The sequence below is a fragment of the Bradyrhizobium sp. SZCCHNR1098 genome, assembly GCF_032489375.1.
In the GTDB taxonomy this organism is placed as follows: Bacteria; Pseudomonadota; Alphaproteobacteria; order Rhizobiales; family Xanthobacteraceae; genus Bradyrhizobium.
Genome location: NZ_JAUEXY010000004.1, coordinates 57,501 through 288,186, shown reverse-complemented (window position 1 = coordinate 288,186; position 230,686 = coordinate 57,501). Strand labels below are relative to the sequence as shown.

Here is a 230,686-nt window from a genome sequence, read left to right as displayed (position 1 = left end):
TGCATATCGGTCAGAAGGGCGCGAGTGACGAGGAAGCCGGAATTGCTGTCGGGATCGGAGAACGCGTGCGTGTCGCCTTTCAGATCGGGAAAGGACTCGGCCTTACGGCGGGCATCGACGATCACGTAGGACTGGTACAGCGGCCGGCCATTCCACACCGGGACCGCGACAAGTTCGAGCTGCTCGCGGAACTGAACGTAGGGATAGCCGCAGATCCAGGCCGCATCGATTTGTCCGTTCACCAGAAGAAGCGTGATTTCCTGGTAAGTTCGGCGCGTGAGGATCTGGACTTCCCTGCTCCAAATGCGCTCAAGATAAGAGCGAAGTGTCGCCAACAGCTCCAGGTCGGAAGTCAGAAGCACGGGCGTGAGCCCAATCTGCACCGGCCGCGGATCAGCCGCTACGGCGCGTCTGCCCTTAAGAGCAATCGTACTCGCCGCTAGTCCGGATAGGACTGCGCGCCTCGTGACTCGCGTTCTATTCGCATGTGATGCAGGGGCCTGCCTTTGACGCAAACCCATGGCGATCCCTCCTAGAGCATCGTCGCCCCTTTTTTCTTAGAGAGTATCGAATGGCGTCTGGCACGGCAACGAATATGACAGGCATGTGACGATGAGGTATTGAGATAGCTCAAGCAACAGCTCACCGGCGCGCGTCTCAAGGACCTGCGGGAGCTCAGCGCCACTCTGTGGTTGACAGAGTACTATAATATCCATAAGTCTAGAAATATGGATAATGAAGAAGCGGTCTTGGCGCTCGCCGCGCTCGCTCAGCCCACTCGGCTGAACGCATTTCGTATTCTGGCAAGTCATGAGCCGGAGGGTCTGTCGGCCGGAGAGCTTGCTCGCGCCCTGGAAGTCCCCCAGAACACGCTCTCGGCGCACCTTTCGATCCTTTCCCGGGCGGACCTGGTCACCTCGGAGCGCCACAGCCGGTCGATCATCTATCGCGCGAATCTTGCCGAATTCCAGAAGGTGGCGCTGTTTCTGCTGCAGGACTGCTGCGGCGGCCGGCCGGAAGTCTGCGCACCATTGATTGAAAGCCTTGCGCCTTGCTGTCCTCCGAAAAAGAAAAGGGAGCGAAGCCGTGTCTGATCACCTCTACAACGTTCTCTTCCTCTGCACCGGCAACTCTGCCCGTTCAATCATGGCGGAATCGATCTTGCGAAAGGATGCCGGCGGCCGCTTCCGGGCGTTCTCGGCAGGCAGCACGCCGAAGGGCGCGGTCAACCCGCTGGCGCTACGCACTCTCCAAAGCCTGGACTATCCGACCGACGGCTTGCGCTCGAAGAGCTGGCTCGAGTTCGCCGCCCCCGATGCACCCGTCATGGATTTCGTCTTCACGGTCTGCGACAACGCCGCCGGTGAGACCTGTCCGGTGTGGCCTGGACAGCCGATGACCGCTCACTGGGGCATCGAGGATCCCGCCGCAGTCGAAGGTACTGATCTCCAGAAAGAGGCGGCATTCGTGACCGCCTTCCGGTACCTGAAGAATCGCATCGGTACCTTCACCAATCTTCCTCTGCGCAGCATCGACAAACTGTCGCTCGGCACCAAGTTGCGCGAGATCGGCCGGTCGGAAGGCGCGAGTTCATCCCGCAACGACGTGGCCTGACACATGAGCATCTTCGAACGTTACCTCACACTTTGGGTTGCCCTCTGCATCGTCGCCGGCGTCGTGCTCGGCCACTTCATGCCTAGCTTCTTCGGAGTGATTGCAGCCGCGGAAGTGGCCAAGGTCAATTTGCCAGTGGCAGTCCTGATCTGGCTGATGATCGTGCCGATGCTGCTGAAGATCGACTTCGGTGCTTTGAGCCAGGTCCGAGAGCACTGGCGCGGCGTGGGGGTTACCCTGTTCATCAATTGGGCCGTCAAACCGTTCTCGATGGCGCTTCTCGGCTCCTTCTTCATCGGCAACGTGTTCGCGCCGATGCTGCCGTCCGCGCAGATCCCATCCTACATCGCGGGTCTGATCCTGCTCGCAGCCGCTCCTTGCACCGCGATGGTGTTCGTCTGGTCGAACCTGTGCGAAGGAGAGCCGCACTACACGCTCAGCCAGGTCGCATTGAATGACGTGATCATGGTCTTCCTGTTCGCGCCGCTGGTGGGGCTTCTGCTCGGTGTAGCCTCCATCAGCGTTCCCTGGGCGACGCTTCTGCTCTCGGTCGTCCTGTACATCGTTGTGCCGGTCGTCGTAGCGCAGGCCTGGAGGACGTCCCTTCTCGCCGCTGGCGGTGGTGCCTTCGAGCGGACCATGCGGAGGCTGCAGCCATTGTCGCTTGTTGCTCTGCTGGCGACGCTAGTTCTGCTGTTCGGTTTCCAAGGTGAGCAGATCGTCAAGCAGCCGGTCGTGATTGCGATCCTCGCCGTGCCGATTCTGATCCAGGTCTATCTCAACGCCGGTCTCGCCTACTGGCTGAGCCGGCGCTTCGGCGTCGCCTGGTGCGTCGCTGCACCTGCGGCGCTGATCGGCGCCAGCAACTTTTTCGAGCTCGCGGTTGCTGCTGCCATCAGCCTGTTCGGACTAGACTCCGGAGCTGCGCTTGCGACCGTGGTGGGCGTGCTGGTCGAAGTGCCCGTGATGCTGTCGGTGGTCCGCATCGTGAAGGCGACTCGCGGCTGGTATGAATCCGGAGCGAATGCGGCCAAGCCCGCGATGGAGGCTCACAGATGACCATTACGATCTACCACAATTCAGATTGCGGTACGTCCCGCAACACGCTCGCGATGATCCGGCAGAGCGGCATCGAGCCTGAGATCATCGAGTACCTCAAGACGCCGCCGTCGCGCGATAAGCTCCAGGAGCTCATCACCACCATGGGAATTCCGGTTCGCGACCTGTTGCGCGAGAAGGGAACGCCCTACAAAGAACTCGGCCTCGGTGATCCGAAGTGGACCGACGACGAACTGCTGGATTTCATGATCGCACACCCGATCCTGATCAATCGCCCGATCGTCGTCACGCCGAAGGGCGTCCGGTTGTGCAGACCGTCGGAAGCGGTCATCGACCTCCTTAACGGCCCGTTCGGGCGGTTCGTCAAGGAGGATGGCGAGGTCATCGAGCCCAGATGAGCCGGTACAACGACCGCATTAGATCGCTCGGTCGAAGGCGATGCCGGGCGCAGTGTCCGACGGCTTAATCGCTAGAGGGCGGGCCTCAGGCGTGCCCAGAACACACCATCGATACCTATTTTGTTGTTGCCTCGTAGCCCGTTGGTCACTCCCATCCGTTGATCCATCGCAACAGAGGAGCTCGCGGCGTTGCTATTGAATCTCCGCAGGTATCCCATCGCAAAGCGATGCAACGATGCGGTCATTTTGAACGCAATGCTCGTCGCACCCATCGGACTGACGGCAATTGCATGACTGCAGCGTCTGCAGGACAGCTTATTATGTCTCACTTTCGCGCGCTGAACGCCCCGACGCCGTATCTGTTTTTCACCGGGAAGGGTGGTGTCGGTAAGACGTCGCTTGCATGTGCCACCGCTGTTGGCCTCGCCGACCGTGGACTACGCGTTCTTCTCGTCAGTACCGACCCGGCGTCGAACCTGGACGAGATGCTCGAAGTCACTTTGACTGATCGCCCAGCGCCGGTGGCAAACGTGGCCGGACTTTCGGCGATGAATATCGATCCCGAAGCTGCTGCCGAGAGCTATCGCACCCGGGTCCTCGAACAGCTCGGACCGGAAGTCACCGCCGGTGAGCGGTCGACTGTGCGCGAGCAGCTCTCCGGAGCTTGCACCACCGAAATAGCCGCCTTCGACGAGTTCGTGGGACTGCTGGACGGCGATATGGCAGGATTCGATCACATCATATTCGATACGGCCCCGACCGGCCACACTCTACGGCTGCTCAGCCTGCCAAAGGCATGGACCGGCTTTCTCAAGGACAATGACCGAGGAGCGTCCTGCCTCGGGCCGCATTCAGGCTTGAAGATGCAGGAGGACCGCTTTCGCAAGGCGCTCGCGGCATTAGGCGATTCCGAGCGAACCACTATCGTTCTCGTCACCCGCGCCGACAAGGGGGCCATCCGTGAGGCGGCCAGAACATCGGGCGAACTCGATGCGCTCAATCTCTCGAACCAGCTCCTCGTGGTGAACGGGCGCTTCCACGCGGCGGATCGAACTGACGTCGTCGCGACTGCCCTTGAGCGGGATCAGGACGAGGCACTAGCGGCAATGCCTGCGTCGCTCACGAAACTTCCGCGAGACGAAATCCCGTTGCTTGGTTTCGACATCGTGGGTCTGACGGCTCTGAGGGCGCTTCTGTCGTCCTCCAGCCAGCCTTCAGTTGCTGCGAGCATGCCGAACCTGGAACCGGTTGACCTGCCGGGCCTGGACCGGTTGGTCGATGACATCGCGCGGGATAAGCACGGCCTCATCATGGTCATGGGCAAGGGCGGCGTCGGAAAGACGACGATTGCTGCCGCCATTGCCGTGGGATTGGCCAAGCGGGGTCATGCCGTCCACCTCAGCACCACCGATCCCGCAGCTCATGTCGCTTTCGTGGTCGATGGTGCCGTGCCTGGCCTCACCGTTGACCGGATCGACCCTCGGGTCGAGACGGAGCGGTATGTCGCGAAAATCCTGGCAAGTCGGGGTCGTGATCTGGACGAGCAAGGCAAAGCTCTGCTGCTCGAAGACCTCGCTTCGCCATGTACTGAGGAAGTCGCCGTCTTCCATGCCTTCTCGCACATTGTTGCGGAGGCCCGTAGCGACTTCGTCGTGCTCGATACGGCGCCCACGGGCCACACGCTACTCCTGCTGGATGCGACCGGGGCCTATCATCGCCAGATGACAAGCCAACTTGCGCCAAGCGGAGCCGGGCGTATCGTCACCCCGCTAATGAGGCTGCAAGACCCCACCTACACAAGGGTGATCCTGGTGACGCTGCCGGAGACGACTCCGGTTTCAGAGGCCGCTGCTCTTCAGGAGGACTTGCGGCGCGCCTGTATTGAGCCATTCGGCTGGGTAATCAACAAATGCCTGATTGCATCGGGAACTCACGATCCCCTGCTGCGATCGCGGCTCGTCAGAGAGCGGACTCAGATCGCTCGCGTTCGGAACGGCCTCGCAGAGCGGGCATTCATGATCGGTTGGCGAACCAAGTCTCCTGTTGGCGTGAGGGAGCTTGCGGCGCTGTCGTGATGACGGCGTCTCCCCGACCTACGCCACCGGCGGCGAGATCGAACGGGTGCACGTCGCCGCCGGATTGGCCAGCACCGGTCCCGGTTGTCCTCCGATAACAGACCATGCGACGGCAAGCTGCATGCGTCTGACCGAATCGTAGCCTGCAGACGCCGTTCGTGCGCCCAACGCGATAGGACACTTGCTCTTGGGGCAGCGGACGCTTGACGCTCGGTCCGTCATGTCCGGGACCAAGATTCTCTGGGGGCAAATCGCCATCGTCTTTGCGATCGCGCTGGCCACGATGTGGGCGGCCACGCAGTGGGTGGCTTGGAGGCTCGGTTACCAACCTCAGCTTGGACAACCATGGTTCGAGCTGATCTCGGGAGTACCCATCTACTTCCCGCCAGCATTCTTCGGGTGGTCGTACGCCTATGACGCGTATGCGCCGCAGGTCTTCGTAGAGGGGGCTTACATCGCGTCGTCCATCGCGTCGTCTGGCGGATTCATCTCGATCACGGTTGCCGTTGGCATGTCGGTATGGCGGGCGCGCGAAGCCAAGACTGCCGCGACCTACGGTTCAGCTCGCTGGGCGACGCATCAGGAGATTCGGGCTGCCGACCTTACCGGCCCTGATGGTGTCGTGCTCGGGCGTTTCGAGCAAAATTACCTGCGTCATGATGGACCGGAACATGTGCTGTGCTTCGCGCCGACCAGGTCCGGTAAAGGCGTCGGTCTGGTGGTGCCAACGTTGCTGACCTGGCCGGCAGCTGCATCGTTCACGACATCAAGGGCGAGAACTGGACCCTGACCTCGGGCTTCCGAGCCCAACACGGCCGGGTCTTGCTGTTCGATCCGACCAACGCGAAGTCAGCCGCCTATAATCCATTGCTGGAGGTGAGGCGCGGCGAGTGGGAGGTGCGTGACGTGCCGCTGCACTTTGATGAGTTCGACCTGTAGGTCGTGCAGCACGGCGCGATAGGTCTTGCCGCTTTCGTGTTGTGCGGGTCGTCTTTTGGATGATTTCGACATTTGCTGACATCTGATGGCGTAGGCTCAAAAATAGCTCGCGCCTGGTGTCAGTCGGAATCAATATCGCTGATTGGGTGCGGCGACCCGCAGGGGCGTCGCACCTACTCAACCTCGAAGCTCACCGCTCCTTGTCGCCCATGTGGTGCGGCGTCGACGTCGCGGGTCCGCCGCGGTAGTGGTGACCGCCAGTGCCCTGGGTCTTGGTGGAGACGCCGACCGTCTCCTTCTTGCCCATATGGTGGGGGACTTCGGTCTTCGGCCCTCCCTGATAGTGATGGCCGTTCTTTTCGGTGTCGGATGATCCGGTCTGCGCCATCGCTGGCAACGCAATGAGCGACAGGGCCGCGGCAGCGGCAAGAATTTTGGGAAGGGTCATATTGGCTTCTCCATTGTGAAACTTGGACGACAGATGTCGGGTCGCGGTCTTGCGTGAAGATCCCAGACGAAGCTCGTTTGCGCTGTGAAAAAATCCACATCAGCGAACGGATCGCTGACGATAAGAAACCGCGCAGGAAGCAATTTAGAGTTGGGATCGCTTCTAAGATTGACTTGCATCAATCGGTAGCCGGTAAAAATCGGCACTCATTGCGACCAATCAACTGATCAGCGGGAGGGTTCCATGAAACGTCTGGCACTGCCTGTCGCATTGCTGCTTGCAACGGCGAGCACAACGTCCTGGGCGCAATCGGCCGCCGATCACGAAGCGCACCATCCTGACCAGAAGGGGGCGCCCGCCGCCGCACAACCTCAGTCGCCTGCCGGCCAGCCCGGAATGATGGGACAAGGCATGATGGGTGGCAGGGGCATGATGGGCGGCAACATGCCCATGGCGAACATGATGCAGATGATGGGGCAGTCAGGTGCTGAAGGGGGCTGCGCTGGCATGAGCGGGTTGGCCACCATCGACCGGGTCGAGGGGCGGATTGCCTTCCTGAAGACCGAGCTCAAGATCACCGATGCGCAGGACGCCGCCTGGAATGCCTTCGCCGACGCACTCCGCACCAACGCAAAGAGCCTTGGCGAGGTGCGCGCCTCGATGATGCCGCAGACGGGGGCTGGGCAGCAAGGCTTGGTCGATCGTCTTGCGCTGCAGGAGAAGTGGCTGGCTGCGCGCCTGGAAGGCACCCGCGCGATGAAGTCGGCGCTGACAAACCTCGTCGGCACCCTTTCCGACGAACAGAAGAAAGCCGCCGACGAACTCCTGGCGCCACATATGGGCATGAACGCGATGGCGCGCATGATGCCGTCCGGCCAGATGCAACCGGGAATGATGACGCAGGGTCAGGGACGGTAAGGCTCCGACTCGCCCATTGGAGGGCTGCCATGGCCCACGCTTCCCTCCCTGAGGCCCACCGCGAACGCAGATCGCAGGCTGGTCCAGTGGTCAGGCCATTGGCGGATTCTGCCGAACCGGCCGCCGGTGCCGCTCCGACGGCCGCCATCGGCGTGTGGCCTGGCGACAACATCACGCCGCCCCATCAGGCGCTCGGCTGGATTCCGAGTGTTTACTCCGACACGGACGACCTGAAGCGGGCGGGCCAGCGCATCGTCTATCTCGTCAACCCGCATGTCGGGCATCTCGGCATCTTCGTATCCGCGAGCGTCGCGCGTCTCGACTGAGCCGCGCTCTCTAATCCCAATCAACTCTGTCAAACAGCCTGCCGCTCGCCGCAGCCTTGCTCACGGTCATGCCGCCGCGATCCCGCGGCCGTGTCGGCCCGAGCTCTGCTGCAGTTGGCGTCCTCGTCAGACGAGAGGGCGCGGGGAAGGCCGGGTGCTGGTCGCACCCGCGGTCCGCGTGCAGCAAAAAAGCACGCGGCAGAACCACAGGTACGGCCGAACATCCGGCCTTCCCCGCGCGATGGCTTTACGGCTTATACGCGATCTCCCCGGGGACCGGCTGTCTTGCCCCCGTCGCCCGCTGCGCTCGTCATGAGCGCCGCGACCTTGACGCCAGCATCGGGGCGCCAGGACCACGCGACTTCGCCGTCCGCAGCTCATCAGTCGTCGCGCAAAAGCGCCTGACGAAGCCGCGGCCACCGCATCCCCGCCTCACGTGCCGTGACGATCGCGATACGCCCCTCTCGGCGAAGCAGGATGGCGGGAATAAAATCACTGATTTGGGGGTGGTGTCAATAAATATTCTGGTATTCAGAATTTATGGCTTGCGCCGCTGTCGTGCCGCATCAGTTGATCACATGAGTTGGCCGCCATCAAACTCACCATTGATGACGACCTGCTTCCCGAGCACGACGAAACATCGCCGCTTGGCGCTCGCAAGAAACGCGCGGAAAAAAGTGCAGCGTCAACGTAGTCCCAATCTAAACTCTGACTGAGAGCCCGCTCCGATGGCACAGCCGGTCTATCACCAGCTCCGGAAATCCTAGAGCGTTCGGGCAATCGCGTCGTGCCAATTGCATCTGAATGCAAGAAGGCGATATGCACTTCCGCTCGTCCGCTATCGGACTTTCAATAACACTGCCAGTCGAATGCCCATTTCCGTGGGTCGCGTTGGCTGCGGGCGAAATACGCAGTGCCGCTGTCTCCCCACATCCAGCCAGCCTCGCTTTCGCTATCGATTTGGATGGCAAACGAGAAGTCGTCATCGCTGTCCTGATGGTACCACCACGGCTCCGACTGAACGCAGCTGGGCCAACCTCCCAATTTGGTCGCATGTATGCGTGGGAAATTCATTTCATAATAAGTGTCGCGGAGATTGTCTGGAAGGTCGAGCGGCAGGAGATCGTGCGTCGGCGAGTCGGGTGTGACATTGCTCCAGAGAACTTGGGTGTCACGGATCGTGGAGCCGTGTGACGGCGCAACGAGCGGGACAAGCGCGTCAACAGAAGGATACGTCCTTAAGCACCAACTCGCTCCCCTTCCTTCACCCGGATCTCGCAGCCACGGAAACTCGGCCTCCATGAAGTGGAACGAAATGAACAAGGCAATGAGTTCAATATCGGCGAGGCTGTTCGGACGCCAGGGAGCCTCCGTCAGGTTCAGTTGGCACAGGGGCCAGAGCGGCTTTTCGCGCCACGTCGGCCAATGCTCCCCGGGTAAGCAAACATCGACCCGGCCAAAGACCGAGGCGAGCTGGTTCCTATCTGGTGAAAGGGAGCCACCAACCTTGATCGGCACACACGGTCGTTCAAGCTGCCGCTGCCATTCGATCCACTCTGAGGCACTCGATGTTGGCATTGAACCGGTCCTTCGCTACGGCGGTCCCGGATATGTGACACAGCTCCTTGGCCCAGTCATGGTCGTTTGGTCATCCATGGGCATGTCTGGCATGGGGTAAGGGCGGCAGGAGCCCGTCGGAGAAAAAATGCAGCGTCACCGTAACCCGGTTTCCACAAAGCCGCAGCGGCTTTCCGATCGACTTTGGGGATGATGGTGACATTGTACTCGGAACCTGGTGGGGAATACGGTGCAGTGCACGAAACTCTGATTGATCGTTTGCTTTCGCCTGCTCTCGAGTGACGCCCTGTCGCTTCCGCCCGGCTGAATGCGCCAGGGGTTACGGTGGGTTACGGTGACGCTGCACTAAACTTTGCCAACGACGCCGAGGCATCTGGCACGCCGAGGCCCACACCCGCGAACAAGCCGGCCGATCAGGAGCCGAAATAGCGGCTAGATGTCGATGTGACCTCTCTCACAGCCCGCCGCGCGATTGCGCGTCAATGTAGTCCCATGTGGTCCTGGCACGCCGAACACGCGAGGTGATGACATGCGCTGGAGTGACTCAGCCAAGGGATTTGCGGTGGTCGTGGTGGTGACTGTCGCCGGATATCTGTCCACGACCTATGTCGACCACCGATTTGCCGCGCTTGATGCATCCTCGGATGCGACAACGAGCCCGGCCCCGACAGCCTCCGCTTGCGTCGGCGAAGATGGGCGCTGGCACAATTGGCCATGGGCGAATGTGCCGATGCTCTCGCCGGCGTGTCGGCAAAATCGATAGCACGTAGGGCGGATGAGCGGAGCGTGATCCGCCATGCGGGATCATCGATGTCGGCTTTGGACCGTCGGCCGCAAGCTCGATGAGCAACCCCTCGCCGATCAAGCTGGTTCACGGCAGGAACGAGCTTCCTCCAGGAATGAGCGCCGACGGCTGTTGGCAAGCAGCGTAAGCTGGCGGATGACGCTTCGCTCATCCGCCCTACGAACTACGAACGGTCGGACTCTTTCTGACTCAAAGTCACAGGCATCCCACGACAGCCACGAATCGCCTTTGACTCCAGGTTGCCAAAGTGATCATCTTCTCCATTGACGGGAGAGGCGGGCTCCAGCCAATCACACGCACCCAGGGAGGCGATGATGAACGGCAACAACAACAAGCTCGTGGCGGAGGCGATCGGGACGTTCTGGCTGACATTCGGCGGTTGCGGCAGTGCGGTGATCGCGGCGGGCGTGCCGGATGTCGGGATCGGCATGCTCGGCGTGTCGCTGGCGTTCGGGCTCACCGTGGTGACCATGGCCTATGCGATCGGGCACATCTCGGGCTGTCATCTCAATCCGGCTGTCACGGTGGGGCTGGCCTGCGGCGGGCGGTTCCCGACCGGGCTGATTGTGCCCTACATCGTCGCGCAGGTGGTCGGCGCCATCGTTGCTGCTGCCGTGCTGTATGCGATCGCCAGCGGGGCGCCGGACTTCAGCACGGCGAGCGGCTTTGCCGCCAATGGCTATGCGGAGCATTCGCCCGGCAAATATGGGTTAGGGGCCTGCCTGCTCAGCGAGTTCGTGCTGACGATGATGTTCCTGTTCGTGATCATGGGCGCGACCCATGGCAAGGCGCCGGTGGGATTTGCGCCGCTGGCGATCGGGCTTGCGCTGACGCTCATTCACCTGATCAGCATCCACGTCACCAACACTTCGGTGAACCCGGCGCGCAGCACCGGGCCGGCGCTGTTCGTCGGCGGCTGGGCGCTGGCGCAGCTCTGGCTGTTCTGGGTGGCGCCGCTGCTCGGCGGCGCGGCCGGCGGCTTCATCTATCGCTGGCTGAGCCCGGAGCCGGCCGGCGAGGTGACCGGCGAGCGGACGGGGCAGGGCGCGGTCGCGAAAAGCGCCTAGGAAGATCTCCTCACGCGGTTGGATCGGGCCGCGTCACGGCCGATGCTGCGGTCGCGCCGCTCTTGATCGCCGCCGGCTCTGTTGGATAATGCGCGCCTTGTCAGCGTTCACGATCTTGCAGGTGCGGTGATGAGCCGGGGGAACAAGGAGCCGGTGTCCGATCGCGTCGCTAGGGCGGCCGAGGCGCTGCTGGCCGAGCAGCACTACGTCAGCATCGCCGACCTGTTCTGTGGCCTCGGCTGGCTCGATGCGAGCTTGCTGGAGCAGTGGCGGCGCGGGCAGGTCGGCTCGCTGGAGGAGGTCACGCGCTCCGGTCTCCCGCGCATCAAGGAGGCGATGACGCATGTTCGTGCCTGGGCGCTCGCCAAGGGGCTGAGCCCGAGCGAGACCGCCTATGTCGCACAGACGCCACGCCGGCAGCCGCTGCGGTTCAGCCGCAGCAATGATCCGCAACTTGAAGAGCTGTTCCGGACGCACTGGGTCTCGCCGGCGCTCTCCGAGAAGAAGCGCGAGCGTGTGGCGGCGAAGGCGAGCCGGGTGCCGGAGCTGGTGGCGATCGTGCCGACGCGCGACGGTTGGAGCTGTCATCGCTGCGGCGGCACCGGCGATTTCCTGATGATGGAGGACGGTGGTCCGGCATGCCTCTCATGCGTTGGCCTCGGCGATCTCGTCTTTCTGCCCGCGGGCAACGCGCTGCTGTCGCGGCGGGCCAAGGCGAAGAGCAAGCGCCATGCGGTGGTGGTGCGCTTCAGCCGGACGCGTGGGCGTTACGAGCGGCAGGGGCTGCTGGTCGAGCCGCAGGTGCTGGCCGAGCTGGGCAAGGACACCGGGTAGTCACGGTGCAGGACACGCCGCCGATCGTCTCCATGATCCCGCCGTGCTACGATGCTCGTCCGGAGCGGGGCATCCGATGCGCCTGCTCCGGCATTCTGCTGCGACAGGTGAGGCCGCAATGTTCGTCGACTTGCCCGGTGGCTGGCCGCATGATCCGAAACCGGAGCCGCCGAAGCGGCGGCTGTCGCCGCGGCGTGAAAGGCTGCTGCTGGTGCTGATCGGCTTCAACATGATGCTGCTTATGGTCGCGCCTATCGGCGGTGCCACGCTGATCCACTGGCTGGTCGCCGCACTCTCGCGCTGACGCGGCGCGAGCCGCCGAGCTGTCAAGGCCGGCCTACACCTTCATGTCGATCACGGTCCGGCTCATCTCGTCGCTCGCCTTCAGCACTTTTGCATTCGCGGCAAAGCTGTATTTGGCGACGAGCTGGCTGATCATCTCCTGCGCGAGATCGACATTGGGCGCCGCGACCAGGCCGTCCTTGTTGGCGAACGGCGCCGAGGGATCGTAGCTCGCTGTGGTCCCGGAGCCTGCACGGGTGATGCTCGTCTGCGTGCCGCCGCCGGCGACGTCGCTCTGCACCAGATCGAGCGGCACATAGGCTTTCGGGGCGCCCGCCGGCAGCGTGCCGTCGGCATTGGGCAGCGCGCCGGTGCTCCGTGCATTGGCGACGTTCGAGGCGGACACCTCGAGGCGGCGCGAAGCCGCGTTCATGCCGGAAACTGCGATGGTTGCGGTGGGGCTCATGGGACGCTTGCCGACGACGATGATCCCCGCAACTAAGCCCTGCGCGTGCCAAGCAAGCGTCAACATCGGCCGCGACATTCGATCGTCCGCGGCAAGGTTTCGTTGACCATCGGCCGGTCGCCAGCGGCGGCCGACGGCGCTCAGGACGAGCTGTTCTGATCGTCACGCAGCAGCGCCAGGGCGCCCGCCGCGTCGTCCGCGGCGGAGACGAGCACATATTCGCCGCGCGCCGCGCGGACGCCGCCGGTGACGACGACCGCCCGCTTCGGGCACAGGCCGAAGCAGCTCGTCATGACGACGCGCGCAGGCTTCTCGCGGGCGCCACTGCCGCGCTCCCGCTCTGATGTCAGCGCATGCTTGATGGCCTTGTTGATGGCCTTGGGGTCATCGCTGCGCTTCAGGCATTTGCGGCAGACGAGCACCGGGGCGGCGCGGTTGGGGCGGACGAGGGGAGGGACAGCCATGCCTCCCAGCTAAGCGGCCTCCCGAGACGCCGCATCCCTCATGGATGGGGAGCCGTCGTGCGGCCGGCGAGGTTCCGGGGCCAGCGCGCCGGTCGTTGCGCCGCAACCTGCCGAGGTTGGGCTATTGCCCATGGTCCGAGCATATGATCTGGTCTGGGCGAGGCCGCTGCGCCCGCCTGGGGATGGCGGCGGGCTTCGGTTCCCGGCGCCGCGGCCGCCATGCCATAGTGCTGGCCGATCCGCGTCGAGCCTCTGCTTGGCCGGGGTAGCAGCGACTGGAAGGAGACCGCGCGGCGTCATGGCGGGCAGCGACAGCGACAAATCACGGCTGGACGACGCCGCCCGCGCCGGCTGGCTGTATTTCATCGCCGGCCACACCCAGGACGAGATCGCCCGGATGCTGCAGGTGTCGCGCGCCTCGGCGCAGCGGCTGGTGTCGCTGTGCCTCGCCGAGCGACTGATCACCTTCCGGCTCGAGCACCCCATCGCGTCCTGCATGGCGCTCGCCGCCCAGCTCAAGGAGCGGTTTGCGCTGGTGCATTGCGAGGTGGTGCCGACCGACCCGGCTGCGCCCACCGGGTCTGCAGGAATCGCCGAACGCTGCGCCAACCTGCTGGAGACGACGTTGCGGGCCGAGACGCCGGTCATCATCGCGCTCGGAACGGGGCGGGCGGTGCGGGCCGCGGTCGAGCGCGTCACGCCGATCGACCGCCCCGAGCACCAGATCGTCTCGCTGGTCGGCAACATCCTGGCCGACGGCTCGGCGAGCTTCTTCGACACCGTCGGCCGGCTCGCCGACCGCACCGGTGCGCGGCATTATCCGATGCCGCTTCCGTTCCTGATGGGCACCGAGGACGAGCGCGACCGCATGGTCCGGCTCGATGCCATTGCCAAGGTCAAGGCGGTGGCCGACAAGGCCGATCTCAAGCTGGTCGGCATCGGCCAGATGGACCAGAAGGCGCAGATGCATGTCGACGGCTTCGTCACCCGCGACGAACTCACCGAGATGATGCGGCTCGGCGCCATCGGCGAGATCACCGGCTGGGCCTATGACGCCAAGGGCAAGCTGATCGCCGGCGGCACCAACCGCAGGCTCACCAGCATTCCACCCGAGGTGCCGGCGCGCGCCATGACCATCGCGGCGGCGCTCGGTCCGGCGAAGGTCCCGGCGATCCGCGCTGCGCTCAAGGGGCGGCTGATCAACGGCCTGATCACCGACGAGGCCACGGCGCGCGCCGTCCTGGCGTGACAGCCTTAGGCCTGCGCCGCTGCTGGCCTCTGCGGCAACGGCGCGGCTCTTTCAATCCAAGGTCATTTTCTTGCCGCGCCGCACAACCTGTGGGCGCCGACGCATGCTTGACAAAGTCTGACCGGTGTTGTGAACATCAGCTCAGCCCGTGAGCATATGTTCACGCATCGCGGGATTGAGGGAGGACACCGTGAAGACCATCTTCACTCGGACGAGCATGCTTTGCGCGCTGGCAGGCGCTGCGCTCCTGACCGCGCCCGTCATGGCCGAGACCAGCCTGACCATCGCCACCGTCAACAATGGCGACATGATCCGGATGCAGGGCCTGACCAGCGAATTCACCAAGGCCAATCCCGACATCTCCGTGAAATGGGTGACCCTGGAAGAGAACGTGCTGCGCCAGCGCGTCACCACCGACATCGCCACCAAGGGCGGCCAGTTCGACATCCTCACCATCGGCACCTACGAGGTGCCGATCTGGGCCAAGAAGAACTGGCTGGTGCCGCTCGACAAGCTCGGCGCCGACTACGACGCGAACGACATCCTGCCCAAGATCAAGGATGCGGTCTCCGTCGACGGCAAGCTCTACGCCGCGCCGTTCTACGGCGAGAGCTCGATGGTGATGTACCGCACCGACCTGTTCGACAAGGCCGGGCTGAAGATGCCGGAGAGCCCGACCTGGGACTTCGTCATCGATGCCGCCAAGAAGCTCACCGACAAGCAGGGCGGCGTGTTCGGCATCTGCCTGCGCGGCAAGGCCGGCTGGGGCGAGAACATGGCGTTCCTGACCGCGATGTCGAACTCGTTCGGCGCGCGCTGGTTCGACGAGAAATGGCAGCCGCAGTTCAACACGCCGGAATGGAAGAAGACGCTGTCGACCTATGTCGACCTGATGAAGGAGGCCGGCCCTCCCGGCGCCAGCTCGAATGGCTTCAACGAGAACCTGGCGCTGTTCAACTCCGGCAAATGCGCGATGTGGATCGATGCCACCGTGGCGGCCTCGTTCGTGACCAACCCGAAGGAGTCGAAGGTCGCCGACAAGGTCGGCTTCGCGCTGGCGCCGAACACCGGCCTCGGCAAGAACGCCAATTGGCTATGGGCGTGGAGCCTCGCGGTGCCCGCCGGCTCGCAGAAGGTCGAGGCGGCGGAGAAGTTCATCGCCTGGGCGACCAGCAAGGACTATCTCAAGCTCGTCGCCTCCAAGGACGGCTGGGCCAACGTGCCGCCGGGCACGCGCACCTCGCTCTACAAGAACGAGGAGTATCTGAAGGTCGCGCCGTTCGCCAAGCTGACCCTCGCCTCGATCGATGCCGCCGATCCGAACAAGCCGACCGTGAAGCCGGTGCCGTATGTCGGCGTGCAATACGCCGCCATCCCTGAATTCCAGGGCATCGGCACCGCAGTCGGACAGCAGTTCTCGGCTGCGCTGGCCGGCTCGATGACGGTCGACGCGGCGCTCGCGGCGGCGCAATCATCCACCGAACGCGAGATGAAGCGCGCCGGCTACATCAAATAGGCGCGCCACGTCCATCAGCTCGAAGCCAAAACTCCTCCCGAGCTGATCACTGGCGGCCATCCCTCCCCACAGGGATGGCCGCATTTTTTCTCTGCTCGAACGCAACATGCGAGGCCCGTAGGGTAGGCAAAGCGAGCGTGCCCACCGCCGGGCCGCGAACCGTGAAGACGGTGGGCACGGCGCTCCGCGCCTTTGCCCACCCTACGACTAGCCATCAGCTCGTCATTGCGAGGAGCCGAAGGCGACGAAGCAATCCAGAGTCCCGCCCGTGTTATGGATTGCTTCGCTTCGCTCGCAATGACGGCAATATCTGTCGAGCGAACAAGGAACGGCGGTCATGGCCACCAGACAGACGCAAATCCTGGCCCGCGCGCTGATGTCGCCCGCGGTCATCCTGCTGTTCATCTGGATGATCGTGCCGCTGGCGCTGACAGTCTATTTCTCCACGCTGCATTACAGCCTGCTCGATCCCGGCTCCGAGCGCTTCGTCGGCCTCGAAAACTTCGAATATTTCCTCACCGACCCCGCCTTCCTCGCCTCGCTGCAGAACACGCTGGTCCTGGTCGGCTCGGTGCTGCTGCTGACCATCGGTCTCGGCATTCCCCTGGCGCTGCTGCTCGACCAGCCGGTGATTGGCCGCAACATCATCCGCCTGATGGTGATCGCGCCGTTCTTCGTGATGCCGACGGTGAGCGCGCTGGTGTGGAAGAACCTCTTGATGCATCCGGTGTCCGGCCTGTTCGCCTGGATCGCGACCTCGCTCGGGATGACGCCGATCGACTGGTTCACCGATGCGCCGCTGCTCGCGGTCATCTTCATCGTCGCCTGGCAGTGGCTGCCATTCGCGACCCTGATCCTGCTGACCGCGCTACAGTCGCTCGACGAGGAGCAGAAGGAGGCCGCCGAGATGGACGGCGCCGGCGCGGTGTCGCGCTTCATTTATCTCACGGTGCCGCACCTGGCGCGCCCGATCACGGTGGTGATCCTGATCGAGACCATCTTCCTGCTCACGGTGTTCGCGGAGATCTTCGTCACCACCGGCGGCGGACCGGGCCTGCAGACCACCAACATCGCCTTCCTGGTCTATTCGCAGGCGCTGATCCAGTTCGACGTCGGCACCGCCTCGGCCGGCGGCCTCGTCGCGGTGGTCATCGCCAACATCGTCGCCTTCTTCCTGGTCCGCATCGTCGGCCGCAATCTGGAGGCGTAACACCATGGCGCGCAAGGTCACCGGACGTCATGTCGCAATCTCCACCGTGGCCGCATGGCTCGCCGGGTTCGTGATCTTCTTCCCCATCCTGTGGATGGTGCTGGCGAGTTTCAAGACCGAGTTGGAGGCGTTCGCGACGCCGCCGTCGTTCCTGTTCTTCCACTGGACAACCGAAAACTACGCCACGGTGCAGGAGCGCAGCGACTATCTGCACCACGCGCTGAACTCGCTGATCATCGCCGGCGGCTCGACCTTGATCGCGATGCTGATCGCCATTCCCGCGGCGTGGTCGATGGCGTTTGCGCCGACCAAGCGCACCAAGGACATCCTGCTCTGGATGCTCTCGACCAAGATGATGCCGCCGGTCGGCGTGCTCGTGCCGATCTACCTGATCTACAAGAACTTCGGTCTGCTCGACACCCGCACCGGGCTGGTCTTCATCCTCTGCCTCGGCAACCTGCCGATCGTGATCTGGATGCTGTTCACCTACTTCAAGGAGATCCCGAAGGACATCCTGGAAGCGGCGCGGATGGACGGCGCCACGATCGGGCGCGAGCTGATCTACGTGCTGACGCCGATGGCGATCCCAGGCCTCGCCTCGACGCTGCTGCTCAATCTCATCCTCGCCTGGAACGAGGCGTTCTGGACCTTGAACCTGTCGACCCTGAATGCGGCGCCGCTGACGACCTTCATCGCCTCCTATTCGAGCCCGGAAGGCCTGTTCTGGGCGCGGTTGTCGGCGGCCTCCACGCTCGCGATCGCGCCGATCCTGATCATCGGCTGGTTCAGCCAGAAGCAGCTCGTGCGCGGGCTGACCTTCGGCGCAGTGAAGTAACGAAAGGCTGGGACCATGGGACGGATCACGCTGGAAGGTGTGCAGAAATCGTTCGGGCCGGTCCACATCATCAAGGGCGCCGATCTCGACATCCCCGACGGCGCCTTCGTGGTGTTCGTCGGCCCCTCCGGCTGCGGCAAGACCACGCTGCTGCGGCTGATCGCAGGACTGGAGGACGTCTCGGGCGGCCGCATCCTGATCGACGGCAACAACGTCGTCGACGTGCCGCCGGCCAAGCGCGGCCTGTCGATGGTGTTCCAATCCTACGCGCTCTACCCGCATATGAGCGTGCGCGGCAACATCGCTTTCGGCTTGAAGATGGCCGGGCTGCCCAAGGCCGAGATCAACCAGAAGGTCGAGGCGGCCGCCGCGACCTTGAACCTCACGCCCTATCTCGACCGCAAGCCGCGCGAGCTCTCGGGCGGCCAGCGCCAGCGCGTCGCGATCGGCCGCGCCATCGTGCGCGAGCCCAAGGCGTTCCTGTTCGACGAGCCGCTGTCCAATCTCGATGCCGCGCTGCGGGTGCAGATGCGGCTCGAGGTGACGCGGCTGCAGAAGCAGCTCGGCACCACGGCGATCTACGTTACGCATGACCAGGTCGAGGCCATGACGATGGCCGACAAGATCGTGGTGCTCAATGCCGGCCGCATCGAGCAATACGGCTCGCCGATCGAGCTGTACCAGCGACCGGCCAACCTGTTCGTCGCCGGCTTCATTGGCTCGCCGAAGATGAACCTCATCACCGGCCCGGAAGCGGACAAGCACAAGGCGACCACGATCGGCGTGCGGCCGGAGCATGTCACGGTCGTCGACGAGGGCGGCGAGGGCTGGCCCGGCAAGGTCGTGATCGCCGAGCATCTCGGCAGCGACACGTTTCTCTATGTCGATGCCGGCGCGCTCGGCACGCTCACGGTGCGCGTCGTCGGCGAAAAGCGCCTCAGTGCCGGCGACGCCGTGACGCTGCGGCCGGAGCCGAACCGCATCTACCGCTTCGATGCCAATGGCAATTCGATCTTCGCATGAGAGGTGACGTCCCCTCCGGGCGTCAACGACAACAACGGACCACGACGATGTATCTCGAAAAATTCAAACTGAACGGCAAGACCGCGTTGGTCACCGGCGGCGGGCAGGGCATCGGCCTCGCCTGCGTCGAGGCGCTGGCGGAGGCGGGCGCGCATGTCGTGATCGCCGATCGCGACGCCAAGGCGGCAGCGGACGGGCAGGCGGCGATGAAGGCCAAGGGCTATGACACCGAGACCGCGCTGATGGACGTCACCGACTCGGCTCAAGTCAACGAGGTGGCCGACGATCTGGTCGCGCGCTACGGCGGCCTCGACATCCTCGTCAACAATGCCGGCATCGCGCGCAGCGAGACGCCGGCCGAGACCGTCACCGACGAGCACTGGCTCAACGTGCTCGACGTCAACCTCAACGGCACCTTCTGGTGCTGCCGCGCCTTCGGCAAGCACATGCTGGCGGCCAACAGCGGCACGATCGTCAACATCGGCTCGATGTCCGGCTTCATTGTCAACAAGCCGCAGGAGCAGTGCTTCTACAACGCGTCCAAGGCTGCGGTGCACCATCTGACCAAGTCGCTGGCGGCCGAATGGGGCGCGCGGGGCATCCGGGTCAACGCGGTCGCGCCGACCTATATCGAGACGCCGCTCAACGCCTTCGTGAAGAGCAATCCGCGCATGTACGACGCCTGGATCGGCGGAACCCCGATGGGCCGCATGGGACAGGTCGAGGAGATCGCCTCGGTGGTGTTGTTCCTCGCTTCCGAGGCGGCAAGTTTGATGACCGGCAGCGTCGTCGTTGTCGATGGCGGCTACACTTGCTGGTAAGCTCGCGTCAAAATTGACGGGAGCGAAACATGCGGCAGGCTTTTGTCGGTGTCGATGTCGGCACAACCAGCACGCGCGCCGGGATTTTCGACTGTAGCGGCCGCCTGCTTGCCGCGGCGCGGCATCCGATCCAGACTTGGCACGAGGCCGGCGACGTCGTCGAGCAGTCGTCCGATGACATCTGGCGTGCCTGCTGCGCCTCGGTCAAAGCCGCGCTGGCGGAAGCGGCTGTCGCGCCGGAGCTGATCAAGGGCATCGGCTTCGACGCGACCTGCTCGCTGGTGGCGCTGGACCCATCGGGTGCTCCCGTCACCGTCAGCAGCTCCGGCGAGTCCGCCCGCAACGTCATCGTCTGGATGGATCATCGCGCGCTGATGGAGGCGCGCGACATCAATGCGACCAGAGACGAGGTGCTGCGCTATGTCGGCGGCTCGATCTCCCCGGAAATGGAGATGCCGAAGCTGCTGTGGCTGAAGCGGCATCTGCGCAAGAGTTTCGATGCGGCCGGCCATTTCTTCGATCTCGCCGACTTCCTGACCTGGCGTGCGTCAGGCTCTTTGGCGCGCTCGATGTGCACCGTCACCTGCAAATGGAATTATCTCGCGCATGAGACGCGCTGGAGCGCGGCCTACTTTCGCCGCATCGGGCTGGAGGATTTCGTCGCAGAGGATTACGCGCGGATCGGCACCGAGATCGTTGCGCCTGGCACGCCGCTCGGCCGTGGGCTGTCGCAGGACGCGGCCGAAGAACTCGGACTGGTTGCAGGCACACCGGTCGGTGCGGCGCTGATCGATGCCCATGCCGGCGGCATCGGCGCGATCGGCGGCCGCGCGGCTGAGCGCGGCGAGGTCGATGTTTGCGAGCGCCTCGCCTATATCATGGGGACCTCGGCCTGCATCATGGCGACGACGCGCGCTCCGTCCTTCGTGCCCGGCGTATGGGGACCGTACTATCAGGGCATGGTGCCGGAGTTCTGGCTCAACGAGGGTGGCCAGTCCGCTGCGGGGGCTGCGATCGATCACCTGCTGCGCTCGCACCCGGCGTTTGCCGAGGCCACGGCCGCCGCGCGTGCCGAAGGGCTCGACGTCATCAGCTTTCTGGAGAAGCGGATCATGGCGCGAGTGCCGAATGCCGGCGCCGCTGCGCTGCTGGCGCGGGATCTCCACATCCTCCCTGAGTTTCTCGGCAACCGTTCGCCCTATGCCGATCCCGACTCGCGCGCCGTCATCGCCGGCCTCGATCTCGATACCGAAATCTCAGCGATGGAGCGGCTGTTCGTCGCGGGATTGTGCGGGCTCGCCTATGGCTTGGCCGACGTGATCGACGCCTTCGCCGCCAACGGCGTCAGCAGCCGGACGCTGGTCATGGCCGGCGGCGCCTCGCGCAGTCCGCTGGTGCGCCAGATCATGGCGGACACGACGGGGTTGACGGTGGCCTTGCCCGGCACCCAGGAGCCCGTGTTGCTCGGCGCGGCCATGCTCGGCGCGGTGGCGAGCGGCGGCTTTCGCTCGATCGGCGAAACGATGGCGTCGATGTCCTCGCTCGGCCGCCTCAGCGATCCGACCGATCCGGACGTCGCGGCCTTCCATCGCCGCAAGCGCCGCATCCACGGCCTGCTGCGGACGCTTGATCGCGAGAGCCGTTCCGTGATGCATGGGGTCGACGGGGAGGCATGACCATGATCCTGAGCTGCGGCGATGCGCTGATTGATTTCGTCCCGGCCAGATCGGCCGATGGCCGCGATGCCTTGCGGCCGGTGGTCGGCGGCTCGTGCCTGAACGTCGCCGTCGGCGTGGCGCGGCTCGGTGCGCCCACGGGCTTTGTCGGCGGCATCTCGACCGACCTGTTCGGCACCATGATCGCGGCGCATGCGCAAGGCTCGAACGTCGATCTCGGCTACGCGACCCGCAGCCCTGACCAGACCACGCTCGCTTTCGTGCGCCATGTCGGCAGCGAGGCGCAGTATGCCTTCTACGACGCCGAGACCGCCGTGCGGAAATGGACGTTCCGGCCGGGCAGCATCCCCTTTGCCGACATTGATGCCATCCATGTCGGCTCGACCACGCTGATCCACGATCTCGGCGCCGCGCAGACCCGTGCGCTGATCGCCGCCACGCAGGGCGCGGTGACGATCTCCTTCGACCCGAACTGCCGTCCGAATCTGGTGACTGATAAGGCCGGCTATCGCGCTGACATGGATGGGTTTGCCGCAAGCGCCGACCTGATCAAGATGTCGGATGTCGATTTCGACTATCTGCATGGCCACGACGATTACGCTGCGCGGGCCGATGCGCTGCTGGCGCGCGGCACCGGCCTGGTCGTCGTCACGCGGGGTCCCAAGGGGGCGCTCGGCTGGCATGCGCAAGCCGGCGCGGTCGAAGTCGCGGTCCCCCAGGTCGAGGTGGTCGATACGATCGGGGCCGGCGACACATTCCAGGCGGGGCTCTTGTTCGCGCTGCGCAAGCTCGGCCGCATCGGCCGGGAGGCCCTGAGGGGATTGAGCCAGACCGAATTGCGCAAGGTGCTCGCCTTTGCCGGGGCGTGTGCGGCCGTCACCTGCACCCGCGAGGGCGCCGACCCGCCGCGCTGGGACGACATGGCTGCAACCTGGGAGCGCCTGAGCTGAAGCACCCCATTGCACTCGTCATTGGGAACTGGTTGGCTGTTCCCTCGTCATATGTGAGTACCGGGAGACGGAGCGCGATCGCGAGACGCCCCTGTCCGGGCCGCGGAAATCTTGACGCGACAACGAGTTGCAGGGAGGAGAACCATGGCACCCGCCGCACGGACCGAGCCGCTGTCTCGTCACGCGCTGGCCTTCGTGTTGGCCGGCGGACGCGGCAGCCGGCTGCTGGAGCTGACCGACCGGCGCGCCAAGCCCGCCGTCTATTTCGGCGGCAAGTCGCGCATCATCGATTTCGCGCTGTCGAACGCCGTGAACTCCGGCATCCGTCGCATCGCGGTGGCGACGCAGTACAAGGCGCACAGCCTGATCCGGCATCTGCAGATGGGCTGGAACTTCTTCCGTCCCGAGCGCAACGAGAGCTTCGACATCCTGCCCGCCAGCCAGCGCGTTTCGGAGACGATGTGGTACGTCGGAACGGCCGACGCCGTGTACCAGAACATCGACATCCTCGAGACCTACAATACCAAATACATCGTCGTGCTGGCCGGCGACCACATCTACAAGATGGACTACGAGCTGATGCTGCAGCAGCATGTCGACCAGCGCGCCGACGTCACCGTCGGCTGCCTGGAGATGCCGCGCGAGGAATCCTCAGGCTTCGGCGTCATGCACATCAATGAGGACGACACGATCCGCGACTTCATCGAGAAGCCGGCCGATCCGCCGCCGATGCCGGGCAAGCCCGACAGGTCGCTCGCGAGCATGGGCATCTACGTGTTCGACGCCAAATTCCTGTTCGAGGAGCTGAAGCGCGACGCCGCGGACCCGAATTCCAACCATGATTTCGGCCGCGACATCATTCCCTACATCGTCAGGAACGGCCGCGCCGTGGCGCACCAGTTCTCGCGCTCCTGTGTCCGCGCCGCCCACGATCAGGGCAGCTACTGGCGCGACGTTGGAACGGTGGACGCCTATTGGGCGGCCAATCTGGATCTGACGGACGTCGTGCCCGAGCTCGATCTCTACGATCGCTCCTGGCCGCTCTGGACCTATTCGGAGATCACGCCGCCGGCCAAGTTCGTCCATGACACGGATGGCCGTCGCGGCGAGGCGACGTGCTCGTTGGTGTCCGGGGGCTGCATCGTCTCCGGTGCCCAGGTGCAGCGCTCGCTGCTGTTCACCGGCGCTCATCTGCATTCCTATGCCAAGCTGCAGAACGCGGTGCTGCTGCCCTACGTCAACGTCGCGCGCCATGCGCGCCTCACCAACGTGGTGGTCGATCGCGGCGTGCAGATTCCGGAGGGGCTCGTGGTCGGCGAGGATCCGGAGTTCGACGCCAAGCGGTTCAGGACAACGGAGAACGGCGTGACCTTGATTACCCAGCCGATGATCGATGGGCTCAATTCATGACGCCACTGCGCGTTCTGTCGGTTGCCTCCGAGGTCTATCCCATCGTCAAGACGGGCGGCCTCGCCGATGTCGTCGGCGCCTTGCCGTGGGCGCTGATGGCGGAGGACGTCGAGGTCCGCACGCTGATCCCGGGTTACCCCGCAGTCATGACCGCGCTGGAGCAGGCCAGCGAGATCAGCTCGCTGCCGAACTTCTTCGGCGGCAATGCCCGGCTGCTCGGCGGCAGCCATGGTGCACTCGATCTGTTCGTGCTCGATGCGCCGCATCTCTATGACCGCGAGGGCAATCCGTATCTGGGACCCGACGGCAAGGACTGGCCGGACAATGCGTTCCGCTTCGCGGCGCTGGCGCGAGCGGCGTCCTATATCGGCCTCGGCGCGGTGCCGGCCTTCGTGCCCGACATCGTCCACGGCCACGACTGGCAGGCCGGGCTCGTGCCGGCCTATCTGCTCTACAGCCACCGGCCGCATCCGGGCACGGTCATGACCGTGCATAATCTCGCCTTCCAGGGCCGCTTTCCGCGTCACTTCCTGCCGCCGCTCGGCCTGCCGCCGGAATCCTTCTCGATCTACGGCCTCGAATATTACGGCGACATCAGCTTCCTCAAGGCGGGACTGCAATTCGCCGACAAGATCACGACGGTGTCGCCGACCTACGCCCGGGAGATCCAGAGCGACGAGCAGGGCATGGGCCTCGGCGGCCTGCTGCGCCAGCGCGCGTCCGACCTCGTCGGCATCCTCAACGGCATCGATACGGCGGTGTGGGATCCCGGCAGCGATTCGGCCATCCCATCGCATTTCGGCATCGAGCGGATCGAGGCGCGGGCACCGAACAAGGCGGCGCTGCAGACGCGCATGGGCCTGCAGGTCGCGCCGGAGACGTTCCTGCTCGGTGTCGTCAGCCGGCTGACGTCGCAGAAGGGATTGGACCTGCTGCTATCCTGCCTGCCGACCTTGACCGGTAGCGGGATTCAGCTGGCCCTGCTTGGCGACGGCGAGGCCGAACTGCGCGACGCATTCCGCGCAGCCGCCGCGCACCATCCAGGACAGATCGGCGTCGTCATCGGCTATGACGAGAGCCTGGCGCATCTCATTCAGGCCGGCTGCGACGCGCTGGTCGTGCCGTCGCGGTTCGAGCCGTGCGGCCTGACGCAGCTCTGCGCCCTGCGCTATGGCGCGCTGCCGATCGTCACCGCCGTGGGCGGCCTCGCCGACACCGTCATCGACGAGACCGAGGCCGGCGTCGCCGCAACGGGGTTCAAGTGCGCCTCCGTGACGGCGGAGGCGCTCGATCAGACCCTGCGCCGCGCCGCTGCGGCCTTCTACGCCTCGCGCAGCAACGCCGCGAACTGGACCCGCATGCAGCTCAATGCGATGCTGACCGACGTGTCGTGGCGGCATCGCGCCGGCCGTTATGCCGAACTCTACCGGCAGATCGTCGCGCAGCGGCGGCCGGCGGCTTGAAGGACTGACGACGTTACGACCACCGTCATTCCGGGGCAAGGCCGCAGGCCTTGAACCCGGAATCTCGATGTTGTCTTGCGTCCGTTCCTGAAATCTCGGGATTCCGGTTTTAATCGTCAACGTGTTGCCGCTTCGCGGCTGCGCATTGACGATTGCCCCGGAATGACGGTGACATCGCGCTCCTTGTTGACGCAGTGCCAGCGGTCGCGAGGCTTGCAGCCCAGCCCAGCGCGCACCTCATGCCGATCCCGCTGGACGCCCAGAGGCGTGCAGCGGATAGTCCCGCCAGCTCCGATCAATATCCCTGCGCGAGACCTCATGACCGATACCCAGCCTTCCTCCGACTCCTTCGACCTGATCATCCGCGGCGGCACCGTCATCGACGGCACGCGCGCGCCACGTTTCGAGGCCGATGTCGGCATCAAGGACGGTCGCATCGTCGCCATCGGCGAGCTTGGTGGCCGCAAGGCTGCACGCGTCATCGACGCCACCGGCCGCATCGTTGCGCCGGGCTTCATCGACTCCCACACCCATGACGACAGCGCGGTGCTGGTCGATCCCGACATGATCTGCAAAGTCTCGCAGGGCGTGACCTCCGTCGTGACCGGCAATTGCGGCGTCAGCATCGCGCCGCTGAAGCCGGGCTCGCCGCGGCCGATGCCGCTCGGCCTGCTGTCGCCCGGCGACGGCCGGGTCGCAGAGTACGCCTCGTTTGCGGACTACGTGGCTGCACTGCGCGCGGCACCGGCCGCCGTCAACGTTGCGCCGATGGTCGGCCACACCGCGCTGCGCGCCTCGGTCGTGAGCGACCTCGGCCGGGCCGCGACCGACGCGGAGATCGCCGAGATGCGGGCTCATGTGCAGGAGGCGCTCGACGCCGGCGCCATCGGCGTCTCGACCGGGACGTTCTATCCGCCGGCGGAGGCGGCGCCGACCGAGGAGATCATCGAGGTCTGCCGGCCGCTCACCGGCAGCGGCGGCGTCTACGCGACGCACATGCGCAACGAGGCGAACGACGTGATCAAGTCGCTGGAGGAGAGCTTTGCCATCGGCAAGACGCTCGACGTCCAGGTGGTGATCTCGCATCACAAGGTGGTGGGCCCCGCCAATTTCGGCCGCACCAAGGAGACGCTGCCGCTGATCACGAAGGCGATGAGCTGCCAATGCGTCGCGCTGGACTGCTACCCCTACAACGCCTCGTCGACCATGCTGCACACCGATCCGGCCAAGCTGCAGGTCAGGGTCGTCGTCGCGGCCTCCGGGCCGCATCCCGAAGTGGCGGGTCGCGATCTCGCCGACATCGCCGCGGGCTGGGGCGTCGACCGGCTCGAAGCGGCAAAGCGGCTGCAGCCGGCGTCGGCGATCTACTTCGCGATGGATGAGGCCGACGTGCAGACCATCCTCGCCTTCGAGCCGACCATGATCGGCTCCGACGGCCTGCCGTTCGGCGAGCGTCCGCATCCGCGGCTCTGGGGCACGTTCCCGCGCGTGCTCGGCTATTACTGCCGCGAGCTCGAGCTGTTCTCGCTGGAAACCGCGGTCTGGAAGATGAGCGGGCTGACCGCGCAGAATTTCGGCATCAAGGGACGCGGCACGATCGCGATCGGCAACCACGCCGACATCACGATCTTCGATGCGGCCAGCGTGCGTGACAGCGCGACCTATGATGACCCCTGCGTGCCGGCCGCCGGCATCGAGGCCGTCATCGTCAACGGCGCGCTGACCTGGTGGCAGGGGGCGCACCAGAAGGCGCATGCGGGGCAGGTGATCACGCGCGTATTATTGCAGTGATCTAGCTAGATCGTGAACGGGCGCTGGCTGTCGTACTCACGATCTTCCTTGCCGATCCTGTAATGGTTCGGCGATTGCGTCGGCAGCATCTTGCGCTGAATCTGAAGGTGGAAATCGTTGTAATTGCCCTTGAATTGACCGTTCGCCCAGACCAGCAGCAGCGCCGCGGTGAAGACGCTGTTGATGGCGCCATCGAATGACACCTGATTGTCCTGGCAGCCCGAGATCAGACGGATGCTGGCCTTGGCGACATCGCTCGACTCCGCACCCGGCCCGCCCTTCGCGGCCCGGCCGATGGCTTCATAAAATGCGCGGTTCTGCTCATAAGTACGGAGGGCGATATCCTGCGGCAAGAACTTGGGCGCATAGCTGATCCCTTTCGTCGCGGCCCTGCCGGCCACGGCGATATCCAAATTCCCGGCGAAGCCGGCGGCCTGCGCCATCTCGTAGTAGCTCACCTTGGCCACAGTGCCGCTATGGCAGGAATCGGAGAGAATCAGAACGCGAACGCCATCGGCGATCGCGCCGTACACGCGATAGAGTTCATCATCGATCATCTGTCCGTCATAGAGGCACCAGGTCTCATCGAGTGCGTCGATCTCGTCACCGTCGAGGTCCTGAACCTGACTGCCGTGGCCCGAATAGGTGAGCAGCAGAATGTCTCCGCTGTTCAAGTCGCGGGCGGCCATCGTCAGCATGTCAGTCACGGCGCCGCGCGTGGCCTGCTCGCTGAGCAGAATGCTGGTCCGATAGCCCGCCGTCTTCGCAATCGCCTCCATCGCGCGCGCATCATTCTCACAGGCGTTCAGCTTGCCGTCCCACCCAGCATAGTGCTTCGGGTCCAGCCGATTGAGACCGATATGCAGCGAAATGCCCTTGGCCATTTCTGTCCCCCTGATGTCTCGGCTCGCAAACATCAAGCCGGCGGTTCGAGCCGATTGCCGCTTTCCGTGACCACCCAGGCGCAGACCGCGCAGATCGCATCGCCGTAGTCGCCGTGCCAACGGCAGTTCGCGCGGATCGAACACCGCGGCAGCGCCACGGTCCGCTCATTCGGCAGGAGCTCCAGCCCGTGCTCGTTCAGGATCTTGGCGACGCCACAGCGCTTGCCGTCCCACTTCCCGCAGCCGCGCGCGAGGCACGGCGACGAGAAGCGGAAGCGCTGTTCCGGCGGACGTCCCTGCCGGGCGATTGCGACGAAGGCGGCGTCGACCTCGAAGCGCTCGGGAATGAAATCGATCCGGCCCTCGGCATTGACGATGCCGAGCAGCGTGTTGCCGTCGGCGCAGCGCGAACTCGGGCACATCGGCACCGACTTCGGCTTCACGGATGCTGCATCGGACATCGCCTGAACGCCTCTCGATTCGCTCTCGCCTCGCCCGGCTTGCTTGGTCTGGACATCGCCGTGATCCGAACGTGTGCCGGGCATTCGACCGCACTCAGGGATTATCCAGCTTCGGTCGATAGACAGCTCCGTAAATTTGGGAGCCAGGTCCCGCTCCGAACGCCTTGATCTGCGACAGCGGCGTCGCAACCATGTCGCCGCGCGTATCGAGCTTTGCGATTTCGGCCGTCACCGCCTTCTGAATGGCTTGCTCGATCTCAGACTTCAACTGGTCGGAGAGCGGAGCGCCATCGATCTGAGCGACGAAGCGCTCCATCTCCGGCGCCGGCGCCGCCTTGGCGCCTCCACGCTTCGCAATCTCAGCGTCCAAAGCGGCCAGCGCAGCGACAAGATCACCCTGGACGCCGACGATCTGGCGCGCATGGTCGCGCAACGACACCAGATCGTCGATGGATGCGGGCCCTTTGACGGCCGCCGCCAACGCGTTGCCAATGGCAACGCCATAGACCATGATTGCTCCACCGGCGAAGGATGCGATTCCGCCAGCTGTACTCTTCTCGGTCATGATGTCCCCCTCCAAACCTTCAAGGCGCTGACTGAAGATCGATCGTGGCGATCAGACCCGCAGTGGCGCCGCCGTGCGTTCCCCCGAACGATTGGATTTGAGACAACGCCGTGATCTTCAGGTCGCCGCCGCTATCGTGAGCGGCAATGGCAGCCTTCACCGCATTATTGACGGCCTGCTCGATGCTCTGTCTCGCCTGTGGCTCGATCGGAAGGCCGGTGATCTGCACGGTGAAGCGTTCGGATGGCACGACCTCGGCAGGCGCCGCGCCCTTGGCGGCCGCCTGTCCGCCGCGCTTGACGATTTCCTCGTCGAGCGCGTTCACCGCAGAAACCAGATCGCCTTGAGCGTCGACGATTGCCTTCGCGTGCGAGCGCAATGTGACCAACTCATCCAGAGTGATACCGCCACTTGCGAGCGCATTGCCGATCGCAAGGCCGTACAGAGGCACCACTCCGCCTGGAACGCCTTCCTTCGCCAAATTCGCCTCCCTCGTCCTCTATACAATCTAAGGTTAGTATTTTACGATACCAATCGTCAACGATGTCGCGGCAAATTTCATGTTCTCTCGTGTACCCCACGCCGATACCGAGATGCCGGTCCGATCAATCCCTTCCGGTGGCTTGCCTACCGCTCAACCGCGCTATGTGGTCTGGGAGATCACGCTCCTCTGCAACCTGAAGTGCAGCCATTGCGGGTCCCGGGCCGGCGCACCTCGCAATGACGAGCTGACCACCGCGGAATGCATCGCTCTGATTGGCGAACTTGCGCGCGCTGGCACCAAGGAGATCGTTCTGATCGGCGGCGAAGCTTACCTCCGCCCCGATTGGCTAGTCCTCGTCGAGGAGATCACTCGTAACGGCATTGTCTGCGGCCTGCAGACCGGCGCCCGGGCACTCACGGAAACGAAGATCGAAGCAGCCGCGCGTGCCGGACTCAAGACCGTCGGCGTTTCCATCGACGGCCCGGCCGCTACACATGATCGACTCCGCGGTATCAAGGGCAGCCACGGCCAGGCGGTGGCCGCGCTCCGGAACGCGCGAAAGCATGGGCTGATGGCGACCGCCAACTCGCAGGTCAATCGTCTTACCCTGGGCGGCCTGCGCGACATTTTCGATACGATCATCGACGCCGGGGCCTCCGCCTGGCAGATTCAGCTCACCGTGCCCATGGGCAATGCGGCCGATGCTCCATCCTTGCTGCTGCAGCCCTTCGATCTCGCTGCGCTGATGCCGGAGCTGTTTGCACTGTTCGAAGAGGGCCTCGATCGCGGCCTGCAGCTTATGCCCGGTAACAACATCGGGTATTTTGGTCCATACGAAGCGGCTTGGCGCAGTACCTCCGGACGATTCGAATACTACGGCGGCTGCCAGGCCGGACGGGCTGGCCTGGGAATCGAGGCTGACGGCGCTATCAAGGGCTGCCCGTCGCTCCCCACGGCCGCCTATGTCGGCGGCAATATCCGCGATCGATCATTTACCGACATCTGGAACGACAGCGCCGAACTGCGTTTCATGCGCGATCTCGACGAGAGCCGCGGGCGCCGCTGGGGGTTCTGCGCCAAGTGCTACTATGGTCCGATTTGCCGCGCCGGGTGCAGTTGGACCGCGCACGTGCTGTCGGGACGGCCTGGCAACAATCCGTTCTGCCACTACCGGGTATTGCGGCTGGCCGAACGCGGCTGGCGCGAGGTGATCGTGCAGCGGACGAGGCCATCGGGACGACAGCCGTTCGACCATGGCTGCTTCGACATCGTGATCGAGGACGCCCACGGCGGCCGATACGGCCAGGAAGTGTACGCGAGCGACGAGTTCCAGGATCTCGCGCCTGACGCAGCGGCGAGGCTGGACCAGCTGCTGCTCTGCGAGTCCTGCAAGCACTTCTTCTATCAGGGAGAGCCGGAATGCCCGCATTGCCGCGCAGGCGCGGACGCAACGAACAGTGCCGATGATCACGTGCGGGTCGTGCAACGCGTCATGCAGCACCACAACGAGATCGAACAAATACTGCGCCGTATCGCGGCGCCCGCCGGACCGAAGGGCGCCTCCGCAGGTTGAGCGGAGTCGTTCTTCGGTGCCTACGGCCGCGGGAAGGCGCTGGCGAAAGTCGTCTGGTCCAATCAAACCCAACCGAGGAGAGTATCCCATGAATGCAAATGAAGACGTCAGAGCCGCGTTGGCGAACATTCCCGTGTCCTGGCTGCACATGCCGGCTTTGGCGTTCGCGGAAGCAGGAGCAGCGGGCGCGAAGGAATTCGGGCCGAAGATCGCGCCCGCCGTGCTGGCGCTCGGCGCTGCAGCCGCAGGAGCGATCGTCGGCGGTGGCCTGCAACTCACGCATCAATACCTTCACGACCGCAAAGCCGGACCTGTATCGTATCAGGGCATCGACAAGGTGATCTGCACGGCGACCTTCGCCGAGATCGAAGCAGCCGCAACGCGCATCTACCAGGAGTGCGCCCAGGCCAAGGACGGCAATACGCTGCAGCAGATCATCGATACTGCGGCAGGGGCGAAGTTCGTTCCGGCGCTGGTGCCCGTTGCCGGAGCGGCGGCGGCCTTCATTGCCGGTGTCTATGCCGGTGCTGCGGCGGCACGTCACTGATCAACAGTGAAACCGATCAACGCTGAAGGCGGGCGCGCGGCTTGCCCGTGCGCCGGTTTCACAGGTGCGGCATCGCATGATGCCGACCGAGTCGACTGGCGGCTTTGGCCCCCCCGGGCATCGTGGACGGTGTGTGCGCCAGACCCGCCGCGACCAGCGGCGGCAAACCGTTCCGGTCGCAGCATAGCTCAGCGGAATGGCGATGGGCCCTTCTGAGTTTTCTTACTTCGTTCGTCCATTTAAGCCTTTGGCGGATTTTCCGAGTTCAAAATGCCCGCCCCGCGGCGTGCGGTGGCCTATCCATCCAATTGGCGATCCAATTTGGCGTCGGCACCAGCATGGACAGGCGTAGCCTGGATCGCTAGCTAAGCCGCTGCAGCCATCGCGCGCGCGAATTCCGGATAGCATTCGGCGAGCTCGTCGAGGATCCGGCCGCGGATCAGCTCGACCGTCGCCCGGTCCGGCGCGGGCGTCGGCGGCACGATCTCCGGCACCGCATAATCGAATCCGGTACGATCGCGCACGTCGTCGGCGGAGTAGCCCGGATGCACCGAGCGCAGCCGGAAGCCGCCGCGCTCGCGGTCGAAATCGAACAGCGCCAGATTGGTCAGCAGCGCATGCGGTCCGCCGCGCCGCTTCACCTCCGGCGTGGTCGCGGCGGCGCTGACGAAATCCACCTTCGGCACCAGCACGCGCGGCGAATGCTCCTCGCGAAACAGGATCACCCGCGGAATGAGATGGTAGAGATAGGCCGAGCCGAACGAACCCGGCCAGCGCACATCCATCCGCGGATAGTCGCCGGTGCCGACCAGGTTGATGTTCCCGGCGCCGTCGATCTGGCCGCCGCCGAGAAAGAACGCGTCGACGCGGCCCTGCGCGGCGCAGTCGAACAGCTCGACGCCGCCATTGGTGAAGAAATTGTGCCGGCTCGAGCCGAGGATCGAGATGCGGACAGGCGGCTTGCCCTGTTGCGCGTTGCGTGCGCGCAGCAGCATCGCGCCGGCCGCCGGGATCGGCGATGAGGCGCCGACGGCGACATGGCGGATGCCATCGAGCAGGTCGGCGATGACGGTGATCAGCAGTTCTTTGCGTGCGCGCTCGTCGTGCATGGTCATGCCACCTCCTTGCTGCGGGTCAGGAAGGCGGCGAGATAGGTGCGAAAGCCCTCGTCGGTGCGCGCCATCGCGGCGTAGCGCGAAAGCTCGGCGCCATCGGTCTCGTACTCGTCCCACAGCGGCAGCGGCCAGGCCCCGTTCTCGGCGACTGCGATGGCATCGACATAGAGCGCCGGCAGCACGCCGGCGGCGGAGTCCTCGGTCGCCATCAAATCGCGATCGACGATACGCTCGACGGTGACCAGCGTGCGCTTCGCCGCATAGGCCATCGTCGCCAGCTCACGGTAGCGGCCGATGCGGACATTGCCGAAGCGGTCGACCTCGGGGGCATGAAACAGCGCCACGTCGGGCGTGATCGCCGGCACCACGACCACCTTGCCAGGCTCGCCGACGGGACTGTCGATCACCTTCCAATCGGGGCGGACCCGCAGCAGATCGCTGCCGATGATGCCGGCGATCGGCATGAACGGCACGCCCTTCTGCCCGGCCAGCAGGCCGGCATGGATCGCAGGGCAGGTGGCATCGCGCAGGCGGATGCTGCCGTCGCGCACGGCCGCGACGAAGCGCGGTGCGCCGCCGGCCTCGCCGAGCGAGACGGCGCTGGTTTCCACCACCGCGGCCACGCCGGCGCCGATCAGCAGATCGGCCTGGAGGCCCGATATCGGCACGCAGACGAGATGCAGCCCGGTGAGGCCGGCCTCGATCATCGCTGCCGTCGCCGCCATCGAGACGCCGGCACGGTCGACCGGGATCGCGATCGATTGCCCCGGTGCGATGGATGCGACGAGCGCCTCCAGGCCGACCATCTCCGTCATCGGCGTATCCTCCCGTTGTTGCTTTGCCGCGCAGTGTAGCGATGCCCCGCGGACGTGTCAGTGCTCGTATGCGATCGTCGAGCCGCGGATGATGAGCTCCGGCGCCAATACGATGTGGTCGGTCGCTGCCTCGCGCCCGGCAAGGCGGTCGAGCAGCAGCCGCGCCGCGGCTTCCCCCATGTCGCGCTGGGCGATCCGCACCGTGGTCAGCGGCGGCGCGACCATGTCGACGAACGGCATGTCGTTGTGGCCGACCACGGAGATATCACCGGGGCAGGTCAGGCCGCGCGCGGCGAGCGCGTCATAGACGCCGAGCGCCAGCAGATCATTGGCGGCGACGATTGCGGTTGGGCGCGTCCGCCGCGCGAGCAGGCGCAGCGCAGCCTCGCGACCCGCCGCACGCGTATAGGTTTCGACGGCTTCGACCGGCGCATGGCGGGCCGACAGTCCCGCAGCCCTGATGCTGGCCTCGAAGCCGGCGCGGCGGCGTGCGCCGGTCGAGATGTGCTGCGGGCCCGCGACGTGACCGATGCGCCGGTGGCCGAGCGCGACGAGATGCTGGACGGCGAGACGCATGCCGGCGGCGTCGTCGCTTGCTGCCGAGGGCAGGAGTCCGGCTGCGTCGACGCGATTGACAAGCACCACCGGCAGCGCTGCATCCAGGCAGTGCTTCACGACGTCGTCACGCAAGCTCACCGTCGCCAGTACCAGACCGTCGACGCCGCGCGCGATCAGCCGGTCGACGAGATCCCGCTCCGACCCCTCTGTGCCGGCGTCGGCCACGATCGTTGCATAACCCTGCGCGTGGAGATGATCGGCGATGCCGGACAGCATCGGCGGAAAGCCGGGGTCGGCGATATCCGGCGCGAGCACGCCGATCAGGCCGCTGCGTCCGGTGCGCAGGCCCTTGGCGGCCATGTTCAGCCGGTAGCCGAGCGCGTTGGCTGCGGCCTGGATCTTGTCCGCGACATCGGCAGCGACGAGGTGCTTCATCGCCGGGCTGAGCGCACGCGAGACCGTCGAGGGATGCACACCGCAACGGGCGGCGACGTCCTTGATCGTCGGGCGCGAGGACGACGCATGCAGGCCTGCTGCCGGTCGCAATGTCCGTTTCATTCCCAGCCTCTGATGTCGCCGCGCAACGACGTTTTGATCATGCTATACCTTGACACGCTTTGCGTGTATGCAATAAATTCGGCTTTGCAATCGATTGCAATAGAACAATGGGAAACGTCCACATGACAGCGAGCGCGCTGAAGCCGCATCTGGTCAGCCCGGAGCATCTCGATCCGCATTGGCGCTGGGGGCGGGCGATTCCGTCGCATGGCCATGTCTCGGTGGATTTCGAGCGCCGCGTCGATTTCGACAGGTTACGGCGCTACCGGCTGGCGCGGGCGCGCGCGGCGCTGAAGGCGTCGGGCTATGGTGCGCTGCTGCTGTTCGACGTCAACAACATTCGCTACGTGTCCGGCACCAAGATCGGCGAATGGGAGCGCGACAAGCTGTGCCGTTTCGCGCTGCTGGCCGGCGACGGCGAGCCGATCGTGTGGGATTTCGGCTCGGCGGCCGTCCATCATCGTCTGTTCTGTGACTGGCTGGCGCCGGAGAATTGCCGCGCCGGCATGCTCGGAATGCGCGGCACCGTGCCGCCGGCGGTCGGACTGATGAAGGCGCATGCCGAGGAGGTCATGAGCCTTTTGCGCGCCGCAGGCGTTGCCGACATGCCTGTCGGCGTCGACCTTGCGGAAACGGCGATGTTCTTCGAGCTGCAGAAGGCCGGCATGAAGGTGGTCGATGGCCAGCAGGTCATGCTGGACGCGCGCGAGATCAAGAACATCGACGAGATCATGCTGCTCAACCAGGCCGCGGCCATGGTCGACGGCGTCTATCATTCGATCTACGAGCACCTGAAGCCGGGCGTGCGCGAGAACGACATCGTCGCGCTTGCCAACAAGATGCTCTACGAGATGGGCTCCGACGACGTCGAGGCGATCAATGCCATCTCCGGTGAGCGCTGCAATCCGCATCCGCACAATTTCACCGACCGCATCCTGCGTCCGGGCGACCAGGCGTTCTTCGACATCCTGCAGTCCTATCAGGGCTACCGGACCTGCTACTACCGCACTTTCAACGTCGGCCGCGCCACGCCGGCGCAGCACGACGCCTACAAGCAGTGCCGCGAATGGCTCGACAATGCGATCGCGCTGATCAAGCCGGGCGTCTCGACCGACACCGTGGCCAAGGTCTGGCCTAAGGCCGAGGAGTTCGGCTTTCCCTCGGAGATGGCGGCCTTCGGCTTGCAGTTCGGCCACGGCCTCGGGCTCGCGCTGCATGAGCGCCCGATCATCTCGCGGCTGGTCTCGCTGGACAATCCGATGGAGATCAAGACCGGCATGGTGTTCGCGCTCGAGACCTACTGTCCGGCGACCGACGGCTTCTCGGCTGCGCGTATCGAGGAGGAGGTGGTGGTCACCGACAAGGGCTGTCAGGTGATCACGCTGTTCCCGGCCGAGGAATTGCCGATCGCCAACCGCTACTGAGCGAACGGACGGTGCGACCAGGAGAGTGGTCTTCGTGTTTTCGTCATTGCGAGCGAAGCGAAGCAATCCAGGGCGGCAGCCGTGACTCTGGATTGCTTCGTCGCTTCGCTCCTCGCAATGACGGCATCCGTGATAAGTAGGACGAGGAGACGACAATGACCACGACGCATTCGCTCGGCTGGATCGGCATGGGGCGCATGGGCTATCCAATGGCTGAGCGCCTGCTCAAGGCCGGCCACAAGGTGTCGATCTACAATCGCACCCGCGCCAAGGCCGAGCCGCTGGCGGCGAAAGGCGGCGTGATCGTCGATCATCCCCGTGATCTCACCGCGTGCGACATCGTGTTCACGATGGTGTCGACGGGCAAGGATCTCGAGCAGGTCTATTTCGGCGACAACGGCCTGGTGGCTGCCAGTTCTGGATCGCGTCCCCGGATCCTGGTGGACTGCTCCTCGATCGGCATCGAGCAGTCGGAGGCGATCGCCGCCAAGCTCATTCGACTGGGCTGTGAGTTCGTGCGGGCGCCGGTGTCCGGCAACGGCAAATGCGTCAAGGCCGGCAAGCTGTCGTCGGTGGTCTCGGGCCCCAAGGCAGCGTTCGAGGTCATCGAACCGTATCTGGCGAAGATCGCCGTCTCCGGCGTGTCCTATGTCGGCGAGGGCGAGCTCGCGCGCATCTGCAAGATCGCGCACAACGTCTTCCTCGGCGTCGTGATCCAGAACCTCGCCGAGATCACCATCCTGGCGCAGAAGGCCGGCGTGCCGCGCCATGCCTTCCTCAATTTCATGAATGCCAGCGTGATGGGCTCGACCTTCACCAGGTACAAGAGCAACGCGCTGGTCAATCTCGACTGGACCACGACCTTCACGCCACCGCTGCTGCGCAAGGATCTCGATCTCGGCCTGTCGGCAGCGCGCCAGCTCGACGTCGCGATGCCGGTGACGGCCGCGACGCGCGAGGCATTGCAGGCCCATGTCGGCGCCGCCTCGCTGCAACCAGATCCCGCCGGCTATCTGGAGAAGGACTTTGCGGCGCTGCTGGAGACCGTCGCGCTCGCGGCGGGTCTCAAGCTGCAGCCCGAGAACGTGCCGATGCCGACGGGATTGGAGACGGAGGGATAACGTCCGTCAAACCGTCAGCGCCCGCCAGCGCGTGTCGCGCGCGGAGGGGCGGCGGTGCAGGCGGGCATCGAGCAGGTCGCGTGCCTGGGCCAGCGCGCCGCTGCGGATCAGCGCCAGGATGTAGGTGTCCTCGATCACCTCCCGCTGCGCGTGGCTGCCGCCGATGCGGGGGAGATCGCCGATGACGGGCGCAAGCTCGCGCGCGCATCCGCGCCAATTGTCATCGGCGAACGCACGCAGCGCCCGCAACATGTGCGGCACGATGCGCCCGGCCGGCAGTCTGCCCTCGGCCTGCCGCCGCTCGATCGCGGCAAGGCGTCCCTTGAGCGCGGCGCTGTCATGCGTCGCTGCCGCGATCATCACCAGATGCATCTCGGCGAAGGCGAGGGTCGAACCCGTGAAGCGCGTGCTCGCATAGGCCGCCGTGTCGGCCCATGCGTTGGGCGGCACCGGTTGCTCGTCAGCCATCAGCCGCCACAGCAGCGAGGCGCAGTCGGACAGGGTGTTGAGCGGCGGCGCCGAGTCCATCGTCGGCACCAGCACGTCGGTATAGACCGCCAGCGCCTTGTCGGCGTCGCCCCGGTCCAGCGCGCCGAGCGCCTGGTGCCAGCAGATATGGCCATGCAGCATCCCGGTGCGGTCATAGTCGCCGATCCACCCCTCGACGAGCGCATCGGCCTCGTCCACCGCGCCGTCCTCGAACATCGCATGCAGCAGCGCATGCACGGCATAGGCGTTGTGCCGGCGCAGCGCGAAGCTGCGCTCGGTGACGGCGCGGCCCTTCGCCAACTCGCCGGCCTCGGTCAGGGCCCAGCCATGGTTGGACATGAACCACCAGTCCTCGCCATAGTCAGCGGCGAAGCGGTCGCAGAGGTCGCGGCGGGCGGCATCGTGATCGGCGCGGCCGGAGAAGGCGAGCAGGCCGAAAGCGCCGAGCGGGAGCGCCATGATCATGGCGTCTCGCGGCCAGTTCGCCAGATGCGCCAGGGTCGATGTCAGCGCGTCAGTGCCGCGTCCCTCGATGGCGAGCACCAGGGTCGCGACATGGCTCTGCTCGCGCGGGGTGCCGCGCTTGGCAGCGAGGTCGCGGGCCCGTGCGATGGTCTGCAGCGCCGCCTCGCGCTGCATGTAGATCGCGTGGATGCGAGCACGCGCCGCGTGCGCCAGCGCGAACTCCGGATCGAGCATGATCGCCCGCTCGAACGCGTCAGTGGCCCCGGGCCAGAATGCGAGCAGCAGATCCATGCCCTCGCGATAGGCTGCGGCCGCGTCAGTGGAGGCGGTCGACAGTGGCAGGCCGTAGCGATCCTCCTCCATCTTAGCCCACCCGCGGCCTGCGGCCCTCGATCGGATAGGCCGGATCGTTGTAGCCGGGCGTCGAGGCGTGGCCGGTCACGACCAGCCGGTCGATCAGCGCCTCGTCGTCTGCGGCGAAGGGATAGTCGAGCGCGCGGATGTAGTCGTCCCATTGCGCTTCGGTGCGCGGACCCGCGATCACGGAGCTGATGAAGGCGGAGTTGAGCACCCAGGACACGGCGAACTGTCCCGGCGTGAAGCCCTTCGTCTCGGCGTGACGCTTGATCTCCTGCGCCAGCTTCAACGATTCGGGCCGCCACTCGGTCTGCATCATTCGCGTATCGTTGCGGCCGGCGCGGGTGTCCGTGTCCGGCGGTGCATCGGGGCTGTACTTTCCGGTGAGCACGCCGCGCGCCAGCGGGCTGTAGGGCACGACGCCGAGGCCGTAATAGTCGCAGGCCGGCAGGTGCTCGACCTCGGGCATCCGGTTCATCGCATTGTAGTAGGGCTGGCTGACGATGGGGCGGTCGATGCCGCCTGCGTCGCAGAGATTGCAGATCTCGGCGAGCCGCCAGGCGCGGTAGTTGGAGACGCCGAAATAGCGGATCTTGCCGGCACGCATGAGGTCGCCGATCGCGCGCACGGTTTCCTCGAGCGGCGTCGCGTGATCCTCCTTGTGCAGGTAGTAGATGTCGATGTGACCGGTGCCGAGCCGCTTCAGGCTTTCGTCCGCCGCCTGCAGCACCCAGCGCCGCGACAGGCCGGCGCGGTTGGGATCGTCGCCCATCGGATTGGCGAGCTTGGTCGCGACGATCCAGCGGTCGCGCTCGCGCGCGATGGCGCGGCCGACCACCTCCTCGGAAGCGCCTTTGTTGTAGGCATCCGCGGTATCGATGAAGTTGATGCCGGCGTCGCGCGCCTTGGCGATGATGCGGGCGGATGTCGGCTCGTCGGTGGGACCGCCGAACATCATCGTCCCCAGGCAGATCGGCGACACCTTCAGGCCGGAACGGCCGAGCTGGCGATATTGCATTCTTGCCTCATTTCAAACCGTCGCCACCGCGGGCGAAGGGGATACGATAACTCTCTCAGCGCGTCATTGCGAGCGCAGCGACGCAATCCAGGGCCGGGTCGGGACTCTGGATTGCTTCGTCGCTGCGCTCCTCGCAATGACGGAGAGGCGAGATCACGGCTCACTCGCTCTTCAGAATCTTGAACACGCCCGAGGCCATCGCGATCACGCGATGTCCGGCCATGACCTCCGTGGTGATGAACACCAGGCTGCGGGTGATCCGCACCACATGCGGCCGCGACACCAGGGTCTCGCCGATCTTGCCGGACTCGACGAAATGCGTGTCGAACTGGATCGTCGCCATGTGCTCCTTGCCCGCGGCGTAGCGGGCCGTCATGCCGCAACTGCGGTCGGCGAGCGTCATGATCACGCCGCCCTGAACCAGGCCGCGGCGGTTGTGGTGCTTGTCCTCGGTGACGATGGCGTACTCGTGGACACCGCCGACGACCCGCTGCCACAGCGGGCCGATCAGATGCAGGAAACCGGAGGTGTCGACGATCTCCCAGCCGTCGGACGTCATCCTGGCCGCGGCCGATTTCGTCATCGCTGAAGACCCTTCCCGTTGTGGCCCGAGCCGGCCTGGAGGTCGTTTCATCTGTCGCCGGCCTGGTGTAGTCAAGCTGCATGCCGATGCCGTTCGACGATGCCACGAGGCGGAAAATCGCAAGCTGCTGCGCGGGCTTCGTGCGGCTGGAGGCGACTGTGGCGGCGGCCTCGCTGAAGCGCGCGGCGGTGGTGATCGCGCTGGCCCCGCACCACGAGACCGGCGACACGGCGCTGCTGCTCACTCTGCGTGCTGCAGGGCTGCGCAGCCATGGCGGGCAATGGGCGCTGCCGGGCGGACGCTGCGACGCCGGCGAAACGACGGTCGAGGCCGCGCTGCGCGAGCTCGCAGAGGAGCTCGGGCTGATCCTGGCGCCGGATGCGGTGCTGGGCCTGCTCGACGACTACCCGACACGGTCGGGCTATCTGATTACCCCCGTCGTCGTATGGGCGGCCAATGGCCGCACGCTGCGGCCGAATCCGGACGAGGTCTCCTCGGTGCACCGGATCGGCCTCGACGCGATCACGGCGGATGACGCGTTCGATTTCACCGCGATCCCCGAGAGCACGCGGCGCGCCATCCGTTTTCACGCCCGCGAGGGTCTCATTCACGCGCCCACCGCAGCGCTGATCTATCAGTTCCGCGAGGTCCTGTCCGGCCGCGACACCCGGGTGCACGAGCTGGAGCAGCCGGTGTTTGCCTGGAAGTAGCCGCCGTTTCGGCTACAAGGGCGGCATGCTGCATCAGCCGATTCGCACCCTTGCCCTGATTCTCGCCTGCGCCGTTTCCGGCGCGCTGCCTTTGCTGGCCGCGGAACCCGGCTCACCGGTCGCGCCGCGCGAAGCTTTGGCGCAGATGGCATCGCCGGCTGCGATTGCGGAGTATCGGCGCAAACTCGCCGAATATCAGCAGGCGCGGGCGGAGTTCGACCAGGAGGCGGGCGCCTATTGGAAGGCGATCGCCGACAAGCGCCGTGCGCGCAATGCCAAGCGCCGCGACCGCCAGCCGATCGGGCTCGACGACTATGTGCTGGAGCAGCCGCCGGTCTACACCGGGCCGAAGCGGCCGGTGAACCCCGAGCCGGAACCTGAGGGCGAGCCGCGCGAGCGCAAATACATCCCGGTGGTCGCCGACCTCGTGAAGGCGGCACAGGAGCATTTCCAATGGTCGCCGCAGCGCCCCGCCAACGACATCGATTTCAAGCGCGCCTATGCGCGCTTCGCCGCGGCGTCGGGACTGACGCGCGAGCAGGCGGTGCGCGTCTATGCCTTCGAGACCGGCGGTAACGGCAAGCATGACTCGCAATCGGGCTTCAAAGGCAACCGCGCGATCTCGACGGCGATCGGCTACAATCAGCTCTTGACCACCAACAGTGTCGAGCTGCTGGCCGAGCAGGGCCCGCTGTTCATCCGCCTGCTCGGCGAACGCGTGGCGCAGACGACCGGCCCGGCGCGTGGCGCGATGGAGCACAAGCTCGCGGTCCTGAAGAAGATGGTCGCGATTGCGCGCTCCGTGCCGGACGACTGGTCGGCGCATGAGAAGATCGGCAATACGCCGCAGGGGTGGGCCATGCATGCGATGGTGCTCGACATCGACGTCGGGCCGATGCTGCAGACCCACAAGCTCTTGACCTCGGTGCTGTTCGCGCGCGCCAAGGGCTACACCCGGCCGCTTTCGGCCGCAGAGCTCGAGATGATGAATCTCACCGGGGACGGCACCGGCTTCGACATGGTGACGATGCCGCTCGAGATGCGCGATCAGGTTCCGACCGCCAACTTCTTCCAGCGCGGCGGCTATGAGCGCAATCCGGTCGCCGTTCGCCACAACACCGTGGCAAAGCTGCTGGCGGTGACGGATGCCAGGATGGACTCGCTCAGCGGCCTGCCCGGCGCCAAGGAGCTGGCGGCGGCGTTCTGAGGCTGCGCTCGCTCGCCTTCACTCATCCGCGCCGAACGAGAAGCTGCCGTCGCCGTCGAGATAGGGGGCCGTCCGCATGTAGAGCTGACCGTTCTGGCCGACGAAGAACAGCGTGCCCTTCGGCACCTTCTTGGCGCCCTTGAGCAGCATGTCGGCGTTCTTGGTGCCCATCTTGTAGGCGAGCGTCTTGCCATCCTTGCCATAGGCGTAGCCCATGTCGGGCTTCAGCTCCCACGGCTCCGGCGGTGCCGCGCGCGCCGCGCTAGTCAGTGCGCCCAGCGCACCGAGGGCGATAAGGGCTTTCAGAACCGGGCTCTTCATGTCCTCCTCCAATCGATGTCGTCTCGAACAAATCACGAACACCGAGGCAGCGTCAACGTCGCCCCGTCGCAGCGCAGTGATCGTTGGCGGATTTTTAAATTCGCCGATCTCGCGATTATCCTGCAGCGTGGTTTAGAAACATAGGCCAAGAAAACACTTTGGGGATGATTCGGATGAGCCTCGTCACGAAGATCGGTTGGGTTGCGGCGTTGTCGCTGGTGACGTTGGCGTCCGCCCGGGCCGACGACTTCAAGCTGTCCAACAACCAACGCATCGCCTGCAGCCGCGGTCTCTCCGCCGGCAAGCTCAATACGGCCGTCTGCAAGTCCTACGCCTACCTCTTCAACGTGAAGACCTCGGAATATTTCCGCTGCCAGGTCTCCCTGTCGCTGACCCGGGACAACAAGGAGGTCATCAACGTCCAGACCGACGGCGGCTGCACCAGGAAGCCGCGCGTGTTCGACACCGATTCGAAATACGAGTTCGACGCCACCGAGACCGAGCCGGCGAACACCAACTCCTTCTTCGGCAATGGCGGCTACTCGATCTGGGTGGCGGATGCGACCCAGCAGAAGGTGCGCGGCTGCATCACGATCTCGTCCGGGCTCGGCTCGGACATCTCCAAATGCCTCGACATGACGTTCCAATGATCGGCGGCCTCGCGAGGGAGGCGGCCCGCCGCTCTGGGCTGCACCTGTGGTTCAAGCCGATGATACCGTCAATGTAAGATTGAACGCGGGCCGCATCGATCCCGGCCTCGCGCCGTGGGAGCGGGAGAGGCTGGTGCGCCAGTCCTTCGGATGGGTTGACCCCGCGCCCGCAGCCGTCCAATTTGCGGCAAAATCAATGGGAGGATCCATGCGTTTCTCGACATTCTCTGGCACTGCAACCGGTTTCATTCTGGCAGCCGCCTGCCTGCTCGCGGCGCCAGCGGCGCAGGCGCAGAGTTTCATCAACGTGCTCACCGGCGGCACGTCGGGCGTCTACTATCCGCTCGGTGTCGCGATCGGGAAGATCTACGGCGACAAGATCCCCAATGTGAAGACCCAGGTGCAGGCGACCAAGGCCTCGGTCGAGAACCTGATCCTGCTGCAGCAGGGACGCGGCGAGCTCGCCTTCGCGCTCGGCGACTCCCTGAAAGCCGCCTGGAACGGCGAGGAGGAGGCCGGCTTCAAGTCCAAGCTGGACAAGCTGCGCACGATCGGCGCGATCTATCCGAACTACATCCAGATCGTCGCGACGGCCGAGTCCGGCATCAAGACGCTGGCGGATCTCAAGGGCAAGAGTCTGTCGGTCGGCGCGCCGAAGTCTGGCACCGAGCTCAACTCGCGCGCGATCCTCGCCGCCGCCGGCATGAGCTACAAGGATCTCGGCAAGGTGGAGTATCTGCCCTTCGCCGAATCCGTCGACCTGATGAAGAACCGGCAGCTCGGTGCCACCTTGCAGTCGGCTGGCCTCGGCGTCGCCTCGCTGAAGGATCTGTCGACCTCATCGCCGATCACGGTGGTGTCGGTGCCGAAGGAGGTCGTCGACAAGATCGGTGCGCCGTTCGTGGCGGCGATCATCCCGGCCAACACCTATACCGGTCAGGACAAGGACGTGCCGACCGCGGCTGTGATCAATTATCTCGTTACCAGCTCGGCGGTATCCGACGATCTCGCCTATCAGATGACCAAGCTGATCTTCGATTCGCTGCCGGAGCTCGCCAATGCGCATGCCGCCGGCAAGGAGATCAAGCTGGAGACAGCGGCGCAGGACAGCCCGGTGCCGCTGCATCCGGGCGCGATCCGCTACTACAAGGAGAAGGGCATCCTGAAATAAGGAGCTGCTCGCCCGGCCTTCCTTGCAGGCCGGATCATTCGCAACCGGCTGCGCGGGAAGCCCTCCGCGCAGTCTTGTCGTTCAGGTGATTGCGGCCATGGTCAGCAGCGCCTGATGGGCGCGTTGGGGGGATCATGACGATCGAAGCCGTTAACATGGAAACGCCGGTCAAGGTCGAGTTCGACAATTTCGAGCACGGCTTTCCGGAAGGCTTCGGCCCCGGCCGCTGGGGCTATCTCGCCTACGGCATCGGGCTCGCCTTTGCGATATTCCAGCTCTACGTCGCCGCCTTCAACTATCTGCCGAGCCAGGTCGTCCGCGGCGTCCATGTCGGCTTCCTGCTGCTGCTGACCTTCGGCCTGATCGGCAACTTCACCGCCAAGACCGATGCGGGGCGTACCGCCGGCTGGACCATCGGCGCCATCGGCTTCCTGTGCGGCCTCTATCAGTGGATCTTCTATGCGGATCTGATCGCGCGCGACGGCGATCCGACGCGCACCGATCTCGTGGTCGGAACCCTGCTGGCGGTACTGATCTTCGAGGGCACGCGCCGGCTGATGGGGCTCGCGCTGCCGCTGATGTGCGGCGCCTGCCTGCTGTACTGGTTCTTCGGCCAGTATCTGCCGGCGCCGCTCAATCATCGCGGCTATGATTTCGATCAGGTGATTACACACCTCTCCTTCGGCACGGAGGGCTTCTACGGCGTGCCGATCTACGTCTCGGCGACCTACATCTTCCTGTTCATCCTGTTCGGCTCGTTCCTCGAACATGCCGGCATGATCCAGCTGTTCACCGACGTCTCGCTCGGCCTGTTCGGTCGCACCCGCGGCGGTCCGGCCAAGGTCGCCGTGTTCGCCTCCGGCATGATGGGTACGATCTCGGGCTCGGGCGTTGCCAATGTGGTGACCGTCGGCCAGTTCACGATTCCGCTGATGATCCGGTTCGGCTACCGCCGCGCCTTCGCCGCCGGCGTCGAAGCCACCGCGTCGATGGGCGGCCAGATCATGCCGCCTGTCATGGGCGCGGTCGCCTTCATCATGGCCGAGACGCTGGGAGTCGACTACTCGGTCATCGTCAAGGCGGCCGTGATCCCGGCCATCCTCTATTTCGCCTCGGCGTTCTGGATGGTGCATCTGGAGGCCGGCAAGCACGGCCTGACCGGGATGAAGCCGTCGGAGATTCCGAGCGCCTGGAAGGCGCTGGTGGCGCGCTGGTACCTCGTGCTGCCGCTCGCCGCGCTGGTCTACATGCTGTTCGAGGGCTTCACGCCGCTGTATGCGGGCTCGATGGGACTCGCGCTGACGGTGGCGCTGATCCTCGGCACCTCGATCACCATGGGCTTCTCCAACCAGGTGCTGCGTTACGTGTTCTGGATCGGGCTGGCGCTCGTCGTCGGCGCGCTGTCGCGCAACGGCCTGCAGATCGTGCCCGTCGCTTCCGTCGTCGTCGCGCTCATCGTCATCACCGGCTTCGTGCGCGGCGGCATGGGCACCTTGCACGCCTGCCGCGATTCTCTGGCTGAAAGTGCGAAGTCGGCGTTGACCGTCGGCATGGCCTGCGCGATCGTCGGCGTCATCATCGGCATGATGACGCAGACCGGCGTCGGCTCGATCTTCGGCAGCTGGGTGATCGGCCTCGGCAAGACCAGCCTGTTCGCGGCGCTGATCATGACCATGCTGCTGTCGATCCTGCTCGGCACCGGCATTCCGACCATCCCGACCTACATCATCACCGCGGCACTGGCGGCACCTGCGCTCGCCAAGCTCGGCGTACCGCTGATCGCGAGCCACATGTTCGCGTTCTACTACGGCATCATGGCGGACCTCTCGCCACCGGTCGCGCTGGCCGCGCTGGCGGCGGCGCCGATCGCCAAGGAGAATCCGGACAAGATCGGCTGGGAGGCGATGCGGATCGCGCTCGCCGGCTACGTCATTCCCTTCATCTTCGTCTACTCGCCGGCATTGATGCTGCAGGCCGGCGACCCGATGGAGGCGCAGCTCGGCTTCCTGGGCGCGGTCGTCTATGCGAGCGTCAAGGCGCTGATCTCGATCGGCCTGTTCGGCATGGTGGCGATCGGCTTCCTGTTCACGCGTATGACCGTGATCGAGCGCCTGCTGGCGTTCGTCGCGTCGGTCTGCCTGCTCGGCGAATTTCCCTACAGTGACGTGCTGGGCTTCGCGCTGGCGGTGGTGATCGTGGCGTGGCAGTGGCGGCAGCGGCCGCCGGCTGCCGTGGCGGCCTCCGCTTGAGCCTCTGCCTCGCCTCATCAGGTGTGGTGAAGGCGCTGACCCTCGCCGGCTTCACTTTGGCCTGGACCCACTCGGTCGAGAAGACCGCGTGGCAGGAGGACTGGCGCGTCACGGCCGACGGTCTCGAACTGGTGCAGGCGCGCGTCAGGGGCTCGGGCGCGGGCATGGAGCCGCCGCCGGAGGCGCGGCTGGTCGACGGCTGGTTCCAGTGGCAGACCCAGCGGGGGCCGCTGTCGCGGATCGTGCTCGCCAATTCCGGCGCGGCCGGCGAGTGGCGCATCTGTGCGGACGGGCAATGCCGGACGCTGTCGGACATTTTCGGCCATGACATCGGCGCCGCGACCATCACGATGAGCGCCTGTAGCGAATAACGAATAAACGACGGGAGAACGCGATGGATCGTCTCAGGGGCAAGGTGGCGCTGGTGGTCGGTGCGGGCTCGATCGGGCCTGGGTGGGGCAACGGCAAGGCCACGGCCGTGACCTTTGCGCGAAAGGGCGCCAAGGTGTTCTGCGTCGACCGCAACAAGGACGCCGCCGCGGAGACCGCCTCGATCATTTCAGGCGAAGGCGGGCAGGCCGAGGCGTTCACCGCCGATGTCTCGAAGGCCGTCGAGGTCGAGGCGATGGTGAAGGCTTGCGTTGCCGCCTATGGCCGTATCGACGTGCTCGACAACAATGTCGGCATTGCGGAGATGGGCAGCGTGGTCGATGTCGATGAAGCGGAATGGGACCGCGTGTTCGCGGTCAACCTGAAGAGCGCCTATCTCGCCATGAAGCACGTCATTCCAGTGATGATCGGGCAGGGCGGTGGCTCCATCATCAACATCTCCTCGGTGGCCTCGATCCGCCAGGTCGGCATCTCCTATGTCAGCTACGGCGCCAGCAAGGCGGCGATGAACCAGATGACGCGCACGACCGCGGTCGAGTTCGCGCCGAAGCACGTCCGCGTCAATGCGATCCTGCCCGGGCTGATGAAGACGCCGATGGTCGAGCACTCCGCTGGGCTGGCTGCGAGCTACGCCAAGGGCGATGTCGAGGAGATGTGGAAGAAGCGCGATGCGCAGGTGCCGATGGGGCATATGGGCGACGCCTTCGACGTCGCCAATGCTGCGGTGTTCCTCGCCTCCGACGAGTCGCGCTATGTCACCGGCACCATGCTGGTGGTGGATGGCGGGTTGACCTGCAGGAGTTAGATCAGACAAGCGCCGGCTTCGTCACGCCGTCATTGCCTCGGAGCGATCGCTCCTCGCAATGACGGCGATGATGCGGGGGAGGGCGCTACTGCGCCATGGCCAGCATGCCGCCCGCGAACGCATGCCATGCCGAGGTCATGCTGATCGGCCAGTTCAGGAGCTTCACGGCGATCAGCGCCAGCCCGCCATAGACGTAGACCGGGTGGACACGTCCGAACGTGCGGCGGTCGTGGATGATGGCGACGACGAGCAGCAGGTAGGCGACGAAAGCCGGCGGGATCGTTACGAACACCGGCGGCGGGCCGAGCGGGCCGGGCGGCGCCAGGAATGTCAGGAACCAGCGCGCCACGGCGGCGTCGAGCAGCGAGATGCCGGCGAGCAGCATCAGCCGCTTGTGCGTTTCCGGCCGGCGCAGATGGACAACCGCGAGCGTAAAGACCACGGCAAAGAAGGCGATGCCGCTGAGCGGCACGATGGCAAAGGCGATGCCCTCATTGACCTGCCCCATTGCCGCGGAGCGCTTCATCGCCTCGATGGCAACGAGGAAGCCAAAGATCGTCATCGCCGTGGCGAGCGATACGCCGAAGATGCCGAGCGAGCGGTGCCGCGCCGTGCGTCCGGATGCGGCAAGCCAGCTCTGCAGCGCGAAATACAGAGTCCAGGTGAAGAACAGGAAGCCGTGGAAATGAATCACGGGCGCGCCGGAGAATGAGCCGCGGGCCAGTGGCAGCCAGTAGGTCGGTGCGAAGCCGATGATCGCAATGGCCATGCAGGCCAGAGCCATGTTGAAATAGAAATAGCGCGCAGGGGACGCAACGACGCCGCGTGCGCGCGAATTGTCGGTCAGAATAGTCATGCGGTTGTGTCTGCGGGGATCGCAACAGGTTCAAATGGCGACGAAGGCTTCGCCGGTGCGCATCCACAACATCGCGAGGGGAATGCGCGGCACGACCACACGCATTTTTGTCGGGCCGCAATCAGCTCGCGAGCGCCCGTTCGCAAGGGGCGCCTTCTGCAGGAAAGGACTGTCGCACCGCGGCTGCCGCTGTATAGTTGAAGTCGCCGCGGCGGCGGCTACGCCCGCGCCGTGCCGGATCGCCCACGACCTGAGAGAGCCATCTGCCTTGACCGCATCCGTCTCCTCATGGGCTGCAGCCGATCGCCGGGATGGGATGCTGCGCCTCGCTGCGCTTGTCACGCTCGGATGGCTGGTCTCGACCCAGGCCCATGCGGTTGGCGCGGCCGAGCCCGGCAAGGAGCCGGCGGTGGATGCCGGTGCCTGCATGGCGGCCTCGGAGGCGCACGATGGCGACAAGGTGCTCACCGAATGCGGCGCCGTGATCGACAATCCCAAGGCCGCGAGGGCCGATCGCATCAATGCGCTGATCGCGCGCGCCTCGATCTTCATCACCAGGGGTGAGATCGATCGCGCCATCGCCGATTACGGCGTGACCTTGCAGCTCAACCCGACGCTCGCCAGCATCTTCAATGCGCGCGGCGAACTGCATCGCAAGAAGGGCGACCGTCCGAAGGCGCTGGCCGATTTCGCCGCGGCGCTGCGGCTCAATCCGGATCACGCCAGCGCCCGCAGCAACTACCACGCGCTCGCAGTGGAGCTCGAGCGCCTGGGCGCGCAGATGGCCGTCGCGGGCAGGCCGAGCTTCAATTGCGCCATGGCGCGGCGCGCCGTGGAGAAGGCGATCTGCGCCGATCCGGAGCTCGCCAATCTCGATCGCGAGATCGACGGCGCGCAGGCCCGCGTCGTTCGCGAGGCGCTCGGCCCCGCCGCGGCACGTGCCCTGCAGCGCGAGCAGGACGCGTTCATCGCGCGGCGCAACGCCGGCTTTGGCAAGCCCGGCTACGATCTCAAGAAGGCAATGCAGGACCGCCTGCGGCGGCTGAACGGCGTCGACGGCTATTAGCCATCGGCGTGGCCGCTTGAACCGGGTTCCGTCCGGAGACGACAACGGGGGAGATCAGCATCTCAACCCGCAACAGTCGGAATTCGAGCCGAGTCCATGCCGATGCACGCTTTCATTCGTTCGATTTCATCCCGCTCGTCCTACCTCGCGCTGGGTCTTGCAGCCGGGCTTGTCCTTGGCCTCGGGGCCCAGCCAGCATCCGCCTCGGACCCCGAATGCGCTTTGGGCAGCAAGGCGCCACCGTCCGAACTCATCGCCGCCTGCTCGACCGCAATCGAGCAGGCATCGGGTTCGCCGAAGGATCAATCCATCGCCCTGGTTGCCCGCGCCGACGCCCGCGCGCGTACCTCGGGCGGCCTGACCCAGGCCCTGAAGGACCTCGACCGTGCCATCGCGCTCGACGGCAAGAATGCGCGTGCCTATCGGCTGCGTGGCGACCTGATGCGCGAAGCCGGTGGCGATGCCGGCAAGGCGGCGGCCGATCTGAGCATGGCGATCTCGCTCGATCCGAATGACGCCGAAGCCTTTGAGCTGCGTGGCGTTGTCCATACCGAGCAGCGCCGTCTTGATCGCGCTCTGGCCGACTACGATCAGGCGATCCGGCTGAAGCCCGACTACGCGCAGGCCTATGCCGACCGGGGCGTCGCCTTCTACCTGCGCGGCGACAATGAGAAGGCCGTGCGCGACTATGACGAGGCGATCCGGCTCGACCCGGAACGGCCGCGCACATTCACCAATCGTGCCGCGGCCTACAAGAAGCTCGGCCAGATGGACAAGGCGCTGGCCGATGACGACGAGGCGATCCGGCGCGATCCGAAGGTGTCGGAATATTACGACAATCGCGGCCTCACCTACGCCGCCATGAAGGAGTACGACAAGGCGATCGCCGATTATGACCAGGCGATCAGGATGGAGCAACGGGCAAATTTCTTCACCAACCGCGGCGATTCCCATCAGTTCAAGGGCGAGCTCGGCGCGGCGCTCAGCGACTACGACGCCGCGCTGCGGCTCGATCCGAATTTCGCGCTCGCCTACAACAACCGCGCGGTGTTGTTCAAGAAGATGGGTGAGCGCGCCAAGGCGCTGGCCGACTACGAGGCGGCGCTGCGGCTGGATCCCGGCAACGACAATGCCAATGCCGGTCGGCGCGTCATGCGGGCCGAAATCAAGAAGTTCGGCGCCGAGCCGCCGCGTCCGTTGAACGCCCCGTCGGAGCGCAGCGGGCCGTCCTTCGACTGCGCCACCGCCGTACGCGAGGTCGAGAAGGTCATCTGTGCCGACCCGCAGCTCTCAGTGCTCGATCTCGGCATTTCCGAAAGCTACGCCCGGCTGCTGAAGTCCTCGCGTGGCCGCGCCGCTGCCGAGCTGCGCAGCAGGCAGCGTGACTTCATCGCCGAGCGCAACGCCCGGTTCGGCAAGCCCGGCTACGACCTTCGTCTAGCCCTGCAGCGTCGCCTGGATACCCTGCGCGATGGAGCGCATTGATCCGGCCCGGAAAATGGCGCGGACGTCCGGGCCTGCCTGATCTGGATCAATTCATGACGGCTTGAACTGTCGCTTTGTCCCGTGACAATACTCGGGAATAAACACAGATCTTGGGGAAACGTCATGAGCGCTGCGAGCCGCTATCACGAGGTCCATGCACGGTCACTGCAGGACCCGGAAGGGTTCTGGGCCGAGGCCGCCCGCGCGATCGACTGGATCGAGCCGGCCAAGACCATCTTCGACCCGTCGATGGGCGCCTATGGCCGCTGGTTTTCCGGCGCCGTCGTCAACACCTGCTACAACGCGCTCGACCGCCACGTCGCCGCCGGCCGCGGCGATCAGCTGGCGCTGATCCATGATTCGCCGCTCACCAGCTCGGTCACGAAGCTCACCTATGCCGAGATGCTGAAGGAGGTGCAGACGCTCGCCGCGATCATGCAGGATTTCGGCGTCGGCAAGGGCGACCGCGTCATCCTGTACATGCCGATGGTGCCCGAGGCGATGGTCGCGATGCTCGCCTGCGCGCGCATCGGCGCGGTGCATTCGGTGGTGTTCGGCGGCTTCGCGGCCAAGGAACTCGCGACCCGCATCGACGACGCCACGCCGAAGCTCGTGCTGTCGGCGAGCTGCGGCATCGAGCCCGGCCGCATCGTGCAATACAAGCCGCTGCTCGATCAGGCGATCGAGCTCGCCGACAACAGGCCCAAGGCCTGCATCATCCTGCAGCGTCCCGAGCATGTCTGCGAGCTCAAGCCCGGCCGCGATTACGACTGGGCCGCGCTGCGGAAGTCCGCGCTCGCCAATGGCAAGGCGGCGCCGTGCGTGCCCGTGCTGGCGACCGATCCGCTCTACATCCTCTACACGTCGGGCACGACCGGCAAGCCGAAGGGCGTGGTGCGCGACAATGGCGGGCACCTCGTCGCGCTCAAATGGTCAATGGAGAATCTCTATGGCATCAAGCCGGGCGAGGTGTGGTGGTGCGCCTCCGACATCGGCTGGGTGGTCGGCCACAGCTACATCATCTACGGCCCGCTGATCCATGGCGCGACGTCGGTGATGTATGAGGGCAAGCCGGTCGGCACGCCCGATGCCGGCGCGTTCTGGCGCGTCATCAGCGACCACAAGGCGGTGGCGCTGTTCACGGCGCCGACCGCGTTCCGCGCCATCCGCAAGGAAGATCCCGAAGGCACGTTGCTGCGCAAATACGATTTGTCACAGTTCCGCACGCTGTTCCTCGCCGGCGAGCGCGCCGACCCGCCGACCGTGGAATGGGCCGAGCAGCAATTGAAGGTGCCGGTCATCGACCACTGGTGGCAGACCGAGACCGGCTGGTGCATCGCCGGAAATCCGGCCGGCCTCGGCCTCTTGCCGGTCAAGCACGGCTCGCCGACGGTCCCGATGCCGGGCTACCAGGTCGACATCGTCGACGAGGCGGCGAGGCCAGTGCCCGCCAACACCATGGGCTCGATCGTGATCAAGCTGCCGATGCCGCCGGGCTGCCTGCCGACGCTGTGGCAGCAGGAGGATCGCTTCAAGGAGTCCTATCTCAGCGAGTTCCCCGGCTACTACAAGACCTCGGACGCCGGCTACAAGGACGAGGACGGCTACGTCTTCGTGATGGGCCGCACCGACGACATCATCAATGTCGCCGGCCACCGGCTCTCGACCGGCGGCATGGAGGAGATCCTGGCCTCGCATCCGGACGTCGCCGAATGCGCCGTGCTCGGCATCAAGGATGCGATCAAGGGCGAGGTGCCCTGCGGCTTCCTCGTGCTCAAGGCCGGCGTCTCGCGCAGCCCTTCTGTGATCGAGAAGGAAATCGTGGCGCTGGTGCGCGACAAGCTCGGCCCCGTCGCTGCGTTCAAGCTCGCCATCACCGTCGGCCGGCTGCCGAAGACGCGTTCGGGCAAGATCCTGCGCGGCACGATCAAGAAGATCGCCGACGGCGAACAATGGAGCATGCCGGCCACGATCGAGGATCCCAAGGTGCTCGAGGAAATCGGCGAGGCGCTGAAGAGCCGCGTCTGACGCGGCGCCGCTGAACGTGCCCCGGGCTTGACCCGGGCGCCCATTGTCGTCAAGCAACGGCCGAGACCAGCCCGATTGACGAGAATGGAACGTTCGATGCGACAGACCTCCGCCCGCTTGGCCTTGGTGCTGATGGCCGTATTTTCGCTCACGGCCTGCGCCTCCCGCAACCAGGGCCCTGCAGTGGCGCTCGGCAATGACGATGACGATGCGGTCTGTCAGGCCGGCGGCAAGGTCGCGCCGGGCTCCGCCGAATATGTCGCCTGCCGCAAGGACCGCGACGTGCAGCGGCAACGCGCCGAGGCACGCGCCGATCGCCGGCAGCGCGATCTCGGCGAATACATGATGAACCATCCCGATCGGCCCTGAGCGCACGTGCAAGCGCCTCTCATGGCGCGTGACTTCGATGCAACAGTTGCGTGACATCGGCACTGCAACAATGCCGATTGATTGAGATCAAATCCAAGTCCATGGCGTCCCTGCCACATCTGCGACCGCAAGGCGCGGCTGTGCCCGCGCAAATGTTGCTCAAGGGTGGCTATGGGGACTTCGATGAACAGAATCTTGAAACTTTCGTCGTCGCTGCTGGTGCTGGCGGCGATCTGCGGAGCCATGGGCTCGGCGCAAGCAGCCGACCTGCAGGCGGCGCCGGTCTACACCAAGGCGCCGGTGGTCGAAGCGTGGAATCCGTGGATGCTTCGTGTGCGAGCGCTCGGCGTGCTGCCGGATGCCGGCGGCTCCAGCGTGAACGTGACGGGCGTGCCGGCGCTGTCGTCGCCGAACTCCGGCCTGTCGATCTCCAACTCGGTCGTGCCCGAGCTCGACATCAGCTACTTCTTCACCAGGAACATCGCGGCCGAGTTGATCCTCGGCGTCACCCGGCATTCCATCGGCGGCACCGGCTCGCTCGACGGTCTCAACATCGGCAAGGCGTGGCTGCTGCCGCCGACGCTCACCCTGCAGTATCACTTCACCGATTTCGGCGCCTTCAAGCCCTATGTCGGTGCCGGCGTGAACTACACGGTCTTCTTTAACCAGAGCGCCGCGAACCAGGTGTGGAACGGTCTTGCCGTCACCAACCTGCACATCTCCAACCAGTGGGGCGCCGCGGTCCAGTTCGGCTTCGACTACATGCTCGACAGGCATTGGGGCCTGAACGTCGACGTCAAGAAGCTGTGGCTGCAGCCGAACTACTCGGCGACCGTCAACGGTGCAATTCCGGTCACCGGCCGCGCCAACATCGATCCGTGGCTGGTCGGCGTCGGCGTCACCTACAAGTTCTGATTTTTTCAGTTCCTCCCAGACTGCCATGGCGCCGGCATCCCCGGCGCCATTTTTTTGGGAGGTTCGTTGGTCGCGGGTCTCGGGCCTGACCACGGCTGTCGTCCCGGCCTTGAGCCGGGACCCATACGCCGCAGCGCGAGCCAGGAACGGAAGGCTTAGTCACAACCGGCTCGGGCAGTTGCGCGATCCTGTGGCTGTGCGTCCCAGCGTTCGCCGGGACGGCAGCGAAGGGCGTGTCACGCGCCTTTGGCGATCCAGAGACGGACGCCCGCGTCCTACTCCTCGTCGTCCTGCTTCTTGCCGCCGATGGTCTTGAGCTTGGCGAACACGGCATCGACGTTGAGATCGTCCTCGTCGCGGCCCGCCGGCTCGTACTCGTCCTTGCGCGTGGTCTCGGAGGCCGGGAGCAGGGTGGCGCCGCTGTAATTGGCGTCGAGCGGCTTTTCCTTGGCGGCACGCTGGACCTCGAAGTCGAGCTCGATCTGCGAGCACAGGCCGAGCGTCACCGGGTCCATCGGCGTCAGCGTCTGCGCATTCCAATGGGTGCGGTCGCGCACGCTGGCGATGGTGGTCTTGGTGGTGCCGACCAGGCGCATGATCTGGGCGTCCTTGAGCTCGGGATGGTTCCGCACCAGCCAGAGAATGGCGCTCGGGCGCTCGTGGCGGCGCGACACCGGGGTGTAGCGGGGGCCCTTGCGCTTGGGCTGCGGCGGCAGCACGACCTTGCTCTCCTGCAGCCGCAGGCGGTAATTCGGGTCGCGCTCGGCCTTCTCGATCTCCTCACGGGTGAGCTGCCCGGTCGAGATCGGATCCATGCCCTTGATGCCTTGGGCGGCGTCCCCGTCGGCAATGGCGCGCACCTCGAGCGGGTGCATCTTGGTAAAATCGGCGACCTGGTCGAAGGTCAAGGCAGTATTGTCGACCAGCCACACGGCAGTTGCCTTCGGCATCAGCGGGGCGTTGCTCATGGCAAATCTCCTTTGTGCTCCGCCCCGGCCCTGGAGGCGAAACCTGCGGTCATCGGCGATGACGGGAATTGGCCCTATATAAGCCGTCCCGGGGGCATGGCGCAATGGCCTGGAGAAAACGGCCTTGACAGCGCTCGAAAGCAGTCCCAAGTCCTACCAAACCAGTGTCAGACCCAAGCTCCTCGCGTATCGACCGCCCCCGCTTGCCGGCCCGGGGGTCCGTGGTCGCCGAAACCAGCCCGCAAAGATCAGCTTAGACCAGCCCCATGGCAGCCAAACCAGACCTCAAAATCGTGCTTTGCTCGCCGCGCGGCTTCTGCGCCGGCGTGGTGCGCGCCATCGACACCGTGGAGCGGGCGCTCGCCATCTATGGCGCCCCGGTCTATGTCCGCCACGAGATCGTGCACAACAAATACGTCGTCGACAGCCTGAAGACCAAGGGCGCCATCTTCGTCGAGGAACTGGCGGAGATTCCCGACAGTACCAACGCACCGGTGGTCTTTTCGGCGCATGGCGTGCCGAAATCGGTTCCGGCCGAGGCCCAGGCGCGCAATTTCTTCTCCCTGGATGCGACCTGCCCGCTGGTCACCAAGGTCCACCGCGAGGCGGCGATCCACTTCAAGCGCGGCCGCGAGATCCTGCTGATCGGCCATTCTCACCATCCGGAGGTGGTCGGCACCGTCGGCCAGCTTCCGGCGGGCGCCGTGACGCTGATCGAGACCGCCGAGGACGCGGCGACCTTCACCCCGAAGGATCCCAACAACCTCGCTTTCGTCACCCAGACCACGCTGTCGATCGACGACACCAAGGATATCGTCGCGATCCTCAAGGGCCGTTTCCCGAACATCTCGGGCCCGCACAAGGAAGACATCTGCTACGCCACCACCAACCGCCAGCTGGCGGTCAAGAAGGTGGCGCCGGTGGTCGACGCGCTGATCGTAGTCGGCGCACCGAACTCGTCGAACTCGCAGCGCCTGCGCGAGGTCGCCGAGCGCGAGGGCTGCCCGATTGCCGTGCTGGCGCAGCGTGCCTCGGACATCGACTGGGCGCGCTTCGAGGGCATCAAGAGCCTCGGCATCACCGCCGGCGCCTCGGCGCCGGAGGTGATCGTCGAGGAGATCATGGGCGCCTTCGCCGAGCGCTACGTGCTCCATGTCGAGACGGTCTCGGCGGCGGAAGAGAACGAGTTCTTCCCGCTGCCGCGCTCGCTGCGGCCGGAAGCCGCGGCCGAGTAAAGGCGGCCCTGGCGGCCGCTCTTTTTGGTCCACCGCCGGCGCATCCGTCTTGAACGCGGCGCTCGCATGCGCGATGAAGGGCGCAAACGAGCCTCCCCGGTGATGAAGTTCGCGTCGGGGGAGGCGGGGCCCGCGAACTTCGAGAACCAGGACAGGGTATGGCGGTCTATACCGACGTCGCCGCCGACGAGCTTGCGGACTTCCTCAAGACCTACGACATCGGCGAGTTGCTCTCCTACAAGGGCATCGCCGAGGGGGTCGAGAACTCCAACTTCCTGCTGCACACCACCAAGGGCTCCTTCATCCTCACGCTGTACGAGAAGCGCGTGGCGGTGGACGATCTGCCGTATTTTCTCGGGCTGATGGCCCACCTCGCCGAGCGCGGCGTGAGCTGTCCGCAGCCCGCCCGCAACCGCGACGGGGCGGTGTATTCGAGCCTGTCCGGCCGGCCCGCGGCGATCATCAACTTCCTGGAAGGCATGTGGCCGCGCAAGCCGAACGTCACCCACTGCGCCGGCGTCGGCGCGGCGCTGGCGCAGATGCATCTGGCCGGACGCGACTTCCCGCTGGTGCGCAAGAATCCGCTCTCGGTCGCCGGCTGGCGGTCATTGTTCGCCCAGGCCGCCGACCGCGCCGACACGGTGCAGGGCGGCCTCTCCGCGCTGCTCTCCGCCGAGCTCGATCATCTCGGGCGCTCCTGGCCGACGCATCTGCCGGAAGGCGTCATCCACGCCGACCTGTTTCCGGACAACGTGTTCTTCCTCGGCGACAAGCTCTCGGGGCTGATCGACTTCCCGTTCTCCTGCAACGACATTCTGGCGTATGACGTCGCGATCTGCCTCAACGCCTGGTGCTTCGAGGCCGATCATTCGCTGAACGTCACCAAGGCGCGCGCCTTCTTCAACGCCTATGGCCGCGTCCGGCCGCTGTCGGAGGCCGAGTTGGAGGCGCTGCCGCTGCTGGCGCGCGGCGCGGCGATCCGCTTCCTGCTGACGCGGCTGGTGGACTGGCTCAACGTGCCTCCCGGCGCGCTGGTGAAGCCCAAGGACCCGCTCGAATATGTCCGCAAGCTGCGCTTCCACCAGGCGGTGACCAGCGTGCGCGACTACGGCATCGGTGGAGCCGTGGCGTGAGCGAGCATCCGGTCGTCAGCATCTACACCGATGGCGCCTGCTCGGGGAATCCGGGGCCGGGCGGCTGGGGCGCGATCCTGCGCTTCGGCGACAAGGAAAAAGAGCTCAAAGGCGGCGAGCCGCACACCACCAACAATCGCATGGAGCTGATGGCCGCGATCTCCGCGCTGGAAGCGCTGAAGAAGTCGTGCCAGGTCGAGCTCTACACCGACAGCCAATATGTCCGGCAGGGCATCACCGGCTGGATCCACGGCTGGAAGCGCAACGGCTGGAAAACCGCGGACAAGAAGCCGGTCAAGAACGCCGAGCTCTGGCAGCGGCTCGATGCCGCGCTGAAGCCGCACAAGGTCAATTGGCACTGGGTCAAGGGCCATGCCGGCCACGCCGAGAACGAGCGCGCCGATCAACTGGCGCGCGATGGCGTGGCGATGGCCAGGATGCAGAAGAACGTGCGGGGCTGAGGTCTTCTACGGTTGTGAGTTTGATCGTCATTCCGGGGCGACGCGAGAGCGTCGAACCCGGAATCTCGAGGTTCCGGGTTCGCTTCGCGCCCCGGAACGACTGATCATCTGCAGCAGTGCGTTGTTTACTTACAGCTGCCCGAGCAGGGTGTCTCCGCCGGAGACTTCGACCTTGCCCGGCGCGGCTTCGAGGTTCAGCTTCTTGACCACGCCGTCCTCGACCAGCATCGAATAGCGCTTGGAGCGGATGCCGAGGCCGGCGCCGGACGCGTCGAGCTCCATGCCAATCGCCTTGGTGAATTCGGCATTGCCGTCGGCCAGGAACACGGCCTCGTCGCGCTGGTCGGTGTCGCGCTTCCAGGCGTTCATCACGAAGGCATCGTTGACCGAGACGATCGCGATGGTGTCGACGCCCTTGTCCTTCAGCGCATAGGCGTTGAGGAAGATGCTCGGCAGATGCATCTTGTGGCAGGTGCCGGTGTAGGCGCCGGGCACCGCGAACAGCGCGACCTTCTTGCCCTTGAAGATGTCGTCGGTGGTTTTGACCTGCGGGCCTTCGCCGGTCATGACGCGGAATTGGGCCTGCGGCAGCTTATCGCCAACCTGGATGGTCATTCGAGTTACTCCTTCCCCTGGATGTGTCTTTTGAATGTGTCTTGCGCGGTGCGCGCTACACTATTCGGCGCGCCGGAAACGGCAACGGCCCGCCGTGATCACGTATCCGTCATCGCACGTCCCTCATCGCATGCCGGCGCTTGCGGCGCCAATGGACTCAGGCGGCCGCGGCCGGCTTCTTCTTCTCGTCGCGCAGCTCCCGGCGCAGAATCTTGCCGACATTGGTCTTCGGCAGCTCGGTCCTGAACTCGATCTGCTTCGGCACCTTGTAGTTCGTGAGCTGCTCGTGGCAGTGCTTGATGATGTCCTCGGACGTGAGGTCGGGATCCTTCCTCACCACGAACGCCTTGACGACCTCGCCGGTCTTCTCGTCCGGCAGCCCGATCACGGCGGTCTCCAGCACGCCCGGATGGGTCGCGATCACTTCCTCGACCTCGTTCGGATAGACGTTGAAGCCGGAGACCAGGATCATGTCCTTCTTGCGGTCCACGATCTTGATCGCGCCGTCCGCGGCCATCACGCCGATGTCGCCGGTGCGGAAGAAGCCGTCCGCGGTCATCACCTTGGCGGTCTCGTCGGGCCTGTTCCAATAGCCCGCCATCACCTGCGGGCCCTTGGCGCAGATCTCGCCGGGCTGGCCGAGCGGCACCTCGTTGCCGTCGTCGTCGCGGATCGACAGCCAGGTCGACGGCAGCGGCAGGCCGATCGTGCCGGTGAACTCGGTCGAGGTCGGCAGGTTGCAGGTCAAGACCGGCGCGGTCTCCGACAGGCCGTAGCCTTCGGCGATGCTGCAGCCCGTCACCTGCTTCCACTGCTCGGCCACCGGGCGCTGCACGGCCATGCCGCCGCCGTTGGAGACCTTCAGCTTGGAGAAGTCGATCTTGCGGAAGTCGGGATGATGCAGCAGGCCGTTGTAGAGCGTGTTGACGGCCGGGAAGGTGGTGACCTGATACTTCATCAGCTCCTTGATGAAGCCGGGGATGTCGCGCGGATTGGGGATCAGCAGATTGGCGCCGCCGGCGCGCACCGCGAGCAGGAAGCAGCAGGTCAGCGCGAAGATGTGGTAGAGCGGCAGCGCGCAGACGATCAGCAGCTGATCGACATGCGGCGGCTTGTCCATCACTGGCTGCAGCCAGGCGTCGTTCTGCAGCACGTTGGCGACGACGTTGCGATGGAGCAGCGTGGCGCCCTTGGAGACGCCGGTGGTGCCGCCGGTATATTGCAGGAAGGCGACGTCGTCCGGACCGATGGTGGGCTTCTGGAAGCGCTTGCCGCGGCCGGCGGCGAGCGCATCGTTGAAGGGCACGGCGCCCGGCAGCGAGAACGCCGGCACCATCTTCTTCAGGCGGCGGACGACGAGGTTGACGATCACGCCCTTGAAGCCGAGCAGGTCGCCCATGCTGGCGACGACGATGTGCTTGACCTGGGTGTGGCCGACCACCTGCTGCACCGTGTGAGCAAAGTTCTCCAGCACGATGATCGCTTCGGCGCCGGAATCCTTGAGCTGGTGCTCGAGCTCGCGCGGCGTGTAGAGCGGGTTGACGTTGACGACGGCGTAGCCCGCGCGCAGCACCGCGGAGATCGCGATCGGATATTGCAGCACGTTCGGCATCATCAGCGCGACGCGCGCGCCCTTGGCCAGCCCAAGGCCCTGCAGATAGGCGCCCAGCGCGACCGACATGTCGTCGAGCTCGCGATAGCTGATCGCCTTGTCCATGCAGATGAAGGCGCGGCGATCGGCGAATTTCCTGAAGCTCTCTTCCAGCAGGTCGACGAGCGACGGGTATTTGCCCGGATCGATATCGGCGGGAACGCCGGCCGGATAGTGCTTGAGCCAGATGCGCTCCATGACCCTTCCTCTCTGATCGTCTCTTGTTCGTGTATTGGCGTCCGCCAGCCTCGCTCGGGAAGCTGGCGGCGGCCAATATCGAATTTCCGGCCCTTCAAGGCAAGCGGCCGGCGTGTCGACGAAAGCGGCAGGGTAAGGAGGCCGGGCGGAGGCTGGGCCCAGTCGGCTGCGGCCCTATGGGCCGCGCCGGATCAGCCGTCCTTCGGCGCGGGCTTGCCGGCCGTCTTCGGCTTTGCGGCGGCCTTGGGCTTGGCGGGCTTGGGCGCGTCGGAGCCGGTCTTTTCCGCCGGTTTTGCGCCGGCATCGTGCTTGGCGGCGACGTGGCGTGCCGCGCCCGGCTTGGCCTCCGCCGGTTTGGCCTCCGGCTTCGCCGCGGCCTTCGCATCCGCATCGGTCTTGGCGGCGGTCCGGGTCGTCGGCTTGGCATCCTTCCGCGCGGCGGCATGCGCCTTCTTGCCGCGGTGTCTGGCCGGGGTCTGAGCGTCGGCATCGGCGGCTACGGCGGCGATCAGCGCCGCGCCGGTGCGCGTCGGGCCGGTGTAGACCAGCACCGGCTCGGACGGGACGGGCGCCGCCGCCAGCAGCTCGGACGGCTTCATGGTCGGCGCCTGCAGGCCGGCGAGCAGGGTGCCGCCGGTCGCTTCGCCGTCCGCGCCGGCAACGGTGTCCTCGTCGTCGTCGCTGGCTGGTCGGTGGCGGCGGCCGTTGCACATGTCGTCGCGCAGGTTGGGCGGTGTCGCGTCGACGGGGGCCAGCTGATCGACTGTGCCGAGCGGCGATTTCAGCCAGCTCAACTGGTTGCCGTTGAAGCCGCGGTCCAGCATCTGGATCGCGCGCACGGCGCGCATCTGTCCTGAGGAGGCGCCGAGCACCACCGCGATCAGGCGCTTGCCGTTGCGGGTCGCCGACGCCACCAGATTGTAGCCCGAAGCGCAGATGAAGCCGGTCTTGAAGCCGTCGGCGCCGGGATAGCGCCCGATCAGCTTGTTGAAGTTCTGCACGACGCGGCGGCCGTAGCGGATCGACGGGATGTGCACGAAGTATTCGTACTCGGGAAGATCGCGGATGATGGCGCGCGCCAGGATCGCGAGATCACGCGCAGAGGTGATCTGGCCGTCGGCCGGCAGTCCGTTCGGATTGACGTAGCTGGTCTGCGTCATGCCGAGCTTGCGAGCGGTGTCGTTCATCATCGCCGAGAAGCCGTCGATGGAGCCGCCGACGCCCTCGGCCAGCACCACCGCCATGTCGTTGGCGGACTTCACCAGCATCATCTTCAGCGCGTTGTCGACGGTGACCTGCGTGCCGGGCCGATAGCCCATCTTCGACGGCGACTGTGATGCCGCGGCCGGTGAGACCGTGAACAGCGTGTCAAGCGTGATCCTGCCGTCCTTGACCGCCTTCAAGGCGACATAGGCCGTCATCAGCTTGGTGACCGACGCGGGATACCATGGATAGGTCGCGTTCTGCGCTTCCAGCACCTTGCCGGTATCGGCTTCGACGAGCAGCAGCGCCTCGGCGCTGGCCCAGCGGGGCGTGAGCACGAGAGCGGCAGCGAGAGCGATGATCTTGATCGGGGCGTAGCGGAACAACAGGCGAAGCGTCTGCACTGGTCTGGTCCGGTCCTTTGAGACCCGCCTCGCGCGGCGAGGTGGGCAAGCGGGCTTTCGGGTTTCAAGCGTGTCCGGCGCCGCTTCGGTTGCGGCAGGCCGCGAACCTATACCGGCTCGACGCTGGCGAACAGAGGCCAGCCATTCAATTCCACGATGAAAGCGTCCCGCGATCAGGTCTTGACGATGGTACCCTCGCGCTCGGACGCTGCGAGAGTCGCGCGCGCGCTCTCCTGCACCATGAACTGGGCCTTCGCCAGTTCCGCGAAGTGGCCGCCCTTGGCGACGAGTTCATCGAACGTTCCGCTTTCGATCACGCGTCCGTTCTCGAACACGAGGATTCGCGTCGCGTTGCGGATGGTCGAGAGCCGGTGCGCGATCACGAAGGTCGTGCGTCCCTTCATCACCTCGTCGAGCGCCGCGTTGAGCTTGGCCTCGGTGACGGCATCGAGCGCTGATGTCGCCTCGTCGAGAATCAGGATCGGCGGATCCTTCAAGAGCGCACGCGCGATCGAGAGCCGCTGGCGCTCGCCGCCGGACAGCATGCGGCCGCGCTCGCCGGCATTGGTATCGAAGCCCTGCTCGGCGCGGTCGATGAAGTCGAGCGCCTGGGCGCGCGCGGCGGCGGTGCGAATCTCCTCCTCGGTCGCATCGGGCTTGCCGACCAAGAGGTTCTCGCGGATCGAGCGATTGAACAGCAGCGCCTCCTGGAACACGACGCCGATGTTCCGGCGCAGGGCCGCAAGCTTCAATCCGCGGACATCCATGCCGTCGATCTTGATGAAGCCGGATTGCGGATCGAAGGCGCGATGCAGGAGCGCAATCGCGGTCGACTTTCCGGCGCCGGTCGGCCCGACCAGCGCGATGGTCTGGCCGGGCAGCGCGGTGAAGGTGAGATCCTCCACCGCCGGCCGCTTGCCGTCATAGGAGAACGACACATCGTTGAATTCGACCAGGCCCGAGAGCCGGCCGACGTCGATCGCATCGGGGCGGTCGCGCACCGCCGGCACGGCGTCGAGCACGGTGAAGAACTCGGCCAGCCGCGGCGCTTCCATGAACACGTTGTTGATGAAGGACACGACCTGCTCGAGCTTCTGGATCAGCATGGTCGCGAACGACACGAACATCACGATCTCGCCGACCGAGCTCAGTCCCTGCTGATGCAGCGCGATGCCGAGGGTGAAGATCGCCAGCACCGTGATGGTGGTGGAGGCGCGCGTGATCACCGTCACCAGCGCCCACCAGCCGAGCACCGGCATCTGCACCGAGAGCAACTGGCCGGCGACGTTGCGCAGGCCCTGCACCTCGGCTTCGATGCGCACGAAGCTCTGCACCAGCGCGACGTTGCCGAGCGCATCGGAGGCGCGCGCCGACAGGTCGCTGTAGTGCTCTTCGACCTCGCTCTGCATGCCGTAGGTCTTGCGCACCACCAGCGTCGTCAGCACCGTGAACACCACGCACAGCACGAACAAGAGGATCGCGAGCCGCCAGTTCAGATAGAGCGACAGCGGCAGCAGCACCAGCACCGACATGATGGCGGCGAAGTGCTCGCGGAAGAACGACAGCCACAGCTTCCACAGCGCGTCGGTGCCGTTGATCATCACCTTCATCAGTCGGCCGGAATGGGTGCCGGAATGGAACGTCAGCGGCAGCTGCAAAATGTGCTCGAAATAGCTCGTCAGCACCGCATGGCGCTGCCGGTGCGCCAGCCGGTCGGCCTGCAGCGCGACCCAGGCGCTGGCCAAAATCGTGAACAGGCCGAATCCGGCCCAGGCCGCGAGCAGCGGCCAGGCGGTGCTGGTCGAGGCGTTGCCGGAGAGCGAGTCGACAATGCGTCCGAACAGCACCGGCTCGGCGAACTGTGCCACCGCGAGGGCCAGGTTGGCGATCGCCAGAAACCAGCCCAGCCGCGCCTCCTTTCCGAGCAGATGGAGCACGCGGGCATAGATACGGAGCAGGGACATGGGCGGGGCGCTTCGTGTCGACAGTTGGAACCAGCGCTGGGTGCGCGCGGCGCCATGTTAGCAAGGGAACGGCCGCCGCGGCGAGCGCTCAGTTGACGAGCCGGCTGTCGGCGGGCGGCAGGAAGCTGTCGTCGAAGATGTCGGCGGGTAGCGGACGCTTGTGGTGGAATTTGCTGTCCTCGGCGAGCTGGTCGAGGGCCCGCTCGAACCGGGCGGGATCGATGCCGCCGATGCCGTCGCGGCGGACGTCCGGCGTCAGCACGTTGTCGACGAGCACGCTCTGCAGCCGCTGCAGCTCGAGCTCGCGCGAGCCGTCATCCATCCGGCTCACCACGTCGGCGATCGCGCCGGCAGGGTCCTTGATGGCAAGCTGCAGGCCAGACGTCAGCGCGCGCAGGAATCCCTTCACCGCAGCCGGCTGCTTGGCTGCAAAGCCGGGATTGACGATGACGGCGTGGCCGTAGGCCTCGCAGCCGTAATCGGCGAAGCGCAGCACCGCGAGATCGGCGGCAGGCACGCCGCGGTCGCGCAGATTGAGGGCCGACAAATAGGAAAAGCCGCTGACGGCATCGACCTGGCCGGCCGACAGGATCGGCTCGCGCACGGCCGCGCCGACGCGCGAGAGCTTGATGGTCTCGGGCCTGAGATGGTTGTGCCGCGCGACCGCCGGCCACAGCCGGATCGAGAGATCGCCCTCGGCGACGCCGAGCGTCTTGCCTTCGATGTCGCCGAGCCCGTTGATGCCGCGGCTCCTGCGCGCGATGATCGCATAAGGCGCCCTGTTGAACAGCACGAACACGGCCTTGACCGGCTGACTGTTGGACGCGTCGCGATAGCGGATCAGCTCGTTGATGTCGGCGAGCGCCATGTCGGTCTCGCCGGAGGCCACCCGCGCGATCGCATCGGGAGAGCCCTTGGCCGTGGTGATGGTGACGGTCACGCCCTCGGTGGCGAACAGCCCGCGGCTGGCGGCGAGGACCAGCGGCGCCATGCTGCCATCGAGCGGCCGATCCAGCGCGAACATGACGGCGACCGGACGTTTCGGCTCCTCTGCGAGGGCCTCGTGATCTGACAGCCACGCGGGCACCACGAAGGCCGCCAGGAGCGCCAAGCGCGCCAAAGCAAGCAGGGTGACGGGTCGTCGCATGCACATCATGTCACGCCGGTATTCGCAGGCCGTACCGGTCTTGTCACGCCGGTATTCTAATCAGTTCGCCGGCCGTCGCGGGATCGATATGTCAATTTCGTGACAATGTCGCTGTGTCGCTGCCGCTCGGGGCCGGCGGTGCCTGATCATGTCGGATCGAATGTGAACGGTCCATGAGCAAGGCCTGCGGCGATTTGCGGCTTCGACTTCGGGTTTCGCGAGGGGAACTGTGGACGCAGTTCGCGAGTTGGTACGCGAGATTAGATTGTACGGAGGATCCACATGATCGCACAGTGCGGAAGTTTTTCACGCTTTGGCCGTGCTACCGTCCTGGCGACGGTGGCCGCGGTGACTTTGACGGCCGTGCAGCCGACACTCGCCTTTGCCGGCTCCGCGCCGGCCAAGGGCGTCGTCGCCAAGGTGGCCAATGATGGCGGCGTGACCGATGTCAGCGCGCGCCGGCGCCACTATCGCGGCAACGGCGGCGCGGCGGCTGCGGCGGCGTTCGCCGGCATCGTCGGCACCGGACTTGCCATCGCGGCGACACAGAACCGCCGTTCCTACTACGAGGACAACTATTACTATGGCCGGCCGGCCTATTACGGCTACGGACCGCGCTATCAGTATTACGGCGGCGGCCCCTATTACGGTGGCGGCTATTATCATCACCCGCATTGGTGATGTGAGATCGAATAGACGATCCGCCGGCCCCGCGCCGGCGGATTTTTTCTTGCCCGCCGCGAACGTTAATATGCGGACCATCGAATTTAACTATTGTGGCGGGATGACTGATTCGATCGAGCGGCTCTATCGCGCTGTCCTGGCGGCCAGGGATCTCGATCCCGCGCGATCGCGCACGGCCAAGCTGATGCAGCAGGGCACGGCCAAGATGGCCAAAAAGCTCGCCGAAGAGGCCATCGAGGTTGCGATCGATGCCGTCGGCGGCGACGCCCAGGCCGTGGTGCGCGAAAGCGCCGACCTGATCTACAATCTGGCCGTGCTATGGGCCGAGCTCGATGTTCAGCCCGAGGACGTCTGGCGCGAGATGGAACGGCGCGAGCTGCTGCTCGGCATCGCCGAGAAGCTGCCGAAATCGCCGGTGAAGGTCGCCAAGGCCGCGCCCGGACGGGTGGCGGGGCGACCGATCGTCGCGGCCGAAAGCCGGACCATCCGCAAGCGGCACTAGTGTGGCGCTCCGATTCGGACCGGCATATGGGCCATGGACAAATCCTGCCCGGTTTGCTTCATCGCCAGCATGCTCAGACGGATCTACGACTGGTGTATCGACGCCGCCCACAAGCCGCATGCCATGTGGATCATGGCCGCGGTTGCCTTCGCTGAAAGCTCGTTCTTTCCGGTGCCGCCGGATGTGATGCTGATCCCGATGTCGCTGGCGAAGCCGCAGCGGGCCTGGCTGTTCGCTGGCGTCTGCACCGCGGCGTCGGTGGCGGGCGGCTTGGTCGGCTACGCCATCGGCGCGCTGCTCTACGACTCGCTCGGCCATTGGCTGATCCAGCTCTACGGCCTCGGCGACAAGGTCGAGGCGTTCCGTGCCTCCTATGCCGAGTGGGGCGCCGTCATCATCCTGGTGAAGGGATTGACGCCGATCCCCTACAAGCTGGTCACGATCACGTCGGGCTTCGCCGGCTATAATCTGTTTCTGTTCATCGTCTGCTCGATCATCGCGCGCGGCGGCCGCTTCTTCATCGCCGCGATATTGCTCAACCGCTATGGCGAATGGATCAGGGTGCGCATCGAGAAGCATCTCGGCCTGTGGGTGGCAATTGGCGCGGCCGTGCTGGTGGCCGGCTTCGTCGTCGCCGTGAAGCTGATCTGATGCGGCCGCTGCGCCCGGGGCCGGGGGCAGGGGCGGCGCTGCTCGTCGTCGTCTCGGTTCTCTCCGCCGCCGCGGCATGGGCGCAAACGACGCCTTCCTTGGGGCTGCGAGAAGCGCCGCAACAGCCGCCGCAGCAGGCGCCTGCCGTCCAGCCTGCGCCGCCGTCCTCCAATCCGGGTCTGGTGGAGGAGCTCGGCAAGCTGTTCGAGAAGATGGCGGTCATTCCGCTGAAGCGTCCGGAGGCCACGCCGGAGCCGCCCGCGAACGAAGGCGAGATGGCCGGCGCCCCCGCAGGCCCGCCGCGGCAAGCCGACCGGCCGGCTGCCCCGAACGGCGGCGACGCCGCACCGAGTGTGCTGAAGGAGACCAGTGACACGCTCTCGCGGCTCACCAAGCCCTCGACCATGATCTCCGGCCGCTCGGTCTGCCCGATCGCCGCCAACGCCACGCCGGATTGCAAGCTCGGCGCCGACCGGCTGTGCCAGGGCAAGGGTTACAAGGAAGGCAAGAGCCTCAACACCGATTCCGCGGAGACCTGCTCGGCGAGGGTGCTGATCCCCGGTCGCCAGCGCAAGCCGGGCGATTGCCGCACCGACACCTACGTGACCTCGGCGCTCTGCCAATGACGCCGGCACGCCAGCGCCTCAACGCAAGACCCTGATCGGGCTTTTCCGGTCCCTCTGCGAGCGAATTGCCATCACGGCATGATGTCGGGCATGCTCGCGATCACGAGCGTTTCCGCATTTCAACGCAAGAGGAATTCCCATCCATGTCCATGCCCGCCTTGTTCAAGGGCCGCCTGTCGATCCCGGTGATCGGCTCGCCGCTGTTCATCATCTCCGTGCCCGACCTGGTGATCGCGCAGTGCAAGGCCGGCGTGGTCGGTTCGTTTCCGGCGCTCAACGCGCGGCCGGCCGCGCTGCTCGACGAATGGCTGGCGCGCATCACCGAGGAGCTCGCCGCCTATGATCGCGCGCATCCGGAACGCCCGTCGGCGCCGTTCGCCGTCAACCAGATCGTGCATCGCTCCAACAACCGGCTCGAGCAGGATCTCGCGCTGTGCGAGAAGTACAAGGTGCCGATGATGATCACCTCGCTCGGCGCGCGCGAGGAGCTGAACCGGGCGGCGCATGGCTGGGGCGGCATCGTCTTCCACGACGTCATCAACCAGACCTTCGCGCACAAGGCGATCGAGAAGGGCGCCGACGGCTTGATCCTGGTCGCGGCGGGCGCCGGTGGACATGCCGGCACGATCTCGCCGTTTGCCTTCGTGGCGGAGACGCGGAGCTGGTTCGATGGCCCGATCGCTCTGTCGGGCGCGATCGGGAACGGCCGCGCCATCCGTGCCGCGCGCGTGCTCGGCGCCGACTTCGCCTATATCGGCTCGGCCTTCATCGCCACCAAGGAGGCGAATGCGGTCGAAGGCTACAAGCAGATGATCACCAGCTCGGGCGCCGACGACATCGTCTATTCGAACCTGTTCACCGGCGTGCACGGCAACTACCTGAAGCCGTCGATCGTCGCAGCCGGCCTCGATCCGGACAATCTCCCGACCTCTGATCCGTCGAAGATGAGCTTCGGCACCGATGCTTCGGGCGAGCGCGCCAAGCCGAAGGCGTGGAAGGAGATCTGGGGCTCGGGGCAGGGCATCGGCGCCATCAAGGACGTGCTGCCCGCCGCCGAGCTGATCGCGCGCTTCAAGAAGGAATATGACGAGGCGATCGATCCGCCGCTCTAAGCGGCTCCGCGACGGACAAAAGAAAAGCGCGGCAGCCAGGGCTGTCGCGCTTTTTTTGTTGAGGCCGCAACAAGCGGGCGGGCTATTCCAGCTCGATCGCCTGGAACTTGCCGCGCTCGTCGAGCGCCGTGCCCCAGATCTTGTGCGAGGCCTGGTGTTCGGCGCGGCCGAAGCCGAGCTTGGCGCCAAGACCGAGATCGATGTCACGCATGTTCTCCAGCGTGTCGATCAGCGCCTCGGTGTCGAGCTGCGGGCCGACCCGGCGCAGCGCCTGGACCAGCACGTTGGCCGAGACGTAGCCTTCGAACGACACGTAGGACGGTGCCTCGCCCGGGAAGTACTTCTCGAGCGCGCTCTTGTACTCGAGCACGGCGCTCGAATAGCCGCCGACAGCCGGCACCACCTGGGTGACGATGACGCCGCTGGCATAGCGCGGACCGAGCAGCATCAGCTCGTCCGAGAGCTCGGTCGAGCCGACGAAGGAGACGTTGGTGTAGATCATGTGCGGGAACAGATCGCGCGTCTTCTCGATGAACTTCGCGGCTGCGCGATAGGTTGCGACCATGACGATCGCCTTGGGCGGGTTCTTCAATGCCCGCAGCTGGTTGACCGCGTCGTCGACGTCGACCGTGTTGCGCTTGTAGTTGAGGCGCAAGATGGCCGTGTCGGCAAGGCCGAGCGAGCGGAAGGCCTTGGCCACACCGGAGAAGCCGGCATCACCATAGGCGTCCTGCTGCGCGAACACGGCGATGTCCTTGGCCGGCAGGCGGCGCAGCTTGACCAGATAGCGAACGACGGTGTCGGTCTCTTCGGCGTAGCTGGCGCGATAGTTGAACACGTAGCGATCCGGCGGATCGTTGCGCAGGAGGTTGGCGCCGGTGAACGCGCCGTAGAACAGCACACGGCGCTGCAGGGCGTAGGGCATCGCCACGGCAGAGGTCGGGGTGCCGACATTGCCGACGAAGCCGAACACCTTGTCCTTCTCGTAGAGCTGCTTCATCGCGTCCAGCGTCCGCGACGGCTCGTAGCCGTCGTCGGCCGAATAGAGCCGCAGCGAGCGCCCGGCGATGCCGCCGGCGTCGTTGGCGCGGTTGAAGGCGGCCTCGATGCCCATCTTCATCTGCCGGCCGAGCTCCTTGGCAGCGCCCGAGAACGGAGCGGCGATGCCGAAGCGGATCTCGTTGGCGTTGACGCCCTGCACGTTGGTGGTGGACGCTGGCGGCAGCGTCGCGGTCGGTGCCGTCGCAGCCACGGCCGCGGACGGGGCGATCACCCCGGCGAGGCTGGTGGCGGTCTGGCTCGGCGCGCTCTGCCCGAGCGAACGCTCGAGCTCGGCGAGCTGGCGGCCCGCGGCGTTACAGTCGGTCTGCGCCGCCCCCACGCGGTTGCGTCCATCGGCGACGTAGCCGTTGAAGACGCGGGTGAGCTCGTCACGATCCGAGCCGCCGGTGGAGGCCTCCCGGATCACCTCGCGAAACTTGTCGACAATGGCCTGAACGCGGCCCTGGTCGATCGCCTGACAGGCGGATGCTGCTCCCACGATCGGCCCGACCCGGCTCGCAAGATTACGCACCACATCCGCATTGGTGCCCGCCGCGCTGGCGGGCGTTGCGAGCAATGCCGCAACCAAGAACACGCTACAACGAAAGTTCATTGCCACTATCCCACTTTGGACCCCATCCAGGTCTTCCGCCTGGTGAATTGACGCCGTGTCTGCGACGGAGAAGACATAATACCGTCACCATGCACAGACCAGCCTTTCCTAAGAGCATGACCATTTCGGTAACCCGACACGCCTTTTTCCGATCATACTTTAGGACCTGCTAACGAAACGTCTTCACCAGTTCTTCCCCTTCGAAGCTAATTCTACTCAAGTTCGATTGCCTGATACGTGCCGGTTTCGTCGAGGGCAGTGCCCCAGATCTTGTGCGAGGCCTGGTGCTCTGCGCGTCCAAATGCGAGCGTCGTGCCGAGGCCGAGATCGAGGCTGCGCATCGATTCGAGCGTGTCGACCAGGCGCTCGGTGTCGAGCGGGCTGGTCTGCTTCAGCGCCTGGATCAAGATCGTCGCCGCGATATAGCCTTCGAGAGACGTGTAGTCCGGCGCCTCGCCGGGCGCGTATTTGGCCAGGGCGTTCTTGTAGTCGAGCACGAGGCTCGAATAGCCCGAAACCGCCGGCACGCCCTGCGTGACGATGACGCCGTTGGTGAAGCGCGGACCGAGCAGCTTCAGCTCGGTCGCGAGCGAGGTCGAGCCGACGGCGGACACGTTGGCGTAGATCAGGCCCGGCACCGCGTCGCGCGTCTTCTCGATGAATTTCGCGGCGGCGCGATCGGTCGCCACCATGATGACGGCCTTGAGTCCCGGCTTGTGCGCCTTGACCTGATTGACCGCCTCTTCCACGTCCATCGTCGCGCGCGGATAGTTGATGCGCGTCACGGCCTCGCCGAGGTTCAACTGTCGGTAGGCCTTCGCGACACCGGCAAAGCCGTCGTCGCCGAATGGGTCCTGCTGGGTGAACACGGCGATCTGCTTGGGCGAGACGCGCTTCATCTTGATCAGGTAGCGCACCAGCGCGGCCGTCTCCTCGGCGTAGCTCGCCCGATAGTTGAAGACGTAGCGATCCGGCGGATCGCGTCGCACCACTGCTGCGCCGGTGTTCGGCGCAAAGAACAGCGTGCGCCGCTCCAGCGCATAGGGGATCGCCGCCTGCGAGTTGGCGGTGCCGACGTTGCCGATGAAGCCGAACACCTGCTCCTTGTCGTAGAGTTGCGTCATCGCCGCCAGCGTGCGGTTCGGATCGTAGCCGTCGTCGGCCGCCACGAGACGGAGCATGCGCCCGTTGACGCCGCCGGCATCGTTGGTGCGTGCGAACGCGGCCTCGATGCCCTGGCGCATCTGACGCCCGGTCTCCTTGCGGATGCCGGAGAACGGCAGGACCATGCCGAAGCGGATCTCACGATCGGTGATGCCGCGCACGGGGCCCGCGGTGACGGCGCCAGTCGTCGCTTCGGCCTTGACGGGTGTGATCGGGGCCGTCGCCGCAGCCGGCTGGCCGAGCGAGCGTTCGAGCTCCGTCAGTTGCCGCTCCGCGGCGGCGCAGGTCGCCTGCGAGGCGCCCGTACGACTACGGCCCTCGGCGATGTAGCCATTGAAGCTGCGGGTCAACTGATCGCGCTCGCCGTCATTGCTCGTCGCCTGGCGGATGGCTTCGCGGAATTTGTCGACGATGCTCTGGACCCGGCCCTGCGCGATGTCCGGGCAGGCGGACGCCTGTCCCACGATCGGCCCAACCCGGCCGCCAAGCTCCCGGACGACGTCGGGAGCCGCCGCCAAAGCGGGGCTCAAGGGAGCTGCGAAAACACTCCCGATGATCAACGCGGACCAACGCACGGCCATCGAACCTTCCACCTGCTCAGCTTGTTTCCAACCCTCTTCGTTCTACTATTCGTGGCATTTCGAATTAATGTCGGGTTTCACTGTCGCTCTTTTGTCGTGGTAGTTGAGGCTGTCTTGCCTCTAGCGGTATCCTATTCAAGTTCGACGGGTTGATAGATGCCGCTGTCGTCCAGCGCTGTGCCCCAGATCTTGTGCGAAGCCTGGTGTTCGGCGCGGCCGAAGCCGAGCTGCGTGCCGAGGCCGAGATCGATGTTGCGCATGTTCTCGAGCGTTTCGACCAGTTGCTCGGTATCAAAGTTCGGACCGGCGCGCTTCAGTCCCTCGATCAGGATGCTCGCGGCGATGTAGCCCTCGAGCGAGGTGTAGTCGGCCGGCTCGCCCGGGGCGTATTTCGCAAGTGCGTTCTTGTATTCGAGGACCAGGCTCGAATAGCCGGAGACGCCGGGCACGGTCTGGCTGACGATCACGCCCTCGGCGTAGCGCGGTCCGAGCAGCATCAGCTCGCTGGCGAGCGCCGAGCCCGCGACCGCGGAGATGTTGGCGAAGATGACGCCCGGAAATACGCCTTGGGCCTTTTCGATGAATTTGGCCGCGGCGCGCGTCGTCGCCAGCATCACCACCGCCTTGACCGGGGTCTTCAGCAGCTTCAGCTGATTGATGGCGTCGTCGACCTCGACCGTGTTGCGCGGGTAGTTGACCCGCACGAGCGAATTGTCGCTGGCGCCGAGCGTGCGGAACGCCTTGGCCACGCCGGCGAAGCCCGCGTCGCCGAACGCGTCGTTCTGCGCGAACACGACGATCTGGCGCGGATGCAGCCTTCGCATCTTCACGAGATAATGGACCAGCGCGTCGGTCTCCTCGGCATAGCTCGGCCGGTAGTTGAAGACGTAGCGGTCGGGCGGATCGTGGCGCACGACGTTGGCGCCGGTATAGGGCGCGAAGAACAGCGTGCGGCGCTCGAGCGCGTAGGGGATGGCGACCGCGGCGGTGGCCGAGCCGAAATTGCTGATATAGCCGAACACCTGCTCCTTCTCGTAGAGCAGCTTCATCGCATCCAGCGTGCGCGCGGGATCGTAGCCGTCATCGGCGGTGACGAGCTTCAGCATGCGGCCGTTGACGCCACCGGCCTCGTTGGCGCGATTGAACGCCGCCTCGACGCCGATCTTGAGCAGCCGGCCGCTCTCCTTCACCGGTCCGCTGTAGGGAATGACCATGCCGAGCTTGATCTCGCTCTGCGTCACTCCGCGCACGTTGCCGGCCGGCGGCAGCAGTTGCGCCGGTACGGTCGCGGCCTGCGCGGTCGCAGGTCCGATGCTCACGGCGGGCAGGTTCGCGCGCGCCGGAGGCGGCGCGGCGATGGATCGTTCGAGATCGGCAAGCTGCCGATCGGCGCCGCCGCAATCCATCCGGCCTGACGTGACGAGACTGCGACCTTCGGCCACGTAGCGGTCGAGCAGGCGCGTCAGCTCGTCACGGTCGGCCTCGCTGGAGGCGGCCTCGCGGATGACGAGCTGGAATTTCTCGATGATGGCTTGGATGCGCGGCCGGGCGATGTCGCGGCACGCGAGCGCGGCGCCAATGATCGGGCCGACGCGGCCGCCGAGCTGGCGCGCCACGCTCACATTCTCGCCGGGCGCAGCAACGGCCTCGCTGGCCACGAGGGACGCGAGCAGGATGGCTGCCACACGGGCATGAGCCAGCGGACGGCGTGCTGCCGCTTTCTGCGGTAGGACGTCGATCATCGTCGCCTGTGATGTGTTGGAAGTCGGATCAGTCGTGTAGAGGGTTTAGCGAACCCGCTCCATCTGACCCGTCTTCTGGTTCCACTGCATGAACTGCTGCAGCATGGGCTTTTCGGGAGTGTCGGCCTCTGCCGTCGGCGCCGGAGCGTCCGCGAGCAGCGACTTGAACTGCGACAGCGCCGGAGCCTGCGGCTCGACCCGCTCCGGCAGCGCGCTGGTCTGGTCCGCCTTGGCGTCCTGCACGTCGGCGGCGACCGGCGGCAGCGTCTTCATCGACTGCACGGCGGCGACGAAGGACGAGCTCGCGTCGGGCTGGCGCCACACCGGCACGATGTTGACGAAGAACAGCGCGACGACGGCGGCGACGCCGGTTGCAGCGGCGAAGCGGCCAGCCACCTTGAACACGACCGAGCGGCGGTCGCGCTCGCGCTCCAGATCCGGCGGCTCGCGCATGACCTGCGGATTCAGCGACTGACGAAGGGATTCGAACACGGCGGTCTCCAGGCGAGCATCGAGCGGTCCTTGCTGTCCCGAAGCGGGACGCTCGGCCGCCTCCGCTGCCTTGGCATTGTCACCGACGAGAGATAGACGCGCGGCTTCCGGACGTTCGCGCAGCCACCGCGGTGCGTAGTGCAGCGGGTCCTGCGGGTTCATCGGATTCTGTTCACTCAACGAACTCATACGCTACTCCTCTGACGCTCGATTCCGGAAACTGATACGCTTCTGCCACGGTTCGTATGAGAGCTAGTTTCAAACGAAGAGCGGGAGCAGGTCTGCCACTTCAGTCCACACGGAATCACTCGCAGAATCAGACGTTTCGCGTCGATCAACGATCGCACGCCAGCGGTCCCTTCCTGCAAGGCGCCGTGGCACGTTTGCCGTGCCTTGGGCGCCTCTATCGATCCCATGCCCCGCCCCCTGACGAGTGTCAATCGATCGGAACCTCCTAAAGTCGTCGGTTCCGAATTATATGTACGTTAAAGTTATCATCATGATGTGATTAAAATGAGGCATGATAGGTCTTGACGCAGATGCTCATGAATTGCGTCTCATTGATGCCAAGATTGCGCCTTGATTCGATCATCATCGAACTATGTCGGGCGGGCCGCTGTCGATTTTTGAGCGGCTTAGCGTCGATTTAACCATCCGTTAACCATCTGGCGCCGACAGTTAACCAATCACTAAGAAGGTTGGGTCGGATGGTTATGAGTGCCAGCGCTGAAACGGTGCGTCCTGTTATTCGTCTGCGCGGGCGCTCCTACGTAGCCTTCGTGTTTTCGCCGGTGGTGCCGATTGCCGACTGGCTCAGCGAGCTCGATGCAACGCTCGCGGGCTCGCCCGGCTTCTTCGTCGGCAAGCCGATCGTGCTCGATCTCTCCGCGGTGGATCTGAGCCCGCTCGCCATCACGCACCTCATCAAGAGCATCGAGTCGCGCAACATCCGCGTGCTCGGGCTCGAAGGCGTCGAGCAGGGCCGGCTGTCGCTCGGCATGCCCCCCTTGTTGTCCGGCGGCCGTCATTGCGCCGTGCAGGAGATCGAGCCGGAGAAGCCACAGCTGCAGCAGCCGACGTCGCTCTTGCTCGACCAGCCCGTGCGCTCCGGCCAGTCGATCGTGTTTCCCGACGGCGACGTCACCGTGCTCGGCGCGGTGTCGTCGGGCGCCGAGATCGTCGCCGGCGGCTCGATCCACGTCTATGGCGCGCTGCGCGGTCGCGCGATGGCCGGCATCAACGGCAACGCGGCGGCGCGCATCTACTGCCAGAAGATCGAGGCCGAGCTGGTCGCGATCGACGGCTACTACCAGACGGCCGAGCAGATCGACGCCGCGTTGCGCGGCCGGGCCGCGCAGGCGCGGCTCGAAGGTCATTCCATGAAGATCGTTGCATTGAACTGAGTAGCAGGAGGATTCGTGACATGTCGAAAGTACTCGTAGTGACGTCGGGCAAGGGTGGCGTCGGCAAGACCACCACGACGGCGGCGATGGGCGCGGCGCTGGCGCAGGCCGGCGAGAAGGTCGTCGTCGTCGATTTCGACGTCGGCCTGCGCAATCTCGATCTGGTCATGGGCGCCGAGCGCCGCGTCGTGTTCGATCTCATCAACGTCGTGCACGGCGTCGCCAAGCTGCCGCAAGCCTTGATCCGCGACAAGCGGCTGGAAAATCTGTGGCTGCTGCCGGCCTCGCAGACCAAGGACAAGGACGCGCTCACCGAGGACGGCGTCGGCCGCGTCATCGCCGAATTGCGCAAGACGTTCGACTGGGTGATCTGCGACAGCCCGGCCGGCATCGAGCGCGGCGCCATGCTGGCGATGCGCTATGCCGACGAGGCGGTCATCGTCACCAATCCGGAGGTGTCGTCGGTGCGCGATTCCGACCGCATCATCGGCATGCTCGATTCCAAGACGGTGCGCGCCGAGAACGGCGAGCGCGTCGAGAAGCACATTCTCATCACGCGCTATGATGCCGGCCGCGCCGCGCGTGGCGAGATGCTGTCGATCGAGGACGTGCTGGAGATTCTCGCGACGCCGCTGCTCGGCATCGTGCCGGAGAGCCAGGACGTGCTGCGCGCTTCCAACGTCGGCTGTCCCGTGACGCTCAACAGCCCCGCGAGCGCCCCCGCGCGCGCCTATCACGATGCGATGCGCCGCCTCCTCGGCGAGGAAGTCGAGATGCAGATCCCGACCGAGCGCAAGGGCCTGATGAACCTGCTCTTGGGACGGAGGGCTGCATGAGCGTGCTGCGGCTCTTTACGGGGCGTGCGGCCTCCGCGCCTGTCGCGCGGGAGCGGCTGCAGATCCTGCTCGCGCATGAGCGCAGCCTGCGCGGACAGCCCGATCTCCTGATGCAGCTGCGCGAGGAAATCCTCGCCGTGGTTTCGCGCCATGTGGTACTCGATCCGGACAAGGTCATCGTTCGCATGGATCGGGGAAAGCATGTCTCGACGCTCGAGGTCGACATCGAACTGCCCAATGGCGCCGACCGCGCCTTTGCCAGCGCCGGCTGAGACGTGGCGAGGCGCGCGCTGATGCGGCCGATCTTCCGCATCGCGGACAATCGGGTCGCCGTCAGCTCCGATGCTGCGGGACCGTGGGATCCGACCATGCAACATGGGTCCGCGCCGTCGGCGCTGGCCGTGTGGGCTGCCGAGCGCATTCCGACGACGTCGCCGATGCGCATCGCTCGCGTCACCATCGACCTGATGCGCCCTGTGCCGCTCGCAGAGCTCCTCATCGAGACCGAGGTGCTGCGCGAGGGCCGCAAAATCCAGCTCTGCGCGGTGCGGCTGCGCGCCGGCGATACGGTGGTGGTCACGGCGACGGTGCTCAAGATCAGGCAGGATGCCGTGCCGCTTCCAGACGATGTCCGCGAGCTGCCGGTCGATCTGGTCGGTCCTGACGATGCGTTGCCGGAGCCTGCGGATTTCTCGACCAGCCCGTTCGTGCGCGGCATGACCCTGCGCGCCGCGCGCGGCCGGTTCGGCGTCAAGGGACCCGGCGCGATCTGGTACCGCGTCGACTGGCCGCTGGTCGAAGGCCACGCCGTGTCGCAGGCGATGCGCGCCGTGGTCGCGAGCGACTTCTGCAACGGCACCTCCGCTGCTCTCGACTTCCACAGCTACACCTTCCTCAACGCCGACCTCACCGTGAACATGGCCCGCGAGCCGGTCGGCGACTGGATCCTGCTCGATGCCGAAAGCTGGATCGGCCCGGACGGCGCCGGTCTGGCGATGGCGCGGCTGGGTGATGTCAGGGGCTATTTCGGCCGCGTGGTGCAGAGCCTCGTGATCGAGAAGCGGTGAGGGGGCGGTCAGCCGTCCGGATTGCGTTCACAGCGAGTTGGCGAACTGATCACCGCACCGGCGCTGCTTCGTTTCCAACGGCGCGCCGCGGCGAGGTGTTATTAAGTTGGGTCGGTGATCGGCAGTTGCCTGCTTCGTTTCCGGGTGAACCGATCAACCCCGCGCCAAGCTCCGCTGCGCCCTCTCCCCCGCTTGCGGGGGAGAGTTGGAGAGGGGGCGCCACGCACACCGCCGCTGGAGCGGCCCCCTCCCTAGCCCTCCCCCGCAAGCGGGAGAGGGAACACACTGCCGTTGTCGCGAGTGAACGAGTTCAACGACGAATGATTTCGCTCTTGCGCCGCCCGCACCGTGTTCAAGAATCGTCCCACCTCCAGCTTCAGCCGGTTGCTGTCCTGTGACAGCGACTGCGCCGCCGACAGCACCTGGGACGAGGCCGAGCCGGTTTCGCTGGCGTCGTGCTGCACCTCGGTGATGTTGGACGACACCTCGTTGGTGCACTGTGCCGCTTGGCCGTGGAGTTATCAATATTGCTCTAAACTTGAGCAGGCCAAGATGGTCGTATAACTACGACGCGGACTACACGCAGGTGGAACGACAAGCAGGTGGATGGGAACAAGCGTCATGGCGAAACCAACGAAGGCTACGAGCGTCGGCGAGGGGAACCAGTCTCCGTCGGAGCTGATCGACGCCCGGATCAAGGAGCTCGGGGATTGGCGCGGCGTCACGCTCAGCTACGTCCGCGATCTCATCAAACAGGCCGATCCCGATATCGTCGAGGAGTGGAAGTGGCGCGGCGTTCCCGTATGGTCGCATGCCGGCATCGTCTGCACCGGCGAGACCTACAAGGCCGCGGTGAAGCTGACCTTCGCCAAGGGAGCCTCGCTGCCGGACCCTTCCGACCTCTTTAACGCCAGCCTCGACGGCAACACCCGCCGCGCCATCGACCTTCATGAAGGCGACGTGATCGATGAGACGGCGTTCATGGCGCTGATCCGCGCCGCGGTGGCGCTGAACATGACGAAGGGGAAGCGCTAGGGCTGGTGCATCGCTCCGCGCAGTCAGTATCAACGATCCAGGTCGCTGCTCACTCACCACGTCGTCGCGAGCGCAGCGAAGCAATCCAGGGCCAAGTCGAATCATCTGTCTGGAAGGCCTGGATCGCTTCGTCGTTTCGGGAGGGCTCGCGACGGCGGTGCCGGTCGCCGACAACCTTTCGCAACGATGACCCGTGTGCATCGGGCTGGGAGGAGGCGGCAGCCATGGTTGCGCTCTGCCGAGAAACACGCTAGTTCAGCGCATCCCAACTTCAACGCAGGAGGCGACGATGTCCAGACTCACGCGCTTCCCGGGCTCGCTGCGCGATCATTGACGCGGCCGACCGGGATGATTGTCCCGGCCATGATTTGACCCTTTCGCATCTCATCGAAAAGCCCGCGGCCCTCGTGGCCTGCGCTTGAACCGTCGTGTCATGACATCAAATCTCTTGCTGACTCCCCGCCGGGAGCCGGAGCGTTCCGACCTGCGCGAACGCCGGCTGCGGCGCTATTCGTCTCGTCTGCAATCCCGCGTGCGCGCATGCGCGATGCGACATCCTCATCTCGCCGACCTCGCGCTCAGCTTTCCGGCGCTGCTGTTCGCGCTGGCGGTGCCGCGCCCGGATGTCGATCCGGAGCGGGCGATCGCGTGCGTGATCGCGGGGCGTCCGCTGGCCGAGGCGGCGGCCGCGGCCGGTCTGCCGCTCTGGCTGCGCAAGCTGCCACCGGAGGCGTTCGTCCGTCCGATCCCACCATTGCCAAACGGCGAGCTGTTCCGGCGGCAGATCGGCAACCATTTGCCGCGCTCGCCGAAGCTGATGCCGACCTGGCTGCAGCTCGTGGCGGAGATGGCGGCGCTGGCGCATGAGGCCGCAGCCGTCTGGATCGCTCGCGAGTACCTGCGGGCGCCGAAGCGCGATCACATGCATCTGCTCGGTCTGTGGATCTGGTTCTCGGGACAGCCCAGCTGCTTCGGCCGCGAGCTCATCGAACGGCCGTGGACTCCGGCCATGAAGCTCGACGCCGCACGGACAGCCGCCTTCGCCTGGCGAGCGAACACGACGCTGCACCTCAACATCGGTCAGCGGCCGATCCGCAACATGTGGCTCAACCCGGGCCGCGTGGGTGATTATGAATTCAGGCCGCTCGATGACATCCCGGCCATCGTCGAGGAAGCGGTCGCCATGCGCAACTGCGTCCGCACCTATGACGACGACATCGCCCATAACCGCTCGCGGCTGTGGAGCGTACGGCGCAATGGCGAGCGGGTCGCGACGTTGGAGACCGGGCTCCATTGTCATGATCCGTTGCTCAACATCATCCAGCTCGAAGGCCCCGGGAATGCCGCCGCGCCGCGCGAGCTGTGGTGGATCGCACGGCGGTGGCTGCACCTGCACGACCTGCCGCAGATCGAGACGGGCAGGATCAAATGGCGCCAGGCCCCGCTCGATCTCGCCACCTGGCGCAGGCTGTGGCGACCGTATTGGCTTGCCAAGCGCCGCATCCCGGACTGGTTGCCGCTCGCACCGTCGCGCGCTGCGTTCGCGGCGTTGTGAGATGGTTGTCGTGTTCGGACGCTCGTTCGACAAAATCAGTGTCGTCCCGGCGAACGCCGGAACCCATAACCCCAGGGCCATATTCGAGGCACGCGCGTTGATGCATCTGGGCTCGCCACGTCCTGTGGTATCGGTCCTGGGTCGCGCGAACGCGCCGATGCCTGCACATCGTCCGGCTTCGCTTGTTCGGCACGACAGCGGGTCGGAGTGCAGACCGGCTTTACGTTGGGCCCTCTGTTGCGCGTCGCGTGGGATTCGTTGTGCCGCAGCGAGGTTGATTTGGCCGACGAGCAGGCTTGCTTCCCCATCGATACCTTCCGGCGCAGGTCGGGCGTCCGCAGCGGCGCGCGCAAAGACGAAATTCGCTCGCGCGATCAAGCTGATTTGGGCTGTCCAGATGCGGAGCGAAAAATATTCGACTTTTCATTTTCCGAAATCAATGGTCTCTTCTCCGCATCCCGCTTCATTGACGAGGGGCGCTTCGCGAACGTCACGATGCGTTGGGGTGGGATGCGGTGGCCGCGATTGGGCGCAGCATGCTTTGGGCATGCCGACGTACGCCACGTCGCGGACGGTGAAGTCGCAGGGTCCTGGCCTCCCGACGCTGAGGTCCGCGCAACGCGTGAAACGCGTTGTCGCCACGGTGGCAAACAAGCCGGTCACCGAGGAGACTGCGTATAAATCGTAAAGCCATCGCGCAGGGAAGGCCGGGTCTATCCGGCCGAACCTGTGGTTCTGCCGCGTGCTTTTTTGCTGCACGCGGACCGCAGGCCTCGGTCGAGGCCTGGCCTTCCCTGCACCCTCCGTGAGTTGGAGGGGAACGACACCAGCAAGACTCGGACGCAGATGCGCCGCGAGGTAGCAATGTCATGTCTGCAATGGGGGCAACGCATTCAGTGGTGTTTGGAGACAGCGGATCGCGTGGCGAGTATCGCGCCACACAAAGGCTGTCGTCCCGGCGAACGCCGGGACCCATAATCACAGGACGATGGTCGAGGCACGCGGGTCGCGACGTCAGCGCTTACGACGCTGCCCTGTGGTTATGGATCCCGGGTCGCGCTTCGCTTGCCCGGGACGACAGCGGAGCGCGGCGGCTACGGGCGAGAGCTTCCATCGGCATTGCAAAGCCGCGAGTCTGGATTGCCGTCGTTGCGAGCGGAGCGAAGCAATCCAGGGCCTCATCCGCGGCCCTGGATTGCTTCGGCGCAAGAGCGCCTCGCAATGACGGTGGCGATCGAGGGAGCTGATGATGCCGCTACCCCACCATCCGCCCGCGGCCCTCCCAGAACCGTGCGCGCAGCACCTTCTTGTCGACCTTGCCGACGCCGGTCATCGGCAGCTCCTTGACGAACGAGATGCTCTTGGGCGCATGGGCCGAGCCCTTGCGCGCCTTCACGAGCTCGATCAGCTCGGCAGCGTCGATCTGCGCGCCGGCGCGGGGCACCACGATCGCGGTGACGGCCTCGCCCCATTTGTCGTCGGGCACGCCCACCACCGCACACATCGCGACGTCGGCGTGCTGCGTCAGCACGTCCTCGATCTCGCGCGGGAAGATGTTGAAGCCGCCGGAGACGATCATGTCCTTCTTGCGGTCGAGAATGTACATGTAGCCGCGCTCGTCGCGGCGAGCGATGTCGCCGGTGTGCAGCCAGCCGTTCTTCAACGTGTCCGCCGTGGTGTCCGGCCGCTTCCAATACTCCGCCATCACATGCGGCGCGCGCACGCAGATCTCGCCCGCTTCGCCCAGCGCGACCTCCCGATCGTCGTCGTCGAGGATCTTGACCTCGCAGGCCGCGATCGGGAAGCCGCAGGACAGGAACAGCTCCGGCTGCTTCGGATCATGATCGGCCTTGCGCAGCACCGAGACGGGATAGCATTCGGTCTGGCCGTAGAGCTGCGAGAACACCGGGCCGATGCGCTCGATGCCCTCGACGAGCCGCGTCGGCGACATCGCCGAGGCGCCGTACAGCACGAGCTCGAGCGAGGAGAGATCGGTCCTAGCCAACGCGGGATGATCGAGCAGCACGTAGATCATCGTCGGCACGAACAGCGTGAAGTCGATGCGCTCGCGGGCGATGGTCGCCAGTACGGCCTCGGGATCGAATCCCTTCAGCATGTGCACGGTGCCGCCGCGCATCAGGGTCGGCAGCACCTTGGTGCCGGCGACATGGCTGATCGGCGCCACCGTGAGGTAGCGCGCACGCTCCGGAATCTCGAAATCGGCGAGGATCGCGGTGGCGAAGCCGCCGTACTCGCGGTGATGGCGCAGCGCGCCCTTCGACTTTCCGGTGGTGCCGCCGGTGTAGTTCAGGGTCGCGATGTCGTCGGGCGTGGCGAAATTGCGTGCGGTGGCGTGGCCGGCCTGCTCGATTGCGGCGAGCAGGTCAGCGCCATAGCCGGCCTGCCCCAGCGTGAACACGTGACGGAGGCCGTCGGCGCGCGCGGCGAGCTCGCCGCCGCGGTCGCGGAACGCTGCCGCATCGATCACCAGCACCTGCGATTCCGAATCCGACAGCTGGAACAGCTGGTCCTCCAGCGATCCGAGCGGATGCAGCCAGGTGATGGCGAGCCGCGACAGCTGTGCCGCCGTGCCGGCGCACCAGGTATCGGCGCGGTTCGCGGTGAGCAATGCGACACGTGTTCCCGGCGAAAGGCCGAGGCGCATGAACACGCTCTGCATGCGCCCGATCAGGTCGATCGCGCCCTGATACGACAGCGATCCGCCGGGCCAGCTGAAAGCGATGCGCGAGGGGTGACGCGACAGGGTGAGCAGGGTCTGCTCGCAGACGACTGGAAACGTGTGAAGCTGATGGCTCATGGAACGTCCTCCCGGGAGGCCGCGATCGTTGTGGCGTCGCATGGCTTGTTGCCGACGCTATCAGAAAGTGCCTCGCGCTCAAGGCGCGCTTTGCCGTTCCCGGAACATCGCAGCGCGCCCCGCGTTGCCCGGCCGAAGAATTAAGGAGCAAGGCCATGCGCACCTCGACAGCCTTTTTTGCAGGAGCCGGAACGGTCGCCATCGCCGTCGCGGCCGGTCTCGGCGGTGGGCTCATTCTGGCCGAGGGCATGCATCCGCGATCGCCGGTGATGGAATCGACCAAGCTCGAGCGCTCCGGACCGGACGCGCCGTCGCCAAGTCCGACCGCCACCTCGTATCTTGCGGCGACGCAGGCGGCTGCGACGACGCCGATCAAGGTGTCGCCTGCAGCAGCCGAGACGGCGCCTGCGACGTCGGCCTCGGCCAGTCCCGCGCCGTCGCAGCAGGCGGCTGCGCCGGACGCGAACGCTGCGCCCGCGGCTTCTGCGGTGGCGGCCACCACCCCGGCCACCACGTCCGACGAAGCCCAGGCCAAGCTCCAGGAGAAGGCCGCAGAAAAAGTTCAGGACGCGGACCTGAAGGCGCGCGGGGCCGAGCGCAAGCGCGTCGCCGAGCAGCGCCGCGCCGACCGGCACCGGCAATATGTCGAGCGCCGGCGCCAGCGCCGGGAGCAGGATCTGCGCGCCGTCGAGCAGGCGGTGCGCGAGGATACGACGCCCCGCGCCTATGCGGCGCAGCCGGTCGGCATGGAAGGGCCGCGCTTCAGCTTCTTCGGCAACGATTGATCGCATGCGGCTGCGTCGTTATCCCTGAGCCGAACAGAGATCAGGGAGGACGCGCCGTGCAGGAGACTCGATGGGCCGGGCTGCGGACGCGGCTGCGCCTGCCGCTGATCGCAGCGCCGATGTTTCTGGTGTCGGGAATCGAGCTCGTGAGCGCGGCCTGCGCCAACGGCGTGATCGGCGCGTTCCCGACGGTCAATTGTCGCACCCCCGACGAGCTCGACGCCTGGCTGTTCCGGATTGCGGATCGGCTTGCGCGCAGCAGCGATACCAGCGGGGCGGCGACTGCGCCGGTCTGCCCGAATCTGATCGTGCATCACTCCAACGCGCGGCTGAAGGACGATCTCGCGGTGCTATTGCGGCACCGGCCGGAGATCGTGATCACATCGGTCGGCTCGCCGGCGAAGGTCGTTGCGCCCTTGCATGATGCGGGCGCGCTGGTGTTGGCCGACGTCGCCTCGATCCGTCATGCCGAGCGCGCGGTGGAAGCCGGCGCCGATGGGCTGGTGCTGCTCACGGCCGGCGCGGGTGGCCAGACCGGCTGGCTCAACCCGTTCGCCTTCGTGCGCGCGGTCAGGGCGTTCTTCGCCGGGCCGATCGTGCTCGCGGGCGGCATCAGCGACGGCGTGGCCTTGCGGGCGGCCGAAGTGCTCGGCTGCGATCTCGCTTATATGGGCACGAAGTTCATCGCCACGCGCGAAAGCATGGCCGATGATCGCTACAAGGCGATGCTGGTGGCAAGCTCGGCCGACGACGTGCTGCTCACCTCGGCGTTCACGGGCCTGCCGACCAGCATGCTGCGGCCGTCGATCGTCGCGGCCGGGCTCGATCCCGAAGCGTTGCCGGCGCGCGGCGCGATCGAGATCGGCAGCGACATCGACATCGCCGCGCGCGAGGCGCGGCCGAAACGCTGGCGCGACATCTGGAGCGCGGGGCACGCGACCTCGGGGGTCACCGACATTCCGTCGGTCGCCGTGCTGGTCGCGCGCACGGCTGATGAGTACGGCGGCGCGGGTGGCCTCCGATCATGAGAGAAAACGTGATGTGTGTCCTTAAGGCACCATTAACCATCGGGTCCCACAATCCGCGGAGCTTGAACTTGGCGGAATCGTGCGATGGGCATCGGGCTACGGCAGGACAAGGAGCGGGCGACTCTCGAGGAGATCCGGATCCGCGTCGGGCATGCTTTGCAGCGGCATCCGCTGTGCCGCAACGTCCAGTTCGACATCATGAGCGTTCCCCGCACCGCTCGCGGCGGGAACTGGACCATCAGCCTGCATTCGGTGGAACCGGCGGCGCTTTGGGAGGCCTCCGACATCGTCGCCGACATCCAGGCCGCGTACGACCTGCTGATGCCGGCCGAGCTGTCTTCGGCGGCGTAAAAAAATATCCGTCATGTTCACAGGGCAGAATGGTGGCCTCTGTGTTTCTGTGGCATCGTAAAGCCTTAATTAACTCCCACTTTTCGGCAAGCTGCGGCTTTCCGCCGGGATACGGAGAATTGCGTGACGAAGTCGATCGCTTTTGTCGCTGTGCTGGGCGTGCTGATCGCAGGCGCGGCCGTGACAAGCGTCCTGATGCGGGACAGCGTGCCTTCGGCCGGTGCGATGATGCCGCCTGTGGTGGCGAAGAGCCCAATCTCCAACCGTGAAGCCAAGGGCGACCGTCTGGCGATGGTCACACTTGCGGCTCCCGAGGTGCAGCAGCCGAGTGCCCCGTCGAAGGCGACGCTGCGTCAGGCCTTTGCCTATGCGCCGTCCGAGCCGGAAATGGCGAAGGCGTCGGCCGTCGTCGCTGCCGAGCCGGTGGTGCCGAAGTCCAAGATTCTCGCCAGGAGCGAGCCGGCCCCGGCGCCGCTGAAGCCGGAGGTGCAGAAGGCCTATTCGTTGCTGTCGGACGGCCAGATCGCGGGCATCAAGGAGCGGCTGCGGCTGTCGTCGAGCCAGGAATATTATTGGCCGGCGGTCGAGACGGCGCTGCGCGCCGTCGCCCGCAAGATCCACGCCGGCCGCCAGGGCGCGGCGAAGCCGGGCGCGGTGGCGATCGATCCGGATTCGGATGAGGTGCAACAGCTGAAGTCGGCCGCGATGCCGCTGCTGTGGCAGCTGCGCGAGGACCAGAAGGACGAAGTGCGGCGGCTTGCGCGCACCATCGGCCTCGACAAGGTCGCAGCCGCGATCTGATTGGTCCGGCCGCGTGAACATCAGAGAAGGCCGCGCATTGCGCGGCCTTCTTGCTTCCAGGGGGTATTTTTTACCTCGCCGGCGGATTGGCCTCCGGATGCCCGCCGCTCTCGGCACCGGCTCCGGTCAGCGACGACGCGGCCCGGCCGTCACCCTCGATCGCCACCGACGCGATCTCGCGGTTGTGTCGCGAGCGCAGGAAGGCCAGGAACGCGCCGGCGGCAATGATGATCGCGGCCGCGAGCGTGAAGAACATCAGCCAGCTGATGGGTTGATCGCCTTGCACGTCGAACATCCGTCGTGTGAGGGGCGCACGACGTGCAGTCGCGTCAAACCCGCATGACAATCTTTGTTCGTTGCAATCGCGAGCGCGGCGGAAGGTTTCGCCGGTGTCCCAGAAAATCTCGCGTCAGCGCCCTTCGCCCGCGGCCCACAGCGCGTCGAGCCCGGCACGATATGTCGGGTAGGCAAAGACGACGCCGAGCTCCTGCTTGGCGCGGACGTTCCGGATGCGGCGGTTGCTGGCATAGAAGCTGCGCGCCATCGGCGACAGCTCGGCGCGGTCGAACGGCAGCTCGGGCGGCGGCGCGATGCCCATCAGCGCGGCGGCGTAGGCGATGACATCCTGCGGCGGCGCCGGCTCGTCGTCGACAATGTTCCAGGCGCCGCCTTGCCGGCGCTCGATCGCGCCCATGATCGCGCGGCCCGCATCATCGACATGGATGCGGTTGAACACCTGTCCCGGCTTGACGATGCGCCGCGCCCGCCCGGCCCGCAGCTCGACCAGCGCATTGCGGCCCGGCCCGTAGATGCCGCCGAGCCGGAGCACCGCGAGCCGGTCGCCGATCCGCGCGCGCCAGTCCTGCTCGACGCGGACCCGGGCCTGCACCCGGTCGTGCTCAGGCGCCAGCGGCGTGTCCTCGTCGATCCAGCCGCCCTGATGGTCGCCATAGACGCCGACAGTCGAGAGATAGACTACGCGGCGCGCGCGCCCTGCCGTGATGGCGTCGCCGAACGTGGCCAGCACCGGGTCGTCGCCGGCTCCCGGAGGCACCGAGATCAGCACGACGTCGGCGCCCGCGGCTTTCGCCAGCGTCGCGGCCGGCGCCGTGCCGTCGAACAGGTCGATGTCATCAGGCGCCAGCTGCGCGCGCTTGTCGGCGCCGCGCACCGTGCCGCCGACGCGCGCGAACGCGCCGCGGTGCAGTTCGACGAAGCGCTGCGCGGTGTAGCCGAAGCCGATGACGAAGAGGTTCATGGATGCCGTTCACCCGGATGGCGCGAAGAAGCGAGCCTCGAGTTACCCGGCACCGGGTGGCCCGCGCAATTCAAATGACGCGTGCGGAGGTCACAGCCTGCGCCCCTGGCGGTGCTGGCCTGCCGCCCTTGTTATGGCTCCCGTCATGGTCCATGTCGTATGATCAGGTGACAGGAGATGGACTGCCACGATGAATTTCCATTCGATCTACCGGCACGGTTTTGCCCGCGTCGCCGCCTGCGTCACGGCCTCCAGCGTCGCCAACCCCACCGCCAACGCGGCGGCGATCCTGGCGGCGGCGCGCGCCTGCCATGACCAGGGGGCGGCGGTCGCGGTGTTTCCGGAGCTCTGCCTGTCCGGCTACGCGATCGAGGACCTGGTCAAGCAGGATCCGCTGCTCGACGCCGTCCAGCGCGGCCTGCTCACCTTGGTCGAAGCCTCGCACGACCTGATGCCGGTCATGATCGTCGGCGCGCCGCTGCGCTTTGCGCATCGCGTCTACAATTGCGCCGTCGTGATCCATCGCGGCGAGGTACTCGGCGTCATCCCGAAGAGCTACCTGCCAACCTATCGCGAGTTCTACGAGGGCCGTCACTTCGCCTCCGGCGCCGGCATCCGCGGCGAGATGATCGAGGTGGCCGAGACCATGGCGCCATTCGGCACGGATCTGCTGTTCGCCGCCGCTGACGTCGCCGGGCTCGTCATCGGCGTCGAGATCTGCGAGGACATGTGGATCCCGGTGACGCCGGCGTCCGAGTTGGCGCTCGCCGGCGCCACCGTGCTCGCCAATCTCTCGGGCAGCCCGATCACGGTCGGCCGCGCCGAGTCACGCTCGCTGCTCTGTCGTTCCACCTCGGCGCGCTGCCTCGCCGCCTACATCTACGCGGCGGCCGGTGTGGGCGAATCCACCACGGATCTCGCCTGGGACGGCCAGACCTCGATCTTCGAGAACGGCGTGCTGCTGGCCGAGAGCGAGCGCTTCCGCCAGATCGGCCAGACCATCTTCGCCGATATCGATCTCGATCTGCTGCGTCAGGAGCGGGCGCTGATGGGCACGTTCGACGACAATGCGCGCGCGCAACGCGCCGGCGTGCACTACCGCCGCATCGGCTTCGAGCTGCAGCCGACCCTCGATGACATCGGCTTCATGCGCAGCATCGAGCGCTTTCCGTTCGTGCCGAGTGATCCCGCGAGGCTCGATCAGGACTGCTACGAGGCCTACAACATCCAAGTCGCGGGTCTCGTCCAGCGGCTGCGCGCCACCGGCACCAAGCGCATCGTGATCGGCGTCTCCGGCGGGCTCGATTCCACGCATGCGCTGATCGTCGCCGCCAAGGCGATGGACCTGCTCGGCCTGCCGCGCACCAACATCCTCGCCTATACGATGCCGGGCTTTGCGACCGGCGCGCAAAGCAAGTCCTACGCGCATGCGCTGATGACGTCGCTTCAAGTCAGTGCCGCCGAGCTCGACATCCGCCCCGCCGCGACGCAGATGCTGAAGGACATCGGCCATCCCTTCGGCCGCGGCGAACAGGTCTACGACGTCACCTTCGAGAACGTGCAGGCGGGCCTGCGCACCGACTACCTGTTCCGCCTCGCCAATGATCGCGGCGGCCTCGTGCTCGGCACCGGCGATCTCTCCGAGCTCGCGCTGGGCTGGTGCACCTATGGCGTCGGCGATCAGATGGCGCACTACAACGTCAATGCCGGCGTGCCGAAGACCTTGATCCAGCATCTCATCCGCTGGGTGATCGCCTCGCGTCAGTTCTCCGCCGAAGTGGACCGCACGCTCGAGGCGGTGCTTTCAGCGGAGATCTCGCCGGAGCTGGTGCCGGTGAAGGAGGGCGAGACGCCGCAGAGCACGCAGGCCGCGATTGGCCCCTATGAGCTGCAGGACTTCAACCTGTTCTACACGCTGCGCTACGGCATGCGCCCCTCGAAGATCGCCTTCATGGCCCATCACGCCTGGAAAGATGCGGGCGACGGCGCCTGGCCGCCGGGCTTTCCCGCCGACAAGCGTCACGCCTACACGCTCGGCGAGATCAGGAAGTGGCTGGAGGTGTTCCTCAAGCGCTTCTTCGCCTTCAGCCAGTTCAAGCGCTCGGCAATGCCGAACGGCCCGAAAGTGGTCGCCGGCGGCGCCCTGTCGCCGCGCGGCGACTGGCGCGCGCCGTCGGACGGCAACGCCACCGCGTGGCTGGAGGATCTGGAGCGCAACGTGCCCAAGTGACGACCATCTTGCTCGGCCGCCGCGCTTGCCATATCCGAGACGTGCGCGTCCGCCTTTGCGGCGTCGTCATCGACATCGTTGAACGGAGCTGATCATGAGCGTGACCGCCGCCGGCATTTCCTCGATGGCGACGAGGCAGATCCTCGCTGAGCTCGCCGCCGCCTATGAGGAGGCGACCGGCGAGGTGATCACGATCGAATCCGTCGGCGGCGTCGATGCCGCCAAGCGCATCCGCGCCGGCGAAGCGTTCGACTTCGCCGTGCTCGCCTCCGATGCGCTGCAGAAGCTTGAAAGCGACGGCCATCTCGTTCCCGGCAGCATCATCGAAATCGCGGAATCGCCGATGGCGATGGCGGTGCGCGCCGGCAGCCCCAAGCCAGATCCGCTCGACGAGGCCGCCGTGCGCAGGGCGATGGAGAACGCCAGGGCGATCGGCATCTCCACCGGCCCGAGCGGCACGTATGTGCAGAAGCTCGCCCGCGACTGGGGCTTGGAGAGCGAGGGCACTTCGCGCCTGGTCCAGGCCAAGCCCGGCATTCCCGTCGCCAGGCTGCTCGCCGACGGCGAGGTCGAGGTCGGCTTCCAGCAGCTCAGCGAGATGCTCGGCGCGCCCGGCATCGACATCGTCGGCCTGCTGCCCGCGTCGCTGCAGCCCGGCACCGTGTTCGCGGCGGCGTTGTGCAAGGCCGGCGCGCATACCGAGGCGGCGCGGGCCTTCATCGAATATCTCGTCTCGGAGGAGACCGCCGAAACCAAGCGCCAGCACGGCATGACGCCGGTGTGAGGCGCCGGCTCCACAGCCCGCGAAAAAATCCGATCGCCGCGTGTCGTCTCGGCCTTGTCCCGATCGTCTTCCAGCCGAACAATCGGGAAGGAGACGGCGGATGAGCACATCGTACTATCGCTGGGTGATCGTGGCGGCCGGGGGCGTGCTCGGCTGCGTCGCCGTCGGCGGCCTGTTCTCGCTGCCGGTGTTCCTCAAGCCGATGGCCGCCGAGACCGGGTGGTCGGTCGCGGGGATCTCCACCGCGATGACGATCGGCTTCCTGGCGATGGCCGTCACCAGCATGGGCTGGGGCACGCTGTCCGACCGCATCGGCCCGCGTCCCGTGCTGCTGATCGGATCGATCCTGCTCGCCGTCAGCCTGCTGCTGGCAAGCCTGACATCCTCGCTGCTGGCGTTCCAAATGCTGTTCGGTCTGATCGCAGGCATCGCGACGGCGGCGATCTTCCCGCCGGTCATGGCGACCGTCACCGGCTGGTTCGACACCCATCGCAGCCTCGCGGTGTCGCTGGTCTCGGCCGGCATGGGCGTGGCGCCGATGACGATGTCGCCGCTCGCGGCCTGGCTCGTCTCCAGCTACGACTGGCGCACCGCGATGCAGTGCATCGCCGCGATCGTGGCCGCCATCATGATTCCCACGTCGCTGCTCGTGGGCCGCCCGCCATCGTCAGCGCCCGGCGACGCCGTCGTGTCGGGGCCCGCCGCCGGGCCGGCCGAGATGACGCGATCGGCGGCGCTGCGCTCGCCGCAGTTCCTGATCCTGCTCGCCACCAACTTCTTCTGCTGCGCCACGCATTCCGGCCCCATCATCCACACCGTGAGCTACGCCGTCACCTGCGGCATCCCGCTGATGGCGGCGGTGACGATCTACAGCATCGAGGGGCTCGCCGGGCTCGGCGGCCGCATCGCCTTCGGCCTGCTCGGCGACCGCTTCGGCGCCAAGCGCGTGCTCGTTCTCGGCCTGCTCGCGCAGGCGTTCGGCGCGCTGGCCTATGTGGTCGTGCGCGACCTCGCCGCGTTCTATGCGGTCGCGGCCACCTTCGGCTTCCTCTATGCCGGCACCATGCCGCTCTACGCCGCGATCGCGCGTGACAATTTTCCGCAAGGCATCATGGGCACGGTGATCGGCGGCACGGCGATGGCCGGCAGCCTCGGCATGGCGACCGGCCCGCTGGCCGGCGGCCTGATCTACGACAGCTTTGCGAGCTACACTTGGCTCTATGTCGGCTCGTGGGTGATGGGCCTCGGCGCTGTCATGATGATGATGACCTTCCGGCCGTTTCCCAAGCCGACGTCGCAGCCTGGCGCCGTGCCCATGCAAGCGCCGGCCTGACGCTGCTGCATCGCACCTTCACGCGCGCCGTCGGAATCGAACAACAACGCTTGATCCCCCGGCAGGAACTGTGATGTCGCAGCCGGGTTGGGCGGCGTGGAGTTCAACCGGATGGAGATCGGATCCATGAAGAAGACTCAGCTCGCCATTGCCACCCTCGTCGCCGCCACCCTCGTCGCCGCCACCCTCGCCGCCGTCCCGCTCGCCGCGCAAGCGAAGCACCACAAGAAGCACAACGCCGCGACGTCGACCACCTCGTCGCAGACCACCGGCAGCAACATGAAGTCCGGCCGCGATTCCACGTCGTCGAGCCAGGGCAATGTCGGCCCGGGCACGAACCAGGCGGGAAGCATGGGGAAGTAGGACCGATTCGTCCGTCGGATTCAGCGTCGGAGTGCCCGGTGCCCGGGCTTTCCGACGCGCGATGGCGCTCCGCGCAGCGATGCAAGACGACGCGCTCCACGTGGCGGGACGCACGAAACCACGGGAGCGAACAAACGTTGCGACCACCAATCGGCCTCGCCAATCGGGCGATGGATCCCGATCAGCAAAACCCGATCACTTCGAGGCTTCCTTGATCTTGTGATCCAAATGCCCGGTGCCGTGGTCCCGGCGCAACTGGCTCAGCGACGTCTCGTTGAGCTGCAGCAGCACATCGCCGAGCTTCGTCGAATCCGGATAGCCGGCCGCAAAGGACTTGCCGTAGATGTTGCGCAACGTGGCGACCAATGTATTGCCGTGCTTCCTGCTGATCTCGCCATCCTTGTCCCGATGGCGGCCGTCGAGTCCTGGTTCCTTCATGCGTCTCTCCCCTGATGCGACTTGCGCGCTTGGGGAGGAGCCTGCGCTCAATTCGCCTGATTGGCAACGCTGCGGCGCGAAGCGACGTGATTTTCTGATACATCTGCCCTGTCCCAACTGGCTACTCCGGCCGCCCTTCGCCCAACTGCCCCGCAGCCGGACCGGGTGCGGCCGTCGTGGTCATAGGAGCGGATGCTGGCCTTCGGGGCGGCACGCTCGGAGCTGGAGGGTAATAAGGATAAAAATTCTGCTCAATCGCCCGCCTCAGTTGCTTGTAGCGCACCTTGTTCGATGGACCGGTTTCGTCCCAGTTGCGCGTGTAGAATTTACAGTTTTGCGACGTCGCTCTGTCGGCGAGCTTCCGAGTAGCCGCGACGAAATCCCGTTCGTTGATTTCGACATCACGTTTGAATGAGCCGACCATCTCCCACGCCGGATCTGTCGCTCGGGTTGGCGTAGCGTCGCTGACCCTAATCCCGCGATCGCCGAATGTGATATCGAAGATATATTCCGTTTGTCCCGTCTGCGTCGTCCAGCATGATGGATAGGTAAGGCCGTTTCCATTTCTGTGCATCAGATTGAGCACTTCGAGGTGGCACTTGTCGCGATCGGCTTCCGTCGCTGCAAGTTTCTGGGTAACCTCATTGGAATCGAGCATCTGGGAAAGCGGCTTGATCTGGCTCGGCTGCGTATCCTTGCCCAGGGTATTGAGAATCTCGACCGCACGCTTGAGGACGGCTGGCGGATCGTTCGGATCGATCTCGGCGGCTTGCTCGACTGCCGAGGCAAACGACCGGAACGTCTGCGAGCTGTCGAGGCCAAGTGACTTGACTAGATCTGATTGCTCAGCGTGCCTGGTGGTCTGCTGCTTTAGTGCTGTATTTTCCGCCTCCAGCTCTTGTAGGCGTTTGAAGCGCTCGACGAGCTGCTGCACTGCAGTGATATCGACCGCGCCACCCTCATGTAGCGCTTGCTGAAGCGGCTTGAGCTGCTCTTCGGCCGTATTGGCTCTGTCCTGCCAATCCTTGAGTTCGGCTGAGAGCGTCAGCAGGAGCAGGAACAGGAGCAGCAGCAGGATCTCCGCCAAAGTTAGTCCGAGAATGAGGCCCCGGCGCTGTTCGCGTTCATCGGCGAGTCGCGAAGCCATTGCAGCCTCCTAACTTCGGTGAAACGGCCAAAAGTGAAACCAGCGGCGGCGCTTTTCAATCAATCCGATGGCGACCGACAAACGGTCGACGACGCGGTCCAGACGCGCCCCAAACTCGTCGAAGCGGTCATTCAGGTCATTCGCCAGCCGGACGAGCTTGACCTCGATTTTGGACGTGCCCTCACGCAGAACCTCGACGCGGTCTCCCTCAGTGCGAAAGGCACGATCAATGTTTTCCGCGGCGGTGTTGGCGACGCGGCTGATGTTCGACACTGAGTCTTGCGCCGCGCCGACCGATTCTTCGGCGGCTTTGCGCGCCGCCTGCTGCACCCCGGTATGGAAGGTTTCGAACTCCGCGAGGGTCAAGCTCAGTTGGGCACGGAGGTCGGCGGAAGCACCCAGCAAATCTCGGCGGACTTCATCCTCGACTTCGTCGATATCGGCCCGCAACTGCACGAACAAAACGCGGCCTGCGACACCAACGATGGTTGTGAACAGCGCAATTCCGAAACTGCCCAACAGATCCTTGATGTCGTTGCCGTTGCGCAGCAACAACAGCGCAGCCGATAAGCTCGCCAAAGTGAAAATGAAGCCCAGATAGTAGAAGTTGTCTCCGAGGCGGTCTGGTCGAAGCTGTACGCGGCGAAACTGGAACGCGATCAACCCGTAAGCAAGCATTAGAGCGACGGCGCCGCCTGCAATATAGTCCGCATTGAACTGGTGCATCTTGAGGAATAGTATCCCAATGAAACCGAATACGGCGACCAATGCAAACAGCCCCTTGTCGGGCATATCGCTGAAGAAGCGTCGGCGTGGTACCAGGCGCGCGGCTCGATCCAGCCTCATCTCGATATCGGCCTCTTTGAGTCCATCCGCATTCTGCGCAAGTTCGGTCATGGCGTGCCCTGCTAAAGAGGTTCAACTGCAATTAAGCGGCCGCCAGATCCCGAGACCAACTGTTCCCAAAACACCTGATGGCCGCGGCTCTGGATAGAGACTTTGCCGCGAAGTGCCGTCGGCCTCAGGAGATAGAGGATGTTGACCTCGGCGCCCTTCAACTCCGGTTGCAGGGTGGGCCAAGCGCTATTATGCGACAAAGCTGCAAAATTCGGCTCGGCCTGAAAATGCGAACTCAATGCGGTGTGCTGAACCATGTCTGAAACCATCGTCAGCCGCAACGGCAGACGACCGGCATCGACCCTGCCGAAAGAGGTAATGCTGGCAGCGCGCAAGCTCTCGATGATTGGCGAGGAATTCTGACGTGAGGCATGTAGGAGATCCTCGACTACTTGATCCAATACTGCAGCGAATTTTGTCTCGTAGCTCTTCCGGACCTCTTCAGGATTCTCGATCCACGGATTGGCGGCGTCAGGCTTGCCCAGCGCGCAGATGACGAGCTTGGGTCTCAGCACATGCGTGGTGTCGCCTTCGAACGTATAAATGTCAAACCGAGTACCAAAGGACGCATCATGCTTATAGCGATCGATGGCCTGCCGAATTCGCTGGGCCTGCTGGTCCGTGATCGGATCGCTGCGGTCGAACAGAATGGCATGAACGGCGCTCGGTCCCGACAGCGGGCAGTTTGTTTCTGCGTCCAGAACCGGCCGTGTGTGCTGCACCCACCAATAGCCGCCGACAAATGCCCCGATCAGCATTAGCCCGAGAATGGCCAGCAGCAGTCCGCGCAGGCCGTCGGCGCTTCCCTTTTTCCGTCGTGATCGCCGCGACATTAGCGAGGCATCTGCGTCGGATGGGGATATTTCACAATCAGCGCCTCATATTCGTCGATGACGCTTATTGAAAGTTTGCGCAGTTCCTCAAGAGCCGCATTTGCGTCCGCAGGCGTCGATGCTGGCTCGGCGATCTCGGTCAGCACGGCAGTGTCCTTGAGGAAGCTACGCGGTAGCTGCCATGGCGCGCTGAAATAAGCTGGAGCCGGACTCTGGCGGGCAGCGCGGTTCGCGTCCCGGTATGTCGCCAGCAGCCGGTTGGTGGCGGCCTCGATACTGCTCTCATAGGCTTGAAAACTGCGCAGCTCGGCTTCGCGCTGAGCCCGAACCTTCGCCGCCTGCTGCGGGAACAGCGGAATGCGGCGGATGCCCTCATCGAGCTCGGCGACTGTCTTTTCCTTGATTTGCTCGAGGTCCTCGAAGAGCAGCGCGTGCTCGTCGCTGTAGTTTTCGCGCGCTTCTTCTGCCCTGCGGGAATGCGCTCCGTAGCCGGGATACGGATCGTCGAACGTATAGCCCTTCGAGATCGCCATCGTCGACAGCACCAAGCCGAGGCCGAACAAATAGAACGAATTCAGATCGGCGAGTGTCAGCGGACTTGAGACCAGCGTCTCGCGCGCGACTGCAAAGGCGCGTTCCTCGCCGGCCGAAGCAGTCGCATCCCGATAGTGCGCGGCGAAACCATGAAGGCACGCAAGTGCTGCAACGGCGGCCGCTGTAATCAGCAGCCCGAGAATCTTGATGAGCAGGTTCCGGTGATTGATCCATCGCATCGGAAGCAGTCCGACCGAGAATGACGTCAAGACGTTCACGAACGAAATCCCGAGCGCCATGACGATGCCACCAAGTAGGCCCAGGGTCGCTCCCTTCGCAAAAAAGAAGCCGTTCAGCCCAGCCTCCGCGCCGACAAGGAAGACCAGCAGTCCGAGCGTTGTGTGCCTGTTTGAGGGCGGGCGGGCCGCGCGCCTCAGCAGATTGGCGTCCCGAAACTCCTTCAGTTCGTCTCGAAGCGCGATAAATCGTTCGCGCAGCGGACCGAGTTCTGCCTCGGCGCGATGATGGGCATTGTGCAGCTTCGCGAGCGTATTGTGAGCAGCGAGACGAAGATTCTCGAGTTCGGTCGAGACCGAAACGGCGATCAGGCGTGCCGCGTAGGCCCGTAGACTATTGATGAGCTCGGCCCCGTGCCAGGCCCATTCGCTCTCCAACGTTTGTGTTATCTGCTGTTCGACGGCATCGAGTGTTACGGAATCGGAAGGAGGCAGCTGCTGCCGACCACGCTCGGCGGCCAGCCGCGGCAGATCAATCTCGCGCGCGATCTCGTCCACATCGATCGGCTTCAGATAGCCTTGTGCCTTTGCTCGCCCGTCGTCGCCACGGACGGCATCACGCAGCTTGCGAAAGGTCCCAACCAACATTACGCCGACCCAAAATGGATTATGCCGCTGGACGTGGATTGCCGAGCACCATAGCACAAAACGAAAGGTTGTAAGTGGTAGCGACGGATTATACCCGGAGAATATAGAGAGCTGTAGAGGATTGGAGCGGGTTCCTGGAACTAAGCGAGACAGTCGAGCAAGGTGCGCTTAAGGGGCCCGATGTGTCACCGCTGCAATCCCATGTTGTTCACGGAGGAGCCGGTCAAAAATCCCGCGTTCTTTTTATCGGAAATCATGCTTTACTCCATTCATCCCACCTCATGCAGAGGGCGTACGCGTCGTCACGATACGTGGAGGTGGGCTGCGATGGACGTGGATGCTGCGCCAGACGAGCGTTTGCATCGCGGACGGCGAAGTCGTGTGGTCCCGGCCTCCCGATGCTGAGGTCAAGCCTGTTGTTGATGCGCAAGCGTCACGCGGGCGATGGGGGCAAGAAAGCCCGGTCCCCAAGGAGAGCACGAAGGACACCGTTAAAACCGATCGCGCAGGGAGGGCCGGGTCGTCCGGCTGGACCTGTGGTACCTGCCGCCTGCATTTTTTTCGCAGGCGGGCCACGGGCCTCAGTCGAGGTCCGGCTCTCCCTGCGCCTCTCGTGTTTTGGGGCGCGCGCGACCAACGCATTCCTCGGACTCATCGAGCCGCGAGACCGCGCGCGCACGCCTGAACCGACCGCAAGTGGCTGTTTGACATCTGAATGACGTGATGGTGCTTGTCTGCGCCCGTGACAACGCCGAGCAGCGTCGGGCCGAACCCACGGATAGGAGACGCGGTCAGTCGCAGTGCGTCTCAAGAAGCGTGACGCGGTCAGAAACCGGGTCACGCATCGGTCTCGTGCCCCGCGGGGACAGCGACAAACCCAGCGCCTTCCAATCGCTTCTTCATCGGAAACCACTGAGCGTTCGTGTCTATCCGATGAACGGGGACAACGAGATGCTCCACGCCGCCGGCTTTTGCATCACGATTGGCCTCAGCGATAGAGAGCTCCACTCGGCAAACGACAATTGAAGAAGGATGTCGAAACAGTATCACGTTGAGGTTGTATTGAGAAGGCTTGGGTGTAAAATCTTTACGATGCCAGATTTCCGATGGGAGCGACGGGCTTCCCAATAGTTCTACTGGCTGAGAGAGGGTTGTGCCGGCATGCCTCTCATTGTCTATCCGCATTGCGACATGCACGTCGCGCTGAAGAAGCCCGCGACCAAAGTGCTGCCGTTCCGCGTGTTCGACCAGGATTTGCCGAACGGGTCGACGACCTACACGCTGACCGACGTCACCGCGGACTGCAATTTTCGGATCCTGGCGCCGTACAACCCGGTCGGCTCCCGGCTGACCAGCTTCGTGACGATCGATCCTGCGGCGCGCACCATCACCGGCGACGACGTCGGCATCAATCTCGTGGTGATCGAATATGGCCCCGGCTACGTCGTCGCGCGTATCCAGGTGCACGACGATGTGCTCGGCTGGTGGTTCGGCAACTCCTCGATCACCACGGCGCTGCATCCGACGGTCGGCCACAGCCAGCCGACGCTGTGCGCGCTGTTCAGCGACGATCCGACCGGGACCGATCTCGTCGGCGACATCACCGGGCACGGCTTCGTCACGCTCAGCTCGGCCAGCCCCGGCACCTTCGTGGTAGCAAATACGAACAATGAGGGACGGTTGAGGGGCGTGAGCGAGGGGGCGGCCCAGCTCAACGGCAGCTTCCTCGGCGTCAACCAGAGCCTGCCGGTGAAGGTGGTCGACTACGCCAAGACTCGCGACAACATCTCGACGGTGCGCGCCGGCGACCTCGGGAATGCCGCCGAGATGCACAACATCCTGTTCCTCGCCGAAGGCTTTCGCGCGTCCGAGAAGGACAAGTTCGACAAGATCGTGCAGGAAGCGGCGGACGGTCTGTTCTCGCAGAAGCGCCACGAGCCCTACGGCACGCTCGCGGGCAGCTTCAACGTATTCAAGGCCTTCCAGGCGTCGGAAGAGCAGGCGGTGACCTGCGGCTGGCGCGTCAACGACGAGGAGACCTCGGAGCTCGGCAGGGGCGGACCGATTCCGTGGAACTACAGCGTTTCGGACGACAAGAGCATCTACGAGGTCGACGAGCTCGTGGCCCGCGTCGGCCTGCCGCTCCGCAACGAGACTGCGACGCCGGCGCAATTGAAGGCGCGCTGGGCGGGCCAGTCGCTGTCCAACTACGACGCGGCGAAGGTCAACGACACCCTGATCGAAGCGTGGAGGAAGCAGAAATCGCTCGGCATCCTGGAGGCACGTGACACCTTCTACGGGCTGATGCTCGGCTCCCGCTGGGGCGATCAGTCGGCGAAGTCCGGGGCCGCTTTGACGATGCCGGCGGCGGATGCGGCGGGCGATGCCAACCTCGCGCCGCTGATCGCCCGCGCCTATCAGTTCTTCAAGCCGGCCAGCGCCACCCGGCACCTTGCCCCGGATCCGCGCCGGCACCCGCCGGAACTCGCTAGGAACGGCCGCGCGAACGTTGCGGCGCCGATCATGGCCTACCTGTCCGGACTGCGGCTCGGGTCGTCGCCGCACACCGCGCTGGGCGCCGAGTGGATACCGGACGGCACCTTCAAGCGCAGCCGCGGCCTGATCGCCATGATCACCAACGAGGACATGATCGGCGGCACCAATTTCAACCAGTCGACCGTGACCGCCAATTCGCTGCAGAGCCTGAAGACGCTCGACTTCGAATATCCGGCGACTAACACGGCGACGAAGAAAGTGATGCGGCGCAAGCCCGCCAGCGACATCGACGCCGACCTCACCGATATCATCGACACGGTTGCGCACGAATTCGGCCATTCCTTCAATCTCGGCGACGAATACGAAACGAGCGCCGAAGACAATGCGACCGCTTCGAGCGAGCACGACAACATCGTCGCGCTCGCCGGCATCTTTCAGGATCCGAACTACGCCGCCAATCACTCCCGTCTGGTCGATCCGTCCAAGGTGAAATGGTTCGAACTTCTCAGGGTCCAGCTTTCGGCCAAGCTGACCCAGGCTTCGACCCAGCAGGGTGGCTCGATCGAGGTCAGGATCGACCCGCGCCAGATCCCGCGCTGGGTGCAGGCGAAGGCGGCCGGCCGCCAGGCGTTTCTCCGCCGCATCCAGATCACGGCGATCGGCCGGCAACTGCCGCTCACGTTCACCGATTCCGATTACCTCGTCAGACTCGACATCGGCGACATCGACCAGAACCTCGGCTCGATCCGGCTCGGCGGGCTGGAATTGCCGCCGGCGCCGTTTCCCGTGTTTCCGAAAGGCTCGCTGCTGTTCGTGCCGCGCCGCGACGATGCGGACGCGCTGGTCTATGTGGTGGAAAAGAAGGTGCGCGACTTCATCGCAGGCAACCATCTGCCGCTCAACAAGGATCCCGACTTCGCTCATGTGAACGACGAGGGCGACGACCCGAAGGACATCCCGAACTTCAAGCCGCCATGCAAGGCGCAGCGGCTGGTCGGCCTGTACGAAGGCGCATACAACTTCACCGGGCTGGTCTATCGTCCGGCCGGCGACTGCAAGATGCGGAACAACAGCGGCACTTTTTGCCATGTCTGCAAATGGCTGATCACCAACCGCGTCGATCCCGCGCTGCACGACGTCGTCGACCGCGAATTCTATCCGGAGGCCAAGAAAAATGGCTGAACCGGGCGCCCTCGAAACGATCGTCGCCGAGATCGGCAAGCTGCTGCTGCCGCTGCGGGCGGCGGTGGAGTCGCCGGCCGCGTTCCAGGGCCTGCTGCTCAAGCTGGGCTGGGATTCCGACGTGATTCCGAAGCCGATCGCCGATCTCGCGGTCGACTTGCAGCTGCTGTTCGATCGGCTGCAGGCGCTGGTCGGCAGCGGGCTGTCGCTCGACGGCGAAGTGGCGTCCGACGGCGAGACAACGGTCGTGTCCGGGTCGCTCGAAGACGCCTTCAAGACCATCGAGGCGATCGCCGGCGTCGTGCAGGCGATCGACGACCTCGTCTCGGCGCCCGGCGGCGCATTTCCGGCGACGCTGAACGCCGATAATTTCAAGGGCGAGTTTCCGGGACAGCTCGTCGGCTATCTCTTCATCACCTATCTGCGCAACCATCATCCGGGCATCGGTTTCGCGCTGCAGGCGCTCGGTGTCATCCGCACCCGCTATACCGCGCCCGCCGGCAACCGCCCGGACTACATCGACTACAGGTTCAGCTTCCCGGACCTGCCGAAGATCGTCTCCGACCCGGTGACGCTGTTCGAGAACGCCTTCGGCTGGGGCACCGACAGCTTCGACTTCTCCAGCTTCGCGCGGCAGATCGACAGCCTCGCGGCCGGGCTCGGGCTCGACGTCCGGATGGTGGAGGTGCCGGATCGGGTCGCGCTCGCGCTCGAAGGCGGCCCTCCGATCGGCCGTGCCGCCGTGCGCAAGCGGCTGCGCTTGGTGTTCTTCGAGCGGGCACGCGACGCAGGGCGGCTATCGGCCGAGCTCGGACTGTTCCCGCTGCCGAAGTCCGGGAGCAAGAAGCCGGGCTTCGCGCTGCTGCCGTCGTTCAGCGGGCTGCTGTCGGTGCGGATGCAGCTCGGTCCGACGATCGCGGTGACGATCTCGAGCGACCTCGATCTCACCGGCGGTGTCGGCCTGATGGTGCGGCCGGGCAGCGGCATCGACATGGTGGTCGGCTTCGCAGGCAGCGGCGCGCCGACGTCGGCCAAGGGCACCGCGCGCGTCGAAGTGGAATACTCCGCCGTCTCCGGCAGCCCGACCATCGTTCTTGGCACCGGCGAGGGCACGCGGCTCGAATACCAATCGGTGAGCGGTGCCGGCGGTTTCACGCTGGTGGCGGGCAAGGACGTCGAGGTGTTCGCCGAGGCGGACCTCAAGGGCCTCGCTTTCGTCCTCGACGCGTCCGGCTCGGACGGCTTCATCTCGACCATCCTGTCGGGTATCTCGACGCGGTTCGAGTTCGATCTCGGCCTCGGCGTCGCCTATCCGCGCGGCGTGTATTTCCGCGGCACCTCGCATCTCGAGATCCAGATCCCAGCGCATATCGACCTCGGTCCGATCCAGGTGCAGGGACTGACGCTCGCGGTGACACCGTCGGGTGACGGCCTCCCGATCGATATCGGCGCGACGCTGAAGGCGGCGCTCGGTCCGCTGGTCGCGGTGGTGGAAAACATCGGGCTGCGGACCGATCTCGCTTTTCCGGGGAGCGGCGGCAATCTCGGCCCGATCGATCTATCCTTCGGGTTCAAGCCACCGAACGGCGTCGGGCTGTCGATCGATGCCGGGGCGGTGAAGGGCGGCGGCTATCTCTTCATCGATCCGGACCGCGGCGAATATGCCGGCGCGCTGGAACTGAAGATCCTCGACTTCCTCTCGGTGACGGCAATCGGCGTCATCACCACCAAGATGCCGGACGGGTCAAAGGGCTTTTCCTTCATCGCCATCATCACGGTCGAGTTCAATCCCGGATTGCAGCTCGGCTTCGGCTTCACCCTGCTGGGAGTCGGCGGACTGGTCGGGCTCAACCGCTCGATGGACCTCGACGCGCTAGTCAACGGCGTGCGCGCCGGCTCGCTGGACTCGGTGCTATTCCCGCACGACGTCGTCGCCAACGCGCACCGGATCATCTCCGACCTCCGCACCTTCTTCCCGCCAGAGCAGGGGACCTTCCTCATCGGCCCGATGGCGAAGTTCGGCTGGGGCACGCCGACGCTGATCAGCCTGTCGCTCGGGATCATCATCGAGATTCCCGGCAACATCGCCATCATCGGCAAGCTGACGGTGGCGATCCCGGACGAGCGGCTGCCGCTCATCATCATCCAGGTCGCCTTCATGGGCGCGATCGAATTCGACAAGAAGCGCGGCTGGTTCTTCGCCATCCTGTACGAATCCCGCGTAATCTTCATGCCGCTCGACGGCGGCATGGGTGTGCTCGCGTCGTTCGGCGGCGACGCCACTTTCATCGTCTCCGTCGGCGGCTTCCACCCGGCCTACAATCCACCGGCGCTGCCGTTCCCGCCGATCCCCCGGATCGCGATCAACATCCTCAACACGCCGGTGGCCCGCATCCGGGTCGACGCCTATTTCGCGGTGACGTCGAACACCGTGCAGTTCGGCGCACATGCGGAGCTGTATTTCGGCGTCTCGATCGCCAACATCGAGGGCCATCTCGCCTTCGACGCGCTGTTCCAGTTCTCGCCGTTCTATTTCATCATCACGATCTCTGCCTCGCTGTCGGTGAAGCTGTTCGGCGCGGGGCTGTTCAGTATCCGCTTCCGCGGCTCGCTCGAAGGCACATCGCCCTGGCACGTCGAGGGCACCGGGAGCATCTCGCTGCTGTTCTGGGACGTCGACGTCGACTTCTCCCACACCTGGGGCGACAAGGAGGACACCAGCCTTCCGCCGGTCTCCGTGCTGCCCCTGCTGGTGGCGGAATACTCGAAGGCGGAGAACTGGACTGCCGCGCTGCAGAACAGCAGCAGGCTGTTGGTGACGCTCAAGACCGTGGACGCGGGCTCCGACCTTGTCCTGCATCCGGTCGGTTCGCTCAAGATCACCCAGCGTGCGATCCCGCTCGGCATCACCCTCGACAAGATCGGCGCGCAGCGCCCGGACGACGCCAATTACTTCTCCGTCGCGACCGCGACGTCGGGAATCGAGAAGCGCGCCACCATCCGGGAGTCGTTCGCGATCGCCCAATTCAAGGACCTCAAGGACGGCGAGAAGCTCAGCGCGTCCGACTACGAGGCCGAGGAGGCGGGGCTGGAGCTGTCGGTCACTGGCAACCAGGCAAAGACCAGCTATGTCACCAAGCGCATCGCCCGCTACGAAGAGATCATCGTCGACAACAATTTCAAGCGGGCACGCCGGCGCTTCGTCACGCTCATCTCCGGGCTGTTCACGCACTTCCTGGCCAACAACGCCGTGGCGCGGTCCGAGATCTCGGCGAAGTCGCGCGATCTGAAGCACGCATTCGACGACAAGATCGCGGTCGATCAGGCGTCCTATGTGGTGGTGAGCCTGGCCGACAATTCGCCGATCGCCGGCGCGCCTGCGTCGTTCCAATCGCGCGCCAGCGCCGGTGAATTCATGGCGGCGGAGACGCGGAGCAATCCGAACTTCGCCAGCGAGGCCCATATCGTGCGCCCGCACGAGATGAAGCGCGCGGCGTAGCGAGGCACGATGATGGCGGGCGGTCCGGCGAGGCGGCGGGGAGGGACGGGATGAGTGATACGATCGGCACCTATTCCTTCCTGCCCTGGCTGCGGCTCGGCGTGGCGAACAACATCACGGCGGCCGACAACGACAACTCGGTGTCGCTGCGCGCGACGATCAAGGTCGACTTGTCGCTGGCCGGGCGGCCGGTCCAGGGCGACACGGATCTGACGGCGACGATTTCGCGCGACGTCGCGCTCTATGGTCCCGGCGACATCGTCGGCATCGATCCGAAGGCGGTGGTGAAGGTGGAGCCGCGCGACTGGATCACCAATTTCGAGCCGAACTACCTGCCCTTCGTTGAGTTCTACGACGAGGATTTTCCGTGGCGCTACACGCCAGCGGCGCCGGACGAGTCGCGCCACCGGCTGCGCCCGTGGCTCGCACTCCTAGTGCTCGAGGTGGAGGAGTTCAAGGAAGTCGCGGTGTCGTCGGCGCGGCCGCTGCCGGCGATCGAGGTGACGGGAGATCCGGCCTCGGTATTCCCGCCCGCCGACCAGCTTTGGGCCTGGGCGCACGTCCACGTCAACCGCGACCTGATCCAGCAGGACGGCGTGGTGGAATCGACCAATGCGGACCAGGCGAGGGCGCGACTGGAGAGCCTGCTGGCCAGCAATCCGGACTACGCCTATTCGCGCGTCCTGTCGCCGCGTCAGTTGAAGCCGAATACGTCCTACCATGCGTTCGTGGTGCCGACCTTCGAGAGCGGCCGTCTCGCCGGCCTCGGAATTGCGCCGGCGGCGAATCCCGCACTCTTCGCCACCCTGTCGGCCTGGGCGGACTATACCGACCGGCCGTTCCCGACGCTGCATCCGGTGTACAAGCGGTGGTACTTCAAGACTGGGACGGTGGGCGATTTCGAGTACCTCGTCCGCCTGTTGAAGCCGCGTCCGCCGGACTCGCGGCTCGGCCGCCGCGACATGGACACGCAGACGCCGGGCTCCGGGATGCCGCCCATCGCGGTCGCCGGGCTCCACGGGGTGCTGCGGCTCGGCGGCGCGCTCAAGGTGCCGGACGAGGCGCTGACCGGCGCGCAGGAGGCGGAAGCTGCGGCCTACGAGGGCTGGGACGAACCCTACGCGCACGAATTCGAGAAGGCGCTGGCGGGCTTCGTCAACCTGACCGATGACTATGCCCGCGAAGGCGCGCCCGACCCGGTGATCACGCCGCCGCTGTACGGCCGCTGGCACGCGCTCACCGAGCGGCTGCTTGAGGAGGCGGACGGCAGCGACGCGCCGCAGCCGCGCAACTGGGTGCACGAGCTCAATCTGGACCCGCGGTTTCGCGTTCCCGCCGCGTTCGGCACCGCAGTCGTGCAGAAGAACCAGGAGGCCTATATGGACGCCGCCTGGGACCAGGTCGGCGACATCCTTGCGGCGAACCGGCGGATCAGGCTGGCGCAATTCGCCAAGGCCGCGGCCGCGATCTGGCATGCGCGCCATCTCGGGCCGCTGAAGGATCTCAGTGCGGAACGCGGGCTGACGATGATGGCGCCGGTGCAGCGCCGGGTGATCGCCGACGGCTTCACGCTGCGCCATCGGCTCAAGGAAAGCACGGTGCCCCGCGCGGCGCTGTCTGCGCCGTTCCGGCGCGCGGTCCGGCCGCGCGACCACATCGCGGCGACGCTCGGCTTCGACTCGCCGAAAGGCGCCGAAGAGCTGCTGGAGAAGATCAATCGCGGCGAGGTCAGCGCGGCGCCGCCGCGGGTCACCCCGGAAGCCTTGCCGGCGGTGGAGGATGTCGCCGCGCAGCTTCAGCCGAAGTCGCTGCCCGCGGAGCTGACCGACTGGCTCGCCAAGCACCGCTGGGCGAAGTGGGTATTACTGGTCGTTCTGCTGCTGGTCGCCGTGCTGCTGCTGGCCGTCGCCATTCCGCTCGCGATCATGGTCGCGGTAGCGGCGCTGGCGCTGTTCCGATGGCTGGTGCGGCTGGAGAAGCAGGCCGGCATCGCGACCGGCGTGTTGCCGCAAGGGGCTTCGCCCGACATCATCGACGCGCTGCCGGGCTTTCCGTCGTTCACTATCCGCGATCCCGATCCCGCCGCGCCTGAGCCCGTCGGCGGCGCTTCGTCCGCCGACAGCCCGGAGGCGGCGCGCTTCAAACTAGCCCTCAAGGACCTCAACCGGCTGCTCACAGTCAGCGCCGATCTCGGCAAGCCGCCGTTGCGCAAGCCGATCGACATCGCCGCGCTCGGAGCGTCGACCTTCGCTGCGATTGATCCCGACAAGACGGTGCCCGCCTTCACCTTCTCCTCGATTGCCATTCCGCCGCGAGTGCTGGCCATCAACGGGATCGCGACGCTGCTGCAGCCGGAAGTGTTCAAGCCGGTGATGGCATATCCGGAAATCGACCTGCCGATGTACAAGCCGCTTCTCGGCCTGTCCGACGAGCACTTCCTGCCGAACATCGACAAGATTCCGCAGAACACGATCACGCTGCTCGAGACCAATCAGCGTTTCATCGAGGCCTACATGGTCGGCCTCAACCATGAATTCGCCCGCGAGCTGCTGTGGCGTGAATATCCCACCGACCAGCGCGGCAGCTGCTTCCGCCAGTTCTGGGACCCGAGCGGCGTGATCGACCGGGAGGGCCTGTCGAAGGACGAACTGCGCGAAAAGCTCCGCGATATTCCGCCGCTCCACACCTGGTCGCTGTTCTCCAAGCTCGGCGATCACGACCATCGCGAGAAGCCGGGCGAGAACGAGGAGGAAGTCGTCCTCGTCATCCGCGGCGAGCTGCTGAAGAAATATCCCACCGCGGTGATCTACGCCCAGAAGGCGCGCTGGCAGCGCGACGACGGCGGCGCGATCAATCCCCGCGTCGAGCGGGTGCTGGAGACCGACGGTCCGGTGGAAGACCGCCTGCGTACACCGCTCTACGAAGCCAAGGTCGATCCCGACATCACCTTCATTGGCTTCGACCTGACCTCGAAGGAGGCAAAGGGAGGCACCGGCCGCGGCAATTCGACGGCGCCGGGCTGGTTCTTCGTCATCAAGGAGCGGCCCGGCGAGCCGCGCTTCGGCCTTGATATTTCTCGCGACGGGCCGCTCAACGTCTGGAACGACCTCGCCTGGCCTGACGTGCTGTCCGACGCCGACAAGGGCTTTCTGCAGATCAGGCCGGGCGGGCCGACGCTCACCCTGGACGATCCGGTGGCGCCGGAGCTGCAGGAGAAGAAACAACAGTACGACGAGGACAAGGCGCTACGCTGGCATCCGGACAGCAACTCCGCGGAGCTCGCCTACATCCTCTACCAGGTTCCCGTGCTGGTCGCGGTGCACGGCAGCGAGATGCTGCCGAACTGATCGCGCAGCGGACACGACAGGGGGCGGCTGAAGCGAAATGTCCGAGTTCGATGATATCCGCAAGGAGCTAGAAGCGTCGCGCGCCGCGGTCGATGCGACGTCGCGCGAGATCGGCCGGCTTCGCCACACCCGCGCGCGGCTGATCCGCGACCGCGCACGGGCCGAGCGCGTCAGCAAGGGCGCCGACGATCCGGCGCTGGCGGCGATCGACAAGGAGATCAAGGCGGCGGCCTCCGAGATCGAGCGGCTGGGCGGTGCGCTGAAGGCGGCGAAGGACGAAGTGGTCCGCAATATCGGGCTGTTCGCGAACTTCACCGACCCGCGCCGCAACATCGGCCTGCTGTCCGATCAGACGCCGATCCTGCTGATGCCGCTGCGGATCGAAACGCGCTTCAAGCAAGCGACGGAATTCGGCGGCGACCGCGACGAGCTGTGGGTCCGGGCTTATCCGGACGACATCGCGGTCGACAGCTTCGAGGAGGCGTTGTCGGAAGACGAGGTGAAGCGCGCCCAGGCCTATTGGGCCGACGTCTGGCGGGCGAACCGCGACACCGCCGGGGAGCGGGCCGCCTGGCGAACGCTGCTGAGCGGACAGGGCTCGGGGCGGTCCTACTACGTGACCCAGACTCATCGCCCGCTCAACGAGGCGGCGCGACCGGCCAGGGTGGAAGGCGTGCCGACCGTGATCCTGACGGTGGTGACCAGCGCGCCGCTGGTCGATCCCGAGCGAGGTGCGGTCAGCACGTTCTGGACGGCGCTGTGGCGCGCGGGGACGGATGCGGCCGCGCAGATGAACGCGATCGCCGCGCTGGACAACGCGCTCGGCGCCGAGCGCGCCGCGGCGGTCCGTGAGGCGTACCGGCCGCGGAATCTCGCCGACGCGCCGCCCGAGGGCGCGGACCGCACGACCACCACGGTCATCGCCGCGTATCTGGAGTTTCCCGCCGCGGACGCCACGCCGATGCGCGAGACCGGCTGGTCGCAGCCGGCGACCGCCCGGACCTTGCCTGATCGCCTCGTCCTGCTCGGCTACAACGGCGGAACGCTCGAACTCGAGCAGCTCGGAAAACCGATTCCGTCGCCGCTGCCGGTCACGCCGTCGCCGACCGGAACGGACGACGCATCGGTCGCGCACGACGGCGACGACATCAAGTTCGGTCCGGAGCTCGAATGGGTGCGCAACTTCGACCGCGCCGTCGAGATCGGCATGGGATTCCGGGTGCCGCTAACGCCGCCCGCCTTCCGTCGTGGCTTCGATCAGTTGATGGTGCTCGGTGTGCGGCTCGGGGCCGATGCAGACGCCGGCCGGGTCGCGCTGGAGCAGTTGTTCACCCATCATCATCAGTCGAAGGCGGGGTTCTCGATCCTGCCGCAGGGCCAGCCGACCAACAACGTCGAGGGCGAGGGCGCCGCCTACAGCTGGCGCGAGGAGTCCGACGTCAGCTTCGATCACTACTTCGGCACTCCGCCCCTGGACCCCGACGGATGGTTCGAGCGGACAGACGGACGCTGCCTCGCCGCCACGCTCGGTCTCGATCCGGCCGCGCTGGCGGCGATCCCCTTCTACCATCGCCACGACGTCAACGACGCCCGCGCCATGAACACGGCGCTGTGGCCGGCCACGCTCGGTTACTTCATGGAGAGCATGCTTCATCCGGTCTTCGACGATTCGACGGTGGAGCGGACCCGCGACTTCTTCGTCCGGCACGTGTCGGCACGCGGGCCGATGCCCACGATCCGCGTCGGTCGTCAGCCCTACGGCATCCTGCCGGCGACGCCGCGCTCGCGCATCCAGTGGATCTTCGCGGGGGCGAACGTCGCAGTCGGGGCCGCGCACGCGCCGGATGATCCGGAACTTCGGTTCCTGACGCGGTTGTATCAGTTGTTGCGCAAGGTCGAGGCCGATCTCGAGCCGCTGATGTCGCGGGTGTCGTACATCGGCAAGCCGGACGGCGACCGTCATCAGATACTGCTCGATGTCCTCGGCCTGCACGCCGGATCGGTGGAATTCCAGCAGCGCTTCGCCGAAAGCTTCAAGGAACTGTACAACCGCCTCGCGATGCAGGGGGCGGGCGGCGCCTTGGTCGCGCTCCTGCTCGCCGCGGGCTATGTTGGAAGCGGGCTCGATCTGCTGAAGCAGCTCGGCTACACGCCGCCCGAGGGGATCGAGGTGCCGGACATCCTTGAGAAACTCTTTCTCAAGGCGCCCAACCAGCTCAAGGGCCCGCTGATCGACGACCGTCCGTTGTCGGAGACCGAGCAGATCCGCGCCTACACCGCCGGCGGCGACAACTACATCGGCTGGCTGATCAAGGCTGCGGCGACCTCCCACGACGCGCTGCGGCTGCAGCAGGGCTTCACCCAGCGCCCGAACGCGCTGCTGTATCTCATGCTGCATCACGCGCTCGACCTGAGCTTCGTCGAGACCAGCATCCGCCTGTTCTTCAATGCCGGGCTGATCGGCGAGACCGAGCTGAAGGCGGCGCGGCGCGAGCCGAAGTTCTTCCAGGTCGAGGAGGCGAGCCTCGCCGTGCCGGCTGCGGCCGGCGGCAGCCGCTGGCGCTACCTCCACCGCAGCGACGCCGCGGTCACCGGAACGGGACTGAGGACGGTCGGCGAGTTCATCCCGACGGTGCTGACCTCGATGGTCGCCACCGCGTATCTCAAGCGCCAGCTCGATGCGCTCGAACGGCTGAAGAGGTCCCCGACGGCGGTTCTGGAACGGGTGTTCGCCGAGCATCTCGACCTCTGCACCTACCGGTTCGACGCCTGGTACGGCGGCATCATGAGCCGCCAACTGGAGCGGATGCGCTATCCGAACGGTGCCGGCCAGGGGACCGCCCAGCCGGGCGCACCGACCGGCGAGGCGAAGACCGGAATCTATCTCGGCGCCTATGGCTGGCTCGAGAACGTCAAGCCGGAGTTCAAGAAGCTGACGGCGGTCGAGCTGCCGGCAAACCTCGCGGCGATCTTCGCCGATCCGGATGCGCCGCAGCTGATGCGCGACCGCAGCAACCAGGGCTACATCCACGCGCCGTCGCTGAACCAAGCGGTGACCGCCGCGGTGCTGCGCAACGGCTATCTGTCCAACGCCACGCCCGACAATCCCGGCAGCCTCGCCGTCAATCTCAGCTCGGAACGAGTCCGCATCGCGCTGTCGATCATCGAGGGAATGAAGGGCGAGCAGAGCCTCGGCGCGCTGCTCGGCTATCAGTTCGAGCGCGGCCTGCACGATCGCCACGACGTCGAAGTGGACGGGTTCATCTACGACCTCCGCAAGGTGTTCCCGCTGGTCGGCGACCGGCTGGCTCCGACGCGTACCGGCCGGCTCGACGCGTTCGGTCGGCGACTGCGGATCAACCGGGTGGAGGCGCGCAACGTCATCGACGGCCTTGCTTTGGTCGAGCACATCAAGACCAGCGGCGTGAGCAGCTACCCGTTCGGCCACGATGCCGACCTGCCGGCGGCGAGCCCGCAGCAGGCCGCGGCGATCACCGCCGAGGCCGCGCGGATTGCCGACATCGCCGACGCAGTCGCCGACCTCGCGATGGCAGAGAGCGTGCATCAGGTGGTGCAGGGCAATTACGACCGCGCCGGCGCCGTGCTCGACACCTACTCCAAGGGAAAATTCCCGGCGACCCCCGACGTGGTCCGCACGCCGCGGTCGGGGGTGACGCTGACTCATCGGGTGGCGCTGCATCTCAAGGCCGGGCTCGACCCGAACGACGGCGCGCTGACATCGCCGCGGGCGAAGGCGGAGCCCGCGCTCAACGCCTGGCTCGCGGGCATTCTGCCGCCGCCGACAGCGGTCGCCTGCTCGGTGACGGTCACCGACCCGCTCGATCTCTCCTCCGTCACCTACAACGTGACGCAGGCCGATCTCGGCCTGCTGCCGATCGACCTGCTGTATCTGCTCGATCCGGACAACGATCCGGCCGCCAAGGCGCTCGACGATCTGATCGAAGCGCATGTGATCGCCGTCCATCCGTCGCGCCCGGACGCAATGCTGACGATCGCCTACCGCGAGAGGATCGCGGCGATCGCCGGGCATGTGCCGCTGTTCGAGCTGTCGGCGTTGATGCGGCATCTCAGAAGCCTGCTGCTGCGTTCGCGTCCGCTCAAGGCGAGCGACATGGCGATGGCCGGCGAGGCGAACGAGGCCGTCGATCTTGACGCGGCGCTCGCGCGCGAGCGGGCGACGCTGCCGCGCGATCTGCTCGCCGCGCGGCTTGCGGATCTCGACGCCTTCCGTACGGCGCTGCAGGCCCGCCTCGACGCCAAGCAGGAGGCCCAAATCGCCACGGAGATCGAGCAGACGATCACCGGCTTCGTGTCGGTGATGCAGGGTCTCGGTCCGTTCGCGGCGCTGCAGACCGGTACCGGTGCCGTCTACGCCGACCGGCGGCGGATCTTCGCCCAGTTGCGCGCCGCACTCGCCGGCTACATCGCTCGATGGACCAGGCAGCTCGCCGAGTTCGACGCACGCATAGTCGCCTACGACGCTGATTCCGGCGCGCCGGACGCGGCGAAGTTCCTGGCGCTGCGGGTGGCCGAAACGTTGATCGCGACCACGGCGACCGACCCTCTACCGGCGCAGCCGGACGATTTCCGCGACGATCTCATGAGCGGCAAGCGCGCCGCCTTCGTTGGACAGCGCGCCGTTCTGATCATGCTCTACGACAATGCGTCCAATCTCGCCGCCCTGCACGACGGCATCGAGGCGTCGAAGGCTGCGAACGCCGCGTTCGACGCGGCGGCGATCGACATCGTGGCACAGCGCACGGCGATCGTCGCCCTCGCAGAGGACATGGCGAAGCGCGCCGCGGCGCTCGCGCTCGAGCTGACGACGCGGCTGCCGGCGATCCAGGCCCGGCTCGATCAATACGATGCCGCGGCGGAGGCGAAGAACAAGATCGAGGCGCTGACCGCGGCGGCGAAGCTGTTGTTCGGCGAAGATTTCAAGATCGTTCCGGATTTCGGCCTGCCGGCGGCGCAGGCCGGTGAATGGAGCAACGCCTGGGGCGCGGGCGCGCAGGCGGACGAGACCATTCTCGGGTTCGTCAAGACGACGATCGGACGCCGCTTTCCGCTCGACGACTGGTTCACGGGTGTCGCGCGGGTGCGGTCGAAGCTGCACGATCTGGAAGCCTCGCAGCATCTTGCCGACGCGTTCACGGGGGCGGGCGTCGCGCTGCAGGCGCTGCAATTTCCGCATCGCCCCGAGTTGCCGTGGCTCGGACTCGAATTCCCGGAGACCGATTCCGACGGAAAGCCGTTCGTGATCGACGAGGACAAGCTGCTCTATACCGCGCATTTCGCCGAAAGCTTCGATCCGGCGCGGCGGCAACTCGGGCTGTTGCTCGACGAGTGGACCGAAGTGATCCCGCGCCCGACCGAGGATACCGGTCTGGCGTTCCACTTCGACCGGCCAAACGCCGAGCCGCCGCAGACTCTGCTGCTGGCGCTGCCGCCGAAATTTGTCGGCTCGTGGCAGTGGCAGGATCTCGTCGACACGGTGCGCGAGACGATGGACCTCGCCAAGAAGCGCGCGATCGAGCCCGACCACGTCGACACGACCGCCTATGCCCGCTTCCTGCCGGCGCTGGTGTCCGCCGTGGCCTTCCATCCGATCACGGCCTCGCTCAACTTCGCCTATAACAACAACCTCGCCGCGGTGCTGGCCGAGACGGAGACCGGCAATGGCTGACTATGTCGCGGTTCAGAACCTCTCCGCCGTGTTCTCCGGCAAGGTGAAGCTGCCCACCATCACGTTGTGGAACAGGCTCGAGGGCCGCCCACGCACGCACGATTTCGACCGCGCGCTCAAGGCCGAGGTCCGTGATCCGCTGTGGCTGCTGACGAAGCAGTGGCAGATGGGCGAGTTTCAGGGCGACGACGCCGGCTCGCCCGTCGTCGCCAAGGTGCACATCGAGACCACCGAACTGACGAAATACCGCACGGCCGGCAATCCGCCGGAAGCGTTCGCCGACGACGTGCCGCTCGAAGCCAAGGTCGAGCGGCGGCCGATCCCGTTCCGTCTCGCCGGCCAGAAGATCGCGTTCGATCTCCGCATCGCCCTGGGCCGGCGCTGGCTGAAGCTCGTCGCCGGCATCGAGCCGGGGCTTGCCCAGCAATTCATCGCGGCGCTGCCGGTCGCCATGCCAGATCCCGCGCTCAAGGCCGATGCGCCGGTCGCCGCCCATCGCGAAGCCTGGCAGACGATGGCGGCGCTGGCCGGCCGGTCGATGGACGGCTACGACCTCGTCGAGCATCTGACGGCCGCGCCCGGCAATCACGCGCACGACCTCGTCGTGCTCGGCAATCCGGCCAGCGCCGCTGCGATCGAGACGGCCGAGGCGGAATTCCTTGGCTGGTACCGGGAGGCGTTCTACCAGTCCGCCGCGGGGGCCGCCGATGCCTGGCTGCCCGATCGTCTCGAATACGCCTTCGCAGCGTCGGCGCCCAAGGCGGGCGGCGAGAAGCTCGTGGTCGCCGACGAATACTTCCAGGGGCATCTCGACTGGTACAATTTCGACGTCGACGCCTCCGGCGCAGGGCTCGGTGACCTGGCGGACGCGCCGCCACCGGCCGCCGTCGAGACGACCTTCACGGCGTCGTTCATCCCGGCGCCGATCCAGTTCGACGGCATGCCGAACACACGCTGGTGGACCTTTGAGGAGGGACGAACGAATTTCGGCGACATCGATCCGGAGACGACGGACGTCAACAAGCTGCTGCTGATCGAATTCGGCCTCGTCTACGCCAACGATTGGTTCCTGATGCCGTTCACGGTGCCGGCTGGGACGATCACCAGGGTCGCCGGCATGAGCGTGACCAACGTCTTCGGCGAGCGGATCTGGGTCGAAGCCGCGGGCAAGGGCGGGGACGCGGATTGGCAACGCTGGTCGATGTTTACGCTGGCGACGAAGGGGAGCGACGACATTCCCGCCGATCTCAGCCTTTTCATCGTGCCCAGCGTGCCGAAGATCCAGGAGAGCGAGCCGCTGGAGTCGGTGGAACTGTTCCGCGACGAGATGGCCAACATGGTGTGGGGCGTCGAGTCGCGGGTGATGTTGGCTTCGGGCGACAGCAAGAGCGGGCGCAGCGCCGCGCTCGACACCCGCCGCTATTTCCGTCGCCTGGTGGAGGAGAGCCTGCCGCCGGGCCCACCACCTGCGCCGCCGATCGAGAACGACGCCGCGATCCGCTATCGGCTGATGAGCGAGATGCCGGAGAACTGGATTCCATTCATCCCGGTGCACATCGACAACGACAGCCGCGAGATCCAGCTGCGTCGCGCCGCAATGCTGCGGGTCATCGACCGCGACCCGGATCCGCCGGTGCGCGTCGAACCTCGCACCGATCTGCTGCGCCACGGTCTCGACCTCCCGCAGCAGCAGGGCTACAATCTCCATGAGGAGGAGGTGCCGCGCGCGGGCATTCGTGTCACCCAGAGCTTCCAGCGCACGCGCTGGTACAACGGCCGCACTTTTGTCTGGCTCGGCATCCGCAAGGAGACCGATCGCGGCGAGCGGTCGAGCAGGCTCGCTTTCGACGCGATCCTTCCGAAGCGGAAGGCATGAACGCATGAAACGTCACCGTCGAAATATAGCGGTGGCGCGGCCGCCGGAGATGGAGGGTTGAACGGGCGCGCCATTCCCAAGTCGGCAATTTCTCGCGCGACGGCAGACGCTCGGCGCCCCAAGATTACGTAGCGGCCGGCAAGTGTGAATATCCGAAGACCCATTCCCGACCTCAGCGCTTCCTTCATGACATAGGAGAAGCAACGGAGAGCCAGCACGAGGAACACCGTTCAAGGTTGAGCGCGGAGAAGTTCGCCTTGATTGTTCCGAATCGAGAGTCACTGCGTTATTGTACGTTGCGGCCTGAGCCTCTTCGGCAGAGGCCCATAGCCATAAGGGCAGAGATCACGCGGCATCGCTTCTAGCATGGGCAACCGCCGGCTCTGCTCAAACCTGGTGACGGGTAGTCCCACCGCAGGCCGTCTCAGCCGGGCTCGTGAATTCTGTGCAGCCCCGTCATCAAGGCTGCAATCACGCTTATCAACGCGTTCGTACCATGGTCATTCAAGAACGAATCTCTGCGTCATAGTTGTCATGGCACCCCAGTCTGCCACGTGGAGCGCGACGATGGTGCTGGTTGGTGACACCGTCGCACTTAAGGGGAGAACGGTGATCGACACTCCGAAGTTTGGATCCCTTGGAGCCGTCGAATCCGCTAAAGCTCGACAAAGATTCGCAGGCTTTCCTGGCATTCGTCAATTCAGCACGAGAATTCAGTGACCACTGCTCTTCGTACGCTCCGTGGCTCAACGCCGCGCAAGAACACATCAGCAAAGCGCTCCGCGTCACCAAAGGCCGCCCCGCGGAAGAAGACATCGGTTGCGACAACAACGAAGGCTCCGATTCGGACCGGCATTTCCTCCTCGTCTCCACTGGGCATGTTGGCGCTGCATCTTACGGCGCGATGGCGTGCTTCGGGCCGAGGCGGACTTGTGTTCCTCGCCGAAAATGAGAGCCGAGCCGAGCTGTTGGGTTCGATCATCCCAGTTATCGAGCCGAGCTGTGATGTGCTCGTCTATCCCCGTTTGAACACGCTTCCGTTCGATCAGCTTGAGCCTTCACGTGATATCGCGGGCCGGCGGAGCTCCGTCTTGAGACGCCTTGCCAGGGCAAAGAAGCCGATCCTGCTGATCACGACGGCGGAGGCCATAATGGAGCTCCTGCCGTTGCCTGCGAACTGGTCTCGTATCGGATTTCCACTTCGGACCGGGGCCGTCTATTCCGAGGAAGACCTTGAGGCCCGTCTGCAAGCTCTCGGGTACGACCTGGACGATAGTCCGGATTATCCCGGTGGAGTTTTGTTTCACGGCAACACCTTCGAGATATTCCCAGCCGGCGCGTTCGGACCTTTTAGGATAGAGCATTCCGGAGGGAGAATCCGGCGTATTGCAGCGATCAATCCGATAGACCAGGAGGTGATTTCTGAAACGAAGGAGCTCCTGATTGACCCGATGTCCGAGCGGCTGGCGTTCACGGGCCGGGCTCGAAGAAGGTCCAGCCTATTGGACTATTGTGCGCGCGCCAAATGGATCGCCGACAGCACCGTGCCCAGGCACGCCGACACCTGGTTGAGCACGATCGAGGATGCGGCCGCCCGCAGTGAGCGCGACCGTGCCTATCTCAGCCGACGCGAATGGGAGCTGTCGGCGAAGAAGATCACTGTGTTGCCGCCAACCACTCCGTATCGTGCGACGCCAGAGTTCTACAAGGCTTCCTCTCCAAGGAAGGCCCTCCGTGCATTTATCGAGGAAGCCCAGCGCGGTAGGGCACGTGTGCTTTTCGTCGCTGCGGTCGAAGCGGATTTGCGTGTGATGGCCCGGATGAGCGCTATCAAGGCTGAATGCGTGCCGGATTGGACGCACGCGACCGCAACGGGCAGGCAGCAGGCCGCATTGCTGGCAGGCTTCGATGCGGGCTTTGTCGTTCCTGGAAAGAAGCCGCTCGTGGTCATCACTGCTGCCGACGTGCTCGGCAGCAGGGCACACCAACCGCAACCGACGAACTGGGCATGGACGCCCGGCTTCGATTCGGGAGACCTCCCTGAACTCGGATCCGTGGTCGTTCATCTGCAACGTGGACTGGCACGCCTTGGCGGCTTGAGATCCATGGGCACGGGAGATCTTTCGGCGCGCGAGATGGTCAGGTTGGTATTCGCCGGAAACGATGCCGTTCTCGTCCCTCTCGCAGAATTGGCCCTGATCTGGCCCTACGCCGCTGAGCTCGGAGACACCTCGCTGGACAAGGCCGACGGCAGCTCATGGCGGCCGCGGCGAGCTGCTGCCGAGACGGAGATTCATGTGGTCGCAAAGGAGCTGGCCAAGCAGATGAGTCAGCGCCGTCGGCGTCCGGCTCCGAAGCTCGTGCCGCGCCCTGCTGTCTATGAGAAGTTCGTCGCGCGTTTTCCCTATTTCACTACCCCCGATCAGGCGAAGGCCATCCGCGACGTTCTGGATGATCTTGCATCGGGGCACCCGATGGACCGGATCGTCTGTGGGGACGTCGGCTTTGGCAAAACCGAGGTGGCACTGCGAGCAGCGGCAGCCGCCGTGCTGGCCGGAAAGCAGGTCGCTATCGTCGTGCCGACGACAGTGCTGGCACGACAGCATGTCGAAACGTTCCGCAAGCGCTTCGCGCCTCTTGGCATCGATGTTGGAAACCTGTCGCGGGTTGCCTCGACCGCCGAAGCGCGAAAGGTAAGGGAGCGCCTCAAGAGCGGAGAACTCAGGGTCGTCGTCGGGACCCTCTCGCTCGCATCCAAGGAGGTGAGATTTGCCGAGCTTGGCCTGATCATCATTGACGAGGAGCAGCATTTCGGCGCTGCTGAGAAAGCCATGCTGTCGGGCCTCAATAAGAACGGTCACAGGCTCTGGATGAGTGCGACACCGATCCCCCGCACACTTGCGGCCGGCTTGACGGGCTTGAGGGATCTCAGCGTGATCGCGACCCCGCCGGTCCATCGTGTTCCGGTTGCCACCAAGGTGGCACCGCTCTCGGACATAGCTATCGCCGCTGCCCTGGTTCGTGAGCACAGACGTAACGGTCAGAGTTTTGTCGTTTGTCCGCGGATCCAGGATCTCGATCCCCTGCTGGCCAGGATCCACGCGCTGGCGCCGGAACTACGTATCATTACCATTCACGGCAAGTTGCCAACGGACGAGATTGACGAGCGATTGATGGGATTCGTCGAAGGTCGTGCCGATGTACTACTTGCAACCAACATCGTGGAAAGCGGCCTCGACATTCCACGTGCGAACACTATCGTTGTGTGCTGGCCGGAAAAATTTGGCCTGGCACAATTGCATCAGCTCAGGGGACGCGTAGGACGCGGAGGCATCCGGGCGTTTGCACATTTCCTGACGGAAGGCGGCTCCGAACGCTCGGAAAAACGGCTTTCCGCCCTCGAGGAGTTGAGCCGTCCGGGCGCCGGCTTCGCGATCAGCGCTCGCGACCTCGACCTCCGCGGCGGCGGCGACCTGCGCTCCGATCGACAATCCGGCCACACGCAGGTGTTCGGACCGACGCTTTACGGCCACCTTCTTACGCTAGCCCTGGAGGGAGACCGCGATGGAATGTCCGCGCTCTGGATCCCTGAGCTGAATCTTCCCATCCCTGAGCTGCTTCCCGCGAGCTATGTGCAATCGGAGGCGGTCCGGCTCGAGATCTACGCTCGAGCCGCTCGGTGCCGGAGTGATGACGAGCTGGAGGAGCTCGAGGATGAAACGCACCGCCGATTCGGCAAGTTGCCATCTGAGGCCAGCAATTTCTTTGCTGTCGCCAAGCTCAGGATAAGTTGCCGGCAACGAGGGATCATGCGTCTCGATGTTGGGCCTGATGCGATTGCCGCAACGATGCTCGCAGGGAGGATCAAGAAATCACGCTCCCGGTTGCTGCAGCGCGAGGGCGATCGCGTCGTCTATCCCGGGCGCAGCGACGAACCAGCCTTACGAAGGGTCGAACAGTTCTTGGATCTATTGGACGAATGAAGGGTGACGCGTCACCCGGCTTGAAGCGGTCCTGTGTGCTCTCGTCGGGCCCCGAAATGAAAGCGATGGAGCTTGACCCGTGGCAAGGACGATTGAGAGAACCCTTGTTGCCCTGACGCAGAGACGATCGTTCGAGCTATTCTGAAGCGGCTCGTCGGATGGGGCGTCCTTGGGTTTTTCTTTCGTGGCCTTCGCCCGCGTCATCAGTCGTGCGCGTGGACTGCGTTGCGACCGTAAGCGATCGCGTCTGCCGCTCCACAACCTCTCGGATGAAGCGTGACGCCGCTAGAACTGTCGGGCTGGCAGCGAGTTGATGATTGATGTCCGATGGAGGCCAGCCGCGGGATAGGCCTTATCCCTCAGCTTGTCATATGAGAAGTCTGGTTCCGTTGTCTGTAGCTTGCGAACCATCTCGAAAGAAAGCTCACGGTGCCCATTATGCGCATAGAGAGCCGACAAATATCGCAAGGGGGGGGCAAAGGTCGGAGCAAGAGCATGGCTGGCTTCTGCAAGATGGACGGCCTTGTCCAGTTCTCCCGCCATCGTCCCCGCAATGCAGCTCAGGGCATCGAGCTGAAAACGGAATGGTGCCGCACCAGCGATCGTACGGGCAAGCAATGTGTGCTGGAAGCCGTCCTCTGGTTTGCCGAGATAGCTCTTTGCGATTCCCAGGCAGGCCCAGGCGATCGGGTTGGCGTGGTTCAGTTGAATGGCTCGCTCGGCCAGCTCATAGGCGGCAACGTACGAGCGTCGCATCATGGAATGGACATGCGCGCTCAGGCCAGCGACATAGGAGTTGTAGGGTTCGAGCTCCAGCGCCCGGTACATCAGATCGAAAGCCTCCGCCTCGATCGTCTGGCGGCAGTTGAATTGGCGCTCGGCGAGCATGAAGGTGCGCAAATAGGCGCGCCACGCGAGGTAGATACCGCGTGGCTCGGCCGCGAAAGCAGCCGCGAACAGCTTGTCGGCGGACTCGAAGTTGGCTCTGCCAAGTCGAAACAGGCGCAGGATACCAGCATAGCATAGATGGGAGGCAGACCTAGGAGCGCCATCCTCGATATGAGCAAGCTGATCGACGGCGAAGTTGACCACCAGGTTGATGGTTCTCATCACATTGGTGTCGTTCAGGTCGAGCGTACCGTCGCCGTTGATCTGCAATGTCGACGACCATGCCAGCGTGTTCGCAGGGCGCTGCAGCAGCGCGAGCCGAACGATCTTGCTCGTGTCAGATCCGAACACATCAGAGCGCAGGGACAGCGTGCTGACCGAGGCGCCATCGTCACCAGTCAAGCCATCTCCAGGCAAAGTGTCCGCCGGCCAGGCGGCCGACGCGCTCATGTCGCGACGATCTTGGATCGTGGCTACGCCCAGTTCCTTGATCGTCTTGGCGATGGAATCGACGAGGCTATCCGTCACGACCGCGGCATCCGACGGGCCTGTCCGGCAGCCGGGGATCAGGACGATCCGGTTTCGTGAGGGCCGCTCCTTGGGGGGCTGCAGGTGCTCTGCAAGGTCGGTCGCGAGATTGGCGGCGTGGTGGAGTTCAGGCGCCGGCGCGACGTGCGTCTGGAATCGCGCACGCTCCTCGCGCAGCCAATCCTCGAACTCCTCCTCTGCAATGTCAAAGCCTTCAAGAAACTCACCTTGGGGAGGCGCCATCGTCTGCTGCGGTGACGCGGTAGCGTAACGGGCGATGTCGGTCTCAAATAGCTTTGGATCGAGCGAAATGACGAAGCTGTCAGCGCAAAGCAGAGAGCGGTAGTCGCCCAGCGCCTTGCGGATTTCGGTCAGGCTTTGGCGAAGGCTGGCCGCGCCTTGCTCCTTGCCGCGGCTACCCCAGAGCCTGTCCTGGATCCAGACCCGCGATCGCTTGTGCTCACGCGCCAGCGCCAACATCGCAATGAGAGCGCAAGCCTTGCGTCCTCTGGGCGTGCAATCCTCACCAGAAGCCTTGACCACGCGAAACGGACCAAGAAGCTTGATCAGCAATTTTGGATCGGAGCTCACATTCGTCGCCCACAACCATGATGTAATCAGTCGTGAAAATACGGAAACCAATGATTGAGTAGTGAAGTCTCCAACACCCTTGCTGTCAACGTGAAAAATCCGTGAAACGCCGTCATTTCGAAAGCGGGCGGCTTGACCGCGCGTGCCGTCAAAACGACCATTCAGTGGTAACGGGCGGAGCAAGTCCGCCGGGCCAGGCAGGGAGGCGGCAGATGGCATGGCTAAGCGGTGAGAGCGGAGAAAGCGGCGAAAGTGGTGAGAGCGGCGAAAGCGGTGAGAGCGGCGAGGGCCGCCGTGCCCACGCCTCATCGCGCGCACGCGCGCTGATTACCAGCCGGGAGGGCGTCGTCGGCTACTGGAACCAGCCGTCACACACGCCTGATCACTATACTGCCGGGCCAGAGGCGCTCGATCGCTGGTCGCGCGACGTGCGACTGCGCATCTTCGCTGGCGAGCTGTTGTCGGGCCTTTTCTATGACGAAGGCGAGACCTCGATCTCGCTTCAGTACCGTGGCCGCAGCGATGAGACGTTCACGCCGATCGTGCACATGATCCGTCCCAATGCCGCGGACTTCGCCGGACAAGCGGCTTGGGTGTTCAACTATGCCGCGCTGCGGATGGAACGCAGCAGCGAGATCCTGGCCGAGCTGCACGATTTCACCAGCTTCTTGGGCCTGGTCGGATACTGGAATCCGAGCCGCAGCCCGCACACCGCCGAGCTGCTGGCGCTGATCCTGCAGGTGACGACCACGATCGAAATGCGGGTCAAGCATGCGCTCACCTGCCGGCGTCCAATCGAATACTCAGCGCAGATACAGCCGATGATCCAGACGCCGGGGCATGGCTCGCTGCCGAGCGGCCATGCCACGGAATCCTTTGCCGCGGCCTTCGTGATCAATGCCCTCATGCGCAAGGCGAGGACCGGGCGGGATGATGTCGATACGACCGATCCAGTGTTCGTGCAGCTGATGCGCCACGCCGAGCGCATTGCCATCAACCGGACGGTCGCCGGCGTGCATTTTCCGGTCGACAGCGTGGCCGGTATGGTGCTGGGCTGGACCTTGGCGGAGCTGTTCATTGCGCGCTGCTCCGGCTGCGGCCAGGTCACGATGCGCAAGTTCGACGGGCGGGGGTTCAACGACGATTTCCGCTACGACGATGTGCTGGCGATGTCCTACAGGCGATCGGCCGCTGCGAACGTCGCCAGCGAGCAGGGTGGGGGCGGCGCGATCATCGAGGCCGGCATGCCATCGACCGTTCCAGTCTCGCCGATCTTGCAGCATCTCTGGACGCAGGCGCTCGCCGAGTGCCGCCTGATCGTTGGCTGACACGAAAGGACAGGCGCATGAGAGGCTGGCGAGGAGATCGGGCCGAACGAGCCAATCCCTATCAGGACTGGGAGTTGCGCAACAGGCCGCTCGGCAAGAGGCTGGACTGGTGCAGCGCGCAGATCCAACTGCTGCCGGAGGCCAACGGCAGCTATGTGGCCCATCTCGGCCAGTTGGCCGCCATGGTGGCCGCCGGCCACGAGCCGGATGAGCCTGCAGGCGCGCTGACCATCCGCATGTCGGCCGACGAATTCGATCTGCTGACGAAGCTGATCGACGACATCCGCATCGGTCGCGTCCCGCCGCCGGACGATCCGCGCGATGTGCAGTTCTTTATCTACCGGCCCGAAGACATCGCCAATCGCACTGCCGCCAACGGTCTCTTCACGACGATCCATGTCGGCCCGCCGATTCCAGGGCTCCGCTTCGACGCAGTCATCGCCGCGCCGACCGATCTCGGCAAGCCGTTGACGGATTTGACGCGGCAGGTCGCTATCGGCGTCATCGATGACGGCATCGCCTTTGCCAACCGCCGTTTTCGCAGCAGGAGCGGCAGATCGCGCATCCGAGCGATCTGGCTGCAGGATGTCGAGCGCCGGACCAAGGATTTCGGCGTCGCCGCCGGGCAGCGGCTCACCGGCGATGAGCTCGACGTGCTGTTTGCGGCGAATGCGAGCGAGGCCGACATCTATCGCGCGTTCGGCATGACCGATTTCGGCAATGATCAGCACAAGCCGCTGGCGCAACGCGTCTCGCACGGCACACACATCCTCGATCTCTCCGGTGGCTACGATCCGACCGCGGAAGATATCGGCAGCAAGCGGCCTCTGTTGGCGGTGCAGCTGCCGTCGCCGGTGTCCGGCGATACGACGGGCGTTACCATGGCGAGCTACGTGCTGCAGGGAGCGCGTCAGATCATGCTGTGGGCCGACCGGATCAGCACGAAGCTGCCGCTCGTCATCAATTTCAGCTATGGCATCGCGGCCGGCCCCAAGAACGGCAGCCACGAGATCGAGCAGGCTCTGTCGCGGATGATCGAGCGCCGCAACCAACGCGGCGGCCCGACCTATCTGGTGCTGCCGGCCGGCAACAGCTATCGCGAGCGAACTACGGGCCGGATGGCTGTGCAGCCCGGCGCCTCTGATCAGATCGATTGGATCATGCTGCCGGATGACGGTACGTCCAATCATCTCGAGATCTGGCTCGACGGCGAAGCGATCGCGCAGCAATGGCCGCGTGTCGGCGTCAGCCTGACGCCACCCGGCGGCGTGCCGCGCATGATCGATGGATTCGGTGATGGCGATGTGCAGGTGCTTGAGGATGACGGCAAGCCGATCGCCGCCATCAATGGCCACCTGGCCAAGGTGGCCGGCCAGCCCGACCGCGTCCGCTTTCATCTGTCGGTCAATCCGACCACCGCGCGCTGGAGCGTGAGGCATCCAGCGCCGGCCGGGCGCTGGCGGCTTTCCGTCACCAACGGATCGGAGGCGCCGCTGACCGCACATCTCTACATCCAGCGCGACGATACCCCGCTGGGCTACGTGCAGCATGGACGTCAGTCCTATTTCGATCATGCAGGGGGCTATCAGCGTGCGGCGCTGGATGGCAGCTACAGCGATCCGGCCAGCAGTGGCTGCCCCATGACTCGCGAGGATACACTGTCGGCGCTCGCGACCGGCGCGGGCGCGCTCGTGGTCGGCGCCGTCGATGCCGCGGGCCAGCCGACGGATTATACGGCGAGCGGTCCGACGCCGGGGCGCGCCGAGCCCGATTGTGCTGCCATCGCCGACCAGGGGCCCGCGCATTGGGGCGTGCTCGCGGCCGGTACCCGGAGCGGTTCGGTGGTGGCGATGCGCGGCACCAGCGTGGCAGCGCCGCAACTCGTACGTAGGCTCGCAGATTATCTCGCATCGCTGCAACCAGGCCCGGTGCTTGCGTCGCTTGCGGTGACCGACGGTCCCGTGGCGAGCTCCGACGTCCCGCCGCCGGGCGCCGCCGTGCTCGAGCCGATCAAGCAGGATGCGGTCGCCGCTTCGCCGTGTGACAAGGCCCGTATCGGCGGTTTCATCCTGCGTGCGAGCGGCCACCCCGGCCTGCCGCCGCGGACCTATCCGCGCAGCCCAAACTTGCGCTGATCCCGACTCCCTGGTTCGCCGCCGCGCAATTGCAGCATGCTGGAGACAGTGAGCCAGCACAGGCGCGCGCCTCGACTCCCAGACCGCATCCGATTCCTCTTGCGCTGCGCCCTTGCCGACGCGCGCGATAGCGCAAGTGCGTGAGTGCAGATGGCGTCGTTCCAATGCATTTTTGACGATGCTCTTGCGATGTCCTGACGATCGTCTCACACCCCTCGGCATAGTTCCTCCCGTGCAAACGAGACAACAGGAGGATTCAATGCGCAGATCCAATATCCGTATCGTGATGGGCTTGATCATCTCGCCCTTGCTGATGTCCCAGGCCTCCGGTCAGAACCTCAAGGACCTGGTGCCGACCTATCAGCCGCATCAACAAACCGACAGCGAGCGGTTGCAGAACTTCCACGCTCCAGCCCCGCCTCTGACCAACTATCCGAACATCAGCCGTGATCCTTCCACCAACGAGCCGCGGCTCAACGTCAACCGCGATGTCTCGCTCGGCGGCAACGTGACCCGCAACAGCGCCGAGGGAAACGTCCGCTTCCCGATTCCGGGATCTCGCTAGGCGCTGTTCGGCGACCTGGATGGCAGCTCGCCGTCCAGGCGCGGCGTCTCGAAAGCGGGCCGCTGATTCAAACAATCATGATGACCTGAGGAGATTGCAGATGAAGAGTCTTCGACTGATGGCCTGCTCTGCCATGCTGTTGCCCAGCGTCGCTCTGGCGCAACAGCAGATTCCGACAGGCTCACTGCCGCCCGACATCGCGGCCGCGATCAAGGCGGCTCCGCTGACGCAGACGCTGATTCCGATCAGCGGTGAGGAGAAATTCGCGCAGCAGATCATCAAGGCAGACGAGATTTCCTTCGCGGCGGGGGCAAAGCTGACGCTGACCGGATTGAACTATCCCTACATCGTGGTGGCCGCGCAACGCATCAAGTTCGCCAACCCCGACAGCTACAGCATCATCCAGCGCGATCCGCAGGCCGTGGCCGCCGTCGGCAGTGACGGCCCTGCAGGTCCCAATGGCGCCGACAATCCTGGCGAGACCAACCGGACCGGCAATCCAGGCTATCCCGGCGGCCCCGGCGGGCCTGCCGTGGCCGGACAGACCCGGCAACTGCCCGACGTCTATCTGGTCGCCGGAGAGCTCTCCGATCCGAAAGGGCCGATCCCGGCTGGTCTTCTCAACCTCGTCCTTCTCTTCCGCGGCATTGACGGCGGCGATGGTGGGACCGGGGGGAAAGGCGGCAACGGCGGCCGGGCCGGAAACGGCAAGGAAGGGGCCACGAGCCTGTTCGACTGCAAGGAGGGTGGCGGCCCCGGCGGGATGGGAGGCGCTGCCGGTCCCGGAGGACGCGGCGGTGACGCCGGCGCTGGGGGACAAGGCGCCGATCTCGTCTTCGTCACGACCAGACCTGCCTACGAAGTCCTGAGCTATTCGCGGATCAACAATGTCGGCGGGCGGGCCGGGCTCCCCGGTCGGGGCGGCAGCCCGGGCAATCCGGGCCCCGGCGGCCAGGGCGCGCCGGCCAATGGCTGGTGCAAGGGCACGGGTGGAGGATCGCCAGGCAATTTCCCGTCGCCTGCAAACCTCGGCTTCGGCAATCCGTCTGCGGACGGCGCAAAGGGAACGGTCACGGCGGTCATTCTTCCGTCCGTCGGTCCTCTGTTTGGCAAGTGATGCGGCGAGCGGCGGATGAAACCTGCAGGCCGCGTCCTGCAGGTTTCATCCGCCAGCGCGCGAACGTCGCGCTCGCCTTCTCCTACCAGAGCGGGCGCAACGAGGAGACCGCCAAGCGAACGGACCTGTACAAGCTCTCGCTCAATTTCAAGACCTGTGCCGCCTTCGCTGGCTTCTCGGGCGGACGCTGCACCGCCGACAAGGACTGAGCTGGTAGTCATGACCGGGTTCTGGAAGCTCTACGGCTTCACGACGGAGGGAGATGATATGGACAAGGCCATCGATGGTTTCGTTCAGGTGCTGAGCTTCGTGCTCGCCTCATCCTCGACCGCAGCGCTGCTGGCGGTCGGACTGATCCTGCTGCTCATCACCACGGTGTTCGCCTGCATCGCGCTCAGGTCAAAACCGGAAGAGGTCACCTCGTTCTTCAAGGCGGCGTTCTTCCTTTGCCTGGTTGGTGGCATCCTGTTCTCCGCGGCCGGTCCGTCGCTGGCGCTGTTCTACGTGTCGCAGGATCCGATTCGCAGGAAGTCGGTCAATGAAGCGATCGACGATCTCGCCAGCAACAGACGTGTGCGCTATGTCATCCGCATGATCTCGCGCAGCCCCTCCGATGCCGCCCTCGGCATCGACGCGCTGACCCAGCTCGGTCCGCCCCGGCAGAGATATTCCTTCGTCGCCGACTACGAGGAGTTGAAGGGTCATACGGTCAAGGAAGCGCTCGACCTGTTCGGCATCGGCTATGTCGCCGGATACCGTGTATCAGTCGTGATCTTTCCCCTGCAGATCGATCTCTATCCGGCCAATGCGCGGGGGCTGTTGCAGGTCGTCAGCAATGTCGAGGCCGGCGTCGCGCCGGAGGATCGCTTTCTCAAGCCCGGCAAGCTTCACGACGCGGAGCTCAAGGAGTTCGGCGACACGGGCATTCAGACCTACCGTATCGACAACTTCAAGCCGTTCTACCCGCATTATTGCGAGCTGGCGCAGACTTTCTTCTGCGGGCACTACGCCGCCAAGGAGCTCGTCGGCGGCCTCTACCGCGATTGGCATCCCCTCGGCTTCTCGCAGAAGAATCCACCGACCCAACCCTGCACGATTCCCAAGGAGAAGTTCTGCGCCTTCTCGGACTGGGACAAGGTGCGGCAGGACTTCAAGGGCCACTTCGGTGTTCGCGCGTTCCTCATCGAAAATCTCGAGATTGGCAAGATCCCTGGCCGCATGCTGTTCGACTTCCAGGATCCGCAGCGCGACAGGATCCCCGAGTTGGGGCTTCCGCCGGCGTTCGACTGACCTACGCTTGTCAGCGAAGGAAGCCTATGGAGGTTAGTTGGCGAGCGGTTTCTGCTTGCCGTCGTAGCGATAGGCGAAGCGCCAAAGCTACGATCCGGTCGCGGTGACGAGCATGAAGAGCCCGCCTTCATTTGAGCGTTTGTCGTCTTTCGCTGCCGGCTTCAGGTGCTGGAAATAGGGGGCGGATACCAACAGAACGGGGCGGACGCCGGCGAAGGGCAAACGGCGGCTTAAGCTTGATTTTGAGGGTGAAACACGCTGGCGAACGCCCAAATGGTGCCCCTGGCCGGAATCGAACCAGCACTCCTTGCGGAACTCGATTTTGAGTCGAGCGCGTCTACCAGTTCCGCCACAGGGGCATTCGCCGGGCCTGTGCAGGAACCATAGCGAAGCGGGCGGACTATAGCGGGCGGCCGGGCCGGGTCAACCCGCACGGACGTGATGGGCGCGCATCTCGACAGCTTTCGCGGGCCGGAGTAGGAGCCGGAGCGGCCCGGCATGGGACCGGATGCAGCCCCGTTCGGGAGGACCGATGACCAATACTTCTGTGATGGCGCGACCTGCGGCGGGGAGCATGAGCCCGGCGGTGGCGGCGGCGCTGCTCGCGGCCGGCATCGCGGCGGCGGCCTTGGCCGGCGCCTGGTACATGCAGCTGGTCTGGGGCCTGCAGCCCTGCGAGCTCTGCCTGAAGCAGCGCTGGGCCTATTATGCGATCGTGCCGCTCGGGCTGCTGATCGCGCTCGCCGCCAAAGGCGGCGCGCCGCGCGCGCTGGTGCTCGCGGGGCTCGGCGTGGCGGCGCTGGCCGCGCTCGGCAATGCCGGGCTCGGCGTCTATCACTCCGGCGTCGAATGGGGCTTCTGGCCGGGGCCGACCGAATGCACCGGGCCGATCGGCAATCTCGGCAGCGCCGGCAACCTCTTGGAGCGGCTCGACAGCGTCAAGGTCGTACGCTGCGACGAGGTGCAATTCCGCTTCCTCGGCCTGTCGCTCGCCGGCTACAGCGTGCTGATCTCGCTCGCCATCGCCGCCATCGCGGGCTGGGGCATCGCCCGGAAGCGCGCCTAGTCGTCGACATCCTCCTGCGGCCGTCCGAACAAATGGACGATGCCGGGGGTGGCGATGGTAACGAACACGAAGCGCGACAGGTGATGCGCGCCGACGAAGATCGGGTCGATGTGCAGCGTCAACGCCAGCGCCATCATCGCGTCCATCGCGCCGGGCGCGAACGCGACAATGGTGTCGGAGAAGCGCACATGCGTCACCAGCACGATCACGGTGACGAACAGCGCCGATATCGCCACCGCGATCGCGAACGAGCCCAACGCGGCCCTGATATGGCCGACCAGGGTCTTCACCCGCATCCGGGCGAAGCGGCTGCCGATCAGGGCGCCGATGCCGACCAGCGCCACGCCGCGCATCCATTCCGGCAGGCCGCCCTCGACGAGGCCGGTGCCGTGCAGGACGCCGCTGGCGACCATCGCGCCGAACAGCCAGCTCGCCGGAAACCTGATCATCTGCATCAGCATCGCCGCGACCAGCGAGGCTACCAGCAGCGCGAGCAGGCCGAGCGGCGAGGCGACGCTCTGGCCGAGCGAGATCGGCGCGGCCGGTGCGACGCCCGCCACCGCCAGCACCAGCGGCAGCGCCGCGGTCAGGATGATCACGCGAAGCGTCTGCACCACGGCGATCGCCGGCAGGTCGGCGCCGCGCTCGACCGCGAGCATCGTGATCTGCGACAGCGCGCCGGGACTGCCGGCGAGCAGCGCCGAGGTGCGGTCCCAGCCATGGACGCGCTGCAGATAGAGGCTGGAGCCGAAGGTCGAGCAGAACGTCGCGAGCGCCAGGAGGCCGATGGTCACCGGATAGGCGCTGACGTGGTTGATCAGCTCGCGCGAGACCACGGCGCCGATCGAGATGCCGAGCAACAGCAGCACGGTCTGGGTCAGGATCGGCGGCATCGCCAGCGGGCGGCCGGCGATGGCGGCAATCGCGGTCGCGATCATCGCGCCGGAGATCAGCCCGCCGGGCAGATGGGCGACGAGGAAGATCAGGCCGCCGGCGGTGCCGAGCACGAGCGTCTCGATCGCGCTCAGGATCTTGGCGCGACTCGGCAGCTCAAAGGGGAGGGAGGAGATGATCTGGCGCACGGCGCCTTATGCCAAAAGCTGCCTGCGCGAACAATTCCCGCCGCTGCGCGGGCGCCATGCGCGCATGCACCCCGTAGGTGCCGATCATTTCGACTTCTCCGGCGTCGGCGCGGGAGCGGGCACGGGTGTCGCCGCGGCGGCGGCCGCCGCCTTGTCGCGCTTGCAGGCCGAGCGGAATTTGCCGCGTGCTTTGCCCTTCAGCCCCTGCTCGTCAGCCTCCTTGGAGCAGGCAACGGAAATCGTCCGCCGCGCCGCCTTGTCCAGGCTGGCGAACTTGTCGGTGGCGGCATCGGGCCGCGCCGGCAGCGTCAATCCGGGCTGCGAGCAGGCGGGGCCGGCGGTCCACAGGGTGGCAATTGCGATGGCCGCAATCGCCGCCCGGGCAGTGAATCTCATGCTGAAGTCCTCGAACGAAAGGCACGGCGCGATGTCCGGCGATGCTGAACCCGCAGTGAATGGAATGAGCCGGATCGCCGCGCGACGCAAATTATATTTTCGCGCCGCCACGCTCCCGCCTGCTTTGTCGGTCGCGAGCGTCTCGCTAGAATTACCGTCCCATTCCATCATGCTCCACAGGGAGATCGAGGATGAGTTTTCACGCAAAATCATTGGTTGCTTCGTCACTCGCTACGCTGGCCGTGATCGGGCTCGCGACGTTCGCCGCCGCCCCGGCGAAGGCGCTGACCGCGCAGGAATGCAGCGCCAAGTACAAGCAGGCGAAGGAGGCCGGCACGCTGGGCGGCCAGAAGTGGAACGACTTCCGCAAGGCCCAGTGCGGCAGCGATGCCGCCGCGGCCGCGGCTCCGGCGGCTCCGGCCGCGCCTGCCGCCGAGGCCAAGCCGGCCAAGGCGGCGAAATCCGAAGCCAAGGAGGCCGCTCCCGCGCCGACCGGTCCCGCCGTGTTCCCCAACGCGGTGGACCCGAAATACGCCAAGGAGAAGCCCGGCAAGGCGCGGTTGCAGACCTGCGTCGATCAGTACAATGCCAACAAGGCGACCAACGCCAATGGCGGCCTGAAGTGGATCCAGAAGGGCGGCGGCTACTACAGCGAATGCACCAAGAAGCTGAAGGGCGCTGCCTGATCCGGGCTGACGAGACGTTGCCGGCGGCCGGGGGCATCATGCGTCCGGCCGACGCTTTCGACGCCGCGCATCGCCGCGAGACCGTGGCCGGGCTCGGATCGGCGCCGGTCGCGCGGCGGTTCGCAGCGGTGGCGGCGGCATTGCTGCTCCGGTGATTTTGGGGCTTGCCTTCCTGTGCGGGAAATGACCCTGCTCTCGCCATGATCTCTGCTGTCCAAGGTGTGCTCAGCCTGTTTTGCGGCGCGATGGTCGGGTTCTCGCTCGGCCTCGTCGGCGGCGGCGGCTCGGTGCTCGCGGTGCCGCTGATGGTCTATGTCGTCGGCGTGCCCGAGCCGCACATCGCGATCGGCTCGAGCGCGATCGCGGTCGCCACCAACGCGGCCATCAATCTCGCCAATCATGCGCGCGGCGGCACCGTGATCTGGCCGATCGCGGCGCTGTTCGCAACGGCGGGCATCGTCGGCGCCTTCATCGGCTCGCTGCTCGGCAAGATGGTCGACGGCCAGAAGCTGCTGGCGCTGTTCGCGCTGGTGATGATGGTCATCGCCATGCTGATGCTGAAGACGCGCGCCCGCATCGGCACCCCCGATGTGAAGATGAGCATGGCCAACGTCCCGGCGGTCGTCGGCTTCGGCCTCGCCACCGGCACGCTGTCCGGTTTCTTCGGCATCGGCGGCGGCTTCCTGATCGTGCCGGCGCTGATGGCTGCGACGGGCATGCCGATCATGAATGCGGTCAGCTCGTCGCTGGTCGCGGTGACGACCTTCGGGCTCACCACCGCGGCGAGCTATGCCTGGTCCGGGCTCGTCGCCTGGGATCTCGCCGGACTGTTCATCGCTGGCGGAATCGCGGGAGGTCTTGCCGGCACACGCCTGGCGCGCCATCTCTCCGGACGGCGCGGCGCATTGAACGTGGTGTTTTCCGTCGTGATCGCGGTGGTGGCGCTGTACATGCTGACGCGCAGCCTGCTGCATATCTGGAGCTGACCTCAATGAAGCGCGTCCCCTCGACTGCGATCACCTCCGCCAGCAGCCGGCGTGACGTGTTGACGCTTCTTGGCGCCGGCGCGGCGCTTTCCTTGTGGCCCCGCGACAGTCACGCCGAGGATGCCGACGAGCCCGACGAGGGCGCGGTGCTGCGCGACCCCGAGGCGCCGGTGCTCGGCAATCCTTCGGGCGACATCGCGATCGTCGAATGGTTCGACTACAATTGCCCGTATTGCCGCAAGCTCGATCCCGAACTGCAGCAGGTCATCCATGACGATGGCAAGGTGCGCTGGGTTCTCAAGGAATGGCCGATTCTCGGGCCGACTTCGGTGGTTGCCGCGCGGATGGCGCTGGCCTGCAAATATCAGGACAAATATGCGAAGGCGCATGAGGCGCTGATCGGCGTCAGCTCGAAGCTCACCGAGCCGCGCATCGACGAACTGCTCGCGGGAGCAGGCGTCGACGTCGATCGCGCCAAGCGCGACCTCGCCGCCAACGCCAAGGCCATCGACGGCATGCTGGCGCGCAACGACAAGCAGGCGCGGGGCTTGCGTTTCCGCGGCACGCCGTCCTTCATCGTCGGCAAGTTCAGGGTACCCGGCGTGCTGACCATGGCGCAGTTCGAGCAGGTCATCGCCGACGCGCGCAAGGCCAAGGCGGCCAACTGATTGGCAAAGCAAAGGCGCCTCGACCAACGGCCGAGACGCCTTGAAAACAGCAGCGTCGTGCGCGTTACTTCGACGAGATGCGAACCCAGTCGTCATGCGCGCGGGTCTTGAGTGAATTCCAGCTGTCCGCCGCGACGTCCCAGTTCACGATGGTCCGGCGCGTCTGCGCGGTCGGCCCGTTGGCGACCTCGGAGGTCTGCATCGAATCATGGATGTAGACGCCGAACCCCAGGATGAGGGCCCCCAGGATCATTCCCACGAATGTCCGCATGTCATGTTCTCCAGTGTGACGGCCAACAACGCCGCGGTCGAAACTTGGTTCCGCGCTCGCCGCGGTCCCGGTCCGCCGCGATCAAGACAACCTAACTGCGCGATTTTTCAGGCCGCGATTCCGGCAGCGAAGTGACGAGATTGAGCGTTTTCATCTCGTCGGGCTTGAACGTGAACAGCTGGTCATGCGGCGTCTCCATCGCGTGCACCCAGACCTTCAGATCGATGCCCATCTCGGCGAGGTGGCGCTGGCATCGCGCCGAGATGTTCTGCGCAAGGCTCATGTCGTCGCCGGACCTCACGGCGGTCCCGGACGTGGGGACTGCGGCGATCTGATGTACGCCGATGATCGCCCGCTCGCCGGCCCGGCGCTCGAGACCGCCGGCGAACACCAGCGGGCACGACGAGGCGCAATATTTTCCCGCCTCCACTTCGGTTGCGAATTTCCGCGCGCGGATCAGTCGCCCCATCGCCAGCGCGTCGGCGACGGAGCCGCCGGGCGAGTTCAGCACGATCGTCCTGATATATTCGCCATGACGTTCGACTGCGTCCGCAAAGCTGCGCGCGCTGCCGGGTGTGATCGTGCCGGTCGCGAACAGCCGGCCGCCGCCGCGCAGCTCGAACTGAATCGGCTGCTGCAAGGCACGATCGCCCTGCGGCAGCGGCATCAGCCGCTTCATCAAGGGCGCCAGCAAGGATGGTGATTCGGCCGGCAGGTCCGGCGCCTCGCGCCGAATGTCGAGCTGAGGCGGGGCTGCATCCGATGGCACCTGCGGAGCATTCAACTCGAGCAGGTCCGCCGCGAGAACCGCGACGGTGACGACGAGAACGCTGCGGAAGACCCAACGCAGAATGCTCTCATCGGGATTGCCCGCGAGCCAGGCATGGACGCGTCGGTTCAGCGCCGAAGCCACGGGACTACTTTCCGATTCGAGCTGATGACAGCGACGTCACGTTCTCATCCGCCGCGGCCGGCGCTGGCTCAACGGCTGATGCAGCAGGCGCCTCCGTGGGCGTTTCGGCTGGCCGTCGCTCGGCCGCCCGCCTGGCGTCCTCGACCTCGCGCGCAATCTGCAATGCGGTGACGAGATCGGCGGCCGTCAGGCTGGAGGCGCTCACGGCGGGCAGGCCCTCGCGGCGGATGGCGGCATGGACGACGCAGAGGATCAGCACCAGCACTGCCGGCATCAGGTCGATCGAGATCGCGCCCGCCCAGCTCGGGATGAAGTCGCCGGCGTAGCGCAGCACGGCTTCAGCGGGCGACAGCGTCTGGAAGCGGGTCGGCTCGATGCGCGGCAGCGCCAGGATCTTGTCGGCGGCGTCGGCAAGCGAGGCGGCCTGCGTGGCGATCGCGCCTTCCACCTTGCCGACGACGGCGGTCTGGCGCTCGGCCAGGTCGCCGCTGCGTCCGCCTGCGGCCGGCGCGATGAAACCGGCGGACAGCGAGGCCGCGGCGCGCCTCACCGCAGGTGCCACCGAGGTCTGCTGCAGATTGGCGATCACGCCCATCAGGTTCAACGACTCCGTGGCGAAGGCATCGCTGCGCGTTGCGATCGGGCCGCGGTCGGAGATCAGCTCTCGCATCTTGGCGAGGCTCTTGCCGCCCTGCTCATAGAGAGCAGAGACGCGCTTGCCGGACTCCTGGACCTGCTGGCCCAGTCCGTCGAGCTGCGTCGACATCTGCGCGAGAAGCTGGACCACGGTGCCCGATCCGGAGGTGCCGGTCAGCGAGCCCGCGCGTTCGGCGTCCGCCAGCTTGGCGAAGCGGGAGGAGGCGAGCTGGATATCGGGCAGCAGGCTTTGCGCAGCGATGGCCTGGCTATTGGCCCTGTCGAGGTCGCGCGTGTAGTTCTGCACGGTGATGGCGAGATGCTGCTGGATCGCCGCGGCGCCGGCCAGGGCAGACGCATTCAGCCAGGACGACATCGCGACGATCATCAGCGAGCCCAGCAGCATGCAGCCGGCCATCATCAAACGCCCCATCGCGCTGGTGACGTGCGGCATGAACTGCATCATGAACACCCAGAAGGCGTAGATGCCGACTGAGACCGCGACGGAGTAGATGACCGCCGCAAAGAACACCGTGGTCGGACTGCCGTTGAGCAGCTCGCGGACGCCAAGATAGGTGTAGACGCCGGCGGCCAGCGCCAGGATCGCGGTCGTGAGCTTCAGCGTCACCTCGAGACGGTTGACGCCATTGGCAAGCACGACGGAGGTGGAGGAGCGGGCGGACGAGACTTGCGCGACGGACGCGGCAGGCGAGGGCATCAGCGGCGAGGGCATGAGCAGACCTTCGGCGGCGTCATGGCCGCCCGTGTGCAGCGCCCCCGCTGTATGACCGAGCAGGACCAATGCGGACAAAATCCGCCGACATTGTGTCGGCGGCATTGCCGATCAGCCATGTCGTAGCAAGGAGAGGCAAGCTCAGCGCAACAGCCAGCGCAGCAGCTCGACATTGGCCTCGCGCGGATAGCAATGGCTGAGATCGTCGATCTCGCGATAGGCGACGTCGGCGCCGGCCTTGGCCAGGGCGTCGGCCGTATGCCTCGCGATCTCGACCGGGAACATCCAGTCGAGCCGGCCGTGCACGATCTGGATCGGCAGGCCGCGCAGACGGTCCCGGTCGGCGATCTCGGCCATCAGCGGATGGAACGTCGCGGCCACCGGCGCAAGATGCGTGAACGGCGAGCCTGCGGCCAATCCGCTGACGTAGCAGAACGTGCCGCCGTCGCTCATCCCGGTCAGGAGCATGCGGGCGGGATCGATCGCGACGCGACTGCGGACGAGGTCGAGAATGCGCAGGAGGTTCGGCGTATCGGCGTCGTCGCCCATCAGCGCCCAGGTCGGTCCTGCCGCGGTGGGGGCGACCAGGATGGCGCCGAGGCTGCGTGCGGCGCGCAGCCAGCTCCAGAGAAAGTCGCGGCCGTTGCCGCTGCCGCCATGCAGCGCCATGACCAGCGGCCAAGCCCTGTCCGCCGTGTAGTATTCCGGCACATACAGCGAAAAGCCGCCGCGATTGCCGATCTCGTTGTGGTCGTGAAACACGGCGTCCTTGCCTGCAGAAGAAGCGGCCAGCAACTGGCGCAGCCCGTTGTCGCCATCGACGGCGGGATCGAGGAAGAATTCGCTCAGCGGCGGCAGCGTCGCTGCCAGTGGAAACAGCGCCTCGAGTGCGCGTGGCAATTGACGAAGGGCTCTGAACACATCGACCAGGTCGCCCTCACCGCGCTGAACGGCGCGCAGGCCGGCAAACGACATCAGCGCGGCGTCCGCCGCGGTGTCGAAGGCGATACGGATATGGGCGAAGTCCGCCGGCCACGACGTGAGATGAATCCGCGCCGTGTGCAGCGTCCGCTCGGGATCGCCGACATCAGCCATCACGCGATCGAAATCCGGCGGGTTCAGGTAGCGTGCAACGTGGGACAGGGCTTCGAGCGTCTGCAGCAGTGGCGGCAACACGATGAGAATGTCATCCACCACGGCATCCGTCATGCAGGTCTCCTTGATACGCGATACGCGGGTCTGGCCGTCTCGTCTGCTTGCCGGTCATGCAACGCAAAATCGGGCGTCCGGGCAATGACCATTTTCCGAACGCGTGTTCGCTCCACGAAGCCGCAATCTCGCGATGCGGCTCCTGCAAGTCAACACCGCGCGGAGGCTGCCATCGCGCGCGGCAGGTGAGTTGCGCGCGAATACACGCGGAGACGATAGTTGGTTGACAAAATTCGGGCGCGATGTCGCACTTGGTGAGAGCCGGCGGCGCAGCGGAGGGTTCCTCGTGGATCACCGCCCTGGGTCAAAACTGCCGATCGGTTGCCGAGGGGGGATTCGCATCATGACCAAGTCGCCGTCGGCCGCGTTGATCAACGCGGTGCTCGCCATGGACGTCTACAACAGAGGCGTCAACCCGACGCTGGTGGTCAATTTCAGTCGCATTGGGAGCTATGAGCTGGTGGCGGGGAGCGTGACCTCGACCGCCGACAATTTCGAGGCCGCGACCTATCAGCTCGCGGGCGATCCATCGACACGGATCATTTCGTTTCGCGGCACCGACAGTCTCGCCGACGTGCCGTCGTGGCTTGGCGGCGCCGGTCTGACCGGCTGGCCGACGCAGTTTCCGGATGCGGAAGCCTACTACAAGACATGGGCGACATCGAACGTCTCGCTGACCGGCCATTCGTTGGGCGGCGGACTTGCCGGCTACATCGCTGCGCTCAACGACAAGGTGGTCTACGCCTACGACGCGATGCCGTTCGAGTTCGCCGCCGAGGTCCGTTACGATCAGCTGCACGGCTTCTGGGGCGCGCTGACGTCGCACCCCGTCGAGCGCTATTCCGACATCCACATGGTCTCCGTCGCCGGCGAGATCCTGCAATATGTCCGAGCCGCGGCGCCCGTGCTGGAAGCGCCCCTGGCGTTGCTGCAGCTCGGACCGGTCGCCGGCGCGCTCGCCATCGCACATGCTGCGATCGGCATCTCGTCCGAGCAGAAGACCGTGCTCGGCGCGGGCACGGATCTCGGTCTGGATCCGGTCAGCCTGCACTCGATCGCGCTGCTGACGATGATGCAGTGGGCGAGTGACAACGGTGCCCAGGATTGGAAGAAGGCGGCGGCTGTGCTGCTGGCGCCGCTGCAGGATGACGCGATTGCTTCGGCCGTCGGCATTCCCGCGGCCGGTGTGAGCGGGGAAGGCGCGCCGTCCGACAAGATGAAGGACATGATCGCCTATTCGACGGTGACCGACGCCAGCGGCTACGGCAACAGCGCCGTGCAGGCCCTGTTCAACGGCGGCGGCGTGCTCGGCAACAGCGTCAGCGCCGACAATGCGGCGACCTACCTGAAGAACGGCGGGGTCGAGAAGGCGCTGGCCGAGATCGTGGTCGAGTATTCGGCGCTGCTGGCGCAGAACCATGACGAGGTGATGTCGACGACGCCCGGCGTGATCGGCCACGAGCACGGCATCCTCTATCAGGACACGGCCAAGAACCTGCTGGTCGCCGACCTGTCATCCGATCTGTGGTCGCGCTGGGACACGGGATCGGCGGTCGACATCCTGGGCAAGGTCGCGCTCATCGATGCCGTCGCCAGCTTCGACGGCGAGGATGCTGGCCTGATCGACATGGCGATCGGCGCGCTCTGGGGCGGCAAGACCGACAATCTCGACTGGCTCAGCGCAGCCTTGAGCGACGCGGCGACAACGGTGACGATCGATCCAGTGTCGGGCGCGACCATTGCTGCAACCGATGGTGCGCTGCTGATCGCGGGCGGCGGCAACGACATGCTGTTCGGGACCGCCAACGACGATCTGCTGATCGGCGGTATGGGCAGTGACGTGCTGCAGGGCGGGGCCGGCGACAACATCCTGGTTGGCGGCGTCGGCGCCACCTATGTCTACGCGCCCGGTGACGGCAACGACGTCATCATCAATGGCGTCGCGTCGCTGGCGAAGCCGACCGGCACGCTCGATTTCGGCACCGCCTATACGGCCGACAATTTCTGGTTCGTCAAATCGGGCAACGATCTCGAGATCGACATTCTCGGCACCCATCAGCAGGTCACGGTGGCCGACTGGTTCCTTGGCGGCTCCTATCAGCTGCAGGAGATCAAGGCTGGAGGCCTCGAGATCGATACGCACGTTTCGCAGCTCGTGCAGGCCATGGCGACCTACGCCCAGGCGCATCCGGGTTTCGATCCCACAGTGGCATCACAGTTGCCGACGGATGCGCAGCTGCACGACCAGATCGCGGCGGCCTGGCACGTCAACGCGTGAGCGCAGGCCCGCGGCCGCCTCAGTGCAGCCGCGGGGCCTTGAGCAGCTTGGCGCGGTCGGTCGAGGCGATCGTGACGTCGAAGGTGACGCCCTCATGGTGCACCGTCAGCGGCACGTCGACGCCGGCTGCGCCGAGCGCCCAGAGCTTGCGATAGAACTCGCTCTGGCTTGTCACCTTGTCGCCGTTGATCCCGAGGATCACGTCGCCCGCCTTGAGCTCGGCGCGGGCCGCGGGACCGTTGTCGGAGACGCCGATCACGACGACGCGATCGTCGACCTCGGTCGCGTACATGCCGAGCCAGGGGCGCGCCGGCTTGTTGACGCGGCCGAAGCGCCTGAGATCATCGATGATCGGCTTCAACAGATCGATCGGCACGATCATGTTGACGTGCTCGTCCTTGCTGTCGCGCTCGCGCTCCAGCTGCAGCGACCCGATGCCGATCAGCTCGCCCTTGGCCGAGAGCAGGCCGGTGCCGCCCCAATTCGGATGGGCGGGGTGGGTGAAGATCGCCTCGTCCAGCAGATATTCCCAATAGCCGGCGAATTCCTGCTTGGCGATGATCTGGCTCGCGACCGATCGCGTCCGCCCACCGGCGCCGCCGAGCACGACATGATCGCCGACCTTGGTAGCGGCCGACGAGCCGAGCGGCAGCGCCGGCAGGTCGAGCGACCCGAGCGCCTGTACCAGGCCGAAGCCGGTGGTGAAGTCGAAGCCGAGCACATGGCCTTCGACCACGCGTCCGTCATTGGGGTGCAGCCAGACGGATTCGGCCTCGGTGATCAGGTAGCCGATGGTCAGCACCAGCCCGTCGTCGATGACGACGGCATTGCCGGCTCGCTCGGTCCCCAGCGTTTCCGCGCTGAAGGCGTCGGACGGAATGATGGCATGCAGGCCCACGATCGAGGACAGGGCTTGATCAAGATCATATTGATAGTCTTCGGCGCGAGGCTGGAAGGCAGACGGCACTTTCCATTCGGTCAAAGAAGGCATTTCGTTCTCCTGCTCTGTCGATACCCCCGGGTGCATCGACCAAGCTTCTGCTTCGTGTCGCGTGACGGCCACAGCGTGAACGCGAGCTTAACATCTTTGGGCGTCGGCGCCAGTTCCGAGGGCTCCGCGTTCGCGCGAGGAGGAACTGCGCTTCACCGACTACCCGCGGCCGCAGCCCCTGCCGATCAGGGGCCAGACCAGCCACGCGCCGGCGGCGTAGAGGCTGCCGACCGTGGCGGCTCCCGTTCTGGCCGCGAGGTGGAAACGCCCGGCGTCGAGCAAGGCTCCATCGGCGGTAACGATCGCGGGGATCACACGGTCTGGCGGACCGAACACGACCACCGCATCCGGCTTGATCACCAGCGCCATGGCAGCCATGCCCGCAAACCAGGCGAAGGCAACTGCCAGCACGCCCTTCACTGGAACGGCGCGGGATCGGGGATGCTGGTCAGTAGTCGTAGGCATGCTCGAACGTATATCCCGCGGCTTCGAAACGGGTGATGTCCTGAACCAGTGACCGGACCGGCACGTCGACACCGATGCGACGGGCACCGGGACGGGACTGGATCGGCACGCTGAATATAGGCAGCCCGTCGAAAGCTGCCAGCCGTCCGTCGCCGGGCGGGACCATGATCGTGACCAGGATGCGGTGGTTGCCTGCGATTTCGCCGAGCGAAGCACCGCCATGACGGCCGAGCTCCTTGGCGAAAGAATCGAATTTGGCGTAGCGCTCGGTCTCGACCAGCACGCCCTTCATACCTTTAGAGTCCGTGACCTCGCGGATCACCTTCACGCCCGGAACGACTGCAAGCTCGGCGGCGGGCAGGCCGGTGACGACGCTCTGGATGGTCAGCACGGCCGGATCGTAGCCCGCCGCATAGCCGATGACGGCCGCATAGGTGGCGCGCCCTGCATATTGCAGGCTGAGCGAAACGCGCCGCTCCATCGCGCGGAACGACGGCACGAAGGGCGTCTCGCGCCAAAACTCACCGAGCTTGGCGGCGAAGGGATACCGATACCAGGGGGTCTGGTACAGGAACGCCGCGTAGTCCTTCAACAGGACAAGGTTGAAGGCGTCCTCTGCCGTCTTGACGCCGTTCGTGGTCTCCCAGCTGATCGCTCCGATGCTCTTCTCGTAAGCGCCCTGCAGCGCCATCTCGGCGGTGAAGCTGAAGCCGATGATGTAGTTCGTCAGCTTCTGGTCCGAGGTGGCGGGTCCGGAGCCCGCGGCCTGCCGCGTGGCGCGGCACAGGCTGCGCCAGAAGCCGGAGATGCTCGACAAATAGTGGAAGTCCGATTCCGATGCCTGCCCGGTCACCGCAGCGAGGTCGGCATAGGCGTGGACGATGTACCATTCCGGAAAGGTCAGGAAGCTGTCACCCTGCGATCGCGCATAAGCGGGATCGGTGATGCCGAACTCCGAGGTCACGGCGGGTGTCGGTACGTCGGCGACGCAGACCGTCTCGACGCTGATCACGGTGGCGGCGATGCCGATCGCGGCGGCCGCGACGAGGGCGCCGGCGAGATATAGCGCTTTGCGACGCAGGCTCATGCGACGGCGGCCTGCGTGCGCCACGGCGACCAGCCGACAGCGATGCCGATCGCGCCGAGTGCGAGATGCGGCAGGCTGGAGAGAACCTTTACGAGCCACGAGGTGTTGCGGATGCCGTCGATCACGATCGAGAGGTCGAGATAGCCCGAGCCGGTGAACACGCCCATCACGCCGTCGAGGAAGTACAGCGTGCCGAACACGCGCAGGAAGAACACCGCGCTGCGGCGGGTCAGCATCGCGGCCAGCGCCCACAGGCCGGAGACGACATGCAGCGCATCCTTGTAGATGTCGAGCTGGAACAGGCCGAACACGCGGCCCTGCGCATCGATGAAGGCCGGGATGTAGTCGGTCGCGGCGGCGAACAGGAGCGCCATGGCGAGCGCCAGCGCGGCGATGCGGTAGCGGTCCAATGCGAAGCCGTCTGCTGCTGATGTATTCATGCGAAGTAGGCGTCCCACATCGCGTTGCGGAACAGGAGGTTCGGATCATACTGCCGCTTGGCGGCGACGAAGTGCGCGGCCGCCGGATAGGCCTTCTCGACCTGGTCGCGGCGGGCGTGCAGACGATAGGGCAGATAGAACGCGCCGCCAATCGCGGTGATGCGGTCGATCAGCGCCTCCGTCGTCCGCAGCATGTCGATCTCGCCTTCGGGCGAGGTGGCCTGTGAGAACGACATCACGGCCGCGATGCGGCGCACCGGCGCGATCGTGAGCGCGGGTGTCCTGTCCTCGGCGACGTAGCGCAGGGTGACGTTGAGAAATTCGGCGCGCGCCTTGGGAATGATCTCGCGGCAGGCGGCGAGGAAGTCGCCGAACCGCTCCGGCGCCACGAAATATTCATGCAGGATGTCGGTGCGGTGCATGTCCTTCTGCGCCAGATTGGCGACCGGCTCGGCCATCAACGAGTTGCGGGTGTAGCGGCTGTCGGAGATGGCGGGGCCGAGCCGCGTCTCCATGAACCAGCGCAGGCCCTTGGCGACCTCCCAGCCGGTCTGGGCGCGATAGATCGTGTTGGCGACGCCGGTGAGCTTGCCGGAGCTCACTGCCGCGGGCAGGGTCGCGGGGGCATCGGGGGCGGGTCGGAAGGTGACGAGCAGGGCGTCGTCGAAGAACGCCTTGCGCGACACCGACATCCGGCCATAGGCCATCTTCACATTGGCGTCGCCGTCGATGCTCTGCGTGAACTTCGCCGCGAACGTCTCCGGCGCCATGCGCTCGAAGCGCGGCTCGAGCAGCAGGTTCGGCACCATCTCGACCTCGAGATCGACGATGATGCCGAACAGGCCGTAGCCGCCCATCGCAAGGCCGAACAGCTCGGCATTCTCGTTACGCGAGCACTGCACCAAGGTGCCGTCGGCAAGCAGCATGCGGATCGACTTCACCGTCGAGCCGAACGGGCCGTACGGCACCGGCCAGCCATGGGCATTGACGCAGAACGTGCTGCCGACGCCGAAATCGCTGTTGGACTGCATCACGGCCGGCGAGAAGCCCTTGGGATCGAGCGCGGCGATCACGTCCCACCAGCGGTTGCCGGCCGCGGTCCGATAGGTCTTCGCCGCCGTGTCGAGCTCGATCGCGCCGCCGTCGAGTGTGATCGCGGTGCCGTCGCGCGGCAGGCTCTGGCCGCCCATCGAATGCCGGGCCACGGCCGCGGTCACCGGGCGTTTCGCGGCCGCAGCCTCCTTCAGCTCGGCGCGCAGCCGCGCGATCAGATCGTCGGTCGTGGGCTTGCTGATCACCACGTGCCGTGCGACCGGCGTCGGGTTGAGCCGGCTGGCATCGTTGAGGATGGTGCGCAGCTCGGCACGCGCCCGCGGCATCCGCGCAAAGGGCAGCGCCGCGGCCGTACCCGCGGTGCGCAGAAACCGTCGTCTCGACATCATGGCGCAGAGTCTCCTTCCCTCACGGAGTCTACGCCAGCATCGTAAACGTTCGAAAAATTTCCGGGCCGTCAGTCGGCTGCCGGTCGCGCCCGCGCGGGCACGAGACGGAAGTCGCGGCCATCCTTCATCCATGCTGCGCGCTCGTCGCGCAGCAGGGTGCGCCGGACCTTGCCGGAGTCGTCGCGCAGCATCACGTCGACCAGCTCGTAGCTTTCCGGGTGCTTGTAGCGGCTGAGCCGGTCGGCGAGGAATGCACCCATGCCGTCGACAATGGCTTGCGCGTCCTTGGCACGGTCGATCTCCACGATCGCATGCACGCGCTGGCCGAGCTCCGGATCGGGCAGGCCGACGACCACGCAGGAGCGGATGTCGGGATGCGCCATCAGCGCCGCCTCGACCTCGGCCGGATAGATGTTGGCGCCGCCGCGCAGGATCATGTCGGCGAGGCGGTCGCCGAGATAGAGGTAGCCGTCGGCATCCAGCCGGCCGATGTCGCCGAGCGACTCCCAGCCGTCGGCGCGCCGTTTCGGCTCGGCGCCGAGATAATGATAGGTGCTGCCGGCGCCATCAGCGGGCAGGAAGTAGATCTCGCCGCTCTCGCCCGGCGCAACGTCGTTGCCTTGGGGATCGAGGATGCGCAGTTTGCAGGACTCGTCGATCCTGCCGACCGAGCCCTTGTGCTGCAGCCATTCGGTGCCGGAGATGATGGTGCGGCCCTGGCGCTCGGTGCCGCCATAGAGCTCATGGACGCGCTCGGGCCCGAGCCACTCGATCCATCTTTCCTTGAGCCATGGCGGCATCGGCGCGGCCATGTGGAACACCATCTTCAGGCTCGATACGTCGTAGCTGTTGCGGACCGCCTCCGGCAGCGCCCAGATCCGGTGCATCATCGTCGGCACGAAGTTGACCCACTGGATGCGCTGCGCCTGGATCAGCCGCAGCGTCTCCTCGGCGTCGAACTTCACCATCCCGGTCAGGCTGCCGCCGGCGAACAGCGCGTAATGCGACACGATGAAGGGCGCGTTGTGATAGAGCGGGCCGGGATTGAGCAGCGATGCGCCCTTCGGAATTCCGAGCGGCGGCTCGGCGGCGGTGTCGGTCACCGCGGGCTGGTGGTCGAGGATCACCTTCGGCCGCCCAGTCGAGCCGCCCGAGGTCATCGCCTTCCAATAGCGTGACACCGGCGCGGTGAGCGGCGCGTCCGAAAATCCTTCGGGCGTGAAATCGGCCGGCAGCGCGTTCGGCGCGTTCCAGTCGGCCTCACCACCGACCACCAGCGACGGCTTGAGGATCTCGAGCACCGCGGCGGCCTCGCCGCGCGGCAGACGCCACGACAGCGACGTCGGCGTCGCGCCGCACTTCCACACCGCAAAGCTGGTCTCGAACAGCGCATTGCCGTTGGGCAAGCCGATCGCGACGAAGTCGCCTGGCTTGACGCCCTTGGCCGCGAAGGCGCGCGCACGCGCATTGGCGCGGCGCTCGAGCTGCTCCCAGGTCAGCGTATCGGTCCCGTGCCGGAGCGCGACGCTGTCCCTGGGTTTGCGCTCCGCATACCAGCGCGGTACGTCGGCCATCGGAATCAGCATCCATTCCTCCACATCGTCGGCGCTTTGCCTGCGCACGTCGTTCTTGGTCCGCGGCTCGGGCCGCCGACGTCAGTGACGAGAGCTGTTGTGCCTCAACCCAACGGGTGCGTCCATACGCGCACGCCGCAAGGTTTCGGATGGCAGTTCTGCAAAATGGCGCTCGTAGGCGCGGGCGAATGAGATGCCGGAAGCCGTGACGCACGGCGAGGTGATAATTCCGTCACGCGGATCGTGAGATGATTGAGGTCGCGCCGCGCGATTGAACTTGATCGCCCAATCGATGATGCAGGCGGGAACAGAGTTAGGCGTCAGCGCGTCCGGATACGTTGATGCCGGCTCTGTGCCGAGGAATGCGAGCAGCACGCCGGGATCCATGCCCATTGCCGGATCGGCGCCGAGTCCTGCCGGCGCTGCACGAATGCCTGCGAGCAGGCTGGACGCAGCACGACGCACTTATGCTGCGCGCTCCATCGAAGAATGGAACTATATCAAAAGACAAAGGCCGGGCGCGAGGCCCGGCCAGTCCGACCATGGCGACCGGATTGCTCCGATCCTGAGAACGCCATTGCAGACAATCGATCGATCAGCCGCCGTTCAGCTTCGTGGTCAGGGTCGTGAAGATGCCTTCCAGGGTCAGTCCGAGCTTGTTGAGAATGGTGATGATCGCGAGCGCGATGCCGGCCGCAATCAGGCCGTACTCGATCGCGGTTGCGCCCGATTCATCTTCGTAAAATTTGAGAAGCAATTTCCGCATTAATTCCCCTCCGCCGTCCGGCAAATGGCCGCCGGACGATCTCCGCGAAACTACGGAATGGAACCTAAGGTAGTGTGAACGAGGTCCAGCCAAGTTTCGCAACTTTGCCGTTCATGTCGAAAACTTCAGTTGCAGCAGGGTCCGCTGCACGCGAACGGGATCACGGCGGCACCCCGGCTGCGCGCAGCGCCTCCGCATAGGTTGTGGCGAGCATTCCGGCCGGAAACGGGATCCGTTCGAGGAACCCGGACACGGTGAGATCCGGTTCGAGGCTCAGAAGTTGACGCGCGACCTCGCCGGCGCGCGACATCTCACCGGTCCCGACCAGGGCCACGATCAGGACGCGGAGCGCCACAGCGAAACGGCGGTTCTGCGCCAGCGCGATCTCGGCCCATCGAATGGCACCTGCGAGATCGTCCTCCGCCACCGCGCAGATCGCCAGCGCTCCGGCTGCGAACCAGCCCCGCGGATCGCGCGGGTTCAGCCGCCGCGCCCGTTCGATCATCGCGCGGCCCGTCGCCGGCTGTCCGGCCATGATCTCGATCCACCCGCTCAAGGTCAGCGCCATGGCGGAGTTGGGGTTGATGGCGAGCGAGCGCCTGAACAGCTCGCGTGCCGGGGCGATGTCGTCGGCCATGTTCCAGATCGCGAAGGCCGCCATCCACAGCACCTGCGCGTCGCTGGGCGCACGCTCGCACGCCTGCCACGCCCGCGCGACGGCGGCCGTGCGATAGGTCTCGTCCGGCGCGCTCCAGCCCTGGAAGTGGCGCAGCGCCTGACAATAGGCCCAAGCCGCCATCGCGGGCGCGCAGGCGGGATCGATCGCCAGCGCCTGGTCCAGACACGCGATCGCCGCCGCGAGGCTGTCGGGCGTGAAGGCGTCACGCAGGCTGGCGGCGCGCAGCAGCAGATCGTAGGCGTCCGGATGCAGCGGCGGCGTGGCGCGGCGCCGCTCGCCTTCCGCCAGCTCGAGCGTCGGCTCGATCGCCGCCACGATGCTTTCGGTGATGCGGTCCTGCAGCGCGAACACATCGTCCAGCTGGCCGTCGAAGCGCTCCGCCCACAGATGTGCGCCGGATGCCGCATCGATCAGCTGTCCGTTGATGCGCAGGCGGGACCCTGCGCGGCGCACGCTGCCTTCGAGAACGTAGCCGACGCCGAGCTCGCGTCCGACCGCACGGATATCGACGGCCTTGCCCTTGTAGATGAAGGAGGAGTTGCGGGCGATCACGGCGAGGCCGCTGCAGCGGGACAGCGCGGTGATGATGTCCTCGGCCATCCCGTCGGCGAAATAGTCCTGCTCCGGATCGCCGCTCATGTTGGTGAACGGCAGCACCGCGATGGCGGGTCCGTCGAAGGCGGGTGCGGCCGAAACTGCCGCCGGCGTCTGCACTGCGTCCGCCTGCTCATGGACTTCCCCGACGAAGCGGACGCCCTTGCGCGGAATGGTGCGGATCAGGCGCTGCGCCTCGCCGCTGTCGCCGATCGCGCTCCGCGCGGCGCTGATGCGGCTCGCCAGCGTCGCCTCGGAGACGATGCGGCCGCCCCACACCTCGGCGAGGATGTCGTCGCGGCTGACGACGCGGTCGCGCGTCCTGATCAGGAACGCGAGCAGGTCGAACACCTGCGGTTCCATCGCAACCAGGTCGTCGCCGCGGCGCAGCTCGCGGCGGCCGGGATCGAGCACGAAATCGTCGAAGCAATACACCACATGCACCGCCCTGGCCGCCGCGGCAGCCGGTTTCACCCTCGCGTCACGCGATCCGCAAAATCAAGCCGGCCTCAAGGAAAAATCAATGCCTCCTCCAAGCGCCGCGCGGATGCATGGCGCACAAGGACCGCACATCGGAACCAGGAGCCTCCGCCATGCCGACCGTTCTTTACCCCGACCGCCGCCGTTTCCTCACCCTTGCCGGAACCGCCGTTGCGGCCTTTCAACTCGGCTCCAGCGCTGGGCAGGCGCAGAGCTTCAAGTCGGCGTCGAAGTTGCCGGCGATCCGGCCGGGGGCGGGGACGTCGCTCGGACCAATCAAGCAGGTCACGGTCGGCGAGATCAGCATCGGCTATGCCGAGACAGGTCCGGCCGACGGTCCCGTCGTCATCCTGCTGCACGGCTGGCCGTACGACATCCACAGCTTCGCCGACGTCGCGCCGGCGCTGGCCGCGTCCGGCCATCGCGTCATCATTCCGCATCTGCGCGGGTACGGCACGACGCGGCTGCTGTCGCCGGCCGCGTTGCGCAGCGGGCAGCCGGTCGCCGTCGCCGCCGACATCGTCGCGCTGATGGACGCGCTCGCGATCAGGACCGCGACCCTCGCCGGCTATGACTGGGGCGCGCGCACCGCCAACATCATCGCGGCGCTGTGGCCGGAGCGGTGCAGGGCGATGGTCTCGGTCAGCGGCTATCTGATCGGCAGCCAGCAGGCCGGCCGCATGCCGTTGCCGCCGGCCGCCGAGCTGCAATGGTGGTACCAGTTCTACTTCGCGACCGAGCGCGGCCGCGAGGGCTACGACAAGAACCGGCGCGACTTCGCCAGGCTGATCTGGCAGACGGCCTCGCCGAAATGGGCGTTCGACGACGCCACCTTCGCGCGCAGCGCCGCCGCCTTCGACAATCCCGATCACGTCGACATCGTCGTGCACAACTATCGCTGGCGGCTCGGCCTCGCGCAGGGCGAGGCGAAATATGATGCGCTGGAGGCGAAGCTCGCGACCTTTCCTGACATCACCGTGCCCACCATCACGATGGAGGGCGATGCCAACGGCGCGCCGCATCCAGCGCCCGAAGCCTATGCCAGGAAGTTCACCGGCCGCTACGAGCACCGGCTGATCACCGGCGGCATCGGCCACAACTTGCCGCAGGAGGCGCCGCAAGCGTTTGCGCAGGCGGTGCTCGACGTGACGGCGAGCGCGTAGCGCCGACGATCTCAGGCGGGAGCGCGTTGCTTCCCTTGACGTTGCAGCCACGTCTCCCGCCGCACGATCCATTGCTCGGAGCGGGTCTCGCCATTGTGGTGCGCGACCTCGATGAAGCCGACGAACTCGGCGCCCGTCTTCTGCTTGACTCGCCGTGACGCGACATTGGTCGCGACGTTGCAGACGGTGAACTGATCGAGGCCGAGCGGACCGAAGGCGAAGTCGTTCACGGCGGCGATCGCCTCGCTCATCAGTCCCCGATTCCAATAGGGCTCGGCGAGCCAGAAGCCGCGATGGCCCTTCACCGACTTCATGCGCGGCCGGAAGTGAATGTTGCCGATGGCCTCGCCGTCACTGTCGCGCAGCACCAGCACCCATTGATAAAGCTCCTCGCCGGCTGCGATCCTGTCGAGCTGCAGCCTGACGAAGGTCTCGGCGCCGTCGGGAGGATAGGGCCACGGCACGACGGCCGCGAGGTTGCGGATCACGTTCCAGTTGTCGAACTGACGCTGGATCGCCGGCGCATCGGCGAGGGCCAGCGGCCGCAGGATCAGACGGGCGGTATGCAACGTGGGCGTGAGCATGACGCCATGCTGTCGTTTACCAAGCTCGTTTGCAAGCCGGGGTTGCTACGCCGTCTAACTCGCATGTCATTGATAATTCGCATCGCGCTCCGCCATTAAGGTTGCCAGGAACTTTCACGCCCGGACTGGAGCCCGATACTTCCACAACGTTGCATTGCAGTGCATGAATCGAGCACACGCAACCTGCGCGAATGCAGCGCGCGTACAACCGTCGCAGGAAACTGCGCCGGCTCGGGCTCAGGGTTGCGCCCGAACGTCAACCATTCGCTTGCCGCGAGATCATCACGCAGATCTTGGGCTGGCGCGATTCGGGGTGTCGTGGACATGAAGCGCAAAGCGGCGGATCGTCAGTTACGTCGTCTGCGGGCGGAGCAGAGCTTCGATCCGCGCACATGGCGCGATCGGCAGCTCGGCCGGGCCGTGCCGTTCTACGGCTCGCAGCTGTTCCAGCTCGGCTGCCCGCCGCTGGCGTCGTTCATCGCCGCGTTCCTCGGCTGCCTGATGAGCCTGCATCTGAGTGCAGCCGGGCTGTCGCCGCTGATTGCCTCGGCGGCGGCGGCTTTGCTGCTGTGCGCCTCGCTGATCCTGACACGGACCGCGGATCTGGTGCCGAGCACGTTCTTCTCGTCGGCCTATGGCGGCAGCTTCGTCGGCATGACTCCCGTGGCGCTGTTGAACGCCAGCGTCATTCGCGCCGGCCTGCCGCTCGACGCTGCCTTCGTTCTGCTCTCGCTGTTCTGTGGACTGATGTTCTGTCTGGGCTGCGCGCTCGACATGTGGCTGCGCGGCGGGCTCGCGCGCGGTTATGGCGGACGACTGGGCGCGCTGGCGGCGGTCGCTTCGTTCCTGTTCGTCGGTCTGGCGCCGCTGCTCGGCGCCGAGGGCGAGCTGTTTCCGATCGCGCGCCGCGGCGCCCTGGAGCAGGGGCTCGGCGGCATCGCGCTCACCTTCGCGTTGTGCTCGGTCGGCATGCTGGCGACGATGGCCGCCTTGCGCTGGGCGCCCGTGGCAGGGTCGCGCCGCGCGGTGCGCATCTTCGTTGCGGCGACCGTGGCCTTTGCCGGCCTCGTGGTGCTGCAGCTCCTGCCCAGCGACGCCCCCGATCTCGACGCCTATTCTGCCGGTTGCTTCGTCGGCATGTCGTCGTCGCGGCGGCTGCGCAGCCTGCTGCAGGCGATGGCCGCGGCGGTGCTGCTGACGGCTCTGCTGATCCTCACCGGTCCCATCCTGCCGAGCGTCGGCGGCAGCCTCGGATACATCGCCTTCGTCTCGGTCATCTTCGTGGATGCTGCGGTCCGGCTGTTCGTCGAGGCAGGGGAATCGCCGTGGCAGACCGCCCTCGCCTGGACGCGGGGGCTCGTCGCCACACTCGCTATCTTCGCGGTGCTGCTCTCCAGCGAGCTGATGTTTCAGCGGCCGGTGGCGGAGCCCAACGGTCCGTTCGTGAACGCGGACGGGGCCGCTGCGCCGGCGCGGACCACGATGCCCTCACGTGACGAGGATCGGCGCGACGGCATGGTGCCCGGCGAGCCGGCCTCGGCCGCTGCCACAGCGCCGGATCTGCCGCTTCAGATCCTGGATCCGCAGGGCGCCAATCCGCTCGCCGCGCGGCGCCCGAGTGAGCCGTCCCAGCAGTCCGCGTCGCCGGCCTCCGCAGGCCCGTCCCGGCGGATCGCTCGCGACGGTCAGGCCGTGGGCGTCCTAGCTGCGCCGCCGAAGCGCCACCAGACGCGGGTGGTGCCGCACGCGACGGCGCGACCGCGCATCGTGGCCCGCCATGAGGTGCAGCCCGCGCCGGAGTGGCGGCCGGACCCGTCGACGTTGGCGGGGCCCTGACGGGCCGCGAGCATTTTTGCGGCCATAACCCGACTCGGCCATACCTCCGCACGCGTTTTGCCATGTTTTCACTGCATCGTGCACACAGCGGTGCTTAGCGGATGATGCAGGCCCCGTCCGGCTCTTGTCTTCTGCTCGTACGTCAGGACGCAAACGACGTGGGATCTTTCGCCCGCATCGCGGCTGTCGTTCGGCGTCGGGAGGAGGTGAGGGCCGAGCCGATCCACATTTGGGGGTGGTTCGTAGATGCAGCAGGCGTTTGATTGCGCGCCATACCGGACGGGCCTGCCGGTCCTGTTCCAGCCGCGCCCTCAGCGGCGGCGTTCTGATCTCCCTGTTGCGCTTGTCGTGGCCTTCGCCGGCGCCTTTCTCGGCTGTCTCGCCACGCTGCATCTGAGCGCGCTGGGCCTGTCGCCCGCGCTCGCCTCGGCGGCGGTGACGGTCGTGCTGTGCGCAGGCCTGGTCGTCGCGTCTCCGGACAACCTCGCCGCGACCACGTTTTCGTCCTCGGTCTACGGCGGCAGCTTCAGCGGCATGACGCCGATCGGACAGCTCGGCGAAAGCGTCGCTCGTACGGGATTGCCACAGGAGGCATCGCTTTATCTGCTGTCGATATCCTGTGGCCTGCTGTTCTGCATCTTCACTGCGATCGAAACCCGGCGGCGCGTCGTGCTGTTGCAGGGCTATGGTGGTCGGCTCGGCCTGTTGGCTGCGATCGGATCGCTGCTGTTCGTCACGCTTGGGCCGTGGCTCGCCGGACAAGGCGGATCGCTCCGTCTGGGGCATCTGAATCAATTCGATCAGGAGCTCGGTGGCTCGCTCGCGATACTTGCCGCCTGTCTCGCCGGGACGTTCCTGACCATGGTCATGCAACGGCTTCCGCACGTTGCCGACGCGGGGCGGGCAGCCCGCACCTTCGTCTCGGCCACCCTGGCGTTTGCCGGAATGGCGACCATGCAGGCGGTGTGGCCCAACGAACGCTGTCTCGTGGATGCCTATTATGCAGGATGTTTTCTCGGGATGTCTTCGCCGCAGCGGCTGTCTGGGCGACTGCAACCGGTCGTGGCCGCGCTGGCCCTCACGGTGGTTCTGGTCCAGGCTTCGACGGTCCTGCCTCTGGTCGGCGGCAGTCTCGGTCTTGCAGCCTTCATTGCAGCGGCCGGCGTCGACGTGGTTTGGCGGACGGGTTGCGCGATGTCTGTCCCCCCATCCGCTAAGGTCGTGCTCGGCCGAAGCATGGCCGTCGCCTTGACGGCGGCGGGGTTTCTGTTGCCGAGCCATGTTTTTCACGGACTGGCCGACGAGACGACGGGCGTTATCCTGTACGAGCCGGCCCCGGCCGTCACGCCCGCTGCTGCGGTCCTGCCTGAAGGGCAGATCGTCGACGCGGCTCCGCCGGACGCAGACTCTCTGGCGCCGGTCGGGCCAGCCGCGGACCTCGATTTGGCGCCCGTCGCCGTCGCGAAGGCCGAGGTCGTTCGGACTGACGCCGTGCCCCTCGCAGTCGCTGCTCCCGAAGTCGGCGAGGTCCCGGCACCGCCGGTCCGGGCCGAACCGTCTCGGACACGGCGTACGAGTCGCACCGTTGTAGGTTTTTCGCCGCCGCCTCAGGCGGATTCGGGCCCCTGGGGCATCGTCCGCGTCGGCGATCCCGGGCGGACCGGAGCTGCCGATGCCCGTCCGGTTCGCGCGAAACCCGCCGCTGTCCGTGCCGTCGTCCCAACATCGGCGACGCCGCGCCCGGCGACGCGCGCCCAGCGTCAGAGCGCGCTGAAGAAGCCGGCGCGGGCGGCCGCGACGGTCGCCCCCGAATGAGGCATTCCTGAATTTGGCGTCAGCCGAACTTGCGCCGCGCGTCGAGCGCGAGCCCGATGCCGACGCTGCCGAGCAGGTCGGTCTCGGCGATGCGCGCCGCCGGAAACAGCGCCAGGATTGCCTGACGCAGCGCCGGCACCATGCTTGAGCCGCCGGTGAGGAAGATGGTGTTGATGGAGGCGGCCCCGACGCCGGCATCGTCGAGCAGCTTCGTCACGGTGCCGACGACGCGTTCGACGGAATCGGCGATGGCGCGGTCGAAATCCTTGCGCGTGAAGCGGATGCGGGCCCAGTCGTCCTTCTCCGACAGCACCGAGGTCAGCGACTTCGCCGCGGTCAGCGCGATCTTGGCCTGCTCGACGCCGATGGCGAGCGTATGGCCGCGATGCTCCTCCACCACCTTGATGAAGCGGTCGACCAGATCGCGCCGCTCGGCCTCGTAGCGGATCTGGCGTAGCTCGCCGATGACGCCCCTCTTGTAGAGCTGGTTGATGCGGTGCCAGGTGGCGAGCTCGTGATAATAGGCCGTCGGCAGCTCGCGCTTGCCGTCGACGGTCCGGCTGCCATAGCCGAGATGCGGCATCACGCTTTTCAGGCTGAGAAGCCGGTCGAAATCGGTGCCGCCGATGTGGATGCCGCCATTGGCGAGGATGTCGTCCTCGCGCTGCGCCTTGCTGCGCCGCTCGGGCGAGACGCGCACGATCGAGAAGTCCGAGGTGCCGCCGCCGATGTCGACGATCAGCACCAGCTCCTCGCGGGCGACCTGCTGCTCGTAGTCGAGCGCGGCGGCGATCGGCTCGTATTGGAACGCGATGTGCTTGAAACCCTGGTCGCGCGCGATGCCCTCCAGCGCGCTCTGCGCCTCCGCGTCGGCCGCGTCGTCCTTGTCGACGAAGCGAACGGGACGCCCGAGCACGACCTGACTGATCTCCCTGCCGAGCCGCGTCTCGATCTGCGTCTTCAGATGCGCGAAGAAGAAGCCGAGGATGCCGGCAAACGGCACCGCCTTCTGCCGGATATAGGTCTTCTCGTGAATCAGCGCGGTGCCGAGGATGCTCTTCAGCGCGCGCATGAAGCGGCCGTCGTGGCCGGTCAGATAGCGCTCGATCGCGCTGCGCCCGAACTGGGTACCGTGATCCTCGAAATCGAAGAACATCGCACTCGGCAAGGTCCGCTGCTCGCCCTCCAGGGGGATGAGCTCTGCGGAGGCGGAATTGCTGAGGCCGACCGTGGTGTTCGAAGTGCCGAAGTCGATGCCACAATGGGCCGCTGCCGCCATGCTCGTCTCGTTTCCGTCCGGGGGGGGGGCGGACCGCTTAGCCGTTCGGCGGCGCGATGTCATCCGCCAATGTGCGGAGCGGTGCGCATGGCAGTCGTCTGGCGGAGAGATGACTGTGCGTCCTGCCTGTCGAAGGTGCAGCCGGGGGCGCTGACGCCCCCGCTGTCCGGTGATCATCCCGCCGGCCTGAACGCCGGTCCCTCGAAGCGCAGCCCGGCTGCGCCGCGTTCAACGCGGTCATGCGCCGCGTGGATGAGGCGCTCCTCGCCGGCGTCGGCCAGGCGGGCGCGGCCGTCCAGCAATGCGGCGAGACGCGCGAGCGCCAGCGCCTTGTTGCGATGCTGGGAGCGGCCGTCGCGCGCGATCGCGACCAGCCCCGTCGGCACGTGAACTGCGCGCACCGCGCTCTCGGTCTTGTTCTGGTGCTGACCGCCGGGCCCGCCGGCGCGAAAGCTCTCGAACCGGACGTCGGTGGCCGCCAACGCCGCCACCTGCTCCGACAGGGGCAGATCGACGATGCCGACGAACCAGTTCTTGCGGCCGTGATGCGGCCGCAGCGGACTGCGGCACACCCAGAGCAGCGAGCCCTGCGTCCAGCGCCGCGCGAGGTCGGCCGCTGTCGGCCCGTCCAGCACGACGATCGCGCTGGCCGGCCCATGCCGGTCGGTCTGCTCTCGCGCGATCGCGCATTCGCAGTCCGCCGCCTCGGCCTCGTCGGCGAGCCGCTGCAGCGCATGCGCGACCGCGATCCGGCATTCGGCCGGACCGCGGCCCGCCGTGAGGAGCAGCCGTCTCATCGCCGGTCCTCCCTGCGCGGCCGCTGGACGGCGATCTTCTTCACCGTCACCAGCGGGCGGAAGCTGGCGACGACGCGCGCCAGCCCGAATGCTTCGAGATCGGCGATCACGCCGGCGATCGGCTTGTAGGCCTCCGGCGCCTCCTCGGCGAGCAGCGCGCGGTCCTCGCAGATCACGCGGCCGCCGAACGGATTGCGCGCGAGACGCTCGCGATCCGATCGCGTGGCGCCGACACGGCCGATCATCGAGCTCCGGTCGAACTTGCGACCGGCACCATGCGCGATCGACCACAACGCCTCCTTTGGCGCTGACGCGAGCGGCGCGACCAGATAGGACAGCGCGCCGCGCGAGCCCGGCACGACGACGAGCCCCTGGTCGGACGGCGCCGCCCCCTTTCGGTGCAACACGCCGTCTGCACGATGCTCGATGCAATTGTGCGAGCACGCGCAGACCGGATCGGCCTCGCAGCGCAGGGCCGTCGCGGCCCGCTGCGCAATCACCTGCCGGTTCAGCGACGCCCAGCGCAGCGCGTGGTCATGCGCTGCCAGATAGGCGTGGCCAGCCTCACTGTCCGGCGCGAGCGGCTTGAGACCCTCCGCAACGTGCCGTTCGAGCAGCGCGTGGCCAACGCCGCGCGAGCCCGAATGCACCAGCAGATGAGCGCGGTCGCGATCGATACCGCAGGACGGATCGAACACCTCCTCGACCGCCTGCAGCTCACAGAAGTGATTGCCGCCACCGATCGTGCCGAGCGATGCATCGAAGTCGGACGGCGCAAGCTGATGAGCTGCGAGCTCGCTCACGATGTCGCCGTCATAGGGTGTGGCGACGTCGCGCAGCCGGTCGGCCGCCTTGTCGACGCGGATCCGGCGCGAAGCGAGGTCGAGCGCGAACAGCGCCATGCCGCAGCCCGCATCGGAGCCGACGAAGGCCGGATGGATGTGGTCGGCGAGAATGGCGCAGCCGACGGGACCGAACTTGCCGGGATGCAGATCCGGCATGCCGGCGACAGCACGCACGCCACAGATGTCAGCCACCGTTTCGAGCTGGCGTGCAGCGGCGCCCTCGATCCAGGAGCTGGACGAGTAGAAGCCGTGGACCGGCGCACGGCCGTCCACGCGATGGGAATTGCCCATGTAAATACCCTGGAGAAAGATAGGGAGAACTGGTCAGGGACGATCAGCGCGCGGACGCACGCATGCCAGACCAAGTCTCGCCTCACGCGAGGATCAGTCCTGGCGGCTCCTGGCGGAGCAACGGATGATCGCAGTCATCGTCTGTCTCCTATGCGGCGGAGCGGAATGCTCGACGCCGGAGCGCGTAGTAATCACATCCCGATCATATTGGCAATGTGCATCATTCAACCGATGTCCCGCTGTGACGTACAGGACACGGATGCCCCGTCGTTTTCGAGCAGCTCGCTTTCTCTCCGTCATTGCGAGGAGCGCAGCGACGAAGCAATCCAGGGCCCCACGCACCACACTGGATTCTTCGCTGCGCTCGCACAGAATGGGTGGCATCGAAGATGGACAACGGCGCATCTGCCCGCAGCCGGCAGATCCAGGCACGTGCATCCTCGCGATCAGAACAGCGCGAGGAAATCGCCGAGGAAATAGATGATGGCCACCACGATCAGCGCGCCCATCAGCAAGAAGGAAAGCTGCACGGCGATCGCGCAGCCGCCCAGGGTCGTCGCCATCGCCGCGACGTGCCGCTCCTCGCGACGCAACTGACCCACGACGCCGAGAATGATCGCAAGCAACCCGAGCGAGACCGCGGCCACCGGCAGTTGCTGGTGCAGGAGGTCGGTCCAGGACGTCTCGCGCACCGGCGCCTGGTAGTCGGCGCCCTTGATGCGCGCCATCAGGCGCTCCTTCACGCGATATCCGACATCGACGATGACCTTGTCGATTGGCGGCGGCGGATCGATCACCGGCAGCATCCAATGCGGCAGAACCGCCGCGACCAGAGCAACAAGCCCGATCACGCAACCGATGATGCCCAGCCGGCGCGACTGAACGATCGTGTCTGTCATGGCTCAAAATCTCCGATGCGGGCGTGCTGCGTCTGCTTCGGTGGCGGCGGAAGGATTGCGAAACGTTAATCTCGTCATCGTCACCGCGGAAAGGACCGAACCCTGCAAGCCTGAACGCCGGATCATGCGTCGGCCGCCGGAGCTCTCCGGTTCAATCCCTCCGATCCGCCCAAGCTCATAGCAAGCGCGTCCCAAGCTGCTGCGCCTCCCAGCCTTCGAGAAATTCCCGCTGCTGCGTGACCCAGCGGACATTCTCGCTACCCCATTCGCGCGAACGGCTGGCCTCCTCGCCCATCAGCCAGAAGTGCCTGACGATCACGAAGGCATGCGCGGCCTCGAAATCAGCGGCCGAGATCGGGCGGACCGAGCGGTAGCCGTCGACGAAGGCGTGCCACGCCGCATGAAAGCGCCGGCCGAACGACAGCTTGGCCCACAGGAACGCGGCCATGTCATAGGCCAGATAACCGGGACCGCCGTCGTCGAAGTCGAAGAACACGGCCTCGCCGCCGGCGCCGATGCGCGCATTGAGGCCGTGGCAGTCGCCGTGACAATGCGTCCATGTCAGGCCCTCCATCGCCTCGATCCGTGCGGCGGTTCGCTCCGCGATGTCCTGGAGAAAGCCGCCATCATCGGCATCGATCAGACTGCAGAGCTGTTGAACGCGCGCGAGCGGCCGGTGCAGCAGGTGGTCGAGGTCCAGAAGATAGAGCGGCGCTTCGGGCCGATAGGACATCGCCGCCGCGTGCACTCGGGCAAGCGTCACGCCGTTGGCGCGCGCGTCGCTCTGCGATGCGACCTCCGGGGTCCGTCCCTCGATGGCGTGAAACAGCACGCCTTCGCGGCGGCCTTCCGCCGCCTCGCCGCGTACGAACAGCGCGCCGTCGCGCGCCGGAACCGCCGCGGCCACCGGCACGCCGCAGCGCGCGAGATGTGCGAGGAAGTCGGTCTCGGTGCGGACATCGGCCGGGCCGCGGGCGCGGTGATGCGACAGACGGAAGACGTAGCGTGCGCCCGTTGCGGATGTAATCAGATAGACGTCGTTGAAGCCGCGGTTCATCAGGCGGCACGCGAGCGGCTCTGATAGCGCGTAGTGTGTTGCCACGAAGCGGCCCACGCTCTCGGCGCCGGTCGTGGTGTAGATCGGCTCGAAGTCGGGCACGTCGCGTGTTCCGGATTGTGGAGACGATGGCATCCTAAGCTGCTGCCGTCCGCGGTGAAAGGCGGGACGGGCACGAGCAATCCATCGCATTGGCGTAGGCAGGTTGTGCCGGGCTGCCCGTCGGGCAAATCGATCGAGGTGGCGAGCGCAATCTGCCGCTGATGTCCAGCCCGCCTGCGAAAAATATTCTTGTTTCGTTTTTCCGGAAATAATGCTTATCTCCCGCGCATCCCGCCTCATGCAGAGAGGGGCGTACGCGTCGTCACGATACGCGGGGGCGGGGAGTGGTGGCCGTCGCGAGGTCGGGCGCGTTCGCGCGCAAGACGACTGATGTCGTGGCGGACGGTCAAGCCGTGTGGTCCTGGCGCCCCGAAGCTGGCGCCAAGCTTGCGATCACGTTCGTGCGTGGTTGCGAGCGACGGGGGCAAACAAGCCGGTCCCCGGGGAGAGCGCGGAGCAGCCGTGAAAACCATCGCGCAGGGAAGGCCGGGTCGATCCGGCTGATCCTGTGGTTCCTGCCCCGTGCATTCTTGTCGCACGGGGGCCACGGGCCTCAGCCGAGGCTCGGTCTTCCCTGCCCCCTCTCGCTTGCGGAGGGGAGTTCGATCAGCACGGCTCGGGCGGATTGCGCCGCGGGAGCGCGGACGCGTGTCTTGGCAGACGCATGTGCACGAACGCTATTTGGCGCCGGTGCGTCAGCGACGCGCCTTGTCCTGACGGGCGGCCGAATGCCGCAGCCCAGAGAGTCTCGCGCGTGTCCCGGTTGACCGGGATCAAGAGCGCTCGCGCTTGCTCCCTTAAGCCCCTACAACTCTGTTGTTCGTTGGGATCAAGAATGGACGTCGTGGTGCCGCAAGATCCAATCGTGCCTCCATCTGGCTTGCGGCGGCGGCTCGGACTGCCGCTGCTGGTCCTCTATGGCACGGGCGTAACCGTCGGAGCCGGCATCTACGTCCTGATCGGCGCGGTCGCCGGTCATGCGGGAGTCCATTCCTCCTGGGCCTTTGCGCTGGCGGCGTTCGTGATGGCGTTTACGGCCGCCTCCTATGCCGAGCTTGCGACCCGCTATCCCGTGAGCGCCGGCGAAGCCGCCTATGCCCGCGCGGCATTCAAGTCGCGGCTGTTGTCGACGGCGGTCGGCTCGCTGCGGCTCGCCACCGGCATCATTGCGGCGGCCGCGGTGACGCTCGGCGGCGCCGGCTACATCCGGCAACTGATCGATCTGCCGACGCCGTTGATCGCGATGGCAATCGTGGTCGCGCTCGGCATGGTCGCGTCCTGGGGCATTCTCGAATCGGTGATGCTCGCCGGACTGCTGACCTTGATCGAGACCGGCGGACTGGTGTGGATCGTCGTCTCGGCCGTTCACTCCGGCGTCGCGTTCGGCCCTGCCTTGCTGACGCCGCCGCCGCTCGATCTCGGCGTTCTCTCAGGCATCACGTTCGCCGGCCTGCTCGCGTTCTTCGCCTTCGTTGGCTTCGAGGACCTCGCCAACGTCGTGGAAGAGGCCAAGAGCCCGCAGCGAAGCATTCCGTGGGCGATGGCGCTCACGCTGCTGATCACCTCCGTGCTGTATGTGCTGATTGCAGCGATTGCGGTGACCGCCGTGCCGCCGGGCACGCTGTCGGCCTCTTCCGCGCCGCTCAGCGTGGTGTTCAATGCCGTAGCGGGCATCAGTCCGGTCACCTTCAATGCGATCGCGATCGTGTCCACGCTCAACACCATTCTCGCCCAGATGACGATGACGGCCCGCGTCGTCTACGGCATGGCGGGGCAGGGCGACCTGCCGCGCATCGCCGGCCGCGTCGATCCCCGCACCGGAACGCCGCTGATCGCAACCGGGCTCGTCATGCTGGCGGTCGCGGTTCTCGCGCTGGCCTTCCCGCTGGAGCGGCTGGCGGAAGGCACCTCGCTCGCGACGCTGACGATCTTTGCCATCGTCAACCTGTGCCTGCTGCGTATTCGCATCCGGCGCATCGGATCGGATGCCGCCCATGTGCGGGTGCCGCTATGTGTCCCTGCGCTCGGTCTCATCACGTGTATGCTGATGATCGTCAGCGCGTTCGTCGCGCCTTAAGCCGGCCGGGAAGGAACTGTCAGCCCGATGTATCATGTTTCCCGATGGTCCCCGGCGCTGGCCTGGCGGTGTGATGCAGGACCGTGTCGATGCCGGATGTCATGAGCCTCAGTCCCGAGATCATCGCGATCGTCGTTGCGCTCGGCATCGGACTGCTGATCGGCCTCGAGCGCGAACGCCGCAAGGGCGAGGGGCCCGGACGCTCGCCCGCCGGCTTGCGGACCTTTGCCGTGGCGTCGCTTGCCGGCGCGATCGGCATGCTGATCGGCGGCAAGGTGCTGCTGGCCGTCGTCACCGCTGGAATCATGGTCCTCACCGCGATCGCCTATTGGCGTTCGCACAGCGACGATCCGGGACTGACGTCGGAGGCGGCGCTGATCCTGACCGTCCTGCTCGGCGGTCTCGCCACCGAGCAACCGGCTCTGGCGGCGGGCGTCGCCGTCGTGCTGGCGGTGCTGCTGGCGGCCCGGCCGGTGCTGCACGACTTCGTCCGTTCGGTGCTCAGCGAGAGCGAGCTCAAGGACGGCCTGATCTTTGCCGCGGCCACGCTGGTCGTGCTGCCCCTGCTTCCCGATCAGCCGATCGGTCCGTACGGCGCGCTCAATCTGCGCGGCATCTGGACGCTCGTCGTCCTGATGATGGCGATCGGTGCCGCCGGACATGTCTCGATGCGTCTGCTCGGCGCACGCGGCGGGCTCGCCGTATCCGGCTTCGCCTCGGGCTTCGTCTCCAGCACGGCCACGATCGGCGCGATGGGCGCGCGGGCGCGCAAGGCGCCGGAGCTCGGCGGTGCCGCGGCTGCGGGCGCGACATTGTCGACCGTCGCGACCATCGCCCAGCTCGCCGCGGTGCTGGCCGTCACCAGCCTGCCGGCGCTGCAGGCGCTGCTGGTTCCGCTGCTATGCGCCGGCGCGGCGGCGGCGATCTACGGCGCGATCTTCACGATCGTCGGGTTGCGGCAGAGCGGTTCCGCCGACCTGCCGCCCGGACACGCCTTCAGCCTGCCGGGCGCGCTGTTGCTGGCGCTGACGATCTCTGCGGTGCTGGTGCTGTCGGCCGCGTTGCGCGAGGCGTTCGGCGAAGCCGGCCTGGTGGCGAGCGCCGCCGTCGCCGGTCTCGTCGATACCCATGCGCCGGCGGTGGCCGCGGCTGCGCTTACCGCATCGGGCAAGATCGGCGCGGCCGATGCCGTGGCTCCGGTGCTCGCGGCGCTGTCGACGAACACGATCAGCAAGATCGTGGTGGCGTGGACCAGCGGCGGGTCGTCCTTCGCCCTGCGTCTCGTCCCCGGACTCGTCCTCGTCATCGCCGCCGCGTGGGCCGGCGCCTTCGGACCGAGCCTTGCCCATGGTCTTGCCGATGTGCTGGTCCATCCGTGAGCGCGACGTCCGCGCCGCACCTACGCGCTGCGCGGCAAGCGCTCGACCGCGGCAGCAGCACCGCTGCGATGCTGGACGAGCCACGCGATGGCGTCGTCCTCCTTCATCGGCTTGCCATACAGCCAGCCCTGTCCATAGGAGCAGCCGAGCATGCGAAGGCACTCGGCATCCGCCTCGCTCTCGACGCCCTCGGCGATCATGCGGTGGCCGAGCGGCAGCGCCACCGCGGTGATGGCGGCGACGAGCTGCTGATCCCGTCGATTGCTGGCGATGCCGTGGATGAAGGAGCGGTCGACCTTGATGGTGTCGATCTCGACCGCCATCAGGTTGGCAATCGAGGAATGGCCGACGCCGAAATCGTCGATCGCAAGACCAAAGCCGTATTGGTCGATCAGCTTCAATTCGTCGGCGCAGCGCTTGGGGTCGAACATCGCCTCTTCGGTCACCTCGATCTCGATCCGGTGGGGATCGACGCCGTAGCGCTCGGAGACGGTCTTGAGGGTCTGCGCCGGCGAGTGAAGCGGGAATTCCCGCGGCGAGACGTTGATCGATACCCGGATGCCATGCGCCTTCTTGCGGTCGAGCGCGCGCAGGAACGCGCAGACGCGCTCGCCCACGAACTCCGTGAGCTGGCCGGACAGGCGCAATCGGATCGCTGCGGACACGATGTCCGGCGGCGGGATCAGTCCGGCGCTCGGGTGCTTCCAGCGCAGCAGCGCCTCGAAGCCGATGACCTCCTGCGTGGCCATCGCGACCTGGGGCTGGAATTCGACGTGCAGCTCGCGGCGGGCCAGCGCGGCGGGGAGCTCCGCATCGAGCCGGCGCTGCAGCGTCAGCTCGGACTGCATCTTGGCGTCGAACACGCGCATGCAGCCGCGGCCGTCGTCCTTGGCGCGATACAGCGCGACGTCGGCGCGGGCGGAGAGCTCTTCCAGATCGATCGAGCCTTCTGCATGCGCCGCGATGCCGATCGAGCAGCTGACGGGCAGCACCTGGCCCGCGATCGCGAGCGGCTGCGTGAGGGCGGCCATCAGCCATTCGGCGAGTGCGACGGATCGGCTTGCGACATCGTCACCCTGCATGACGACCACGAACTCGTCGCCGCCCAGGCGGACCGGCAGATCGTCGGCGTGGCAGGCGGACTGCAGCAGGGTGGCCACGGCCTGGATGACCCGGTCGCCGGCGTCGTGGCCGCGCGTATCGTTGATGGTCTTGAAGTTGTCGACGTCGATCAGGAGGAATGCGACCCCACGTCCGGAACGGCAGGCCGCGGCGGCCACGGTGCGGAAGTGACTGCGATTGGCGAGCCCGGTGAGCGAGTCCGTGCGAACCAGGCGCTCCAGGGCGTGGTTGGCCTCGGCGACGGATTCCGCCAGCACCGTCGCCTCGATGGCAGTATTCTGGCTCGCAATGAAGTTGCGCTCGCCGAGCCGCGATGCGCGGAACAGCATGAAGGTCAGGAATGCGACGTCGACCGCAACGATGTAGTCGACGTCGCTGCCCGAGATCAGCATCCGCAACACGGTCGAGCCCATCAGCGGCGCGCCGAAGGCGATCGCCATCGGCGAATAAGCAAGACTCTGGATGATGGCGCCGGTGGTGGTGCCGGCCATGATGAAGACGACGTCGTTGACGTTGTGCGCGCGGGAGAAGGCCGGCAGCGCGAGCGGGACGATCGCCCACAGCACTCCGCTGGCGAAAGCCATGATGGTGAGATTGCGCAGCACGCGCCGTGGATCGCGCTCGATCCGTCCGGAAGACTTCAGGTACGACACCCATCCAGCGCGGAGCGCCGCGAAGGTGATGGCGGCTGCCAGCCACCAGAAGATGAGCGTGCCCCCCTCTCTGAGATACAGCAACAGCGCCAGCGACGTTGCGATCGCCACATTGGCGAACAGCGTCAGGGAAATGTTCTGCAGCGAGCTCGCTGCCTGGGCTTTCGCGAGCGCCGCCGCTTTGCACTCGGTGATTGCGGTCTGCATGCGCGGAACGGACGGCCCTGCTGAATCGGTGACGGAAGCGGGCAGCCATGGCGGCGCCCAACGCGGCGACGCAGGAGCATGCTGAACAGGGGCCTAAGGTGGGGTTAATCCAGCCCATTATACCGCCGGACGGCCGAGCCATTCAGCGAGCCGTCTGGCCGATCGAGCCGGTGGTCGTCGACGTCGGACATCGATCACCCCCAGCCGGCACGGCCGTGCGAGCGCGCTTCCGCCATTTCACAGAGGTCCAACGACGACGACAAAGCGCCGATCCGCTACGGATCGAGCTCGGTGTCCCAATAGAGATAGTCAAGCCAGCTGTCGTGCAGGTAGTTCGGCGGAAACAGCCGGCCGTTGCGATGGAGCTGGTGGACGGTCGGCGCGTAGGGCGCCTGCTTGGGGAACATCTTGGCCTGCTGCGGGGTCAGATTGCCCTTCTTCAGATTGCAGGGCGAGCAGGCGGCGACGACGTTTTCCCAGGTGGTCTGGCCACCCTTGCTGCGGGGAATGACGTGGTCGAAGGTCAGGTCGTCGCCGGAGTGGCAGTACTGGCAGGCGAAGCGGTCGCGGAGGAAGACGTTGAAGCGGGTGAAGGCCGGATGCGTCGTCGGCTTCACGAAGGATTTCAGCGAAACCACGCTGGGCAGCTGGATCTCGAAGGAGGGACTTCGGATCGCTCTGTCGTAGTACTCGACAATGTTGACGCGATCGAGGAACACCGCCTTGATCGCGTCTTGCCACGACCAGAGAGACAGTGGGTAATAACTCAGCGGCCGGAAGTCCGCGTTCAGCACCAACACCGGCCAACCGCCTTGCGAGACATGTGCGTTCAAGTAACGCTCCTGGCCTCCATAACGGCTGCGAAGCAGCATGCCCTCACATACTACATGCAGCGTGACGGGATTGTGAAGCCCCAAGAATGGCTTGACACGGCTTCTCCCGCCTTTCGAGCTTTCGTCCAAAGCGCGTCAGAACCGTGGCAGAGCGCCCGATCGCCGCACTGCAAATCAGTTGCATATCTTCCGGCGCGACGACGACCAGCAGGACGACCAAGGTCAGCCCGGGACCCGCTCCAGCTTCTGCAGGCAGCGCGAGATCCTGACCTCGTCCGGCATCGGCCGGTCCGGGAAGCTCGTGCTCCAATTGGTGACGCCGACCTCGCCGACATAGATGTCGCCGCGACTGTCGATCGCGAGCCCGTGCGGCGCCAGGAAACGGCCGGTTTCCAGCCCCGGACCGTGTTCGCCGCCGAGCCGGGCCATGCGCCGGCCGGTGGCGTCGGTGATGGTCAGCCGCGGTCCGAGATTGGGGACGTTGAGGTTGACCGGCATGCCGGGGCCGAGCTCGCCAACGATGAAGGTCTTGCGCCCCGCGCCGCAGGCGCACAGCGCGCAGGGCCGGTGCAGATTGTTCCACTGCGCCTCGTAGCGGCCGTCGCCGTCGAAGATCTGGATGCGGTGGTTCTCGCGATCGGCGACGTAGACGAAGCCGTCGGCATCGGTCGCGATGTTGTGAACGATGTTGAACTGGCCGGGATCCGAGCCTGGCTCGCCCCAGCTGCGGATCAATCTGCCGTCGGGCGTGTATTTGTGGACCCGCGCATTGCCATAGCCATCGGAGACGTAGATCTCGCCCGAGGGCGACAGCGCCGTGTGGGTGCAGCGGTTGAACGGCTCGCCGCTCATGAACGGGGTCGGGTGCTCCGGCAGGCCGATGGTCAGCAGCAACCTGCCGTCAGGGGTGCACTTGCGCACCGTGTGGTCGCCATCGTCGGTGCAGTACAGATTGTCGTCGCTGTCGATCGACAGGCCGTGGGCGCGGCTGAACAGGCCCTCGCCCCAGCTCCTGATGAAATTGCCGTCGCGGTCGAACACGATCATCGGATGGGCGCCGCGGTTGAAGGCGTAGACGCGGTCCTTGCTGTCCACGGCAACCGAGGCGACGTCGGTCAGCGCCCAGCCCTCGGGCAGCCTGGCCCAGTCCTTGACGACGCGATAGGTGAAATTGCCCGTTCCGAGAATGGACATCGCCTCGCCTCCCTGCCTCCGTGCAACCTCAGTCCTGGCAACGCTACACGGCTTTGGTCGCGGGTGAAAACCTGGTTACGTCGCCATCGTCAGCATGTGGCCCTGATGCGGCGGAATATGACCTTGCAAGGTGTCGAGATAGACGCGCTGCACGGCCTCCGGTCCGCGTCCTTCCGTGATCGTGAGCCAGCCGTCGAGCCGCGGAGCGAAGTCCCGCCACGCCGCGCCGAGCCGCGCCTCGATGCCGCCCGGTCCCCATTCCTTGGCGCGCTTCCTGATCTGGTCCGGCGCGAAGAACCAGGTGGGCCGGGCGCCGGAAAGCGTCTCGACATCATCGCTGCCGTCCTGATGCGTCAGGCCGATGCGGCCGGAATAGACGAGGTTGTCGCCGTAGTGTCGATGCAGCGCGGCGCGCAGACTGGCATTGCCGGCCATGTCGACGAACGCCGCGCGCGTCCCCGCGTCGAGCATGTCGACCGCATCGTAGGTCACGACCTCGTCGTAGCAGCCGAGCGAGCGGACGAAGGCCGCATGCGATGGCGAGGTCAGCCCGATCACGCGGATGCCCTTGCGCTGCGTATGCAAGAGGTGGGCGAGTCCGAACGCGGTCTTGCTCGAGGCCGAGGACAGGATCACGGTCGTTGCGCCGAATTGGGCCTGTTCGGCGAGAAAGTCATCGACCAGGAACGACAGCATGAACAGTGGGCGCAGCAGGGCCTGATAGTCGCCTTGCCGTCCGGCAAAGGCGGGATCGTCGCCGACCCGCGCATAGGCGTTGTAGACCGGCGCGACGCCCTGCCGGTGCGCGGCCGCGTCGCGCAGGCCGCGCTTGCCGACATCGGCCGCCTCGATGACGAGATGCGTCGCCATCGGGAAGTAGCCGAACAGGCGCTCGCCTTCGGCGACGGCAGGATGGCGGGACGCGATCACGTCGCCGAAGCCCCACACGGGAATGATGCCGAAGCCGTCGGGCGCAGGAAACAGCTGCCAATACTTCAACTGCTCGCCGAGCAGCGCGTAGGTGATGTTGTTGGCGGTGAAGGCGAAGCGGTCGACCTTCACCAGCAGCGCCTCGGCAGGAAGCGCGTCGCCATCGGGAAGCTCGGTGACGATCGTCTTGCACTGCTGCAGATCGTTGCGTGCGACGATGAAATCGGACGATTGCATGATGAAGACCCCGGCCATGCGATGATGTGCGTCGTGGTGCGATCCTGGCCGACATCGATGACCGTTTTGCAACCCCAACTTTGTTTGAAACGGCGTTCGCCGGAGTTGTTAGTTCGCCGATGCGATGACGCCCTCGCGCTTCTTGACCACGCGGTAATAGCTCCACCACAGGTGCGCCGCCGCGCCGCGCAGCGGGCGCCACGATTCGGCCAGCGGCATCATCTGCTTGGCCGTAGGCCGCGTCGCAAGGCCGAGCCCGACCTTGACGGCCTCCTGGACGGCGAGGTCGCCGGCCGGCCAGGCATCGCCATGGCCGAGGCAGAACAGCAGGTAGACGTCGGCGGTCCACGGCCCGATGCCGGGCAGGGTCGTCAAGGTGGCGTGGGCGGCATCGGCGTCCTCATTGGCGAGCACGTCGAGATTGAGCCGCCCGGCGCCAAGCTCGCGCGCGATGTGCTTCAGCGTCTTGATCTTGGCCGCAGAGAGACCGAGCCGTCCCAGCCGGTCGGCGCGGGCGCGGCGGATGGCGTCGGCATCGAACGGATCGAATGCCGCCTGCAGCCGGCCCCAGATCGCGGCCGCGCTGGCGGTCGACAGTTGCTGGCCGCAGACGATGTGCGCGATCCCGGCAAAGCCTGGCTCGCGCCGCCGCAGCGCCGGCATGCCGGCGGCGGCGAGGATCGGCGTCAGCCGCGCGTCCTGCTTCACCAGGTCGCGGATCGCATCCTCGAGGATGTCCTGGCTATCGAGGTGAAGGGTCATCTCAGTGCGACCTTTTCCATTGTCATGCGCGGGCTTGACCCGCGTATCCATCTCGGATCGAACGAGCCCGCGAAGAATGATCGTCGGACCACGCCAGCTCAAGTCCGGCAAGGACGAGATGACATGCCACCCGTTTTCCGATTCGCCCCCAGCCCGAACGGCTATCTGCATCTCGGCCACGCTTTTTCGGCGCTGTTGAACTTCAAATGCGCGCAGCAGAGCGGCGGCCGCTTGCTGCTGCGCATCGAGGACATCGACCCGACCCGCTGCCGCCCCGAGTTCGAGCAGGCGATCTATGAGGATCTCGCCTGGCTCGGCATCGCCTGGGAGCAGCCGGTGCGGCGGCAATCGGAGCACCTCGCCGAGTACCGCGCTGCGCTGGAGCGGCTGCAGGGCATGGGGCTGGTCTATCCGAGCTTCGAGAGCCGGGCCGAGGTCGCGCGGATGGTCGCGCAACGGAATGCAGAGGGGGCTTGGCCGCGCGATCCGGATGGCGCGCCGCTCTATCCGGGGACGGCGACCTCGCTCTCCGAGGCGCACCGTGCGGCACTGATGGCCAGCGGCGCGCCCTATGCCTTGCGGCTCGACATGGCCGCCGCGGTCGCGCGCGCGGGCCGGGCGGCCTGGGACGAGTATGGCGCCGGGCCTTGGGGCGAGAGTGGCAGGGTCGAAGCAAGGCCGGAGGCCTGGGGGGATGTGGTCTTGGCGCGCAAGGAGACGCCGACCAGCTATCACCTCTCCGTCGTGATCGACGACGCCCTGCAGGGGGTGACGGAGGTGGTGCGTGGACAGGACCTGTTTCATGCCACGAGCGTCCACCGGCTGCTGCAGGTCCTGCTCGGCCTGCCGGCCCCGGCCTATCGGCATCACCAACTGATTCGCGACGCGCAGGGCCACAAGCTGTCCAAGTCCACCCAGGCGACGGGATTGCGCGCCTTGCGCGCGGAAGGCGTCTCGCCGACGGAAATCCGACACAGGACCGGCATGGTCTAGCCGTGTCCTGTCCGCAGCCCTGATATCTCCGAATGTTTCCGGCGGGGACAACCTCCGGGGCATCGTGACACCCGGAAACGACCGTGCCATGCTGCTCAATGGCGCGGGTAATCGGGAGCTTCAATCGAAAGCGGCACGACGAGACATGACAGTACAAGTGCCCCTTCGTTTTTCGGAGTTCATGTCACAGGGGCCATGATGAAGCGCGTTCGGAAGATGAGTACGGGGCGTCGGGCCCGACCGGCCAAGCCGGCTGCGCCCAGGCCCGCCGGCGCGTCCAGAGCGCCCGCTGAAAAGGCGTCCTCCAGGACGACATCTGTGAGGATGCCGTCGTCCGCAGCACAAACGCCGAAGACACAACCGCCGAAGACACAACCGCCGAAGGCCAAGGCCGCGAAGGCGGCGCCGGCCAAGGAGCGCGCCAAGGCGCGACCGCTCAAGAAGCACGTTCCTCAGGTCACGGCGATGGCGGGGAGCCGGCGAAGCGCGGCCAAGTCCGGAGTGAGGAAGCCCGAAACCGCGAAGTCAGTGCCCAGGGCTGGTGCCGGATCACCAGGGGTCGTCGAAGCCGCGCTGGCGGTGTTCGCCCATGAGGTGCGCACGCCGCTGACAGGCATTCTCGCCATCAGCGACCTGCTTGCCACCTCCGAGCTCGGCGAGCGCGAGCGGCGCTGGGTCGATACGATCAAGGCCGGCGCGGAGCATCTGTCGAGCCTCGCCACCCTGTTCGTCGATGCCGCCAAGGACGAGACCGCCGGCGCGCTGCTGCGTGAGGATCTGTTCGATCTGCGCGTGCTGGCGCGGGCCGCCGGAGACTCGCTGTCGGGCCGCGCCGCCGCCAAGGGGCTGGATGTCAAGGTCCACGTCTCCGACGACTTGCCGGGACTCGTGTTCGGCGATCCCGTGCGGCTGCGCGCTGCGCTGGAGAACCTGATCGACAATGCGGTGAAGTTCACCGAGCAGGGCGGCGTCGCGCTGGAGGTCGTTCCCGCACGTCGCGGCGGTCGCGGCAAGCCGAGCACGGGCGCAGGCCGAGGCGCGAACAGGGGCCGCGCCGCGATCGCCTTCCACGTCTCGGATTCGGGCATCGGCCTGACCCTGAAGGAGATCAAGCGGCTGTTCCGCCCGTTCAGCCAAGCCAATGTCTCGATCGCCTCGCGCTTCGGCGGCGCCGGCCTCGGCCTGTCCTCGGTCCGGCAGCTGGCGCGCGCGATGGGGGGCGACGTCGCCGTGGCGCCGCATGAAGGCGGCGGCACGACCTTCACGCTGACCGTGACGCTGACCGTTGCGGCCGCGCCGCACACCGCGGCGGGCGGATCGGAGAATGGCGTGACCCTGGCGCCGACAAGGCCGTTGCGCATCCTCGGGGTCGAGGACAATCCGTTCGGCCGCGTGGTGCTCAACACCATCCTCAACGAGCTCGGCCACCAGGCCGAGTTCATCGGCCGTGGCGAGGCGGCGCCGGAGCGGATCGCGGCCGGCAATTACGATGCGGTGCTGATGGACATGGTGCTGCCCGGCATCAACGGCGTCGAGGCGATTGCTCGCATTCGCAAGCTGGACGCGCCCCACGGGACTATCCCGATCATCGGCGTGTCCGGACGCGGCGAGGACGAGGCGGCCTCGCGCGCTGCCGGCGCGGACGCGTTCCTGCTCAAGCCCGTTTCGCCGCGGGCTCTAGCGACTGCGCTTCTTGGAGCGACACGCCGCGCGGCAGCCGCGACTTGATGATCGAGGCGTTCAACTCGCCGCCATACACGAAAATCGCGGCGATGAAATACAGGAACACCAGCGCGATGATCACCGACGCGAGCCCCGCATACATCGTGACGTAGTTGTTGGCGAAGCGCGCCAGATACTGGCCGAACACGATGCCCGACACCAGCGAGGCGACGAAGGTGAAGACGATGCCGGGCACGATCTGCATGAAGCTGCGCCGGCCCGCCGGCAGCCAGGCGTGCAGGATGAACAGCGCGACGATCAGCGCGCTGATGGTGATGCCGTAGCGCGACAGGTTGACGAAGCGCTCGTTGGCTTCGACCGCCAGCGGCAAATAGCGCCGGGCTGTGGCCAGCATCAGCGGGCCGAGCACGATCAGGAACGACATCGCCAGCGCCGTGAACGCGGCGACCAGAGTATAGCCGATTGATTCCAGCCGCAGCCAGTACCAGCGGCGCTGCTCGATCACGCCATAGGCGCGGTTGAGCGCGACCCGCAGCGCCTCGACGCCATTCGAGGCGAAGTAGACCGCGAGCACGGCGCCGATGGTCAGCGCATCGGTCCGGGTCGTGGTCAGCACGTCGTGGATCTCGCCGGTCAGCGCATCCGCGACCTGCGCCGGCCAGATCTCGAGCATCAGGGTGGCGGCCTGGTCGGCCAGGTCCTTGGAGCCGAGAAAGCCGGCGAGCGAGGTCAGGACGATCAGGAACGGAAACAGCGCCATCAGCGTCGACAGCGCGATATGGCTGGCGATCGCCCAGCCGTCGTCGGCGAGGAAGGTGTAGAACGCGTCCATGACGACGTGGAAGATGTAGCGAAGCGCCTTCACCTGTCCCTGCACTCCGCAAAAGAAACTTGGTTTGTACAATCCGATATTACGGGTCCAAAAGCCAGAAGTTGCAGCGCCGGCCGCGCGGATCCGCCATGGCGCTCTTGCGTCTGCGGTGTTATCTAGCCCCGATGGCTTCACTTCTCGGTAAATTCATCCTTCCCATCGCCGTCGGCGCGGTCGCCCTTGTGCTGTTTCTCGGCCTCGTCAACATGACGCGCGGCGGCTCGCCGAACCTGTCGCAGAAACTGATGCGCTGGCGGGTGATCCTGCAGTTCGTCGCGGTCGTCATTGCCATGGCGGCGATCTGGGCGATGGGGCGCTGAGACCGAGACGCCGAGGCGTCGAGAAACGGACGTTGAGAAGCAGCATGGTGGTCCTGAATCGCATCTACACGCGGACCGGTGACGACGGCACGACCGCGCTCGGCAATGGCGAGCGCCGTCCCAAGTACGATCTGCGCGTCTCCGCCTATGGAACCGTCGACGAGACCAACGCTGCGATCGGCGTGGTCCGGCTGCATCTGGCCGATGCGCCCGAGATCGATGCGATGCTCGGCCTGATCCAGAACGATCTGTTCGACCTCGGCGCCGATCTGGCCGTGCCGCAGCGCGAGGGCAAGGCGGAGCGGCTGCGCGTCGTCGCCAGCCAGGTCGACCGCCTGGAGCGTGACATCGATACGCTGAACGAACGGCTCTCGCCGCTGACGTCGTTCGTGCTGCCCGGGGGAACCGCGGCGGCGGCGCATCTGCATGTGGCGCGTACCATTTGCCGCAGGGCGGAACGGATCATGACGGAGCTCGCCGGCAAGCCCGACGAGCCGGTCAGCGAGGCCGCCATTCGTTATATGAACCGGTTGTCGGATTTCCTGTTCGTGGCGAGCCGGGCCGCGAACCGGAACGGCGCCGGCGACGTGTTGTGGGTGCCCGGGCAAAACCGTTAACCCGGCGGCGTGCGGGCCTGCGTTTTTTCGCCCGTCGCGCGTTGACCGGGGGGGATGGGGGCTTTAGGTTCCGCGCCCGAAAGGTCAACCCCGGACAATTTAGAGCGAAAGAGGATCGATGAAGGTTCTGGTGCCGGTCAAGCGGGTGGTCGATTACAACGTCAAGGTCCGCGTCAAGAGCGACGGATCGGGCGTTGAGCTCGCCAACGTCAAGATGTCGATGAATCCGTTCGACGAGATCGCCGTCGAGGAAGCGCTGCGGCTGAAGGAAGCCGGCAAGGCGACCGAGGTGGTGGTGGTCTCGATCGGCCCCGCGCAGGCCTCGGAGACGATCCGCACGGCGCTCGCGATGGGCGCGGACCGCGGCATCCTGGTCAAGGCCGAGGGCAACGTGGAACCGCTGGCGGTCGCCAAGATCCTCAAGGCCGTCGCCCAGGAGGAGCAGCCGGGCCTGATCATCCTCGGCAAGCAGGCGATCGACGACGACTCGAACCAGACCGGCCAGATGCTGGCGGCGCTGCTCGGCTGGGCGCAGGCGACCTTCGCCTCCAAGCTCGAGGTCGACGGCTCCGACTTCAAGGTCACCCGCGAGGTCGATGGCGGCCTGCAGACCGTGAAGCTGAAGGGGCCGGCGATCGTCACCACCGACCTGCGCCTCAACGAGCCGCGCTATGCGTCGCTGCCGAACATCATGAAGGCGAAGAAGAAGCCGATCGCCGAGAAGACCGCCGCCGACACCGGCGTCGATCTCACGCCGCGGCTCGAGGTGCTCAAGACCACCGAGCCGGCGGGCCGCAAGGCCGGCGTCAAGGTCAAGGACGTCGCCGAGCTCGTCAACAAACTCAAGACCGAGGCGGGGGTGCTCTGATGGCCACGCTGCTGATTGCCGAACACGACAATGCCGGGATCAAGGACGCGACCAACAAGGCGCTGACGGCGGCCACTGCCCTCGGCGCCGATGTCGACGTGCTGGTCGCGGGCCAGGGCGCCAAGGGCGCGGCGGATGCCGCCGCCAAGCTCGCCGGCGTCAAGAAGGTGCTGCTGGCCGACGACGCGGCCTACGCGCACGATCTCGCCGAGCCGCTCGCCGACCTCGTCGTCAAGCTCGCCGCGAACTACGACGCGATCGTCGCGCCCGCGACCTCGCGCTTCAAGAACGTGATGCCGCGTATCGCGGCGCTGCTCGACGTGATGCAGGTATCGGAGATCATCAAGGTCGTCGCGCCCGATACGTTCGAGCGGCCGATCTACGCCGGCAACGCGATCCAGACCGTGAAGTCGAAGGACGCCAAGAAGGTCATCACCGTGCGCACCTCGACCTTCGCCGCGGCAGGCGAGGGTGGCAGCGCGTCGGTCGAGACCGTCGCGGCGGCCGGCGATCCGGCGCTGTCGACCTTCGTCGGCGAGGAGGTCGCCAAGAGCGACCGTCCCGAGCTGACCTCGGCCAAGATCATCGTCTCCGGCGGCCGCGCGATGCAGAGCCGCGAGAACTTCGCCAAATACATCGAGCCGCTGGCTGACAAGCTCGGCGCCGGCGTCGGCGCCTCGCGTGCCGCGGTTGACGCAGGCTACGCGCCGAACGACTGGCAGGTCGGCCAGACCGGCAAGGTCGTGGCGCCGGAGCTCTATGTCGCGGTCGGCATTTCAGGCGCCATTCAGCATCTGGCCGGCATGAAGGACTCCAAGGTGATCGTCGCGATCAACAAGGACGAGGACGCGCCGATCTTCCAGGTCGCCGATTACGGCCTGGTGGCCGACCTGTACCAGGCGGTTCCCGAGCTGACCGAGGCGCTCGGCAAGCTCGGCAAATAACGCTGCTGGCACCGGCCGCATGGGACCGCGGCGGCCGGTGTTCTCACTTCCAAGGGCATGGACGGGCGCAGCAGGCGTGCCGTCCGGGTGGATGACAACATGGCTCAGATCAACAAGCTCGGTGTGATCGGCGCAGGACAGATGGGCAACGGCATCGCGCATGTCGCCGCGCTGGCCGGGCTCGACGTGGTGCTCAACGACGTCACTGCCGACCGGTTGAAGTCGGGCATGGCCACCATCAACGGCAACCTGACCCGTCAGGTGGCCAAGAAGGTCATCTCCGAGGAGGCCCGCAATCAGGCGCTCGGCCATATCTCGATCAGCGAAACCCTCGACGGGCTGGCCGACTGCGATCTCGTCATCGAGACGGCGATCGAGAAGGAGGACGTCAAGCGCAAGATCTTCCACGATCTGTGCGCGGTGCTGAAGCCGGAGGCGATCATCGCCTCCAATACCTCGTCGATCTCGATCACCCGGCTCGCCGCCTGCACCGACCGCCCCGAGCGCTTCATCGGCATCCATTTCATGAACCCGGTTCCGCTGATGGAGCTGGTGGAGCTGATCCGCGGCATCGCCACCGACGACGCCACCTTCGAGGCGGCCAAGGAGTTCGTCGGGCGGCTCGGCAAGCAGGTCGCCGTCTCCGAGGATTTTCCGGCCTTCATCGTCAACCGCGTCCTGCTGCCGATGATCAACGAGGCGATCTACACGCTGTATGAGGGCGTCGGCAACGTCGAGGCGATCGATGCGGCGATGAAGCTCGGCGCGCATCACCCGATGGGCCCGCTGGAGCTGGCCGATTTCATCGGCCTGGACACCTGTCTGTCCATCATGCAGGTGCTGCACGAGGGGCTGGCGGACTCCAAATACCGGCCGTGTCCGCTGCTGGTGAAATATGTCGAGGCCGGCTGGCTCGGCCGCAAGACGCAGCGCGGCTTCTACGATTACCGCGGCCCCAAGCCGGTGCCGACCCGCTAATTTCCCGCCACCGCGGCTCCCTCGCTACGCTTCGTTAAGCCTCCTCGGCTAGCGTGTGCCCCAGAGAGGTAAGCGCGTATGGATATGAGCTTGGTGGCTGCGGTCATGGCGCAGCAGACGGGTGCGATTCAGCAGCAGGTCGCGACGTCCGTGATGAAGCAGAACCTGAACGCCCAGAAGGACGCGGTGATGACGCTGCTCGGCGGCGCGCAGCAGACGCTGTCGCTCGCCAATGCCGGCCCCGGCGTCGGCGGCAACCTCAACATCGCCGCCTGATATCTCTGGTTACAGTCCCGCGGCCGCCTTCGATGTCGCCGCCTGGATCAGCTTGACCGCGTCGGCGCTGTCCCATTCGGCGGGACCCGCGATGGTCGCGATCTCGCAGCCATTGCCGTCGACCAGCACCGAGGTTGGCATGCCCAGGGCGCGGCCGACCGCCTTCAGTTCCTGGAACACCTTGGCCTTCGGATCGCTGAAATAGGCCAGCCGGGTCAGCTTGGCGTCGTTGAGGAAGGCCTTGGGCTTCTCCGGATCGCGGGTGTCGATGTTGACCGCGACCACCTGGAAATCGTCGCCGCCGAGCTTGGCCTGCAGCCCGTCCAGCGCCGGCATCTCCTTGCGGCAGGGCACGCACCACGTCGCCCACAGGTTCAATAGCACCGTCTTGCCGCGAAAATCCGACAGTTTCTTCGGCGCCCCCGAGCTGTCCTCGAAGGCGAGATCCGGCAGCCGCAGCGGCACTGTTGCCGCCGTCAGCGCCGCCACCTCGCCCTTGATCAGCGGCGCGATCCGCTTGGCGGTGGCGACCGCCGCCTGGCACGCCTGGTCGCCCGACGGCCGTCCCTTCAGCAATCCGCCAAAGGCCATCGCGGCGATGCCGGCCGCGGCGACGACCGCGACGGCACTGGCCGCGAGCAGCGTCTGGCGCGAGCGGGCGGGGCGGGCAGGGGACGGGTCAGGCTTATCGTTTGTCATCTCGGGTCGGTTGCGGCTATCAGAGGCGCGAATTTCGGGATACCGGACGGTGTGTCCCATCCAGCGGCGGTCAGCAAGGTTTCAGAAGCGGTTCAGGCATGAGCAACAAGATGTGGGGCGGACGGTTCTCGGAGCGTCCCGACGCGATCATGGAGGACATCAACGTCTCGATCGACGTCGATCGCCATCTCTACGCACAGGACATTGCCGCTTCCAAGGCGCATGCCGCCATGCTCGCCGCCCAGGGCATCATCACCGCGACTGATGCGAAAAATATCGGCAAGGGTCTAGACACGATTCTGTCAGAGATCACCAAGGGTTCGTTCCAGTTCAAGCGGGCGCTGGAAGACATTCACATGAATGTCGAGAGCCGGCTCAGCGAGCTGATCGGCCCGGCCGCAGGCCGCCTGCACACCGCGCGCTCGCGCAACGACCAGGTCGCGACCGATTTCCGCCTGTTCGTGCGCGACACCATCGACGACATCGACGCTGGCTTGGCCGCCTACCAGCATGCGCTCGCGACCCGCGCGCTGGCGTTCGCCGGCACCGTGATGCCCGGCTTCACCCATCTCCAGACCGCCCAGCCCGTCACCTTCGGCCACCATCTGCTGGCCTATGTCGAGATGGCCGGGCGCGACCGCGGCCGCTTCCTCGACGCCCGCAAGCGCCTCAATGAATCGCCGCTGGGGGCTGCCGCGCTCGCCGGCACCTCGTTCCCGATCGACCGCCACGCCACCGCCGAGGCGCTCGGCTTCGAGCGCCCGATGGCCAATTCGCTGGACGCCGTGTCCGACCGCGATTTCGTGCTGGAGACCCTGTCGGCCGCCTCGATCTGCGCCGTGCACCTGTCGCGCTTCGCCGAGGAGATCGTGATCTGGACCTCGCCTTTGGTCGGCCTGATCAAGCTGTCGGACAAGTTCACCACCGGCTCCTCGATCATGCCGCAGAAGCGCAATCCGGACGCCGCCGAGCTGGTGCGGGCCAAGACCGGCCGCGTCATCGGCGCGCTGAACGGGCTGCTGATCGTGATGAAGGGCCTGCCGCTCGCCTACCAGAAGGACATGCAGGAGGATAAGCAGGGCGCGATGGAGGCGTTCGCGGCGCTGTCGCTCGCGATCCGCGCCATGACCGGCATGGCGCTCGACCTCGTGCCCGACGAGGCGCGGATGAAGGCCGCGGCCGGCGAGGGCTACGCCACCGCGACCGACCTCGCCGACTGGCTGGTGCGCACGCTGAAGATGCCGTTCCGCGAGGCCCATCACGTCACCGGGCGCATCGTCGCGCTCGCCGCCAAGCAGGGCGTCGCCCTGCACGAGCTGCCGCTGAAGGCGATGCAGGAGGTCGAGCCGAAGATATCAGCCGAGGTTCTCGGCGTGCTCTCGGTCGAGGCGTCCGTGAAGAGCCGCACCAGCTACGGCGGCACCGCGCCGAAGAACGTGGCGTCCCAGGCCAAAGCCTGGCTGAAGCGGCTGGAAAAACAGCGAAAGTAGGGCTGCTGTCTGAAATTTGACCGGCGTGGCGTGGCTCTCCGGCACTCGCCACATCGGGGCAATCTCTGTATGGTGCCGCCCGCATGGGGATCTCACACGTGAATCGCGCTCGTCGTCCAACCTCCGCCGCCCGGGTCGTCCTCGTCCTGGGCGCCACAGCCCTTCTGCTCGCCGCCTGCGGGCGCAAGGGCCCGTTGGACCTGCCGGCCAACTCCCCGCCGGCGCCGCAGATGTCGGCCGCTCCCGCCGACACCGCGACGGAAGCTGCGAACAAGCCTGGCCTGTTCAACTCCGGCTACGGCGCCGACGCCGCCCCCGCCGCCACCCGCGGCCAGAAGAAACCCTTCATCCTCGACCCGCTGCTCGACAGCAAATAGCGGCTGCGCTCCGGCTCGCCGAGCGGTCGGTGTCACCCTCCCCTGGAGGGGGAGGGTCGCCTCATGGTGAGCGCAGCGAAGCGTGAGGCGGGGTGGGGTGATCTCTCCTCGAATGCCGGTGCTGGTGGAGAGATCACCCCACCCCGCTCGCCCGCTACGCGTGCGATCGACCCTCCCCCTCCAGGGGAGGGTGGCAGCGCGGGTTTGACATTCCCGCTCATTTCCCGGCAATTCGCCGCCACAATCCACCTTCTCGCAGCCCCGTGCGCGGATCAGACCCATGAATCATTTCGACTACCGCGACGGTGTGCTGCACGCCGAGGCCGTCAATCTCACCTCACTTGCAGCCCAGGTCGGCACGCCGTTCTACTGCTACTCGACCGCGACCCTGGAGCGGCACTACCGCGTGTTCGCTGAGGCCTTCACCGGCCAGGACGTGCTGATCTGCTACGCGATGAAGGCCAACTCCAATCAGTCGGTGCTGCGCACGCTGGCGAAGCTCGGCGCCGGCGCCGACGTCGTCTCCGGCGGTGAATTGAAGCGCGCGCTGGCGGCCGGCATTCCCTCGCGCAAGATCGTGTTCTCCGGCGTCGGCAAGACCGAGGCCGAGCTGCGCGCCGCGCTCGCGGCCGACATCCACTGCCTCAACATCGAGTCCGAGCCGGAGCTCGATCTGCTGGCGCGGCTCGCCCAGGAGACCGGCCACACCGCCCGCATCTCCGTGCGCGTCAACCCGGATGTCGATGCCGGCACCCACGCCAAGATCTCGACCGGCAAGTCCGAGAACAAGTTCGGCATTCCCCTGGAGCACGCCCGCCGCGTCTATGCCCGCGCGGCGAAGATGCCGGGCATCAAGGTCACCGGCGTCGACGTCCATATCGGCAGCCAGATCACCGATCTCGGCCCCATGGAGACGGCGTTCCGCATCCTCACCGAGTTCGTGCAGACCCTGCGCGCCGACGGCCACGACATCTCCCATGTCGATTTCGGCGGCGGCCTCGGCATCCCCTATCACATGGACCGCGCGGTGCCGCCGGAGCCCGCCGCCTATGCCGCCATGGTCAAGCGTGTCAGCCACAATCTCGGCTGCACCCTGATGTTCGAGCCCGGCCGCATGATCGTCGGCAATGCCGGCATCCTCGTCGCCCGGGTGATCTATGTGAAGCACGGCGAGGCCAAGAACTTCGTCATCATCGACGCCGCGATGAACGATTTGATCCGCCCGACGCTCTACGAGGCCCATCACGACATCCTGCCGGTGATCCAGCCCGCGCCGGGTGCGCCGTCCTTCGTGGCCGACGTCGTCGGCCCGGTCTGCGAGAGCGGCGACTACCTCGCGCTGGACCGCACGCTGCCCGAGCCCAAGCCGGGCGACCTCCTCGCCATCATGACATCAGGCGCCTACGGCGCCGTCCAGGCCTGCACCTACAACACCCGCGCCCTGGTGCCCGAGGTGCTGGTCAAGGGCGACCAGTCAGCTGTGATCAGGCCGCGCATCGAGGTCGAGCAGCTGATCGCCATGGACACGCCGGCGCCCTGGCTGTGAGGACGATCAATCGAACAGATCGGGCCTGATCTCGCGCGAGTGATGCATGATGGCGCGGATCACGACGCCGTCGCGATCTTCGGTGTAGAACACGATATGCGCCTGGAACCGAAACCGCCGGTGCCCGGGCGCAATATCGTCCACACTCGCACCGATCCGCGGAAAATTCGCCAGCAGATCGAACGTCCGCTCAAGCCCGGCATGGTAGGCGTCGGCTTGGTACGTACCAAAAGTGCTGTTCGTATAATCGTAGATTTCAAGCAGATCAGCCTCGGCGCGGGCTGAGAGCTTGAACTCAGCCACGGCGAGCCGCCGCCCGCCGTTGTGCCTCGGCGCGAATATCGCTCATGGTCGAGCTGCTGATGCGCGCGCAATCGGTATGCTGCAGCACTTCGCGGTAGCGCGCGAGCTGCTCGTCGCGGCTCAAAGCCTGCCATTCGGCAAGCTCGGCTTCGCTCGGCGGCAGCGCGGAAGGCATTGCACGGGTGGTAGCGTCGGTCATATCCATAAAATAGCACGGGCCACCGGGAGATGCGAGGGGGGCCGGTCTGCCGCAGCGCGACAAGCGCACCCAGGACAGGGACATCCGGAACGCCCACGACCTCGCGGCGACATTGGAGGATTGAGGATGAAGATCAGCAAGCTCAAGACATTCGACGCCGCTGAGCATCTCCGCACCCCGGCCGCCCGCGCCGAGTATCTCAACCTCGTGCTCGCCGACGGTGATCCCGCCGAGGTCCGCGACGCGCTCAATCTCGTCGCCCGCGCGCAGGGCATGAGCCAGGTCGCCAAGGCCGTCGGCGTGACGCGGGAAGGGCTCTACAAGACGCTCGGCGAGAACGGCAACCCGGAGTTTGCGACCGTCCTGCGGATCATCAATGCGATGGGAATCCGGTTGACGGCCGAGCCGGCCCGCGCCAAGCCGAAGACGAAAGCCGCGGCGTCGCGGTGATCATCCGCGTCGCCATCATCTCGGACGTCGTTCGAGACACGCGACGATCTCACCGATGACGGCCTGTAGCAGTCGATGGCTCGACAGGGCATCCTGAGGCGCGCTCTGAGCCGGGCTACGCCACCAATACGCTTCCCAGTCCTGGTCGCTCATCTCCATCGTCGAAATGTCCCGAAGCTCGGCCAGCAGTGGTTCAAGCTCGTCGTCCCCAAAGAACTCGATCAGGAAGACGCCCAGCTCATCCTCCGATGCGAAGACTTTCGACACCCCCTGAAAAAGCCCGCCGGCCATTCGATCGAAGAGCGGATATCGGCTTGGATCGATGGTGCTCATTGTTGTTCTTCACCCCTTGCGGGCAGGACCCGGGATACCGCATATGGCCCCGCCAGCCGGTTACCTCACTCAACCCGTTCCGTCACTCTACCAGCAGGACCCCACCCATGAGCATTCGCGTCGGCATCGTCGGGATCAGCGGTTTTGGCGGCGGCGAGGCGATGCGCCTGGTCGCGGGCCATCCGTCGTTCGAACTGGTCTACGCCGCGGGCGAGGGCAGTGCCGGCAGCCGGCTGGTGGACCGCTTTCCCGGCGTGCCGGCCGAGCTCGCCGATCTCGTGATCGAGAAGTGGGACCCCGCGCGCCTGCCGAAGCTCGACGTGCTGTTCGCTTCGCTCCCCACCGGCGCCTCGAGGGATGCGCTGGCGCGCGTGCCGGCGGACGTGAAGATCGTCGACATCGGCGGCGACCACCGCTACGTCGACGGCTGGACCTACGGCCTCGCCGACGTCTGGCCCAAGGAGATCGCGGGCAAGACCCGCGTCGCCAATCCCGGCTGCTTCCCCGCCGCGGCGCTGACCGCGCTGGCGCCGCTGCTCGCCGACAAACTGATCGCGCCCGAGAACATCGTGATCGACGCCAAGACCGGCATCTCCGGCGCCGGCCGCGGCGGCGACAGCAAATTCGGCTACGCCGAGAGCAACGAGAACCTGATCCCCTACGGCCTGCTCAGGCACGTCCACATGCCCGAGATCATCAGCACGATCGCGCGCCTCAGTGGCGGCAGCGCCGCCGGCCTCGTGTTCACGCCGCATCTGGTGCCGATGACCCGCGGCATTCTCGCCACCATCTACGCCCGCGGCCGCGCCACCACAGTGCAATGCCTCGACGCCGCCCGCCGCTTCTACGCCGACAGCGCCTTCGTCCGCGTCACCGACACGCCGCCGCAGACCAAATGGGCCACCGGCTCCAACCTCGCCTTCGTCAGCTACGCTGCCGACCCCGACCGCAATCTGGTGATCGCGCTCGGCGTCGTCGACAATCTCGGCAAGGGCGCCGCCGGGCAGGCGGTGCAGAACGCGAATCTGATGTGCGGGCTGGAGGAGACGACGGGGCTGGAGGGGGCGCCGGTTTGGCCGTGAGGGCTTGTCGGCTGCGGACTTGAACCGATCCGGCGACCTCCTCGCGATCTTGACTGCAGATGTCAACTGCGCCGTGCAGGCCTGTACCTACAACACTCGCGTCTTGGTGCTCGAGGTACTGGTCAAGGGCGACCCGGCCGCGATGATCCATCCGCGGATCGAGGTCGAGCAACCGATCTTGATGGACGCGCCGGCGCCGGTTAGGGGAGTGCGGTCGCACAATGTTCTTGCGTGAGGTGCTCGTTGGGTTGCGCAGATATGTTTTCAGATCGTTGTAGCAGGCTTGTCCTGGATACCGAGCTCGTCTGGTGCTCTCTGAACAACGAGTATGCTCGAACAAGCTTCGCAATGACTGAGTAGCTGTGGTTGCGGCGAGCCCGCGTGTCAAAGAAAATGCTGGAAGAGATGCGGGTATGCGATCGCAGACTTTCGAAAGATGTCAATTCCGGAGCTTCCCCTCATATTGACTCTCAGCAAAAACAGAACACTATAAGAACAAGGAATTGAAGATCCGAGGGTGGAGCGTGCTTGCCGCTTGTGAACAGAATTTGTCGCAGCAGTGATCAAGAATATACCCACCGCAGATGAACTGCGCCTCGTGAGCCTTCGGCTTTATTTCAAGGCCTGGGCGGATACGGCCAACATCATCACGGAATGGGCTGAATATGGGGAGTGGGCAACTGAAATTCAGGAAGACACCGGGATTGCGAGCACAGCGGGATGGGAGCAATACATCGCTGCCGCGCAGAGCGATCTCCAAGGCATATTCGCGCTGATCCAACAGAGCCAAGAAATTGGATTGAAAGCTCGCATCTGCGAAGTTAGCCCTTTCCTTTTGTTGAAGCGTACGGATGTGAAGGCCACCGAGGGCGAACAGAACGTCTGGGACTTCACGGATTTCCCCACGCTCGATGCGTCAGAGCTCATCCGTGTTCACAACACGTTTTGTCCAACGACGCTTTCGAAGGAATTCCAATCCAAGTACGAGGAAATTCGACGCGGTCGGAACAAGATTTCTCACCTAGGCATCTATCGGAAAAACCTTGAGCCGCTCGACATTATTGACATTCTTCAACTGCATTACTGCGAGCTCTATCCAGGCCGCCGGTGGATGGAAGATCGTCTCCATTTCGCGGCCTTGGGCAAATGGGCCGACTTCCAATTTGATAGTGATTTCAACGAGAGAACAGGGCTCTTTAACGAGCTCTGGCGTCTAATCCCCGAACTAACTGACGATCAATTCAAGCGGCTGATGGGGCGTGGACGGGACGAAAAGCGTTTTGTCTGTCACGAGTGCGGCTATGATGCCGGTTTGGGCAATATTGACCCTAACGTAACTGATGTACCGACGGCTTATCTAGTCGGTCAGAACCGAGTGCGATGTTCAATCTGCGACCTCGAATATCCGGTCAAGCATGTCCCCGCGTGTCCGGTAACTGACTGCGGATGCGAGTGGCAAAGTGCGCAGGACGGGTACGTTGGCCTATGTATGCAGTGCGGCTGGGCGCCTGAAGAATGGCAAGAGGCCGAGCGAAAAAAAGCCGAGCGAAAGAGCTGACTATGTAAAATTTCGGTGACAGTGCAACTCTAGGTACCCGTCTGCGCCATATTGTGCCTGTCCACGATCCCGGCCTCCGAAACCGAATAGACACGTTCCCCGTGAAGTGAGACAATGGTTGCATTTTTCAAATCAATAAACCCGGCACATTCCGGCAACGGCGGCGCCCATGTCATCCGAATACAGCATCGTGAGATCAACCGGCGGTCTGCTGGGGCGTGTAAAAGAAGTAGTTTTAAGCATCTTTCGCTATGTCCCGGAAGGGGTGTTGATCTATGACGGCTACATCGAACAGCATGTTGGGCGCAAACGCACCCTCGACGCCGCGCCGGAGGCGCGGACTGACCCCTTCGATAGTTTGGCCGCGATCAGACGCGCTCTTGAAGACGCCGGGCGCTCAATCGAGAATGTGGAAAAGAGCGCCGCGACAACTCCAGCACAAAAGCAGGTCGAAGAGTCTGAGATTGCCAGCAGGACGGCTCATACGCTTGAAGGAATTGCCGCTTGCGAAGAGCGACTGCCCATCGAAGAAGATGTTTTGGCGTCCATCGCTGCACGAAGTGAAGCGGTTGAGCCGCCGCCGACTCGAAAACCAAAGAGGCCCGTTGTCGAGAGGCATCCCCCGATACTCGTCGCCGCTCACTTCAGGTTGGTCTTCCTATCCGTTCTCGCTGTGACGGTCCTTACTGGAGCCACCTTCGTTGCTCTTGCTGTCTTTGTTCAATCACCAACGCCGGCACAGCTTTCAGCAATTGATACAACTCGAGCTATTACGCTAGCGGGCTTCGGCGCGATTTTCGGACTGCTAGGTGGCAAGAGTATTCAATAGACTGGATGATCGAGCTTTCGGGTATTTCTGCGACAGAACACTAGGTCACTATCAAGTCGGCGGGATAAAGAAGCTAAGTGCATGGTCACCCTAATTCGGTGCACTTAAGGACGGCGAAAGCGAGAACCGTGTGTGTTGGCCGGGGCAGTTCGAAGACCGGGCCTTCGAATCTCGTCCGGCCGTCGCACGACACCACCACGAAGCGGAATCGACCGGACAGCGGATAATTCCGATCGAAGTTTCCGTTGCACTGGGACGAGCAGGACAGGCCGCTCCACGGCTCTGGCCGCAGGCCACGTTCGTCGATTGTCACGCAGGTCCCGGGCCGCTTACCGCACGACGCAGCGAGCCTCATCATGCCGCCATCGAGATCCGGAACACGCTCGAAGCTGCCATCGTCGCGCTGCTCCTCGACGATCAGCTCCGGAGCGAGTTCGACCGTCCCATGAGCGCGAAGCGCGAGTTCGCCAGGCGACGGTCCGTTGAGAATTTCAACAGCGGCGGAAGCCGAAGCATCCGTTGCGGGAGCGCGCGCCGGCCATGCGAGGGCAAAGGCACACATCAGTAGGTATGCCAGGGCGCGCAGCAGCGCAGCGATTGTCTTACGCCAGGACTGGTCGCGCACCATAGGCTCGTCTTTGCCGGTGATGTGCGTGTTCGCCGGCTTCACGAATGTGCTGCCATCCTAATGCGCGAACCATAGTGTAGGGTCATGGCTAAATCACAAGATCCCTTGCCTCGCCCGCAAACAAGTGCAAAATGATCTAACGCTAGCGGGTGGAGCCGCCAGCGTTAGAGTGGTTCAAGTCATCGATTGTGATTACATCAGGAAGAACGGGGGCCTTACCTCAATCAGCCAGATGACAATCGCGATCACGATTATCACGGCTGCACCGGTACCGTACCCGGTACCGGTGACTCCGATCGGGCCAAGTGAGACCTTCAAAGTCGAGCTACTCATTTAAGTCACCTTCCTTTCGGTTGAACAAACCTAGCAAGCTGCTCCTTGCACCTCGGCTGACATACCGGGTGCGAGTCATTGCGCAGGACTCAGGCGCCCCGCCAGCCACACAGCCTCACGAGAAGAGCAGGTCAGACGACGAGCGCTGTTCTTGATAACCTCGACTATCAATCGGCGTCGATTCGTCGTGCGCTCGCCAAGTAGTTCTAGGAGATACTCCGGGACTCGCAATCCATTTGATTGATGCATGCGTGACGAGTCGTTGCACCGCTTGCAGCCCGGTGTTCAGCGTTGAGAAAGCAAGGTTTTGAAACATCGCGAGAATTTTTAGATGTGACAAACAACATGGTCTGCCCAAAATTTCTTCGTAATTTTTTTACGTTTCGGCGAGGTTTGGTCGGTTTTCCAAGCACTTGGTCCCGCTATGCGCTTAAGTCATTCTCAAGCCGATGTTTTTCGCGATTACTTCCTCGACGGCAGTTCCGCGTTCAAGTCGACGTCCCGTGCCGCGTGTTCAAGTGAAATAATTCTCTTGCGCTTTATCCGAAATCATGCTCTACTTCCGGCATCCCGTCCCGCTGAGGGGGCGCTTCGCGGTCGTCACGGACGTCGGGTGCGGGATGCGGTGGGCGCATTGGGTCGCAGCGCGGGTTTCTCGTGCGGACGAACGATCCCGGTGCGACGATGAAGTCGCGTGGTTCTGGCATCGCGGCGCTGATGCCAAGTTGGCGGTGACGAACCGCCGGCGACGGGGGCAAGACAGCCGTTCCCCGGGGAGATCGCGTATAATTCGTAACACCATCGCGCAGGGAAGGCCGGGTGATCTCGGCTGAGCCTGTGGTTCTGCCGCGTGCTTTCTTGCTGCACGCGGACCATGGGCGCCGGCCGGCGCCCGGTCTTCCCTGCGCCCTCGGTTTCCGAGGGTGACGCCTTCTTGAAAAGCTCGGGCGACAACGCGCCGCGAGAACGGATCTCCATGCGACGTGCAAGCTGCAGATGCGGTCGCTACGTCAGTCTCATCGGTCCACGCAGGCTACAGTTGCGGGCCTCGCCCTTCGAGACGCCCGCCTGCGGCGGGCTCCTCAGGGTGAGGAGCGAAGGTGGTGCCCGGAACATGAATCTTGGGCAGGTGAATCTACGATCTCTGAGCTTACCCCCCATGGTGAGGAGCGCCGCAAGCGGCGCGTCTCGAACCACGAGGCCCCCGTGCGCCCCGTAGCTTTCCGGGAACCCGGCCGGTCACACTCCCGTGTGAACCGCGGCCGGCGGCGGGAAAGCCCGCGCAGAGCGGGTGCCTCACGGCTGCCTTTGTGCTAGGTTGAACATCCGGGCAACCTGGAGGGATTGTTGAGCGGTGTCACCCCCGAGCCGGCTGGGCCGGCAAGCAGCACGCCCGATGGCCTGACGCATGATGGCTTGGCGCGGCTGAAGCTGGCGCAGGCGCTGAAGCGGGCGCGTCTCGCCATCGCCTGGGAGCGCGGCTGGCCGCATCTCGCCCGGCTGCTCACGGTGGTCGGTCTGTTCCTGATCGTGTCCTGGGCCGGACTCTGGCTCAGCCTGCCGTTTGCGGCCCGTATGATCGGGATCGGCCTGTTCCTGCTGCTGCTGCTCGGCGCCGCCGTGCCGATGCTGCGCTTCCGCTGGCCCGGCCGCGACGAGGGTCTGGCGCGGCTCGACCGCGGCTCGGGCATCGCCCATCGCCCCGCCACCGCGCTCACCGACACGCTCACCACTCAGGATCCGCTGGCTCGCGCGCTGTGGCAGGCGCAGCGCGAGCGCACTTTGGCCTCGATCAAGCGCATCCGCGCCGGGACGCCGCGGCCGCGGCTGTCGCTGCACGATCCCTGGGCCGTGCGCGCGCTGGTCGTCGTGCTGCTGGTCGCGACCTCTATCGCGGCCGGTGACGAGCGGGCGCTGCGGGTGGCCTCGGCGTTCGACTGGAACGGCGTGATGACGCCGGTGACGATCCGGGTCGATGCCTGGGTCAAGCCGCCGCTCTACACCGCCAAGCCGCCGATCATCCTGTCCGCCGCCAACAAGGAAGGCGCGGTGCCGGCGAGCGGCCCGATCGTGGTGCCCCAGGGCTCGACGCTGATCGTGCGCTCCAGCGGCGGCAATCTCGATGTCATCACCGGCGGCGGCGTCGCCGAGGCGGCGCCCGGCGAGGGCGCGGCCGGCGAGGCGGCGCCGAAGGGCACCACCGAGAAGCACTACACGATCAAGACCGACGGCACCGTTCACGTCCGCGCGCCCGCAGGGCAACCGCAATGGGTGTTCGCGGCGACGCCGGACAAGCCGCCGGTCATCAGCATGGCCAAGGACCCCGAGCGGCAGGCGCGCGGCTCGCTGAAGCTGTCCTACAAGCTCGAGGATGATTACGGCGTCACCGAAGCCCGCGCCCGGGTCACCGCGCGGCCTGTCGAAAGCAAGTCTACCGAAAACAAGGCTGCCGAGAGCAAGACGGCCGACGCGCCCGCCGCGCGGCCGCTGTTCCAGCCGCCGGAGTTTCCGCTGGTGCTGCCCAACGCGCGCACCCGCAACGGCGTCGGCCAGACCGTCAAGGATCTCAGCGAGGACCCCTACGCCGGCGCCGACGTCACGCTCACGCTGACCGCCAAGGACGAGGCCGGCAACGAAGGCACCAGCGAGCCGTTCGAGACCAGGCTGCCGGAGCGGCTGTTCACCAAGCCGTTGGCGCGGGCGCTGATCGAGCAGCGGCGCATCCTGGCGCTCGACGGCAACCGCAATGCCGACGTGTTCACCGCGCTCGATGCGCTGGCGATCGCGCCGGAGATGTTCACGCCTGAGCCCGGCCAGTATCTCGGCCTGCGCTCGGTGACCCGCCAGCTCGAGGCGGCGCGCACCGACGATGCGCTGCGCGAGGTGGTGGCGAGCCTGTGGGCGCTCGCGGTCACGATCGAGGACGGCAACATCTCCGACGTCGACAAGGCGCTGCGCGCGGCCCAGGACGCGCTGAAGCAGGCGCTGGAGCGCGGCGCCAGCGACGAGGAGATCAAGAAGCTCGCCGAGGATCTGCGCAAGGCGATGGACAACTACATGCGCCAGCTCGCCGAGCAGCTGCGCAACAATCCGCAGATGGCGCAGCGTCCGCTCGATCAGAACACCAAGATCCTGCGCCAGCAGGACCTGCAGAACATGATCGACCGCATGGAGCGGCTGTCGCGGCAGGGCGACAAGGAGGGCGCGCGCGAGCTGCTCGAGCAGCTGCAGCAGATGCTGGAGAACCTGCAGATGGCGCAGCCCAACCAGGGCGGCGACAACGACATGGAGCAGGCGCTCAACGAGCTCGGCGACATGATCCGCAAGCAGCAGCAGCTCCGCGACAAGACCTTCAAGCAGGGCCAGGATTCGCGCCGCAACCGCAACAAGCAGCAGGGCGACCAGGACCAGAGCATGGGCGACCTGCAGCAGGACCAGCAGGCGCTGCGCGACCGGCTCAAGCAGCTTCAGGATCAGCTCGCCAAGCGCGGCATGGGCCAGAAGGGCGAAAAGGGACAGAAGGGTCAGAAAGGCCAGAAGGGGCAACAGGGTCAGCAGGGCGATCCCGGTGATCAAGGCGACCAGGGCGATTCCGGCGACGGGCTCGACGACGCCGACAGCGCGATGGGCGATGCCGGCAGTCAGCTCGGCGACAACAATGCCGACGGCGCGGTGGAATCGCAGGGCAAGGCGCTGGACGCGCTGCGCAAGGGCGCACAGAGCCTCGCCGAGGCGATGCAGCAGGGCGACGGCGACCAGCCCGGCGACGGCCCCGGCCAGCGCGCCGGCCGCCAGCAGGGCGCGCAGCAGACCGATCCGCTCGGACGTCCGATGCATCCCGGCCGCGACATCGACGATTTCTCCCAGAAGATCCCGGGCGAGATCGACGTGCAGCGCGTCCGCCGCATCCTCGAGGAGCTGCGCCGCCGTCTCGGCGATCAGTCGCGGCCGCAGCTCGAGCTCGACTACATCGAGCGGCTACTGAAGGACTATTGAAGATGGGTCGGCCACGGGAGGTCATGCCCGTGGCTCACCGTTTTGACCGGAGGCCGCGTCGGTCAGTAGCGTTTCTCGGACAGGATGCGCGCCGCGTGCTGCAGCCTGTCGACGGAGCGTTCGGTGTCGGTGAGGGCGCAGCAGCTGACCAGCGTGTCGATGATGGCGAGCTGCGCGACGCGGCTGCTCATCGCCTCCGGGCGATAGCGCGTCTCGTTGGCGACGGTGTAGAGCAGCACCTCGCAATGCGCCGCCAGCGGCGACTTGCCGAGCCGGGTGATGCCGATGGTCCGCGCACCCGCCGCCTGCGCCAGCCGCGTCGCCAGCACCGTCTCGACCGTGCTGCCCGAATGCGACACCGTGACGGTCGCGACGTCGGGCCCGGTCATCCCGGCGCTGACCGCCTGGACATGCGAATCCACGATCGCATTGGCCGCCAGCCCGAGCTGCAGCAGGCGATACGACAGATCCTGCGCGATCGGCGCCGAACTGCCGATGCCGTAGATCTCGACCCGCCGCGCTTCCCGCAAAAGTCTGGCCGCCTGCGCCAGCGCGTCCATCGACAGCAGCCGCCGCGTCTCCTGCAGCGAGGCGGCATGCGCCGCGAAGATGTGGTCCGTCACCGTCGCCGGATCATCGCCGCGATGCAGGTCCTCCTGGATCAGCCGCACCGGCTCGATCAGGTCCCGCGCCAGCATGATCTTGAGCTCCTGAAAGCCCCGCACCCCGACCCGCCGGCAGAACGACACGATCGTGCCCTCGCTCACGCCGCAGGCTTCCGCGACCTCGGTGATCGACATATGGATGAACGGCTCCGGCCGGGCGAGGACCAGCTCCGCGATCTGCCGCGCTTTCGGCGGCAGCTCGTTCTGCAGCTCCCGAATACGAAACAAGATGCCGTTCACGCCCGGCCCAGAACGAAAGGTCGATCCCGTCACGCTGTGCCCCGGTACTGAGAAAATCTCATTCAGATTCATTTCGTAAATAAAAATTTCACAGCGCTGTCAAGTCGCGCTGATACGCCAGCGACGTTCGCAGGAGCAGGTCGGGCTCGCCCCGCCAACCCTGAATACGTTCTTCAAGATTTCAAAAGGTCGTATCAGCATGACAACACGTCGCGATTTCTTGGCAGGCGCCACGGCGGCGGCTGCCTTCGCCAGCATCCGCCAGGCGCTGGCCATTCCGGCACGGCGCCGGACCGGCACCATTCAGGACGTCAAGCACATCGTCATCCTGATGCAGGAGAACCGCTCTTTCGACCACTATTTCGGCACGTTGCGCGGCGTCCGCGGCTTCGGCGACCGCTTCCCGATCCCGCTCGAAAGCGGCAAGCCGGTCTGGTTCCAGTCCGACGGCACCCGCGAGATTCCGCCCTATCACCGCGACTCCACGACCTCCAACGCGCTGGTCGGCTACGGCACGCCGCACTCGTTCGGCGACAGCCAGGCCGCCTGGAATCAGGGCAAGATGGGCTATTGGGCGAAGTACAAGACGCCCTACGCGATGGGCTATTTCGGCCGCGACGACATCCCGTTCCAGTTCGCGCTCGCCGAGGCCTTCACCCTGTGCGACGCCTACCATGCCTCCATCACCACCGGCACCGATCCGAACCGCATCGTGTTCTGGTCCGGCTCCAACTTCAATCCGGCGCTACGCGCGCAGGGCATCAACTCTACGACCAACGATTCCGAGCCCAACAATCTGCGTTGCTGGCCGAACCCGCACAATTGGGTCGCCGGCCAGCCGCAGCCGCAAGCGACCTACAAATATGTCGGCAGCGACTTCGCCTGGGACACGCTGCCCGATCTGCTGAACAAGGCCGGCGTCAGCTGGCACATCTATCAGGACATGAACGACAACTGGACCGGCGCGATGCACGGCTGCCTGGCGTTCTCCAGCTTCCGTCATGCGCAGCCGAACGATCCGAACTACGTGCACGGCCTGACCGGCGGTCCGGATTATCTCGACCGGCTGAAGGCCGACGTCATGGCCGGTACGCTGCCGGAGGTGTCGTGGATCCTGCCGACCCAGGCCAACTCCGAGCATCCCGGCGGCGGCAGTCCCACGCGGGCCGGCAATTTCACCGACCAGGTGCTGGAGGCGCTGACTGCCAACCCCGAAGTCTGGAGCCAGACCGTCTTCCTGCTGACCTTCGACGAGAATGACGGCTTCTTCGATCACCTGCCGGCGCCCGCAGTGCCGTCCTACGACGTCAACGGCAAGCTGATGGGCAAGGCGACCTTGCCGCTCGACGGCGAGTATTTCTCCAACACCGTCGGCAACGTGCTGACCGCGACCGACACCATCAGCGGCAACATCCGTCCCTGGGGTCTGTCTGCGCGCGTGCCGATGTATGTGGTGTCGCCGTGGAGCAAGGGCGGCTGGGTCAACTCGCAGGTGTTCGACCACACCTCGATCGGTCGCTTCCTGGAGAAGCGCTTCGGCATCAAGGTCGACGCCATCAGCCCGTGGCACCGCGCCGTCTCGGGCGACCTGACCTCGGCGTTCGATTTCGCCAGCCCGAACGATCCGCGCTTCCCGGAATTGCCCGACCAGAGCAACTGGCAGGCGTCTGATGCGCACCAGAAGACCTTGCCGGCGCCGGTCGCGCCCGCGACGCCGCAGCCGCTATTCCAGGAGACCGGCGCGCGCTATTCGCGTCCGCTGCCCTACATCCTCCACGCCACCGCGAAGGTCGATGCCGCCGCGGGCAAGGTGAAGCTGCTGTTCGCCAACACCGGCTTTGCCGGCGCCGTGTTCCACGTCTACGACAAGCAGCATCTCGATCTCATTCCGCGCCGCTACACCGTCGAGGCCGGCAAGACGATCGACGATGAATGGAGCGTCGGCAGCGATGGCCTGTATGATCTCTGGGTGCTCGGCCCGAACGGCTTCCACCGTCATTTCAAGGGCGACCTCGACAAGGTCAGGCCGTCGAATGCCGCCAACCCCGAGATCTTCGTCGGCTACAACGTGTTCGAGGGCGGACTGCACATGCAGCTGCGCAACGACGGCCATGCCCGCGCGAGCTTCACGGTGAAGTCCAACGAGATCTATGGGCCGCTGCAGGCCGTCACCGCCTCGGTCTCCGCCGCGCTGGAGCCGCAATGTCCGGGCTTCGGTCCGCTGCCCGGCTTCCACCCGGTGGGTTTTGGCGCGGTGCCAGGCTTCCGGTCGGCTCCCGACTTCGAGGCGCCCGGCTTCGGCTTCGGCGCACCGAGCTTCTTCCCCGGACCGAGCCATGGCGGTCCGTCGACGTCGTGGACGGTCAAGGTGTCCGCGCCCGGACGCCACGGCGAGCTGTACTGGCAACTGCGCAAGTCGGGCCATTGGTACGACTTCGTCGTCACCAGCGACACCGACGACAGCTTCTATCGCCGCGTCGCCGGCCACGTCGAGACCGGCCGTCCCTCGTTCAGCGACCCCGGGATGGCGCTGGCCGATCGCTTCTGATCGATGTATCTCATACGGGGGTCGGGGAGGGCGCCCATGGGCGCCCTTTCGCTTTGCCTCAGGCGCTGCCGAGATCGTGGATCGCGGGTGACAGTTGGCCTGAGGAGATGTTCAGCGTCGCCAGCGTGATCGGCAGCTTGAAGCGGCGCGGCCCTGCGCTGCCTGGATTCAGGTAGAGCACGCCGTCGCGCCTCTCGATGCCTGCGCGATGCGAGTGACCAGACACGACGATGTCGATGCCCGACGTTGCAGAATCGATCGCGAGGTCGTGGACGTCGTGCACGACATGGACGGCATGCGTGCCGAGCCTGACGGTCTCGGTCGCAGGATATGCATTCGCCCAGTCTGCCGTGTCGATGTTGCCGCGGATCGCAGTCACCGGCGCGATCAGGCGAAGCCGGTCAACGATCTCGTGCCGGCCGATATCGCCGGCGTGGATGATGTGATGGACGCCCGACAGACATCGCACTGCCTCCGGCCGCAGCAGCCCATGCGTGTCGGAGATGATTCCAACTTTGAGCATCGTTTCCTGCCGGCGTGATGGGTACCGCCTCAGGCGATCGTGAGAATCTCCAGCTCTTGTCCGGTAACCTCGACGACGTCGCCGGCCGACTTGCCCATCAGCAGGCGAGCCACCGGCGAGACGTGCGAGATCATGCCGCGCTTCGGGTCAGCCTCATCCTCGCCGACGATCGTGTAGGTCTGCACGCGGCCGTCGCCGCGCTTGAACGTCACGGTGCTGCCGAACGCGATCTGCTCCGTCGATGTCGGCGCCGGCATCACCTGCGCGGTCCGCACGCGCGCTGCAAAGTAGCGCGCGTCGCGCAGCGGCAGCGCCGACTCCCGTCGCCGTTCATTCACGTCCTCGATCCCCTGCGCCGCTTCAAACGCCGCCTGCGCCTCGCGCAACTGCTCCTCGAGCGCCTTGAGTCCCGCCTCGGTGACGAGGTTCGGATGCGGCGAGACCGGCCGGTCGGGTAGCTGCGTTTCGGCGGCCGTCTCGGCGCTCTCTTCCTTGGTGAATGCAACGCTCACGCCGGACTCCTGAAAAAGGCCGCGAGATGTCGCGGCCCTCAGGGAGAGATCATGCCGGCTGCGCAGATTTCAAGCCGTGCGCGCATGCGGCGTGCGAGCGCGCTTGACAGAAGCGGCTATGCGCATTCTAATATACGAACTATAGTTCGCAATCCGAACCATAGCAAATCAAAATGCCGGTCGCCAAGGCCGGCGTCAGTCAGGAAACGTCGGAGCCTCCAAGTGGACGAGGACAGCAAGGCTGGGAAAAGCGTCGTGCAGTCGCTGGCCAAGGGCTTTCAGGTGCTGAACGCCTTCACCAGCGAGGAGCCCGAGCTGGTGCTCGCCGACGTCGCGCGCCGCGCCGCCCTCGACAGGGGCACCACGTTCCGCCTGCTCAACACGCTCGTGATGCTCGGCTATGTCGAGAAGGTCGGCGACACCAGGCGCTTTCGCCTCACGCTCAAATGTCTCGACCTCGGCTTCAACGCGATCGCTCGCTCTGAGCTGCGGACTCAGGCGCGCCCGATCCTGCGCAGCCTCGTCGGCGAGATGAACGAGGCCGCCTCGCTCGCCGTGCTCGACGGCAGCGACATCGTCTATGTCGAGCGCATCCAGGCCGGCCTCGTCAGGCTCGGCGTCGATGTCCGCATCGGCAGCCGGGCGCCGGTCTATTCGACCGCGGTCGGCCAGGCCATTCTCGCGCTGCTGCCGGTCGAGACGCAGATCGAGGTGCTGGAGGCGCAGCCGCGCATCAAGCGCACCGAGACCACGATCACCGAGCTCGACGCGCTGCTGCAGCGTCTGCGTCAGGTGAAGGCGGCCGGCTACGCGCTGTCAAATCAGGAAAATGCGCCCGGGCTGTGCGTGCTCGCGGCACCGGTCATCGATCGCGACGGCATTCCGCTCGCGGCGATCAGCATCGCTGCGCCCACCATGCGCATCACGGCGGACGACTTCGAGCGGCTCGGCGTGGCGCCGCTGCTCAGAGCGGCCGCTCAGCTGTCGCGGGCTCTGGAGGCGATGGGCGGGGCGACCGCGACGGTCTCGAAACGATGAACATCGATGTGACGAAACAGGAGCAAGCATGAGCGTCATGACCAACTTCAAGGGGATCATCCCGGCGATCGCCGTCCCCTTCAACGCCGACCATTCGATCGATGAGGCCGAGCTGTCGCGCTACGCGGCCTGGCTCGGCAAGCGCCGCGGCATCGTCGGCATCATGACCAACGGCCACACCGGCGAGGTGTTCAGCCTCACCGCGAAGGAGCGCGCCGAGGTGACGCGCATCGTCGCCAAGGCACTCACCGGCATCTGTCCGACCATTTCTTCTGTCGTGTGCGAAGGCATCAAGGACGGCATCGAGCATGCGCTGATGGCCAAGGAAGCCGGCGCCACCGCGCTCGACATCATGCCGCCGCATCACTGGCTGCGCTTTGGCTTCAAGCGCGAGCACTGCCTGGATTATTTCAGCGCGATCGGCGAGGCGACCAGGCTGCCGCTGATCGTGCACGTCTATCCCGCCTGGACGCGCGCCTCGTTCTCGTCCGAGCTGCTCGCCGAGCTCGCCCGTCTCGATCATGTCCAGGCCTTCAAGATCGGCACCCGCGAGATGAACAAATATGCCCGCGACCTCAAGGCGATCCGTGCGGCGGCGCCGCACAAGGCGCTCCTGACCTGCCACGACGAATATCTGCTGGCGTCGATGGTGCAGGGCGTCGATGGCGCGCTGGTCGGCTTCGCCTCGCTGATTCCGGATCTGATCTACGATCTGTTCGCGGCCGTCACCGCCGGCGACCTGAAGCTTGCGATGAAGCTGCAGGGCATGATCGATCCGCTGAAGGACGCCGTGTACGGCGGCGGCGAGCCGACCGGCGAGGCGCATGGCCGCATGAAGGCGGCGATGCAGGTCGCCGGCGTCATCCGCGACGCCACGGTGCGCCCGCCGACCCATGCGCCCAGCGCCGAGGAGATGGCCGCGATCCGCGCCGCGGTCGCGGCTGCCGGTCTGACGGTGCAGGCTGCGGCCTGATTGATCGACAAGCGACGGTCGGGTGTGGCCCGGCCGTCACTCCAGACGACAACGAATAACATTCCGGGTGGACGCTCATGCTGATGATGGATGTCGACAATGCGCCACGGCGTGCCGCCGCGCCGGACGATGTGCTGATTGCGATCGAGCAGCTGTCGAAGACCTACGTCTCGGCCTCGGGCGCGGCCGTCCATGCGCTGAGCCGGATCTCGCTCGACATCAAGCCGGGCGAGTTCGTCTGCGTCGTCGGCCCCTCCGGCTGCGGCAAGAGCACCTTGCTGCGTCTGCTCGCGGGGCTTGATAGTTACAGCGACGGCCGGCTGCTGCTCGATGGCGAGCACGTCGCCGGTCCCTCGCGCAAGGTCGGCGTCGTGTTCCAGGCGGCCAATCTGCTGCCGTGGATGACGGTGCGCGACAATGTCGGGCTGCCGCTGCGCGTCGGCGGCCAGCATGCGCCGGCCGGCGACCGCATCGATCGTCTGCTCGCCGTGACCGGCCTTGCCGATTTCGGCGACAAATATCCCTATGAGCTGTCCGGCGGCATGCAGCAGCGCGCCGGCATCTGCCGCGCGCTGGCGCGCGATCCCGAGATCCTGTTGATGGACGAGCCCTTCGGCGCGCTCGATGCGCTGACGCGCGAGCGCCTGAACCTCGAGCTGCAACGGATCTGGCAGGAGAACCGCAAGACCATCCTGCTGATCACGCACTCGATCTCCGAGGCGATCTTTCTCGCCGACCGGGTCATCGTGATGTCGGCCCGCCCCGGCCGCATCCTCGCTGATCTCCACGTGCCCATTCCGCGGCCGCGCACGTTCGACGACATCGTGTTGCATCCGGACTATGCGCGGCTTGCCAGGGAAGTCCGCGGACTGCTCAATGCGCAGGAGCACGGCCATGACTGATCTCGCCAACGTCGCCGTTTCAGCCGTGTCCCAGAAGCCCGCAAGTCCGCGCCGCCGCATCCGCCTGGGATCGCCGATCGCCTGGATCGGCCTCGCGGTGCTGATCCTGAGCTGGATTGCCGCGGTCAACCTGCTGAACATTCCGTCCTACATCCTGCCGAAGCCCGAAGCCGTCGTCCGCGCGCTGTGGTCCGGGCTCGCGGTCAGCCCGGCCAGCCCGCTCGGCTATTACCTGCCGTTGTGGAGCACGCTCAGCAATGCCGCGGTCGGCTGCGCCATCGGTGTCGGGCTCGGCCTGGTCATCGGTTCGCTGATGGCGGAAGTGGAAGCGATCGAGCGCCTCGTGATGCCCTATGCGTTCGCGCTGCAGAGCCTGCCCAAGGTGGCGATCGCGCCGCTGATCGTGATCTGGTTCGGCTTCGGCGACGGCTCCAAGATCGCGATCTCGGCGCTGCTGTCGTTCTTCCCGGTGCTGATCAACAGCTTCACCGGCCTGCGCGCGGTCGAGCCGGAGCGCATCGACCTGATGCGCTCGCTGTCGGCGTCGCGTCTCGAGACCTATCGCATCGTCAAGCTGCCGAACGCCGCGCCCTTCATCTTCGCCGGCCTCGACATGGCCGTGGTCTATGCGCTGCTCGGCGCCATCGTCGCCGAGTTTCTCGGCGCGCAGCGCGGCATGGGCGTCGTCATCACCCAGGCGCAGGCGGTCTCCGATGTCGCCGGCGTGTTCGCGGCGCTGATCATTCTCGGCCTGCTCGGCATCGTGCTGCACGGGATCGTGCGCTGGTGCGAGGCCAAGGTCGTGCACTGGGGCGCCAACAGAAAGAAATAGGACAACAGGGAGGAGTGGAAGATGGTTTCGCGCAGGTCATTCCTGAAGGGCAGCGCCAGCGCGGCGCTGCTGATGAGCGGCGCCCCGGCCGGCCTGATGGCCGCGGACGCAAGGAAGATCCGCTTCGGTGTCGGACTCAAGGCGCTCAACGCCACCATCATCAATTGCGTGATCGGCGAGGCGCTCGGCTACAATGCGCAGGAGGGTTTTTCGCTCGACGTCCAGGCGCTCGGCACCAACGCCAACGTCCAGGTCGCGACCGATCGCGGCTCGGTGGCGATCGGCGTCGGCGTGCCCTCGACGGCGCTGCCGCTGCTCGCCAAGAATGAATGGGGCGGCGCGAAAATGTTCTATCAGTACACCTACCCCTACAAATGGGACATCGCTGTCCCGCCCGGCTCTGCGCTCAAGAGCTACACCGATCTCAAGGGCAAGAAGATCGGCGTGTCCGACTTCGGCGCCACCGAATATCCGGTGACCAAGAACGTGCTGAAGGCGCTCGGCCTCGATCCGGAAAAGGATGTGAGCTGGGTCGCGGTCGGCAACGGCACGCCGGCGGGCGTCGCCCTGCAGCGCGGCGTGGTTGATGCGCTGGCCTATTTCGACACCGGCTTCGGCCAGATCGAGGCGGCCGGCATCGAGATGACCTATCTGCCGCGTCCGACCACGATCCCGATGGTCGGCGGCCAGTTCCTGATGGCGATGCCCCAGACGTTCGAGAAGGACAAGGATCTGCTGATCGGCTTCGGCCGCTCGGTCTGCAAGGCCTCGCAGTTCCTGCTCGCCAATCCCGCCGCCGGCGCCCGGGCGTTCCTGAAGCTCTATCCGGAGACGGCGCCGCGCGGCGCCAGCGAGGACGAAGCCGTGAAGGCCGTGCTGCAGTCGATCAGCCGCCGCATCAAGCTCTACGCGCCGCCCTATGCTGATACGAAGATGGGCGCGATCAACGAGCAGGAGTTCCGCACCGAAGCCGCGATGAACGGGCTCGACATCAAGGACTACAATGCGCTCTACACCAATGAGCTGATCGACAAGATCAACAATTTCGATGCAGTGAAGGTCAAGGCCGAGGCGGCTGCGTACAAGGGATGACAGTGGATCACGACAGCAGTTCCGGTTTTCGCCACGCGGTGGTGACCGGAGCCAGCTCCGGCATCGGCCGCGCCATCGCCGAGCGCCTGCTGGCGGCCGGCTGGCGCGTGACGGGCATCGACCGCGCGCCGTCGGGGTTCTCACATGAGGGCTTTCGAAGTCTGCAAGCTGATCTCGCCGAGCCGCACGCGCTGGTCGCGCAACTCGCAGGCATCGGCGTCGTCAATGCGCTCGTTCATGCTGCCGGCTACATGCGCGTCGGAAGGCTCGGCGAACTCACGCGTGAGAACGGCGAAGGCATGTGGCGCGTCCATGTCGGCGCGGCGGAGGTGCTCGCCAATGCGCTCGCGCCGCACATGACGGAGGGCGGGCGCATCGTCCTGATCGGCAGCCGCACCGCTACCGGCGCGACGGGGCGCAGCCAGTACGCAGCGACCAAGGCCGCACTCACCGGCCTCGCGCGCTCCTGGGCCATCGAGCTGGCGCCGCGCCTGATCACCGTCAACGTCATCGCTCCGGCCGCGACCGACACGCCGTTCCTGCGCGATCCCGGCCGTGCCGGCACCGCGCCGGTGCTGCCGCCGATGGGGCGCTACGTCGATCCAGCGGAGGTAGCCGCGCTCACCGCCTTCCTGCTGTCGCCGGACGCGGGCGCCATCACCGGACAGACCATCACCATCTGTGCAGGCGCCTCGCTGTAGAGCGGCGCGTGCGGCCCCGACCAGGAGAATGACCATGACCGTCCGTATCGTCGACGTCCGCGAGGTGACGAAGCCGATCTCATCGCCGATCCGCAATGCCTATATCGACTTCACCAAGATGACCTCCAGTCTCGTCGCCGTCATTACCAATGTCGAGCGCAACGGACGGCCGGTCGTCGGCTACGGCTTCAACTCCAACGGCCGCTACGGCCAGGGTGGCTTGATCCGCGAGCGCTTTCGCGCGCGCCTCCTGGAAGCTGACCCGACATCGTTGCTCGATGCCAGCAAGGACAACATCGATCCGGACAAGGCCTGGGCGGCGATGATGATCAACGAGAAGCCCGGCGGCCACGGCGAGCGCTCGGTCGCGGTCGGCACGTTGGACATGGCGATCTGGGATGCGGTCGCCAAGATCGCCGACAAGCCGCTGTTCCGTCTGCTCGCGGAGCGGCACGGCCGCAAGGCCGAACCGCGCGTCTTCGTCTACGCTGCCGGCGGCTACTACTATCCCGGCAAGGATCTCTCGGCGCTCCGCCGCGAGATGCGCGGCTATCTCGAGCGCGGCTACAATGTCGTGAAGATGAAGATCGGCGGCGCCCCGATCGATGAGGACCGTGAGCGCATCGAGGCCGTGCTCGATGAAATCGGCCCCGGCCATCAGCTCGCCGTCGATGCCAATGGCCGCTTCGACCTGGAGACCGCGATCGCCTACGCCAAGATGCTGCGCGACTATCCGCTGTTCTGGTACGAGGAGGCGGGCGATCCGCTCGACTATCACCTGCAGGCGACGCTGGCTGACTTCTATCCCGGCCCGATGGCCACCGGCGAGAACCTGTTCAGCCACCAGGACGCGCGCAACCTCATTCGCTATGGCGGCATGCGTCCCGATCGCGACTGGCTGCAATTCGACTGCGCGCTGTCCTACGGCCTGTGCGAATATCTGCGCACGCTCGACGTGCTCAGGACCTACGGCTGGTCGCCGTCACGCTGCATCCCGCATGGTGGACACCAGATGTCGCTCAACATCGCCGCCGGCCTCGGCCTCGGCGGCAATGAGAGCTATCCCGACCTGTTCCAGCCCTATGGTGGCTTCCCCGACGGCGTGAAGGTGATCGATGGCCACATCACGATGCTGGACCTCCCCGGCATCGGCTTCGAGGGCAAGTCGGATCTCTACGCGGAGATGCGCGCGCTCAGCGCGTGAAGCTGAGCGGGGCGTCCGACGGCCGCCCCAGCGTCATTGCGAGCGCAGCGAAGCAATCCAGACGGTCTCCGCAGAGGGATTCTGGATTGTTTCGCTGCGCTCGCAATGACGGAGGAGAGAGGAACAGTTCCTTCAGCGACCTTTACGCAGGCGCAAGCCCATCAGGCATGTCCGCGCTCCATCGCACCCATCGCTGTCGTCCCGGGCAAGCCGCGATGGCGCGAAGCGACGGCGTGGCGCCGACCCGGGACCCATGCCCCCAGGGAGATGTGATGGCGCGAGATGTGGGACCAGTCTTGTCCCTCAACGGCGGCGGTGGCTACGGATCCCTGCGTTCGCAGGGATGACAGCGCGGACTGCAGCAACGTCGAGGATTATCGTTGGCGCCCTACGCCTTGCCCGCCTTCGACGCCAGCGCGTCGGCGACCGCGGTTCTGATATCGGCGACCGAGAACGGTTTGGTGATGACATCATGTGCGATAGCGCTGAGATTCGACGCGCGCTCGCGCTGATGGGCAAAGCCCGTCATCAGCAGGATGGTCAAATCGGGAAAATCGCGTGCTGCCGACAGCGCCAGCGCGATGCCGTCCATGATGGGCATCTGGATGTCGGTCAGCAGCAGGTCGAAGGCGCCGGCCTCGCGCGTCAGGATGTCGAGCGCCTCGGCACCGTCCTGCGCCGTCACGATCTCATGTCCATCCATGGCAATGGCGCGCGCGACCAAGGTCCGCATCGAATCTTCGTCGTCGGCGATCAGCACGCGCGACATGTCGTTTCGTCTCCGTCTCGTTGGCCCCGCGAGAGAGCCGCGAGACCGGAACCATCATGCACTGCCGGCGGCGAGGTCGCGCCGGTTGAAGAACCGTATATCGATATTGCGGCCTTCGGGAGGGGGCGAGGCGAGCCGCGACTTGAACGTCGTGCGCTCGCCGGGCTTGAGCGCGGTCTGCTCGAGCAGCGTGTTCCAGGCGTAGATCTCGGTGCCCTGCGCGTCACGGACGCTGAACCGAAGCCGCGGCAGGTCGACCGATTTCCTCGTCAAGCTGACGATCGTCCCCTCGATCACCAGCACCGGCTTGCCGTCGACGGTTTCGGTCGCCACCTTCAAGTCCTTGAAGCTCAGGCCGCGCAGGTTCACCTCGAGCCCAACCAGCTTGTAGAACGACGCCGTCTGCGGCAGCAGCCTGACGACGTCGGCGCGCCACACCACGAGCGCAATCGTGAGCGCCGCCATGGCGGCCGTCAGCACCGGCAGGTTCAACAGCTTATTGCCTGGGAAATCCGGCAACGTCGGGCGCCTGATGAGCTTGCGGAGACCGGCGAGGCGCGAAGCCCCGCTCTGCGCCGGCTGCTCGGCATCGGCCGTGTCGTCGTCGGGCTCGGCGAGGGCATCGTCAGGCCAGCCGGCGGCCAGCGGCGGACTTTCCACCTCGGGCGACCGTCCGCCGTCATCTTCTTCCTGGCGGGCGAGGGCTTCCCACTCGTCGGCGGCGTCACGGGGCGCGGCCGACGCGCCGGCCTCCGCCATGGCAGGCATGGGGGCGGGCGCCTCGACCGCATCCTCCGGTCGTGCCAGCCAGACCTCCTTGCAACGGGAACAGCGTACGCTGCGGCCAGCCATACCCAGGGTTGCCAGGTCGATGGCATAAGATGTCGTACAATGAGGGCAAACGATGAACATCGCGCCTGTTCTCCAACGGCCATTGCCGCTTTGTTTCCGACAGTTCGTGCTACAAGGACCGCCATGTCGACGAACTTCGGAACTCAATCGCGCCAATGGTACACGGCGACCGTTAACGAACCGGAAACCATAACGGGCGCTCAATCGGGCCATCGTACCGCTGAGCTTGGAGCGTGCGGGTCTGCCGCGCACGCGGTCGAACGGAGCTGACGCTTTGGTTCGGTTCGAAAATGTTGGGCTGCGCTATGGATTGGGGCCGGAGATTCTCCGCGACCTCAGTTTCCAGATTCCGGCCCATTCCTTCCAGTTTCTCACCGGCCCGTCGGGCGCCGGCAAGACCTCGCTGCTGAAGCTGCTGTTCCTGTCGCTGCGGCCGACCCGCGGTCTGGTCAATCTGTTCGGCTACGACATCTCGCTGCTCAGCAAGGAAGAGATCGCCGATCTGCGCAAGCGCATCGGCATCGTGCTGCAGGACTTCCGGCTGCTCGACCACATGACGACCTATGAGAACGTGGCGCTGCCGTTTCGCGTCATGGGCCGCGACGAGTCAAGCTATCGCAAGGAGGTCATCGACCTCCTGAAATGGGTCGGCCTCGGCGAGCGCATGGATGCGCTGCCGCCGATCCTGTCGGGTGGTGAGAAGCAGCGCGCGGCGATCGCGCGCGCCGTGATCTCGCGGCCGCAGCTGCTGCTCGCGGACGAGCCGACCGGCAACGTCGATCCGACGCTCGGCCGCCGCCTGCTGCGGCTGTTCATCGAACTGAACCGCTCGGGCACGGCGGTGATCATCGCAACCCATGACATCACGCTGATGGACCAATACGAGGCCCGCCGGCTGGTGCTGCATCAGGGACGATTGCACATCTATGAGTAGCGTAGACGATCGCGGCCTCCTGGTCGATCTCGGCGACGACCGCCCGCAACTGCCGGCGCAGGCCCGCATCGTGTCGCCGATCGTGCCGCGCGCCTCGATCGCGGGCCGTGCGCTGGTCGCCGTGGTGGCGATCATGACCTTCCTGGCCTCGATCACGACCGGCGGCGTGCTGCTGGTCAGCGAGTCCGCGGCCGAATGGCAGTCGGAGGTGGCGAGCGAGATCACGGTTCAGGTTCGCCCCAAGACCGGCCGGGATCTCGAGCGCGACATTGCCCTGGTGACGGAGGCGATGCGGGCGCAGTCCGGAATCGTGGAGGTCCGGCCATTCACGAAGGAGGAATCGAGCAAGCTGCTGGAGCCGTGGCTCGGCAGCGGCTTGTCGTTCGATGAGCTTCCGGTGCCCCGCGTCATCATCGCACGCGTCCAGCCCGGCACCAGCTTCGATCTCAACGCCCTGCGCGCCCGCGTGATCCAGGTTGCGCCGACTGCCAGCGTGGATGACCACCGCGCCTGGATCGAGCGCATGCGCTCGATGACCGGTGCAACCCTGTTTGCAGGCTTCGGCATTCTCGTGCTGGTGATCGCGGCCACCATCATCTCGGTGTCGTTCGCGACCCGCGGCGCGATGGCCGCGAACCGGCCGATCGTCGAGGTGCTGCATTTCGTCGGCGCCGGTGACCGCTACATCGCCAATCACTTTCTGCGGCACTTTTTGCAGCTCGGACTGGAGGGGGGCGTGATCGGCGGCGGTCTTGCGATGCTCGGATTCGGGTTCTCGGAGTCGATTGCCAACTGGTTCTCCGGCACCCCCGTCGGCGATCAGTTTGCGGCATTGCTCGGGACGTTCTCTCTGCGCCCGCTCGGCTATGTCGCGATCGCGCTCCAGGCCGTGGTGATCGCCGCGGTGACCGGCTGGGCCGCACGCCGGACCCTGTTCACGACTCTGGCGAGCATCGACTGATGGCGGCTTCTATCCCCAGCCGTCTCGTTGCGGATTTCACTTGGCCCGAAAACCGCCTAAAATCGTCTGCGCCGGGGTGAGGCAGGACGAGGTGAGCTGGGTCACGAACACGGCGGAGGTCGCGCGCCAGGATCGGCGGCGAGCGAACGTGATCGGGAGGCCGGCGAAACCTGCCTGCGTTCCCGGACTTGAACGACGGGATCGCGCGACGGCATGGCGCCGCGCGCAGGCAGGCAAGGACAAGCCAGGCGTTGCATGGAGCCGGAGACCGACCATAGCAGGCGAAAGCTGCCGTTCACCGTGGCGGTGTGGCGGACGCTCGCGGGTGCCGTGGCGACGCTCGGGCTCGGCTTCTTCGTCGCGGCGGTCGGTTTCGTCGGCTTCCTCTCGCAATTGCGCGGTGCCGAGATCCAGCCCGAGCGCAAGGCGGACGGAATCGTGGTCCTGACCGGCGGCTCGTCGCGCGTGTCGGACGCGGTGGAACTCCTAGCGGGAGGCTATGGCCGGCGGCTGCTGATCTCCGGCGTGCACCCGACCAACGAGGCCAGCAACATCACCAGGTCGCTGCCCGAGGCGCGATCATTCATCAACTGCTGCGTCGATCTGGATTATTCGGCGATCAACACCCGCAGCAACGCCGCGCAGACGCGGCGGTGGGCCAGCGAGCGCGGCTTCAAGTCGCTGATCGTGGTGACGTCGAACTATCACATGCCGCGGGCCATCGTCGAACTGTCGCATGCGATGCCGAGCATGGATCTCATTCCGTACGCCGTCGTCGGCGAGAAATGGCGTGACGAGCCGTGGTGGACCAGCGCGCCGACGCTGCGACTTCTGCTGTCCGAATATGCCAAATTTGTCGCCGCCGAGATGCGGCTGCGGCTGGCCGATCTCGGCCTCGATCTCGCGCCCGAGGTCGATCCGCCAACCGGCTCGGTGGCGCGCCGACCGACGACGGCGCAAGCCAATTGAACTGGGTTTCTGATGGTCTCGATCTTCCTGCGTTCGCTGCTGTTCAACATCCTATTCTACCCGAACTTCGTGCTCTGGGCGCTGATCGCGTTGCCGACCCTGGCGATGCCCCGCAAGGCGCTGCTGCGCGTCGCCAATTGGTGGGCGCAGAGCAACATTTTGTTGATGCGCGTCGTCTGCAACATCCGCGTCGAATATCGCGGCGTCGAAAAGATCCCGAAGGGGCCGCTGATCGTCGCCGCCAAGCATCAGTCGATGTGGGAGACGATCTCGCTGCTGCATTTCTTCGATGCGCCGTTCTTCGTTCTCAAACGCGAGCTGCTGCGGATTCCCTTGTTCGGACAATATCTGGTCAAGGCGGACATGATCGCGATCGACCGCAGCTCCGGCGCCCGCGCGTTGAAGCAGGTGATGCGGCGGGCGGCGGAGGAGGTGAAGCACGGCCGTCAGTTTGTGATTTTTCCGGAAGGCACGCGGCGCCCGGCGGGCGCACCGCCGGACTACAAGGGCGGGGTCGGCTTGATCTACACGGATTGCGGCGTGCCGTGCCTGCCGGTGGCGCTGAACTCAGGGCTGTTCTGGCCGCGTCGCACATTCCTGCGCTATCCGGGCACGCTTGTGGTGGAGTTTCTTGATCCGCTGCCGCCGGGCCTGCCACGCGATGAATTCATGCAACGGATCCAAAGCGTGATCGAGGAGGCCACCAATCGGCTGGTCGCCGCAGGGCAGGCCGAGCAGGCCCGGCTGTTCGGCCGCATAGCGGCGGCGGTGAAAGCTTGACGCTATGGTGGCGCACCTTCCGGCGCAGGATGCAGCGAGTGGCCGTCATCGTGCAGCATCGTTGCGAGCCGATGCAACTGCGTGTCGCGAAGGCCCTGCGCCTCGATCGCCTTCACAGTCGAGATCACGTAGTCGCGATTGGCGCCGGACTGGCCGTGACCCTGACGCACATGGCGCAACTGTTCCTGCGGCGACAACCGGCCGGCATATTGCACATGGCCGCGATCGACCACGTAGACCAGCGCGCTCACCCGCTCGCGGGCGTCGTTCTCCAGCCATACCGAGCGCGTCACTTCGCGATACACCGAGGTCACCTGCTCACGCGCCCGCAAATAGGCGATGGTATCGTCGCGCTTGTCTGCTGCCACTCGAAACGCAATGCCGCGACACGCGCCGCCGCGATCGAGACCGAGCACGAGGCCGGGCTTCTCCGGCGTTCCGCGGTGGACGAACGAATACACACAGAGCGCGCGATGCTCGCCGATCAACCGCGCCGGCACCTGCTCGAGAAAGGCGAATCCGGGTCGCCACATCAGCGAGCCGTAGCCGAAGACCCAGAGGTCGCCGTGGGGAAGGTCGCGTTCGGAGAGGGTCATTGCGGACATCAATGCGGAGGCCTAAGTGTGGTGCTCGCGAATTGTTAATTTAGATACACAATCCGTGATCGCCGAATTGCCAAAATTGCTGCCCAAAGGGTGTCCTGCATGTCTCGTTTGCCGCAACCGCCGCGCAGGCGCTCTCGCTGGGGGCTTTTCATAGCTCCCGTCCTGCTCCTGATCGCCGCCGTCGCGTGGAGCGCATTCTGGTTCTTCGCCGCTTCGCAAGTGGATGTCCAGGCCGACGCCTGGCGTGCGCGGGAAGCGAAGTCCGGCCGCGTCTTCGATTGCGCGAACCGCTCGGTCGCCGGCTTTCCGTTCCGGCTCGAGGTCCGCTGTACGGATCCGAACGTAGCCCTGTTTTCGCAGGCCGCCGGCACGCCCTTGATGAACGCCAAGCTCGACGAGATTCTCGTCGTCGCACAGGTGTGGGACCCGAAGCGGGTCATCGCGGAGTTCAGGGGACCCGCTATGATCGCCGACGGTCGCGGACCGGCCTCGTTCTCCGTGAACTGGCGCGTCGGTGAGGCCAGTGTCCGCGGTCTGCCAGGGCCGCCGCAGCGCGCCGACCTCGTGTTCGAACAACCGACCATCGACCGCATCGAGGGCAACACTGCGGTGCCCGCCGCGCGCGCCGACCATGCCGAATTGCACGGCCGTGTTGCCGAGGGCTCGCCGTCCGACCATCCGGTGCTGGAGACCGCGTTGCAGATCGCGAACGGCAGCATCCAAGGCAGCCATCCTCTGCTTGCCGAACCGTTCAATACCGACGTCCAGGCCCGCGTCACGGGTCTCAAGGACTTCAGGCCCAAACCCTGGCCGGAGCGGTTTCGCGAGATCCAGGCGGCGGGCGGTCATGTCGAGATTGTCCAGTCGCGCATCCAGCAGGGCGAGCTGCTGGCGGTCGCATCGGGCACGCTGACCCTGACCGCCAATGGCGGGATCGATGGCGAAGTGCAGATGACGGTCGCCGGGATCGAAAAGGTCATTCCGGCGCTCGGCCTCGACAAGATGCTCGAAAACGGCGTGCCGCAGGGAACGCTCGATCGCGTGGCGCCCGGTGTGAAGTCGCAGGACGTCAACAACCTGCTCGGTGCGCTCGACCGCGCGATTCCCGGCCTCGGCAAGGTCGTCAAGCAGAACGCCAATGTCGGCGTCGCGCTCGGCATCAATGCGCTCGGCAAGGAGGCCACGCTCGAAGGACGCAAGGCGCGGACCTTCCCGTTGCGCTTCGCCGACGGGGTCGTGGTGCTCGGTCCGTTCAAGGTCGCCCGCGTCCCACCGCTGTTCTGAAGCCTTCAGGGCTTCTTCAACTGCGGCAGCGGCCGGCCGAAGTCCGGCGCCGCCGAATCCTGGCCGATATCGACGATGCCGCGGCGGATCGCGCGGGTGCGGGTGAAGTGATCGAACAGCGCATCGCCGTCGCCGCGGCGGATCGCCCGCGTCAGCTTGGAGAGGTCCTCGGTGAAGGTGCCGAGCATGTCGAGCACGGCATCCTTGTTGCTCAGGAAGATGTCGCGCCACATCGTCGGGTCGGATGCGGCGATGCGGGTGAAATCGCGAAAGCCGCCGGCGGAGAACTTGATCACCTCGGACTCCGTCACCTGCGCCAGCTCGTCGGCGGTGCCGACGATGGTGTAGGCGATCAGATGCGGCAGATGGCTGGTGATCGCGAGCACGCGGTCGTGGTGATCCGGCGTCATGATCTCGACCTTGGCGCCGAGCGCCGCCCAGAACGCGCGCAGACGATCGATCGCGTCGGCATCTACACCGTCGGGTGGCGTCAGGATGCACCAGCGGTTGATGAACAGCTCGGCGAAACCAGAATCCGGTCCCGAATTCTCGGTGCCGGCGACCGGATGCGCCGGCACGAAATGAACATGCGCTGGCAGATGCGGCGCCATGTCGCGAACGATGGCGCCCTTCACGGAGCCGACGTCGGAGACGATGGCGCCGGGCTTCAGATGCGGCGCGATCTCGGCCGCGACCGGACCGCACGCTCCGACGGGAATACAGAGGATGACGAGGTCGGCATCCTTGACCGCCTCCGCATTGCTCGCCACGACGCGGTCGACGAGGCCGAGTTCGGCGACGCGCGCGCGAGTCTTCTCCGAGCGCGCGGTGGTGACGATCTCGCCGGCCACGCCCTGCAGCCGCGCCGCCCGCGCGATCGAGCCGCCGATCAGGCCGAAGCCGATCAGCGCGATGCGTTCGAACCGCCCCGCGACGCTCATTTCGCCCTCATGAATTCGCTGAGAGCCTCCACGACCAGACGATTGGCTTCCTCGGTGCCGATCGTCATGCGCAGCGCGTTCGGCAGCTTGTAGTTGGCGAGCGCGCGCAGCACGAGGCCGCGCCGGGTCAGGAATGCGTCGGCCTCGACCGCGGTCTTGCCCTTGTCGGTCGGGAAGTGGATCAGGATGAAATTGGTGACGCTCGGCGTCACCTTCAGCCCGAGCTTGCCGATCTCCTCGGTCAGCCAGTTGCGCCACGTTTCCGTATGCGTCTTCGACATCTGCTGATGCGCGGTGTCCTCGATCGCGGCGACCGCGGCGAGCATCGCCGGCGAGGAGACGTTGAACGGCCCACGGATTCGGTTGATCGCATCGACGATGGGCGCGGGGCCGAACATCCAGCCGACGCGGAGCGCCGCGAGGCCGTGGATCTTGGAAAAGGTGTGGGTGACGACGGTGTTCTCGGTCGTCGCGACCAGCTCGATCCCGAACTCATAATCGTTGCGCGAGACGTAGTCGGCATAGGCGGCGTCGAGCACCAGCACGACATGCGAGGGAAGGCCGGCGCGCAGCCGCTTGACCTCGTCGAACGGGATGTAGGTGCCGGTCGGGTTGTTCGGATTGGCGAGCCACACGAGCTTGGTGCGCGGCGTCACCGCGGCCAGGATCGCGTCGACGTCGGTGCGATACTCGGTCTCGGCGGCAACCACGTTCCTGGCGCCGCAGCCCATGGTCGCGATCGGATAGACCAGGAAGCCGTGCGCGGTGGAGATCGCCTCGTCGCCTTGCCCGAGAAAGGTGTGTGCCAGCAGATTCAGGATCTCGTCGGAGCCGGCGCCGCAGACGATGCGGCCGGGATCGAGGCCATAGGTGCGGCCGATCGCCTCGCGCAGCACCCGCGAGGTGCCTTCCGGATAATCCTCCAGATGCGTGGCCGCGCTCTTGAAGGCGTCGATCGCCTTGGGTGAAGGACCGAACGGAGTCTCGTTCGCCGACAGCTTGAACACCTTGCGGCCCGGCTCGGGCTTCGGGCTCTTGCCCGGCGTGTAGGGCGCAATCTCGAGGATGCCGGGATTCGGCACGGGGCGGTTCATCGTCAACTCCGGAAAATCATCACTGGCGCGGGGCGTCTCAGCTGGGAACCGTATAGCGTTTCGCATGGCCGCCGACGAGGGCCGTCGAGCGGACCGAGGCGCCCGCCGCGATCAGGGCAGCCTTGATCTTGTCGAGGTTCGACGGCGACTCGATCGACACCAACAGCGCCGCGCCGTCGAAGGCGGTATCGGGCACCGCGATGACGTCGGCGAGCGGCGACAGCGCGCGGGACACCTGCGCATTCCAGCCGGAGACGCGGATGCTCCAGGTCTCGACCTCCAGCACCAGCGCGTCGTCCGCGACGCGCGAGATCGCGAACACCGGCAGCGCCGCCGGATGGTCGGCCCGCTCGATGAACGGCATCCGCGCGATGATCTTCGGCGCGCCCGCGGGCTCCAGCGTGATCCACCACGGCGTATGCCCCGAGGTCGTCGACACCAGCGCGAGATCGCCCTTCGAGCGCGCCACGGCTTCGACGGCGGCCTGGGCGCTGAAATGGGCGACATAAGGCACCACGAAGCCGAAATGGAACCTGGCGGAATCGCGCATCGCGGATTCGCCGACCGACACGTCGGCGTGAACCGAGAACGGCGCCTGCACGTAAGTGAACGTCGAGACGATCACGCGCCAGATGCCCTCGACGGTGTCGAGCGGCAGGATGCCGCGATGGCGCTGCACCAGGCGCCGCATCATGTCGGCCTCTCGCGCCGGGCGGAACGCCGAGCCGACCTCCTGGGTCTTCTTGACCTTGATCAGCCGGTCGATGATGTCGGCCCTGTTCATCAGGAGCTGATGGACCTGCTCGTCGATCGCGTCGATCTCCTTGCGCAAATCGGCGAGCGAGGGAGGGGCTGGCGGCGGGGTCGACATGGGCAGGGTCACTCTTCGCAGGCCGCGGGTCAACGCGCGGCGGACTGGAACGGATGCCGTTCTCTCCGATGCGGGGGACGTGCGCAACAGCAAGTTTACCTCGTGCTGCCTAGGCTTGGCTGACCTGCAGCCATGGGGCGCCCGATCGGCGGTCAACCCGAGCTTGCCTTGACGAGGAGCGCCCGCGGGACTAGTTTCTGCCTGTTCCGTGGTCATTTGAGCCGGCCGGCTTGCAGCCACGTTAAAAAACTCGCTAAACAGGCCGGGGACGTTATCGATCCCGGCCGAACCCCAGTTCAGGCCGGGTTTTTCATGGCCTGATGTGTCACGTGGTTCGGGAGCCCTTGCCGGATGGCCGGGGTGAGAGACATGACAGGCCTGACGCCGAAACCCACCTCCGCGCTGCGCACGATTGCGCCCGAAGAGCGCTCGCACGAGGTCGATCATCCGAGCTCGCTGGTCGCGCAGTTCGGTGCCGACAAGCCGCTCAGGCTCGATTGCGGCGTCGACCTGTCGCCGTTCCAGATCGCCTACCAGACCTATGGCGAGCTCAACGCCGACAAGTCGAACGCGGTCCTGGTCTGCCACGCGCTGACCGGCGACCAGCACGTCGCCAACCGTCATCCGGTCACCGGCAAGCCGGGCTGGTGGGAGACGCTGGTCGGCCCCGGCCGTCCGCTCGATCCCAGCCGCTATTTCATCATCTGCTCGAACGTGATTGGCGGCTGCATGGGCTCGACCGGCCCGGCCTCGCTGAACCCTGCGACCGGCAAGGTCTGGGGGCTCGATTTCCCGATCATCACCATCCCCGACATGGTGCGGGCGCAGGCGATGCTGATCGACCATCTCGGCATCGACACGCTGTTCGCCGTGGTCGGCGGCTCGATGGGCGGCATGCAGGCGCTGCAATGGACGGTGGCCTATCCGCAGCGCGTGTTCGCCACGCTCGCGATCGCCTGCGCGACGCGGCACTCGGCACAGAACATCGCCTTCCACGAGCTCGGCCGCCAGGCCGTCATGGCCGATCCCGACTGGGACCACGGCCGCTACGGCGACAAGGGCACTCATCCGCATCGCGGCCTCGCGGTGGCACGGATGGCCGCGCATATCACTTATCTGTCGGATGCCGCCCTGCATCGCAAGTTCGGCCGCCGCATGCAAGACCGCGAGTTGCCGACGTTCTCGTTCGACGCCGACTTCCAGGTCGAGAGCTATCTGCGCTATCAGGGCTCGTCCTTCGTCGAGCGCTTCGACGCCAACTCCTATCTCTATCTGACGCGGGCGATGGACTATTTCGACATCGCCGGCGACCACGATGGCGTGCTGGCGGCGGCGTTCCGCGGCATCAAGACGCGCTTTTGCGTGGTGTCCTTCACCAGCGACTGGCTGTTTCCGACTTCGGAGTCGCGGGCGCTGGTGCATGCGCTCAACGCGTCCAGCGCGCGCGTGTCGTTTGCCGAGATCGAGACCGACAGGGGGCACGACGCGTTCCTGCTCGACGTCCCCGAGTTCTTCGAGATCGCCAGCGCTTTTCTCGATTCCGCCGGCAAGGCGCGCGGCCTCAAGGTCGCGACGGGAGGCTGAGACATGAGCATGCAGGGTGTGCTGCCGCTGAACGGATTCTCCGGCGGCGAGGTGCTGGCCTATCGGCCCGATCATCTCCTGATCGCCGGCATGGTCGAGAGCGGCTCCAAGGTGCTCGACATCGGCTGCGGCGACGGTGACCTGCTGCAGCTGCTCGAGAGCCGCGGCATCGACGGCCGCGGCATCGAGCTGTCGCGCGAGGGCGTCAACCATTGTGTCGCCAAGGGCCTCGCGGTGGTGCAGGGCGATGCTGACACCGATCTCGTCGATTATCCCGACGATGCGTTCGACTACGTGGTCCTGTCGCAGACCCTGCAAGCGACGCGGCGGCCCAAGACGGTGCTGGAAAATCTCCTGCGCATCGGCCGCCGTGCCATCGTCACCTTCCCGAATTTCGGCTTCTGGCGGCTGCGGCTGCAGCTGCTGGTCGGCGGCCACATGCCGCGCACCGACAATCTGCCTTTCACCTGGTACGACACGCCGAACATCCATTTCTGCACCATCAAGGACTTCGTGCAGCTCTGCGACGAGATCGGCGTCAAGATGGAGCGCGCCGTCGCACTTGATAGTTACGGCCGCCCCTTGCGTGTCGCCATGCCCTGGTGGTTCTGGAACATGTTCGGCGAGCAGGGGGTGTTTCTTCTGAGCAGGGCGGAGAAGGGGCGGTAGGGAGACGGGGGGCGACCGCAGCCCCGGGGCCTTGTTGAAGTTTGTGGCCCGCTCTCTCGGCCGTCATGGCCGGGCTTGTCCCGGCCATCCACGTCTTGCAGTATGGCGAGATGGCGGGCGGCTACGTGTACTTCATGACTAATCGTCCCAACGGTGCGCTCTATGTCGGCGTGACCAGCGATCTCGTGCGCCGTGTCTTTCAGCATCGATCCGGCTTGGTTGATGGCTTCACCAGGCGGTATGGCTTGACGCGATTGGTGTACTTTGAAGTCTTCGACGACATTCAGAGCGCGATCCAACGGGAGCACAACATCACGCATTGGTCGCGCGCCTGGAAGGTTGGAATGATCCTTGCGAGCAATCCCAGCTGGGATGATCTCTACGATAGGATCACAGCTTGAGGCGCGCACGAGGACGGACGTGGATGGCCGGGACAAGCCCGGCCATGACGAGCTTGGGGTGGCGGGATTTCACTTTTCAAAGAGCCGATGGCGGTTGAGACAAGGCTGCGCATCCCCGCGGCACCTTCGCGCCCGAGCTATGCGTCATGCATCGCCTCCGATAGCGAAGAGGCGCAGGGAAGGCCGGATGCTGGCCGCACCCATGGCCCGCCTGCGGAAAAAATGCAGGCGGCAGGAACCACAGGTACGAGCCGGAACACCCGGCCTTCCCTGCGCGATGGTTGAACGGCTGCTTCGCATTCTCCTCGGTGCGCCGGGCTTTTTGGCCACCGTGTCGCGCAATGCGCTTGCGCGCATCGCGCTGGATACCAGCATCGGGGTATCAGGACCGCGCGACTTGACCGTGCGTGCCGGAATTGCTCGTCCGCGCGAGGAAGCCCCACGCGCAATCCGACACGCCCACCGCATCCCACCTCAGCGTTCGTGACGACCGCGATACGCCCCTCTTGCAGTGAGGCGGGACGGGCGGAAATCTGCGCTTGATTTGGCCGACGACGCAAGCCGCGATCGTGCGACAAACTAACACGACGGGCAGTCCGTGCATGAGGCTCATGCGCAAACTGCCCGTCGTGCAACGTCTGATGCCGTTCCTACGGCTTGCCCCGTGATCTACAGCAAGCCGACCTTGTGCATGATGTCGCGGATCTGCGCCGGACTGGGATCACCGACCGCCGGGCTGGACCACTCGCTGGTCGTCGTTGCCGGGCCCCTGGCAACCGAACCGGCTCCGTTGAGCTTGCCATTGGGCGCCTGCGGCACCAGCGTCGGAGACGTCGCGCCGCTCTGCGCCTCGCCGCGCGCCAGTCCCAGCAGGCGACGGAGAACGTCGAGCGAGGGATCGGCCGTGGGCGCGGAGGCCACGCCCGCTTCCAGGCCGAGTGCGCGCATCGCGTTCGGCAGTCCGGCTCCCGAACGGTTGGGATCGCCGAACTGCAGCGGCGTCGATGTCTCCTTCAGGATCTGGAACAGCCGCTCCACACGCCGCGCGTCGCGTGTCGCGAACTGGCCCTTGAAGTCGGGATGATGCGCCAGCACGAGCGCGGCGAGGCCGGTGACGTGCGGCGTCGCCATCGAGGTGCCGTCCCAGGCCCCGAAGCCATCCGCCGGCAGCGAGGACACGATGCCGACGCCCGGCGCGCAGACGTCGATCTCCGGCCCGAAGCAACTGAACTTCGCCGGAAAATATCCGTCGGCGCTCCGGAAGCCGTCCAACCCCTGCTGGGCGTGGAAGCTGTCCTCGGGAAACTCGCCCCATTTGCCCATCGCGGCGACCGCCAGGCAATGCGGCGTCGAGCCCGGAAACTGGACCGGCCCCGACGAGTTTCCCGCGGCGACGATACAGGCAAGGCCCATCTGCTTGGCCCGCAAGATCCGCTCCTCGATGATCTGCGACGGCTCGCCGCCGCCCAGACTCATGTTGGCGACGTCGATGCCATTCTCCATGCAGTAGTCGAGCGCCGAGACGAGATCGCTGAACCGGCCGCCCGGGAAGATCCGGCAGACATGGATTTCGGCCGCCGGAGCGAAGCCGCGAATGCCGCCGCCGGAGCCGATCGGTCCGCCGGCGATGATCCCGGCGCAATGCGAGCCGTGACCGATGGTATCGACGGTCCAACTCGCGGGATCATTGCCGACGATGCTCTTGCCGATCGTAACGCCGTGCAGATTGCGATGCGTCGGCGCGGCGCCGGAATCGATCACCGCAATCTTCACTCCCGCGCCGTTATAGGCGAGGGGCAGGCGATCGAGGCCCATCGCGCGCTGGCCCCAACCCAGCAATTGCTGGCCGGGAAATCCGCGCAGATAGGCGCCGAGCGTCTTCGCGGCGATGCGGTTCACGCTGTCGGGGGTCAGTTGCGGACGATCGAGCCAGAAGGTCCAGTAATCGACTCGCGGCTTGATCAGGATCGAGCGGATGGTGTCGGGCGTCTCGCCCTGAATCTTGAGCGTGACGCGGCCGCTGGCGTCGGTGACGCCCTGAACCGGCCACACGCTGCCGAACACGTACACTTCCACCTCCGCCAGCGGGCCGCTCTCGCCGACCACTTCGATCGTCGTCGAGAACCCGTCGGCCAAGGGAATGAGAACGCCGGGATTGGGAAGCTGATGCGGCGCCGGCATCTGGGGGACGCTCGGATCGAGCATGTAGGTGAGCGGCGCATCGCGCTCGACCGCGAGCCGTGCTCCGGCCTGGGCCTTCAGCAATTCGGCCTTGTCGGGCGCCATTCGGGCCAGCACCATCGGGCCGAGCGGTGCTTGTCCCGGGTCGGCGCTCTGAAATCCGAGCAGGCGCGGCGGCTGAATTGTCTTCACCACGTCGATGTCGGGGCTGTTTGTCAGTTGCTGGACGATGAAGTCGGCGCTGAAGGTCCCAAGCCCCATCTGCTGGCGCGGTGCCAGAATGTACTGCGCCCGCCGTTGCGAGATCGTTGCGCCGGGTTGACCCGTTGCTGGCGCCGCCGTGCCGCCGTCGCTGCGGCTGATCCCTTGTGCGGCTGGGGCTGATGCGGCGGTCACCCGTGCTGCGGCCTGCGGTGCGGCAGCGGCCTCGGCTGACGGCTGCGCCGCTCCGGGTTGTGCTCCGGTGCCGTTGACGGCCGAGCCGGCCGCATCCTTCTGATCCGAGATTTCAGGCTTGCTTCGTGCGGCCATTTGCGGGCTCCTTCATCCTCGCTCGTGACATCGTCGGGAGGCGCCGCTGAAGTCAGCCGGCGCCAAAGGGTTTCAGCGGAGCGTTCGGCTCCACCACGATCGTGCTGAAAGTCGATCGGAGGCGATCGGCCTGGCTCTTCGTCATCGACAGGATGACGACGTCAGGTGCGACCTGACCGACGCGTTTCACGCTGGGCTCGCGGCTCAAGTGATCAGCGAGCTGGCCGGACTTGACCGGCTCGCCTTGCACGATGAATTCCTGTTCTGAGTTCGGATCCGCCATGCGTCGTTCCCTCCATGTCAGGTCGGCGGTGGGCGGACTTTTCGTGCGCCCACCGCTTCACTCTCTTGGACCCGCGTTGCGATGTCGCGGGTCGTTGCTTCCAATCGGTCGTCCTAGTGCATCGTGCCGGTGGGCTGGCCGGTGCTGAAGATGCCGAGCGTGTGCCCGATGTTGAGGCCGGTCTGCGCGCCCTGTCCGATCTTCTTCAGCACGCTCCAGAAGCCCTGCAGCTCCATGTCGGTCGGCTGCGCCGCGGCCTGCTGGCCCGGCTGGCCGGCGCTGAAGATGCCGAGATTGTGGCCGACGTCGAGGCCGGTCTGGACGCCCTGGCCGATCTTCTTGAGCACGCTCCAGAAGCTCTGCAGCTCCATGTCGGTCGGCTGCGCCGCCGCAGCGGCTTGCGGACCGGTGCTGAAGATGCCGAGGTTGTGGCCGACATCGAGGCCGGTCTGGACGCCCTGACCGATCTTCTTGAGCACGCTCCAGAAGCCCTGCAGTTCCATGTCGGTCGGCTGCGCCGCGGCGGTGGCGGCTTGCGGACCGGTGCTGAAGATGCCGAGGTTGTGGCCGACATTGATGCCGGTCTGGACGCCCTGACCGATCTTCTTGAGCACGCTCCAGAAGCCCTGCAGCTCCATGTCGGTCGGCTGTGCCGCGGCGGTGGCGGCTTGCGGACCGACGCTGAAGATGCCGAGGTTGTGGCCGACGTTGAGGCCGGTCTGGGCGCCCTGTCCGATCTTCTTGAGCACGCTCCAGAAGCCCTGCAGCTCCATGTCGGTCGGCTGCGCCGCGGCGGCGGCCTGCGGATCGGTGCTGAAGATGCCGAGGTTGTGGCCGACATTGAGGCCGGTCTGGACACCCTGTCCGATCTTCTTGAGCACGCTCCAGAAGCCCTGCAACTCCATCTCCGACGGCTGCTCGGTGCCGGGGCCGACGGAGAACGGCGCGAACCCGCCCGCGATTCCGCCGATGGCGCCGCCGAAGTCCCGGCCGGTCTTGCCGCCGATCAGGCGTCCGATCGCTTGTCCGGCGAACCTGCCGAGAACGGAGCCGAAGATCCCTTCGGGATTCAGTTGACCAAAGTCCTCAGTCGATTGCTGCATGCCACTCATGTTGAGCCTCCTCGCTCGTTATCTGACCTCTGAGCGACGCGCCGCTTGACCTCATCAGGAGTAGTTGCTGCGCGACGTCGATCGAGGGCGATGTTGCGCGTGTGGCCGTGATGCAAGTGTCAAGCGGGGCGTGAAAGTGCCGTCAAAATCGATCATGTGAGGCACGCATGGAGCAAGGGTCGCGCGGATCGTCAGACGCGAAGCATGCGCCTGATTTCGCGTTGCAGGGTTTCGGTTTCGCTCTCCGGTGTGGCACCGACCTGCTTGCGCAGGACGGTGCGGCAGAAGTCATATTGACGCAGGGCGTCGGCGCGGCGACCCTGCTGTGCGTAGCAGCGCATCAGGGTGCGGTGGACGTCCTCCTGCAGCGGATCGGCGGCCAGCACGCGCAACGAGAAGGTCTTGGCGATCTCCACATGTTCCGGGCCGCCGACGTCCAGCAGGCCCGCGATGGCCCGTATCGCTCGCGTCTTCAGTCGTTGACGCTCGGCGGAGAGCCATGCCTCGAACGCGCAGGACGTCGAGCTGATGCCGTCGAGCAACTCGCCCCGGAACAGCGCGGCGGCGCGGGCCATGGTTTCCAGATCGCCGAGCTGCAGCAGCAGCTCGAACTCCTGCACGTCGGTGCTGACGGCGTTCGGATGGATGCGGATGTCGTCCCGTTCCGCCGAAATGACGTCGGCGCATTGCGGCAGCACCCGGCGCAGCGTCAACAGGGCCTGGCGAAGGTTTGCGCGCGCGTTGTCGCCGAAGCGGCCTTCCCACAGGAGTGCGGCAAGCTTGCTGCGTGAAATGCCGTGCGGAGAGGTAAGGGCGAGATAGCCCAGGAGCGTTGCAGCCTTGCGGCTTGGGATGACGACCTGCTCGCCGGAGACGCGTTTGATTTCAAGACCGCCAAAGAGATTGATACGCAGCAGACTCATTGTCTCTCTCCTCTGAATGGCGACTCGCTGCGATCGGCGTCAGCCTGCAGAAGTCGAGCTTCTCGTGCGATGAGAATGAGCGGCTGCAGCCGGATCAGGTCTGCACAGTCGTCGCCGAAGGGCGAGCCGCCACGCTGTCGTTGTCATCGTCGAAATGAGATCGGCAATGCAGTTAAGTCTGTCCGAGCAACGTTCGGTTCAATCTTGGATTGTATGACGAAGCGACACCGAGCCGGCTGAGCTTGCAGTATGCACTCCATCGGGTCCAGTCTGCGCGCAGCCGGAACCGCACGCTGTGAGCTACGGCACACTCGAGGACGGACACGCGCGTTGCGGTATCCTCTGGCCATGGTGATGAAGCACGGGATTGTTCCGATGAGATCGTTCCGCAAGGAACTTTGGTTCCAGACACCGGGCCGTCGCGCCTTCATCAACATCACGGATGATGTCGAGGCGGCGCTGAAGGAGAGCGGGGTGCGCGAGGGACTCGTGCTGGTCAACGCCATGCACATCACCGCGTCGGTCTTCATCAATGACGACGAGAGCGGGCTGCATTTCGACTACGAGCAATGGCTGGAGAAGCTGGCGCCGCACGAGCCGGTGGCGGGCTATCGCCACAACCGGACCGGCGAGGACAATGCCGACGCCCACATGAAGCGCCAGATCATGGGCCGCGAGGTCGTGGTCGCGATCACCGGCGGCAAGCTCGATTTCGGTCCGTGGGAGCAGATCTTCTACGGCGAGTTCGATGGCGGGCGGCGCAAGCGCGTGCTGATCAAGATCATCGGCGAGTAGGCGAGTCCGTCGCGACATTGGCAGGGCTTGCTCGAACAGGCCGTCATTGCGAGGAGCGCAAGCGACGAAGCAATCCAGGGCCACGACGGTAGCTTGTCTGCGTAGCCCTGGATCGCTTCGCTGGCGCTCGCGATGACGGAGGAGGTAGCCGTAGCCTCAGCTGTCATGCCCGCGCAGGCTGGCATCCAGTACGTCGTGGCCTCTCGGGCGATCCCACTGCCATCTCGCAACACTGGATCGCCGCGCCGCGCGCGCTTGGCCTGATCGTCACGGCAGAGTCCGATTCGTGCTGGACGTGATCGTCGCTGGAATGGGCAAAGCCGGCTCGAAGCAGCCTGGCCCGCTGCGCCTTGCGTGTCGAGCAAAGCGGCAACGCTTCGGCTGCGCAACTATCCCGCCATCGACCGCGGATCCCGTGGCCCCCATCGCCCGGCCTCGACCAGCGCGATGAAGCGCTCGACCGCTTCGTTGAACAGCACCGGCTCCTCCAGGTTCAGCACGTGGCCGGACTTGGGGAAGAAGGTCAGGCCCGAGGCCGCCAGATGCTGCTTGAGGAACAGGCTCGGCGCGATGCAGGCGTCGTCCTCGTCGCCGCAGATGATGAGGGCCGGCGTCGGCACGCCGCGGATGGCGTCGGTCATTGTAAAGATCGAGGGCCGGCCACCCTGGAAACCGCGCATGGTGTTGGCTGAGCCGCGCGCGTCATGGCGGGCGAGGGCGGCGTAGAAGTCGGCGTGGCCGCGCGGGTCCTTGACCAGGAAGGGAATGCGGCCGGGCGCCTCGCGCGTCACCTTGGCGGTCTCGGCTGAGCCCAGGGTCTCGAACTGCTCGGCGGTCGCGCGGCACTGGGCGCGGAAAGCGTCGAGCAGCGTGAGGTCGGAGCCTGAGCCGACCCCGGCCAGCACCATCGAGCGGATGCGCCCGGGCGCGTTCAGCGCCACCTGCAGCGAGGAATAGGAGCCCATCGACAGGCCGACGAAATGGGCGCTGGCGATGCCGAGATGGTCCAGCACCGCCAGCGCGTCGGTGTAGAAGTGCACGTAGCTGTAGACGTCGGGCGCGGCCGGCACGTCCGAGGGCGTGTAGCCGCGCGCGGCGTAGGCGATGCAGCGGTGGCGCCGCGCGAAGTAGCGCAACTGCGGCTCCCAATTGGTGTGGTCGGCGGCGAACTCGTGCAGGAAGATGAGCGGCGTGCCCGCGCCGACCTCTTCGAAATAGAGGCGAACGCCGTCTTTCGCCGTTGCGTGGGGCATCGTCAGCTCCTCCCGTGTCACGTGTTGCATGATGACGAGTCGCGCGACACGCGACAATGGTCGGGCCAGTGCCTTGTTTTCGCCGCGACATAGACTCGGAATCACCCTCTCGTCGCCAGCCTTTCGCCGTCGATGGTCATGGTTTCGTCACACCGCAACATTTTACGGACCGCCGCTGGCGGCTTGCAGAGGGGCCGCGCTGAGGGACCAGGGGGTGCCAAGTCAGGTACTGGGGGAAGTAACAGAAGGATTGAGTATGGTTGTGTCTACCCTTCGCCGGTCGCTTCACATCGTTGCGTTGACCATGTGCTCGGCAGTCGTCGCCGTCACCGCAACACCGGCTTCGGCCCGTCCGCATCACGGCTCCGGGCATCATGCCCACCGCAGCCACGGCGGCCATCACTACGCGAGGCATCATCACCACTGGCGCTCCGTCGCCCGGCTGTCGCGCTGGGAGCGCGGCGTGGCGCGGGTGGAGGTGAGCGGCATTGCCGACGCGCAGGCCAGCGTCATGATGCCGGGCACGGCGTCCGACGGCATGGCGTCGTCCGGCGGCTTCGGCGGCGGCAGCAGCGTCGTCTCCGCGGCGCGCAGCTACATCGGCAGCGGCAACCCGACCGGCCGGCGCAGCCTGTGGTGCGCCCGTTTCATGAACATGGTGCTGGAGCGGACCGGCCATCGCGGCACCGGCTCCGACATGGCGCGCTCGTTCGCGAGCTATGGCCAGCGCGTCTCCGGCCCGCAGGTCGGCGCGATCGCGGTCATGAGCCGCCGTGGCGGCGGACATGTCGGCGTGGTCTCGGGCGTCGATGCTCAGGGCAACCCGATCGTCATCTCCGGCAACAACGGCAACCGCGTGCGCGAGACCGCGGTGTCGCGCGGCCGGGTGTATGCGTATGTGATGCCGAACTGACCAATCTCGAACTAATGAATCGAGCCGTCGAGGCTCGCTCGGTGTGCGCCTCCCCCGCTTGCGGGGGAGGTCGCATCGCATCGAAGATGCGATGCGGGTGGGGGAAGTCCCTCCACACGAAGATTTTCGGGTGGGGCGGCCCCCACCCCCAACCCTCCCCCGCAAGCGGGAGAGGGGCGCGCCGCCGATGCGGCCAGCGCTCGAACTACACCAGCCGCGGCTGCTCCACGGCGAGTTCGTCGCCAACGGCGATATCACCGGCTTCGATCACCTCGGCATAGATGCCGCATTCATTGTTGCCGCGCCGGGTCATCAGCGCGGGCGGGATGTCGAGGTTTCGGGCGGCGGTGTCCGGGTCGACGTTGACGGCGGCGCAGCGGGTCGTGGCCTTGACGACCTTGAGCCGCGCCGCGCCGATGCACAGCGTTTCGCCTAACAGCTCTGTCTCGCGCCAGGCCGGCCAGCCGGTGACGTAGACGTTGGCGCGGAAGCGCAGCGGATGCACGGGAGCGCCGACCAGCTTCTCGAGCTCGGCGAGAGAGGCGAGGTTGATGATCGAGACCACCTTGCGCGCCAGGTCCGTGAAACTGTAGCCGCCGCCCGACAGCAGCTTTGGTGGCCCGCGCAGCTCGTCGGCGAACTCGCCTGCGAAAAAGCGCTCGATCGCCGCGCGGCCTTCGGGGCTCTCGAGATCGCCTTGCACGACGACGGCGTCGTCCTTGCGGATGGTGAGGACATTCGTTGCGTCGTCGAAGATGGTCTTGAAGCCGGCGAGGCGCTCGTTGCGCATCAGCATGAGATACGCCGTCTTCGGCCGCCAAACCGGAGCGTCCGGATCGAACCCGCTGGGGCCGTTCTCCAAGGCGTAGCGGCGGTCGGCCGGCAAGGTCTGGCCGATCCGCAAAGGTGCCGTCTGCAATGGTTCCGGGGTAAGGCCCTTGACCGGATAGCGGTACAGGCCGGCGATGCGCGCGGGAGGGGTCTGGCTCATGCCGCCTCATAGGAGATTCCCATGGCCGCGGCCAGGGCACACGAATTTGTGAAACGGCCTCTTCCGTTTTTGGCCCGCCTTCCCACATTTCAGCTCAAGCCGGGCGCAAGCCGGCGACGTCAGGGGTGCGGCGTTGATGGACGTCAACGTGCGCGGTCCGAAACCCAATGAAGATGCTGAAATCGTGCCTTCGGGGCGTCACAGCAGGCTGAGGGAAATATCATGAATATCGAAAAATATACCGAGCGCGCCCGGGGCTTCATCCAATCGGCGCAATCGCTGGCCGTGCGCGACGGCCATCAGCAATTCTCGCCGCTGCATCTGCTGAAAGTCCTGCTCGACGACGGCGAGGGACTTGCGGGCGGTCTCATCGACCGCGCCGGCGGCAATTCGCGCGCGATCCTGAAAGCGACCGAGGATGCGCTGGGCAAGCTGCCGAAGGTGTCGGGCAGCGGCGCCGGACAGGTCTATCTGTCGCCCGAGCTGGCGCGCGCCTTCGACGCGGCGGAGAAGGCGGCCGAGAAGGCCGGCGATAGTTTTGTCACGGTCGAGCGGCTGCTGCTCGGGCTGACGCTGGAGAAGAACAGCGAAGCAGGCGGCATCCTCGCCAAGGGCGGCGTCACCGCGCAGAACCTCAACGCGGCGATCGAATCCCTGCGCAAGGGCCGCACCGCCGACTCGGCGACCGCCGAGAATGCGTATGATGCGCTGAAGAAATATGCCCGCGACCTGACCCAGGCGGCGCGCGACGGCAAGCTCGATCCGGTGATCGGCCGCGACGAGGAGATCCGCCGTACGATTCAAGTTCTGTCCCGGCGCACCAAGAACAATCCCGTACTGATCGGCGAGCCCGGCGTCGGCAAGACCGCGATCGTCGAGGGCCTCGCGCTGCGCATCGTCAATGGCGACGTGCCGGAGAGCCTGAAGGACAAGCGGCTGTTGTCGCTCGATCTCGGCTCCCTGATCGCGGGCGCGAAATATCGCGGCGAGTTCGAGGAGCGGCTGAAGGCCGTGCTGCAGGAGGTCACGTCGGCCGAAGGCACCTTCGTGCTGTTCATCGACGAGATGCATACCCTGATCGGCGCCGGCAAGGCCGACGGCGCGATGGATGCGTCGAACCTGCTGAAGCCCGCGCTCGCTCGCGGCGAGCTGCACTGCATCGGCGCGACCACGCTCGACGAGTATCAGAAGCATGTCGAGAAGGACGCCGCGCTGGCGCGGCGCTTCCAGCCAGTCTACGTCACCGAGCCGACGGTCGAGGACACCATCTCGATCCTGCGCGGATTGAAGGACAAATACGAGCAGCATCACGGCGTGCGCATCACCGATTCCGCGCTGGTGGCCTCGGCGACGCTGTCGAACCGCTACATCACCGACCGCTTCCTGCCCGACAAGGCCATCGACCTGATGGACGAGGCGGGCGCGCGGCTGAAGATGCAGGTCGATTCCAAGCCGGAAGAGCTGGATTCGATGGATCGCGAGATCATCCGGCTCAAGATCGAGCAGGAAGCGCTGAAGAAGGAGACCGATCCGGGGTCCAAGAGCCGGCTGCTGACCTTGGAAAAGGAGCTCGCCGATCTCTCGGAGAAGTCGGCTGGCCTGACTGCGCGCTGGAGCGCGGAGAAGGACAAGCTGTCGAACGCGCAGAAGCTCAAGAGCGAGCTCGACGGTCTGCGCATCGAGCTCGCCAACGCGCAGCGCCGCGGCGAGTATCAGAAGGCGGGTGAGCTCGCCTATGGCCGCATTCCGGAGCTGGAGAAGCAGTTGGCCGACATCGAGGCCAAGGAGAATGCTGGCGAGATGATGGAGGAGGCGGTCACCGCCAACCACATCGCGCAGGTGGTCTCGCGCTGGACCGGCGTGCCGGTGGACAAGATGCTCGAGGGCGAGAAGGACAAGCTCCTGCGCATGGAGGATTCTCTCGGCAAGCGCGTCGTCGGCCAGTTCGAGGCCGTGCATGCGGTCGCGACCGCCGTGCGGCGCTCGCGCGCCGGCCTGCAGGACCCGAACCGACCGATGGGCTCGTTCATGTTCTTGGGCCCCACCGGTGTCGGCAAGACCGAGCTGACCAAGGCGCTCGCCGAGTATCTGTTCAACGACGAGACCGCGATGGTCCGGCTCGACATGTCCGAGTACATGGAGAAGCACTCGGTGTCGCGGCTGATCGGCGCGCCTCCCGGCTATGTCGGCTATGACGAGGGCGGAGCGCTGACAGAGGCCGTGCGGCGCCGGCCGTACCAGGTCGTCTTGTTCGACGAGATCGAGAAGGCGCATCCGGATGTCTTCAACGTGCTGCTGCAGGTGCTCGACGACGGCCGCCTGACCGACGGCCAGGGCCGCACCGTCGACTTCCGCAACACGCTGATCATCATGACCAGCAATCTCGGCTCCGAGTTCCTGGTCAATCAGCCGGAGGGCGAGGATACGTCGGAGGTTCGCGAGCTGGTGATGGGCACGGTGCGCGGGCATTTCCGGCCCGAGTTCCTCAACCGCGTCGACGAGATCATCCTGTTCCACCGCTTGCAGAAGAGCGAGATGGGGCGGATCGTCGAGATCCAGTTCACACGGCTCCAGAAGCTGCTGGAGGAGCGCAAGATCACCTTGTCGCTGGATGGCGACGCGCGCGACTGGCTCGCCGCCAAGGGCTGGGATCCGGCCTATGGCGCACGTCCCTTGAAGCGGGTGATCCAGCGCAGCGTGCAGGATCCGCTCGCCGAGATGATCCTCGCCGGCGATGTCAAGGACGGCGACAAGGTCGCCATCTCATCGGAAGGCAATGTGCTGACCTTCAACGGCAAGGCGCATCGCACCGCCGAGATCGCGACGTTCGAGGCGCCGATCCCGAAGCGCAAGCTGAACTGAAGCGGCGCTGCGCCGAATGCAAGCAAAGGCGGCCCGCGCTGAGCGATCAGCGCGGGCCGCTTGCGTCGGCAAAAAGACTTCCTTGGGTTGAACGGGCCAGCCCGGCGAGGCCGGGCTTTTAGCGGCTGACCTGGATCGGGCCGGCGTCGGAGATGCGCGAGGCACCGGCACCGCGGCTGGTCATCATCTGGTCGACGCGATCGCGCTCCTTCTCGAAGCTGGCCATGATCTGGCCTTCGAGCGACCGGCCGCGCGGCAGCTTCACGCGCATCGGGTCGACGAAGCGGCCGTTGACCAGGATCTCATAGTGGACGTGCGGGCCGGTCGACATGCCGGTCGAGCCGACGAAACCGACGACCTGGCCCTGGCGCACGCGCTTGCCGGGCTCCATGCCCTTGGCAAACGCCGACAAGTGGCCATAGGCCGTCTCGTAGCCGTTGTTGTGCTTGATGCGGATGTATTTGCCGTAACCGCCTTCGGTGCCGACCTTCTCGAGAACGCCGTTGCCGGAGGCGAAGATCGGGGTGCCGTAGGCGGTGGCCCAGTCGACGCCGGTGTGCATCTTCACATAGCCGAGGATCGGATGGCGGCGGCCGCCGAAGCCGGAGCGCATGATCGCGTTGTTGACCGGCTTGCGCACCAGGAACTTCTTCGCGCTCTTCCCGGTCTCGTCGTAATAGTCGACGACGCTGTCGTCGGGGGTCTGGAACCGGTAGTATTTCTTGGTCTCGCCGCCGACCGTCAGCGCAGCGAACAGCACCTCGGTCTTGTCGTTGTTGCCGGGCTTGTCGTCATCGTCGCCGGCATAGAAGACGTCGAACGAATCGCCCGGCTGCACCTTGCGCTGGAAGTCGACGTCGTAGGAATAGATCCGGACCATGTCCTCGATGACCGGCGTGGGCACCTTGTTGCGCATCGCCGTCTCGTAGATGCTCTGATAGAGGCGGACACCGGTGCCGTCATCCTCCTCGTCATTGGTGTTGTCGGCGGTCTCGGTGACCGTGTTCATGCTCTGCGCGTCCACGGCGACGTATCGTCCGAGGTCCGACAGCGCGGCCACCGCCTCGATCATGGTGTCGTTGGCGATGATGACCCGGAATGGCTGCAGCCGGGCGCCGGGGGCAGGGCCGGACGGCGCCATCAGGATACGGAGCTTCTCGCCTTCCTTCAGCCCGCCGTCACGGCCGCGTGGGCCGAGCTGGGCGGCAATCGCCCTGGCCTCGTCGGGCGTCGCGCCCTGGTCGCGCAGGATCGAGGTGACGGTATCGCCCTTCTTGACCAGGTGGACACGCTCGCCGAGCGGATTGCCGCCGGTGATCTGGTCCTTGGTCTTGGGGAGCAAGGTGACATTTTCCGGCACCACCCGGGTCTCGAAGCCGGCGTAAGGATCTGGCGAGGTGCCGTCATTGGCGTAGGACAGTTTCAGGTCGCCGCCTTGGACGGCCTGTGCACCGGCCGCGTCAGCGGCGGCATTGGCGAGCGAGGCGTAGCGGACGCCGCCATTGTTGCCGCGCCAGTTCGCCGCATCGCGAACCCGCATGACGATTTCGTCGAGCGCCACCGAGGTCGCGATCTTCGCCTTGGGGAGCACCGCGGCGAGATCCTTGGTCACGAACGAGACTTCGGCATCGGGCTCGACGGCCTCCGGATTGTTCGGATCCTCGCCGGACCCGGTCTTGTCGTTGTCGGTGTCGCTCAGCAGGCGCTGGGCGTTGAACGGCGGGATCTTGGCGGAAAGATCGCTCGTCGTCATCGACAGGTTGCCCGAGATCCGGACATAGGGACGGACCCGGATCAGCTCGCGCGATCCGGCGCGGGTCACGGTCGAGATGCGCACCACATTGCGCGCCGCCGCCGCTTCGCTCGGCGGCGGCAGGCGATCGCTCTTGCGCAGGGTGGCAACGCGGTCATTGGCGCCGAAGGCGCCGCGCAGCGCGCTCTCCATCCGCTCCGGCATGCGAGCGAAGGTCATTTCGCCGTCGAGCGACGCAAAAACGGCGCCGCCGATCAGGGCTGCGCCGCATAGACCAGTCAGAATCGTACCGGAGAACCATTGCACGGAGACGCGGCGGCGATCGATCACCGCGGCCTCGGAGCCATCGACCGATAGCGGCGGCTCATGACCGAGATCGATCATGCCGACCTCGCGTCCATACCCCCCGCGTGACGTCCGATGGTTCAACCTTCGTCCCCCAAGTTCAAAGTCAGCGCCGAAATCACTCAGCTGCCGGTCGGCTTAACGTCCAAGACAAACGGCTCGGAATGATGGCGCGCTTCTGACGGTTCGAGACTCTCTGGCCCGAAAGCCGGAATCCGCGAACCGCTATTGTTCTTCAGGATCTCTCGATGTCGTCTCGGCCGTATGAGTCAGGCGAAGGGCTCGCCACTTCCTTGATCTGGATCATCCTTGAATCGATGGCGGTCCCCGCTGGACCCAAATCAACCCAGGTCGATGCTTAACAAATCGTCGCAGGATTGTGGCCCAAGTGGGGCACGAAGTCCGCAAGAAGTCTGGGTTCTCTGGCCGTCCCGGAAAAAATGATTCGATGCGACGATTTGTTGACATTGGGCGTTGACACCCCGATCGGACCCCCCTATAAGCACGGTCACTGAGCGCGGCGCCGCTTCGGGACACACCGAGGCGAGCATTCGCGCCAATATTGCTCCTCACTTCTGTTGAGTGATGCACAACCGGTAGAACCCGGTTGCTCATCGACGTCGGAAAAGGTTGGGCGACCCCTCCATTCGAGGGTGGGACTGAGGTCCCGGGCTGTTTGACAAGTGAAGATGAAGAAAGAGAAACGTGGACGGCGGAGTCCTTGCGGGTCTCGGGATTGAAGGCTTCGGCTTTTGGTTCTGGGATCGGACGAGAAGACTTCGGCGGACAATGTTTCAAAGGTAACACCATGGTTTTCGCGCTGTGAAGCGTGGAGATCGATTGGTGGGACCTCGTCAAACGTTGTGATCAGCCGGTTCAAAGCTTCAAGTTCAACTTGAGAGTTTGATCCTGGCTCAGAGCGAACGCTGGCGGCAGGCTTAACACATGCAAGTCGAGCGGGCGTAGCAATACGTCAGCGGCAGACGGGTGAGTAACGCGTGGGAACGTACCTTTTGGTTCGGAACAACACAGGGAAACTTGTGCTAATACCGGATAAGCCCTTACGGGGAAAGATTTATCGCCGAAAGATCGGCCCGCGTCTGATTAGCTAGTTGGTGGGGTAATGGCCCACCAAGGCGACGATCAGTAGCTGGTCTGAGAGGATGATCAGCCACATTGGGACTGAGACACGGCCCAAACTCCTACGGGAGGCAGCAGTGGGGAATATTGGACAATGGGGGCAACCCTGATCCAGCCATGCCGCGTGAGTGATGAAGGCCCTAGGGTTGTAAAGCTCTTTTGTGCGGGAAGATAATGACGGTACCGCAAGAATAAGCCCCGGCTAACTTCGTGCCAGCAGCCGCGGTAATACGAAGGGGGCTAGCGTTGCTCGGAATCACTGGGCGTAAAGGGTGCGTAGGCGGGTCTTTAAGTCAGGGGTGAAATCCTGGAGCTCAACTCCAGAACTGCCTTTGATACTGAAGATCTTGAGTTCGGGAGAGGTGAGTGGAACTGCGAGTGTAGAGGTGAAATTCGTAGATATTCGCAAGAACACCAGTGGCGAAGGCGGCTCACTGGCCCGATACTGACGCTGAGGCACGAAAGCGTGGGGAGCAAACAGGATTAGATACCCTGGTAGTCCACGCCGTAAACGATGAATGCCAGCCGTTGGTGGGTTTACTCACCAGTGGCGCAGCTAACGCTTTAAGCATTCCGCCTGGGGAGTACGGTCGCAAGATTAAAACTCAAAGGAATTGACGGGGGCCCGCACAAGCGGTGGAGCATGTGGTTTAATTCGACGCAACGCGCAGAACCTTACCAGCCCTTGACATGTTTGGGACCGGTCGCAGAGATGTGACCTTCTCTTCGGAGCCCGAAACACAGGTGCTGCATGGCTGTCGTCAGCTCGTGTCGTGAGATGTTGGGTTAAGTCCCGCAACGAGCGCAACCCCCGTCCTTAGTTGCTACCATTTAGTTGAGCACTCTAAGGAGACTGCCGGTGATAAGCCGCGAGGAAGGTGGGGATGACGTCAAGTCCTCATGGCCCTTACGGGCTGGGCTACACACGTGCTACAATGGCGGTGACAGTGGGAAGCTAAGGGGCAACCCTTCGCAAATCTCAAAAAGCCGTCTCAGTTCGGATTGGGCTCTGCAACTCGAGCCCATGAAGTTGGAATCGCTAGTAATCGTGGATCAGCACGCCACGGTGAATACGTTCCCGGGCCTTGTACACACCGCCCGTCACACCATGGGAGTTGGCTTTACCTGAAGGCGGTGCGCTAACCAGCAATGGAGGCAGCCGACCACGGTAGGGTCAGCGACTGGGGTGAAGTCGTAACAAGGTAGCCGTAGGGGAACCTGCGGCTGGATCACCTCCTTTCTAAGGATGGCTCTTCAGCAAGGTCAGATCTTCGGGTCTGTCGCTTCTATCGAGCTGTTTTAGAAACATCAGGGGCCACCGAGACCGCCAGGTCTTGCGTGAGCTCCATTGGCGGGATTTCGCCGTCTTCGTTTCTCTTTCTTCGCGGACGAACACGCTGCCTGGGGCTTGGCGCTGTGCATCATCATGGCGCTGGTAGCGCCTGGTGATTGACCTTCTCGAGCCTCCCAAGCGTTAGGGCTTGTAGCTCAGTTGGTTAGAGCGCGCGCTTGATAAGCGTGAGGTCGGAAGTTCAAGTCTTCCCAGGCCCACCAGCCTTCGCGCCTGCCGGCGCTTCGGCTCGGCAGGCCAGAAGATGCGCGAAGGCTGTCGCGCCGTAGCCCGAAGGGCGAAGGCGGACTGGTCAACGCGAACTTCGGCCGGCCAATCGTCTCGACGATCGCGCTGCTTGGCATTCGTCTTTCCGGTTATGGGGCCTTAGCTCAGCTGGGAGAGCGCGTGCTTTGCAAGCATGAGGTCGTCGGTTCGATCCCGACAGGCTCCACCAGCCTTCGCGCCTGCGGCGCTTCGGCTCGGCAAGCCATCTGATCGCGAAGGCTGTCGCGCCGGAGCTCGTAAGAGCGGAGGCGGACTTTGCGCCTGACCGACAAACAATTCGTCCGCGAGACAACACTTCGCATCTTCTGGTCCTCACCGGGATTACAGAAGACTGCGTGTTATCTGACATCGTGAAGAGGAGATCGATCCGAGTAGGGTCGTGCAATGAAATGCCACCGCGCAAGCGGTCCGCGTTTCGACTTTGCACCGACGCCTTCACTATCTCCGGGTCATTTCGGCGCAGGCTGGAAGCTGTGAAGCATCCGGTCTGTTGTAAATGACTCTGTTAGCTGCGCTTGACCGCACGGCTATCGGTTCGATCTTAAGAAGCAAGCTGGTCTTTCTAATCATTGTCCGCGCTGCTCCAACGCTTGTCCCTCGGGACTTGTGGGAGCGGTGAACATTCTGCCGAGTGTGTGGACATTGATAATGAGAGCAATCAAGTGCCTTAAGGGTGTTCGGTGGATGCCTTGGCGCTGAGAGGCGATGAAGGACGTGCTACGCTGCGATAAGCCGTGGGGAGCTGCGAAGAAGCTTTGATCCGCGGATTTCCGAATGGGGAAACCCACCTTCGATAGCCGGAACTCCAAGACCTCCGGGTTTTGGTGTTCGATCAGGAGACTGTGACGATCCCGAGCCGTGAGGTTTTGGATTTCCGGTTATCAAGAGAAGGTATGAGACTTCTGAATCCATAGGAGGTTTCAAGCGAACCCAGGGAACTGAAACATCTAAGTACCTGGAGGAAAGGACATCAACCGAGACTCCGCTAGTAGTGGCGAGCGAACGCGGACCAGGCCAGTCATGAATGCAAGCCAACCAGAACCTGTCAGGAAAGCAGGGCCTCAGAGGGTGATAGCCCCGTATGGGTAATGCAAGCATTCATGCTCGAGTAAGGCGGGACACGTGAAATCCTGTCTGAACATGGGGGGACCACCCTCCAAGCCTAAGTACTCCTCAGCGACCGATAGTGAACCAGTACCGTGAGGGAAAGGTGAAAAGCACCCCGACGAGGGGAGTGAAATAGACCTGAAACCGGACACCTACAAACAGACGGAGCCCAAGATGCGTTCTGGGTGACGTCGTACCTTTTGTATTATGGGCCAGCGACTTAATTTAACGAGCAAGCTTAAGCCGATAGGCGTAGGCGTAGCGAAAGCGAGTCTGAATAGGGCGTCAAGTTCGTTGTATTAGACCCGAAACCTAGTGATCTAGCCATGAGCAGGTTGAAGGTGAGGTAACACTCACTGGAGGACCGAACGGGTGCCTGTTGAAAAAGGCTCCGATGACTTGTGGTTAGGGGTGAAAGGCCAATCAAACTGGGAAATAGCTGGTTCTCCGCGAAAGATATTTAGGTATCGCCTCGGACGAATACCTCAGGGGGTAGAGCACTG

The 230,686-nt window shown here is 65.6% G+C and carries 198 protein-coding genes, 3 tRNA genes, 2 rRNA genes, 5 pseudogenes and 1 riboswitch (2 of these 209 only partly in view); of the genes and pseudogenes, 122 read left to right on the top strand and 86 right to left on the bottom strand.

Features of this window, described 5'->3' with window-relative positions; genetic code table 11:
- Nucleotides 1–362 carry the beginning of a PhnD/SsuA/transferrin family substrate-binding protein gene (locus QX135_RS11710; RefSeq protein ID WP_315812348.1) on the bottom strand. 388 nt of this gene lie to the left of the window's left edge, so 362 of the gene's 750 nt are visible here — the first part of the coding sequence; it begins with the start codon at nt 360–362; its stop codon lies off the left edge, out of view.
- Between the two features lie 366 nt (nt 363–728).
- Between QX135_RS11710 and QX135_RS11705 the strand changes: the two genes are divergently transcribed.
- The 6 genes and pseudogenes from QX135_RS11705 to QX135_RS11680 form a co-directional block, all read left to right on the top strand.
- Nucleotides 729–1,094, top strand: coding sequence for a metalloregulator ArsR/SmtB family transcription factor (locus QX135_RS11705; RefSeq protein ID WP_315736027.1), 366 nt, complete (start codon nt 729–731; stop codon nt 1,092–1,094).
- A complete protein-coding gene (locus QX135_RS11700; RefSeq protein ID WP_315786165.1) occupies nt 1,087–1,614 on the top strand; it encodes an arsenate reductase ArsC in 528 nt (175 codons plus the stop codon). The genes QX135_RS11705 and QX135_RS11700 overlap by 8 nt, the downstream gene beginning before the upstream one ends.
- Before the next feature lie 3 nt (nt 1,615–1,617).
- Nucleotides 1,618–2,673, top strand: a complete 1,056-nt coding sequence (arsB, locus tag QX135_RS11695) for an ACR3 family arsenite efflux transporter (protein ID WP_316179400.1) — start codon at nt 1,618–1,620, stop codon at nt 2,671–2,673.
- Nucleotides 2,670–3,071 (top strand): arsenate reductase (glutaredoxin), encoded by a 402-nt coding sequence (arsC, locus tag QX135_RS11690; protein ID WP_316179402.1) that lies wholly within the window; start codon nt 2,670–2,672, stop codon nt 3,069–3,071. The genes arsB and arsC overlap by 4 nt, the downstream gene beginning before the upstream one ends.
- A 320-nt stretch (nt 3,072–3,391) precedes the next feature.
- A complete protein-coding gene (gene arsA / locus QX135_RS11685; RefSeq protein WP_316179404.1) occupies nt 3,392–5,146 on the top strand; it encodes an arsenical pump-driving ATPase in 1,755 nt (584 codons plus the stop codon).
- Nucleotides 5,147–5,366: 220 nt separating this feature from the next.
- Nucleotides 5,367–6,055, top strand: a pseudogene (locus tag QX135_RS11680) (type IV secretory system conjugative DNA transfer family protein); the annotation flags it as partial.
- Between the two features lie 220 nt (nt 6,056–6,275).
- Here QX135_RS11680 and QX135_RS11675 read toward each other — a convergent pair.
- Nucleotides 6,276–6,533: a hypothetical protein gene (locus QX135_RS11675; protein WP_315736036.1), complete on the bottom strand. Its 258-nt coding sequence runs from the start codon at nt 6,531–6,533 to the stop codon at nt 6,276–6,278.
- Between the two features lie 243 nt (nt 6,534–6,776).
- Between QX135_RS11675 and QX135_RS11670 the strand changes: the two genes are divergently transcribed.
- Both QX135_RS11670 and QX135_RS11665 read left to right on the top strand, forming a co-directional pair.
- Nucleotides 6,777–7,451, top strand: coding sequence for a Spy/CpxP family protein refolding chaperone (locus QX135_RS11670; RefSeq protein WP_315777873.1), 675 nt, complete (start codon nt 6,777–6,779; stop codon nt 7,449–7,451).
- A 161-nt stretch (nt 7,452–7,612) separates the two neighbouring features.
- A pseudogene (locus QX135_RS11665) lies at nt 7,613–7,774 on the top strand (DUF3141 domain-containing protein); the annotation flags it as partial.
- An 852-nt stretch (nt 7,775–8,626) separates the two neighbouring features.
- Here QX135_RS11665 and QX135_RS11660 read toward each other — a convergent pair.
- Entirely contained in the window at nt 8,627–9,295 is a 669-nt protein-coding gene (locus QX135_RS11660; RefSeq protein ID WP_316179406.1) for a DUF1963 domain-containing protein, read from the bottom strand.
- Between the two features lie 1,179 nt (nt 9,296–10,474).
- Here QX135_RS11660 and aqpZ point away from each other — a divergent pair.
- The 3 genes from aqpZ to QX135_RS11645 all read left to right on the top strand — a co-directional run bounded on the left by aqpZ (nt 10,475) and on the right by QX135_RS11645 (nt 12,365).
- Nucleotides 10,475–11,227, top strand: a complete 753-nt coding sequence (gene aqpZ, locus QX135_RS11655; RefSeq protein WP_316179408.1) for an aquaporin Z — start codon at nt 10,475–10,477, stop codon at nt 11,225–11,227.
- A gap of 129 nt (nt 11,228–11,356) precedes the next feature.
- On the top strand, nt 11,357–12,061 hold the full coding sequence (locus tag QX135_RS11650; protein WP_316179410.1) for a hypothetical protein: 705 nt from the start codon (nt 11,357–11,359) through the stop codon (nt 12,059–12,061).
- 118 nt (nt 12,062–12,179) lie between these two features.
- A complete protein-coding gene (locus tag QX135_RS11645) occupies nt 12,180–12,365 on the top strand; it encodes a hypothetical protein (protein ID WP_315736055.1) in 186 nt (61 codons plus the stop codon).
- Between the two features lie 33 nt (nt 12,366–12,398).
- Here QX135_RS11645 and QX135_RS11640 read toward each other — a convergent pair whose 3' ends face one another.
- Together QX135_RS11640 and QX135_RS11635 are read right to left on the bottom strand one after the other, a co-directional pair.
- Entirely contained in the window at nt 12,399–12,809 is a 411-nt protein-coding gene (locus QX135_RS11640) for a flagellar basal body rod protein FlgC (RefSeq protein WP_315773568.1), read from the bottom strand.
- A 140-nt stretch (nt 12,810–12,949) separates the two neighbouring features.
- Complete coding sequence (locus QX135_RS11635; protein WP_315773570.1) at nt 12,950–13,273, bottom strand: hypothetical protein; 324 nt, start codon at nt 13,271–13,273, stop codon at nt 12,950–12,952.
- 298 nt (nt 13,274–13,571) lie between these two features.
- Between QX135_RS11635 and QX135_RS11630 the strand changes: the two genes are divergently transcribed.
- From QX135_RS11630 to QX135_RS11580, 11 genes are all read left to right on the top strand, one after another.
- Nucleotides 13,572–14,522: a sugar-binding transcriptional regulator gene (locus tag QX135_RS11630; RefSeq protein WP_315736060.1), complete on the top strand. Its 951-nt coding sequence runs from the start codon at nt 13,572–13,574 to the stop codon at nt 14,520–14,522.
- A gap of 217 nt (nt 14,523–14,739) precedes the next feature.
- Nucleotides 14,740–16,038: a sugar ABC transporter substrate-binding protein gene (locus QX135_RS11625; RefSeq protein ID WP_315758900.1), complete on the top strand. Its 1,299-nt coding sequence runs from the start codon at nt 14,740–14,742 to the stop codon at nt 16,036–16,038.
- A gap of 337 nt (nt 16,039–16,375) precedes the next feature.
- Entirely contained in the window at nt 16,376–17,248 is an 873-nt protein-coding gene (locus QX135_RS11620) for a sugar ABC transporter permease (RefSeq protein WP_315736061.1), read from the top strand.
- A 4-nt stretch (nt 17,249–17,252) separates the two neighbouring features.
- Nucleotides 17,253–18,083, top strand: coding sequence for a carbohydrate ABC transporter permease (locus QX135_RS11615; protein WP_315736062.1), 831 nt, complete (start codon nt 17,253–17,255; stop codon nt 18,081–18,083).
- 15 nt (nt 18,084–18,098) lie between these two features.
- Complete coding sequence (locus tag QX135_RS11610; RefSeq protein ID WP_316179414.1) at nt 18,099–19,106, top strand: ABC transporter ATP-binding protein; 1,008 nt, start codon at nt 18,099–18,101, stop codon at nt 19,104–19,106.
- Nucleotides 19,107–19,153: 47 nt separating this feature from the next.
- Nucleotides 19,154–19,927 carry an SDR family NAD(P)-dependent oxidoreductase gene (locus QX135_RS11605; RefSeq protein WP_316179417.1) on the top strand — a complete coding sequence of 258 codons (774 nt, stop codon included), beginning with the start codon at nt 19,154–19,156 and terminating at the stop codon, nt 19,925–19,927.
- A gap of 29 nt (nt 19,928–19,956) precedes the next feature.
- Nucleotides 19,957–21,603, top strand: a complete 1,647-nt coding sequence (locus QX135_RS11600; protein ID WP_316179420.1) for an FGGY-family carbohydrate kinase — start codon at nt 19,957–19,959, stop codon at nt 21,601–21,603.
- Between the two features lie 2 nt (nt 21,604–21,605).
- Nucleotides 21,606–22,553, top strand: coding sequence for a carbohydrate kinase (locus QX135_RS11595; protein ID WP_316179422.1), 948 nt, complete (start codon nt 21,606–21,608; stop codon nt 22,551–22,553).
- A gap of 144 nt (nt 22,554–22,697) precedes the next feature.
- On the top strand, nt 22,698–23,963 hold the full coding sequence (glgC, locus tag QX135_RS11590; protein ID WP_315736073.1) for a glucose-1-phosphate adenylyltransferase: 1,266 nt from the start codon (nt 22,698–22,700) through the stop codon (nt 23,961–23,963).
- Nucleotides 23,960–25,426: a glycogen synthase GlgA gene (gene glgA / locus QX135_RS11585; RefSeq protein ID WP_315782925.1), complete on the top strand. Its 1,467-nt coding sequence runs from the start codon at nt 23,960–23,962 to the stop codon at nt 25,424–25,426. The genes glgC and glgA overlap by 4 nt, the downstream gene beginning before the upstream one ends.
- A 318-nt stretch (nt 25,427–25,744) precedes the next feature.
- Complete coding sequence (locus tag QX135_RS11580; protein ID WP_315812361.1) at nt 25,745–27,217, top strand: D-aminoacylase; 1,473 nt, start codon at nt 25,745–25,747, stop codon at nt 27,215–27,217.
- Between the two features lie 5 nt (nt 27,218–27,222).
- Here the strand turns inward: QX135_RS11580 and QX135_RS11575 are convergent, their stop codons facing one another.
- The 4 genes from QX135_RS11575 to QX135_RS11560 all read right to left on the bottom strand — a co-directional run bounded on the left by QX135_RS11575 (nt 27,223) and on the right by QX135_RS11560 (nt 29,608).
- The gene (locus QX135_RS11575) at nt 27,223–28,101 is read right to left on the bottom strand and encodes a caspase family protein (protein WP_316179425.1); all 879 of its coding nucleotides are present in this window, start codon (nt 28,099–28,101) and stop codon (nt 27,223–27,225) included.
- Between the two features lie 32 nt (nt 28,102–28,133).
- A complete protein-coding gene (locus QX135_RS11570; RefSeq protein WP_315826541.1) occupies nt 28,134–28,562 on the bottom strand; it encodes a hypothetical protein in 429 nt (142 codons plus the stop codon).
- 94 nt (nt 28,563–28,656) lie between these two features.
- Nucleotides 28,657–29,127: a hypothetical protein gene (locus tag QX135_RS11565; RefSeq protein ID WP_315777859.1), complete on the bottom strand. Its 471-nt coding sequence runs from the start codon at nt 29,125–29,127 to the stop codon at nt 28,657–28,659.
- Nucleotides 29,128–29,146: 19 nt separating this feature from the next.
- Nucleotides 29,147–29,608 (bottom strand): DUF1843 domain-containing protein, encoded by a 462-nt coding sequence (locus tag QX135_RS11560; protein WP_315716327.1) that lies wholly within the window; start codon nt 29,606–29,608, stop codon nt 29,147–29,149.
- A 79-nt stretch (nt 29,609–29,687) separates the two neighbouring features.
- Between QX135_RS11560 and QX135_RS11555 the strand changes: the two genes are divergently transcribed.
- Nucleotides 29,688–31,184, top strand: a complete 1,497-nt coding sequence (locus QX135_RS11555) for a radical SAM/SPASM domain-containing protein (protein WP_316234092.1) — start codon at nt 29,688–29,690, stop codon at nt 31,182–31,184.
- 88 nt (nt 31,185–31,272) lie between these two features.
- Nucleotides 31,273–31,731: a hypothetical protein gene (locus QX135_RS11550; RefSeq protein ID WP_315736088.1), complete on the top strand. Its 459-nt coding sequence runs from the start codon at nt 31,273–31,275 to the stop codon at nt 31,729–31,731.
- 365 nt (nt 31,732–32,096) lie between these two features.
- Here QX135_RS11550 and QX135_RS11545 read toward each other — a convergent pair whose 3' ends face one another.
- Genes QX135_RS11545 through QX135_RS11535 form a run of 3 tightly spaced genes read right to left on the bottom strand, consistent with a single transcriptional unit; the run spans nt 32,097 to nt 34,777 of the window.
- Nucleotides 32,097–32,846 (bottom strand): CoA-transferase, encoded by a 750-nt coding sequence (locus QX135_RS11545; RefSeq protein WP_316179433.1) that lies wholly within the window; start codon nt 32,844–32,846, stop codon nt 32,097–32,099.
- Nucleotides 32,843–33,661: a CoA transferase subunit A gene (locus QX135_RS11540; RefSeq protein WP_316179435.1), complete on the bottom strand. Its 819-nt coding sequence runs from the start codon at nt 33,659–33,661 to the stop codon at nt 32,843–32,845. Before QX135_RS11540 ends, QX135_RS11545 begins: the two co-directional genes overlap by 4 nt.
- 57 nt (nt 33,662–33,718) lie before the next feature.
- The gene (locus QX135_RS11535; protein ID WP_316179437.1) at nt 33,719–34,777 is read right to left on the bottom strand and encodes a LacI family DNA-binding transcriptional regulator; all 1,059 of its coding nucleotides are present in this window, start codon (nt 34,775–34,777) and stop codon (nt 33,719–33,721) included.
- Between the two features lie 122 nt (nt 34,778–34,899).
- On the opposite strand from QX135_RS11535, the gene QX135_RS11530 reads away from it, so the two are divergent.
- Nucleotides 34,900–36,201, top strand: a complete 1,302-nt coding sequence (locus tag QX135_RS11530) for a Xaa-Pro peptidase family protein (protein ID WP_315758877.1) — start codon at nt 34,900–34,902, stop codon at nt 36,199–36,201.
- A gap of 155 nt (nt 36,202–36,356) precedes the next feature.
- Nucleotides 36,357–37,322 (top strand): NAD(P)-dependent oxidoreductase, encoded by a 966-nt coding sequence (locus QX135_RS11525; RefSeq protein ID WP_316179439.1) that lies wholly within the window; start codon nt 36,357–36,359, stop codon nt 37,320–37,322.
- A 6-nt stretch (nt 37,323–37,328) separates the two neighbouring features.
- Here QX135_RS11525 and QX135_RS11520 read toward each other — a convergent pair whose 3' ends face one another.
- The 3 genes from QX135_RS11520 to QX135_RS11510 form a co-directional block, all read right to left on the bottom strand.
- Nucleotides 37,329–38,639 carry a tetratricopeptide repeat protein gene (locus tag QX135_RS11520; RefSeq protein ID WP_316179441.1) on the bottom strand — a complete coding sequence of 437 codons (1,311 nt, stop codon included), beginning with the start codon at nt 38,637–38,639 and terminating at the stop codon, nt 37,329–37,331.
- 1 nt (nt 38,640) lies between these two features.
- Nucleotides 38,641–39,651 carry an aldo/keto reductase gene (locus tag QX135_RS11515; RefSeq protein WP_316179442.1) on the bottom strand — a complete coding sequence of 337 codons (1,011 nt, stop codon included), beginning with the start codon at nt 39,649–39,651 and terminating at the stop codon, nt 38,641–38,643.
- Between the two features lie 160 nt (nt 39,652–39,811).
- Entirely contained in the window at nt 39,812–40,234 is a 423-nt protein-coding gene (locus QX135_RS11510; protein ID WP_315736104.1) for a PaaI family thioesterase, read from the bottom strand.
- Between the two features lie 80 nt (nt 40,235–40,314).
- Between QX135_RS11510 and QX135_RS11505 the strand changes: the two genes are divergently transcribed.
- Together QX135_RS11505 and QX135_RS11500 are read left to right on the top strand one after the other, a co-directional pair.
- Nucleotides 40,315–40,944 carry a CoA pyrophosphatase gene (locus QX135_RS11505; RefSeq protein ID WP_316179444.1) on the top strand — a complete coding sequence of 210 codons (630 nt, stop codon included), beginning with the start codon at nt 40,315–40,317 and terminating at the stop codon, nt 40,942–40,944.
- Between the two features lie 25 nt (nt 40,945–40,969).
- Nucleotides 40,970–42,151 (top strand): hypothetical protein, encoded by a 1,182-nt coding sequence (locus tag QX135_RS11500; protein WP_316234104.1) that lies wholly within the window; start codon nt 40,970–40,972, stop codon nt 42,149–42,151.
- A gap of 18 nt (nt 42,152–42,169) precedes the next feature.
- On the opposite strand, the gene QX135_RS11495 is transcribed toward QX135_RS11500, so the two are convergent.
- Nucleotides 42,170–42,472 carry a hypothetical protein gene (locus tag QX135_RS11495; RefSeq protein ID WP_315736110.1) on the bottom strand — a complete coding sequence of 101 codons (303 nt, stop codon included), beginning with the start codon at nt 42,470–42,472 and terminating at the stop codon, nt 42,170–42,172.
- Nucleotides 42,473–42,645: 173 nt separating this feature from the next.
- Between QX135_RS11495 and QX135_RS11490 the strand changes: the two genes are divergently transcribed.
- The 5 genes from QX135_RS11490 (at nt 42,646) to QX135_RS11470 (ending at nt 47,737) form a co-directional block, all read left to right on the top strand.
- Nucleotides 42,646–43,122, top strand: a complete 477-nt coding sequence (locus tag QX135_RS11490; RefSeq protein ID WP_315736112.1) for a hypothetical protein — start codon at nt 42,646–42,648, stop codon at nt 43,120–43,122.
- A 208-nt stretch (nt 43,123–43,330) separates the two neighbouring features.
- Entirely contained in the window at nt 43,331–44,293 is a 963-nt protein-coding gene (locus QX135_RS11485) for a TAXI family TRAP transporter solute-binding subunit (protein WP_316234091.1), read from the top strand.
- 155 nt (nt 44,294–44,448) lie between these two features.
- Nucleotides 44,449–46,542 (top strand): TRAP transporter permease, encoded by a 2,094-nt coding sequence (locus tag QX135_RS11480; RefSeq protein ID WP_316234103.1) that lies wholly within the window; start codon nt 44,449–44,451, stop codon nt 46,540–46,542.
- On the top strand, nt 46,539–46,913 hold the full coding sequence (locus tag QX135_RS11475) for a DUF1850 domain-containing protein (RefSeq protein WP_316234090.1): 375 nt from the start codon (nt 46,539–46,541) through the stop codon (nt 46,911–46,913). Before QX135_RS11480 ends, QX135_RS11475 begins: the two co-directional genes overlap by 4 nt.
- A gap of 23 nt (nt 46,914–46,936) precedes the next feature.
- Nucleotides 46,937–47,737 carry an SDR family oxidoreductase gene (locus QX135_RS11470; protein WP_316234089.1) on the top strand — a complete coding sequence of 267 codons (801 nt, stop codon included), beginning with the start codon at nt 46,937–46,939 and terminating at the stop codon, nt 47,735–47,737.
- Nucleotides 47,738–47,822: 85 nt separating this feature from the next.
- Here QX135_RS11470 and QX135_RS11465 read toward each other — a convergent pair whose 3' ends face one another.
- Entirely contained in the window at nt 47,823–48,593 is a 771-nt protein-coding gene (locus tag QX135_RS11465; RefSeq protein WP_315777848.1) for a hypothetical protein, read from the bottom strand.
- 316 nt (nt 48,594–48,909) lie between these two features.
- Between QX135_RS11465 and QX135_RS11460 the strand changes: the two genes are divergently transcribed.
- The 5 genes from QX135_RS11460 to QX135_RS11440 all read left to right on the top strand — a co-directional run bounded on the left by QX135_RS11460 (nt 48,910) and on the right by QX135_RS11440 (nt 54,456).
- Nucleotides 48,910–49,659: a tetratricopeptide repeat protein gene (locus QX135_RS11460; RefSeq protein WP_316234102.1), complete on the top strand. Its 750-nt coding sequence runs from the start codon at nt 48,910–48,912 to the stop codon at nt 49,657–49,659.
- Nucleotides 49,660–49,761: 102 nt separating this feature from the next.
- Nucleotides 49,762–51,144: a tetratricopeptide repeat protein gene (locus QX135_RS11455; protein ID WP_316234101.1), complete on the top strand. Its 1,383-nt coding sequence runs from the start codon at nt 49,762–49,764 to the stop codon at nt 51,142–51,144.
- A gap of 123 nt (nt 51,145–51,267) precedes the next feature.
- Nucleotides 51,268–53,172: a propionyl-CoA synthetase gene (locus tag QX135_RS11450; protein WP_316234088.1), complete on the top strand. Its 1,905-nt coding sequence runs from the start codon at nt 51,268–51,270 to the stop codon at nt 53,170–53,172.
- Between the two features lie 96 nt (nt 53,173–53,268).
- Entirely contained in the window at nt 53,269–53,541 is a 273-nt protein-coding gene (locus tag QX135_RS11445) for a hypothetical protein (RefSeq protein ID WP_315736121.1), read from the top strand.
- 183 nt (nt 53,542–53,724) lie between these two features.
- Nucleotides 53,725–54,456, top strand: coding sequence for an OmpW family protein (locus QX135_RS11440; protein WP_315736122.1), 732 nt, complete (start codon nt 53,725–53,727; stop codon nt 54,454–54,456).
- Between the two features lie 275 nt (nt 54,457–54,731).
- Here the strand turns inward: QX135_RS11440 and QX135_RS11435 are convergent, their stop codons facing one another.
- The gene (locus tag QX135_RS11435) at nt 54,732–55,424 is read right to left on the bottom strand and encodes a DUF1013 domain-containing protein (RefSeq protein ID WP_315736123.1); all 693 of its coding nucleotides are present in this window, start codon (nt 55,422–55,424) and stop codon (nt 54,732–54,734) included.
- A gap of 266 nt (nt 55,425–55,690) precedes the next feature.
- Between QX135_RS11435 and ispH the strand changes: the two genes are divergently transcribed.
- The 3 genes from ispH to rnhA all read left to right on the top strand — a co-directional run bounded on the left by ispH (nt 55,691) and on the right by rnhA (nt 58,253).
- On the top strand, nt 55,691–56,659 hold the full coding sequence (gene ispH, locus QX135_RS11430) for a 4-hydroxy-3-methylbut-2-enyl diphosphate reductase (protein ID WP_315716301.1): 969 nt from the start codon (nt 55,691–55,693) through the stop codon (nt 56,657–56,659).
- A gap of 158 nt (nt 56,660–56,817) precedes the next feature.
- The gene (locus QX135_RS11425; RefSeq protein WP_316179461.1) at nt 56,818–57,792 is read left to right on the top strand and encodes a homoserine kinase; all 975 of its coding nucleotides are present in this window, start codon (nt 56,818–56,820) and stop codon (nt 57,790–57,792) included.
- Nucleotides 57,789–58,253, top strand: coding sequence for a ribonuclease HI (gene rnhA, locus QX135_RS11420; RefSeq protein ID WP_315736125.1), 465 nt, complete (start codon nt 57,789–57,791; stop codon nt 58,251–58,253). The genes QX135_RS11425 and rnhA overlap by 4 nt, the downstream gene beginning before the upstream one ends.
- A 129-nt stretch (nt 58,254–58,382) precedes the next feature.
- Here rnhA and QX135_RS11415 read toward each other — a convergent pair whose 3' ends face one another.
- The 5 genes from QX135_RS11415 to QX135_RS11395 form a co-directional block, all read right to left on the bottom strand.
- On the bottom strand, nt 58,383–58,868 hold the full coding sequence (locus QX135_RS11415; protein WP_315716297.1) for a peroxiredoxin: 486 nt from the start codon (nt 58,866–58,868) through the stop codon (nt 58,383–58,385).
- Between the two features lie 157 nt (nt 58,869–59,025).
- Entirely contained in the window at nt 59,026–60,717 is a 1,692-nt protein-coding gene (locus tag QX135_RS11410) for a long-chain fatty acid--CoA ligase (protein WP_315797711.1), read from the bottom strand.
- A gap of 191 nt (nt 60,718–60,908) precedes the next feature.
- Complete coding sequence (locus tag QX135_RS11405; RefSeq protein ID WP_315797710.1) at nt 60,909–62,324, bottom strand: D-alanyl-D-alanine carboxypeptidase family protein; 1,416 nt, start codon at nt 62,322–62,324, stop codon at nt 60,909–60,911.
- Between the two features lie 173 nt (nt 62,325–62,497).
- The gene (locus QX135_RS11400; protein WP_315797709.1) at nt 62,498–64,288 is read right to left on the bottom strand and encodes a glucan ABC transporter ATP-binding protein/ permease; all 1,791 of its coding nucleotides are present in this window, start codon (nt 64,286–64,288) and stop codon (nt 62,498–62,500) included.
- An 88-nt stretch (nt 64,289–64,376) separates the two neighbouring features.
- On the bottom strand, nt 64,377–65,441 hold the full coding sequence (locus tag QX135_RS11395) for an ABC transporter substrate-binding protein (protein WP_316179464.1): 1,065 nt from the start codon (nt 65,439–65,441) through the stop codon (nt 64,377–64,379).
- A gap of 276 nt (nt 65,442–65,717) precedes the next feature.
- Here QX135_RS11395 and QX135_RS11390 point away from each other — a divergent pair, with 276 nt between their 5' ends.
- From QX135_RS11390 to QX135_RS11370, 5 genes are all read left to right on the top strand, one after another.
- On the top strand, nt 65,718–66,116 hold the full coding sequence (locus QX135_RS11390; protein WP_316179465.1) for a hypothetical protein: 399 nt from the start codon (nt 65,718–65,720) through the stop codon (nt 66,114–66,116).
- A 103-nt stretch (nt 66,117–66,219) separates the two neighbouring features.
- Nucleotides 66,220–66,621 (top strand): phosphoribosyl-ATP diphosphatase, encoded by a 402-nt coding sequence (gene hisE, locus QX135_RS11385; RefSeq protein WP_316179467.1) that lies wholly within the window; start codon nt 66,220–66,222, stop codon nt 66,619–66,621.
- 69 nt (nt 66,622–66,690) lie between these two features.
- The gene (locus QX135_RS11380) at nt 66,691–67,272 is read left to right on the top strand and encodes a YqaA family protein (RefSeq protein WP_315737020.1); all 582 of its coding nucleotides are present in this window, start codon (nt 66,691–66,693) and stop codon (nt 67,270–67,272) included.
- Entirely contained in the window at nt 67,272–67,898 is a 627-nt protein-coding gene (locus QX135_RS11375) for a hypothetical protein (protein ID WP_316179469.1), read from the top strand. The genes QX135_RS11380 and QX135_RS11375 overlap by 1 nt, the downstream gene beginning before the upstream one ends.
- Before the next feature lie 143 nt (nt 67,899–68,041).
- Nucleotides 68,042–69,010 carry a nitronate monooxygenase family protein gene (locus QX135_RS11370; RefSeq protein WP_315812380.1) on the top strand — a complete coding sequence of 323 codons (969 nt, stop codon included), beginning with the start codon at nt 68,042–68,044 and terminating at the stop codon, nt 69,008–69,010.
- Between the two features lie 82 nt (nt 69,011–69,092).
- Here the strand turns inward: QX135_RS11370 and QX135_RS11365 are convergent, their stop codons facing one another.
- The 4 genes from QX135_RS11365 to QX135_RS11350 form a co-directional block, all read right to left on the bottom strand.
- Entirely contained in the window at nt 69,093–70,664 is a 1,572-nt protein-coding gene (locus QX135_RS11365) for an ABC transporter substrate-binding protein (protein ID WP_315736135.1), read from the bottom strand.
- Nucleotides 70,665–70,876: 212 nt separating this feature from the next.
- Nucleotides 70,877–72,409 (bottom strand): ABC transporter substrate-binding protein, encoded by a 1,533-nt coding sequence (locus QX135_RS11360; RefSeq protein ID WP_315772714.1) that lies wholly within the window; start codon nt 72,407–72,409, stop codon nt 70,877–70,879.
- A gap of 131 nt (nt 72,410–72,540) precedes the next feature.
- Nucleotides 72,541–74,151 carry an ABC transporter substrate-binding protein gene (locus QX135_RS11355; protein ID WP_316179473.1) on the bottom strand — a complete coding sequence of 537 codons (1,611 nt, stop codon included), beginning with the start codon at nt 74,149–74,151 and terminating at the stop codon, nt 72,541–72,543.
- A gap of 45 nt (nt 74,152–74,196) precedes the next feature.
- Nucleotides 74,197–74,832: a hypothetical protein gene (locus QX135_RS11350; protein WP_315736138.1), complete on the bottom strand. Its 636-nt coding sequence runs from the start codon at nt 74,830–74,832 to the stop codon at nt 74,197–74,199.
- Between the two features lie 518 nt (nt 74,833–75,350).
- Here QX135_RS11350 and minC point away from each other — a divergent pair.
- Genes minC through QX135_RS11330 form a run of 4 tightly spaced genes read left to right on the top strand, consistent with a single transcriptional unit; the run spans nt 75,351 to nt 77,949 of the window.
- Nucleotides 75,351–76,046, top strand: coding sequence for a septum site-determining protein MinC (minC, locus tag QX135_RS11345; protein ID WP_315782957.1), 696 nt, complete (start codon nt 75,351–75,353; stop codon nt 76,044–76,046).
- Nucleotides 76,047–76,066: 20 nt separating this feature from the next.
- Nucleotides 76,067–76,882 (top strand): septum site-determining protein MinD, encoded by an 816-nt coding sequence (gene minD / locus QX135_RS11340; RefSeq protein WP_315736140.1) that lies wholly within the window; start codon nt 76,067–76,069, stop codon nt 76,880–76,882.
- Entirely contained in the window at nt 76,879–77,154 is a 276-nt protein-coding gene (minE, locus tag QX135_RS11335; RefSeq protein WP_315716282.1) for a cell division topological specificity factor MinE, read from the top strand. Before minD ends, minE begins: the two co-directional genes overlap by 4 nt.
- Nucleotides 77,155–77,175: 21 nt before the next feature.
- The gene (locus QX135_RS11330) at nt 77,176–77,949 is read left to right on the top strand and encodes a thioesterase family protein (RefSeq protein WP_315736141.1); all 774 of its coding nucleotides are present in this window, start codon (nt 77,176–77,178) and stop codon (nt 77,947–77,949) included.
- 335 nt (nt 77,950–78,284) lie between these two features.
- Here the strand turns inward: QX135_RS11330 and QX135_RS11325 are convergent.
- Nucleotides 78,285–78,458, bottom strand: a pseudogene (locus QX135_RS11325) (methyl-accepting chemotaxis protein); the annotation flags it as partial.
- A 112-nt stretch (nt 78,459–78,570) separates the two neighbouring features.
- Here QX135_RS11325 and QX135_RS11320 point away from each other — a divergent pair.
- Nucleotides 78,571–78,984 carry a DUF1801 domain-containing protein gene (locus QX135_RS11320; RefSeq protein ID WP_316179475.1) on the top strand — a complete coding sequence of 138 codons (414 nt, stop codon included), beginning with the start codon at nt 78,571–78,573 and terminating at the stop codon, nt 78,982–78,984.
- Nucleotides 78,985–79,531: 547 nt separating this feature from the next.
- Nucleotides 79,532–80,539, top strand: coding sequence for a hypothetical protein (locus QX135_RS11315; protein WP_316179477.1), 1,008 nt, complete (start codon nt 79,532–79,534; stop codon nt 80,537–80,539).
- Between the two features lie 1,255 nt (nt 80,540–81,794).
- Here the strand turns inward: QX135_RS11315 and QX135_RS11310 are convergent.
- On the bottom strand, nt 81,795–83,357 hold the full coding sequence (locus tag QX135_RS11310; RefSeq protein WP_316179479.1) for an AMP-binding protein: 1,563 nt from the start codon (nt 83,355–83,357) through the stop codon (nt 81,795–81,797).
- Nucleotides 83,358–83,512: 155 nt separating this feature from the next.
- Here QX135_RS11310 and QX135_RS11305 point away from each other — a divergent pair, with 155 nt between their 5' ends.
- From QX135_RS11305 to QX135_RS11290, 4 genes are all read left to right on the top strand, one after another.
- A complete protein-coding gene (locus tag QX135_RS11305; protein ID WP_316179481.1) occupies nt 83,513–84,142 on the top strand; it encodes a hypothetical protein in 630 nt (209 codons plus the stop codon).
- Between the two features lie 56 nt (nt 84,143–84,198).
- Nucleotides 84,199–85,170 (top strand): nitronate monooxygenase, encoded by a 972-nt coding sequence (locus tag QX135_RS11300; RefSeq protein ID WP_315777833.1) that lies wholly within the window; start codon nt 84,199–84,201, stop codon nt 85,168–85,170.
- 84 nt (nt 85,171–85,254) lie between these two features.
- Nucleotides 85,255–85,521, top strand: a complete 267-nt coding sequence (locus QX135_RS11295) for a hypothetical protein (RefSeq protein WP_315736147.1) — start codon at nt 85,255–85,257, stop codon at nt 85,519–85,521.
- Between the two features lie 180 nt (nt 85,522–85,701).
- Nucleotides 85,702–86,322 (top strand): hypothetical protein, encoded by a 621-nt coding sequence (locus tag QX135_RS11290; RefSeq protein ID WP_315737021.1) that lies wholly within the window; start codon nt 85,702–85,704, stop codon nt 86,320–86,322.
- A gap of 100 nt (nt 86,323–86,422) precedes the next feature.
- On the opposite strand, the pseudogene QX135_RS11285 reads toward QX135_RS11290, so the two are convergent.
- Both QX135_RS11285 and QX135_RS11280 read right to left on the bottom strand, forming a co-directional pair.
- Nucleotides 86,423–86,608: pseudogene (locus QX135_RS11285) on the bottom strand (hypothetical protein); the annotation flags it as partial.
- 123 nt (nt 86,609–86,731) lie between these two features.
- Entirely contained in the window at nt 86,732–87,580 is an 849-nt protein-coding gene (locus QX135_RS11280; protein ID WP_315758834.1) for an SDR family oxidoreductase, read from the bottom strand.
- 190 nt (nt 87,581–87,770) lie between these two features.
- Between QX135_RS11280 and QX135_RS11275 the strand changes: the two genes are divergently transcribed.
- The 4 genes from QX135_RS11275 (at nt 87,771) to QX135_RS11260 (ending at nt 92,290) form a co-directional block, all read left to right on the top strand.
- Nucleotides 87,771–89,810 (top strand): NAD(+) synthase, encoded by a 2,040-nt coding sequence (locus tag QX135_RS11275; protein WP_315777830.1) that lies wholly within the window; start codon nt 87,771–87,773, stop codon nt 89,808–89,810.
- A 94-nt stretch (nt 89,811–89,904) separates the two neighbouring features.
- Nucleotides 89,905–90,594 carry a substrate-binding domain-containing protein gene (locus QX135_RS11270; RefSeq protein WP_316179484.1) on the top strand — a complete coding sequence of 230 codons (690 nt, stop codon included), beginning with the start codon at nt 89,905–89,907 and terminating at the stop codon, nt 90,592–90,594.
- 100 nt (nt 90,595–90,694) lie between these two features.
- Entirely contained in the window at nt 90,695–91,927 is a 1,233-nt protein-coding gene (locus QX135_RS11265; protein ID WP_316179486.1) for an MFS transporter, read from the top strand.
- A gap of 126 nt (nt 91,928–92,053) precedes the next feature.
- Entirely contained in the window at nt 92,054–92,290 is a 237-nt protein-coding gene (locus tag QX135_RS11260; protein ID WP_316179488.1) for a hypothetical protein, read from the top strand.
- Between the two features lie 195 nt (nt 92,291–92,485).
- On the opposite strand, the gene QX135_RS11255 is transcribed toward QX135_RS11260, so the two are convergent.
- From QX135_RS11255 to QX135_RS11235, 5 genes are all read right to left on the bottom strand, one after another.
- Nucleotides 92,486–92,728, bottom strand: a complete 243-nt coding sequence (locus tag QX135_RS11255) for a hypothetical protein (protein WP_316179490.1) — start codon at nt 92,726–92,728, stop codon at nt 92,486–92,488.
- A gap of 121 nt (nt 92,729–92,849) precedes the next feature.
- Nucleotides 92,850–93,875, bottom strand: coding sequence for a hypothetical protein (locus QX135_RS11250; RefSeq protein WP_316179492.1), 1,026 nt, complete (start codon nt 93,873–93,875; stop codon nt 92,850–92,852).
- Nucleotides 93,876–93,884: 9 nt separating this feature from the next.
- A complete protein-coding gene (locus QX135_RS11245; protein WP_315777825.1) occupies nt 93,885–94,772 on the bottom strand; it encodes a hypothetical protein in 888 nt (295 codons plus the stop codon).
- Between the two features lie 11 nt (nt 94,773–94,783).
- Nucleotides 94,784–95,605 carry a hypothetical protein gene (locus QX135_RS11240; RefSeq protein WP_316179495.1) on the bottom strand — a complete coding sequence of 274 codons (822 nt, stop codon included), beginning with the start codon at nt 95,603–95,605 and terminating at the stop codon, nt 94,784–94,786.
- A complete protein-coding gene (locus QX135_RS11235) occupies nt 95,605–97,023 on the bottom strand; it encodes a hypothetical protein (protein ID WP_315777823.1) in 1,419 nt (472 codons plus the stop codon). The genes QX135_RS11240 and QX135_RS11235 overlap by 1 nt, the downstream gene beginning before the upstream one ends.
- A 1,161-nt stretch (nt 97,024–98,184) precedes the next feature.
- Between QX135_RS11235 and QX135_RS11230 the strand changes: the two genes are divergently transcribed.
- The 6 genes from QX135_RS11230 (at nt 98,185) to QX135_RS11205 (ending at nt 119,113) form a co-directional block, all read left to right on the top strand.
- A complete protein-coding gene (locus tag QX135_RS11230; protein WP_316179498.1) occupies nt 98,185–100,701 on the top strand; it encodes a M64 family metallopeptidase in 2,517 nt (838 codons plus the stop codon).
- Nucleotides 100,694–104,200 carry a DUF6603 domain-containing protein gene (locus QX135_RS11225; RefSeq protein ID WP_316179499.1) on the top strand — a complete coding sequence of 1,169 codons (3,507 nt, stop codon included), beginning with the start codon at nt 100,694–100,696 and terminating at the stop codon, nt 104,198–104,200. The genes QX135_RS11230 and QX135_RS11225 overlap by 8 nt, the downstream gene beginning before the upstream one ends.
- A 50-nt stretch (nt 104,201–104,250) precedes the next feature.
- Complete coding sequence (locus QX135_RS11220) at nt 104,251–107,547, top strand: hypothetical protein (RefSeq protein ID WP_315812393.1); 3,297 nt, start codon at nt 104,251–104,253, stop codon at nt 107,545–107,547.
- 37 nt (nt 107,548–107,584) lie between these two features.
- On the top strand, nt 107,585–113,254 hold the full coding sequence (locus QX135_RS11215; protein ID WP_316179501.1) for a hypothetical protein: 5,670 nt from the start codon (nt 107,585–107,587) through the stop codon (nt 113,252–113,254).
- On the top strand, nt 113,247–115,130 hold the full coding sequence (locus QX135_RS11210; RefSeq protein ID WP_316179503.1) for a hypothetical protein: 1,884 nt from the start codon (nt 113,247–113,249) through the stop codon (nt 115,128–115,130). Before QX135_RS11215 ends, QX135_RS11210 begins: the two co-directional genes overlap by 8 nt.
- A gap of 878 nt (nt 115,131–116,008) precedes the next feature.
- Nucleotides 116,009–119,113 carry a DEAD/DEAH box helicase gene (locus tag QX135_RS11205; RefSeq protein ID WP_316179685.1) on the top strand — a complete coding sequence of 1,035 codons (3,105 nt, stop codon included), beginning with the start codon at nt 116,009–116,011 and terminating at the stop codon, nt 119,111–119,113.
- Nucleotides 119,114–119,398: 285 nt separating this feature from the next.
- Here QX135_RS11205 and QX135_RS11200 read toward each other — a convergent pair whose 3' ends face one another.
- The gene (locus tag QX135_RS11200; protein WP_315812397.1) at nt 119,399–121,339 is read right to left on the bottom strand and encodes a hypothetical protein; all 1,941 of its coding nucleotides are present in this window, start codon (nt 121,337–121,339) and stop codon (nt 119,399–119,401) included.
- Here QX135_RS11200 and QX135_RS11195 point away from each other — a divergent pair.
- The 6 genes from QX135_RS11195 to QX135_RS11170 all read left to right on the top strand — a co-directional run bounded on the left by QX135_RS11195 (nt 121,333) and on the right by QX135_RS11170 (nt 127,555).
- Nucleotides 121,333–122,448 (top strand): phosphatase PAP2 family protein, encoded by a 1,116-nt coding sequence (locus QX135_RS11195; protein WP_316179506.1) that lies wholly within the window; start codon nt 121,333–121,335, stop codon nt 122,446–122,448. The two genes, QX135_RS11200 and QX135_RS11195, sit on opposite strands and share 7 nt — an antisense overlap.
- A 17-nt stretch (nt 122,449–122,465) precedes the next feature.
- A complete protein-coding gene (locus QX135_RS11190; RefSeq protein WP_316179508.1) occupies nt 122,466–124,583 on the top strand; it encodes a S8 family serine peptidase in 2,118 nt (705 codons plus the stop codon).
- A 259-nt stretch (nt 124,584–124,842) separates the two neighbouring features.
- A complete protein-coding gene (locus QX135_RS11185; protein ID WP_316179510.1) occupies nt 124,843–125,148 on the top strand; it encodes a hypothetical protein in 306 nt (101 codons plus the stop codon).
- Between the two features lie 100 nt (nt 125,149–125,248).
- Nucleotides 125,249–126,265, top strand: a complete 1,017-nt coding sequence (locus tag QX135_RS11180; protein ID WP_316179512.1) for a hypothetical protein — start codon at nt 125,249–125,251, stop codon at nt 126,263–126,265.
- A complete protein-coding gene (locus tag QX135_RS11175; RefSeq protein ID WP_316179513.1) occupies nt 126,265–126,474 on the top strand; it encodes a hypothetical protein in 210 nt (69 codons plus the stop codon). Before QX135_RS11180 ends, QX135_RS11175 begins: the two co-directional genes overlap by 1 nt.
- Before the next feature lie 10 nt (nt 126,475–126,484).
- Nucleotides 126,485–127,555 carry a hypothetical protein gene (locus tag QX135_RS11170; protein WP_315798983.1) on the top strand — a complete coding sequence of 357 codons (1,071 nt, stop codon included), beginning with the start codon at nt 126,485–126,487 and terminating at the stop codon, nt 127,553–127,555.
- Between the two features lie 274 nt (nt 127,556–127,829).
- Here the strand turns inward: QX135_RS11170 and QX135_RS11165 are convergent.
- A tRNA-Leu gene (locus QX135_RS11165) sits at nt 127,830–127,914 on the bottom strand.
- Between the two features lie 173 nt (nt 127,915–128,087).
- Between QX135_RS11165 and QX135_RS11160 the strand changes: the two genes are divergently transcribed.
- On the top strand, nt 128,088–128,621 hold the full coding sequence (locus tag QX135_RS11160) for a disulfide bond formation protein B (RefSeq protein ID WP_316179516.1): 534 nt from the start codon (nt 128,088–128,090) through the stop codon (nt 128,619–128,621).
- On the opposite strand, the gene QX135_RS11155 is transcribed toward QX135_RS11160, so the two are convergent.
- On the bottom strand, nt 128,618–129,703 hold the full coding sequence (locus QX135_RS11155; RefSeq protein ID WP_316234086.1) for an AbrB family transcriptional regulator: 1,086 nt from the start codon (nt 129,701–129,703) through the stop codon (nt 128,618–128,620). The genes QX135_RS11160 and QX135_RS11155 overlap by 4 nt on opposite strands.
- Nucleotides 129,704–129,787: 84 nt before the next feature.
- Complete coding sequence (locus QX135_RS11150) at nt 129,788–130,099, bottom strand: PsiF family protein (protein WP_316179521.1); 312 nt, start codon at nt 130,097–130,099, stop codon at nt 129,788–129,790.
- A 191-nt stretch (nt 130,100–130,290) separates the two neighbouring features.
- Here QX135_RS11150 and QX135_RS11145 point away from each other — a divergent pair, with 191 nt between their 5' ends.
- From QX135_RS11145 to QX135_RS11135, 3 genes are all read left to right on the top strand, one after another.
- Entirely contained in the window at nt 130,291–130,785 is a 495-nt protein-coding gene (locus QX135_RS11145) for a hypothetical protein (protein WP_315755910.1), read from the top strand.
- A gap of 200 nt (nt 130,786–130,985) precedes the next feature.
- Nucleotides 130,986–131,771 (top strand): sulfite exporter TauE/SafE family protein, encoded by a 786-nt coding sequence (locus QX135_RS11140; RefSeq protein WP_316234085.1) that lies wholly within the window; start codon nt 130,986–130,988, stop codon nt 131,769–131,771.
- Nucleotides 131,772–131,776: 5 nt separating this feature from the next.
- Nucleotides 131,777–132,439, top strand: a complete 663-nt coding sequence (locus QX135_RS11135) for a DsbA family protein (RefSeq protein ID WP_316234084.1) — start codon at nt 131,777–131,779, stop codon at nt 132,437–132,439.
- 64 nt (nt 132,440–132,503) lie between these two features.
- Here the strand turns inward: QX135_RS11135 and QX135_RS11130 are convergent, their stop codons facing one another.
- The 4 genes from QX135_RS11130 to QX135_RS11115 all read right to left on the bottom strand — a co-directional run bounded on the left by QX135_RS11130 (nt 132,504) and on the right by QX135_RS11115 (nt 136,201).
- Nucleotides 132,504–132,710: a hypothetical protein gene (locus QX135_RS11130; RefSeq protein ID WP_172111383.1), complete on the bottom strand. Its 207-nt coding sequence runs from the start codon at nt 132,708–132,710 to the stop codon at nt 132,504–132,506.
- A 91-nt stretch (nt 132,711–132,801) separates the two neighbouring features.
- Nucleotides 132,802–133,623 (bottom strand): hypothetical protein, encoded by an 822-nt coding sequence (locus tag QX135_RS11125; RefSeq protein WP_316234083.1) that lies wholly within the window; start codon nt 133,621–133,623, stop codon nt 132,802–132,804.
- Between the two features lie 4 nt (nt 133,624–133,627).
- The gene (locus QX135_RS11120) at nt 133,628–134,992 is read right to left on the bottom strand and encodes a hypothetical protein (protein WP_409999340.1); all 1,365 of its coding nucleotides are present in this window, start codon (nt 134,990–134,992) and stop codon (nt 133,628–133,630) included.
- Between the two features lie 141 nt (nt 134,993–135,133).
- Nucleotides 135,134–136,201, bottom strand: a complete 1,068-nt coding sequence (locus tag QX135_RS11115) for a phospholipase (protein ID WP_315782999.1) — start codon at nt 136,199–136,201, stop codon at nt 135,134–135,136.
- A 343-nt stretch (nt 136,202–136,544) separates the two neighbouring features.
- Here QX135_RS11115 and QX135_RS11110 point away from each other — a divergent pair, with 343 nt between their 5' ends.
- Nucleotides 136,545–138,479, top strand: coding sequence for a calcium-binding protein (locus tag QX135_RS11110; protein ID WP_316234082.1), 1,935 nt, complete (start codon nt 136,545–136,547; stop codon nt 138,477–138,479).
- 19 nt (nt 138,480–138,498) lie between these two features.
- Here the strand turns inward: QX135_RS11110 and QX135_RS11105 are convergent, their stop codons facing one another.
- The 9 genes from QX135_RS11105 to QX135_RS11065 form a co-directional block, all read right to left on the bottom strand.
- Nucleotides 138,499–139,470 (bottom strand): S1C family serine protease, encoded by a 972-nt coding sequence (locus QX135_RS11105; protein WP_315716217.1) that lies wholly within the window; start codon nt 139,468–139,470, stop codon nt 138,499–138,501.
- A 159-nt stretch (nt 139,471–139,629) separates the two neighbouring features.
- A complete protein-coding gene (locus QX135_RS11100; RefSeq protein ID WP_315777811.1) occupies nt 139,630–139,935 on the bottom strand; it encodes a hypothetical protein in 306 nt (101 codons plus the stop codon).
- Nucleotides 139,919–141,022: a hypothetical protein gene (locus QX135_RS11095; protein WP_315812408.1), complete on the bottom strand. Its 1,104-nt coding sequence runs from the start codon at nt 141,020–141,022 to the stop codon at nt 139,919–139,921. Before QX135_RS11095 ends, QX135_RS11100 begins: the two co-directional genes overlap by 17 nt.
- The gene (locus tag QX135_RS11090) at nt 141,019–141,462 is read right to left on the bottom strand and encodes a DUF4383 domain-containing protein (protein ID WP_316179527.1); all 444 of its coding nucleotides are present in this window, start codon (nt 141,460–141,462) and stop codon (nt 141,019–141,021) included. Before QX135_RS11090 ends, QX135_RS11095 begins: the two co-directional genes overlap by 4 nt.
- Complete coding sequence (locus tag QX135_RS11085; protein ID WP_316179528.1) at nt 141,459–142,904, bottom strand: FAD-binding oxidoreductase; 1,446 nt, start codon at nt 142,902–142,904, stop codon at nt 141,459–141,461. The genes QX135_RS11090 and QX135_RS11085 overlap by 4 nt, the downstream gene beginning before the upstream one ends.
- 68 nt (nt 142,905–142,972) lie before the next feature.
- Entirely contained in the window at nt 142,973–144,490 is a 1,518-nt protein-coding gene (locus QX135_RS11080; protein WP_316179530.1) for an AMP-binding protein, read from the bottom strand.
- Nucleotides 144,491–144,559: 69 nt separating this feature from the next.
- Nucleotides 144,560–144,943 carry a hypothetical protein gene (locus tag QX135_RS11075; RefSeq protein ID WP_315812412.1) on the bottom strand — a complete coding sequence of 128 codons (384 nt, stop codon included), beginning with the start codon at nt 144,941–144,943 and terminating at the stop codon, nt 144,560–144,562.
- Nucleotides 144,944–145,073: 130 nt separating this feature from the next.
- Nucleotides 145,074–145,244: a Flp family type IVb pilin gene (locus QX135_RS11070; RefSeq protein ID WP_315736183.1), complete on the bottom strand. Its 171-nt coding sequence runs from the start codon at nt 145,242–145,244 to the stop codon at nt 145,074–145,076.
- 160 nt (nt 145,245–145,404) lie between these two features.
- A complete protein-coding gene (locus tag QX135_RS11065) occupies nt 145,405–146,955 on the bottom strand; it encodes a winged helix-turn-helix domain-containing protein (protein ID WP_316179689.1) in 1,551 nt (516 codons plus the stop codon).
- Nucleotides 146,956–147,110: 155 nt separating this feature from the next.
- On the opposite strand from QX135_RS11065, the gene QX135_RS11060 reads away from it, so the two are divergent.
- Nucleotides 147,111–148,160 carry an alpha/beta hydrolase gene (locus QX135_RS11060; RefSeq protein WP_316179532.1) on the top strand — a complete coding sequence of 350 codons (1,050 nt, stop codon included), beginning with the start codon at nt 147,111–147,113 and terminating at the stop codon, nt 148,158–148,160.
- Between the two features lie 11 nt (nt 148,161–148,171).
- On the opposite strand, the gene QX135_RS11055 is transcribed toward QX135_RS11060, so the two are convergent.
- Nucleotides 148,172–148,744: a GNAT family N-acetyltransferase gene (locus QX135_RS11055; protein WP_315736185.1), complete on the bottom strand. Its 573-nt coding sequence runs from the start codon at nt 148,742–148,744 to the stop codon at nt 148,172–148,174.
- A 324-nt stretch (nt 148,745–149,068) separates the two neighbouring features.
- Here QX135_RS11055 and QX135_RS11050 point away from each other — a divergent pair, with 324 nt between their 5' ends.
- Together QX135_RS11050 and QX135_RS11045 are read left to right on the top strand one after the other, a co-directional pair.
- Entirely contained in the window at nt 149,069–150,580 is a 1,512-nt protein-coding gene (locus QX135_RS11050) for a hypothetical protein (RefSeq protein WP_316179534.1), read from the top strand.
- A gap of 348 nt (nt 150,581–150,928) precedes the next feature.
- A complete protein-coding gene (locus QX135_RS11045) occupies nt 150,929–152,395 on the top strand; it encodes a hypothetical protein (protein WP_316179536.1) in 1,467 nt (488 codons plus the stop codon).
- A gap of 19 nt (nt 152,396–152,414) precedes the next feature.
- Here the strand turns inward: QX135_RS11045 and QX135_RS11040 are convergent, their stop codons facing one another.
- From QX135_RS11040 to QX135_RS11020, 5 genes are all read right to left on the bottom strand, one after another.
- The gene (locus QX135_RS11040) at nt 152,415–153,674 is read right to left on the bottom strand and encodes an Hsp70 family protein (RefSeq protein ID WP_316179538.1); all 1,260 of its coding nucleotides are present in this window, start codon (nt 153,672–153,674) and stop codon (nt 152,415–152,417) included.
- A 173-nt stretch (nt 153,675–153,847) separates the two neighbouring features.
- Entirely contained in the window at nt 153,848–154,471 is a 624-nt protein-coding gene (prfH, locus tag QX135_RS11035; protein ID WP_316179540.1) for a peptide chain release factor H, read from the bottom strand.
- Nucleotides 154,468–155,607 carry an RNA ligase RtcB family protein gene (locus QX135_RS11030; protein WP_316179542.1) on the bottom strand — a complete coding sequence of 380 codons (1,140 nt, stop codon included), beginning with the start codon at nt 155,605–155,607 and terminating at the stop codon, nt 154,468–154,470. The genes prfH and QX135_RS11030 overlap by 4 nt, the downstream gene beginning before the upstream one ends.
- A 446-nt stretch (nt 155,608–156,053) precedes the next feature.
- Nucleotides 156,054–156,506: a hypothetical protein gene (locus QX135_RS11025; protein ID WP_315783027.1), complete on the bottom strand. Its 453-nt coding sequence runs from the start codon at nt 156,504–156,506 to the stop codon at nt 156,054–156,056.
- A 175-nt stretch (nt 156,507–156,681) separates the two neighbouring features.
- On the bottom strand, nt 156,682–157,665 hold the full coding sequence (locus QX135_RS11020) for a phosphotransferase enzyme family protein (protein ID WP_316234081.1): 984 nt from the start codon (nt 157,663–157,665) through the stop codon (nt 156,682–156,684).
- Nucleotides 157,666–158,530: 865 nt separating this feature from the next.
- Between QX135_RS11020 and QX135_RS11015 the strand changes: the two genes are divergently transcribed.
- Both QX135_RS11015 and QX135_RS11010 read left to right on the top strand, forming a co-directional pair.
- The gene (locus QX135_RS11015; protein ID WP_316234080.1) at nt 158,531–159,742 is read left to right on the top strand and encodes an APC family permease; all 1,212 of its coding nucleotides are present in this window, start codon (nt 158,531–158,533) and stop codon (nt 159,740–159,742) included.
- 89 nt (nt 159,743–159,831) lie between these two features.
- On the top strand, nt 159,832–161,121 hold the full coding sequence (locus QX135_RS11010; RefSeq protein WP_316179549.1) for an MgtC/SapB family protein: 1,290 nt from the start codon (nt 159,832–159,834) through the stop codon (nt 161,119–161,121).
- A gap of 20 nt (nt 161,122–161,141) precedes the next feature.
- On the opposite strand, the gene QX135_RS11005 is transcribed toward QX135_RS11010, so the two are convergent.
- From QX135_RS11005 to QX135_RS10985, 5 genes are all read right to left on the bottom strand, one after another.
- Nucleotides 161,142–163,103, bottom strand: coding sequence for a putative bifunctional diguanylate cyclase/phosphodiesterase (locus QX135_RS11005; protein WP_316163730.1), 1,962 nt, complete (start codon nt 163,101–163,103; stop codon nt 161,142–161,144).
- A 275-nt stretch (nt 163,104–163,378) separates the two neighbouring features.
- On the bottom strand, nt 163,379–163,936 hold the full coding sequence (locus QX135_RS11000; protein WP_009025578.1) for an HNH endonuclease: 558 nt from the start codon (nt 163,934–163,936) through the stop codon (nt 163,379–163,381).
- 222 nt (nt 163,937–164,158) lie between these two features.
- Nucleotides 164,159–165,130, bottom strand: coding sequence for a peptidyl-alpha-hydroxyglycine alpha-amidating lyase family protein (locus tag QX135_RS10995; RefSeq protein WP_316179551.1), 972 nt, complete (start codon nt 165,128–165,130; stop codon nt 164,159–164,161).
- 75 nt (nt 165,131–165,205) lie between these two features.
- Entirely contained in the window at nt 165,206–166,297 is a 1,092-nt protein-coding gene (locus QX135_RS10990) for a DUF2855 family protein (protein ID WP_316179553.1), read from the bottom strand.
- A 108-nt stretch (nt 166,298–166,405) separates the two neighbouring features.
- Nucleotides 166,406–167,059: a DNA-3-methyladenine glycosylase 2 family protein gene (locus QX135_RS10985; RefSeq protein ID WP_316179555.1), complete on the bottom strand. Its 654-nt coding sequence runs from the start codon at nt 167,057–167,059 to the stop codon at nt 166,406–166,408.
- A 123-nt stretch (nt 167,060–167,182) separates the two neighbouring features.
- Between QX135_RS10985 and gluQRS the strand changes: the two genes are divergently transcribed.
- Nucleotides 167,183–168,052, top strand: coding sequence for a tRNA glutamyl-Q(34) synthetase GluQRS (gene gluQRS / locus QX135_RS10980; RefSeq protein WP_316179557.1), 870 nt, complete (start codon nt 167,183–167,185; stop codon nt 168,050–168,052).
- Nucleotides 168,053–168,625: 573 nt separating this feature from the next.
- Nucleotides 168,626–169,780 (top strand): ATP-binding protein, encoded by a 1,155-nt coding sequence (locus QX135_RS10975; protein WP_410052041.1) that lies wholly within the window; start codon nt 168,626–168,628, stop codon nt 169,778–169,780.
- Here QX135_RS10975 and QX135_RS10970 read toward each other — a convergent pair.
- Nucleotides 169,707–170,600 (bottom strand): YihY/virulence factor BrkB family protein, encoded by an 894-nt coding sequence (locus tag QX135_RS10970; protein WP_316179561.1) that lies wholly within the window; start codon nt 170,598–170,600, stop codon nt 169,707–169,709. The two genes, QX135_RS10975 and QX135_RS10970, sit on opposite strands and share 74 nt — an antisense overlap.
- Before the next feature lie 131 nt (nt 170,601–170,731).
- Between QX135_RS10970 and QX135_RS10965 the strand changes: the two genes are divergently transcribed.
- From QX135_RS10965 to QX135_RS10940, 6 genes are all read left to right on the top strand, one after another.
- Nucleotides 170,732–170,926 (top strand): twin transmembrane helix small protein, encoded by a 195-nt coding sequence (locus tag QX135_RS10965; RefSeq protein WP_015664263.1) that lies wholly within the window; start codon nt 170,732–170,734, stop codon nt 170,924–170,926.
- A 44-nt stretch (nt 170,927–170,970) separates the two neighbouring features.
- On the top strand, nt 170,971–171,543 hold the full coding sequence (locus tag QX135_RS10960) for a cob(I)yrinic acid a,c-diamide adenosyltransferase (RefSeq protein WP_315736202.1): 573 nt from the start codon (nt 170,971–170,973) through the stop codon (nt 171,541–171,543).
- A 118-nt stretch (nt 171,544–171,661) separates the two neighbouring features.
- Nucleotides 171,662–172,411 (top strand): electron transfer flavoprotein subunit beta/FixA family protein, encoded by a 750-nt coding sequence (locus QX135_RS10955; RefSeq protein WP_315777790.1) that lies wholly within the window; start codon nt 171,662–171,664, stop codon nt 172,409–172,411.
- On the top strand, nt 172,411–173,355 hold the full coding sequence (locus QX135_RS10950; RefSeq protein WP_315736204.1) for an electron transfer flavoprotein subunit alpha/FixB family protein: 945 nt from the start codon (nt 172,411–172,413) through the stop codon (nt 173,353–173,355). Before QX135_RS10955 ends, QX135_RS10950 begins: the two co-directional genes overlap by 1 nt.
- Before the next feature lie 99 nt (nt 173,356–173,454).
- Nucleotides 173,455–174,333, top strand: coding sequence for a 3-hydroxybutyryl-CoA dehydrogenase (locus tag QX135_RS10945; protein WP_315812426.1), 879 nt, complete (start codon nt 173,455–173,457; stop codon nt 174,331–174,333).
- A 78-nt stretch (nt 174,334–174,411) separates the two neighbouring features.
- On the top strand, nt 174,412–174,609 hold the full coding sequence (locus tag QX135_RS10940) for a putative motility protein (protein WP_315736206.1): 198 nt from the start codon (nt 174,412–174,414) through the stop codon (nt 174,607–174,609).
- A gap of 9 nt (nt 174,610–174,618) precedes the next feature.
- On the opposite strand, the gene tlpA is transcribed toward QX135_RS10940, so the two are convergent.
- Nucleotides 174,619–175,308 carry a thiol:disulfide interchange protein TlpA gene (gene tlpA, locus QX135_RS10935; RefSeq protein WP_316179564.1) on the bottom strand — a complete coding sequence of 230 codons (690 nt, stop codon included), beginning with the start codon at nt 175,306–175,308 and terminating at the stop codon, nt 174,619–174,621.
- A gap of 98 nt (nt 175,309–175,406) precedes the next feature.
- Between tlpA and argH the strand changes: the two genes are divergently transcribed.
- The 3 genes from argH (at nt 175,407) to lysA (ending at nt 178,721) form a co-directional block, all read left to right on the top strand.
- Nucleotides 175,407–176,798: an argininosuccinate lyase gene (gene argH, locus QX135_RS10930; protein WP_316234079.1), complete on the top strand. Its 1,392-nt coding sequence runs from the start codon at nt 175,407–175,409 to the stop codon at nt 176,796–176,798.
- An 83-nt stretch (nt 176,799–176,881) separates the two neighbouring features.
- Nucleotides 176,882–177,175 (top strand): LPS translocon maturation chaperone LptM, encoded by a 294-nt coding sequence (lptM, locus tag QX135_RS10925; RefSeq protein ID WP_315736209.1) that lies wholly within the window; start codon nt 176,882–176,884, stop codon nt 177,173–177,175.
- A 280-nt stretch (nt 177,176–177,455) separates the two neighbouring features.
- The gene (gene lysA / locus QX135_RS10920; protein WP_316234078.1) at nt 177,456–178,721 is read left to right on the top strand and encodes a diaminopimelate decarboxylase; all 1,266 of its coding nucleotides are present in this window, start codon (nt 177,456–177,458) and stop codon (nt 178,719–178,721) included.
- Nucleotides 178,722–178,727: 6 nt separating this feature from the next.
- Here the strand turns inward: lysA and QX135_RS10915 are convergent, their stop codons facing one another.
- On the bottom strand, nt 178,728–179,024 hold the full coding sequence (locus QX135_RS10915; protein WP_315736211.1) for a type II toxin-antitoxin system RelE/ParE family toxin: 297 nt from the start codon (nt 179,022–179,024) through the stop codon (nt 178,728–178,730).
- Nucleotides 179,017–179,229 (bottom strand): hypothetical protein, encoded by a 213-nt coding sequence (locus QX135_RS10910; protein WP_315736212.1) that lies wholly within the window; start codon nt 179,227–179,229, stop codon nt 179,017–179,019. Before QX135_RS10910 ends, QX135_RS10915 begins: the two co-directional genes overlap by 8 nt.
- A 120-nt stretch (nt 179,230–179,349) precedes the next feature.
- Here QX135_RS10910 and QX135_RS10905 point away from each other — a divergent pair, with 120 nt between their 5' ends.
- Nucleotides 179,350–179,673 carry an addiction module antidote protein gene (locus QX135_RS10905; RefSeq protein ID WP_315783050.1) on the top strand — a complete coding sequence of 108 codons (324 nt, stop codon included), beginning with the start codon at nt 179,350–179,352 and terminating at the stop codon, nt 179,671–179,673.
- Nucleotides 179,674–179,688: 15 nt separating this feature from the next.
- On the opposite strand, the gene QX135_RS10900 is transcribed toward QX135_RS10905, so the two are convergent.
- Nucleotides 179,689–180,006, bottom strand: a complete 318-nt coding sequence (locus tag QX135_RS10900) for a hypothetical protein (RefSeq protein WP_315736214.1) — start codon at nt 180,004–180,006, stop codon at nt 179,689–179,691.
- A gap of 107 nt (nt 180,007–180,113) precedes the next feature.
- Here QX135_RS10900 and argC point away from each other — a divergent pair, with 107 nt between their 5' ends.
- The 4 genes and pseudogenes from argC to QX135_RS10880 all read left to right on the top strand — a co-directional run bounded on the left by argC (nt 180,114) and on the right by QX135_RS10880 (nt 183,475).
- Nucleotides 180,114–181,088 carry an N-acetyl-gamma-glutamyl-phosphate reductase gene (gene argC / locus QX135_RS10895; protein ID WP_316234077.1) on the top strand — a complete coding sequence of 325 codons (975 nt, stop codon included), beginning with the start codon at nt 180,114–180,116 and terminating at the stop codon, nt 181,086–181,088.
- 25 nt (nt 181,089–181,113) lie between these two features.
- Nucleotides 181,114–181,323, top strand: a pseudogene (locus QX135_RS10890) (hypothetical protein); the annotation flags it as partial.
- Between the two features lie 324 nt (nt 181,324–181,647).
- Nucleotides 181,648–182,646 carry a hypothetical protein gene (locus tag QX135_RS10885; RefSeq protein ID WP_316234076.1) on the top strand — a complete coding sequence of 333 codons (999 nt, stop codon included), beginning with the start codon at nt 181,648–181,650 and terminating at the stop codon, nt 182,644–182,646.
- Nucleotides 182,647–182,815: 169 nt separating this feature from the next.
- Nucleotides 182,816–183,475, top strand: coding sequence for a hypothetical protein (locus tag QX135_RS10880; protein WP_316234075.1), 660 nt, complete (start codon nt 182,816–182,818; stop codon nt 183,473–183,475).
- 85 nt (nt 183,476–183,560) lie between these two features.
- Here QX135_RS10880 and QX135_RS10875 read toward each other — a convergent pair whose 3' ends face one another.
- Nucleotides 183,561–184,145: a hypothetical protein gene (locus tag QX135_RS10875; RefSeq protein WP_316234074.1), complete on the bottom strand. Its 585-nt coding sequence runs from the start codon at nt 184,143–184,145 to the stop codon at nt 183,561–183,563.
- A gap of 1,638 nt (nt 184,146–185,783) precedes the next feature.
- Between QX135_RS10875 and QX135_RS10870 the strand changes: the two genes are divergently transcribed.
- Nucleotides 185,784–188,432, top strand: a complete 2,649-nt coding sequence (locus QX135_RS10870) for a TIGR02302 family protein (RefSeq protein ID WP_316234073.1) — start codon at nt 185,784–185,786, stop codon at nt 188,430–188,432.
- 62 nt (nt 188,433–188,494) lie between these two features.
- Here QX135_RS10870 and QX135_RS10865 read toward each other — a convergent pair whose 3' ends face one another.
- Nucleotides 188,495–189,325, bottom strand: coding sequence for a MurR/RpiR family transcriptional regulator (locus tag QX135_RS10865; RefSeq protein ID WP_316234072.1), 831 nt, complete (start codon nt 189,323–189,325; stop codon nt 188,495–188,497).
- A gap of 211 nt (nt 189,326–189,536) precedes the next feature.
- On the opposite strand from QX135_RS10865, the gene QX135_RS10860 reads away from it, so the two are divergent.
- Nucleotides 189,537–191,885: a phosphocholine-specific phospholipase C gene (locus QX135_RS10860; protein ID WP_316234071.1), complete on the top strand. Its 2,349-nt coding sequence runs from the start codon at nt 189,537–189,539 to the stop codon at nt 191,883–191,885.
- 58 nt (nt 191,886–191,943) lie between these two features.
- Here QX135_RS10860 and QX135_RS10855 read toward each other — a convergent pair whose 3' ends face one another.
- Together QX135_RS10855 and greA are read right to left on the bottom strand one after the other, a co-directional pair.
- On the bottom strand, nt 191,944–192,408 hold the full coding sequence (locus QX135_RS10855; protein WP_315795607.1) for a metallophosphoesterase family protein: 465 nt from the start codon (nt 192,406–192,408) through the stop codon (nt 191,944–191,946).
- A gap of 29 nt (nt 192,409–192,437) precedes the next feature.
- Nucleotides 192,438–192,920, bottom strand: a complete 483-nt coding sequence (gene greA, locus QX135_RS10850) for a transcription elongation factor GreA (RefSeq protein ID WP_316163745.1) — start codon at nt 192,918–192,920, stop codon at nt 192,438–192,440.
- Between the two features lie 222 nt (nt 192,921–193,142).
- On the opposite strand from greA, the gene QX135_RS10845 reads away from it, so the two are divergent.
- The 7 genes from QX135_RS10845 to QX135_RS10815 all read left to right on the top strand — a co-directional run bounded on the left by QX135_RS10845 (nt 193,143) and on the right by QX135_RS10815 (nt 199,662).
- Nucleotides 193,143–193,958, top strand: a complete 816-nt coding sequence (locus QX135_RS10845) for an IclR family transcriptional regulator (RefSeq protein WP_316163746.1) — start codon at nt 193,143–193,145, stop codon at nt 193,956–193,958.
- A gap of 28 nt (nt 193,959–193,986) precedes the next feature.
- On the top strand, nt 193,987–194,931 hold the full coding sequence (locus QX135_RS10840; protein WP_315755955.1) for a dihydrodipicolinate synthase family protein: 945 nt from the start codon (nt 193,987–193,989) through the stop codon (nt 194,929–194,931).
- 77 nt (nt 194,932–195,008) lie between these two features.
- A complete protein-coding gene (locus tag QX135_RS10835; protein WP_315778291.1) occupies nt 195,009–195,833 on the top strand; it encodes an ABC transporter ATP-binding protein in 825 nt (274 codons plus the stop codon).
- The gene (locus QX135_RS10830; protein ID WP_316179585.1) at nt 195,826–196,665 is read left to right on the top strand and encodes an ABC transporter permease; all 840 of its coding nucleotides are present in this window, start codon (nt 195,826–195,828) and stop codon (nt 196,663–196,665) included. Before QX135_RS10835 ends, QX135_RS10830 begins: the two co-directional genes overlap by 8 nt.
- Nucleotides 196,666–196,686: 21 nt before the next feature.
- Nucleotides 196,687–197,757, top strand: a complete 1,071-nt coding sequence (locus QX135_RS10825; protein WP_316179587.1) for an ABC transporter substrate-binding protein — start codon at nt 196,687–196,689, stop codon at nt 197,755–197,757.
- Nucleotides 197,754–198,458 (top strand): SDR family oxidoreductase, encoded by a 705-nt coding sequence (locus QX135_RS10820; protein ID WP_316234070.1) that lies wholly within the window; start codon nt 197,754–197,756, stop codon nt 198,456–198,458. The genes QX135_RS10825 and QX135_RS10820 overlap by 4 nt, the downstream gene beginning before the upstream one ends.
- 34 nt (nt 198,459–198,492) lie before the next feature.
- Nucleotides 198,493–199,662 carry a mandelate racemase/muconate lactonizing enzyme family protein gene (locus tag QX135_RS10815; RefSeq protein ID WP_316234069.1) on the top strand — a complete coding sequence of 390 codons (1,170 nt, stop codon included), beginning with the start codon at nt 198,493–198,495 and terminating at the stop codon, nt 199,660–199,662.
- Between the two features lie 388 nt (nt 199,663–200,050).
- Here the strand turns inward: QX135_RS10815 and QX135_RS10810 are convergent, their stop codons facing one another.
- Nucleotides 200,051–200,431 (bottom strand): response regulator, encoded by a 381-nt coding sequence (locus QX135_RS10810; protein WP_315736231.1) that lies wholly within the window; start codon nt 200,429–200,431, stop codon nt 200,051–200,053.
- 54 nt (nt 200,432–200,485) lie between these two features.
- Nucleotides 200,486–201,343: an MJ0042-type zinc finger domain-containing protein gene (locus QX135_RS10805; RefSeq protein WP_316231199.1), complete on the bottom strand. Its 858-nt coding sequence runs from the start codon at nt 201,341–201,343 to the stop codon at nt 200,486–200,488.
- Between the two features lie 214 nt (nt 201,344–201,557).
- Here QX135_RS10805 and ftsE point away from each other — a divergent pair, with 214 nt between their 5' ends.
- From ftsE to QX135_RS10785, 4 genes are all read left to right on the top strand, one after another.
- Complete coding sequence (gene ftsE / locus QX135_RS10800; RefSeq protein WP_006615648.1) at nt 201,558–202,217, top strand: cell division ATP-binding protein FtsE; 660 nt, start codon at nt 201,558–201,560, stop codon at nt 202,215–202,217.
- Nucleotides 202,210–203,178 (top strand): ABC transporter permease, encoded by a 969-nt coding sequence (locus tag QX135_RS10795; protein WP_316234068.1) that lies wholly within the window; start codon nt 202,210–202,212, stop codon nt 203,176–203,178. The genes ftsE and QX135_RS10795 overlap by 8 nt, the downstream gene beginning before the upstream one ends.
- Before the next feature lie 255 nt (nt 203,179–203,433).
- Nucleotides 203,434–204,147 (top strand): YdcF family protein, encoded by a 714-nt coding sequence (locus QX135_RS10790; protein ID WP_315778297.1) that lies wholly within the window; start codon nt 203,434–203,436, stop codon nt 204,145–204,147.
- A 12-nt stretch (nt 204,148–204,159) separates the two neighbouring features.
- Entirely contained in the window at nt 204,160–204,927 is a 768-nt protein-coding gene (locus QX135_RS10785) for a lysophospholipid acyltransferase family protein (RefSeq protein WP_315736234.1), read from the top strand.
- Nucleotides 204,928–204,929: 2 nt separating this feature from the next.
- On the opposite strand, the gene QX135_RS10780 is transcribed toward QX135_RS10785, so the two are convergent.
- Nucleotides 204,930–205,532, bottom strand: coding sequence for a gamma-glutamylcyclotransferase (locus QX135_RS10780; protein WP_410051307.1), 603 nt, complete (start codon nt 205,530–205,532; stop codon nt 204,930–204,932).
- A 99-nt stretch (nt 205,533–205,631) separates the two neighbouring features.
- Between QX135_RS10780 and QX135_RS10775 the strand changes: the two genes are divergently transcribed.
- On the top strand, nt 205,632–206,816 hold the full coding sequence (locus QX135_RS10775) for a DUF2125 domain-containing protein (RefSeq protein WP_316234067.1): 1,185 nt from the start codon (nt 205,632–205,634) through the stop codon (nt 206,814–206,816).
- A gap of 5 nt (nt 206,817–206,821) precedes the next feature.
- On the opposite strand, the gene QX135_RS10770 is transcribed toward QX135_RS10775, so the two are convergent.
- Genes QX135_RS10770 through QX135_RS10760 form a run of 3 tightly spaced genes read right to left on the bottom strand, consistent with a single transcriptional unit; the run spans nt 206,822 to nt 209,722 of the window.
- Nucleotides 206,822–207,757, bottom strand: coding sequence for a prephenate/arogenate dehydrogenase family protein (locus QX135_RS10770; RefSeq protein ID WP_316234066.1), 936 nt, complete (start codon nt 207,755–207,757; stop codon nt 206,822–206,824).
- Nucleotides 207,754–208,851 carry a histidinol-phosphate transaminase gene (gene hisC / locus QX135_RS10765; protein WP_316234065.1) on the bottom strand — a complete coding sequence of 366 codons (1,098 nt, stop codon included), beginning with the start codon at nt 208,849–208,851 and terminating at the stop codon, nt 207,754–207,756. The genes QX135_RS10770 and hisC overlap by 4 nt, the downstream gene beginning before the upstream one ends.
- A gap of 37 nt (nt 208,852–208,888) precedes the next feature.
- Nucleotides 208,889–209,722 (bottom strand): chorismate mutase, encoded by an 834-nt coding sequence (locus tag QX135_RS10760; RefSeq protein WP_315736239.1) that lies wholly within the window; start codon nt 209,720–209,722, stop codon nt 208,889–208,891.
- Between the two features lie 198 nt (nt 209,723–209,920).
- Nucleotides 209,921–210,000, top strand: a riboswitch (SAM riboswitch).
- 91 nt (nt 210,001–210,091) lie between these two features.
- On the opposite strand from QX135_RS10760, the gene QX135_RS10755 reads away from it, so the two are divergent.
- The 3 genes from QX135_RS10755 to QX135_RS10745 all read left to right on the top strand — a co-directional run bounded on the left by QX135_RS10755 (nt 210,092) and on the right by QX135_RS10745 (nt 212,376).
- A complete protein-coding gene (locus QX135_RS10755; protein ID WP_315736240.1) occupies nt 210,092–211,306 on the top strand; it encodes a homoserine O-acetyltransferase in 1,215 nt (404 codons plus the stop codon).
- 3 nt (nt 211,307–211,309) lie between these two features.
- Entirely contained in the window at nt 211,310–211,975 is a 666-nt protein-coding gene (gene metW / locus QX135_RS10750; protein ID WP_315736241.1) for a methionine biosynthesis protein MetW, read from the top strand.
- 65 nt (nt 211,976–212,040) lie between these two features.
- Complete coding sequence (locus tag QX135_RS10745; protein ID WP_316179598.1) at nt 212,041–212,376, top strand: GIY-YIG nuclease family protein; 336 nt, start codon at nt 212,041–212,043, stop codon at nt 212,374–212,376.
- A gap of 669 nt (nt 212,377–213,045) precedes the next feature.
- On the opposite strand, the gene QX135_RS10740 is transcribed toward QX135_RS10745, so the two are convergent.
- From QX135_RS10740 to QX135_RS10725, 4 genes are all read right to left on the bottom strand, one after another.
- Nucleotides 213,046–215,088 (bottom strand): S8 family serine peptidase, encoded by a 2,043-nt coding sequence (locus QX135_RS10740; RefSeq protein WP_316179600.1) that lies wholly within the window; start codon nt 215,086–215,088, stop codon nt 213,046–213,048.
- A gap of 52 nt (nt 215,089–215,140) precedes the next feature.
- The gene (locus QX135_RS10735) at nt 215,141–215,371 is read right to left on the bottom strand and encodes a hypothetical protein (RefSeq protein WP_315736244.1); all 231 of its coding nucleotides are present in this window, start codon (nt 215,369–215,371) and stop codon (nt 215,141–215,143) included.
- Between the two features lie 113 nt (nt 215,372–215,484).
- A complete protein-coding gene (locus QX135_RS10730; protein WP_316179602.1) occupies nt 215,485–216,483 on the bottom strand; it encodes a hypothetical protein in 999 nt (332 codons plus the stop codon).
- 191 nt (nt 216,484–216,674) lie between these two features.
- Complete coding sequence (locus QX135_RS10725) at nt 216,675–217,406, bottom strand: BTAD domain-containing putative transcriptional regulator (protein WP_315755972.1); 732 nt, start codon at nt 217,404–217,406, stop codon at nt 216,675–216,677.
- Nucleotides 217,407–217,781: 375 nt separating this feature from the next.
- On the opposite strand from QX135_RS10725, the gene QX135_RS10720 reads away from it, so the two are divergent.
- A complete protein-coding gene (locus QX135_RS10720; RefSeq protein ID WP_315795638.1) occupies nt 217,782–218,201 on the top strand; it encodes a secondary thiamine-phosphate synthase enzyme YjbQ in 420 nt (139 codons plus the stop codon).
- A 389-nt stretch (nt 218,202–218,590) separates the two neighbouring features.
- On the opposite strand, the gene QX135_RS10715 is transcribed toward QX135_RS10720, so the two are convergent.
- Nucleotides 218,591–219,454 carry an alpha/beta hydrolase gene (locus QX135_RS10715; RefSeq protein ID WP_316179607.1) on the bottom strand — a complete coding sequence of 288 codons (864 nt, stop codon included), beginning with the start codon at nt 219,452–219,454 and terminating at the stop codon, nt 218,591–218,593.
- A gap of 256 nt (nt 219,455–219,710) precedes the next feature.
- On the opposite strand from QX135_RS10715, the gene QX135_RS10710 reads away from it, so the two are divergent.
- Nucleotides 219,711–220,367 (top strand): TIGR02594 family protein, encoded by a 657-nt coding sequence (locus QX135_RS10710; protein ID WP_410052040.1) that lies wholly within the window; start codon nt 219,711–219,713, stop codon nt 220,365–220,367.
- 205 nt (nt 220,368–220,572) lie between these two features.
- On the opposite strand, the gene QX135_RS10705 is transcribed toward QX135_RS10710, so the two are convergent.
- Complete coding sequence (locus QX135_RS10705) at nt 220,573–221,358, bottom strand: MOSC domain-containing protein (RefSeq protein ID WP_316179611.1); 786 nt, start codon at nt 221,356–221,358, stop codon at nt 220,573–220,575.
- A gap of 222 nt (nt 221,359–221,580) precedes the next feature.
- Here QX135_RS10705 and clpB point away from each other — a divergent pair, with 222 nt between their 5' ends.
- Nucleotides 221,581–224,220, top strand: a complete 2,640-nt coding sequence (clpB, locus tag QX135_RS10700) for an ATP-dependent chaperone ClpB (protein ID WP_315736251.1) — start codon at nt 221,581–221,583, stop codon at nt 224,218–224,220.
- A gap of 118 nt (nt 224,221–224,338) precedes the next feature.
- Here the strand turns inward: clpB and QX135_RS10695 are convergent, their stop codons facing one another.
- Nucleotides 224,339–226,402, bottom strand: coding sequence for a M23 family metallopeptidase (locus QX135_RS10695; RefSeq protein ID WP_315736252.1), 2,064 nt, complete (start codon nt 226,400–226,402; stop codon nt 224,339–224,341).
- 807 nt (nt 226,403–227,209) lie between these two features.
- On the opposite strand from QX135_RS10695, the gene QX135_RS10690 reads away from it, so the two are divergent.
- The 4 genes from QX135_RS10690 to QX135_RS10675 all read left to right on the top strand — a co-directional run.
- Nucleotides 227,210–228,698 (top strand): 16S ribosomal RNA (locus tag QX135_RS10690).
- 237 nt (nt 228,699–228,935) lie between these two features.
- Nucleotides 228,936–229,012, top strand: a tRNA-Ile gene (locus tag QX135_RS10685).
- 157 nt (nt 229,013–229,169) lie between these two features.
- Nucleotides 229,170–229,245, top strand: a tRNA-Ala gene (locus QX135_RS10680).
- Nucleotides 229,246–229,732: 487 nt separating this feature from the next.
- A 23S ribosomal RNA gene (locus QX135_RS10675) occupies nt 229,733–230,686 on the top strand; it runs 1,891 nt beyond the window's last position.
- Together the 16S and 23S rRNA genes with 2 tRNA genes alongside form the textbook arrangement of a ribosomal RNA operon.

Bases quoted from the DNA above. Each gene is read 5' to 3' on its own strand.
- QX135_RS11705 (WP_315736027.1), top strand. From the start codon at position 729: ATGGATAATGAAGAAGCGGTCTTGGCGCTCGCCGCGCTCGCTCAGCCC.
- arsB (WP_316179400.1), top strand. From the start codon at position 1,618: ATGAGCATCTTCGAACGTTACCTCACACTTTGGGTTGCCCTCTGCATC.
- arsC (WP_316179402.1), top strand. From the start codon at position 2,670: ATGACCATTACGATCTACCACAATTCAGATTGCGGTACGTCCCGCAAC.
- arsA (WP_316179404.1), top strand. From the start codon at position 3,392: ATGTCTCACTTTCGCGCGCTGAACGCCCCGACGCCGTATCTGTTTTTC.
- QX135_RS11675 (WP_315736036.1), bottom strand. From the start codon at position 6,533: ATGACCCTTCCCAAAATTCTTGCCGCTGCCGCGGCCCTGTCGCTCATT.
- QX135_RS11670 (WP_315777873.1), top strand. From the start codon at position 6,777: ATGAAACGTCTGGCACTGCCTGTCGCATTGCTGCTTGCAACGGCGAGC.
- aqpZ (WP_316179408.1), top strand. From the start codon at position 10,475: ATGAACGGCAACAACAACAAGCTCGTGGCGGAGGCGATCGGGACGTTC.
- QX135_RS11650 (WP_316179410.1), top strand. From the start codon at position 11,357: ATGAGCCGGGGGAACAAGGAGCCGGTGTCCGATCGCGTCGCTAGGGCG.
- QX135_RS11645 (WP_315736055.1), top strand. From the start codon at position 12,180: ATGTTCGTCGACTTGCCCGGTGGCTGGCCGCATGATCCGAAACCGGAG.
- QX135_RS11640 (WP_315773568.1), bottom strand. From the start codon at position 12,809: ATGAGCCCCACCGCAACCATCGCAGTTTCCGGCATGAACGCGGCTTCG.
- QX135_RS11635 (WP_315773570.1), bottom strand. From the start codon at position 13,273: ATGGCTGTCCCTCCCCTCGTCCGCCCCAACCGCGCCGCCCCGGTGCTC.
- QX135_RS11630 (WP_315736060.1), top strand. From the start codon at position 13,572: ATGGCGGGCAGCGACAGCGACAAATCACGGCTGGACGACGCCGCCCGC.
- QX135_RS11625 (WP_315758900.1), top strand. From the start codon at position 14,740: ATGCTTTGCGCGCTGGCAGGCGCTGCGCTCCTGACCGCGCCCGTCATG.
- QX135_RS11620 (WP_315736061.1), top strand. From the start codon at position 16,376: ATGGCCACCAGACAGACGCAAATCCTGGCCCGCGCGCTGATGTCGCCC.
- QX135_RS11615 (WP_315736062.1), top strand. From the start codon at position 17,253: ATGGCGCGCAAGGTCACCGGACGTCATGTCGCAATCTCCACCGTGGCC.
- QX135_RS11610 (WP_316179414.1), top strand. From the start codon at position 18,099: ATGGGACGGATCACGCTGGAAGGTGTGCAGAAATCGTTCGGGCCGGTC.
- QX135_RS11605 (WP_316179417.1), top strand. From the start codon at position 19,154: ATGTATCTCGAAAAATTCAAACTGAACGGCAAGACCGCGTTGGTCACC.
- QX135_RS11600 (WP_316179420.1), top strand. From the start codon at position 19,957: ATGCGGCAGGCTTTTGTCGGTGTCGATGTCGGCACAACCAGCACGCGC.
- QX135_RS11595 (WP_316179422.1), top strand. From the start codon at position 21,606: ATGATCCTGAGCTGCGGCGATGCGCTGATTGATTTCGTCCCGGCCAGA.
- glgC (WP_315736073.1), top strand. From the start codon at position 22,698: ATGGCACCCGCCGCACGGACCGAGCCGCTGTCTCGTCACGCGCTGGCC.
- glgA (WP_315782925.1), top strand. From the start codon at position 23,960: ATGACGCCACTGCGCGTTCTGTCGGTTGCCTCCGAGGTCTATCCCATC.
- QX135_RS11580 (WP_315812361.1), top strand. From the start codon at position 25,745: ATGACCGATACCCAGCCTTCCTCCGACTCCTTCGACCTGATCATCCGC.
- QX135_RS11575 (WP_316179425.1), bottom strand. From the start codon at position 28,101: ATGGCCAAGGGCATTTCGCTGCATATCGGTCTCAATCGGCTGGACCCG.
- QX135_RS11570 (WP_315826541.1), bottom strand. From the start codon at position 28,562: ATGTCCGATGCAGCATCCGTGAAGCCGAAGTCGGTGCCGATGTGCCCG.
- QX135_RS11565 (WP_315777859.1), bottom strand. From the start codon at position 29,127: ATGACCGAGAAGAGTACAGCTGGCGGAATCGCATCCTTCGCCGGTGGA.
- QX135_RS11555 (WP_316234092.1), top strand. From the start codon at position 29,688: ATGTTCTCTCGTGTACCCCACGCCGATACCGAGATGCCGGTCCGATCA.
- QX135_RS11550 (WP_315736088.1), top strand. From the start codon at position 31,273: ATGAATGCAAATGAAGACGTCAGAGCCGCGTTGGCGAACATTCCCGTG.
- QX135_RS11545 (WP_316179433.1), bottom strand. From the start codon at position 32,846: ATGACCATGCACGACGAGCGCGCACGCAAAGAACTGCTGATCACCGTC.
- QX135_RS11540 (WP_316179435.1), bottom strand. From the start codon at position 33,661: ATGACGGAGATGGTCGGCCTGGAGGCGCTCGTCGCATCCATCGCACCG.
- QX135_RS11535 (WP_316179437.1), bottom strand. From the start codon at position 34,777: ATGAAACGGACATTGCGACCGGCAGCAGGCCTGCATGCGTCGTCCTCG.
- QX135_RS11530 (WP_315758877.1), top strand. From the start codon at position 34,900: ATGACAGCGAGCGCGCTGAAGCCGCATCTGGTCAGCCCGGAGCATCTC.
- QX135_RS11525 (WP_316179439.1), top strand. From the start codon at position 36,357: ATGACCACGACGCATTCGCTCGGCTGGATCGGCATGGGGCGCATGGGC.
- QX135_RS11520 (WP_316179441.1), bottom strand. From the start codon at position 38,639: ATGGAGGAGGATCGCTACGGCCTGCCACTGTCGACCGCCTCCACTGAC.
- QX135_RS11515 (WP_316179442.1), bottom strand. From the start codon at position 39,651: ATGCAATATCGCCAGCTCGGCCGTTCCGGCCTGAAGGTGTCGCCGATC.
- QX135_RS11510 (WP_315736104.1), bottom strand. From the start codon at position 40,234: ATGACGAAATCGGCCGCGGCCAGGATGACGTCCGACGGCTGGGAGATC.
- QX135_RS11505 (WP_316179444.1), top strand. From the start codon at position 40,315: ATGCCGATGCCGTTCGACGATGCCACGAGGCGGAAAATCGCAAGCTGC.
- QX135_RS11500 (WP_316234104.1), top strand. From the start codon at position 40,970: ATGCTGCATCAGCCGATTCGCACCCTTGCCCTGATTCTCGCCTGCGCC.
- QX135_RS11495 (WP_315736110.1), bottom strand. From the start codon at position 42,472: ATGAAGAGCCCGGTTCTGAAAGCCCTTATCGCCCTCGGTGCGCTGGGC.
- QX135_RS11490 (WP_315736112.1), top strand. From the start codon at position 42,646: ATGAGCCTCGTCACGAAGATCGGTTGGGTTGCGGCGTTGTCGCTGGTG.
- QX135_RS11485 (WP_316234091.1), top strand. From the start codon at position 43,331: ATGCGTTTCTCGACATTCTCTGGCACTGCAACCGGTTTCATTCTGGCA.
- QX135_RS11480 (WP_316234103.1), top strand. From the start codon at position 44,449: ATGGAAACGCCGGTCAAGGTCGAGTTCGACAATTTCGAGCACGGCTTT.
- QX135_RS11470 (WP_316234089.1), top strand. From the start codon at position 46,937: ATGGATCGTCTCAGGGGCAAGGTGGCGCTGGTGGTCGGTGCGGGCTCG.
- QX135_RS11465 (WP_315777848.1), bottom strand. From the start codon at position 48,593: ATGACTATTCTGACCGACAATTCGCGCGCACGCGGCGTCGTTGCGTCC.
- QX135_RS11460 (WP_316234102.1), top strand. From the start codon at position 48,910: ATGCTGCGCCTCGCTGCGCTTGTCACGCTCGGATGGCTGGTCTCGACC.
- QX135_RS11455 (WP_316234101.1), top strand. From the start codon at position 49,762: ATGCACGCTTTCATTCGTTCGATTTCATCCCGCTCGTCCTACCTCGCG.
- QX135_RS11450 (WP_316234088.1), top strand. From the start codon at position 51,268: ATGAGCGCTGCGAGCCGCTATCACGAGGTCCATGCACGGTCACTGCAG.
- QX135_RS11445 (WP_315736121.1), top strand. From the start codon at position 53,269: ATGCGACAGACCTCCGCCCGCTTGGCCTTGGTGCTGATGGCCGTATTT.
- QX135_RS11440 (WP_315736122.1), top strand. From the start codon at position 53,725: ATGAACAGAATCTTGAAACTTTCGTCGTCGCTGCTGGTGCTGGCGGCG.
- QX135_RS11435 (WP_315736123.1), bottom strand. From the start codon at position 55,424: ATGAGCAACGCCCCGCTGATGCCGAAGGCAACTGCCGTGTGGCTGGTC.
- ispH (WP_315716301.1), top strand. From the start codon at position 55,691: ATGGCAGCCAAACCAGACCTCAAAATCGTGCTTTGCTCGCCGCGCGGC.
- QX135_RS11425 (WP_316179461.1), top strand. From the start codon at position 56,818: ATGGCGGTCTATACCGACGTCGCCGCCGACGAGCTTGCGGACTTCCTC.
- QX135_RS11415 (WP_315716297.1), bottom strand. From the start codon at position 58,868: ATGACCATCCAGGTTGGCGATAAGCTGCCGCAGGCCCAATTCCGCGTC.
- QX135_RS11410 (WP_315797711.1), bottom strand. From the start codon at position 60,717: ATGGAGCGCATCTGGCTCAAGCACTATCCGGCCGGCGTTCCCGCCGAT.
- QX135_RS11400 (WP_315797709.1), bottom strand. From the start codon at position 64,288: ATGTCCCTGCTCCGTATCTATGCCCGCGTGCTCCATCTGCTCGGAAAG.
- QX135_RS11395 (WP_316179464.1), bottom strand. From the start codon at position 65,441: ATGTGCATGCGACGACCCGTCACCCTGCTTGCTTTGGCGCGCTTGGCG.
- QX135_RS11390 (WP_316179465.1), top strand. From the start codon at position 65,718: ATGATCGCACAGTGCGGAAGTTTTTCACGCTTTGGCCGTGCTACCGTC.
- hisE (WP_316179467.1), top strand. From the start codon at position 66,220: ATGACTGATTCGATCGAGCGGCTCTATCGCGCTGTCCTGGCGGCCAGG.
- QX135_RS11380 (WP_315737020.1), top strand. From the start codon at position 66,691: ATGCTCAGACGGATCTACGACTGGTGTATCGACGCCGCCCACAAGCCG.
- QX135_RS11375 (WP_316179469.1), top strand. From the start codon at position 67,272: ATGCGGCCGCTGCGCCCGGGGCCGGGGGCAGGGGCGGCGCTGCTCGTC.
- QX135_RS11370 (WP_315812380.1), top strand. From the start codon at position 68,042: ATGTCCATGCCCGCCTTGTTCAAGGGCCGCCTGTCGATCCCGGTGATC.
- QX135_RS11365 (WP_315736135.1), bottom strand. From the start codon at position 70,664: ATGAACTTTCGTTGTAGCGTGTTCTTGGTTGCGGCATTGCTCGCAACG.
- QX135_RS11360 (WP_315772714.1), bottom strand. From the start codon at position 72,409: ATGGCCGTGCGTTGGTCCGCGTTGATCATCGGGAGTGTTTTCGCAGCT.
- QX135_RS11355 (WP_316179473.1), bottom strand. From the start codon at position 74,151: ATGATCGACGTCCTACCGCAGAAAGCGGCAGCACGCCGTCCGCTGGCT.
- QX135_RS11350 (WP_315736138.1), bottom strand. From the start codon at position 74,832: ATGAGTTCGTTGAGTGAACAGAATCCGATGAACCCGCAGGACCCGCTG.
- minC (WP_315782957.1), top strand. From the start codon at position 75,351: ATGGTTATGAGTGCCAGCGCTGAAACGGTGCGTCCTGTTATTCGTCTG.
- minD (WP_315736140.1), top strand. From the start codon at position 76,067: ATGTCGAAAGTACTCGTAGTGACGTCGGGCAAGGGTGGCGTCGGCAAG.
- minE (WP_315716282.1), top strand. From the start codon at position 76,879: ATGAGCGTGCTGCGGCTCTTTACGGGGCGTGCGGCCTCCGCGCCTGTC.
- QX135_RS11330 (WP_315736141.1), top strand. From the start codon at position 77,176: ATGCGGCCGATCTTCCGCATCGCGGACAATCGGGTCGCCGTCAGCTCC.
- QX135_RS11320 (WP_316179475.1), top strand. From the start codon at position 78,571: ATGGCGAAACCAACGAAGGCTACGAGCGTCGGCGAGGGGAACCAGTCT.
- QX135_RS11315 (WP_316179477.1), top strand. From the start codon at position 79,532: ATGCGACATCCTCATCTCGCCGACCTCGCGCTCAGCTTTCCGGCGCTG.
- QX135_RS11310 (WP_316179479.1), bottom strand. From the start codon at position 83,357: ATGAGCCATCAGCTTCACACGTTTCCAGTCGTCTGCGAGCAGACCCTG.
- QX135_RS11305 (WP_316179481.1), top strand. From the start codon at position 83,513: ATGCGCACCTCGACAGCCTTTTTTGCAGGAGCCGGAACGGTCGCCATC.
- QX135_RS11295 (WP_315736147.1), top strand. From the start codon at position 85,255: ATGGGCATCGGGCTACGGCAGGACAAGGAGCGGGCGACTCTCGAGGAG.
- QX135_RS11280 (WP_315758834.1), bottom strand. From the start codon at position 87,580: ATGAACCTCTTCGTCATCGGCTTCGGCTACACCGCGCAGCGCTTCGTC.
- QX135_RS11275 (WP_315777830.1), top strand. From the start codon at position 87,771: ATGAATTTCCATTCGATCTACCGGCACGGTTTTGCCCGCGTCGCCGCC.
- QX135_RS11270 (WP_316179484.1), top strand. From the start codon at position 89,905: ATGAGCGTGACCGCCGCCGGCATTTCCTCGATGGCGACGAGGCAGATC.
- QX135_RS11265 (WP_316179486.1), top strand. From the start codon at position 90,695: ATGAGCACATCGTACTATCGCTGGGTGATCGTGGCGGCCGGGGGCGTG.
- QX135_RS11260 (WP_316179488.1), top strand. From the start codon at position 92,054: ATGAAGAAGACTCAGCTCGCCATTGCCACCCTCGTCGCCGCCACCCTC.
- QX135_RS11255 (WP_316179490.1), bottom strand. From the start codon at position 92,728: ATGAAGGAACCAGGACTCGACGGCCGCCATCGGGACAAGGATGGCGAG.
- QX135_RS11250 (WP_316179492.1), bottom strand. From the start codon at position 93,875: ATGGCTTCGCGACTCGCCGATGAACGCGAACAGCGCCGGGGCCTCATT.
- QX135_RS11245 (WP_315777825.1), bottom strand. From the start codon at position 94,772: ATGACCGAACTTGCGCAGAATGCGGATGGACTCAAAGAGGCCGATATC.
- QX135_RS11240 (WP_316179495.1), bottom strand. From the start codon at position 95,605: ATGTCGCGGCGATCACGACGGAAAAAGGGAAGCGCCGACGGCCTGCGC.
- QX135_RS11235 (WP_315777823.1), bottom strand. From the start codon at position 97,023: ATGTTGGTTGGGACCTTTCGCAAGCTGCGTGATGCCGTCCGTGGCGAC.
- QX135_RS11230 (WP_316179498.1), top strand. From the start codon at position 98,185: ATGCCTCTCATTGTCTATCCGCATTGCGACATGCACGTCGCGCTGAAG.
- QX135_RS11225 (WP_316179499.1), top strand. From the start codon at position 100,694: ATGGCTGAACCGGGCGCCCTCGAAACGATCGTCGCCGAGATCGGCAAG.
- QX135_RS11220 (WP_315812393.1), top strand. From the start codon at position 104,251: ATGAGTGATACGATCGGCACCTATTCCTTCCTGCCCTGGCTGCGGCTC.
- QX135_RS11215 (WP_316179501.1), top strand. From the start codon at position 107,585: ATGTCCGAGTTCGATGATATCCGCAAGGAGCTAGAAGCGTCGCGCGCC.
- QX135_RS11210 (WP_316179503.1), top strand. From the start codon at position 113,247: ATGGCTGACTATGTCGCGGTTCAGAACCTCTCCGCCGTGTTCTCCGGC.
- QX135_RS11205 (WP_316179685.1), top strand. From the start codon at position 116,009: ATGTTGGCGCTGCATCTTACGGCGCGATGGCGTGCTTCGGGCCGAGGC.
- QX135_RS11195 (WP_316179506.1), top strand. From the start codon at position 121,333: ATGGCATGGCTAAGCGGTGAGAGCGGAGAAAGCGGCGAAAGTGGTGAG.
- QX135_RS11200 (WP_315812397.1), bottom strand. From the start codon at position 121,339: ATGCCATCTGCCGCCTCCCTGCCTGGCCCGGCGGACTTGCTCCGCCCG.
- QX135_RS11190 (WP_316179508.1), top strand. From the start codon at position 122,466: ATGAGAGGCTGGCGAGGAGATCGGGCCGAACGAGCCAATCCCTATCAG.
- QX135_RS11185 (WP_316179510.1), top strand. From the start codon at position 124,843: ATGCGCAGATCCAATATCCGTATCGTGATGGGCTTGATCATCTCGCCC.
- QX135_RS11180 (WP_316179512.1), top strand. From the start codon at position 125,249: ATGAAGAGTCTTCGACTGATGGCCTGCTCTGCCATGCTGTTGCCCAGC.
- QX135_RS11175 (WP_316179513.1), top strand. From the start codon at position 126,265: ATGCGGCGAGCGGCGGATGAAACCTGCAGGCCGCGTCCTGCAGGTTTC.
- QX135_RS11170 (WP_315798983.1), top strand. From the start codon at position 126,485: ATGACCGGGTTCTGGAAGCTCTACGGCTTCACGACGGAGGGAGATGAT.
- QX135_RS11160 (WP_316179516.1), top strand. From the start codon at position 128,088: ATGACCAATACTTCTGTGATGGCGCGACCTGCGGCGGGGAGCATGAGC.
- QX135_RS11150 (WP_316179521.1), bottom strand. From the start codon at position 130,099: ATGAGATTCACTGCCCGGGCGGCGATTGCGGCCATCGCAATTGCCACC.
- QX135_RS11145 (WP_315755910.1), top strand. From the start codon at position 130,291: ATGAGTTTTCACGCAAAATCATTGGTTGCTTCGTCACTCGCTACGCTG.
- QX135_RS11140 (WP_316234085.1), top strand. From the start codon at position 130,986: ATGATCTCTGCTGTCCAAGGTGTGCTCAGCCTGTTTTGCGGCGCGATG.
- QX135_RS11135 (WP_316234084.1), top strand. From the start codon at position 131,777: ATGAAGCGCGTCCCCTCGACTGCGATCACCTCCGCCAGCAGCCGGCGT.
- QX135_RS11130 (WP_172111383.1), bottom strand. From the start codon at position 132,710: ATGCGGACATTCGTGGGAATGATCCTGGGGGCCCTCATCCTGGGGTTC.
- QX135_RS11120 (WP_409999340.1), bottom strand. From the start codon at position 134,992: ATGCCCTCGCCGCTGATGCCCTCGCCTGCCGCGTCCGTCGCGCAAGTC.
- QX135_RS11115 (WP_315782999.1), bottom strand. From the start codon at position 136,201: ATGACGGATGCCGTGGTGGATGACATTCTCATCGTGTTGCCGCCACTG.
- QX135_RS11110 (WP_316234082.1), top strand. From the start codon at position 136,545: ATGACCAAGTCGCCGTCGGCCGCGTTGATCAACGCGGTGCTCGCCATG.
- QX135_RS11105 (WP_315716217.1), bottom strand. From the start codon at position 139,470: ATGCCTTCTTTGACCGAATGGAAAGTGCCGTCTGCCTTCCAGCCTCGC.
- QX135_RS11100 (WP_315777811.1), bottom strand. From the start codon at position 139,935: ATGCCTACGACTACTGACCAGCATCCCCGATCCCGCGCCGTTCCAGTG.
- QX135_RS11095 (WP_315812408.1), bottom strand. From the start codon at position 141,022: ATGAGCCTGCGTCGCAAAGCGCTATATCTCGCCGGCGCCCTCGTCGCG.
- QX135_RS11090 (WP_316179527.1), bottom strand. From the start codon at position 141,462: ATGAATACATCAGCAGCAGACGGCTTCGCATTGGACCGCTACCGCATC.
- QX135_RS11085 (WP_316179528.1), bottom strand. From the start codon at position 142,904: ATGATGTCGAGACGACGGTTTCTGCGCACCGCGGGTACGGCCGCGGCG.
- QX135_RS11080 (WP_316179530.1), bottom strand. From the start codon at position 144,490: ATGCTGATTCCGATGGCCGACGTACCGCGCTGGTATGCGGAGCGCAAA.
- QX135_RS11070 (WP_315736183.1), bottom strand. From the start codon at position 145,244: ATGCGGAAATTGCTTCTCAAATTTTACGAAGATGAATCGGGCGCAACC.
- QX135_RS11060 (WP_316179532.1), top strand. From the start codon at position 147,111: ATGCCGACCGTTCTTTACCCCGACCGCCGCCGTTTCCTCACCCTTGCC.
- QX135_RS11055 (WP_315736185.1), bottom strand. From the start codon at position 148,744: ATGCTCACGCCCACGTTGCATACCGCCCGTCTGATCCTGCGGCCGCTG.
- QX135_RS11050 (WP_316179534.1), top strand. From the start codon at position 149,069: ATGAAGCGCAAAGCGGCGGATCGTCAGTTACGTCGTCTGCGGGCGGAG.
- QX135_RS11040 (WP_316179538.1), bottom strand. From the start codon at position 153,674: ATGGCGGCAGCGGCCCATTGTGGCATCGACTTCGGCACTTCGAACACC.
- prfH (WP_316179540.1), bottom strand. From the start codon at position 154,471: ATGAGACGGCTGCTCCTCACGGCGGGCCGCGGTCCGGCCGAATGCCGG.
- QX135_RS11030 (WP_316179542.1), bottom strand. From the start codon at position 155,607: ATGGGCAATTCCCATCGCGTGGACGGCCGTGCGCCGGTCCACGGCTTC.
- QX135_RS11025 (WP_315783027.1), bottom strand. From the start codon at position 156,506: ATGACAGACACGATCGTTCAGTCGCGCCGGCTGGGCATCATCGGTTGC.
- QX135_RS11010 (WP_316179549.1), top strand. From the start codon at position 159,832: ATGCCGGATGTCATGAGCCTCAGTCCCGAGATCATCGCGATCGTCGTT.
- QX135_RS11005 (WP_316163730.1), bottom strand. From the start codon at position 163,103: ATGCAGACCGCAATCACCGAGTGCAAAGCGGCGGCGCTCGCGAAAGCC.
- QX135_RS10995 (WP_316179551.1), bottom strand. From the start codon at position 165,130: ATGTCCATTCTCGGAACGGGCAATTTCACCTATCGCGTCGTCAAGGAC.
- QX135_RS10990 (WP_316179553.1), bottom strand. From the start codon at position 166,297: ATGCAATCGTCCGATTTCATCGTCGCACGCAACGATCTGCAGCAGTGC.
- QX135_RS10985 (WP_316179555.1), bottom strand. From the start codon at position 167,059: ATGACCCTTCACCTCGATAGCCAGGACATCCTCGAGGATGCGATCCGC.
- gluQRS (WP_316179557.1), top strand. From the start codon at position 167,183: ATGCCACCCGTTTTCCGATTCGCCCCCAGCCCGAACGGCTATCTGCAT.
- QX135_RS10965 (WP_015664263.1), top strand. From the start codon at position 170,732: ATGGCTTCACTTCTCGGTAAATTCATCCTTCCCATCGCCGTCGGCGCG.
- QX135_RS10960 (WP_315736202.1), top strand. From the start codon at position 170,971: ATGGTGGTCCTGAATCGCATCTACACGCGGACCGGTGACGACGGCACG.
- QX135_RS10955 (WP_315777790.1), top strand. From the start codon at position 171,662: ATGAAGGTTCTGGTGCCGGTCAAGCGGGTGGTCGATTACAACGTCAAG.
- QX135_RS10950 (WP_315736204.1), top strand. From the start codon at position 172,411: ATGGCCACGCTGCTGATTGCCGAACACGACAATGCCGGGATCAAGGAC.
- QX135_RS10945 (WP_315812426.1), top strand. From the start codon at position 173,455: ATGGCTCAGATCAACAAGCTCGGTGTGATCGGCGCAGGACAGATGGGC.
- QX135_RS10940 (WP_315736206.1), top strand. From the start codon at position 174,412: ATGGATATGAGCTTGGTGGCTGCGGTCATGGCGCAGCAGACGGGTGCG.
- tlpA (WP_316179564.1), bottom strand. From the start codon at position 175,308: ATGACAAACGATAAGCCTGACCCGTCCCCTGCCCGCCCCGCCCGCTCG.
- argH (WP_316234079.1), top strand. From the start codon at position 175,407: ATGAGCAACAAGATGTGGGGCGGACGGTTCTCGGAGCGTCCCGACGCG.
- lptM (WP_315736209.1), top strand. From the start codon at position 176,882: ATGGGGATCTCACACGTGAATCGCGCTCGTCGTCCAACCTCCGCCGCC.
- lysA (WP_316234078.1), top strand. From the start codon at position 177,456: ATGAATCATTTCGACTACCGCGACGGTGTGCTGCACGCCGAGGCCGTC.
- QX135_RS10910 (WP_315736212.1), bottom strand. From the start codon at position 179,229: ATGGATATGACCGACGCTACCACCCGTGCAATGCCTTCCGCGCTGCCG.
- QX135_RS10905 (WP_315783050.1), top strand. From the start codon at position 179,350: ATGAAGATCAGCAAGCTCAAGACATTCGACGCCGCTGAGCATCTCCGC.
- QX135_RS10900 (WP_315736214.1), bottom strand. From the start codon at position 180,006: ATGAGCACCATCGATCCAAGCCGATATCCGCTCTTCGATCGAATGGCC.
- argC (WP_316234077.1), top strand. From the start codon at position 180,114: ATGAGCATTCGCGTCGGCATCGTCGGGATCAGCGGTTTTGGCGGCGGC.
- QX135_RS10880 (WP_316234075.1), top strand. From the start codon at position 182,816: ATGTCATCCGAATACAGCATCGTGAGATCAACCGGCGGTCTGCTGGGG.
- QX135_RS10860 (WP_316234071.1), top strand. From the start codon at position 189,537: ATGACAACACGTCGCGATTTCTTGGCAGGCGCCACGGCGGCGGCTGCC.
- QX135_RS10855 (WP_315795607.1), bottom strand. From the start codon at position 192,408: ATGCTCAAAGTTGGAATCATCTCCGACACGCATGGGCTGCTGCGGCCG.
- QX135_RS10840 (WP_315755955.1), top strand. From the start codon at position 193,987: ATGAGCGTCATGACCAACTTCAAGGGGATCATCCCGGCGATCGCCGTC.
- QX135_RS10835 (WP_315778291.1), top strand. From the start codon at position 195,009: ATGCTGATGATGGATGTCGACAATGCGCCACGGCGTGCCGCCGCGCCG.
- QX135_RS10830 (WP_316179585.1), top strand. From the start codon at position 195,826: ATGACTGATCTCGCCAACGTCGCCGTTTCAGCCGTGTCCCAGAAGCCC.
- QX135_RS10825 (WP_316179587.1), top strand. From the start codon at position 196,687: ATGGTTTCGCGCAGGTCATTCCTGAAGGGCAGCGCCAGCGCGGCGCTG.
- QX135_RS10820 (WP_316234070.1), top strand. From the start codon at position 197,754: ATGACAGTGGATCACGACAGCAGTTCCGGTTTTCGCCACGCGGTGGTG.
- QX135_RS10815 (WP_316234069.1), top strand. From the start codon at position 198,493: ATGACCGTCCGTATCGTCGACGTCCGCGAGGTGACGAAGCCGATCTCA.
- QX135_RS10810 (WP_315736231.1), bottom strand. From the start codon at position 200,431: ATGTCGCGCGTGCTGATCGCCGACGACGAAGATTCGATGCGGACCTTG.
- QX135_RS10805 (WP_316231199.1), bottom strand. From the start codon at position 201,343: ATGTTCATCGTTTGCCCTCATTGTACGACATCTTATGCCATCGACCTG.
- QX135_RS10795 (WP_316234068.1), top strand. From the start codon at position 202,210: ATGAGTAGCGTAGACGATCGCGGCCTCCTGGTCGATCTCGGCGACGAC.
- QX135_RS10790 (WP_315778297.1), top strand. From the start codon at position 203,434: ATGGAGCCGGAGACCGACCATAGCAGGCGAAAGCTGCCGTTCACCGTG.
- QX135_RS10785 (WP_315736234.1), top strand. From the start codon at position 204,160: ATGGTCTCGATCTTCCTGCGTTCGCTGCTGTTCAACATCCTATTCTAC.
- QX135_RS10780 (WP_410051307.1), bottom strand. From the start codon at position 205,532: ATGTCCGCAATGACCCTCTCCGAACGCGACCTTCCCCACGGCGACCTC.
- QX135_RS10775 (WP_316234067.1), top strand. From the start codon at position 205,632: ATGTCTCGTTTGCCGCAACCGCCGCGCAGGCGCTCTCGCTGGGGGCTT.
- QX135_RS10770 (WP_316234066.1), bottom strand. From the start codon at position 207,757: ATGAGCGTCGCGGGGCGGTTCGAACGCATCGCGCTGATCGGCTTCGGC.
- hisC (WP_316234065.1), bottom strand. From the start codon at position 208,851: ATGAACCGCCCCGTGCCGAATCCCGGCATCCTCGAGATTGCGCCCTAC.
- QX135_RS10760 (WP_315736239.1), bottom strand. From the start codon at position 209,722: ATGTCGACCCCGCCGCCAGCCCCTCCCTCGCTCGCCGATTTGCGCAAG.
- QX135_RS10755 (WP_315736240.1), top strand. From the start codon at position 210,092: ATGACAGGCCTGACGCCGAAACCCACCTCCGCGCTGCGCACGATTGCG.
- metW (WP_315736241.1), top strand. From the start codon at position 211,310: ATGAGCATGCAGGGTGTGCTGCCGCTGAACGGATTCTCCGGCGGCGAG.
- QX135_RS10745 (WP_316179598.1), top strand. From the start codon at position 212,041: ATGGCCGGGCTTGTCCCGGCCATCCACGTCTTGCAGTATGGCGAGATG.
- QX135_RS10740 (WP_316179600.1), bottom strand. From the start codon at position 215,088: ATGGCCGCACGAAGCAAGCCTGAAATCTCGGATCAGAAGGATGCGGCC.
- QX135_RS10735 (WP_315736244.1), bottom strand. From the start codon at position 215,371: ATGGCGGATCCGAACTCAGAACAGGAATTCATCGTGCAAGGCGAGCCG.
- QX135_RS10730 (WP_316179602.1), bottom strand. From the start codon at position 216,483: ATGAGTGGCATGCAGCAATCGACTGAGGACTTTGGTCAACTGAATCCC.
- QX135_RS10725 (WP_315755972.1), bottom strand. From the start codon at position 217,406: ATGAGTCTGCTGCGTATCAATCTCTTTGGCGGTCTTGAAATCAAACGC.
- QX135_RS10720 (WP_315795638.1), top strand. From the start codon at position 217,782: ATGAGATCGTTCCGCAAGGAACTTTGGTTCCAGACACCGGGCCGTCGC.
- QX135_RS10715 (WP_316179607.1), bottom strand. From the start codon at position 219,454: ATGCCCCACGCAACGGCGAAAGACGGCGTTCGCCTCTATTTCGAAGAG.
- QX135_RS10710 (WP_410052040.1), top strand. From the start codon at position 219,711: ATGGTTGTGTCTACCCTTCGCCGGTCGCTTCACATCGTTGCGTTGACC.
- QX135_RS10705 (WP_316179611.1), bottom strand. From the start codon at position 221,358: ATGAGCCAGACCCCTCCCGCGCGCATCGCCGGCCTGTACCGCTATCCG.
- clpB (WP_315736251.1), top strand. From the start codon at position 221,581: ATGAATATCGAAAAATATACCGAGCGCGCCCGGGGCTTCATCCAATCG.